The sequence below is a fragment of the Pseudoalteromonas sp. ABV4_021 genome, from assembly GCF_056159365.1.
Map to the genome: position 1 here is coordinate 173,015 of NZ_JBSWVB010000002.1, position 230,686 is coordinate 403,700.

A 230,686-nucleotide genomic window follows, 5' to 3' on the forward strand; every position below is an offset into this window, starting at 1 on the left:
GCACATTATGCTCTTGTTCAAACGCGGTTATTAAAGGAGAAATTATTTCAGCCTTTCGGAATGAGTATACGTTTACTACAGAATTGGCTAATACCTGTGCAGTTAATGCAAAAAACGAGATAAAAAGGAAAATAACACTTCTCATAAATGGTAATAGGAATTATTATCGTTACTGTATTTTTAACTAGTTCTAGCGATAAGTCTATAGATGAAACCTGATTTTTTGCTCATTAATAAATATAAACCTTATTTATTGGTATTTGTTATTTATGTGATTGCGTGCATAGCTCTGGCATATTGGTTTGCATCGCAATTACAGCAAAAACAGTCCGAGCAGTGGCAGTTTCAACTTTCAAGCTATAGTAAGGCAATTGTAAGTAAAAGTGATTATGTAGAAAACTTAATTTCGGGGATTGCTAGTCTGTATAGTGCTTCATCAAGTGTTACGCAAGAGCGCGTTAAACCGTTGATTGATGACCAAATTAGCGGTTTAGCGTTTGATTCAAGCATAGAGTTCTATTATCGCGTAACGCCAAACAATGTTGAATTTGTAGAAGATTATATGCAACAAGTTGGGGTGTTCGATTTTTCATTTAGCGATAGTATTCGTTTCTCTAATCAGTATGAAAATTACGTGTTGCTGGCTAATTACCCAGAATCTGATTTTGGTCACTTAGTTGGTAGTACAATATCGATCAACAATGACAACGCTAAAGCCTATATTGTAAAAGAGTGGCCAAATTCAGAGTTTTGGAGCGTTATTCTCAACGCCGCTGATGTAAAAACGGTGTCACTGAGGTTCAACGTTAAGAGCTTTTTCGATTACATTCATGCATCGGGTGATACGCAAAATCAGCACATTACAATCAGCTTACGTAATCAACCCATTTATAATTCAGATTGGCAAAATACATTAGGTTTGTCTTCTGCTGAACCATTAGCACAACAACGCATCTCATTTTTTGATAAAACACTGGATATTGCCTACTTCAACCCAAGTTACGTGCGCCATAGTCATTACCTTATTAGTGCAGGATTTTGCACCTTAGCTATCCTATTTGGCTTTGCGCTTATAATGTATTTAGTCACAATTCGTAACCAATATGCACATGTTAACCGCCTTGTTCGTATCAAAACGTATTCATTAAAGAAAACACAGCAAAATTTAGCAGCCACGTCACAACTCAAAGTAAAAGCACTAGAACAACAATTAGAAACCAAGAAAAAATACAAAACCTTGTTTGTAAATTGTTCCGAAGGACTATTTTGTTGTAACGACAAAGGCGAGATCTTAGAAAAAAATCCTGCGTTTATTGGTTTGCTATTACCAGATGACGCAAATAACAATATTTGTGGTTTGATGACCTCTCAACAACAACATTCATTTTTAGCATGTAAAAGTAATGAATTTTCGCAAGAATTATTTGTGCAAAACAAACTAGGTAATACCTATTGTTTGTTATTAAAAGGGCATTGGGTAATTGACGCAGAGCGTAGGCTATTTGAGGGGCGTTTACTTGATATAACCGCCACCAAGCAACATGAAGAAAAACTAAGGTATCAGGCAGAGCACGACGCACTTACCGATTTATTAAACCGACAAGCGTTTTTAGATAGTGTTGGTAATGAACTTACAAGGCGAAAAGGCAGTTATCACCTTTTATACGTTGACCTTGATAGATTTAAATTAGTAAATGACGGTTATGGTCACAAAGTGGGCGATGCGTTGTTAAAAGCGTTAGGCAGATTACTTCAGAGCGAATTCTCAAGCTATGGTGAAGTAGCGCGCCTTGGCGGCGATGAGTTTGCATTGTTTATCGCACAAAATAGGCTAAACGTTTCGATTGAGAGCGTCGTTGAGCGACTGACTTACGCAATTCATCAATTGAGAAAACAGCAGGCCGCATACCAATGTATAACAGCGAGTATTGGCGTACGCACTACCGCGGCGCCTTGTAATTTATGTCCTGAACAATTATTACATGAAGCCGATCTTGCGATGTATCGTGCAAAAAAAATGGGCAGAGATCAGTACTCTTTTTATAATGATGATCTTGCAATCGCAAACCGTCGTAAACGTGAAATTGAAACTTTTTGCAGTAATGATAGTTATTTATCGGCAATTAGATTGGTGTATCAGCCAATATATTGTTTAGAATCAAATCGGCTTTTAGGCTTTGAGGCATTACTCAGAGTACATGATGATAACCTTGGCACTATTTCGCCCCTTGAGTTTGTGCCTATTATTGAAGATATGGCCAAAATATCAGAAGTTGGGTTACATGTTGCGAAATTAGCCGCACACTTTTGTGCTAGTGTTAATTTGGATACATCAAATCAACTTTTTGTGAACGTGAATGTTTCTCCAAAACAACTAAAAAATAACGAGCTACTCGATTGGTTAGAGTGCCAAAACGTCGTTTCAAGATCGCTGTTACAACTTGAAATTACCGAGTCTGCAATGATGGAAAATCAAGCTGATATTATTCCCATACTGGAGTGTATATCAGATGCAGGGTATCACTTACTTATTGATGATTTTGGAACAGGGTACAGTTCATTGGCTAGGTTAAAGGCGTTGCCACTAAATGGCTTGAAGATTGACCGCTCGTTTGTTAATGATTTATCCAGTGAAGCTGGCTTACAAATTGTAAAAGCAATATGTGCCATTGCAAAAGCGCTAAACTTAACCATTGTTGCCGAGGGTGTTGAAAACACCACTCAGAAAAGTACCTTAATCGACTTACATGTAGATAAAGTTCAAGGTTATTTGTTTAGTAAACCGTTAGAGTGTAAAGACGCAACTGAGCTGGTTAACACACTACAATACCGCCAAATAGCATAGGGAATAGAATGTCACATTCACATCATCACCATCATCATAATAGCGGCGATAACAAATTGTCACTCGCCGTTGTGATTAATGTATTACTGACTGTAGCGCAGATTATTGGTGGCATTTTGTCTGGTAGTATGGCGCTTGTTGCGGATGCACTTCACAATTTAAGTGACGCAGGAGCCATTGTAATTGCAATTATTGCGCGGCGAATCGCAAGAAAACCCGCCACTAGCGTAATGTCATTTGGCTATAAACGCGCAGAGATCTTTGGCGCGTTGGTCAATAGCACTATTTTAATTTTAGTTGGGTGTTACCTAATTTTTGAAGCGTTTAGTCAGTTCTTAAATCCGTCGCCAGTTGATGGCTGGATTGTTGTTTACATCGCGGCAATTGCGTTGGTGATTGACGTTGCAACTGCGTGGCTTACATATAAAGCAGGTGCAAAGGACAATTTAAATTTAAAAGCGGCGTTTATTCATAATTTATCAGATGCTTTAGCGTCACTTGTTGTAATCATTTCAGGCACATTAATTATCTTATATCAATGGTATATTATTGATTTAATTGCCACTATCTTAATTTCTGTGTACGTGCTTTACCACGGCGCTGATTATGCGAAGCAAAGTGTTATTATCTTGATGCAAGGCACTCACGCTGATGTCGATGTAGATAGTGTGTATTCAGCAATCCTAGAACAAGATAATGTGTCTGCAGTTGAACATTTGCACGTGTGGCAGTTGGACGATACGCCCCTTCATCTTGAGGCCAGCATTATACTGAGTGATGATGATTTGCAGTCAATCAAAGATATGTTAGCTAAACAGTTTTCTATCACACATTCGACAATCGAAACCTTGCCTTGTACGCAATCCTTTAAAGGCTGTTATTTAACACAGTAGCGGCACGTTTTCGCTATCTTTACTTGTTAAACTTTCTTTGTATGGAAAGTTTAACGGCCTAAAAATTCATAACTACCTAATATCACGTTAAAAATATTGAAAGTTCTTAATATATGAGTGATAATGCAAATCACTCTCATTACATGGATTTAATAATGTTTCGTTTTGGTGTTTATTTATATTTTCTGTTGTCAGCTGGGGTGTGTTTCGCCAGCACCGTTGGTAAGCCTCACGAATTTTTTCATTCAATTGAACTTAAAAAAGACCAATATATAACCGGAGAATTCTCGTTTTCACAGCCCTTTATTAAAGCAGAGTTAATTGACGAAAATGAACGTCTAGTACGAGTGTTAGCTAAGCAGCAGAGCACCTTTAAACTGTATTTATTAGCACAAGCGGACCAGCAGTTTAAAGTACGCGTAACCAGCGCTAATAAAAATTTAGCGACGATTAATCTCTCTGAGCCTATTTCACAACCCGCAGTGTCAGATAACGAAACGTTACTTAGCCCCACGATGCAATCGTTAGTAACAAGGCTAAAAGGTGATAACAAAGGGAAAGTTTTAGATGATTTTTGGCAAAACGTTGAAAAAGAGGGCACACCTTTAATCGAATACGAGCAAACTGATGCACTTGTAACATTTTTGTGGCGCGGTGCGCGTCATAATGTAAGATTATTTGGCGCGCCTTTTGGCAGTCATCAAGATTTAGAAAAAATAAAAGGCACTGATATTTGGTTTAAAACGTATCGTTTACCAACAGACAGTTTGATTTCATATCAATTGGCACCCGATGTGCCACATGTACCTAATCAACCTCGCGCATCGCGAATTGCCATAATGGCCACCAAACAACAAGACCCGCTTAACCCGAAAACATGGCAATTTGAAGGTACCGATAAATACACAACACATTCAATTTTAACATTAAAAGATACAAAACATTCGCCGTATTTACGCGATGTTTCAGAAAATTCTTACAGCTTGACGCAACACACTATCGCGAGTATTCGTCTTAACAACACACGTGATATCGCCATATACAAACATAAAGATGCAACACCACAATCACCAACAATTTTGTTTTTCGACGGAAAGAATTATAAGTCAAAACTAAAAGTACCCAATACGCTAACCAACTTAATAAACGACAAAAAAATTCCTCCTGTTAATGCGGTATTTGTAAGCAATGTATCTAGAAAAACCAGAGGCCAAGAGTTGCCACCAAATCCAGATTTTGCATGGTTTATGGCAAATGAACTTATGCCTTGGCTGACAAAAAAAGGATTATCACCAAGTGCACAAAACACGGTTTTATCGGGCTCTAGTTTCGGTGGCCTCGCGTCAATGTATGTTGCAATGCAATACCCTGATGTATTTGGCAATGTGTTAAGTCAATCTGGTTCATTTTGGTGGTCGCCACGAGAAGGGACTAAACAGCAAACAGAACCGCAGTGGCTAACGCGTAAAATCGCTCGCGATAACTACAAAAAACTGTCGATTTACATGAATGCAGGAGTATTTGAAACAGGTTATTTCACAATTGATATTCTGGAAAGTAATCGCCATTTGCGTGATGTACTCAACGCAAAAGGCTATACGGTAAAGTACCACGAGTTCTCAGGGGGGCACGATTCTTATGTTTGGCGTAATGAATTGGCTGATGGACTGATTTATTTATTAACAAACAGGAAGATAATAAACGATGAGGTTAAATAAGCTTGCAGCATTTGTCAGTACATTACTCGTTAGTAATTACGTATATGCGGACGACGCTCAAATTAATGATGTAATTGTAGTGACAGCAACGCAAGGTGAACAAACATTACTTAATGCACCAGCCTCGGTGAGTGTTATTGATTTTGAAGAAATCATCAAGATCCCAGCAACGGATATTACAACCAGCCTACAAGACGTAGTCGGGGTTAATGTACGCCGTTCTGGAAATGGTGAAGCATCCGTTAGCCTACGAGGGTTAGACCCGAGCTACACATTGTTACTGGTTAACGGCAAGCGAGTGAATTCACGCGAGGCATTAATTAGAGGTTCGTTTGATTTGTCGAGCATACCAATGACGGCAATCGAGCGTGTTGAAATTGTTCGCGGCCCAATGTCAGCTATTTATGGTAGTGAAGCCATTGGTGGTGTCATTAACGTCATTCTAAAAGAAGCAAAAAATGAATGGCAAACCAATGGTAATGTTGACTACAGTACGCCAATCGATGGCGGTGGTGAGCTAGCACGAGTTGGTGTGTTTTCAAGTGGTGCCTTGATAGATGATAGGGTTTTAGCGACGTTCGGCGTGAACTGGAGTGATCGCAACCCTTGGCAACCAAATGATTCTGACTATGGAATTACCTCTAAAACTGAAAAACAGCAACGTGCAGGCGTAAATACGAGTGTGTTATGGCATGTCACATCGCAAGATACGTTAAGCGCGAATCTTGAATACCTAGAAGAAGATAAAAGTTATAATTTATGGCAAGCGCCTGATGGCTCGTATGTTGCGAACTTTTATGAGAGTGAACGCGTTAATTTTGGTGTTAATTATGCGCGAGAATGGCAGTGGGGAAACAGTGAGTTTAACTACTATTTTGAGCAAACTGATATTCAAGAAGATAACGCTCGCTTAGCGTTAACAACGGGAACGCAAACAAATCATAATGTAGATGGTAGAGCAGTGTTTGGAAGCGAAAATCATTTGATTACAACGGGTTTTGATGTTTCTGATAATACACTAAGTCACCCTAGAGACTACGCAAAAGAAACCTCAAATACTCAGTTTGCAGCCTACATACAAGATGAATGGGCACTTTCTGATGAAATGACCGCGACGTTTAGCGGGCGTGTAACCGATCACAGTGAGTTTGGGTCACATTTTAGTCCACGTGCGTATTTAGTGTATAACGCTAACAGTGATTTAACGTTTAAAGGCGGTGTCGGTACAGGCTTTAAAGCACCCGCAATGTGGCGCAGTAGTGCTGATTTTGCAACCATAAGTTGTGGTGGGCGCTGTGTATTAGTTGGTAATCCCGATTTAGAACCTGAAAAGTCGCTGAGTTATGAGTTATCAGCAAGTTATCAAACTGATTTTGGCTTTGTTAGAGCAACTGTATTCAATAATGAGATTGAAGATATGATTGCACGCGACACCAGTACATTTGTTGGTGTAACGCCAGATAATCAGCCAATGATCCAACATATCAATATCAACGAAGTGACGACAAAAGGCATTGAGTTCGATGTGCTTTGGCAGGTACTTGATACGTTAGATCTTAGTTTTAACTATAGCTATATTGATAGTGAAAACAAAAGTGATAACCTTCCGTTAATTAAAACGCCAAAACACCAAGCAAATACAAAATTAAATTGGCAAGTTATTGAGTCACTCAGTACCTATGTCAATCTCAATTATATTGGTGAACAGTATATTGAAATGGCCCCAACATGGCAGAAAACGCCAGCAGATGGCTATGTCATGGTTGACTTAGGAAGCCGGTTTGCACTATCGCAAACAATTGCTTTTAGAGTTGGTATTACCAATTTATTCGATAAACGGATTGATCAAGACGCTTTCGATTATGGTTACGCTGAGGTAGGCAGAAGCATTTTCGCAGGCGTGGATTTTAGCTTTTAAACTAAATGTGGTGCGTTAAAGCGCACCACATTCGTTGTTGTTCAAAGTGTTAACTTGTTGCTGCGTTTCCCATGCACCAATTGTAATAAAACAGTAGCAAAGTAGCTCTAAACCTTCTTGAATAATGGTTTTTACAACGAAGGCATCTTGGCTTACAACATCGCGCCAAAAGCTACCAGTACCAAAAATACGGCTAAAAATAATCAATACAATCACACCTACGATTACCTTGTTCATGGCAGGTACGCGCAGTAAATTAACAAACTCGGTAAAGCCACTTTTTCCGCGCTTTGAAAACAAAACTAACGTAACAAGTGTTGTAAACATGGCAGGATAAAACCAAAAACCATGGGTAATTTTATCAAACCAAAAGTCACACTCTCGTATTAACAGGGCGGTGAAAAAGCCAAATACAAGTAAACTGCCAGCACCAACGTTTGGCGCCTTTATCATTTTGTAAAAGCACAGAGTGATACAAACAAGTGCTAAGCCTTGCAAGGTTTCGGTAAACGAAAGTTCAGGAATACCTTGTAAGAAATAATAATCTAAGCGAATGCTGACATTAACAATAAGACAGACAGCGATGATTGCGATTATGTAATATAAATTCCATTTTATTACTGCATTATTTGTTTTTTGTGATGTCACAGAGACTAAAGTATTCACAATTAGCGTTCCTGCTATTAGTACGTAGCAGGAGTGTAGGCCTAGAATTTAACGTGGTAAATATTACTTATGTAAGTCTTCGTCTAAAAGTGTAAGGGTCTGTAAGAAAAGGTTAAAGTAAGGTTAATAATGTAGCAATGTAAACCTGATTACTACATTAATCTAACCTTGTTAATAATTACACTAATTTACGCTGAAATAGTGCAATGGCTTGTTGATACATTTGTATTGCAAGTGCGGCGTCGTAACGTTCACCTTCATCGCGCATAAACGCGTGTTGTGCGTTAACTTCTTGCCATTGAAAATTGATACCAGTTTGTTGGCATGCTTGATAAATTTTTATACGTCCATCCACTGGTACGTGTGGGTCTTGCTTACCAAAGATAAAGTGAATTTCACCGTTAATATCTGACATACGTTCTAGCGAATTATTACCTTCTTTCGCTGGCAATGTATTACTATGAATATCAGTCGCATACAAACAAAATGCCGCTTTAATATTAGGGTTTAATGCTGCGCGGTAGGCGAGGTGGCCGCCAATGCACACGCCCATAGCGCTAACATTACCTGTACAATTGGGTAATGCTTTTGCAAATTCAATTAAAGCAACTGTATCACTATCATGCGATTCAAGCGGCTTATTCCATTTATCTTGATTGCCTTTATCTTTACCCGCGTCATCGTAGGCAAGTACGGTACCGATTGGGTTTAGCTCGTGAAATACCTCAGGCACTAACACATGAAACCCATGGCTCGCTAAAATGGCTGCAGAACGCGCTATTGGCGCAGTTTGTTGAAAAATCTCTGAATAAAAAATGATGCAAGGGTAGTTGCCAGATTCAACAGGAGAATAACGATAAGTGCGCATAACGCCTGTTGCAGTTTTTATATCGTGCTGGTGGTTTGAAATGATCATAGTAAGTTTAACGATTGAATTTGAATAGAATTGTAATTTTTTATCACAACAATTGCATATGAATTTAATTAACGAATAGGCTTTTCAAGTTCGCTAAAACCATCATTTAGGGTATCAATTTTACTTTGCAATAAGGCTTGTGCATCGTAAATACCTTGGTTGTAAAAGGCGGCACCTAGTTCCTTTGCAATAAAGTCTAACAGAAAATCGGCATCAAATTGGCCTAGTTCAACGTCAAGTTCTTTATCAAAGTAATCTTGCAATTTGCTAATGCACTGTTGTTTATCGTGCTCGTTTAGTTTTATGGTCATATTTGGCTATGTTTGTAACTGTATGGCTGTTAATACTAAAGCGTGTTGCCTGTTACTGTCTATTGTTGCATCTGATTTTTGGCATTTAACCAAAGGTAAGTCATTGTAGTGTTTTGTATTCTTTTTAAATATTCGATTAAAAGTATAAATTCTAAGCAAATGTAATACGTTCAGACGTAAAATTGTGTATTTAGTCGCAAACAGGTGTGTTTTTGAGCGCAGATGTTTAAAATAAATAGAAATAATTATTATTAACATAAAGTGAGATAGCTATGTGTGTTGTGCGCTTAAGGTTAGCCTTAGCCTTTATCGTTTTATCCTTTAACACTTCGTTGCTAACAGCAAAGGAAATTGCCGTTGATTTAATTTATCCCCAAGTAAATCAATTTTCAGAGCAACTAGCGCTGTCGGGCACAATTAAATCAAAGCAAGATGCCAAAGTCACTGTATTACAACAAGGCGTCGTGGCAAAACTATTTGTAGAGGCCGGCGACCACGTAAGTGCTGGTGACATATTACTCGAATTAAACAACAGTATTGCAAAAGCCCAGTATCAGCAAGTGTTAGCAAGTTTAGAGGCAAGTGAAATAGCTTATCAAGAAGCACAACGTTTGTACCAAGAAGTCATTAAACTGTCAAAGCAGCAGGTGGTTGCAAAAACATTAATTGCTGAGCGTAAAGCAACACGCGCTAAAGCGTTAGCTGCTGTGTCTCAAGCTAAGGCGTTGCTTGCTGAGCGAAAAGAAATTGTAAATCGACATACGCTTCGTGCACCATTTTCAGGTGTCATTATGAACCGTTTTGCGGAGGTGGGTGAATGGGTAACGCCACAAGTCACTGTTTTTTCGTTAGTTGCAAACGACAAACTGCGACTTGAACTTGAAATTCCACAAGAATATTACACTAATTTTAAGCAAACGAATTTAGTTGCTAACATCACGCCAGATTTACAACACGCAAGCCAATTTAAAGCCGGAATTTCTAATGTAGTTGGCGCAACAAGCGAATTATCACGCACCTTTAAAGTATTTATTGATATTGATAAATCAATCGCACTCATTCCGGGTATTTCAGCAACGGCAACCATTGCACTACAGCAATCAGCACAAGAAAAACTATGGCTTCCAAAAACGGCACTAAAGCACCATCCAGATGGCGGATACAGCGTATTTTCTGTGACCGACAACGTAGCTAAACGTCATATTGTTAATGTGATTGCAGAGCAAGCAGAACGCATTGCAGTCACAAACGCACCGAGTAATCATGCGTTTGTAATGAGTGGTGTTGAAGCGCTTAGCGATGGTTTAAAAGTAACGGTAAGCTCCGTTAAGGGAAGTGCGCAATGATCACAGAGGCAGTAAAACGCGGCACGTTAGTTGCGGTTTGTGTACTGATCACCAGCATATTGGGATTAGTAACCGCGCTTAACATTCCGGTGCAAATGATCCCCGATCTTGAAGTCAGAACCATTACTGTGCAAACCGGTTGGCCTGGTGCGACACCACAGGATGTAGAAAAAGAAATCATTATTGAACAAGAACGCTATTTACGCGGCCTTGCGAACCTGTCACGGATGGTCTCTTACAGCGAAATGGGCTCTGCTAGCATTGAATTAGAGTTTCCGTTTGGTGTTGATGCCAACGATGCACTTATTCGAGTTAACAACGCGCTAAGTCAAGTTCCTGCATACCCTGAAAACGTTGACCAACCGCGACTGTTTTCAAGCTCGTTTTCTGGCAATGCGTTTATGTACTTTACGCTTAAACCATTGGCGGGTAACCCACTTGAGTTAGATGTCGATTTGCTACGCGATTTTGCTGAAGACTACGTGCGACCGCGCATGGAAAGTGTCTCTGGTGTTTCAGAAGTGCGAGTTGGCGGCGGTGCGCAAAGGCAAATTCAAATTAAAGTGAACGCACACCGATTAGCACAGCGAGGTATTAGTTTACCAGAATTAAGAACCGCAATTCGTAGCCGTAATAAAGATGCCTCAGCGGGTGATATTGAATCAGGCACAAGCCGTTATTTGCTGCGTGTAGTCTCGCGTTTTGAAAGCTTAAACGAGTTAGAAAACCTGATTATTGCACGTAAAAATGGTGCAAATATTCTGCTTAAAGAAGTGGCTAGCGTAACGCTCGACCATTTTGAAACACGTGGCATGTCTTTTTCCGATGGCGAACGTACATTAAGTTTATCGGTGCGCCGTGAAAGTGGCTCAAATGTATTAGCAATTAAAGATGCGATGTTACCGATTGTCGCTGAGCTCAATCAACAACTGCTGAGTCAAAATGGCCTAGAGTTAAAATTGATGAGTGATGACGTGAAATACGTACGCAGCTCGTTAAAAAATGTTTGGGTAAACTTGGCGCTAGGTGGTTTACTTGCAACCTTAGTCATGTATTTTTTCTTGCGTTCAGGTCGCGCCACATTGGTGGGTATTATCGGTATTCCACTTTGTACCATCGCTGCGTTTTTAGCGCTGAGTTTATTTGGCCGCACCATTAACGTTATTTCTCTTGCTGGTGTTGCATTTGCAATTGGCATGACGGTGGATAATACCATTGTTGTGCTAGAGGCGATTGTGCAAGCAAAGGTTAATGGCACCAGTAAACGAGACGCTGCAATTAACGGGGTAAAAGAAGTATGGCCAGCGGTACTTGCATCAACCGCAACAACCGTCATGGTATTTGCGCCGATTTTATTTGTGCAACAAGAAGCCGGTCAGCTTTATTCTGATATCGCTATCGCGATTTCAGGTGCCATTATCGCGTCTATGTTGGTTGCGATATTTATTGTTCCTACGGCTATTGCCAATATAGGTAAAAAACAAGAACTCAGTGAAGGTAAGCAGCTGCAACTGTCAAACAAGTGGCTAAAGCCGGCAGCTTGGTTGAGCAAATCAACGAAACGCGCGCGTATTGCTGTTGCCATTTTCGCTGTAGGTATTTTGGGTAGCGCACTTTGGTTTATGCCTGCCGCAGAATATTTGCCTGAAGGAGAAGAACCAAAAGCGTTTTCTATGATGATTGCGCCGCCAAGTTACAACTTGTCTGAAATGCAAAAAATTGGTAAAGAACTACGGGAATATTTTGATGGGTATATTCACGCTGATAGCGCCGATTTTATAGCCGGTAATGAGGCGATGCCACCGCTTGATTATTACTCTATGTCTGTATCGGTAGGGCGTATTTGGTTTTTAAGTGCGCCGGTTAATCCAGACCATATCAATCAAATGATGGAAGCGGTAACCGATAAATTCCGGTCTTATCCGAATATGCGCGCATTTAGTTCGCGCGGTTCAATTATATCAAGTAATGATGGTGGAACGCGTGCAGTTGCAGTGGATATTGCGGGCAGTAATATTATTGATTTATACGGCGCGGCAGAAGCCGTTTATGAGCAAGCCAATGTGGTGTTTGATAAGCCGCAAATAAACTCAGATCCCGGCTCGTTAGCGCTTGAGCAGCCGCTAGTTGAAATTAAACCGCGTTGGCAGCGATTAGCCGAATTGGGCATTAATAATAGCGACTTTGGCTATGCAATTGCGGCTATGAGCGATGGTGCCTATGTTGACGAGTTTATTCTAAACGATGACAAAATTGACATGTTTTTGTTTAGCGGAGCTGGCAATCGCCAAAATATGGCAGAGCTTGCCAGCTCTCCAATAGTAACGCCCTCGGGTAACATTTTACCGCTTCACGCTTTGGCTGACTTAACCAATTCAAATAACAGTAACTCAATTCGTCGTGTTGACGGTAATCGTACTGTGACTGTGTACATTATTCCGCCGCGAGATGTTGCACTAGAAACAGCGGAACAATTAGTGCGCAATGAGTTGTTACCAGCCCTTTGGCAGCAAGGTAAAATAGCGCAAGGCATAAAAGTGAATATTAGTGGCGCAGCTGACCAATTAGAAGCAACAAAAGAGGCCCTTTCAAGTAACTTTATTATTGCCTTGGCACTGAGCTACTTATTATTGGTAGCCATATTTACACATTGGCGCTATCCGTTATTTATTTTGGCAACAGTACCATTAGGCATGGCTGGCGGCCTATTAGGTCTTGTGTTCGTTAATGGCGTAAATAGCGTGTTGGGTAGTATTGGTTTAAGTAGTTATCACCAACCGTTTGATATGATCACCATGTTAGGCTTTTTAATTTTGCTTGGCACTGTGGTTAACAATCCAATTCTTATTGTTGATCAAACCCGCCGTTTTGTCGTTGAGAAGGGGTTAAGTGTAAAGCAGGCGGTTGAACAAGCACTTGAAAAACGCTTAATGCCCATTCTTATGTCTACTGCTACTACTTTATTTGGCCTAGCGCCGCTTGTGTTAATCCCTGGGGATGGCACAGAGCTTTACCGCGGGGTAGGTGTGATTGTAATGAGTGGTATTTTGGTTTCGACAATACTTACTCTGACATTCTTACCCGCATTACTTGTTGCTGTGGTAAAAGAAAAACAATAACGCATTTGCGTAATTGTGCTGTGTTTATAAAAGGCCCGAGTTTTCAGGGCCTTTTTTGTGTTTTGGCAATTGGTTTACTGCGCGTTAACAGGTACAGTTTAAAATATACCAATCTAGCTATCTAAAACCATGTCATTAGAGCGTTATATACCGTTTCGTAAGTCTGATGTTGTGAGCATGTGTCAAACACTGTTACCAACTGAAGAACACGCATCATTTAACGAGTTTGCAGAACTCTTTTCTAGCATTATTCATTTTGAATACCATAAACGATTAGAATTATTGAAAGATAATTATGCGCCGTTTGACCCGAACGCTGATACGCGTTCTTTAGCGCCATTATCTGAAAACGATAAACTCGCGTGCCAAAAAACGTTTCGCACAGGCCTTTAGCGATATTCTTAACGCGGCGAATTTTGAGCGGATCACCGACCAAGATTTAAAAGACGTGCTAAGCGAAGAATCACTTTTTAAAGTAAGACTTGAGGTAGCGTTTGATGATTTTGCTGAAGTGGTTTTTTATCGCCGCGGTGCCTCTCAAAAAGACGAAACATTACGCACTTGGTGGGGGCTTAAGAAACAAGCTATTCGCTTTAGCAATTATGAACGAGTTGCGGTGTTTATCCGTTTTAAAGACGAGGCATACTTTCAACACGCTAAAAAAACGCCATTGGGATTTGAGCCTGGTTCAACCATTATTAAGCTCTTTCAAAACGTACCAAAAGCTGATTTAGAAATGTTGTTTCCTAACAGCGAAGTGCGCATGAGGCCAATAGATAAAGTGATCATAAGTGCATCAGCAGCTGTTGGTGGCGCCGTTGTTTTGGTGACAAAATTAGGCGCGTCAATTATTTTGCTGGTTGCGCTGTTATCGTATTGGTTAGGATTACGAAGTGAAGGCGTGGAGTTTAGTCAGCAACATTTAATCAGTCTTGGGCTTGGTTTAGCGGTATTTGGCAGCTTTATTTTTAAGGAATGGACTAAATTTAAAAACCGAAAAATTAAGTTTATGAAAGCGTTATCAGATAACCTTTATTTTAAAAACTTAGACAACAACGCAGGCGTGTTTCATACCTTAGTGGATGCGGCTGAAGAAGAGGACTGTAAAGAAGCGATTATCGCATATAGCTTTTTACTTAACGCTGGCAAACCACAAAGCGCAGACGAATTAGACAGCGCAATCGAAAGCTGGTTTGAACACAATTACCAATGTAGCTTAGATTTTGAAATTAGCGATGCGTTAGCAAAATTAGAACGTTTTAAACTCGTTTCAGAACAAAAAGACGGGTATACCGCATTGCCTCTCAAAGATGCCAAAAAACAATTAGATAATTTATGGGATAACTTTTTTCAATATTAAGTGTCAAAACACATAACGTGTTTTAGTGTTTGTAATATCGTTTGATAAAACTGGTTTAGGAGTATGTACAGTGATAGCCCATTTAAAATCTCTACTATCTAAATTTAACGATTCCTCGGTAGAGTGCGCTGCCATTGACTTTGAAACGGGCTTGGCGGCTTTACTTGTAGAGGTGATGCGTGCAGACGGCAAAGTGCTCACTGAAGAGTTAGAGAATATTCAAAATACATTGATTCATTATTGTGAGTTAGAACTGGATGCTGCAAGACGCTTATTAACAAAAGCAAAGCAATTAGTTGAACAAGCCATTGATCTATACTCATTTGTTAACGTAGTGAACGAACATACTAGCGATATTGAACGCATTGAGATTATAGAGCTGTTGTGGCAAGTGGCATTTGCTGATGGTCAAGTTGATGGGCAAGAAGATCATGTTATTCGTAAAATCGCCGGTCTAATGTATGTTACCCACGCTGACTTTATTCAGGCCAAGATTAATGTTGATGAGAGCAGAAAACAGTAAATTTAAGCGAACCATAAACTTATACAAAGCGGTTTTTTTCATTTTTGCCTTTAGTGCATACGGCGCAGAAACTGTCACGCTGCATAACTCAGATACACAAGTGACGTATAAAAATTTGTCATCACTTTCAGTCTCTCACCAAACAAAGGTAAAAGCGTGGTTAAATTTTGGCATTAATGCGAATAAGCGTGTGTTGGGTTCACCGCAACAAGCGCATTACTACTTTGATTTAAATCCTCGTTATTTTGCCACTGAACCCGTACCTTGGGCGCGTATTAATAGAGGTGTTTTTGATTCCGTAGAGCTTCACTTTTATCGTTATGCATCGCTTACAAGCTTAAAACAAGATTGGACCTTGTATCATGAACTCTCTCACCTTTATCATCCGCTCTTTGATTACAAAGATTTTTGGCTAGCTGAGGGATTGGCGACTTACTTACAAAATCGCGTTATGTTGCACAATCAACTGATCAGTCATGATGAATTTATCCACCGCATTAGTGCGGGATTACAGCGCGGTAAACTTAATACTAAACAAAATAAAGGCCAATTAAATAACGTAAGTGATAACATGTGGCAACGTAATGCGTATCAGCGGGTCTATTGGACCGGTGTTGCGTTTTTTATCGAAGCTGAATCTCAATTGAAAGCGCAAGATAAACCCGATTTAGTGTCACTAATCAAGCAATATCAAACGTGCTGTCGTGAAAACGAGCAATATGCAAGTGAACAGCAAGCCAAACAGTTTTTGCAATCGCTTGATAGATTATCTCGCTCAGGTATTTTTACGTCGCTTTACCGTCGTTATCAAACACGCGAAGACTTTCCGGTAATTTCAAAATCTCAAATAGCTTCGCTAATTACGCCTTTTACACCTAAATCGCAATTGCAATAAGTAAGTTCATTTAAGGTTAACTTTTGACCTGTTAATTTTTCTTTTGAAAGTGTTTAAATACAAAGCGTTTTAGGAAAACTAAGATGAATATGCAATTAAGCCGTGAAGAATTAACCATGTTATTAGGTGATAACAATCAAGTCGATACTGTGAATGTTGAGCAAAATGACGAGCTGTCATTAATTATCTCACGCTTTGAAGGGTTACAGTTGGAGTTACACAATCTATTGTGTCGCAACGTTGAAAAAGGCGATAAAGCTGCATTGTTACAACAACTTAATCGCCTGACAACATTAAATAATGAATTTATCAATGAACTTAATCACTAACTATTTAGCGAGTACTTCAGTCATTTGTGAACTCATTTGATAGTCACTTTGATGTACGCTTGATAGTAAATGCCATTCGCTATGCGCTTTTTCAGTGGTAAATGTTACTGTCATAAAACCACGCTGATGGATATTGGCATACTCTAGGTCGTCTACTAACAATTTAAGCGCTTCCGCAAATTGTAATGCCATTTGTTCCGGTAGTTGTAGGTAGTATTCAAGTCCTGGCGAGCTTACAGAGCTTGTTGCAAACTCATAGCCACACACATTACCTTTCCCATCTTTTAGCTGTCCACCCCATGCGTTGTGAGTATCGCCTGCAAGCGCAATTAAGTTCTTATTAAATTCATTGGCCGTTTGTAAAATTAACTCGCGCTCAACTGGGTAGCCATCCCATGCATCAAGATTGTATGGCGCCAAAGTGGTAACGCGGGCTTTTTCCATTTCCGTTAGGGTTGGATCGCTTGCCAGTAATCGACCTTTAATTTGCGCAAGTTCTGTTAGTGTTTGAGCTGTTTGTGCACTCGGGTTAGCCAGTTCAGCAAGTAACTCTGCTGGAATATGCATACGATTCATTAATACTTGCTGGCCAAGCACTTGCCATGTTGCGTTTGAGTTAATCATGCCATCTTGTAGCCAAATTAATTGGTCAGTACCAATTAGTTTTTGCGTTGGCTCGATTAAATCTAAGATAAAGCGGTTACTATCAATTTGACCGGTTACTGGATCAATGTAGTTTGCATAATCTAACGGTTTTGCGCGACTTTCATGGCGGGTATCTAGCATATAAAGCGATACCAGATCACCATATTCAAATTGGCGATACAAACTTTCTGTTTGCCCCTTTACGTACGGGCGAATTGGCATCCATTCAAAGTAGGCTTGTAATGCGGCAAGCTTACGTGCTGTAAAATCACCTTCGCCATCGTTATGGTTCTCTGCACCGTTTTTAAATGAATCGTTGGCAACTTCATGATCATCCCATACCGCAATAAATGGGCTATTGGCATGAAGCTGTTGTAATGATGCATCACTGCGATAAAGTGCGTAACGTTTGCGGTAGTCTTCTAGGGTGATAATTTCGCCCGCATTATCGTCAGCTAGTTCACGGCCAAGCGCTTGTGCATTTTCTGTGGCATAGCCGCCCATACCGTATTCGTAAATGTAGTCGCCAAGGTGTAATACTGCATCAATATCCGTTAACTTGGCTGCTTCTGCGTAGGCGTGGAAATAACCTGCAGGGTAGTTGGCACATGACATTACAGCAAATTTAACTGAATCAACCGAACCTTGTGGTAGGGTTTTGAATTGACCTGTTGGTGATACTTCATTTTCGGTGACAAAACGATAATAGTACTTGCTACCTGCGTTAAGGCCTGCAAAGTCAATTTTTACCGTGTAGTCGTTTGATGCCAATGCAACAACGCTTTGTTGCACTCGGTTAATGTCAAAATTTTCGTCATCAGCAATTTGAAGTGTTAAATTTACCCCTTGCGGCGAACCACTAGGGGTAACGCGTGTCCAAAGGATTATTGCATCACTAAGTGGGTCGCCACTAGCAACACCATGATTAAAATTAATGGCAAAATCGTTTTCAGCAAGCTTGTTATCGTCGTCGCTGTTACAACCAGTAAGTGACATCGCAATTGTCGCGGCGCCAAGACCATACATAGAGGCTTTTAAAAAATTTCGGCGTGAGAAGTTGTGACTCATAAGGTGACCTTTTGTTTTTTTTATTATCATAGCTACCATATATGACAAATTTAGGTCTGGTCAAACCTCCAACCACCTCATTGTTAATGGATGTAACAATTTTATTATATAATTCCTATGCTTATTGAGATAACAAGATCACAACTCTTACAAATACAGTTAGAACGATAACGTTTTGATGTGTCGTCAACTATTAAGTTGTTTTAAGTCGCACGTTATTTAGCGTTGCTCTGACAAAGTGCTGTATATAACTTCGTTTACTTCATCGCTGTGAATACTAACTAAATACGCACAACCCAATACGCAGCTCACATTATACCTTTTACTTTATTTATCCGGTTTGGGGGTAACAACAGGCAAGGTTACCTAGCCAATGAATTGACAATAGTTCAAAGAATAAAAACTGGTGGAAAATAGCGTCTATCTGTTTTAATTGCTTTCTTATAATTGAATTCAGCGCCAAACAATTCTTGTACGCCATATGGGGCATATTCAGATGAACGTCATAATAGTACGCTTAAGTGTTTATACTCATAATTGCAAATACGAAGTTTTAAATTTTTTAATATGAGACATAAAGTTAAGTGATTTTGTTAGTCGATAAGTACGCGTTTAAATATAGAAATACGTACCGTAATTTCAAAGTTCACACTTATACCGTTAGCTATTTAGGAAAGTAATGCTAGGGCGGGCGTACCCTTAAAGCTGCTCAAAGCAAAAGGAAGTGAATATGTTTTGCAAATCAAGCAAGGTTGGTATTTCCCCAAACATTAGAAAATATTTTGCAGTAGCTCTGACGCTTGTGTTCTTATCAGCATGTGGCGTTACTTCACATGATAAAGGGGAACCGTTACATACTGAATCAAATAGTAAATTACCGTATGTTGATGCAGGTCCAGACCAAACTGTAAAAGAGCTCTCAACCATAACGCTTAGCGGTAGCGGTTCTGATAGTGATGGCTCGATAGTAAGTTACCAATGGACGCAAACATCAGGTAAAACGGTGTCTATTGAAAACCCAAATCGTCCAGATATTTCATTTCGTGCTCCAAAAGGCATTACCGAGCAGCAAATCACCTTACAACTTACCGTAACGGATAATGAGGGGGCGACTAACACGGATTCATTAATTATTACTGTTGTACCAATGACCCCAGAAGAAGCGGGGTTAGCACTTAGAAAGGCCATTAAGAACGCCGGCTATTTAGCCAAAGTTGTCACCTTACCGCCTAAACCTGACAGAGAGCTGGCAATAGTCACGGTTGAAGGCATAGACACGAATAATAACGGCACCAGAGACGATTTAGAACATATAACTTATCAGGGTTTGAATATGTTAAAAGGGGTTAATTTAGATACATATAACCACATGATATCTATTATAAATATGATTCAGCCACCGGCTAAAGCAGTGAAGAATAGTATTAGTAAAGTGGCCATTTATTGTGCCTATCGAACTCTGCCTGAAAATGTAAAAAAGGAGATGCCTTTAAGGTTTGTATATATGCTTGTACTTAATACGCGAGCCCGAAAAACAGCGCATGCCCGTTCGGTGATTTCAGCGCCGCGGAATTTAGGCCCTGAATTATGTGAACCAGCGGAATAAAACGCTTTTACGTTTTTACTTTTGCATCATGGCTCACGTTTAACACCGAGAAAATGGAAGATACGTTTAAGTGTGCAAACGCAAGCATATAGGGTTTAGCACAATTGTGGTGTATTTAGATGTATCATCAATTAACTGGAGTATACGTAACGGACCATAACATGGTCTACCGCTAGAACTTTCAGTTTAAAAAGCGCAGTTTTATTAACGTGCGCTTTTATTGATAACGTTACGAAGATTATTCGATTACAAAATCGTAATTACTTGGTCTTGTGCTAAACGTGATTTTGGTAAAGTGGCGTTGTAATCTTCGCTTTCTTCATGGTAACCAATCGCAAGCGCAACTTCACAAACGTAACCGTTTAATTCATCGGCAAATAATTCGCTGATCATCTCTTTATCAACGCCTTCCATTGGTGTTGAATCAATACCTAAACGCGCTACTGTGTGCATTGTATTGCCCAGTGCAATGTAAGTTTGCGCCTTAGTCCAATGTGCGTTGTTACCATGTTCATCCGTATTTAAATCAACAAATGCGAACGCACCGAACGCTTGTTCTTTATTTTTAGCTAATGTACGGCCATTTTTTATATCAGTATCAATCACCTTTTCATAATCGCTGCGGGCATATTTAGGGTTATAAGCGAATAGTAACGTATGAGATGCTGCCTTGATGTGAGGCTGATTAAACTGGAACTTGTTAACAAATGTTTGATGCATGCGTTGTTTCGCTTCATCAGAACTAATCACAATAATTTTCCAAGGTTGTGAGTTAATTGACGATGGAGATAAGCGAATAGCTTCTAAAATAATATCTAAGTCTAATTGTGAAATTTTTTTACTCGCATTGTAGCGTTTGCTTGTATAACGACGATTTAGGTCGGTAATAATTGGGTGTGTCATTGATTGCTCCTAACAAACAAGGTGCTGTTAAACTTGAGCCAATTGTAAAACTTGATTATTTAAATAAAAACACGGTAATGTTTGAATCATTATCAAAAAATATTAGTTAATATGTTAATAGCCGATTTAAAACTCATTTTAAAAATTGCTGAACTTAACAGTATTTCTGCTGCGGCAGTATCCCTTGATATGCAGGCAGCAACAGCCAGTGCAGCGTTAAAACGTGTTGAGGCTGAGCTTGGTGTCGAACTGTTTGTTCGTACTACCCGTCATTTGAGGCTGTCAAACGCCGGTGAGCGCTTTTTACCACAATGCAAAGAAGCAATAAATTTACTCTCTATCGCAAAGCAAAATATTAAAGCTGATAATACAGACATTGAGGGCGAATTACGCGTTGCTTTATCGTCCGATTTAGGGCGAAACATTGTAATACCTTGGCTCGATGAGCTACTTGATAGTTACCCAAATTTACGTTTGCGCAGTCATATTAGTGACAGCAATATCGATTTTTATCGTGACTCAGTTGATTTGGCGCTTCGTTATGGCAAGCCAAACGATACAAACTTATATGGTTTTAAAATTTGTAATATCCCAAAGCTACTGTGTGCAACGCCCGAATATTTAAGCCAAAATGGCGAACCAATTAAACCGTCTGATTTACAAGCGCATGAAGGGCTTTTTTATCAGCTACAAGATCGCATCAACGACACTTGGGAGTTTTTAGATAACGACAAGGTAATAAAAGTAAAAATGAAAGGTCGACGTGCGGCTAACGACGGAGATTTGGTGAGACGATGGTGTTTAAAAGGCAAAGGCCTTGCCGTTAAATCAGCAATAGATATTGCCGACGACCTCATTGAGGGCAGAGCAGTGACATTAATGCCTAAATTCCCCCATAAAAGTACCGAGTTGTGGCTTATTTGCCCAAGTAGACAATCAATCACCCCTGCTGTGCGATTAGTGCGAGATGAGTGCAGAAAACGAACGAAAGCACTGCTGCAAAAACTGATAGATAAAGGAATATTGACGAAAAGCGTACTTGATTAGTTATTTGAGTTAAAAAGAAAATTACGTTTAAACCTTTTTGATGGTGTGCTGCGACAAATAAAGTCAAAAGGGAGAATTACAATGAACAAATTAGTACACGCAATTTTTTTAACCTTATCTTTGTCGGCATGTGCAGAACAAGCCGTAGACTGTTCGGTATTTGACGAACAAGCAAAATCAAAATACATCTTGCCATTTCAAAAAGGGGAATCCTATAAAGTGGAAGTTGCGACCGGCCATTACCGAGCAAGTAATGGAGGCGTAGGATTGTATGCAGTTGATTTTAATATGCCTATAGGTACAACAATTGTTGCAGCTAGAGCGGGTGAGGTTGTAGCCGTTCGCGAGCAATTTGAAGATTGGAACGGGAAAGATTTAGCTGAGAACTTTGTCTTTATTAAGCATGCTGATGGCACTGTTGCGCGTTATTTTCACCTAACTCATTTAGGCGCTTTGGTAGAAGAAGGTGAGCAGGTAAAACAAGGTCAGATTATTGCAAAAAGTGGTAACACTGGGCAATCTGGTGGGCCACATTTGCATTTTGATGTGCAAACATGCGGGCCAAATTTACCACCACACTATAACCAAAAACCATGTGGGCAAACGTTACCCGTCGTTTTTAAAAATACCAAGCCCCATCAATGCGGTATTGAAGTTGGAAACGTATACAAAGCGATATAGTGCGTAATAAAAATGAATAACCACTAACTTGTGGCTGTGGTTATTCAAAAGTGGAATTTATTAAAATTAGTCTTTTTGCGCCGCGATAACAGATACTTCCACTAATAACTCAGGGCGCGCCATTGCAGCTTCAACGCACGCTCTTGCAGGTGCATGACCTTCTGGTACCCATGCATCCCATACTTCGTTCATTTCTTTGAAATATTGCATGTCTTTAATATACACAGTTGCGCTTAACATATGTTCGCGACTGCTACCTGACTCAATAAGTAATTCATCAACTTTATCGAGCATGGTTTGCGTTTGTTCTTTAATATCTTTAGTGGCATCTGCACATACCTGACCACATAAATAGACTGTTTTATTGTGAATTACGATGCGGCTCATGCGCTGTTTTGTTTGCATGCGTTGAATGGTCATATGGGTTCCTAAACCTTGGTGATGTAAATTGGCAAAACTGTAGCAAAACAAACAGGTAATTAGTATTGAAAACACAATGAAAGTTATAAAACATGGGTGTAGCTTATAACTGAATTGTTATATATTAGTGGCTCAAATTAATAAGGCTAACTTAATGAAATTAAAATTTATCTTACTGTTCATTTTTACAACTTTGTGCTTTGGGGCGTTTGCAAATGAATCAAAACCAATGACAGAGCAACAGCAAGAAAAGGCAATAAAAGAACTCAACGAACCGCTGTACCGTCCGCTTTTAGAGCGCTACGTATTAGACGAGCTGAAATCGTTACGACAAGACCAGCAAAAGCTGCGTGAAGACACAACAAAACAAATTACCCATACGGAATTAAGTGCAGCAGACAGAGCGCTTGATTATACCAATGACACTATAAACAACGTGATGTTTATTATTACTGCAACCGCGACAATTTTGATTTTAGTTGGTTGGAACTCGCTGCGCGACGTAAAAAATAAAGTAGAAAGCATTGTTAATGAACGGGTTAAAAGTATTACCGATGAGTATGAAAGCCGTTTAGGTGTGCTCGAAAGTGAATTAAAAGAGCGCTCAGAAGAGATTATTAATAACCACCGGAAAATTACCATTACCAACGAAGTACATTCGCTATGGATGCGTGCAGCATTAGAAAGCGATGTTAATTCGAAAATTGAAATTTACGATGAAATTTTAAAGCGTAAACCTGATGATGTAGAAGCGATTACCTACAAAGCTGACGCATTATTAGAGCAGGGTAAAACTGTTAAAGCGATTGCTCTTTGTAATCAAGCAATTGAAGAAGAAGAAGATTACGGTTATGCCTATTGGCAGCGTGCGTGTGCCTATGCACAAGAAAATCGTTTAAGTGATTCAATGGATGATTTGCATATGGCGCTTAAGCTATCGCCGAATTTAAAGAACGAGCTAGTAAACGAAGTTGCGTTTGAAAACTTACAAGTGTTACCAGCATTCTTAAAATTGTTGGACGATGCCGGTGTAAAACTGGGTGAATAATCGCAATTAGCATTCGCTTAGTTACGCGACATTACGCGATATCAGTGTGGGAAATTTTCAATCTGATATCGCGTTAGCCGATAAAACTACTCAAAAATCTGAGCCTACTTTATCTCACTTTGTTAGCTTGGTTGAATACTCACTATCATCATTGCAATTGGGCAAATTAGGCCAACAAGCCATACGCTTGAACGTAACACATGCCAATTTACGTAGTAACACACACAGTATAAAACTCGCGCTATCAAATAAATAATTGCCAGCGTTTCAGTGGTGCTTGTGATGGTGTTTGAGGCAAAAACAACTACCAATGCAATAGTAAAAATAAGCAATGACTCAAAGCTGTTTTGATGTGCGGCTAATGCGCGAGCACCAAACCCCGTAAGCTTACTTTGTTGTGCGCGCGGATGACGGTTGTCATAGCCATCGAGCTTGTTCATTGCAATTGCGACAGGTGCCTTTGCTAAATAGGGAAGTAACGCGGCAATAATGGCGCAAACGATGAGTGTATTCATAATTACTCTTTAATAAATGTGATGTTAGTGACACCCAGCTTTCTAAAGTATTCATCTCTAAAGTTACGAATTGCGGCTTTGTCTTTTGCGTACAACGTTACTTGATGCTCCATTTTGGAATACTCCGCAATATCGAATCCTTCTGCCGCGGCGATTGCCTCAAACATTGAATTATATTTGTCTTGTGCGAAGTTAATTAACTTTTGCTGCTGGTTATATGTGTATTGAATTTTCTTAGCCATGTGAAACCTAAGGAATAAATTTACCTGCATTGTACTTAACAGGTAAACGGGTTGATATACGTACGCGCTAATTTAATCGATTAATTGCATTTAAGTTTATTTGCTAATGCTTGGTACGCATATAATGCGCTCAGTGCGTCTGAACTATTTCGGCTTACCTTTTGATAGTGTGTGATTAAGCGATTGAGATACTGCGATTTTTCGCATTGTTTAGTTCTATGCCATAGTTTGTCGCCAATAGGGGGTATGGCAACACCTTGGTTTTTATTGCGTGTTACGTGCAGAATTTCGTAAAACCGTTTATTTTCTGAAATAAGCGATTCATCTATCAATCTGTAGTTTAATGCAATTAATTGCTGACGAAGTGTAAAAGTATGATGCACTGGGCAAATGATAAACTCGAGCACTAAATCACTAAAGCGCGCCGTTAATTGTTGAATAAATTCTGCCGCTAAATCACCGCCCACGCCCGCAATAATGATGAGGTGACGGCCTTGGTATTGATCAAGGGGAAGATCGTTAACACTTATTGTATGGCACTGCCAATTTTTATTATGCAACTGCTGAGAGTCAGCCTGCGTACTTAGCCCATTTTCCACGCCTTTCATAATGTGCGTAGAAATATCAACAAAGTGTATGGTGCTAGATGGGTTACTTGAGAGTAAAGCCATGCCTAAGTAGCCGTGATCACAACATGTATCCCAAATATGGTGATATGGATTTTTGATTTTATTGGCGATGGATTGCAGGCGGTAAGATAATGGCATAACGAAAATAGGCGAAATAATAAACTTAAACAGCTGCATTTTAACAAGTTATCATTTATAAATCCCAACTCTATGTGTATATTGTATCCACTTTTGGTGTTGGAGTTAATATGAAAATTGTGATTGTTAGTGGAAGCGGTCGACCTAATTCAAATAGTTTGCAGTTAGCAACCAAGATAAGCGAACACTTTGCACGATTAGATATTGAATTTGATTTAGTTGATTTAAGCGAAATGACGGCACTATTACATCATTACGAAACGCATAATGATGCAGTACTTAATAAGCAAAAAGCGCTACTTCTTGAAAAATTATATTCAAGTGATGGCATTGTGATTGTAGCACCGGAGTGGGGCGGTATGTTGCCGCCGGTGCTACATAATTTTTTACTGCTCAGTGCTTATGGCTCTGCATCTGGCTTTCCACTCGGTCATAAGCCTGCGTTAGCCATTGGAATATCAACGTCAGGCGGTGGGCATAATCCAGTTAGTTTATTAAAAGGCTATAGTGCTAAAAATTCACACTTGGTTTGGTTACCTTTTCACGTGATTATTAATAATGTAGATGATTTTATTATGAGTTTTGCTGAAAAAGATAACACGCTTTGCAATAGGCAAAAAACCCTATTTTCACGTTTAGAAGTTGGCTTACACGCGCTAGTAATCTATGCAACACAGCTCGCCCCAATTCGACGCGAGCTCACTAAGCTTTCGATTAAACACCCATTTGGTCAATGAGTTACTAAGGGTTGTATACACGCAATAAAGGCCTGTTCAAATGATCGGCCATGACAGATATTGAGTTGTTTTAGTCGACTATCTTGCAGGGCACAGTTATGTGGTCTGCTTGCAGCTTGACTTGGTTCGTTTATTGGCGAAAGTGTTGTTTCATCGATTTCAAGTTGTTTTGCTGCAATACGCGCTATTTGATACTTGGTATATGCTTGATTATCTGAAACGTGGAATATGCCACCGTTATCTGTGTTGGTTACTTGGCATAAGTCAACAAGCGTTAAGGCGATGTCGTCAACATGGGTGGGATAACGAATAGCCCAATTGTCATGCGAACTATTTGATTGTTGTTTAACTTGCTGTGCAATAACCGTAATTGCCGACTCGCTCAAGGTTTCAACTTGACCATAAAGCACAGGCACACGAATAACGCTATGTGCTTTGGATGTGCTTAAAACTATTTGTTCCCCTTGCGCTTTTGTTTCACCATAAAAATTAAGCGGGTTTAACGTATCACTTTCACTGTATGGCGGCGCTTTTCCGTCAAATACGTAGTCAGTACTGATAAAAAAGAATTGTGCGTTAATACGAGTAGCTTCTTTAGATAGATGCTCAGTTACTGAAAGGTTGAGGGCTTTGGTATGAGCGTGGTTATTTTCGCATACATCTGGTTTTCGCTCAGCTGCCGCGTGAATAATAATATCGGGTTTAGTGTCATCAAGAAATTGCGTTACCGTCATATGCTGCGTTAAATCTAACTTAACGATTGGGCTTTGTGCGCGACTAAATCCTGCGCCGATTACATCAAAGCCGTTTTCGTTAAAAATACGCATCAGTGCTCTACCAAGTAGGCCTGTTGCACCTGTTATCAAAACTTTTTTCATGATTTTCCTAACACTTTTTTGGGGCAACTAGTGTAAAACAAAGCACGGCTTAACCCCATTTACTAAGTAAAGCTTAATGTATCAATTTGTTAAGCGCTGACTAAAACTCGTACCCTAGGCTAACAACAAATCGATAGTCATTTTTATCTGGGGTTGATGTGTCGGTCGGTTTAGGGTTTTCGATACGGTCTAAATAGAATGTGAGGTCTAAATCAAAGTCGCCAATTAGGTCTACCTCAAAGCCAGCTTTAAGGCGATGAATATATTCACCAGCCTCTTCACTTACAACTTTTACTTGGTAGTCGGCGTCAAACTCAATGTCTTTGGTTATATCCCACTGAACGGCGGTACCTAAGTTTAATACACCAGATGTTTCTGTATCGTCTTCACCAGCTTCAACTGTAATGTAATTAGTTGATTGATAGCTGGGGCCTGCACTGATTTCCCAAACAAAATTACCAATATCAAGTACCTCATAACCTACACCGAAACCTAATGTATGACGATTGTCTATGTTGCCAAGTTCATCAGCGAAATATTCATAATCGGCGACGCGAATAAAGGTTTTGGGAGAGAAGAACCAATCGAAACTACTTGAGAGTCTTTGGTCGTTGGTGGTCTGTTCTTTTTTACCGGTATCTTGACTTACTCTTTCGCTAAAATTACTAACAAACTCGCCAGATAAACGCGTTGTAGCGGTACGTCTTTGGGCTTCACCGCTTAATGTGTAGTCAGATTGTTCAGAATTACCTCGGCGAAAATTAGTGCCAAAGTTAATCTCGCCGTCCCAATAATCAAGCTCATTACCATCTGCAGAAGCGATTGATAAAAGATTATTTACTGCAATTTGTTGCTTTTTCTGACCATTGGTTAGCGTTAGCTGTTTGTCTTGAATTACAAGCTTGCCAGTTAACACCGTGCCATCGTTCAAACGAATACTTTGATTGCCTTTGGTATAAAGCTCAGCAACATCATCGATATCGATTGTTTGTATGCCGAATTCATCTGAATCAAACTCGATGTCTTCGTCATATAAGGTAATTAAGTCGCCTTTTATCCACTCGCCTGAGGTGGTTTTAAGCCAATCATATTGTTGCTTAAAGTCTCTGTTAGCGGGTCTCCAAAGAGGGCTTGCGCTTGCGTCAGAGACGAACGGACACAACAGCGATGTGGTTAATAATAAAAACGAAATAGCTTTCATAAAAACGTCCTGTTAAATATCTTCCATATTCTGAGTGTTTTCTTATTGTGTCTGTGGCCAATAATCAACTTGTAGTTAGCTCGCCGTTGATAACGGTAATTCCATAAAAACACTGAGCGGGTTATCACGATAACGACCGAAACATTCGCAACGCTCAAAACCAAGGCTCTCATATAGGTTGATTGATTCTGTTTGTTTACTACCCGTTTCCAAACGTAGTAATGGGATCTGCGCTTGGCCGGCCCAGTACATTAAGTTTTGCATAATGCGACGAGATAAGCCTTTACCACGGTGCGTTGGTTTAACATAAACACGCTTAATTTCGCCATACAGGCTTGATTCAAACTTCTTTACAATCGCACCGCAGGCGATAATACCTTCGTCTGTTAACAAACCAATCGCGTGTACATTGGGTTGGTTTAATTCAGATAAATCTAAAGATTGGTCACTTGCAATTGGGTAGAGTGAATTCATAAGGCGGTCTATTTCAGCAAATAGACTAATTACATGTGAGTCGTTGGCATCTAACGAAACTAACTGCATAGTGTCCTCTAACAACTTTATTATTGTGCTTTAGATACGTTGGGGCAAATAATTAAAAATCAAGTTAACAAAAAATACAAGTTTGATTTTCATCATTATGTATTTACTAACAGACCATATTTTTGTAGGGTCTGCATAAATTGACACAATGAGAATTAGAAATGCCTAAAGCAAGTGAAATTAAAAAGCATGCAGCCATTGATTACAACGGTCGAGTGATGATTGTACGTGACATTGAACGTTCAGTTCCTCAGGGGCGTGCAGGCGGCAGTTTATACCGTATGCGTATGTACGATGTTGTAAATGGCGGTAAAGTTGATGAAACATTTAAAGCAGATGAAATGTTAAACTTCGCTGATTTAAATCGTCGCCCAGCGGTATTTTCGTACGTTGATGGTGACGAATACGTGTTTATGGATGAAGAAGATTACACGCCATACAACTTAAACAAAGAGTCAATTGCAGAACAACTTTTGTTTATCGATGAAAATACCAAAGGTTTATTGGTCGTAGTGGTTGAAGGTAGCCCGGTATCAATTGATTTACCGTCAAGTGTAGAGCTGGTAATTGAAGATACATCTCCTTCTATAAAAGGTGCTTCAGCAAGTGCTCGTACAAAACCTGCAACAATGACAACAGGTTTAATCATTCAAGTGCCAGAGCATATTTCAGCCGGTGATAAAGTAAAAATTAACACCTCTGAGCAAAAGTTTATGAGCCGCGCTGAATAATTCGGTTTGTTTTTGAAAAAAGGCTTAGCAAGGGTGCTAAGCCTTTTTTGTTTATATAGCGGTATGGCAACATAATACGTTAACTATCTTATTGTATTTTAATCGAAACGTGTTTGCGTGATTGCCATTTGGTAATTAAAATTAGGGTATTAAATTTTACGAGCAATACACTTTTCAATCTCTATTACTGTGGAAACGACCCTAATTGGGCATTAAAGGATAACAATGAATATTACGATCGCAGGTACTGGCTACGTTGGACTATCAAACGCGGTTTTATTGGCACAACATAACTCAGTAATCGCTTATGATATTATCGATACGAAAGTTGACCTGATCAATCAAAAGCAATCTCCCATTGCAGATCCTGAAATAGAGCATTTCCTTGCAAATGAAAAATTAGATTTAGTTGCGACAAGCGACAGTAACAAGGCGTTTGAAAATGCAGATTACGTTATTATCGCTACACCTACGGATTATGATGAGGTTACAAACAAATTTAATACGTCGTCTGTAGAGGCGGTTATTCATGAAGTTAACAAAGTTAATCCTTCAGCAATAATGGTAATAAAGTCAACTGTGCCGGTTGGTTTTACTAAACGCATTAAGCAAAAGTTATGTACTAGCAATATTATATTTTCGCCTGAATTCTTACGTGAAGGTAAAGCATTATTTGATAATTTACACCCGTCACGCATTATTGTTGGTGAAAAATCAGAACGGGCACAAAAATTCGCTGAATTATTGGCGCAGGGCGCGTTTAAAGAGGACATTGATATTCTCTTAACGGGTTCTACAGAAGCAGAGGCAGTTAAGCTGTTCTCTAACACTTACTTAGCAATGCGTGTGTCTTATTTTAATGAACTTGATACTTACGCTGAAAGTCACGGATTAGATACGAGGGAAATTATTGAAGGCGTAAGTTTAGACCCTCGAATAGGCAACCATTATAACAACCCATCGTTTGGTTATGGCGGTTACTGTTTACCAAAGGACACCAAGCAGCTTCGCGCAAATTTTGAAGATGTACCAAATACACTGATTAATTCAATCGTTGAATCTAACACTGTACGAAAAGACCACATCGCATTTTCAATTATTAACAAGCAACCAAAAGTAGTCGGTATACATCGTTTGATTATGAAAAGCGGTTCCGATAATTTCAGGGCGTCTTCGGTACAAGGCATTATGAAACGCATTAAAGCCAAAGGAATCGAAGTGGTGGTGTATGAACCTGTGATGCAAGAAGAATCCTTTTTTAACTCACGTGTCATTAAAGACTTGGAAGAGTTTAAAAGAATATCGGATGTAATCGTATCAAATAGAATGGAGCCATGTTTGAAGGATGTTGCTGACAAAGTCTATACACGGGACCTCTTCGGTAGCGATTAAGCTTTAAATAGTCACTTTTTAAAAGCAGTCATTTATGATTTTGAACTAGCGAAATAATGCTAGTTCAGATAGCATTAGCGTTTTTGCTCACTTGGATAATTCATGGCTCAGCTGTACTTTTATTACTCTGCAATGAACGCAGGTAAATCAACCACGTTATTACAATCGGCATTTAACTACAAAGAACGTGGAATGGAGCCATTAATTTACACCGCAGCAATTGATACACGCTATGGTGAAGGGAAAGTGAGTTCGCGTATCGGCTTAGTCGCAGATGCATCTTTGTTCTCGCCTGAATCTAATTTATCCGACGAAATTGCTACGCGGCATGCAGTTAAAAAAGTTGATTGTGTACTTATTGACGAGGCCCAGTTTTTAACTAAAAAACAAGTAGAAGAACTGTGTATCGTTGTTGATAGGCTAAATATTCCAGTATTGTGTTATGGATTACGCACCGACTTTCTCGGCGAATTATTTGTTGGTGCTCAGTATTTACTGGCGTGGGCAGATAAGTTAATTGAATTAAAAACCGTGTGTCATTGTGGGCGAAAAGCCAATATGGTGCTTCGTACCAATGAACAGGGTGTACCGATCACCCAAGGTGAGCAGGTTGAAATTGGTGGTAACGACCGATATGTGTCTGTGTGCAGAAAGCACTATTTTGAAGGGCTTGAAAATCAAGTAGCAATCCCGAATTAGCATCAATTATCTTAATTTATTAAACCAAAAGGCTTGTGAATGTATCGCAAGCCTTTTTTGTTTTACCCCAATACGGTTAGGTAGGTGAGTTGTTAAAACGCCAGCACAATACATGCATTACTTTTTGGCCGTGGGCTAATGGCATTACTTTAACCTCAGAATTAGCAAAGCGAGATAATTGCGATTTAAGCTTTGACAAGTTCTCTTTTTTTGAAACAAGCGATGTAAACCAACCTACCTGCTCTTGATAGTCAACGCTTTCGTTAACCATTTTCGTAAGAAACTCGATTTCGCCGCCTTCACACCACAACTCAGCTTTTTGACCTGAGAAATTAAACCCTTTGTTTTCGTGTGAGAGGTTTTTCCACTTTCGTTGGTTAGCTTTTTCAGCGTTATCTAACGAACTATGAAATGGTGGGTTGCAGCAAGTGATATCAAAAAAGTCGTTTGCGTTAATTACACCATGGAATATGTTGTCAGTTGATTTTTGCTGGCGTAATTTTACGGGCAACTTATTAAACTGTGCTAAGTTCTTAGCTTGTTTAATGGAGTTTAAATCGATATCGGTCGCTACCGCTTTCCAACCATAAATCTTGTTGGCTAAAATCGGGTAGATAAGTGATGCCCCCGTACCAATATCAAGTAACTGCGTGTTTTTTCCAGTTGGTACATCGCCGTTATTTTGTTCGGCGAGTAAATCTGCCAGCGTGTGAATTAAATCAGCGCGTCCTGGTACGGCAGGGCATAAGTTTGTGTCTGGAATATCCCATACAAGTAACTGGTAATCTACAACTAAAAGCGCCTGGTTAAGTGCCTTTACCGCTTTTGAATCGCTAAAATCAATCGTCGTGTTACCAAACTCATTTTTGATTAAGTAAGGTGTAAGTATAGAGCTAAGTTTCGCAAGCTTTGCTAAATCATAACCATTGAGGTGAATATTTCGCGGGTGATGTTTTTTTTCCATCGTTATGGGGCAATTCAAAAGTGTTACATAACGCTGATTTTAACATGCCAGCCTTTGAACGCTTGTATTAATTCATATTTGTTTTTACTATCGTTCTGGTACGACCAGGTTGAAGGCAATACTTATGATTACACAAGCGTCACATTTCGTTCCTTTAATAAATGGTGACAAAGTCCATTTGCGTCAAATTTATAAAGACCAAAACGGCCCTATTGTCTTTTTTATGCATGGTGCTGTTGAAAATGGTCGCATTTTTTATACCCAATCAAACAAAGGATTAGCGCCGTTCTTAGCAGACGCTGGTTTTAATTGTTTTGTTGCAGACTTGCGTGGCCGCGGGTTAAGTGAACCAAAAATCTCCAAACATAGCAGCACAGGGCAAAGGGATTCTATTGTTGAAGAAATCCCAGCGATGTTGGAGTACATTAAAGACTATTCTAAACAGGCTATTGCTTATTTTTGTGCACATTCATGGGGTGGGGTATTACTTAACTCTGTATTGGCACGATTCCCAAATTACTTAGATGGTTTAAAAGCTTGCGCTTATTTTGCCTCTAAACGAACCATATATAACCGTCACCCATCAAAATACATTCAAGCGAATTTAGTATGGTACTTAGTTTCCCCATTGTTGATTAAAAGATATGGTTATTTACCTGCAAAACGCTTTAAGTTTGGGTCAGATGACGAAACCCGTTTGTCACATAAAGAAGGGGTTGAATGGGTAAAGAAAAACCCTTGGGTATGTCCGTTTGATCAATTCGATTACGGTAAAGCACTTGAACACGTTTCGCTTCCGCCTGTTTTACATATTGGCGCAGTAAATGACAAAGCGCTAGCACAACAAGTTGATATAGAAGCGTTTATCAAAGAGAGCGGAAACGGTGAGCAAGTACTTAATATGTATGGTAAACGCTACAACCACACAATTGATTATGACCACATAAATATTCTGACGTCGCCATTTGCAAAAAAAGAAACTTACTTAGATACATTAAATTGGTTTAATCGATTTAAATAAATGAAACACAGGGAATATAGCGGTTGAAAATGGCGAGCTGTTTAAAACATTGTGCTTGCTTTTTTATAATTGAGTTCTGCTTATTCCTTATTTTTAGTACAAACAACTTTTTACAGATTTCGCTTATACCTTTTCTGAATGTTGTGCGAAAATGTAATTATGCGTACGATGAAATATTTCCATAAAGCACCAGTTCGTGTGCTTAAAATCAAACAGCAACGAAGTCGCTTGAAAGTGCGCCGTCAGATGTTGCAAGTTAAGCATGCGCTTGCACAAGAAAAGCAAGAAACCATCGATATGCTGATCACCTATCGAAATTACACCCAAGGCAAAGCAAATAAGGCAGAATTAAAGCAAGCAAATCAACAGTTTCTTGATGTACTTAAAGGCGTTGGTTTAGGTATTTTTGCAATTTTACCCTTTGCGCCTATTACCATTCCATTAATTGTAAAACTCGGAAAACTTGTTGGTGTTGAAGTATTGCCCAGTGCTTTTAACAAAACTGATAATAAATAATTTTAAAATCGCCTATATTGCGCTGAAATAACAGGCGCTGTCCTATTAAATTCTATCGTGAATGTAAGACAACGCGAACCATAGTTTGTTATGCTATAACCAAAGTGTGCAAATTATAAAGGCCAAATTATGACTCAAGCCCTTGTTAATAAATCTGAAGGGATCCCGCTTAGCATTAAATCAAGTGCAGAATTTGACGCGTGGCAAGAAAAACAATCTGACGTAACTAAGAACTGGCTTAAATCACTAAGCTTTGAAGGCCGTGGTGTGTTGTTAGTGCCAAATTTTGAAAGTGGCACATTAAGCGAAGCCGTGTTCTTTTGTAACGATACTAACGAACTTTGGTCATGTGGCGACCTCGCTTCGCAGTTACCAGCAGGTACCTATTTACTCAATAATGATGCAAACACAAATAAGTTAGTAGCAACCAGCTTTGCGTTAGGTGCGTATGACTTCACACCGTACAAAGAATCTAAACCAGTAAGCGTAAAACTCGCTATTGCTGATAAAGCCTTGTTTGATGAAGTTACAACGTATGTAAAAGGTGTTTCAATTGTTCGCGATCTCGTGAACATGCCTGCAGGCGACATGATGCCACAACACCTTGCAGAAATAATGTCTGATATGGCTGATGAATTTGACGGCGAGTTTTCTCAAATCGTTGGTGATGAACTATTAGAGCAAAATTACCCAACAATCCACGCTGTAGGCCGAGCAAGTGCAAACAAACCACGCTTACTTGATTTACGTTGGGGTGATAAAAATGCGCCGAAAGTAACTTTAGTGGGTAAAGGCGTGTGTTTCGATTCAGGCGGGTTAGATTTAAAACCGGCATCAGGCATGCGTTTAATGAAAAAAGACATGGGTGGCGCTGCACACGTACTTGGTTTAGCGCATATGATTATGGCGTTTAACTTACCAATTAATTTACGTGTAATGATCCCTGCGGTTGAAAATGCAGTGTCGGATAATGCATTACGTCCTGGTGATGTTATTAAAACACGTAAAGGTATTACCGTTGAAATTGACAATACCGATGCAGAAGGGCGCTTAGTGTTATGTGACGCACTCGCTGAGGCGGTAACAGAAAAGCCAGATACGCTGATTGATTTTGCAACGCTTACTGGTGCGTGCCGTATTGCGCTAGGTGCAGAATTACCGGGCTTTTTCAGTGATGATAAATCACTTGTTGAGGGGCTAGAATTAGCTGCAGACGACGTACAAGATCCAGTATGGCATTTACCACTACATAAAGCCTATAAAGATTTGTTAAACAGCACGGTTGCAGATATGACAAACTGCGCGTCAGGCCCATTTGGTGGTGCGATCACCGCTGCACTTTATTTACAGGAATTTGTTGAACAAGATATTTCATGGGTACATTTTGATGTAATGGCGTGGAATATCCGTAAGTTACCGGGTCGACCTGTTGGTGGCGAGGCATTTGGTGTACGCGCGGTTCTAAAGTATTTACAAAACAAGTACAGCTAAACCGAGATCACTTGGCGTTGATATGATCTAACAGTGAATCAATCGTTAGATCATCACCTTCGGCAAGTTCTGCAATTAATAAGCGCAGAATATAAGATTTAGATAACCCTGATTGCTTTGACAGCGTATCGAGTTGTTTAATGTTATCAGGAGAAAGGGTGAAAGTAGCATTTTTGTACTTTCGCCCTTTTTTTATGTGTCGTGATTTATCAAGGGTTGCATCTTTACCTTGTGCATACAGGTTTGCTTGCTCAATAAACTCATCAACCGAAATTTTCTTCTTTCGGTTGTTGCCATTTCCTTTTTTTAAATCAATTAAACTCATGGCCGTGAACCACTTCCATCGTTAATAACTCATCAACAATGGCTTTAATTTCAAGGGCAGCTTTACCATCAGGATCAATTTCAATCACAGATTTACCGTTTTCTTCGCTGTCATCGTATATATTTCGACTGTGGGTTATTGAATTAAGTACTGGTATACCATATGACGCACACACTTCTTTCGCTTCTAAAATACGTGAGGCTTGATTAGGCAACGAAGGGCACTGAGTAATAACAAACGCGGCGTTAAGTTTTGGGTTAACCATTTTGCACGTTGTAAGTATATCTTCCATATGGGGAACTGTTTTTAAATCCCTGCGTTTTGGCCTGAGTGGAATGAGTGTGTGATCAGCTACTGACATCGCAGCGCGAAGTGCTAAGTTATCTTGCCCACCACAATCGACGATAACATAATCATAATGGTTTTCAAGACTAAGAAGATCATTACGTATTTTACCGTACAGTTGCACGCAATTAATCAGTGGCAACTGAGGATTGGTATTACGAGCTTGGATCCAATCTGACGAAGTTCGCTGAGGGTCACAATCTACAATCAAAACGGTATAATTTTGTAGGGTAAGGTATACAGCAACATTTTGCGCAAGACAGCTTTTACCGCTACCGCCTTTTTCACCGCCAACAAGAATAATCATTTATCCTCTCCTTGTTCGACAAATACCATGGCCACATCGTACCAATCGTGAACTTCGCTCTCTCGCAATACCCTTGCATAAAATTGGTTTGACGCACCTAACTTGTCGCGAAATGTTACCTTAACGGGTTGATTTGTAATGATAGGTCGGTCTATATTCACTTTTAACCCACCGTTCGAAACATCAATGCACATTGCTTGGCGTTTTATTATTTTGCCATCTTCGCATTGCCACTCTAATCCAATGAGTTCTTTTTCCATGTCGAGCCGTAATGAGCGTCTTTTTTCAAGTTTGGAAGTTTGCTCATGCATAGTAATACCCTTTAAACAATCGCTAAATTGCACTCCATTACCCTTGGTATGGCGCATATATCACTATTTAAAGCGTAGTGTTAAAAGGTAATTTTGCAAATAAGAAAGCCCGTATAAACACGGGCTTAAAGAAAGGCTATTGACAGTGTTTTACCGCATCGGCGATTAGTTCTAGCCCGCTTTTATCGCAAGCGGTTAACGTATGGCTTGGTGGAATAATCGGGGTTACGCGCTCACCCCATTGAATAAAACTTGCAGCCCATGTTAGGCCCGCACCAAATGCGGCAGAAATTACGCGGCTGTTTTCTTTAATCAGGCCATTTTCAACTGCTTCACAAATCGCAATAGGAATTGTCGCGGCTGAGGTATTGCCGTATTTATCAATGTTCACCATTACTGCGTCATCGGGTAAATTCACTTTAGATTGAATTGCTTGAATGATGCGTAGGTTTGCTTGGTGTGGAATAAGTACATCAATGTCAGAAATCTCGCTACCAACTTGCGTTAATACATCATCAACTGCAGTCGTCATACCTTTTACCGCTCGCTTAAATATTTCGCGACCTTCGAATAATAGATCAGACGGGCCAACTGGCTGATATTTATCGGTGTTGGTACCTGAATTTGTAATGTGTAGAATTTCTCTATCTTCGCTGTCGCAACCTGTCTTAGTGCCAAGAAGGCCTGTTTTATCATCGCTTGCCTCAAGCACCACAGCACCGGCGCCATCACCAAAAAGTACACCGCTATCGCGACGTTGCCAATTAACATACCAAGTCATACGTTCAGCGCCTATGACAACCGCTTTTTTAATCATGCCTGATTGAATTTGTGCGGTTGCGTTTTGTAATGCGTACAAAAAGCCTGAGCATGCCGCGTTTAAATCACATGCAGCGGCACCCGTTGCATTTAGGTTTTTTTGAACTTCTGATGCCGTGTTTGCAACCATGGTAGACGGAGAGCAGGTTGCTAAAAGTACTAAATCTATTTCGTCTGCATTTTTGATGCCAGCACAATCTAGCGCGTTTTTTGCTGCGATAGTCGCAAGGTCTGCGGTACTTTGATGAGAGATGCGCCTTTCTTTTATACCTGTACGTGTGGTGATCCATTCATCGTTGGTGTCCATAATTTGGCTTAGATCATCATTTGTCAGTTTTACTGGCGGAATGCATTTTCCCCAACCGGTAATTTTGGCATACTTCATTAGCAACCCTTATTGTGATTTCTTTGTGTGTTGAACTGGTTATACCAGATACAGTGCGTTTTGTCTTTGTTTAAACGAGTTAGTTATGACTTTGCTTGCTAAATTTCTAAGTGCTGAACCTGCGCTTGCTTATCGAAAACCGATCAGCCGATTGTTATTCTTACGGACGGTGTCTATTGCTATTCAGCTTATTAGCGTTATTGTGCTGCATTTTTCGGTTAGCAAAAATGATTACGTTGGTGTACTACTGCTGGTTATTGCGTTTGAAACCCTGTTCCACTTAGCAAGTATTGTTTATTTTTCGCGTCTTAATGCGACTAATTTTGCGTTGGCACTGCAAATATTGGCTGATATTTCGTTTTTGAGTTTGCTATTACTTTATAGTGGTGGGGCAACCAACGCGTTTGTTTCGTTATTGTTACTGCCGCTTATCATTGCTGCTGTGTGTTTGCCGCTTCGCTGGCTTGCTGTGTGCTCGCTTACCGCTGTTAGCTTTTATACATTATTGGTGTTCAATATGCCAAAACACACGATGCATCATATGGATATGCAAGAGCATTTTTTAGGAATGTGGATTAATTTTGTATTGTCCGCGCTGGTTGTTACCACCACAATTAGTGCCTTGGTGAAAGCCAATGCCAATAAAGAGCGCCAGATGGCAATTCAGCGCGAAGAAACGTTACGTAGTGAACAATTAATGGCTCTAGGTACAGCTGCTGCACAAGTCACACACCATTTGGCAACACCGATTGCCAACCTTCAAATGATTTATGAAGATTTACTCGATGAAATCGGTGAAAACAATTCACTTATAAATGAAATGGCGCAGCCACTGACTCAATGTACTGAACAATTGGCATATTTTCGTGATTACGCAAGCCAAATTAAAGAAAATAAAATAAAGGAAAAATGTGTTAATACGGTAATTAATGAGTTTTATGATGCGTGTTTATTGCACTTTCCAGAGCAGCAAATTGTGCTAACGAATTCAGCCTCAACATCAAGTAAAATCAGCTCTGATAGTTTATTACTTTCAGCGCTGATTAACTTAGTGCAAAACGCTGTCGATGCGAACAGACAAACTCAACGTAATCAAATCGAAATCAATGTCGATGAAATAGACGGTCAATTGAATATAGACATTGAAGACGCAGGCGCTGGCTTTGATTTAGATCTACTTGATTCATTAGGACACGAAACAATCAAAAGTCAAAAAGGTATGGGCATAGCGCTCTTTTTATCTAATACCACTGTAAACAAATTGGGCGGTAAATTGATTATTGCGAATAATCAAGATGTTGGCGCAAAAGTAAGTGTAAGGTTGCCATTACTATGAAATTACTAATTATTGAAGACGATAATGCATACGGTCAAACACTTGCCAGGCGTATGAGCAAACACGGATTTAATGTAGAGCACGTCACTCATGCTGACGAGGTGTTGATTAAGGCAAGACAGTACTTGCCAGAATACATCCTGCTTGATATGAAACTTGGCGCGCAAATTAGTCTGCCATTAATTAAACCGCTAAGGGCATTGTTACCTAATTGCAAAATTGTATTACTAACTGGCTTTGCCAGCATTGCAACTGCGGTAGAAGCGATACGATTAGGCGCTAATGATTATTTAGCAAAACCTACAGATACTAAATCCGTTGTTGCTGCGTTAACAGGAGAAAAAGCCGAAATAGCATTTGATGAAACACCAATTTCGAGCGAGCAACTAGAATGGGAACACATTAATCAGGTATTAAAAATCAATAATGGAAACGTATCTGAAACAGCACGACAACTCGGTATGCATAGAAGAACATTACAACGTAAACTGCAAAAAAAACCGCAACTGACTAAAACCGAACATTATGGCTAAACCGAACAAAAAATTACCTGAGCGCGTGGTTAAAATAGTGTGTGTTGGTTGTGGCGCTAAGCTATTTAAATATCACAAAAATGGTAAAGGCGCGTTAGTTAAGTGTTTTAAAGAGCGGGTAGCGGTAAATTACTGTGAAAACGCATGTCACTGCCCAAATTGCAATCAAATATTTGCCCGTGAGCAGATTATTCGTGGAGCCGCTGCATATAAAATCATTGGTGGTAAGGCCAAAATAGATTAATGCAAATAAGCAATAATAGGGGACATATGTCATGGTAACGGCTCACCGGTAAGATAAAATTATTCGGTTTGAGGATTTGCCTCAACTACAAGCTGTTTCATGGATGGAAATCGCCCTCCCCACGGAAAGGGCCAGCAAATTTGGGCGCTAAAGCTTGGAGTTTTCAATTGATCTCAATAATTTTTGATATTATCGGTATGACCGGTACGTTTCTTGTCGTCGGTGCGTTCTTTTTACTACAGTTAGAGAAAGTAAAACCAACGGGTATAGGTTACAACATGATGAATCTATCTGGTGCAATTTTATTACTTATAAGTCTCTGTTATAATTTCAATTTAGCAAGTTTTGTAATTGAATTGTTTTGGATAGCAGCGTCACTAATTGGTCTTTATAAGTACTTTAAGGCACCAAAAGAGGCGATAAGCTAAGGTCCCAATAAGGAGAGGGAGTGTTATTAAATTATTGTCGTCGATTATCTATTCTGACGTTATTAGTAGTCCCTTTCCTATCTCAAGCGAGTATCTCTAACTCCTCAGAAAAGTCAGCAAAACCCCCATTGACACTGGAAGTAAAAAAAACGGTTACGGATAGCGCAACGTTTTTACAAAGCCAGCTTAATACCCATATGCAAAATTCGGCGCAGTGGCTTGACCAATTATTGGTAAGTGAAGGCAGCGAAAAAACACGCGCTACGGCAAAGGGCTATGTTTCACTCGGTTTTGCGCCAAGAGCAAGAGATTTATCGGATTTTGATAATCAATTTAAAGTCTCACTCGATTTACCTAATTTAGAAAACAAGCTAAGCGTTATTATCGATAATGACGAAGCAGAAGAAGACCGACTGCCTTTTCAAAGTATATCGGGGCAAGATCAAGATAATCATGTTAACGCAGCATTAAACTGGTATATGTTGCAAAAACAGAGGTTAAACATTGAACATAGAATCGGTGTTAGCCGCTCGAATCTTTATGCACAAAGCCGTCTTAAATATCAGCAAAAAATTGAAAAGTGGCGCTTTAGCGTTTCGCCAAGCATTGAATATTACCTTGAAGATGGTTGGGGAGGGCGTGTTAATACACGACTTGATAGACAAATAGAGAGCGACCAGACTCTAAACTTCGCATTTAACACCCGCTATGTTGAAAGTGAACCGACTAATCGTGTTTCGCTTGGTATATTCCACAGTCATACTTATAACAATGATCAAGCTGGTGTAACGGGTGTGTGGTTAAAAGATAGTTTCAGCGGCGAGCGAAGCTATTATGCATCTTATCGTTGGCGAACCCGTTTTTTTGAACATTGGTTATTTTTTGAAGTTGAACCATTTGTTGAGTTCAGAGAGCGCTACGATTTTGACGATGAACCTGGGATTGCGCTTCGATTAATAGCCTATTACGGTGTGTAGCGCTGTAAGTTTCAGTGTAAATGCGTTTATTTGTCTATCGCGATAAGTTCAATTTCAAATACGAGTAGTGATGCTGGCGGAATTTTTCCAACAGCACGCTTACCATATGCTAAGTTATAAGGAATAAAGGCTTTTACTTTTTCGCCACATTTCATGTGTTGTAACACTTCAGTCCAACCTGGGATCACTTGGTTTAGTTTAAAAGATAGGGGGGTGTTACGTTCAACTGAAGAATCGAATACCGTACCATCAAGTAATGTACCGTGATAATGACAAGTCACCTTTGATTGCATTGAGGGCTGTTCACCTGAGTTACATGGTCTGAGCACTTCATATTGCAGGCCTGACGCAGTTTCAATGACTTCGCTACGTTTTTTGTTTTCTGATAAAAACGCGTGTTGTGACTCAATGTTTATCTTGGCGCGTTTAGCATTTTGAACTGAAGATTTAATAATAAGTGTAATTAATGCACAAATAATGAGGAAAAGTATGAAGTTAAGCACAGGCGGTCCTTAAATTAAGAACCATGCCTGTACTTGTGATAAATTGCAATTAGATACGACGGTCGTCACCGTAGTATTTACCCGCAAGGATTTTTTGATACAGCTCATTCGCTTTTTCAGATGCTTCTTTTACTTGCGATGGTGACATTTTTCGCTCATCAAGTTTACGACTGTGGCTGGCATCTTTATGGCCATTAAATTCAGCGACTGTGTTCCAAATGAACGACATTTCAATATTTTTATCCACACCTTGGCCTTCAAAATAAAGTAGTGCGAGATTAAATTGCGCCGCCGCATAGTTTTGCGCGGCTGCTTTTGTGTACCAGTCTTTTGCCGCATAAAAGTCTTGAATCACACCGGTGCCGTTGGCATACATGACACCTAAATTAAATTGCGCTGCAGCCAGCCCTTTTTTTGCTGAACTCTCGTAAAGCGAAACGGCTTTTTGCAGGTCTTTTTTAACGCCTTTGCCGTCTTGATATAAGGTTGCAAGTGCAAACATCGCATCGGCTTCACCTAGTTTTACGCCTTTAGCATATAATTCTGCCGCTTTTTTGGGATTACGTGGTAAACCATAACCAAATTCGTGCATTTGGCCTAAGTGGTACATGGCAGGACCATAATTATTTTCGACTAAGTAATTAAAATGAAATAGTGCCGTTTCAAAATCCCCTTCATTCGCAGCATCAATAGCCTGTTGTAAGTCGGCTTTAACTAAACAGCTTGTAAATACGAGGCAGATCGTGATTATTTTTAGTATGTGTTTCATTTTTTTGATTTCCCTACTTTACGGAATGAAGTTTATGTCGCGACATTGGTTCGTTTTCCGGTAGCCATATATTGGTACCTGTCGCAGCGATATGATTTAAATTAGTACGCAATACCTTGGTGCCAACGTTATTTGAAGTTTCTGGTTTTGATACTAAATACCCTTGCACACATTGAATACCCATTTTTCTAACGAGTTCAAATTGCTCGGCACATTCAACGCCTTCAGCTACCACTTTAAGGTTAAGATCTTTACCCAGCTCACTAATGGAATTAAGTATTTTATTATATTTCGGATTATCATTCGCCTGATCAATGAATAATTTATCAATTTTAATAACATCGACAGGTAATTCAGCGAGAGTGCACAATGAACTAAAGCCTGTACCAAAGTCATCTATTGCGATAGTTATGCCTTGATGTCTTAGTTTTTGTAGGCTTTCAGTCGTTTCACGTGAAGCTTCTATAAAACACGACTCAGTGATTTCCAACATTAGCGCTTTTGGCGGTAACCCTGCTTTTTCGATGGTTTCTATTACCCAATCGTAGAGTTTACGGTGTTTTAACTGAACGCCTGATATATTGACAGAAATGCGTACCTTGGTCATACCCGCGTTGTACCACGCTGACATTTGGCGGCACGCTTCAAATAAAATCCAATCGCCAAGTTCGAGAATTAAATTAGACTCTTCAGCAATCGGTATGAATTCAGTGGGCGTTATTGTCCCTTCAACAGGGTGATGCCATCTGACTAAACATTCAAAATAATCTATGCTGCAGTCATCAACATGCACAATTGGTTGAAATGATAACGAGAAGTTATTACTACCTAGCGCGAGGCGCATTTCTTCAAGCAAGTAATGATAGCGTCGCATTTTACTGCCCATTTCAGGTGAGTAGACGCGGAATATACCGCGTCCGTCAGTTTTGGCACGATACATAGCTACATCGGCCATTTGTAAAAGGGCGAAGGGACTTGAAGCGCTATCAGGGTAGATAGCAATGCCAATACTCGCACCAATTTTTACTACTTTATTGCCTAAAACAAAATCACGTTCAATTTCATGTAATACATTCTGGGCAACGTTAACAGCCAGTGATGGTTCAAGTAGATCACTGATAAATATTGAAAACTCATCACCGCCTAAGCGCGATAAATTTTGTTCTATGCCATTGATTGGGTGTTGAGATGATAAGTTGTGATTTCTTACTATTATGCGCAAACGTTCTGCAACTTGAATGAGCACTTCATCGCCAAAACTATGACCAAAGGAGTCGTTAACTTGTTTAAACCCGTCGAGGTCAATAAACAGTAACGCTTGTTTTTTTGTGGCTTGCTCTGCATAAGTTAGCTGCTCTTTTAAATGCGCTAAATATGCGTGTCGGTCCGCTAGTCCAGTAAGCTTATCTTGAAATATGCTGGTTTCGGTGTCTTTTATATAACGTTCAACGGCTTCGGTGAGTGAGCTAATAGAATGGTTTAGGCGTGCTAGGTTATTCTCTGTTTCATACTTTGGTAAATCCAAATTAAACGCGCTAAGCAGGTTATCGGTTTTGTTATTAAGAATTGAAATCGCTTTATTCAGTGACTTTTGCTTTTTGGAGGTGATGACGAACGGCATTAAAATTGCGAAGCCTAATAAAATGAGCAGCGGTAGATTGGAAAATAACAACATGTCACTGAACATTTTACTAAGCGGCACGGCAACTACATGCTGCTCAGTGCTTTCGAGCTGCACATATAACTCACCATCACTGCTAATAATATCAATATAACTAAATAGCGAGGAGAAAATACTGGGTTGATCTGCATCGAGTTCGTTGGGGTTAAGATCGACCGTATTTACCGGAGAATCCTCATGGTGTGATAATGCAACACCTTGCGTGAGAGACAAAGCTAATACTAAATATATAGCGACAATAAACCCAGTTGTGAATAACGCAACGCGGGAGACAGTTTTCATCATTTGCACTTTTTAATCCTGCACGGCTTTCGCAAATTCCATACGTTAACATTAAGCAAGTATAGTTTATGAACGCGCCGTTACCAGTTTTTATTTTACCCATGAACTCTAGCATACCTTGAAAAATAAATCTTTATAATCATTGAGTTCGGTCAAAGTATGGCAAATTGTTTGTCACCTATACAGATGCCCCTAACGGCGAAGACGTGATTTAAATTTCTATTGATTCTTAACGTAAAAATATCGATTTATTATGAAAAGCGGACAATTGACCTTAGTATTTTATTTACAATACCAGTAGTGTGAACTGCCATGTTTTGAGTTTTCATTAAATATGCAAGCGAATAATAATTTTGAAACGGTGTTATCGGATTACACCAAGAATAAGTCTTACTTAACTCATCAAGAACTCATTTCACTTAAATCTCAGTTCGATAGCGAGCAATCATTCTTTGACGCGTTATTAAAATGGGTGTCTGAATACGCAATTGCGCCGGTTTCACAGTTTAAAGTGGCAGCCTTGGCGATTGAGAGCAGCGGTGAAGGGCGCTTATTTTTCGGCGCTAATTTAGAGTTTTCCCATCAAGCCTTGAGTTTGGTCGTTCATGCTGAACAAAGTGCTATTCATAACGCACTGTTACATGGGGTTGAAGCAATTGAAAAGCTCGTGATTAATGCTTCACCTTGTGGCTATTGTCGTCAGTTTATTAATGAAATTCAGTTAGACAAGCAACCGCTAATAAATGTGCACGGTGTTGAGAAAACCATACAGCAATACTTGCCAGACGCATTTGGCCCAAGTGATTTAGATAACCATACGCCATTGTTTAGTCAATCTTTAGCACCATGTCGCGACTTAAATAAGTATGTTAAGCAAAGCTATGCGCCATATTCTGGTAATTTTTCTGCCTGTCAAATACAGAATGTGAATGGTCACAAGTACTTTGGCGTTTACCTTGAAAATGCAGCGTACAGTCCGAGCTTATCGCCTTTACAAGCAGCACTCAATCAAGTGCAGTTACATAATCGAGAAAGCGGGTTACAAGGAATAAGTGAAATAGTGATTAAACAAACAAAAGGAAAAGCAAATCAATTAGGTGTTGCTAATGCGGTAGCGATGAGTCTTGGTAGTAATATTAAGGTAACAATTGAGGAAGTCTAACCACTTCCTCAATTTTATGGTGTATTAATTTTAGACTAAACCAATAATTCAGCGGCTTTAATTACGGCGCTAACGGCTTTCTTTTCAACAACTTGATGGTCAACATCAGGAATTTCACTTTTCGTTCTATTAACTAGTACACCGGCAACACAGGCAGCCTTTAGGCCTAGCGCAGAACACATCGTAAATAACGTTGCTGATTCCATTTCGTAGTTCATAACGCCAAGTTTTTGCCATTCATCAAAGCTACCTTGAAACGCTTTTGTCACATAGCCTGAGTAAGTATCGTAGCGCTCTTGTCCTGGGTAGAAGGTATCTGATGAAGCCGTTATACCCAAGTGATAGGCTGCACCTAATTCGTCACATGCGCTTACCATCGCATTAGTTGCAAAGAAATCGGCAACGGCTGGGTATTGAATTGGCGCAAAATGTTGGCTTGCACCATCTAAACGAACAGATGCATGGCTAATTAATAAATCACCTTCGTTAATGTTTGGCTGAATTGCGCCCGTTGTACCAACGCGTAAAAACGTTTTAATTCCTAGCTGTGCGAGTTCTTCAACTGCGATTGATGTACTTGGGCCACCAATACCAGTAGAACATACGATTACTGGCTGCTGTTTGATATAGGCCAAAAAGACATGATATTCACGTGTTTTTGCAAGTGCGATAGGGTTATCAAGCTCGTTCGCAATGCGTTCTGCGCGTGCTGGATCACCGGGTACGATAGCGAGTTTAGCACCTTCTACTTGTGCTTTATCTAATCCTAAGTGGAATACTTTTTTCATCCTGTATGCTCTAACTTGGCAAATATTAATAACAGTTTGAATTAGCGTGCAAAATTGTAAAGGACAATGGTCCGTTAATTTGTTAGTGTGCAGCAAAAAATATATAGAGAATTGTATGAAAGCCAAGCACACATTGATGGTTCAAGGCACAACCTCAGACGCTGGGAAAAGTGTGCTGGTTGCGGCGCTTTGTCGTATTTTAGCCAACCATAATATCAAAGTAGCACCGTTTAAGCCGCAAAACATGGCGCTTAATAGTGCGGTTACCGCAGAGGGTGGCGAAATTGGTCGTGCGCAGGCTGTACAGGCTGATGCGGCTAGAATAGAACCACATGTTGATATGAATCCGGTGTTGTTAAAACCAAATTCTGATATTGGCGCGCAAGTTATTGTGCATGGTAAAGCAATTGGTAATTCAGATGCGGTCGATTATCATCAAATGAAACCGCAATTACTGGGTGCCGTGCTCGATTCACATCAACGATTATCGCAGCAGTTTGATGCAGTGATTGTTGAAGGGGCAGGATCGCCTGCAGAGATTAATCTACGCGACCGTGATATTGCTAACATGGGCTTTGCAGAAGCGGCAGATTGTCCGGTAATTATCGTTGCCGATATCGACAAAGGGGGCGTATTCGCACACCTCGTTGGCACCTATGAACTGTTATCTGATACAGAAAAAGCCAGAGTGGTTGGATTTGTAATTAATAAATTCAGAGGAGATATAAACTTACTGTTACCTGGCAACCAATGGCTTGAAAACAAATTAGGTATTCCGGTACTTGCTACAATTCCTTATATACCTGAGTTATATATAGAGCCGGAAGATGCACTCGATTTCAATCAAATATTAAGCACAAATAATGCAATTAATATAACGGCAGTGGTTTACCCTCGCATATCCAATCATACTGATTTTGATGTGTTAAGATTGCATCCAAACGTCAATCTAAGATACGCCCGTACGCCAAACGCGGTAGATAAGTGCGACTTACTTATCTTACCCGGTTCAAAAAGTGTCATGGGTGATTTGTCGTTTCTTGTTGATAACCATTGGCAGCAATTTATCGCGCGTCATTTGCGCTATGGCGGCAAAGTATTTGCGATTTGTGGTGGTATGCAAATGTTAGGTCAACGACTTTATGATCCTAAACATATTGAGTCTAATAGAGATGAAATGGCTGGCCTAAATTACTTGCCAATCGAAACCACTTTACAAGGCGCGAAAACCTTAAGTCAAACAAAGGCACATTGCTTAACGAGTGGAAGTGCTATTTCAGGCTATGAAATTCATGCAGGTAAAACAATTGAAACCGCAACGGTAAAACGATTGTTTAAACTCACAAACGGTGAATTCGATGGCTATGAATCACAAGATGGGCAAATAAAAGCGACGTATTTACACGGTGTACTAGACAACCCACGCTTTTTATCACAACTCCTCGAGTGGGCGGGGTTAACCGGTGCAACTGGATTTGACTATGAAAGTGAAAAAGATAATCAGATAGAGAAACTAGCGACAGAAGTTGAAAAAGTACTGCCGATTAACGTGATAAAACAGTTATTAAGTTTAAATTAAAACGAAAACATCAACACAATCAAGTAATTCATTTACCAAGGAATTCGTCGCAACAGTATGTCGCGAAACATAAGCCAGTCGCATACAAAACTATAAAGTGGGTATTGAAATGTGGCTGGCCTGTTTTTTTCAAATACAAAGTGTCCAATCCAAGCGAACAGATAGCCAACGCCAATACCGGCTAAGATCAACCAGTAGTTTTGGTTTAGCACAGCAAAAAGCAAACAAAATAGGCCAATTAACGAACCGCAAAAATGCAATCTTCTACACAGAACGTTAGTGTGTTGCGATAAATAAAATGGGTAAAATGCTGCAAGTGAATGGTATTCTTTCGCCATCGCAAAACCTTTGACTTAACGTTTAAGTTGTTTATTGTAGAATTTTTAACAGTAAATCAATTTGGGAATGTAATCAATTGCGCAACTGGTACGTAATCGTCTTGTTATTATTTTCTACGCAATTTTGTTATGCGTCAGCTGAGCCACTTTCTGAAAAAGACATGCGCGCCCAAGTAACACAGTTTATTACGCTCAATGATTCAATTGATAAGCAAAGTACAATCGTAAGCTTATCTCAGTTAACAGCAACGCAATTCGAATATTATCAACCAAGTTTCCAAATTCATTTAGACAAAGTTCAGTGGCTGAGTGCACTTAACGAACGCATGAAGCAAACGCGCACGCGTAATGTAAAAACTGAGATAACACATATCGAGTTCGCGTTAAATGCTGCATTTGTTAAGCAAAAGAGCAGTTGGCAACAACGTGTTAATGGTAAGTGGTATGCGCGTTCAAGTAATAATATTGTGAGTTTATTTGAATTCTCTAACGGTAAAATAATTGCCGTTAGAGAATATTGGTAACTAGGTATACCTATACCGCCACACATTTATGCAGTAGCTATTATTTGAAGCGTTTGGCCTTTTCAATTCGCTCTTTTATAGCAGGGTGCGAACTTAGGTATTTAAGAAAATCACCTGAGCCGTTTGCATCAAAGCTATCCATGGCATCGGCAAAGGCATTGGGTGAGTAACCTAATTCAGCTAAATGTTGAAGTGCAAAATCATCAGCTTCACTTTCCATATCGCGTGAAAAGCTAGCTTGTACTAAGGTTGAGCTGGCACCAACAAATAGCTCGCCTACGGTTTCGAGATCACCAAATAACAGTGCAAACACAATGGCATTTGATAAAGACTGCGCGACTAAACGCATACCGTGCTTACCTTCAACATGACCAATTTCATGCAAAATAATAGCCATTAACATGCTATCTAACTTGTTTTCATCATATTCGCGTAATTGCGTAATAAGATCGTCGGTTACGATTACGGTACCGTCAGGCAGCGCAAGTGCGTTAGCACCAAAGTACGCGCTTCGGTAGGTAAATATTTGATAGCGCTGCTTGTCTAAATTCAAAGCCGTTGTGGCATTTGAAAACAGCTGTTCGATATGGTGTTGTGTGGGTTCATCAAGTTCAGATGGCTCAAGAAAAGCCTTCTCTAAAATCGTAAAACTTTGCTCACCCATGTAGTTCGGCACACTTGGTGGCAACCAATCAACACTTTTGCCGGCAAGTGCAGGCATAGCAACCATAATAAGCCAATAAATGAGTAGCGGCGCTAAAATGATACTGGCAAACACACTGATTTTATGACTTTCTAACGTGCTAAGCAATGAACCAGTTTGGCGTTGAACACGCCAAGATTTGTCATCGGGAATAAACATGTCGCCATTTTCAAAGCGAACTTCGGTTGCGACCCCAGGGATTGCGTCACTCAGCGAAATAGCGCTTAAGTCATGGGTTCCATATTCAACACCGTCTTGAATGATACTGATATGAGATTCTGTTACTACCAGCTTAACAGCACACGAACGTGTGCTGCCAGCTTGATAGAATTTACCATCGACTAGTTGACTCATCAGGTGATGGCGATATCTAAGTCGAATACTTCTGCGATTTCTTCGCCAATAGCTGATTGTTCACTGGTCATATCATCAATCACGTTATCTGCGTTCTCATGAATTTCTACAAACGTACCGTTTGCTAAATAACGTGCAGCACGAATTTTTGCCCACGGGTAAGCTAAGCCAAGTGACAAACCAATCGCGATTAAGTTAAAGAATACTAAACGTGCAAATTGCATCTCAGTAATCGTTGATTCAAATTTAGCAACGTCTTTAATTTCGCTGTTAGCAAAGTTGTGTGCACGAATACGTGCTTGATAAATACCGGTAATAAGCGCAAACATACCGATATACAACAGCGCAGTAATTGGCGCAATTACAAATGCGGCAGCACTCATGCCTGCTGAATCTAAATTAGCCATATCAACAGTCGCACCAAAAATAGCGGCGCCGATACCGATAACAATTGCAAAACCAAACATGGCACCAATTGACACTGCAACAACTAACAGTGCGGCAACATAGTAGTCAGTTGTAGACAGCGTTGCTTCAACTTTACGATCACCATACGTAATGTTGTTTAAAATATACGAATTAATTTTCTTCATCACCCAAGGCACTAATAGGTATAAGGTAAATACCGATAAAATTGGGAAAATAATGAAAACAAGAAACGCTTCGCCATAGCTGCCGTTAAAACCAAAACGTACATTTCGATAGCTTGTCATGCGGTGTTGGAATCGCATGCTGCGGTTAATAACCCAAGGCATTAAAAATAGTGCGATTAGCATAATAAATAAGCCAAGAATTGGAACAAATTGAACGCTACCAACGTATATAGCAAATAATACGACGGCAATAATGCGGCCAATTAAAATTTGGATCGGATTAGCAAGATAGGTAAATTGGTGCCCATCGACACTGGTATTACTGTAAAAGTAGCGATGTGTTCTGACTTTAGCCCAAGCAGAATAAATGCCGAGGGTGAGTACAGTAAGCACTATATTAACTATCCAGATTGAAAAAAATTGGCCAGTTTGACCTGCGAATTGAACTTGCGAACGGCGAGTTTGCGGCGCTGTGTTTAGGTCCATTAAACGTTTCCTGATTGTATGCAATTGTTAAGCGAACACATTATAAATCATTTAGTTACAAATTAGAACTTGATAATTATATGAAAAGCTATGCATTTAGCTTGAATAAATCTTCAGGAGATTACGGGTTGTTTTTGGTAGTTGATTTGACATTCAAAGGCAAAGCCTCTAAGAAAGGGGCACGTAGATTATTGTTGGGTTTATCGAATAAACCAATTTTTAACAAATACAACGAGTTAAAAATTAATGACCATTAAATGATACCTTGCTAAGCTTTGTAATCAGCGTATTTGGTATCAAAAGGTATTTCCAGCAATAAATTTTTAATCTATGCATAATTATATGACTGATTATGCTTTGTTCGGAGCTGAATATGAGCGACTCTAAAAACGCATTTATTGAAAAAGTAACAAATTGCTTATGCCCACCGGGTAACGGTGTTTTCACCGTTAACACGGCAAAAGAGCGAAAAGAAGCGCTGCACCAGTCAATCTATGGTCAGACCGAAAACATCGATGCGCTGTGGCGTGATAGCCTGCAAACTATTGAACAAAGTGAATATAGCGCAGTAACGTTAGGCATCAGCTCAGATTGCGGCGGTGGCATTTTACGCGGCGCAAACTGGGGGCCGCTATTTTTACGCAGCACCTTAATGGAACAACAACCAAATGCGAAAACATTCGACTTAGGTGATGTGCGCGTTATTCCGCACCTGCTACATGATAAATACTTAAACGACGGTACGATTTCAAACTGTCAAAAAGCGCTTTATCAAGATGAAAGCAGCGATTATCACGTAAGCCCATTATCAATTACCGAAGATGTCTGTGATGACTTTTACGCCAATTTCCCAGATAAAGGGATTTTTGGTATTGGTGGCGACCACTCAATTAGTTACCCATTAACTAAGTCGTACTTAAAGGCAAAACGTGCACAGGGTAAACGTACTGCGATTATCCACTTTGATGCACACACTGACCTACTTGTTGAGCGTTTAGGTATTGATTTATGTTTTGGCTCTTGGTGTACACATATTCTCGAGTTTTTACCGGCGCCTCATCATCTAATTCAGTTTGGTATTCGCTCAAGTGGTAAAGATAAAACACATTGGGAATCTACATTTGGTGTTAAACAACATTGGGCGCACGAGATTAGAGAGCAGGGCGCACAATCAATAGTTGACCAAGTTATTGCACAATTAAAAGCAGATAATGTCGACGAGCTTTACGTTAGTTTTGACATCGATGCCCTTGATGCAACATTTGCAGCAGCAACCGGTACACCTGAATACGATGGTATGACACCAGATGAAGCAATGTTAATTTTAAATGCACTTGCTAAAGAGTTTCCAATTACGGGTGCAGATATGATGGAAATTGCGCCATTTACCGATGCATCACATAGTGGTAAACAAGCGTCTGAAAGTACATTGCGAGAGGGAGCCAAAATTTCTGCCTTGTTAATAAATGCGATGAACAGTAAGTAAATTTAAAAGGTGCCAAATGGCACCTTTTTTGCTTTTATAGTTTCTAAAGTCAATAACAGGGTTTACACTTAACAGTATGAAACCCCCTGATTTATCAAAAAGGTAAAGATGGTAAACCGATTAGCCGCACTGTATGTTTTGTTATGCTTAATGCCTATTAGTGCGTTCGGTAAACTGACGGTATTCACTGAAAATTTAAGTGGCTTTCAATATTACAATGAGCACGGGAAATTTGTTGGGCCCAACTTTGATAAAGTACATCGTGCGTTAAGCGCTGCAAATATTGATTATGAGCTAAATGTACTTGGCTGGTCACTCGCTTATAACGGGGTGTTACGCGATTCAAATGCGTGTATCTTTTCACTTGCCCGTTTACCTATGCGTGAGCCCAATTTTAAGTGGGTTGCTAAACTAAGCTACTTTACGGCATATTTTTATGCCTTACCCGAAAAACAAATTAAATTAGAGTCAATCCTCGCCGCAAAAGAATACAAAACCGCGGTAATAGAAAACAATTTTAGCCACCATTATTTAACACAGCATGGGTTTAAATTAGGTGCGCAATTATTAGTGATTGAGAATGTCGATAGATTGTTTCACATTATGAAGCAGCGTAAGCACGTACTTGATCTCATTGTGTTGAACGAAATGCAATACAAAACACAGCGTGAAATTGATAAAACAACTCCTGAATTAGCCAAGGTATTCAAATTTAAACAAGAAGCAACGAGTTTATATTTCGCATGTAATACTAAAATTAGCGACGATATGTTAATTAAACTAAAAGCTGGATTTGAAGCGGTAAATTAATTTTATACATGTTTTTTGCGAGGTTGTTTTTGTCGTAATGCAAATAAGATTAATCGCGTTACATCAGGTGAGCATTGATGACATTTAAGCGCTCATAGAATGGGCGCTTAAATAATCGCTTTTAGCTTAATCAAATAGCGCAACAGTTTGACGGCTCATTGCTAACAATTCACCCGCCTGATTATAAATATTCGCTTCTTCACAGGCATATCCATCGCGACTATGATGGGTAAACGCATCAAAACCAAGCCAAGCGTCAGCTGCTAATGGCTGGTGAGGTAAAAACTCAATATACCAAGACATTGAACTGGCAGGGGCAACGTTTGCATACATTTGTAATTGTGCAGGCGGCCACGCATCTGTCAGCGCCAAGATATGCGCAACAGTTAAGTCTCTCGGTGTTTCTTTTAAACGCATCCACCCAGCAAGTTCGCCATTCGATGCATTTGAAAACGGCATTGCACCTTTTTGAATATTAAAGCTCATATGTTGGAAAAATTGGGGAGTTACGCCTTCCATATAAGGAATAAGCTGTTCTTCATTAACTGGCCCCAACGGGCATGTCGCTTTATTTTCAACAATCACATTTGAATCACGTTTTATTGCGAAGCATCCTAGGGCAATCACTGCTACTTTGTCGTCTTGAATAATTCGCGCTTCAATTTGTGAAGCATTTTTACCTTCACGTAATAACGACAGTTCAATATTAAATGGCGCATCGGCTATTAGCGGGCCAACAAAATTAGTGCTGAGAGACAGTAACGTACGTTCTTCATTAATTAATGTACGCATTGCTGTATAAAGCATTGCAGCTGAAATACCACCGAAGGCTGTGCGGCCTTGGCACCAGTTTGCTGGAAAAGTTAACTGGGTAAGACGTAAATTAACTTGGTCTAATAATTGATCAAAATGCATAAGGATTTCATTTGTTATTGTAACTCGCTTGTTTATATCAAAAATACAGTGGTATGACCACTTGTTATATTAAAATCCATCATTGCAAAAAAATTTCAAAATTTTAAAAAAAATTTACGTTTTACTGTTGAATTGTCATTACCCCACCCCTATTAAGTAACCATCTAAACGAATTAATCATTTTTTGATACAGAATTAAAGAAGTAGGAGAGGTTCCATGGGTAAGATTATTGGTATCGACTTAGGCACAACAAACTCATGTGTTGCAGTATTAGACGGCGATAAGCCACGCGTAATTGAAAATGCAGAGGGTGATCGTACAACCCCATCAATTATCGCATATACAGATGAAGGTGAAACGCTTGTAGGTCAGCCTGCAAAGCGTCAAGCGGTAACAAACCCAACAAATACATTATTCGCAATTAAGCGTTTAATTGGTCGCCGTTTTGAAGATAAAGAAGTACAGCGTGACATCGACATCATGCCATTCAAAATTGTGAAAGCTGACAATGGCGATGCATGGGTAGAAGCGAAAGGCGAAAAACGCGCTGCACCACAAATTTCAGCTGAAGTTCTGAAGAAAATGAAGAAAACAGCAGAAGATTTCTTAGGTGAAGAAGTAACAGGTGCAGTCATCACTGTTCCTGCTTATTTTAATGACTCTCAACGTCAAGCGACTAAAGACGCAGGCCGTATCGCAGGCCTTGACGTTAAGCGTATTATCAACGAACCAACTGCTGCTGCACTTGCATACGGTATGGATAAGAAGCAAGGCGATAACGTTGTTGCTGTTTATGACTTAGGTGGCGGTACATTCGATATCTCTATCATCGAAATTGATGAAGTAGAAGGTGAGCACACGTTTGAAGTACTTGCAACAAACGGTGATACACACTTAGGTGGTGAAGATTTCGATAACCGTGTTATCAACTACTTAGTTGAAGAGTTCAACAAAGAGCAAGGTATCAATTTAAAAACTGATCCATTAGCGATGCAGCGTGTTAAAGAAGCTGCTGAAAAAGCGAAAATTGAACTTTCAAGTGCACAACAAACAGAAGTTAACCTTCCGTATGTAACGGCTGATGCGACTGGTCCTAAGCACATGAACGTTAAACTAACACGTGCTAAATTAGAATCACTAGTAGAAGATCTTGTAACACAATCACTAGAGCCGCTTAAAAAGGCACTAGCTGACGCAGATCTTTCAGTTAGCGATGTTAACGATGTAATTCTAGTGGGCGGTCAAACACGTATGCCACTAGTACAAAAAGCGGTTACTGATTTCTTCGGTAAAGAGCCTCGTAAAGATGTAAACCCTGACGAAGCAGTAGCTATGGGTGCTGCGGTTCAAGGTGGTGTTTTAGCGGGTGACGTAAAAGACGTACTACTACTAGACGTTATTCCTCTTTCGCTAGGTATCGAGACAATGGGTCAGGTAATGACTGCATTAATCGAGAAGAATACAACGATTCCAACGAAGAAGTCACAAGTATTCTCAACAGCTGAAGACAACCAAAGCGCGGTAACAATTCACGTACTTCAAGGTGAGCGTAAGCAATCAAGCGCGAACAAATCACTAGGTCAATTCAACCTAGAAGGTATTCGCCCTGCACAACGTGGCGCACCACAAATTGAAGTAACGTTTGACGTTGATGCTGATGGTATCTTACACGTATCTGCGAAAGATAAAGACACGGGTAAAGAGCAGAAGATCACAATCCAAGCCTCTTCAGGTCTAAGCGATGATGAAATCGATGCAATGGTACGTGACGCGGAAGCAAACGCAGAAGAAGATAAGAAGTTTGAAGAACTAGTACAAGCGCGTAACCAAGGTGACGCAATGGTTCACGGTACACGCAAGCAAATCGAAGAAGCTGGTGACGCACTACCAGCTGACGATAAAGCAGCGATTGAAGCAGCACTTTCAGAGCTAGAAACAGCAGTGAAAGGCGATGACAAAGCTGAAATCGAAGCGAAAACGCAAGCGCTTATCGAAAAATCGCAAAAACTAATGGAAATTGCGCAAGCAAACGCACAAGCGCAACAAGCTGGCGGCGATGCAGGCCAACAGCAACAAGCACAGCAAGATGACGACGTTGTTGACGCTGAGTTTGAAGAAGTAAAAGACGATAAAAAGTAATTTACTTTAAAGAGGGCGCGCGGGTTTCGACTCAGACGCGCCCTTAGTGTATCTAAAGGTTTTATGAATTTTGAGGCTAAAGACCCCGCTGGGGCAATGCAAATGCAGTTAGCCAACTAACGGGGAAAGCAGTAATTATGTCAAAACGCGATTATTATGAAGTACTAGGCGTTGCAAAAGACGCTAGCGATCGTGATATTAAAAAGGCATACAAACGCCTTGCTATGAAGTATCACCCAGATCGTACCGCAGGCGACAAAGACTTAGAAGCTAAGTTTAAAGAAGTAAAAGAAGCATACGAAATACTTGGCGATAGTCAAAAACGTCAAACATACGACCAATTTGGTCACGCAGCCTTTGAACAAGGCGGTGGTGGCGGTCACGGTGGCTTTGGCGGCGGTGCAGATTTTGGCGATATCTTTGGTGATGTATTCGGCGATATTTTTGGTGGCGGCGGTGGTGGTCGACGTCAATCTCGCCAACAACGTGGTGCTGACTTACGCTACAATCTAGATTTAAGTCTAGAAGAAGCTGTTCGCGGTAAAGACGTTGAAATTAAAGTGCCAACTTGGGTGTCATGTGAACCGTGTGATGGCTCTGGCGCGAAGAAAGGCTCTAAGCCACAAACATGTGGTACCTGTCATGGTCATGGCCAAGTACAAATGCGCCAAGGCTTCTTTGCTGTTCAGCAAACATGTCCGACGTGTAATGGTAGCGGTCAAATTATCTCAGACCCATGTAATAAGTGTCATGGTCAAGGTCGCGTAGAAAAAACCAAGACCCTGTCTGTGAAAATTCCGGCAGGTGTTGATACTGGCGATCGTATTCGTCTAGCTGGTGAAGGTGAAGCAGGGCAACACGGTGCACCAGCAGGTGACTTATACGTGCAGGTTTCGGTTCGTGAACACCCAATTTTTGTGCGTGACGGCAGCAATTTATATTGTGAAGTACCACTTAGCTTTACCACGGCAGCACTTGGTGGCGAAATTGAAGTACCAACGCTAGACGGTCGAGCAAAACTGAAAATTCCTTCAGAATGTCAGACGGATAAAATGTTCCGTATGCGCGGTAAAGGCGTTAAGTCTGTTCGCGGTGGTGTGGTTGGTGATTTAATCTGTAAAGTAATTATTGAGACACCGGTTAACTTAAACGAACGTCAAAAAGAATTATTACGTGAATTAGATGAGAGCATGGGCGGTGATAGCTCGCGCCATCGTCCAAAAGAGCAAGGATTCTTTGATGGTGTTAAGAAGTTTTTTGATGACTTAACTAAGTAACCTGAGCTGCACATAAGAAGTGGAACTAAATGCCCTTGCGGTGATCAGATCTTTCGACCAAGAAACATAAGATTACCGAGGCAAGGGCATGAATAACTTAGATGCAATTTACGTAGATGTCGATGATTTTTGTTTATTGTTTGAACCTCAATGGCTTAAACACCTAATAGAATCAGGGGAAAAGCAACGCATTAAGCCATCTCGACTATCCTCCAGCGAAGTGATGACTATATTAATTGCCTTTCATCAATCAGGTTATCGCGACTTTAAAACTTACTACACCAAATTTGTTTGTCAGTATTGGCGACATTATTTTCCTGATTTAGTTAGTTATACACGCATGTTGAAGCTACTTCAGACTACGTTACCTGCTTTGTGTAGCTATCTGAAACAGCGATTCGATAAACCAACAGGCATTGCATTTATCGACTCCACTTCTCTCAAGGTGTGTCACAACATGCGCATTCCTCGCCACCAAGTTTTCGCGGGAGAAGCCAAACGAGGCAAAGGAACAATGGGCTGGTTTTATGGCTTTAAACTTCACCTCATCATGAATGATGAAGGTGGTTTATTAGCAGTAAAAGTGACAGCTGGGAATGTTGATGATAGGAAACCTGTACCAGATATGGTCGCTAATGTTACAGGGAGTTTATACGCTGATAAAGGTTATGTATCTGCAAACTTAAAAGCGGAACTTGCTGAGCAAGGCATTGATTTTATTACAGGTCAACGAAGTAATATGAAACGTCAGCCAATATCAACTTGGGATAGAGCGATGTTATCAAAGCGTTTCATCATTGAAACAGTTTTCGACCAGCTGAAAAATATGGCTCAAATAGACCACACAAGGCACCGCAGCTGCATCTCATTTATGGTTAATTTAATGGCTGGATTAATTGCCTATACCTTTCAGACTAAAAAGCCGAGTATAAAAGTGGCTCGGCTTTAATACTTATGCAGATCTGAGGTTAAGTAATCTAGCTTAGTAACTTAGCCTATTAGGTTAGCTAAGTAAAAATACAAAAAAGGCTCACAACTGTGAGCCTTTTTTATTGACATTATATAATGAATATATGCGCTTATTTTTTAATTAAACCGCCAACTTCAAAGGATGTTTGCCACGTTTTATTATACTTGGCGTTTGTTTGTCCGCTTTGAATGCTAATTACGGCATCGTGCTTTGCATTTTTAAATGTAGTTCGTTGGCTTTGATTTTGTGCTGTTTTATTTGCTTGCCATTGGCTGCCCAAACATTGCGCTACTTGACTTACGGCTAAGTCAAACGCTTCACGGCTTTGTGATTCGTTATCGTATTGCTTTGCGCACTTGTAAGACACTCTTTCGTTATTCATTCCGAGAATTTGACAACTATTGCCGAGCAAATGGTACTTTGGTGTCCACACATCGCCAAACTTAGTTTGAACACGTGTTGCTTTAAGCGGCTCAAATTGATTTTTAAAACCATCAACTAAACCTTGAATTTTTTCACATGGCGTTAAGTTATCAACGTAGGCAGTTTGTGTTGGAGTGAGTGTTGAACCACAGCCTACTAAAGCCAAAAACAGTGATGCAGCAGAAATTTTACGAAACATAATGCTATCCCTAATAATTTGCCATCAGCATAGCGAGACTTAAAAAGAAAATCTATGCTTAACGTATGCAATATTGTGATTTATCAATTATCAACAAGCGTATTGTGTAGCATTTAATCAAGCTTAAAATTAATTGTTAAATTTGCAATAAACAAAAGCTAAATCAAATACTAATTTTTAATTTAGATTTAAAATTGTGACATAGGAAAATGAGCCAACAGGCATTACAAACCGTAAAACTCGTGTTGTATTACCGTTTATTTATGAGCACTATTTGGAAGTTTAAATGAATTACCCTTGGATTGAAAAAGCAAACCGGATCTTCTCTGCGGTATTAATTGGTCAGTTTGTTATTACGTTAATTATCGCTTTTTTTACTGATACTTGGTTTGAAGGTATCGCAATTGGCCTGCTGATTCTCGCCTTACCCTTATCTTTAATTACTACCGCACCGTTTGCATCAGTTACTCGTCATGCCGTCGGTGTTGCGGTTCAGTTATTTGCTGCGCTTCATATTCAGCAGACAATGGGGTTAACGGAATTACACTTTGAAATATTTGTAATGCTGGCATTTTTAAGTTTCTACCGCGATTGGCAAGTAATTTTGTCGAGTGTAATATTTATAGCCGTTCATCACATTCTGTTTTTTATTGTGCAGTCGCAAGGCGCCTCGATTTACATATTTGAACAAGGCCATTTAGCATTTTACATTTTAATCATTCATGCGCTTTTTGCGGTAACCGAGGGTGGCGTATTGATGTATGTTGCTAAATTAACGCATAGAGAGGGTGTAAGTGCATATAAATTATCAGAATCTATTCATGCTGTATTGAGTAAAGAGGACAAATTTGACTTAACTGCATTTACCAACAAGCAATCAGATGGTTCTGATTACAATAAGTTAATGACTTCACTAAGTGCCTTTATTAAACAAACTAAAACGGTGAGTGAAAGTGTTTTGCAACGTTCTGAAGCTGTGTTGGATTTAAGCAATGATGTCGACCGTGCGACTGATGAAAATGTCAGTCAAATCAGCTTAATAGCTACTGCAACCGAAGAAATGACAGTCGCTAATGCTAATGTTGCAAGCCAGGCCAGTGAAGCCAATGAAAGTGCAAGCGATGCATTTACCCGTACTGATAAAACAAAGCAAATTATTGATGGTTCTGCACAAAATATTGATGGGCTTAAGGGCGATTTATCGGCAACATCTCAAACAATTGGTGAGCTGGCGTTAAAGTGTAATCAAATTGAAGAAGTGATGAATGCAATTAAATCGATTTCAGATCAGACCAATTTATTAGCGTTAAATGCTGCAATCGAGTCAGCTAGGGCTGGAGAGCATGGCCGTGGATTTGCCGTTGTTGCAGATGAAGTAAGGCAACTTGCTATGAAAACACGTCAAAACGCAGAGCAGATCAGTGAAATTACCGCGGCGTTAATTAATGAGGCATCGTCTTCGGTAGAACAAATGGACAAGTGCTTAGTTCAAGCAGAAGATACGGTTGAACAAGCAAAAGACGCATCAAATATGATGATGGGCGTAGTTGAAAATATTGAAAGCATGGTTAATAACATGGCTTCTGTCGCGAGTGCTGCAAATGAACAAGCAACGGTCTCTGCAAGCATCTCTGAGTCGACACAACGCTTATCACAGAACTCTGAGCAGTTAAAACACAATACCAATGAGTCAAGCCAACGTTTTAAAGAGATGAAACACGATATTGAAAACTTAAACTGCGAGTTATCACGCTTTGAGCTCTAAATTACACTGGGTTTTGTTAGCAGTATGGTCAATTATTTTAACCTGCAGTGTATTGTACTTATCGACATTAAAAGCAAAGCAATTTGATGTAAACGGCTTGCTTTTGAGTAACGCGATGGACACGAAATTTGACCGTCGCTTTACATCGCTTATTGAAGAAACCGTAGGTACTAGGAGTGGGGCAGTAGTGCACTTTACAATGGATAATTGCTTTTGTGAGTATGTTGCCGAAAGCCATGTTACGTCTGTGAAAAAACTAGCTTCGGAACAAGGCTTTAAAAATCATGTTATTACGCTTAACAGTGATAATCGTTTTAATATACCTTCGGTACCTGCGGTCGCAGTAATCAACCAAAATGGTAAGTTAACCTATCTTGGTCCTTATGCAACAGGAATGTTTTGTAGCGAAGGCGAGGGACTTGTCGAACAGTACATTAACGACAAGACCGAGCACAACGCATTAGGCGCTACTATTTTAACTGATGCCCAAGGTTGCTATTGCAACCTTGGTTAATGAGTAGAACTTATTTATGTCTATTTTTTAGCACATTAATAACTTGGCTAATATCTAGGTTTTGTCGCTGTAATAGTACTAACAAGTGATATAGTAAATCTGCCGATTCATTGAGTAACTCTTCGTTGTCATTTTTCATTGCTGCTAAGGCGACTTCAACGCCTTCTTCGCCAACCTTTTGGCAACTTCGACTCAACTCTTTTGCAAATAAACTTGCGGTGTAACTCTCGCTTGGGTCGTCATTTTTTCGCTTTGCAATAACACTGTTGAGCGTACCTAAAAAGCTTAAATCGGTACTTGCATCACCAAAACAACTCTGTGTACCTAAATGACAAGTTGGACCTTTTGGTTTTGCCAGTATTAATAATGAATCTTGATCACAATCAGTATGCATTGATACCAATTCCAGATAGTTTTCAGAGCTTTCACCTTTTGTCCATAAACGCTGTTTTGAACGGCTATAAAAGGTTACTTTGCCAATTTCTAAAGTCGTTTGAACTGCAGCTAGATTACAAAAACCCTGCATTAAAATTTGCCCTGATTGCACATCCTGTACAATCGCGGGAATAAGCTCACTTTTTTCAAAATCGAGAGCTGAAATATTGCTTAAATCTAATTTCATAGTCGCACCGGAATTGTCTGTTGATTAAGGGTTTGTTTTAGCTCGGTTATATCAATTAAGCCTTTGTGAAAAACCGATGCCGCCAGTGCGCCATCGACATTACTTTGTAAAAATACATCGGCAAAGTCTTGAATTTTACCCGCGCCGCCAGAGGCAATTAAAGGGACATCACAAATCGCGCGTATTTCACTTAATTGCTGATTGTCATAACCCTTTCTTACGCCGTCTTGGTTCATGCAGTTAAGCACAATTTCGCCGGCACCTAATTCTTGCACTTGTTTAACCCATTCTTGGGTTTTATAACGTGTTTGGCTTGATGCGTTAGGGTCGCCCGTTAGCTGATATACTAGGTATTCACCAGTGGTTTTGTCATAAAAACTGTCGATACCAACCACAACACACTGTTTCCCAAACTCATCATGTAACTCTTTAATAAGCTGGGGCCTTGCTATTGCAGGGCTATTAATGCTAATTTTATCTGCACCCATTTCGAGTACTTTTGCAGCGTCGGCGACCGATTTAATGCCGCCCGCAACACAAAAAGGGATATTGATATAACGGGCAATCTGCTCCACCCAGGTTACATCAAGTAAACGCTTTTCAACGCTCGCTGTAATTTCATAGAAAACTAGCTCATCGGCACCTGCTTGCGAGTACGCCTCGGCAAGTTGCAAAATATCGCCGACGATTTCGTGCTCTTTAAATTTAACGCCCTTTACGACTTGATTATTTTTAACGTCTAAACAAGGGATTATGCGTTTTGATAACACGTTACCGCCTCCTTTGCGCTAAACGCATTATCGAGTAATGATTTTCCTAAAATTACACCACCGACACCAAGGGCTTTTAACTGCTTAATATCCTCAAGAGAACTAACACCACCTGATGCTTGCACGCGAATATTGTCAAACTGTGTAAGAATGTCTTGGTATAGCTTAAATGAAGGGCCGGTCATCGTACCGTCTTTGCTAATGTCTGTGCACAAAAAGTCTTTTACGCCCAATTCTTTATAGAATTCTATAAACTCAAACAGGTCGTAAGGTGATTTTTCAAGCCAACCGTGCGTAGCAGGGCGCCACGTGTCGCCGTCTTTGTTAACATCAAGCGCGATTACGAATTTAGCTGCGCCGAATGTGTTTATCCAATTCTTTACTTGGCTCTTGTCCGTCACTGCTTTCGAGCCAATCACCACTTGATGTACGCCTGCGTTCAGCCAAGTGGATATGTCTGACTCGCTTCGAATGCCGCCGCCGATTTGAAAGGGTAGTTTGAGCTCGTTTGATGCTTCTTGAATGAACTGCCATTGCTTTTTGTCCGGATCACGGGCGCCTTCAAGATCAACAATGTGAATTCGTTCAGCGCCTGAATTTGCGTACTCTGCTAACCGTTGTTTAAAGGCAAAATCATAAAATTGTGCTGTGTCGTACTTGCCTTGGTATAGTCTAACAATGCGATTTTGTAAAATATCTAATGCGGGAATAATCATGATTGTTCCTATAACGCTAAAAAGTTTTTCAGTAAACGTTCGCCAACGCGGGCTGATTTTTCTGGGTGAAATTGCATGCCAATGAAATTATCTTTGGCAATAATAGCTGAAAATTCAGTACTATAATTGCTTGATGCCACTGTGTATTGATTTGCTCCATGCGCAAAACTGTGTACGTAATACACTTGGTCGTTGGCATTGATGCCCGCTAAAATAGGGTGGTCTGATTTTAAATCCAAATTATTCCAGCCCATATGCGGTAAGGTTAGGTTCTTACTTTTGAGCGCATTTAATTTTCCAGGAATGAGCCCAAGGGTCTTCACATCACCTTCTTCAGTCTCATCACACATTAACTGCATACCTAAACAAATACCTAATAAAGGCTTTTTGTAATTGCTTATAGCATCTTGCCAGTTGTTATCGATTAAGCGTTTCATTGCAACAGACGCATGACCTACACCGGGCAGCACTGCACGAGGAAAATCGTTCAGTTTTTCAGGTTCTGTGATAATTTCAACCTGAGCGCCTAAACGCTCAAACGCAAATCGAACCGAATTAATGTTTGCACAACCGGTATTAATTATGGCTATCATAAACATCCTTTAGAACTGGCAGTGGTTTGTGTAACATCTTTTGCAATTGCCATTCGCAGTGCACGTGAAAACGCTTTAAATAGACCCTCAACTTGGTGATGACAATTACCCTCTGACACACTTAAGATTAAGCTAATTGCCGCATTATCAGTGAGGCTTTTGAAGAAGTGCTCAACCATTTGTACATCCATATCGCCCACTTTTTCACGTGAGAAATTGGCATTTAGTACGAACGATGCGCGACCCGATAAATCAATCTGCGCGTCTGCTTTACACTCATCCATTGGCAACGAAAAACCATAGCGACCAATTTGTGTTTTGGTACTCAGCGCTTGTTTAAGTGCCTTACCAAGTGCAATACCAACGTCTTCAACAAGGTGATGCTCATCAATGTGTAAATCACCAGATGCCTTAATATTAAGGCCGATATTACTGTGCGTACGAATCTGATCGAGCATGTGGTCAAAAAAGCCCAGCCCTGTTTGTACTTCCCCTTGTTTGCCCGAATCGAGGTTTACACTAACTGAAATTTGGGTTTCGCTGGTGTTGCGATTAACTTCGCCGGTACGATTACGCGTGGTGAGTTGAGTTACGATCTCAGGCCAGTTGCCAGTATACAAAATACCTTCACAACACAGGTTTTCAGCAAGTTGAATGTCGGTTTGGCGATCGCCAATCACATAGGAATTAGCTAAATCGACAACACCCGATTGCATCAGTTGTTTTAGTAGCCCGGTTTTTGGCTTTCTGCAGGTGCAATTTTCATCGTCAAAGTGAGGGCAAATTAATACCTCATCAAAACAGATGTTCGATGCGCTAAAAACCTGCATCATTTTATCGTGCGGTGCATCAAAGTCGGCCTGTGGGAAACTATCTGTGCCTAAGCCATCTTGGTTAGATACCATAACCAGTTTATAACCTGCAGCTTGCAGTTGTAACAGCGCAGGTATAACGCCTGGCTCAAAAACTAACTTTTCAAGTGTATCAAGTTGTTTATCGATAGCTGGCTCTTCTACTAAAGTACCGTCTCTATCTATAAATAAGTAAGGAACTGCCATAATTATTATCCGTTTATTTCTTCTAGCCAGTTGAATACAACGTTAAGCTCTTGTTCTGAACCAATACTGATGCGTAGCCAATTATCTTCGCCATAAAGTGTAAAAGGGCGCATAATTAAGCCACTTTCCATTGCTGCTGCGATGTGTGCCTTATCGCTCAGCTGGATAGTGACAAAGTTTGCAAAACTCGGAAGTACCTTACGCACGTGTTTGCACGCGGATAACTGATTAATAAGTGTTGCACGATTGTTGTTTATAATTGACACCTGGCGTTTAACGCTACTGATGTTGCAGCTTGTAAGCGCTTGTTCTGCTATTGCGGCAACCACACTCGAGACAGGATACGGCGCTAGTACTTTGCGCATGGTATTAATTAGCTCTGGATTGCTTAACACAAATCCGGTGCGTAAACCTGCTAATGCAAATGCCTTTGATAAGGTTCTTAAAACCACCAGGTTTTGATACTTTTCGATTAACCCAGCAGCTGTAAATTCTTCACAAAATTCAATATACGCTTCGTCAACGACGACAATGGCTTTACCTTCAAACGCTTTTACAATCGCTTCGATTCGAGACAGTGGAAGCACGTTCCCGGTTGGGTTATTTGGATTACAGACAAATACCAATTTGGCGTTACCAACACTATCTAAAAGCTGTGACTGTGGTGCGTTTATTAAAAGGTCTTGGCTTAAATCTACTAACGCAACATTGGCACTTTCTGCGGTTACCTTATACATGCCGTAAGTCGGTAAAAATTGTGCGATGCTGTCTTTACCATTTTGACAAAAGGTGCGTACCAATAACTCAATACCTTCATCTGCGCCACGTGTCATCAAAATGTTTTCGCCTGCAAGATAGCTATAGCGCGCGTATGCGTTGATGACGTTTTCAGGTTGCGGATCTGGGTAACGGTTTAAGTTCTCTAAATTTAGTGCATACTCTTTTGCATAAGGGCTTTCATTGGCGTTTAACCACGTTGAACCAGTAAGATTTTCGCTTTTTGCAGAGCTATACGCGTTCAGTGATTGAATATATTCTGGGGCAAATTCACGGCTCATAATTTGGCCTCCTGCAACCTGATTGACACCGCGTTTGCGTGTGCGTCTAACCCTTCAGCTTCTGCCAGCGGCAAGATACTGTTTGCAAGTTGTGCTAAGCCAGACTGTGAAATGGTTTGCACTGTATAGGTTCTAAAGAAGTCCATTAAGTTAAGCGCGGAATAAACTTGGCTATAGCCATACGTCGGTAACACGTGATTTGTACCAGAGGCATAGTCGCCAGCTGATTCAGGCGTATAATCGCCAACAAACATCGAACCAACGTTATAGAATTTATCTACAATATCTGCAGCATTACGTGTTTGTACAATTAAGTGCTCCGGCCCATATTGGTTTGACACCTTAATCGCACTCTCAATGCTATCAACTAATATAAAAGGCGAGTTTAACAATGCTTTTTGAGCAATCGCCTTACGCGAAAGCGTACTTAGTTGCGCGTCAATTTCACGTTTGGTTTCGTTGATTAACGTTTCGCAGTTTGATACTAAAACCACTTGAGAGTCTTCACCGTGTTCGGCCTGTGATAGTAAATCTGCGGCAACAAAAGCGGGGTTTGCGCCTTCATCGGCAATTACAAGCACTTCAGAAGGACCCGCCGGCATATCAATTGCGACACCAGTTGCTTGCTGTGCAACTAACTGTTTCGCCATCGTGACATAGCTGTTACCCGGGCCAAATATTTTATTTACTTTGGGTACGGATCTTGTTCCGAAAGCCATTGCTGCAATAACACCTGCACCACCTGATTTAATAAGCGTGGTCACACCACATAATTTTGCGGCGTACAAAATGGCTGGATTAATCGCCATATTGCCTTTAACCGGCGTTGCTAACACAATGGTTTTAGCGCCACTTAGTTTTGCAAGGGCGCCTTGCATTAATACCGACGAAGGCAGGGGAGCAGTACCACCAGGTACATAAATCCCAACGGATTGAATTGGCTGATAACGCAGCTCGCAACACACACCAGTTTGGGTTTCAATGCTTTTCGTAACAGGTAATTGTGCTTGGTGAAATTTAGTAATGTTATTAAACGCAATATCAATAGCAGTTTTTAATTCAGTACTTAATAGCGCTTGTGAATTATCAATTTCGCTTTGTGGCACAATAAGCTGTTCACTTTGGTTATTATCGAACTGCTGATTAAAATCCAATAGCGCTTTATCGCCATTTTCTTTGACGGTATCGATAATAGTTTGAACACGCGCTTGCAGGGCGCTCTGATCTTGTTGAGCAGGGCGCGCCAATAAGGCCTTTTGTTGTGCAGCGGAAAGTTGCGACCAAACGTTCACGGTTTACTCCATCATCTTTTCGATTGGCATCACAAGAATCGAGCTTGCACCTTTTTCTTTTAATGCTTCCATGGTTTCCCAGAAAAGCGTTTCGCTAGAAACCATGTGTAATGCAACTAAATCGTCAGTGCCAGCAAGTGATAATACGGTTGGTTTGCCCGTACCAGGTAATAGTTCGCAAATTTCGTCTAATCCTGCTTTAGGCGCGTGAAGCATAATATATTTACTTTCTTTAGCTTGGCGAACCGCTTTTAGGCGAGGTAGCAAAGTATCAAGCAATGCTTGCTTTTGCTGGTTATCCATTAAAGGGTTTTGAATTAAGCAAGCATTTGATTCTAAGATGGTTTCTCCTTGCAAAAGACCATTTGCTTCGAGTGTCGCACCGGTTGAAACCAAATCACAAATCGCATCGGCAAGGCCTGCACGCGGCGCTACTTCAACTGACCCTGAAAGTAGTACAGTCGATGCGTTGATCCCTTGATTTTTAAGATATTGCTTTAAAATCTCTGGGTAGGTAGTCGCAATCTTCTTGCCTTCAAACCAACTTAACGGCAACTGACCTAACTCTTGTGGCCAAGCAAGTGCTAGGCGGCAATAACCAAAATCGAGTTTTGCAAGTTTAGTCACCTCTGCATTTAGACTTTGTGCAGCGCGTTCTGCTTGGCTTTCAACAAGAACGTTTTCGCCGACGATACCTAAGTCACACACGCCGTCCATTACCAACCCAGGGATATCGTCATCACGTACTCGTAATACGTCAATTGGCATGTTTGTAGCGTGTGCAATTAGGCGTTGTTCACGTAAGTTTAGTTTTACACCCAGTTGTTTAAGTAGGTCTTGGCAGTCTTTTGATAAACGCCCTGATTTTTGAATCGCAATGCGTAGACGGTTGTTATCACTCATTTTCTCATTCCCAATATTTAATTCTAATAATGCGTTAAATTTAATTTGGGCTATAAAAAAGCCCGAGATTGTCCTCGGGCTCATTTTTCTTGATTACCAGAGGACATATTTTCGGAATAGCCCTCCAGCGAAATATCTGAAAGCTATTCCGTTGTATGATGGTGATGAATAGTGTTCAGTGTATTTAGCATGATATAAACCTTTTAAATAATAAGCCTGTTTGGCTTTTGTATTTATAGAAAAACATGAATTTTAATGCTTTGCAATAAAAAATAGCACTTTAATTGTGAATACTATATTTCAAAAAATAACATATCAATAAAAACAATATCTTAACCTTGTTGCTTGGCGCTTTAAAATTGGCTTGTATAGGCCTGTATATACAAGTTAAATTGTCATTTTCAGGGTGTTTTGATGATTAAATTGGTCAAGTTGGTGTTTTTTCTTGTTTGATGGTGCGTATCTATTCTGGCGACAAAAGTGGTCGAATAATTAGTATCAGATTTGATTAAGAAAGCAGCTTATAAAGGGGGAATTATCTGCACTGCAATTTTAATGTACTCAATAGCTAATACATTAAAGTTGAAAGATGATTAAGGTAATATGAACATTTTAAATGCAACAGAAAATCCCTAATTAAAAATAAAAGTATTAGGTCAAATTACGCTTATTTAATAAAATAGCGTTTAATTTATTACTAGGGCTTAGCGTAAAGCGCAATTTGGACTTAGTTTGTTTGATCTGGTAGTAAAATAGCCGTTTCAACAACAGCGTTAGATTTGTTAATTGAGGTTAGATGTGAGTAAAACTTTGTGTGAATGGAAGCGCAAAGAAATAGAGCAAAAGCTAGAAAAGCTAGCGGCGTTAGTTAATACCCCTCGCTTTGTCTGTAAAAAGTGCGCGCGCTGTGCAAATGACAAAAAGAGTTTATGTAAACCCATGCCATTGTAAATGAATTTTATTGGACTCGTTTGACGCGTTTTTTAAGTTACTGTTAACACGTAATAATTTTGCAATAAAAAATACATAAACTAATCTTTAAGTTAATTGCATAAATTAGTTTTACATGGAAATGGAATCTAATATCTCGGCTACGCCGTTATATTTCGAAAAAGAATTAAGTTGGTTGTCTTTCAACGAACGCGTGTTACAAGAAGCAAAAGATCAAACTAACCCGATTATCGAGCGTATTCGCTTTTTAGGCATATTCTCTAATAATCTTGATGAGTTTTTTAAAGTGCGTGTTGCCGATGTTAAACGCAGAATTTTACTCGATGAAGTTAAAAAGCTTCCTTCCAAGCATATTCAGTTACTTGCAGAAATTCAAGAGAAAGTACTCAAGCTCAATGAGAAGTTTGACGATATTTACCAACAAATTTTAATCGATTTAGCGCGTTATAATATTTACATCTCAAAGCCAGAACAGCTAGATGAGGCTGCACGGGCATGGTTGAGCGAGTATTTTATAAATAATGTGCTCGACCATATGACGCCGATTAAAGTGAGTGATGCACCAGAGAAGAAAATCCACCTAAATGATTCGTGTGTTTATATACTGGTATCGCTTAAAGGTGAGCGAGAGCAATATGCAGCACTTGAAGTGCCACAAACAATTAATCGCTTTGTTATTTTACCAAGCAAACGTAACAAAAAAGATAAGCACATTGTTGTAATAGATGACTTAATAAAATACTTTTTGCGCGATATTTTTACCGGGCTTTATAAGTTTGATGACATCTCAGGCCACGCGTTTAAACTAACACGCGATGCTGAGTATAACCTTGACGACGAAGTAGACGAAGGTTTACTTGATAAAATGTCTAAGGGATTAAAACAACGTTTAAACTCTGAACCTACGCGATTGGTATATGACGATGATATGCCCGAAGCAATGTTACGAATTCTGTGTAAAAAGTTGGGTGTTAAACAATATGATTCGACTATTGGTTCGGCACGATATCGTAATTTTAAGGATTTTATCGGTTTTCCAAATGTTGGGCGTAAATACCTTGAAAACCGTCCATTACCGGCGTTAAAAAATAAAGAATTTAGCCAGCAAGACAATGTTTTTAAAGCGATTAGTCTTGGCGATATTTTACTTTATTATCCCTATCACACTTTCAATCACCTGACGGAATTTTTAAGGCAAGCAAGTTACGACCCGAAAGTAACACAAATTAAGATCAACATTTACCGAGTTGCAAAGCACTCACGTGTGATCAGTGCGTTACTCAATGCTGCGAGAAATGGTAAAAAAGTCACTGTGATGGTGGAGCTTAAAGCGCGCTTTGACGAAGAAAATAATATTGAATGGTCCCGGCTGTTAAAAGAAGCCGGCGTAAAAGTAATATTTGGTATTCCAAGTTTAAAAGTACATTCAAAATTATGCTTGGTGTACCGTAAAGAAAAAGGTGTGATTGAAAAATATGCACACATAGGTACCGGCAATTTTCACGAAAAAACGGCTAATATTTACACTGACTTTAGCTTGTTTACTAAACATTCAGACCTTACTTGCGAAGCCACAGATGTTTTCCGTTTTATTGAATACAGTTATAAGTCCTTTAACTTTGAACATTTAATGGTTTCGCCGGTAAATGCGCGTGAAAAAATCTACAAATTGATTAACAGCGAAATTAGCCAAGCAAAGTTAAAGCAACCTGCTGCAATTACGCTTAAGGTCAATAACTTAGTTGATACAGGCTTGGTTGATAAGCTTTACGAAGCGTCGACCTTTGGCGTGCAAATTCGCATTATCGTTCGCGGTATGTGTAGTTTAATTCCTAATATTAAAGGGATTTCAGAAAACATTCGCATTATCAGTATTATTGACCGATTTTTAGAACATCCTCGAGTTATGGTTTTTCATAATTCGGGTGACGAAAAGGTCTATATTTCGTCGGCAGATTGGATGACGCGAAACCTCGATCATCGAGTTGAAGTGGCGACACCAATTTACGATAATGCGTTAAAACAAATAATAATTGATATTCTTGAATTACAATTTAAAGACCGTGCTAAAGCGCGGTTAATCGACTCTAGCCAACGCAACCATTACGTTCGTAGAGGCAATAAAATGAAGCTTCGTTCTCAAATTGCAATTTATGATTACCTGAAAAAGCGAGAAAACTCTTAATGAAAAGCATTGCAACAATTGCTGCGTTAGATATTGGTTCAAATAGTTTCCAGTTGATTGTTGCAAGACAAATAAGCGGCCGTTTAGAAATCTTACACAAAGAAAAACTAAAAGTTCATTTAGCTGAAGGGTTAGACGCAGCCGGCAATTTAAGTGATGACGCGATAGTCAGAGCTGAAACAGCACTGAAAGAGTTTGCGACAACGCTGCAAGGGTTTAACGCAAATCACGTAAAAATCGTAGCCACATACACGGTACGAAAAGCAAAAAATAAATATCACTTTATCCAACGTGCGAAAAAAATCATTCCATTTAATATTGATGTAATTTCTGGGTTGGAAGAAGCACGGTTAATTTACCAAGGCGTTGCTAATTATCGTGTTGATAACGATACAAGACTGGTGATAGATATTGGCGGTGGCAGTACCGAGTTTATTGTTGGCAAAGGGGCAAATACACATCAGCTTGCTAGCCGAAGTATGGGATGTGTGACATTTCAGCAAATGTTCTTTGCAGACAATACTATTTCACATGATAGTTTTAACCGTGCTATTGTTGCTGCGAGCCAAGAAATAGAGCCTATTCTTAATGCCTATCAAAATACAAATTGGCAGTACGCTATTGGCACATCGGGTAGTTTTAAAGCAATTTTGAGCATTGTGCAGCACACACTTGTTAATGACTCAGAACATGATCAAATTACTTTGTTTGACTTAAACGAAATCAAACAAAAATTGATTTCGTTTGGCGATATTGAACATATCGAATTACCAGGATTGAGTGATGAGCGTAAAGGGATCATTAGTTCGGCTGTCGCGATTGCGATTGCGTGCTTTGAGTTACTCAATATAAAGTCGTTATCGTATTGTGATTTCTCGCTACGCGAGGGCGTGCTACATGAGTTAATTGATTGCAGCGACAATCATAACCTAAAGCAGCAAAGTATAGACAATTTCGCACAGCGTTTTGATTGTGATAAAAATCAATCAACTCGTGTTAAAATCATGCTTAATTGGCTGTTTGAATATGCAACCAAAGACTGGAATGTAAGCACACAACTTCAGCAAATTGTTTTTTTTGCTGCAGACGTTTATGAAGTAGGGTTAAGCATAAGTTCTTCAAATATTCGTAAGCATTCTGCTTACATAATCGCGAATAGTTTACTGCCCGGTTTTAGCCAAGAAGAACAGCAGTTATTAACGTTATTGGTACGTAATCATCGAAAGAAATTAAAATTTGAATCTGAACAGCTTGAATCAAACACAGATTTTAAAGAACTTATGCAGGCGATTTCTATCTTTAGATTAGCACTGTTGTTTACGCAAAAGCGTCAATGTGATTTTGTTAAAATTGACCAGATCAGGTTTTTAGGGCACTCGATAGACGTAACATTTGAGCAAAGTTGGTGGCAGGAACAACCTCTATTACAAGCCGACTTTGAGAAAGAAGCCATGTTTTTGGAACCTCATGGTATCACTTTAAATTGCTTAAACCGTTAATATTAAAGCAAACTGTAACCTCGCCGATATATAGGTAAGTTTGAGGAGTAACCTATGGATATCTTAACCCCATTTTTGCCGCGTATTAATACTGTGCACCCAGTGGATAAATCCACTTTGTTTGTCGTTGGTGTAAGCGATAATAAGACTACTAAAGTGCGTCTTAAAAAGAATGAGGCGACTCTCTCTGAGCTTAAAAAACAAAAAGAAGAAACAACGAAAGAAAACCATTCAAGTGAAGATGATGAGGAGCATATTGACACTTGGGCTTGATGCTCAGTTTATAGTTAATTTTGTTATACCTCTTTGAATCCTTTTAACACGTGCAAAAATTACTCAGAACCCATAAATAAACCTGTAGCAGTTTGCTTATAAAAGCAGACATATCACAACACTTATGTACACCCCATATGGCCTATCAACACCGAAATACACCCTTTAACACATAAACTAACCGGCTTTATTGAAGTTCTAATACGCTTCTAAATCAAAAGAATAGGAGTCAAAAATGCGTTGTGTGTGTAAAGAATGTGATTTTCAGGTGTGGAAAGGGTATGGGGAAATAGGCTTTGGTTGTAAATGCGGTTATTCATGGCTACCTGAAAAGTACTACTCGGCGCTTGATGGTAAGGGAACGTTTAATTTTACTGCTTTCTCAACGTATTTAACCAACACGAAAGGTACAGCAAGTGAACATGTTTGCCCGCAATGTTCAAATATACTTTTCGATAAAAATCTTGATGAAATAACATTAACACATTGTGAGAATTGCAAAGGAATTTTGTTTAACCGTAAGCAATCCCAAACCTTTTTTGAATATTATAAGCTACCTAACTATGATAACCGTGCGTTAGACATGCTAAGTGATTTGCCATTTATTGCACTTTTGTTTAGTTAAGATACAAAGAACACATCATACTATTATTTATTGCCATGCTAGTCGAGACTGTTACGTGAAACTTGTGAATTTTTAATCAGAGAGGGATGCGCAGTGCTGATTATTACGTGAGAAAAGTAAAATTGAGTGTAAATCAAAAAAAGGCCCAATCTTTGACTAATTCGGAATCTTTATAAGCTGGGCCTTTAGGGTTTAATTATTTACCTTTGGTCGGGGTGGTAAACAGTCGAGCGATAATATATCAGTAAGCTTGGGACAAGGTTTGTCATAAGCTTGTCAATTTGTGAAAAAATGTAGTAGCTAACTTGCTTTCAATATTTGCGCTTTGTCGACGCAATTAAGCCAAACGAGACCAAAACCGATTATATAGCTCTCAAGCTTATATTGTCTTATTTGTGAAATTAGCGCTGCTTTGTCGTTATCATCAAGTCCAAGTAAATCAACGGTTGCTAATGATACGCTTTGACTAACTTCCTAATAATCATATTGATAAATAGGTTTAAACTGTTTACCAAAATGCCCGTTCAAACCCAGCCGGCTGACTAAGCCAGGGTATTTTTGTCCAAGTATTAAACCCTGGTTTAAAGGTTTATTGGTTTTGTCCCATGGTAATGCAGCGTGTTTTGGCGATAAATCAGATATTAGTTTGCGATGAAAAGCACTGTGTAATTTGTACTTGGCAGGTAGATTCAACATCGTACACACGACCTCATCATTTAAAAATGGGGGCGGACGATTATAGTAACTGTCGGGTAATTGCTGCCCAGCGACAACCATTCGTTGGCAGCGGGCTTTTAAGTAAAATTGATCTGCTTGCTTCGCTGCATCGACATATTCGAAGACGTGCGCTTTCATAAAGTTATTAACCGTTTTTCTATACTAACACTGTCTTTTAAAAGCAGTTGAGCAATTGGCCACGTTTGTTTTGTTAATTCTTCACTGATGTATCGCGCGATGCGGGGCACTGTGTATTTGTTAAGTGAGCTTTGCCCGAAGAAACGAAAACCTGGCATGCCTCTGTCGTAGTAAAACGCACGATACGTTTCTGCGCCCGTACCGGTTATAATTGTTCGTCCTTGCGTTTGGTCCAGTAAATGATTGTCGATTAGCGAATGCGCATGATGAAACGGGACTTCGCCAATGTTCGCTTGCGTTATTCGTTTTATCGTTTGTGTATCAAAATGCGTGGTTGAATTTTTTGAATGGAACAGTTTTAAATTACATGCATTAGCAAGCTTAATCGCATACTGAACATCCGTACTATTAACTTCGCCAAAGCACAGTCCATCGGGCTTCAAGTTTAAAACCTCACAAGCGGATAGTATAGCGCGAGAATCTAAACCGCCTGACAATGACACTAACGGGCTACTATCGCTTTTGAAGCACTTTCTTACTGCTTTAATAAACGCGTCTTTTGCATGGCTATATTTGGTGCTTTTGTTCAAACATTTAACATATTGCGCCTGTACTTTTTGTTTCTCAAGAGTGTGGTTGTTAAGGTTAAACGTAATCAAAGATTTACCAGTAAAATGTTGGGTGTGCTTAATTATACAATCGCTGTTAAAAAGCTGGCCCAGTGCAAGCATGTTACGTAAGGCTTTCTGATTAAATTCAACGCGGCCTTCTAAGCACGTGACTAGTGCGGTTCGCGAGCTTGCAATGACGGTATGTTGTTGATGCTGATACACCAGTAGCGGAAAAGTACCAAACTCATCACTCGCGGCGTAAACAATGCGGGTTTCTTTATTAACGAGTACCCAAGAGCGACCCGGATAACACTTCTTTAGTCCATTCAGTAGATCAGCGGTTATTTGCCTACCTTGGTTTCGATAGGCAACATCACCCCAAATATAAATATCGAACAGATGTGTCGAGTGACAGGTTGAGGCGAGACTAGTGTTAAAGTCGGTGATGTTTGCTTGAAACCATTCGCCAATTTCGTTTCCAATAGATTTTGCTACGTTAAGACTAAATTGCGCCATATCAGGTACTCAAATAATGGTTTTCTTTATCTGAGCAATGAACGTGCCTTAGTTAACTCTTTGATTTTTATTGAGTACTAAGGGTGGGTTATGAGGTTTTCGCATTTTGCGACGCAATTTGTGTTTAAATCTATTCAATTACCATCAGTTTTCGGTACGTATCATAGGCAAATTGGTCAGTCATATTGCCGATAAAATCTTGTATTAAACGTGCACGATAATAAAACTCGTAGATTGGGTCGTTTTGTTTCAAAGTATCCATTGCATCGACGGATTTTTTATATACGGACAGATATTTCGATGAAATTCTGTTTAGTAAGCGCGATTCAACCGAAAAATTAAATTCACCGGCTAATAGTTTATTAAAGTCGTTGTGTGAATAATCAAGCAAACACGCATATTCATTAAGCAAGGTAGTAATAATCTTGTGTCCTTGTAATTCGAGTTGTTGCACTTCGTGATGGCAAAATACATATTTAAACGCAACTGACTTAAGTGCTTTAGTAATCGCATGTTGATAGCTATTATCTTCAAGTAGAGAGGCATTGAAGCTACCATGGAATATTTCGTCAATATTATCGCAAAAGCGAATAGCGCTGTGTTTTACTAACGGGTGAAGTAAGTTAACGCGCAGGCGTATGAAGAAATTATTCTCAATGTTGTAGGCTTCTTTTTTAGCGTAATCGTAAGCATGTTCGCATTTACGCTGCATAAACGAGCCTAGCTCATCGTCATCAATATTAAACAGTGATAGTACATGGCGGTATTCAGTGTTTAAGACGTCAATTAAAAAAGGGATGGTGATTAAGCCTTTTTCAACAGCGTCTTCTATGTCGGCTAGACAATAAGCAATATCGTCAGCGGCTTCCATAATGTAACTGGCAGGATGGCGATGACCTAACTTCATGCCAAGTTCATTACATAAGGTTTCAATAAATTCACTTTCACTGAAGTAATAGCCAACCTTTTTCATTAAATATTGTTTGTTTGCTGGCACCTGCTGTTTGGGTAATGTGCCACAGCGAGTATATTTTAAGATACTCGCTGTTTGACAATAGGTTAGGTTTAGCGCAAATAAGCTGTGAACATTTCGTATCGCTTGCGCATTCCCTTCGTAATGACAAAGTTCGTTTAGTATCGCTTGCATAGGTGAAAGAGGGTGATTTTCACCAATAGTTTTCGCAAAAGCGTCTTTCGAAAGCGGATGAGATTTTAAGTATTTGCTAAACCAAGTATTTATCGCGGCTTCACCAAAATGACCAAACGCTGGATTACCGATATCGTGCATCAAGCACGCCATTTCAACTAAACTTTCTAACTCACGTTCAAGAGGCTTCAACCCGTATTGGGTTAGTTGGGCTTCGCTCAGTGTATTAAATATGGTGTGTACAATAAATCGACCATTTTGTTGCACTTCGAGAGAGTGGGTAAGACGCGAACGGACCGCAGCATTGCGTTCAAGAGGGAATACTTGTGTTTTTTGCTGTAATCGTCGTAGTCCTGCGCTATTTATAATACGTCCACGATCGCTCTCAAGTGCGGTTTTTGTATTGGTTGTCTGATTGAACGGTCGTTTTGCATTTATTTTTTGTTTGAAATCCATAGCGATATCGTTTTGCTGTTTTTTACAATTTAACACTCAGGCAAAACGGATTCTAGCGTGTTTTACTTGGTTCACTTAATGTTCAGTTTAATTTTGGCATGATGATTCTAACTTAAAGCCAAAACGATGATTTTAAGTTTATATCCCGAGTATTTATGAGTTTATGAAAAGCAAAAACCCGCTGGGCTAGCGGGTTTTTTATTTTATAACGCGGCATAAAGAGCTCAAATCTGTTCGAGTCACCTCTACGTTTTAAAAATATAATTAAATTTTCAACCTTTTTTGATCTCGCTGCGACTAAGTAATAAATACTCACTATCTGGGATGATAAAAATGGATTTAAGTTACTTTTTAGCAAACTATGTAGACCTTCTAAGCCTTTTACTTTCACCGGTTGTAAGCCTGTGGCTTTGTTTTATCGCCACGCAATTGCTTGTAAAGTCTAAGCAACAAGCTGTTTAAGCAACAAGATCATTAAATTACTAACTTAAAATCAATTTTTTTGGTGAATTTGTTTAAAAAATGACAAATACGTATTGCCAAGCCAGAAAAAATGCATAACTATAGGGTCTGCAAAGGCAAAATAATAAAGATAGGAATCTATAATGAACAAAGCACAATTAGTTGAAAAAATCGCTGCGGACGCAGAAATTTCTAAAGCAGCAGCAGCTCGCGCATTAGACGCATTCACTGGTGCAGTGTCTACATCATTAAAAGACGGTAACTCTGTAGCGCTAGTTGGTTTCGGTACTTTCTCTGTTAAAGCACGTGCTGCGCGCACTGGCCGTAACCCACAAACTGGTGAAGAAATTCAAATCGCTGCAGCTAACATCCCTACTTTCAAAGCAGGTAAAGGTCTTAAAGACAGCGTTAACTAATTTGTAAAAGTTATCATCCCAATAACTTTAAAAAGGAGCATTCAGCTCCTTTTTTATTGTTTTTTATTCAACTCTGTGGCTTAAACCCATTTGGTACTTATTCAATAAAATGGGGTTGGATAAAATACATGCTAACAGGGCTGAACCTCCAATGTCGTTATTTACATTGGGTAATCCAACCTCGTTAGCATTAGGCGTAGTTGTCTAAAAACGCTTTATGACTACTTTGGTCTTAACGCTTTGTCGCCACGACTTAAACCAACGGCACCAGAGCGCACCACCTCAATCACTTCGGTTTCATTTTTTAAGGTATCAATAAAGGATGCTAGCTTATCAACTGCGCCAACTAACTGCAGTGTATAGGTTGTTTTACCCATATCTAAAATAGATGCACCGAAAATATCAACCACGCGGGTTACGGCCGCACGTGTTTTCTCTTCATGAGCCATTACTTTAACTAACAATAACTCACGTTCGATATGACTGGCATCGCTCAGGTCAATCACTTTATGTACATCAACTAACTTATTAACTTGTTTGGTGATTTGCTCAAGAATTCGGTCATTACCTGTGGTGGTAATTGTGATGCGTGATAACGAGTCATCATCAGTTGGACCCACAGTTAAGCTGTCAATGTTGTAGGCGCGCTGCGAAAACAAACCGACAATACGTGATAGGGCGCCTGGTTCATTTTCTAAAAGAATGCTTAAAATATGACGCATTATGCTTTTACTCCTTTTTTCAGCCACATTTCATCAACTGACCCATGACGAATTTGCATTGGGTAGACGTGTTCATTTTCATCTACATTGATGTCGATAAATACCAGCTTGTCTTTATGTGAAAATGCTTCTTTTAACTTTTCGTCAAGCTCACTAGGGTGATCGATTCGAATACCGATGTGACCATAACTTTCGGCAAGTTTTACAAAATCAGGCAGGGATTCCATGTAAGAACACGAATGACGACCTGAATAAATCATGTCTTGCCATTGGCGTACCATGCCAAGTGAACGGTTATTTAAAGACACAATTTTTACGGGCAAGCCATATTGCATACAGGTTGATAATTCTTGAATATTCATTTGAATAGACCCATCACCGGTAACACACACTGATTCTTTTTCAGGAAAAGCGAGTTTTACACCCATGGCTGCTGGAAAGCCAAAACCCATAGTGCCTAGGCCGCCAGAGTTAATCCACTGGCGTGGTTTTGCAAAAGGATAGTGTTGTGCGGCGAACATTTGGTGCTGGCCCACATCCGAACTAATATACGCGTCACCCTTGGTTACTTCGTAGAGCGCTTTAATTGCTGCTTGTGGTTTAATTTTCTTAGAGTCAGTTTCAAAACTTAAGCAACGCTGTTCGCGCCAATTATTAATTTGTCGCCACCAATCTTCTTGCGCAGCGCGGTCAATTTGAACGTCGCTTTTACTAATCGCACTTTGCAATTGTGTAAATACAGTCGCAAGATCGCCAACAACCGGTATATGACAGTGAATGGTTTTAGAGATAGACGTCGGGTCAACATCAACCTGAACAATAGTCGCGTTGGGGCAAAACTTTTTAACATTATTCGTTACACGATCATCAAAGCGTGCACCCAAAGCAAGAATAACATCGGCATTTGCCATTGCTTTGTTTGCTTCTAAATTACCGTGCATGCCAAGCATACCTATAAAGTTAGGATGCGTGCCTGAAATACCACCTAAACCCATTAGGGTGTTGGTACAAGGTGCATTCAAGCTTTCAACTAGCTCTGTTAATTGCTCTGATGTGTCTGATAATACAACGCCGCCACCTGAGTAAATAACAAGACGTTTAGCATTTAAAATAGCTGATGCGGCTTTTTTGATTTGCTTTGGATGACCTTTGGTATTGGGGCTGTATGAACGCATCGATATGTCATCTGGCATAATGTAATCAAACGCAAGTGCTGGGTTCAATATATCTTTTGGTAGTTCCACAACAACGGGGCCAGGTCGACCTGACGCAGCAAGATAAAACGCTTTAGCTAGGGTTTCTGGGATCTTTTCTGCATCACGACAGTTAAAGCTGTGTTTTACGATTGGACGTGAACAACCGACTATATCAGTTTCTTGAAAGGCGTCATCACCAATTAAATTGGTTGGTACTTGGCCAGATAATACCACCATTGGAATTGAATCCATGTAAGCAGTTGCAATGCCAGTAACGCAATTAGTTGCACCAGGTCCCGATGTGGCGAGTACAACGCCCACTTCACCTGTTGCTCGCGCAAAACCATCGGCCATATGTGTGGCAGCTTGCTCGTGACGCACTAAAATATGATCAAGTTCGTTCTCGGCAAATAGGGCATCGTAAATATCTAATACGCTACCACCGGGATACCCAAAAATATATTTAACCTTAAGTGCTTTTAACGCTTTAACAACAAGCTCGGCACCCGACATTTTATTACTGTCCATCCTCATTCCTCTGTGCAGTAGATAAAAAAAACCCCCGCTAGTTGCGGGGGCTTATTAAATTCAGTATGACAAAATTAACTAATAGCTCCCCGCTGGCGACTTAATTAAGACCAGGACGAATACTGTTAGTAGAAGAAATAATGTCATATAAATTTGCTCTAAAAATTGATTAACTTATTTGTATTATTTTTGTTAACTGTTGTCAACGGTGAATTCTTCAATTGACATAAATAATTCATTATTATCGGTATTAAAATCAAAATGTGATTTTTGTAGTTATCTTTCATTGCTGGTGAATTGAAAATGCAATCTTTTCAAAGTGTATACAATAAATTGTTGTTGCTGAATTATTACGTTAATTAATTTCGGTGTTTTGCTTATAAAAAAAGGCCCAAATAGGGCCTTTATTCAAATAGGAAAATAATTATTTATTTTCTTCTTTTTTCGCTTTTAAATTTGCTGCGTGGTCAATCTTGTACTCTGGCATTTCAGTTTTACCATTTAACAAGTAGTTATCCATCCAACGCATTAAACGTAGGCTGTAATCATATTTAGCAGCCATACGCTTGTTACCGTGGCCTTCACCTGGGTAGTAAATTAAGCGTACGTCTTTACCTTGTACTTTCATATAACGGTAAAGTTCCATTGATTGCGCTGGGTGAACACGAGGATCGTCTTTACCGTGCATGATCAGTAATGGTGTTTTAGATTGACCAGCCCAATAAATAGGTGAACGCTCTAAATACCATTGCCATTTATCCCAAGGGTAAGAACGCGCATGTACTAGGTGCATTTCGTTTGAAATGTCGGTAGTACCAAATTTTGATAATTGGTTAGTTACACCAACAAACATTACTGATGTCGCAAAATGTTCAGTGAGTTTTGTAGCAGCCCATGCTGATGCATAACCACCGTATGAACCACCTGTAATACCAACGCGTTTAGTATCAACTAAGCCTTTATCAACAAGGTGTTGCTTAAAACGAACAAGATCGTTGAACTCTTCGCCTGCATAGTCATTTTGTCCAAGTTTAGAGTAGTCAACGCCTTTACCTGTTGAACCGCGGTAGTTAGGGTAAAGTACTGCGTAACCACGTGCAGCAGCTACTTGACCAGGGCGAGAGTAGTTTGTTACCCATCCATCTTTGTCGTGACTTTCAGGGCCACCGTGAACCGACATAATAAGCGGATAACGAGTTCCTTCTTGGTAATCTAACGGATAAACAAGTACGCCATCTAAACGTGTTCCATCTTCGGCTTTGAACGAGATAGTTTCTTGTTTTGCTAGACGCTTGTCGTTTAACCACGCGTTTGAATCTGATACGCGAATATCTTTTTTACCACGTAGCATAAACGCTTCAGTCGGGTGTTTACGTGAGTGACCTGCAAACGCAACTGTTTTGTCCGAATCTGAAATTGATAAACGGCCAGCAATCAATTTACCGCGTTTAAGCTTGGTTTTGTATTTGCTTGAGCCCGGCTTAATTGTTGCGATAAAGCTCTCAGTATCAATTTGCGCTACGAAGTGCAAGGTATTTGATTTATTTGCCCATTCGAAATCGCTGATATGGCCTTCAAAATTAGGTAACCAGTTTTCAATTTTACCTGATTGTGCATCCGCTAAATATAAGCGGCCTGTTGCTGGGTCGTGCTTGTCTTGTGCACCAAGAATTGCGACGTACTTACCATTTGGTGAAAATTCTGCAGCACCTAGTTTTCCTTCAGTTGCAAATGAAGTAACTACTTTTTTGCTTGAAAGATCAAAGATGTGCCATGTTGATTTCATGTACTTATCGTCGATAAGTGCTGAAGGCTGTGTTTTAACTAGTAGCTTTTTAGCATCACTTGACCAGTTAACATCGCTTACGTATTGGTTAATTCCTACCCCTTCAAGGGCGATTGGCTTTTCGTTAACAGCTAAATCAACAACCATTAACTCTGCAGTTGTTAAACCAAGCTCATAAGTTTCTGCTTTAAAGCCTAATTTTGCTAATTCTTTGTCTTTTTTCGGTTTAGCAGGCTTTGCAATAATCGCAACATGTTTGTTGTCTGGGCTTAGATCATAAGACGAAATAGACGTGCCTTTTAAGGCAATTACTTTTTGCCATTGACCACCATTTACCGGAATGCGATAAAGGGTTTTAAATTTGTCTTCTTTAAACTTTGCTAAGAAGTAAACAAACTTACCGTCCGCAGAATACTCAAGACTTGAGATATTTACTTTACCAGTAATGAAAGGGCGCTCATTACCTTTAGCATCAGTAAGATAAAGTTCGCTATAGTTAAAACCATCTTTTTCTACATAAATTTCACGTGGCACAGAGCGAGTAAATGCAACTGCATCGCCATCGGGGCTAATTGCAGTTTGGCCAACTGATTGGATTTTTGTTAAATCTTCTAGTGTTAGTGTGTCATTAGCAAAGGCAGCGCTTGTAGATAAACCTAGCGCGACAGCTAATGCTGATTTGATTAGTTTCATTGTGTCCTCGTTTACTGATTGTCAGCGAGTAGTAGTCTAAAATGACGAAAGTAAAAGGCAAGAAAATGCGATAAAAAAAGGTGACTTACGTCACCTTTTTAAAAATTATAATGCTTCGATAACTGCTTGGGTAAAGTCAGTCGTACCGTGGCTACCGCCTAAGTCGCGAGTAGTACGGTCACCTGTTTTAATTACGTGAGCAATGGCTTTACGAATACGCTCAGCTTTTTCTGCTTCACCTAAATACTCTAGCATTTGAATAGACGCAAGAATCACAGATGTTGGGTTTGCAAGGTTTTTACCTGCGATATCTGGTGCACTACCGTGTACCGCTTCAAAAATAGCAGCATCTTTACCAATATTTGCACCTGGTGCCATACCTAAACCACCAACAAGGCCAGCACATAGATCCGAAAGGATGTCACCGAATAGGTTAGTTGTAACCATTACGTCGAATTCTTCTGGGTTCATTACTAGCTTCATACATGTCGCATCTACAATCATTTCAGCAGATTCAATTTCTGGGTAACGCTCAGCAACTTCACGCGCTACTTTTAAGAAAAGGCCTGATGTCGATTTTAAGATGTTTGCTTTGTGTACAGCGGTTACTTTTTTACGACCTTCACGCTTTGCAAGTTCGTAAGCGAAAGTAACGATTTTCTCAGCGCCTTCACGTGTGATCTTTGACATTGCTTCTGCTTCAGTACCATCTTCAGATACAACTTGGCCAAGACCTGAATACATACCCTGAGTATTTTCACGGATTGTGATGATATCAATGTCGTCGTAACGCGCTTTAGTACCTTCAAATGACTTAACTGGGCGAACGTTAGCGTATAAGTTAAACTTTTTACGTAATGTAACGTTAATTGACGTAAAGCCTTCACCTACAGGTGTCGTTAGCGGGCCTTTTAAAGTGATTTTGTTGCGTTCGATTGCATCAAGGGTTGCTTGTGGTAAAAGCTCACCTGTTTTTTCAAGTGCAGCTAGACCCGCATCAACAAATTCATACTCATAATCGCAACCAACTGCATTTAGGATCTCAAGCGCTGAATCAATGATGCTTGGACCAATACCATCGCCTTTAATAACCGTAATGGTTTGCTTAGACATTAAATTTTCCTTTAACTGAATCGAGCTACCCGGTTGGGTAACTGTGTACGTGAGATTGTCACGAACAAGCATAGCATCATGATGCCAACTGGTTAGTTATTAATGCTTGCTCATATTATTATTCAACAGCTATTTATAGCAATTTTTAGCAGAATAATCCACAAAAGGCGTAAAAATGCCGGTATTTGTAATTATAAAACCCTGTTAACAGGACTAAAGTCTAATAACTTGGTTAAATAATTATCTAAATTTTCTATTTGAAGTTGTTGTTGAGCATAAATCATCTGCTGCTTTATGTACGCCGGCTGTTGTTCTAACGTTTGACCTAAGTAAACCAAGTTACAAAATACTAAGTGGACAAAACATGCACTGTGTACCTCTGTACCCTCAGTTAATTGATACCCGCTTTGGCTAATTTCAAAAAACGGATTTGCTTTTACCTGATCAGGTAATTTTTGGTTATGTAACGCATAGAAATTAACTAACGAATTGATATCTGTAATGCTGTGTTTGGGCGTAGTGGTGTTTATCGGCAAAACTATGCCGTGCGGAAACAGTTTAAATGTAAATGCGATGTACTTTAATGCGTAATTTATGACTTTTTGACATGGAAAATGCGGCTCTATTATTTTGTAGCTTTCAATAAACGTAATCAACAGCGAAACACGATTTTCTACGTAATGCCAATTTAGCTTTCCTAAACTACGTAAACGTTGCAATAACTGTTGATTTTCCAATAAGTCAGGTAGTTGCTCGATGCCTACCAGTGCAATGGCGTGCCTAATATCTGATATAGGATTGTGTGAAAATCGCTGTGCTAAATTAAGCACTAACGTGTTGGCATTTGGATTTTTTTCAAGCTCGCCAAGTAATTTTCCAATACTAAAATGTGCTGCTTTTCGAATTACGTGTAAATCATGAGTAGTAAAGTATTCATTAATATGAGGTGCTTTGACGGGCTTCTCTAGCTCGGGCAATTTGTGCCACAAACTAATAAGCGATTCAATTTGATTGGTCGCAGCAACGCGATGCTTGACTACACGTGCACTGGTTTTTACTTCTTTAAATGACTTACTATCGGTGTGGTAACACAGTAATTTATTGTTTGATACTTGTCCCAACACACGTAATTCGAGTCCTTCGTTTCGAACCGTCTCTCCGGGTAATGGGGCATTAAATAGTTGGCCAAGTTCAGTTAAAACTGACTTATCTTCAGTACGTGTTGTCTTTAAATAAACAGTGTGTATTGCGTCACGTAAGGTGCGCGCTGGCATATCATCAACACAGGTAATCGCTTTAGCCAGTACGTAACTTAAACGCACAATTCGGTTATCGATAGAATAGTGCGGTTGCTGTTTTATTTTAGCGACAAGATCCGTTTGCAATAACGGCAATTTGCTTAAATGTGGTTTAACAAACTGATAGGTGTAGCGATAACGGTTTTTGTAGTGCTCATGTTGTTTTGCATTTAACAATGTTTTTGCAGCAACACAATTAAGTTCGTTAGATATGGATACACAATGCGATATCGCACTTTGCAGTAATTTTACGCATGCGATACGATTTAAACCGCTTATCTTTGCAAAAATACAAATTAAAATACATTGGCGACTAATCAAATTAGTTGCGTAACTGTACTTTGCGTTATAAACAGCAAGGGTTGCTATCGAAACGTGTTGATTAGCGTGAAATGTTTCTTCAATGCGTGTCGCGGCATCAACAAGTAATGGGTAGGCTGAGCGCCATTGGGTTTTGTCATTATAAACGTTAAATAGTTTGTCTAAACTATCCACGCTCTCCATTAATTGCTGGGCTAAATCCACTCAAATGTTCACTTATTCTTCGTTAATTAACTCTATCATACGCAATTTCTGCGCCAGGACCCCACGCGATGAGTTGTTCATTTTTGAAAAACATCCCCGTGCATTCATCTTTGGTAGTAATACCATCAGAATGTTCATGCTGCGTGCGGTAATAGATAATTTGAAATACGTCGTCACCTTTGCGCTTTGCAAACGTTAAGTCAGGCGAACCTAAATTATTGAATACTTGGTCTAAAAATACAGGAGAGTCGGCCTTTAATTTACTAAGATACCGTTTATTGAAAGATTCCCTGTCTTGCCAATACATGCCTTGTGGATCGTCTTTATAAAAGTTGATAATAAGGCCCGCGGCAATCGCATAAATCCCTAACCCTAAGACAATGTATTTCAGAATTTTATTATTCATACTAAGAACTCGGTAAACGTAGTGCCTTCAAACTGAAACCAAGATGAATATCTTGGCGCAAACTTACCAATAGCTTAGCACGAATATAAGCATCATGATTGTCGTTTAACTTGTTGAAAACACGTTTTAACTCATCTGGATAGTCAGTCGCTAAAAGAGCGTCTTCAACTGACGGGAATTGCGTTAATAAATTGACTGCGCCTCGCTTGCCAATTCCACTTACCCCCGGAATATCATTCGTTTTATCGCCGTTGAGCGCCCAAAAATCGGTGAGTTGTGAGGGGGCTAACGAAAATTTATCAATTACAGACTGAATCGAAATATATTCGCTTTTAAAGTAGTCATACACATGAATATAGTCGCCAAGTAAAGGCAAAAAACCTTTGTCGGTAGAGACTATTGTTGACGTAACTTTGTTGGTAGACGCTTTACTTGCAAGTGTTGCGATTACGTCGTCTGCCTCATCGTGCTCAGGTACATAAACCGTTATGCCAAGTTCTGAAAATGCTTGGTAAAGTTTAGGCAATGCGTCAGCCAACTCATTAGGCATTGGTTTTCGTGATTGTTTGTAATCTGCATAATAGTGATAGCGCCAGCTCGTATCACCATCAAAAACGGCAATAGCATGCGTAGCGTTCGTATTTTTTAACAGTTTTCGCGCCGCATTAACGACCCTAAAATAAGTGTTTTTGGCTGCCAAATTTGCATCATTTCCTGCTTGCTGACTATCAACAGCATAAATTCGCCTTATTAAATTAAGCGCATCAATAAGTAGTAAATGAGTTGCCATGAATACCTTAACGTTAAGAAAAGCTAATACGCGTTATATATGAACTTAATTATGAACATAAAAAAGGCGCTAATGAAGCGCCATTTTACCTGTTTTTATTTAGAATATTAAGTTTCTATACGATAGCAGGGGGTATAAACCGCACCTGGTAGTTTCATTCTTCCCTGTGCTACAAATGCAGCGAGCAGTTTATCCATTTTAGTCATTAATTCTTTGTCGCCTGAAAGTGCAAACACGCCATGGCGCTTAATTGCTTTAATGCCTTCATCTTTAACATTACCAGCAACAATACCTGAAAACGCACGCCTTAAATTGGCAGCCAATTGCTCTTTTGGTTGGTTTAAGGCTAAATTAAGGTTTGCCATATTCTTATGTGTTGGCTCGAACGGTAATTGAAATTCAGGTTCAATTTTTAAAGACCAGTTATAATGGTAAGCATCGCCTCGTTCTTTACGGTACTCTCTAACGTTTGCCATATTCTGACTAAAATATTTACCGACCGCTTCAGGGTCATCAATGATCACTTTAAATTTAGAGAGTGCTTCGTCGCCAAGGGTCTCTTTTACAAAGTTAACCAACTCATCAAAATAGGCACGGGAAGATTCGGGACCTGTTAAAACCACTGGTAGTGCTTGTTTTGCATTATCTGGGTGAAGCAAAATACCAAGCAAATAAAGTAGTTCTTCGGCGGTACCGGCACCGCCCGGAAAAATAATTATACCGTGCGCAGTTCGAATAAATGCCTCTAAGCGCTTTTCTATATCAGGTAAAATTACCAGCTGATTAACAATTGGGTTAGGGGGCTCGGCCGCAATAATACTTGGTTCAGTTAGCCCTAAGTAACGGTTTTGCGTAAAACGTTGTTTTGCATGTCCAATTGTTGCCCCTTTCATCGGGCCTTTCATTGCACCTGGTCCACAACCAGTGCATATATTTAAATTACGTAAACCTAGTTGATAACCAACTTCTTTGGTGTACTTATATTCAACTTCTTTAATAGAATGCCCGCCCCAACACACGATCATGTTGGGATCTTCGCTTGGCTTTAATACCCGAGCATTACGCAGCATATCGAATACAACATGGGTAATGTGCGATGAGCTCGTAAGGTTAATTTTGCCATCTTGATATTTGTCTTTAATAAACACAATATCGCGAATAACTGCGAGTAAATGTTCGTTAATACCGGTAATAATTTTACCATCGACAAATGCATGCTCAGGGGGGTTAATAAGTTCCACTTTGATACCGCGTTCACGACACAGTAAGTTAATATCAAAGTCTTGGTATTTATCGTAAATTTCAACACTAGAATCGGTATGACTACCGACATTAAGAACTGCGAGCGAACAATTACGGAATAAGCGATAAAGCTCGCTAGTTGATGAGCGTTTAAGCGCTTCAACTTCTAATTGTGAAAGTAAATCTAACGCGCCTGTTGGATTGATCTGTACTTGCATAGGCGACTCCTTGTACGTCTAAACTATATTTAAATTATGCAAATTATAATAAGCACTTAATTTAAATATAGTTTTTTATCATCACTAAGCAAGCTAATTTTTTAGAACAATGCGGTCACGTCCTGAGTTCTTCGCTTGGTACAAAGCTTCGTCTGCACGGTCGAAGGCTTCTTGCATTGAGTCGCCTTCTTTTAACTGTGTTGCACCAAACGATATAGTAATGGTTACTGCTTTTTGTTTAAATTTAAATGGAATTGCCTTAACTGACCGCCTTAACTTTTCGAGCGGTACAGAAATTTGCTCTAACTTGCTATGCGGCATAATAAGTACAAATTCTTCACCGCCAAAGCGAGCGATAAAGTCGGTAACACGAATGGCTTTTTTAAGTGCTTTAGCAACTACCTGCAAAGTTTTATCGCCGGCACTGTGGCCGTAATTATCATTAATTGATTTGAAGTGGTCGATGTCTGCAACGACAATACAGAGATCATGACGGTCTCGTTTAAAGGTGTTGTATTCAAGAGCAAATCGCTCATCAAACGCGGCGCGATTTGGCAGTTGAGTAAGGCTATCTTGTAAACTCTTGAAACGTTGCTCGGCTAGACGCTCTTGATATTGCTCGGTTTCTTTCTCGAGTTTATCAACACGCTCACCCATTTCTTTTAACGTTGTAACTAGCTCTTCTCGTTCTTGTTGTTCAAGTTTCTCTTTATTAGCGAGATCAACCGTTAACGATTCCATTTTTTCGGAAATAAGCTGTTTTAACGTGGTGATATTTTGGGCTTCATCAACATCTTGGCTAATGGTGTGCATTTTATGCTGAATTTGCGCGTTTAAATCTTCCATTTGCGAGTTTATTTGGCCAGAGCGTTTTACTGACTCCATTAAACTCGCTTGTAATAAACTTAGTGTTTCGTTGATTGCAAATAAGAACTTCTGTGCAGAGGCACGTTCTTGAGAAATTGTTTCAACAATAATTCGAATAATTTCGACGCAACAATCCAGTAGTACAGGTAAACTAAATTCCTGTGACACTTTTTGTTTTATTAAATCAATGCGTTTACCACTTTCGCCTTCAAATGCTAATTCACTGAGTAAATTTTGTAACTCTTGCGCAAGCTCTGCTGATTCAGCAATGGCGTCACTGCTGTCTGCTTTGTGCTTTTTCTCTAATACCGCATGGTAAATTTCTACAAGACGCGTTAAAACGGGAATAAATTCGGTAGTTGCTTTTACATTTTCTAAATCACTTGTCAGTAAAATGCGAAGATTGCGACGCAAGTCATCAGGCAACCCTTTTTGGCGCTGAAGTTTTCTGCCAGCGGAATCGACGCTTTGATGTAATGCTTTTAGATTGGTTTCTGCGCGAGTGGCTTGCTCTTTAAATAGTTTCGAGATCTCTTCAAGCAACGGTACTAACTGTTCGTAATCAACACCTTTTTGAATCGTACTGCGATACTTTGCTAAGCGATTATCTAATTCAAGGTCTAAACCTTTGCAAACTAACGATAGTTTGGCGATGAATTGAGTTAAATAGTCAACTTGTACTTTATAAGCATGTTCGAGTTGTTTACGCCCTTTGATTGCTGAGTCTAACTTTGTGCGTAGAATACTAACTTGCTGAGACACCGTAATTTTTACCTATTTCTTTTGAGCAGTTGAAGTTTATCTCAATGCGCTGTCAATTTCGAGTCAAAATATGCTTATACTAAAGCATAGTTGCTTTTTAAGAATTTGTTCTTATTCGATTAAATATATAAAATTTAAATAGTTAGCTTAGCTATTGTTGTGATGATTTGGATTAAGGTTTTGAATCTTCAAAGGTATAGCGATTTTGTTGCAAGTTGATTGTTGTTAATTTAATGATAATCACACTAAACGGTTACAATCATTTTGTTACATCATGGTTACTCAATTATTCATAACGTTACATATAGAATATAAACAGTAGGCGACTACCTCAGATGCTGGTATTAAAAAGTTAAAATTGCTAGGGTTACGTAATTTTCTACTTTGCTTAATGGTATTATGAAACGTTTTATTCCTGCTTTTCTTCCGTTTGTTACGGCGTCATTATTTTATACAAGTCCGGTATTTGCCAAGGTTGATTATCAACTAACGATTGTACAAGGTGAACATCATTTAGGTAATGTCAGCGCTGAGTTTCCGAGTGGTTCAGAACAATTAATCGTAAAATTACCTTCGTGGCGTACAGGCCGTTATGAATTACTGGATATGGCAAACGGCATTCGTTTATTTAGCGCACAAGACGAAAGCGGGAAAGCGTTAAATTGGCAAAAAATTGATTCTAACTCTTGGCAGATTAGCACCACACCTAATCAAAAAGTAAAAATCAGCTATCAAGTTTACGCAAACGAGTTAGGCATGCGTTCACGTCATATCGATGATAGCCATGCATTTATCGATGCATCAGGCTTTTTTATGTTTTCAGAAGCCTATCGTGACCAAAAGGTGACTGTGGACTTAAACGTACCATCTGATTGGCGCAGTGTATCTGGCATGGATAATGGTGAGCACGCACATCAATTCGTCGCCGATAATTACGATATTCTTGTTGATTCACCCATTGAAACCGGTATTAACAAGCTATTCAAATGGCAAGTAGATGGTCGCGACTATGAGCTTGTTGTATGGGGTGAAGGTAACTACGACACTGATAAAATGATTACTGACCTTAAAAAGTTAGTTAAAACAGGTTCAGATATTTGGCACGCCTACCCATATAAACGTTACGTTTTTATGGTACATGCGACCAGTGGCGCAAGAGGTGCGACAGAACATCTTAACTCAACGATTATCCAACGTCAGCGTGATTCTTTTCGTGAAAGAGATGATTACATAGGATTTATTACCACCGCTTCTCACGAATTTGTTCACACGTGGAATGTCAAAGGGTATCGCCCACAAGGCTTAACGCCTTACAACTATACAGACCATAATTACACAGATTTACTCTGGGTAGCGGAAGGCTCAACCAGCTATTTTGACGACTTATTGCTAATTCGCGGCGATATTATTACGTTGAAAGAATACTTTAAGGGGTTGTCTAAAAACATTAATAAACATCTTGCACGCCCTGGTCGTGAAATCCAATCGGCATCTGAAACCAGCTTTGATAAATGGATAAATCAAGGTGGCGACCATGATACTAACTTTTCGACCAATATTTACAGTGAAGGTGCGTTGTTATCATGGGCACTTGATGTAAAACTAATTTCAGATAGTAATGGTGACGTCAGTTATCGCGATGTACATCGCGCGCTTTATAAAGACTTTGCTTTGCCAAAAGGATTCACCAGCGGTGATGTAAAATCGATTTTAAAAGCGGTATCTGGCAACGATTACACTGCGTGGTGGCAACAAAATATTGATAGCCCCGCAACGCTTAATTTTGATGACATGCTAAACACAGTTGGCCTTAAGTTCGATTATCCAAAAGGCGTAAGCTTTGCAGCAAGTGCAGATTTAATTGGTGATTATAAAGATGGTCAAGTATTTATAACTAAAGTTAAGCGCGAAGGAAGCGCATGGAAAGCAGGATTAACTACTAGCGATATTATTGTTGCGATTAACGGTCAGCGAATTAGCGAACCATTTGATAAATATCTAAAACGCTTTAAGCCAGGTCAATCAATTGATATCAGTTATTTTAGACGTGACACCTTACATTCAACTAAATTAATGCTGAGTGAAAAAGCGAGTAGCGCCAAGGTTATTAGTTTAGTAAAAAAACCATCTCGCAAACAAAAAGCATTGTTTAAAGCGTGGTTAGGTGTCGATTACCCTAAGAGCTTATAAGTTACTATCAAGTGGCGTGCTCAAACCGATTTTGAGCACGCTACTTTTATTTTCAATAAACCATTTCTGTTATTATTCATTTCCACTAAACGTACTTAGTAAATAACGTTTTGAAAATTAGTTGTTTACTTTGACTGTATTACACTTAAAAATAACACGACTCAATTACACCCTAAGGAATAGACGTGTTTAAAAATATACTTAAGTCATTGCTTTTATTGATTGGACTTGTCAGTGTTTCAACTTTTTCAAAAGATTATAGTAGCCTTTATAAAAAGCTCGATAAATCTGTCGTTATTATTTATTCAGATAGCCAAGAAGTAAGGGCTGAAGACGACAAGTTAGTGACCAAAACCGCAAGCAGTTTGGGCTCAGGCACACTGATAAATCAGCAAGGCTTAATATTAACCGCGGCGCACGTAGTAAATAGTGCAGATGAACTTACGGTCACGGTAAAAGAACGCGGTACTTACAAAGCGAAAGTATTGGCTAGCTTTGAAGCTGCAGATATAGCATTAATTAAATTGATCAGCAACGAAACTGATTTTCCGTTTGTAAAACTGGGAGATTCAAACAAAGCTGAAATTGGTAATGAGGTGTTTGTTATTGGTACGCCTTATGGGTTAGAACACACATTAACAGTAGGGCACTTCAGTGGTAAACGCATTTATCAGCGCCCTGGATTTAATAAAATTGAGTTTATTCAAACAGACGCTGCAATAAACCAAGGCAATTCCGGCGGCCCGTTATTCTTAGAAAATGGTGAATTAATTGGTGTTGTCAGCTACATTCAATCGCGCTCTGGCGGTAACGAAGGCCTCGGTTTTGCTGCAAGCACTGCAATGGTTAAAGATATCTTAATCGCGCAACCTATGGTGTGGTTTGGTTTTGAATACACATTTTTAACACCTGTCATGGCTGCAGCACTTAATATTCCGCAACGTGCAGGGTTATTGGTTGAAAAAGTAACAACGCAAAGTTTTGCAGAAAAGCTGGGACTTAAAGGCGGGATCGTGCCAGCAATTGTCGATAACAACCCGATTATCTTAGGGGGGGATGTTGTTTTGTCGATTGGTCCACATATGTTAACGGGTGAAGAGCAAAATTATCTTAATATTCTAAATTATATGCGTTCACTCAAAGGTGGAGATAAAGTAACGTTTAAAGTGTTGCGCTTAGGTCATGAAATAGAACTGGAAGCAGCGTTACCAAATTTAAAAATTAAACTTAAGTAAAACATTAAGCTCAAAGTTAAAAATAAAATTAGCACCTTAGTTTAGTAAAGGTGCTAAATATTACCTTAATTAACAAACCGATATCTAATCCGCTACAAATAAAAAAGAATATTTAACCCTTTCTTTTCAGTTAGTTTATACTTATGATAACGTCACATTAAAAGGAGTTTAATAATGGCAAAATCACAAGGCAAAGGATCTGTTCATAAAGACATCATTTTGTACTTTATTCTTGTATTGGCAATCGCCGCAATTCCAATCTTATATTTTCAATTTATTCAGTAAGCTGTATCAACACGCACAGTATTTGACTGGAGATAAACGATTCTCACCGTTGACCCTTTGCTAAATTGCATTTGGCTATCGTAATCTTGTATTACCATAACACGTTGTTTATCTTCAGTTAAAATCATCATTTCAATCAGCTTTACAGTGCGCTGGCTATAATTCTCTACATTATTTTTAGCTATCGACGCACCTATGATTGAGCCGAGTATGGTCGCGGCAACTTGACCGCTGCCATCACCAAATTGGTTACCAATAACACCACCAATGAGTGCTCCGCCAAAGTGTTTCCAACCGGCTGATTTATCGCGTATTAATTCAGTTTCTGTAATATGGCGAATAGTCTCTACTTTGCCATAAACCACTTTTTCTACGGGAACCGCTTTATTACGCTCATAACCAAGCGTTTGAAAACTCACTATAGCTAAAACGAGTGTCGAAATTATGACAAAAATGCGCATATTCATATCATTACCAACCTACACGTTTTTTCTCACGGTTTTTACGGATCTCTGTTTCATCAGCCCATTCAACTAAGCCAGTTTTAAGGTCCATTAAACGCATGGTGAATTTGTAATAAACATCTTGTTTGTCTTTGTTAAACTTTACAATGCTTGAAAGGTTGCCATATAACATATATTCAGCGCCAACATGCTGTCCAAAAGCAATCGCCTTACTTTGATCTACCATGCCACCATCTTGCTGAAACGTTAATTGCTCACGGGCTGCTTCAACACGTCCCATATCAACAAAACGCACGCTCCCTGAGCGTAATAGTTTAGTTGAGATAGAGTCTGTAATTGATTCTGTATCTATGTGTTCGCTGGTTTTGTTCTTGATACGTTCAACGAAAAAGATAGGTCTGCCATTTTGACTAAATTCTTTCATCGCAGCAGAAACCAATAGGGAATCCGTCATTTCTGCCGCGACTTTTTGTAAGTCGGTTGAACCAAAACCAATGTCGACTGTTTCTACTTCTGTTGCATCGCCGTATGTCACCACTTCTCGGTTTGCACACCCACTAATCGCTAACGTTGTTAATAGGCTTAATGTAAGTAAACTGTTTTTCATAGTAATTCCTTAATATTTTTCGCACAGAGGTTATGTACTAAAAACGATAAATTGTTTCGTTGATTTCGCGTACATACAAACGAAATTTTACAACGTCTTTTGTTGGCGCAATCGCACCTAAATTTACAACTTGATGGCCGTGAAGTGGCAATGACTTCCACGGCTCTTTACCTTGCTCAATTATAAAGCCGTCTTTATCAAACCAATTAAAATGGTATTGAAGGTTTTGCGTTTTCTTATAGTTGCTGGTTAATTCTAAATTTACGTCAAGCAGGCCATTGGTTGTACGCGTGAGTACATTTGAAATGACTAATCGTTTTGCAAGTGTTGAATTATCAACTTTTAAATGTGCCTGCCAATTATCGTTTGTTGTGATCTGTTCGGTTCCTGTTCCAGATGTGACGGGCTTACCGGCACAACCTTGTAACAACACAAATAAAATTAAAATGCCAATTATGTTTTTCATATTCATTACCTATATCGTATAAACCGTTGTATTTAGTGTCGAACCAAGGTTAACGACATTAATCATAACGGGCTTGTTACCATCTGTTGAAAACGAAACGGGATATGTTATCCCATTTAAATTTATCGAAAGCGTATGCTCACCGCTTGTAATATACGTCTTTGCAATTTGATAATTATTCGCAAGCGTTAACCACGAGCGAGTATCTGCACGCTCGCTCGCAAGGTTGTAAAGTGTTGCGATTATATTGCCAACATCACCGCCATTGCGCGCGGCGCTTTTTCTAAATTGTTCTTTTGCGATTAGCCGTGTTATTTGCCTTGCAACAATTCCTGGCATACGCTCCTTTAAATCTTTTGCCGCAAGGGCTGACAATTTAACGATTGTTTCGCTTTGTAATGTTTGTTCGCCAAATTTTATAGATAAAGGCGCTACGTATTCACGGTTATTTGCATAACTTGGTAATGCGACACTATAAAAACGAATATCATCGCGAGATGTAAATATTGGCAAATCGATACGCGATTCTGTTTTTTCAGGAATTAAGCCTTGCTCTATTAACACAAGCACTGGCACTTGGTTATTCTTTGTTTGCGGCAAGTCAGCATCAAATCGCGCTTTGAAATACTCATATTCGTCATCAAAGCCAAGGTATTTAGCTAAGCGCAAAATATCTTGCTGTAAATAGGTGTTTTCAGGATAAATATCGATTGCACGTTTGTAATCGATATAAGCGGCATTGTACTCACCCGTTGCCTCGTATAAAAACCCTGACAAATAAAACGTAAACGCGTTTTGAAAGCCGTTTTTAACCGAGCCAATCATATCGTCCATGGTTGGATAGCGGCTGTATAGGTCGTTTAAATCTAACGATGTATTTGCTACTGCTTTTTCTAATTCGTGTTGGTTTTTCTTAAGTGCTTGTTGCTGTACTAAATTAGCGCGTCGAACTTCTACTAATGCTCCTTCTATATTATTTAAAGCGACATAGTTAAGCGATTGCAGTGTGTGCACCATAGTCTGTTCAAAATAGGGGACGCGGTAGTCTCTTACATTGTCATTAGTTAAAAACGACGCCGTTGTTTGCAGTCCTTCACTGATTTCAATATTTGCTGCAAAATTTTGTTTATCAATCTGATACAGGGCATTTTCAAATGCGACTTTACTATCTGTGTAACTTCCAGCAAGTTGTGACACCCTAGCGTTTTCAAGCTGACCTAGCGTATTAGATACGTTATTTGCCGAATGTGTTGGTAGCAAACTAGCGGCTCGTTGCATATTAGCGCTCTGTAATGCGTTACGAGCAGGGGTGAGTTGTTCAGTGTAGTTGGAAAATAACTGTCCGCTGGTTATGCTGCTGCAAGCAGACAAAAACACCAGTGCACATGTAATAATTGAAGCATGAAATACTAAACGCAAATTTCACCTAACAGCCATATTCTTTAAATTAAATTCATATACAGTATGAGCGTCTAAATAGTTTATTTCACGTTTTATGTTGTTGAAATTTGTAAGTGATTAATAACAAAAAAGCCATGCATTGCATGGCTTTTTGTCGAGCTAACCTTAATTAGTTAAACGTCGGCATTGAACGCTCATCTCTTCTTGGTCTGCTTTTCTTCTTAAATGTTTTAATAGAACGATCGTCGTTGCTACGCTCGCGTTTACGAGGTGGACGCTTACCACGATTTTCAGAATCATAATGACCCGTTGCACCTTCAACAATGCTTGGGTTGATTTTATGACGACGAATTGTCACGTTCTTTAATTTTTCAAAACCTTGGCTAGGCAACGTTTTTGGTAGTTCCACGTGACAGTGGTTATCAAACAGTTTGATATTACCGATTTCGCGAGAATTAATACGTACTTCATTAGCAATTGCGCCAACAATGTCACTTGGTTTAACACCTTGTGCACGACCAACTGCAAATTTATAGGTAGCGAAATCACCTGGATTACGACGTTCACGGCCGCCTTCACGACGTCCATCTCTGCCACCGCGCTCACGGCCACCTTCACGACGTCCATCACGTGCGCCACGCTTATCTACCGGATCCGCTTGTGGGAATAGTGGTAGTTTTTGCTGTAGCTGATACAACATTGCGGCTGCTAATTGTTCAGTTGTAATTTCACTTTCTTCAGTGAACTTAGCAAGTACCTCAGTGTATTTCTCAAGGTTCGGGCTTGCGGCAACGCTTAGTAGCTTTTCTTTTGTTTTTTCAATGCGGTGCTTGCTTAATTGGCTTGCATCAGGCATTTCAAATGGCGTAATTTGACCTTCAGTTGCACGCTCTAAACGGTTAAGAAGGCGCATTTCACGGTGTGATGCAAATAAAATTGCTTCACCTTCACGACCTGCACGACCAGTACGACCGATACGGTGAACATATGATTCACTATCAAATGGTAAGTCGTAGTTAATTACGTGGCTGATACGTGGTACGTCAAGACCACGTGCTACAACATCGGTTGCAATTAGAATGTGAATACGACCATTTTTAAGTTGGTCAACGATGCGTTCACGGTCTTGCTGCTGCATATCACCATTTAGAGCTGCTGCCTTGAAGCCCTTGTTTACAAGGTGCTCGGCTAGCGTTAGAGTGTCGTTACGCGTACGTACGAAAACAATCATTGCATCGTAATCAACTACTTCTGCAATACGCTCTAAACCCGCTGTTTTACCAATAGCACCTACACGCCATGCACGTTGTGTGATGTTAGCTTTTGCTTGTTTTTCAACAGCAATTTTAACGTGAACAGGATCAGTTAAAAACTGAGACGTAATTTTTTTAATAGGTGCTGGCATAGTTGCAGAAAAGAACGCCATCTGCGTATCTTCTGGCACATGGTCTAAGATCCATTCAATATCGTCTAGGAAGCCCATGTTAAGCATTTCGTCTGCTTCATCTAAAACACATGCTTTTAGGTTGTCTAGGTTTAAACGACCTTTTTCAATGTGATCCATCATACGACCTGGCGTACCAACAACAATTTGTGGTCCACGTTTTAGGTCACGGTTTTGGATAGTATAAGATTGGCCACCGTAAACAGTCGCAATATTTAAACCGCGAATGTTCTTAGCAAAATCTGTAATTGCTTCTGCTACCTGAATAGCAAGCTCACGTGTAGGACATACCACTAACATTTGTGGTGCGTTTAGGTTTGCATCTAGGCGCGCTAATAACGGTAAACCAAATGCCGCTGTTTTACCTGTACCAGTTTGCGCTTCACCTAGTACATCTTTACCTGCTAATAATGCCGGAATTGACTGTTGTTGGATTGGAGTTGGCTCTACAAAACCGAGTTCTGTAATTGCACTTAGAATAGGGGTAGGAAGGTTTAGTTCTTCGAATAAAATTTTGTCGTTTGACATCTACTACTCAACTTTTTTGCGGCTTTCGCCTAATTAAGATACACGGAGGTAGAGGCCAAATTGTAGAAATATACATGGCAGCATATAGCACCCAAATAGCGTTAGCTATTTTAAGTTATGTTTGGTCTTTACCTCGTCACACAGTTAACGCTTGATTTAGCGTTCATTCCGACGATTGGCTGATAAAGTCCCAAAACACAGCGCTTGCCGGAGTTGGTGCACTATACAGTAATATACTGCCAATGCAAGTAATTTAGCGGTTTTGCGTTGATTTATTAAAATCCAGAAGTTTATTATTTAACCAGCCATTGCTGTTAACAGCTTCTTTATTAGGACATTTTATCTTATAGGCTATACCCGTCCACGAGCTTTTACTTGCCAGGTTTTTAATAAAGGATTTGCCGTTTTGTGCGTATGATTTTCCATTATTATATTTTAATGTTAAGTGCTCAGCGGCGCGTTTCGCTGAATGGGAAACGCCGTTACGTATAAATGAACAATCGCTTTGTTTTATCTCGTTTATTAGAAATTGTACCTCTATTGGCATTGTTCCGTGGGCAAACGTAGATAAACATAATAGTAATATACTTACTTTAGTGTTCACTGAATTCTAGCTCCGCAACAACAAAGGCATGATCCGATAACGCGCCTTCAACATTGTAATATGACTTAAAAGTAAAGTGTTTAGATACCATTATCCAATCGAGTCTTTTTGAGCCAAAGGTATTGAGTTTATTCGACTGTTCGTGATAAATACGTAAGCCATAGTTATCTGATAAGGTTTTAACGATTGAATTTTGCCAACGCCAATCGGTATTAAAGTCGCCCATAATTATAATTGGGGCGTCCAAATTTTTAAGTGCACTAAGAAGTTCTTTAATTTGCTTATTACGTACAGACGCTCTCGAGAAGTCTAAATGCAAAGAAACCACAATGATATGTTGAGTTAGATTATTTAAATTTACCTTAGCGTAACTAAAGCCCTTATTAGTCGTAGGCCAACTTGGCGCAAACGTAATGCCATCACAATTTATAAGCGGAAGTTTTGAAAAAAGCGCGGTTCCATAGTCTCCCCACCAGGCATTTACATGACTCGTAGCGACGTAATTTTGAAAATTTGTTCGTTTTAATAAGTAATCAACATGACTAAATTGACCACTCCACCAAGACGCTTTGTCGATTTCTTGAAACGCGACAATATCGGGATTAATTTGATTCACCTTTGTCGCAATCGCGTTTAAATTTATTTTAATCTGCTCAATTGAGCTGGTTAGCTGAGAGAAATTGGTACCGCGTCCGTGGGCGATGTTTGCGCTCATTACAGTAATCGTATTTTTGGGTTCATGTGCAGCTGAGAGTGTGGCATCGCAATTACTACTGGCTGCAACATTTAAACACCAGACGCTTATTATCAAAATTGTTAACTTAAATACTTTGTACAAATCGTTCACCTTTAGCTTGCCAATTTCATCGTCAACATGAAAACAAATTGTTAATGATGTGAGCTTAATGATCACTGAGTTGGTTTAATTTGTAGACAGTTTGGTTTTGGCTATATTTTCCATTGTTAAACTAAATTTAGTGTATATAATTCGCTCAAAATTCATTTAGGAGCTATATTATGCTTAAGTTAATTTCAGTACTTACTCTCACTGTGTCGTCATTTGCCTTTGCAAGCAACGATGTGTCTAAAGATACATTCTATACTTCTGTATGTAATGTAGCCAAAACCAATGGATTTCAAGCTGCTAAAGCATTTGCAAAAGAGCAGGGCGTATTTATCAGTGAACATTATTCAGATATCGCATGTAATGGCGTTTCACTTAAAACCTTTGCTAAAACGCAAAAAGAAAATCAAAACTCAACGCAAGAGTTTAATTTAGTAGATGACAGTGATGCGACGCAATTATGTGCAAAAGCGGCTAAGTTAGGTGTTAAAGCTGTTGCTAAACGCAGCAAGAATGTAAAAGCACTTACGTGTAATGGTATGCCAGTCTCTGAGTTTGTGAAAAGCATCAATACTGCAAGCTAAAGTTGAATTGTATTTAATTAAAAAAGGTGTGATTTTTAGTCACACCTTTTTTTGTGTTAATTCGTAAGAAATTCAGCGCGAGTATTGCTGTTGGTTTTGAAATCGCCACCTAATGCAGTGGTTGATGTTTCAGATGTGGCATCCATAACACCGCGACTTTTAACACAATAGTGAGTTGCATTAATTGATACTGCGACATTGTCAGTTTCAAGCAAGGCTTGTAATGCAATGAGTATTTGCTGAGTTAATCGCTCTTGTACTTGAGGACGCTTAGCAAAAAAACGCACAATACGATTGATTTTAGACAGACCGATAATCTTGTCATTTGGAATATAAGCAACCTTGGCATAACCATCGATGGTAACGAAATGATGCTCACAGGTACTCGTCAGTGAAATATTATTCACTTTAACCATTTCGTCTACTTGCATTTTATTTTCAATTAACGCAATTTTTGGAAAGGTTTCGTAATCAAGTCCCGAAAAAATCTCATGCACATACATTTTGGCAATGCGATGTGGCGTTTCGGCAAGGCTATCATCATTAAGATCAAGCCCAAGTGTATCAACAACTTCAGTAAATAAGCCTTTTAGTTTGTCATATTTTTGTTCTGAACTAAGGCCTACGTCTTTGAGAGGTGTTTCTAACCCCTTAGCAATAAGCGCTTCTTTTACAAGAGTGGCTTCTTTGGAAATCATGTTACTTCCTAAATATGGCTGAACGATAGCCAGTGACCTCAATCAATTGTAATTGAGATGATTAACGACGCATTTAAAGGGCTATATTGTAGAGATTTTGCCAAAATTCACAATCATAAAAACGAATTCTATATTTCAAAACAACTACTTTGCCTAGTTTATACACTGGCACTTGTTTGGCAATAGGCTATTAACACTTCATAAATAGTTTGTTTTCTAATACCTATATCTAATTTACACACGCAAATGTATTTAACGCTAAAACTAGTAAAGTGAAAATAAGTAGGGTAGTTTTGTAGAATCTATGAATAAATAGTCAGTGCTTATTATGAAATTGCTTGCGTTACTCTCTGTAGTAATTCTGTTTGTTTTGTTACTCAATCTCTTTGGAAAATTCTTAGCCAAGAAAGCGGGCAAAAATAAATAGGAATTTAAATTCGCTTCTTGGTAGAATAACTTCACGATTAGTAAAGAAGTACATACTATGGATTTAGTTCAGTCCCTTTTTAATTATGCTTGGCAGATTGTTGTTTACTTATTTCTGCTTTGGCTCGTTTATTATTTCTTTACTAATACCTCTCGTACCACCAAGGCATCCGTTACGATTGCATCAGCACTTATTATCGCAGTAGGCGTAAGCACCGGCATGCTAGAAAGCCAATTTAACAATATTGATGCTGCGTCTGAGCAACACATTAAACATATTAAAGCGATACAAGAAACTTACGACTCTTAGTGATCCAGTGCATTTGAGTTATCAACAAAGCTTATTCACGTTTCATACAACACGTTTTTATCAATTGGTTTAGCGATGTGGCTATTGAACCCGATGTGGTGATAGTTTAATACATCGTTTTTCATCACATTTGCCGTTATCGCAATGATTGAAAAATCGGCATTTTCGCTTTTTATACGACGACACGCTTCCATTCCATCCATTTTGGGCATTTGAATATCCATTAAAATTAAATCGGGTGATAACGCTGTAAATTGTTCAACCGCATCAGCGCCGTTAGTGACAAAGTGAAGTGTTGCATTGGTTACCTCCATCATAGCTTTAATAATAACGGTGTTAAGTGCGTTATCTTCCGCTATTAAAATTGATAGATGCTTTAAATCGGGTGGGGTAATGGTAGTTCTTCACACACCAGCGTATTATTTTGCTTTTCGCTAATGGTAAAAACACAGATACCTGCGTACCTTGGTTAATGGTGCTTGTAGCGCTGATTTCCCCTCCCATTATAGTAACAAGGCTTTTGTAATTGCCATTCCTAAACCAGTACTACCAAACTTGCGGGTAATACTCGAATCCGCTTGGGTAAACCGTTCAAATAGTTGAAATAATGCCTCTTCACTCATGCCAATCCCTGTCCTTGTATCGGTTACCACAAAACTCACGCCATTTATGTTATGTAATTGTTTGCGACAAACAGACACCGTAACACCACCGGTTTCTGTAAATTTCACTGCGTTTGACGTTAAATTAAGTAAGATTTGACTGACACGCACCGGAACGCCAATCCATAAATCGCTCATATTTTTATCTTTTTCTATGGTAAATGAAATGCGTTTTTCAGTCGCTAACGGTAAAACGTTTGACGATAAACTTTCTAAAACGTCAGCCAAAGAAAAATCAACTGTTCAATATTGATTCGCTTTGCTTCAATCTTATAAAAATCCAAAATATCATTAATAATGGTTAATAACGACCTACACGAGAACAGCGCTTTTGAAGCTAAGTCGATGTTTTTACATTGCTTTAAATTACCTTGTAATAATTGCAACGCTCCCATAATGCCGTTCAGCGGTGTTATTCGCCAGAAAATCAGATTTGACGCGTGCGCCTTCCAAAGCTTTATTTGTTAGCTCGTGTTCTTTTTTATTTGCCGATATTAATTTAATGAAATAAATCGCGAACAAACAAAGAAAAATCACAATACTGGCAAGATGTACGCTATAGGCCACAGAAAAGTGGTTGTTAATTAATTTTCCTTCCTTTGTTAAACGAGATTTAAGTTCACTATTAAACTGTGCAAGGGCCTTAAGTGCGGGTAAATCATCAACTTTAACAACAGCATCAATTTGTTCACTGGTTTTACCTTGGCTAACCATAACTAAAACGACATTTAGCTTTTGTTCGTAGGCATTAACCGTTTTGCTAATGATATTAATTTACTCAGGCGTATACTGATTAAACTGCTTAAGCCTTTCTAAAATAGATTTTATGTCTTGTAGGCTTTGATTTAGCAATGGCAGGTAACGCTCAACATCTTTACGTAATACTAAATTTTTAAAATTATGAATGAATTCGCCGTATCCCATTTTTGTGTGAGCTTGTCATGTAATGGGTATAGTTGCTGTGCATTAGTTGAATACAAACGCCATTGCTTATCAACCTGACTATAAAAATACAGTGATACAAATGTAAGCGCGATAGCAGTTACAATAACCGCGATTGTGTATATGCTGAGTAATTGACGTTGTTTTTTTATGTCACTCACGTAAAACGTAATTTATAAAATAATTTATTCTTGATATAGGTAAGAACATAATTCGAAAATTGCACTAAAGAATTAGTATAGCTACACACACTAAATCCTATAATGTACGTTATGTTAAATTGAATATTTCATACATTTATTAATGTATTTTCCTTACTTTTTCAAATCTACTTAGCTTTACGCTACGACGTATTCTCAAATAAATTTATGTATTTCTCGTTGCATTCCGCCAATGATATGTAATTTGTAAATAGCTTAATTGAAACCTAAAACAGAGCTATCAATTTAACGCTGAAATTTACCAAACGAACTCTTAAAAACATACTGGACTATAACGTATTTGCTTTAAGTGATTTTTCCATTACGTCTTTAGTGATGTTGTTGTTTCTGTGGTAGCCAACGATGCGTTTTACGTTGAGTTTTTCTTGTAAAACAAATTTCATAAATTGATGGCTATAGCTTGGTAGCAATTTTGCTATGGTGTTGTCGTTAGCGACTTCTAAAAAATCAGTTTGGAAAATAATGCCTGCATTTTTAAAGTACGCAAAACTTTGCCTTTTTGCGCGAGCGTTTTCTAATACAAAAAACTGTATGTCATGCATTTTCTGGCCATGTCTAATTGGTGAAAACTTAAAACGTGAAATATCATTTTTAAATTTCACATACTGCTTAATCGCACTTATGGTGTAGTTATCTGCATAAACTGTTGCGCCATTGTCTACAAATGGCAATAAGCCCGCAATATGATCGCTATATGGGTGTGTTACATATACGCCTGTAATAGTTTTATTTGGCTGAACTTGTTTTATTTTTTCAATGATATCAACCGCCATATTGGCATTTCTAAGTACACCTAGAACAGTAATACCATTATTATTTACGTAAAATAATGTATTGTAATGATTGCTGTCATCAGTAATTAAATAAAGCTTGTTAGCAATAGAAGTTACTTTAAGCGCCCTATTGTTTGGGCTTTGTTTAAGGTAATACCCTTGTGGTAAAACGAGTTTTTCAGGCTCAATTCTATCTATCGTATTAAACGCTTCAATTCGTGTAATAAAGTTCGGTAACGCGTCACCGTTATAATGTTTAATAAGTGAATGCGCTAACAAAAAACCATTATTGTATTTGTAGTCATCGTAAATAAAAATGCGATTGCGTGTTTTGTTATTAATTGAGGTTAAGCGTGTCGGATTTGTACTAAATGTATATTCTATTTCACTTTCATGTGATGCGTGGTGAGTTAGAGTCACTTTATTATTTGCCTTTGAATAACTTACATTTTGTTCGATGTTTTGTTCTTCTAGCAATGGATTTACTGCAAAAAAATCAATATTCATCAAAGTAAGGTTTTTGTAGCGGTCATAACTTTTCATATTTTGCGGCGCAGCGCGTTTACCTAATGAGATACCGTTTCGTTCGTATCGCAAGCTTTGTGTATCATTTTGAAAATGCACCTCATCGAAATATAAACCTCCAGTGTAATGGTGCACTACATTTTGATAATAATGCTGGTTTGTCATATCAATATCGGTAATTTTAAACGCCTTATAGCGAGTCGGCGCATTAAAATCCCACGACTGATACGGGTTACTTTGCCCAAGATAACTATGGGTTAGAGAGAATGCTTTTATCGAACGAGTATTTTGATAGTGCTTTTTTAATTCCTTTACAAACTCAGTTGCATTATTTGCATATGAAACCGGAATAAAACCAATTATTAGTATCGCTGAAGCAAATATAGTTAGGTAAGATTTCAAAGTAAATTCCGTTTTTATCTACACGCATAGTCGCGAGTTTATTGTTATTATCGATTAACTATTGCACAACTGTTAAACTAATGAAATCTCTAATTCGTAGTTAACTATAATTGTTATAAAATTAAAGGGTTAATGTCATCGGTATATCTACCATGCCGTCTCTATTACGTATGCCTGACAGTCGTTTAAATCCAAAGGATAAATAAACACTTTCAGCAGTTATTGCTGAGTTAACGGTAAACTGCTTAGTATTATTGATACGCTCTGCATCATGTTTTATGGTTTGCCACAAGGTTTTAGCGAAGCCCCGCCCTTGGTGATTATCACAGACAAATAAATGATAGAGATGGCTATAATATTTAAGCCCGACAACACCGATTAGTTGTTTATTGGCGTTTTCTGCAAGCAAATAATAGTAGTCACTTTGTAGGTTTTGTTTTACCTGTTCGGGAATCATTGAGCTCAGTAATCTATCGTGAGTCTTACTTTCACATGATGGTAATACGTACTTTATCGTTAATCTACTTATCAGTTCACTAATCGCCACTGAATCTTCAAGTGTTGCCTGCCTTATCAACATACGAGTCTCTAATTTAGAATAGGTATAGTTTTATTCTAAATATAAACAAGTGCTTAGAAAGTAAATAATACGTTCAGACATTTACTTTTTGAATTGAAGGTACAAAAAAGCCACCCGCAGGTGGCTTTAAACAATAGATGATTAATATTAATCAGTAATGATACGTAACATTCTACGCAGTGGCTCCGCTGCACCCCAAAGCAGCTGATCACCAACCGTAAACGCACTTATATATTCTGGGCCCATCGATAATTTACGAATACGACCAACAGGAATTGATAATGTTCCGGTTACATTAACTGGCGTTAGTTCTTTACTTGTTACTCCACGTTCATTAGGTACAACTTTTACCCACTGATTATGTGACGCTAAAATTGATTCAACTTCTTCCACCGAAATGTCTTTTTTCAATTTGATTGTCATCGCCTGTGAATGACAGCGCATAGCGCCAATTCTTACACATAATCCATCAACTGGAATAGGCTGCTTATTGCTACCTAAAATCTTGTTTGCTTCAACTTCCGCTTTCCATTCTTCTTTACTTTGACCTGAAGGCATTGGCACATCAATCCATGGGATTAAGCTACCTGCTAACGGCACACCAAATTGGTCGGTTGGCAAAGTGTCTGATTTAATTTTTTCAGAAACCAGTTTATCCACTTCTAAAATAGCCGATGCAGGATCAAGTTTGTCGGCCACTTCGTGATGAATTTCACCCATTTGCGCAATGAGTTCTTTCATATTGCGTGCGCCTGCACCCGATGCTGCTTGGTAAGTCATAGGGCTTACCCACTCAATAAGGTCTTGCTCAAACAAGCCACCTAAAGCAAGAAGCATAAGTGAAACAGTACAGTTACCGCCAACAAAGGTTTTAACCCCCTGCTCTAACCCTTGTTTAATTACATCAAGGTTTACAGGATCTAATACAATAATACTGTCATCAGCCATACGTAGTGCAGATGCAGCATCAATCCAGTAACCATTCCAACCGGTTTCGCGTAATGCTGGGTACACAGCTTTGGTATAATCGCCGCCCTGACACGTGAGTACTACGTCCATTTTAGCCAGCTCATTGATGTCGTTTGCATCTAATAATGGTTTTGCGTCACCTGCGATATCAGGTCCAAGTTGGCCGGTTTGTGAGGTGGTGAAAAAGGTCGCATCAATTTTCGTAAAATCACCTTCTTGTTGCATACGCTCCATTAATACGGAGCCAACCATACCACGCCAACCGACTAAACCAACTTTTAACATAATTCTAATTCCTAAATAAAATGTAATAACTTTGATGCGTGAGAGTTATTAATGTTCTACAAAGTGCAGAAATTTGAATCTATCATTTAGACTTCTAGAAATCTACAGTATAAAAGGCTTTGTTGAATAAAAATCATAAAAAAAAGCCCAACCGAAGTTGAGCTTTTTGGCTAGGTAAATTAATACGCTAGGTTTAGTTGAAAGTCTATGTTGTTAGAACTCGTATGAGAAGTCTAAGCTGATTTCCGTTGGCATTTCTTTTTGACGAATTAACACGTCATTTTGCTCAACTTCAAAGTCTTGACCTAACAGGTTTTTAACTTTGAACGTAATTGTTGAGTTAAAATTTGGATAATAACTATATACAAGGTCTAACGAGTTAATTGGTTGCTCGTATGCATCGTCAAAGTTATTAACACCAGCCGCAAGAATACGGTCACCAAATACATTGTAGATAACGGACGCTTGATGATTACCATTGTGAGAATCATAGTTAAGCTGAACGTTTGCAACGTACTTAGAATGACCTGTCATTCGGCGTTTAAGGTTTGTTAAATCACCGCGCTGACTCTCTAAAATAGTTACTTCTGAATCACTTACCGTTAAGTTACCTGAAGTAAAGAACGCACCACCTAACATATCGGCACTCAGTTCTGTCATCCATTCTGCTTCAATACCGTAAACAACTGCGTTGTCTGCGTTATCAAATTGCAGCGTAAAACGACCATCACTTTCAGTAAGTAATGCTTCAATTGGGCTATCAATGTCTTTATAGAACGCACCAATTGAATAGTTATCGCCGTTATCTAGGTAAAATTCCACACGCGTGTCAAAGTTATCAAGGTAACTTGACTCTAGGTACGGATTGCCAAGGGTACGATAATCAGTAAGTGGGTCTTGATATTGAACAGGCGTAAGTTCACGTAAATCTGGGCGAACAACTGTGTTGCCGTAACCAAAACGTACTTGGTAGCTTTCTTGACTGTATGTCATAGAAAGTGAACCAAAGTAGTCGTCTTCCATTACGGTCGCTTGTTCAATTGCTTCGCTGCTTAGCTTATCTTCGAGCAATGCAGGGTCAAATGCACTACGTGAAAACGCTAACGCAACTTGACGGAAATCTTCATAACGCACACCGCCGCTTAAACGCCAGTTGTTATTAATGGTGTAATCGAATGCACCAAAATATGCGTCAATCATTTGCGCTGCTAAGTAGTCATCTGCTGTTGGCTCTTGGAATAATAGCTCAACATCTGTGTTATCTACTGTGCTGTCGTTACTGAAGAAACTGCCAATGTTTAATGCATCATCTTCACTTTGAGCCAGTTCTACTTGTTGAGTTTGTGCAAAGCGGTAGTTAAAGAAGTCAGTGCGATAATCACGCGCTTTTTCTATAAAGTAACCACCACCTGAAAGCTCAATGTCAGAACCATCAAAGTAAAATACCTTGTTTACATTTACACCCCAGTTTTCAACCTGATCTTCCATATCAACAAAGCGATATAAATACGGGTTACCACCGAGTGAACCATTATAGAAGGTACGTTGGTATTGACCGTCTTGATACGCATCGCGCACAGTTATTTCAAGTTCACCTGGAATTTCAGTCGTCGCTGTTGAATCGGTATAATGCCAATCTACACCAACGCCATCTAACAAACTCCATGTTAAGTTATGTTGACCGCGAACTTGAAGAATATCTAATTCACGCTCTTCAAATGACGTTGTATGACTGCGCTGTACTTGACCATCATCAATGCTTAATGATTTTGATGGCTCTTGATAAATAGCAACTGACGCTTCGTCTTCTGTATCACGAAGTTTCATGTATGTTGCCGTTAATTCATGGCCATCAAGTTTATAACCTAAATTTAAAGAGGTATTTAGCTTGATATTATTTTTGGTCGTTTGCTTATCATTTTTAGCTGAATAGCATGCAAAGCTTTGTTTTGAACAGTCGCCACTTTGCGCCGCATCTACTGCCGATAATACAGCAGAAAACTCTTGTGAGTTTGACCATTCGTTATCGTAAGCAACACTCGCTAAAAAGCCAAGTGACCCGCCAAAGCCAAACACGTCGTCAAAACGGTCACCATAAACCGCTTTAATACCAAAATCTGGATTTAGGCTTTCTTCTTGTAATCCATAATCACGCGGTAATGCTTTAATTAGGTCTTTGTTTAACGCAATCGCGGCGTCTTGGCCGATATCTTCACCAAGCGCTTTTGACTCAATATCACGAATGTTTCGAATAGAAATATCCGATAGACCGTTAACATAACGATTAAGTGCAGCACGCACCGTACCAGGCATCGCGCGTGTGCCGTCGTCTGTACCTAACCAATCATCGCTGCCACCTTCATAGGTGTAACCTTCATCATTAGTATCTTTATAGCTTGCGCCGATATCCACTTTAAACACGCGATCATCAGGAATGCTTTTAGTACGAATATTTACGTCACCACCACCGAACGCCGCTGGCATATTTGGTGAATAGGCTTTTTGTACTGAAAGTGATTCGATAATGCTTGATGGGAAGATATCAAGTGGAATAACGCTACGCGTTAAATCTGGGCTCGGTACAGATGCGCCATTTAATCGAACGCTCGAGTAACGCTCACCTAAACCACGAACATAAATAAATTTATCGTTGACTAAGCTTAAACCTGTTACACGACGAAGCGCAGATGCAGCGTCTGAATCACCCGTACGTGAAATTTGCTCAGCACCCATAATGTCGGCAACGAAAGCTTGGTTTTTACGCTCTTCAATTACTGCACTTGCACTGCCTTTTAAACGGCTTGCGGTTGCAACAACTTCTTCAATTTCCTTTTGTACTTGTGGTTGTTCATTTTCATCTGCTATTGAGGAAAATGACGAAAACGCACAAAGCACTGAAAGCGTAACTAAATTAGCTTTAAACTGCTTTTTTGGTTTCATTATATAATCCTCTAAACCTATAGTTTTTATAAAGAGGTGTGGCTAACGCCACACCTAAACTCACTACTTGGCTTAGATTAGTGACCAGCGCGCTCTAGCGACGCTTTAACAAACTCTGCCCAATCGCCTGTTGCGCCTTCTTGAATTGCGCCAACGAAACCTGCGTTATCAAAGAATGAGTTCACTTCGCTCATGTCTTTTGCAACAACAGTTACTGCGTTGCCGTCTTTATCCATCATTGCTGTTTTCGCTGATACGCCATCTGCTGCAAAGATGTTTTCAAAATTAGCAAAACCAATGGTTTGGTTATTGTTACCTGCCGCAAACCACGCTGCGATGTCAAAACCAGCTAAATCGCCTTCAAGTGCCGTGTTAACGTCTTCAAAGTTAAGACCACATGCAAAAATTGCGCTCTCAAACGTGATGTCACCATTTTTCGCGTTTGCATGAACACCCGCTGCGCCTGACTTATCTTTTTCGTTGTAAAGGTCAAAACAACCTGCACCTGCTTCTGTAGATGAGTTTGCGAATAGGATATTAGCCATTGTTGCTTTACCCCATTCTTTCATTTCCATACCGGCACCAGTACGGCGACCTTCAGCACCTGCTGAACCTGTACCGATTACAGTCGCGTTTGCGATAATTGGGTTTGATACTGTTGTTACTAAGCCTTGGCCGTCATCAGAAAGCGGATCTTTTTTCGCACCGTCAGTTTCAAAACCGTGGTTACCGTATTCTTTTGAGTGAACAAGGATGTATTGACCCATGCCTTTCCAACCCTCATCCCAGTCGATACCGTCATCACCAGTTTCAGTTACAACGATGTGTTTAAGATTAACTGAACCACCGAATAACTCGATACCGTCATCGAAACCGTTGTGAACGTGAACATAATCGATTGTAGTGCCTGAACCTACTGCGTTAAGTGTTAAACCGTTAAGCTCGTCACCTTCAACACCGAAACCTGCGTATTTGATAACAATGTGCTTTAAAATACCGCTGTTATCTTGTGGGTCGTTACCACCGTAGTATGAAACAATACCTTCAGCTGCGTGGTTACATAGATCTTGCGCTGCTGCATCTGCTGTACAGCGGATTGAGTGACCGCGACCATTTACCTGAATACCACCCCAGTCACCAATTTGTGCTGTTGTTGAATCATCGCCATCAATCTCTGAAATTGAGGTAAATACGATTGGCTTGTCTACTTCACCAATTGCTTCAATATTTGCACCACGTGCAATACGGATAAAGCTTTCTGGCTTAGTAAACGCAATAGTTGCGCCCGCTTCAATTGAAAGTGTTGGACCATTATCATCAATTGTTGCGCCCGTTGACGTATCGATGTCTTCACCGATAAATAAAGCACCTTCGAAAATATGTGCGCCGTTATCTTCAAGTGCTGGGATTACGAAAGAGCTTGTGATGTCTTTAGCGTTACTGGCAAATGCTTGGCTGTAAACACAGTTTACGCCGTCTGCTTCACCTGTGAACGATGCACCGTCAAGCGTATACGTTGCACATGAGATTGGGTCTGGATTTGAACCACCTGGGTTTGTTACAGAGTTGTCTACGCTGTTATCGACTGTAGTTGGTGTAATATTGATATCGCCGCCACAACCTGCAAGAGTAAGTGCTGATGCAACCATGCTCACTTTAAATAAACCAGAAAGTTTCATTGTTTTCTCCGTTGATAGTTTTTAAGCTTTTTCGCTTTTTATGTGCGTGTGCACTAATTTAGAACTGGCTCTAAGTTAGAGGGTTTATGTGTCAAATGGGTTACACTTACTTAACATATGCGTGACAGTTTCTTGTCAGATTTCTTAAATTCAACAAACTTACATGTATAAATTAGTTGTTTTAAAAGTGTATGAAATACAAAGAAATAAGGGACCATGAAGGTCCCTTAGGGTTGATTACAAATTTATTTTGATAGGTATGTTACAAATAAGCCTTGGCTAACGTGTCTTTATCAAGTTTTTCACGTTTCACATATTGCAGCCACTGTGCCGCTAAGCGTTCTGACTTTTTGTATTTTTTAGCTTGCTCAAATGCCAAGATCGCGGCATCGAAGTTTTCTAAGTTGTATTGCGCCATTCCAAGCGCAATATACGCGTTTGATTCTTGCTTTAAACTACCTTTACTTAACGCAGCACGCGCAGAATCAGCCGCTTCATCAAATAGTTCTAAGTTTAAGTACACTTCTGCTAAACGGCGGTCATATTCACCAGTATCAGTTTGTTTTGCGGCTGCAATAAAATACGGCACCGCTTTTTTATCTTCACGGGCTTGCATATACGCTTCTGCTACAAAGATAAGGTTCTTAGCTGATTTTTCGATATTGCCTTTTTCAAACCCAAGCTCCATCGCGTTTGCTGCTTTGTAAGCAAGACCTGAATACATATATATTTGTGCCAGATTTTTAAGCTTAGTTGCATCGTCCAAGAAACCACGTTGTTTTGCTGTTTCAATGAGTGCCAGTTGTTTATCGTCCTGGCCTACTTCGCCGTACATGCCAGCCAGCTGCACCCAGTATTCGGGTTTGTCAAAACGCAGCACCATTTCTTCTAGTACACGTACCACTTCTTTAGGTTGGTTTAATGAATAATGAGACGCGCGCAGTAAAATAAACCAGTTTTCTTTTACGTCTTTATTATCAACTTTATTAAGGTTAATTGCGGTATTAATGTATTTAATTGCGCTTTGGTAGTCCTTCGCTTGATAACTGGCGTTGGCTTTTAGCTCATAATAGTTTGCCTGAGGCGGTTTGGTATTAAGCGACTCCCAACTATCAAGATAACTTAGCACTTTATCGAATTGGCCTTCAGCCATTGCTAATTGCGCTAACGAAAAAATGGTATTGAGCTTTAAGCTTTCTGGGATCGGGTCTTGCTTTACCACATTTTCAAATGCCGCCATGGCCTCACTAACACGGTTTTCATTGTAATAAATAAAACCGTAAAAGTTGTACATCATGGCTACTTCGTAACTGTTCATGCTTGATGATTTCTTTTGAACAATATCAAGTGCTTCAAGGCCTGCTGCTACATCGCCGTCGTCAGCAAGTTTTTGTGCACGCGCTAGTTGCGTATACACTTTGTTGCGAAGTGCCGGAACACGTTTAGTTTTAACTTCTTCAGCAGATACTGAAGCAAACTGTGTGTGGAACATCGCATCGCTCATTGGCGCGCCAAATACACAACCAACTAATGCAATACTAATTAAATTTCTTTTCAACATTGTAATTCAACCTAACTATTTAAAGTGTTAGCGGGACGTTCCCGCTAACAAACTACCCATTAATTTGGAATGTAATTTTGTTTTGTACACCAGCTACTTCAACGGCTTCACCGTTAACAACGCGCGGTTTGTATTTAAACTTAAGCGCGGCATCCATAGCGGCACGGTTAAAGATTTCTTCTGGCTCAGCTTGTATTACACGCGGCTCACTTACTGTGCCTGATTTAGTTACGGTAAATTCAACAATAACGTAACCCTCAATACCGCGGCTCAGCGCACGACGAGGGTAAACAGGTGATACCTTAACAATTGGTAGGTATTCGCCATCACCGGAATCGAGCGCAAGCCCTGCAGCTAAATCAACATTGGTGTCAACATTGGCAGAAAAATCAAAATTACTCGCTGTATCAGTGCTTTCACTACTGCTCGCTTGTGGCGCCATTGGCGGTGGTGGCTCTTTTGGCTTTGGCGGCTTTTGCGGCTTACGTTCTTTCTTTTGCACAGTCTCTTCTTGTTTAAGACGCACAAAATCTAGTACATTACCTTTTACCGGTTCACTTGCCACACCATCACCACTTTGAATTAGCGCCTGCATGCCGAAAAACAATAAAGCAGTTACAACAATCGCGATTAAAGTGGAAATTAAATAACGCATTGTTACGCTTCCTGAGCCGCAATTGATACGTCAAACACACCTGCTGAACGCGCCGCATCCATTACCTTAATTAAGGTATCAGTAGTGGCTTTTTTATCAGCTTGAATAACCACGCTGCCCTGTGGGTTTTCTGCATGTAAACGTTCGATGTTCGCTTGAACCGCACGTACATCTACCTGGCGTTTGTTAATCCAAATTTCGCCTTTATCTGATATTGCAACAAGGATATTGGCACGTTCTTTTTGTACTGCTGTTGCAGCTTCAGGTCGGTTTACATCGATACCGGCTTCTTTAACAAAAGTGGCCGTTACAATGAAGAAAATCAGCATGATAAATACAACGTCGAGCATCGGCGTCATATTAATTTCTTCGTTTTCTTCTTCTTGAAATACATTTGCTAATGGTGCTCTCATTACTAGCTCCTAAAATTCGTTTAAAATTGGTGTTAGTGGTCTAAGACCAATTTATCGTCAAGTAGCGCTACTTCGCGCTTTGCTTTACGCTGTAAATACGTAGAGGCAAATACCCCTGATAACGCACCTACCATGCCTGCCATAGTTGGAATAGTCGCTTTTGATACGCCCGATGCCATGGAGCGTGCGCTGCCCGTACCGGTAATTGCCATCACATTAAACACCTCAATCATGCCGGTTACCGTGCCAAGTAGACCAAGTAATGGACACAGGGCTACTAACATATTGATCATGGGTAAATTGTGATTTAGCTTTAAGCTAATACGCGAAATATTTGCTTGTTTGATTTGCTCCGCTTCCCAGCTATTGCGCTCTTCGCGTGCGAACCAGTTGGTGATCACTGATTTTTTACTTGAACGGTATGTTGTAAACAAAAACATAAAGCGCTCAATTACCAATAACCACATTGCGCAAATCAGGACTCCGATCACCAGCAGCACAGAGCCGCCGGTGTCTAGAAAATCGCGTATCGCGTTGATGAAGTCCGCAAAGATAACCATCTTACTGCGCACCTTTCTCACTGCGCTCAGCAATAATGCCTGCGCTTTGCTCTTGTAAAATTACCAATAGGTTTTTAGAGCGGGTATTAAGTAATGTGTAAATAAATACCGTAGGAATTGCCACAACAAGGCCTAACACTGTGGTTACAAGCGCTGTTGAAATACCGCCAGCCATTAGTTTCGGGTCACCAGTACCGAATAACGTAATTGCTTGGAAGGTGTTAATCATACCGGTTACAGTACCAAGTAGACCCAGTAACGGTGCAACGACAGAAATGATTTTAATTAGCGTCAAGTTGCGTGTAATACGCGGCATTTCACGTAAAATGGCCTCTGATAATTTGAGTTCTAGGGTGTCGTAAGTTACATCTGGGTACTGATCTTTCACCTTCATTACACGGCCAAGTGGGTTGTCTTCTGATGCAACATCGGTTTTAAGCTGACGTTTAATTTTGCCGCCCATAATCATAAGAGAAACAAAGCGCTCTAACGCAATTAATAGACCGATTAAACCTACCGCTAAAATAACGTAGCCTACTGCACCACCTTGGTGTACTTGCTCTTCAGTACTTGGCGCCTGAACTAATAAGCCAAGGATTGAGCCACCTGTTGGGTCTAGGGCAAAATCAACAAAACCTGAGTTTGCTGCTTGTAAATCTGCCGCACTTGACTGGAAACGTGACGCTGGTTGACGCGTCAATTCAGAGAGTGTGTTAGTGGTTTCGTTGTAAGTAAGGTATTTGCCATCCGCAATTAAGTTGAATGAACCAACACGTACCACTTCTTTATTTACTTTTTCGCCGCCAGCAACAATCACGTCACGGTTAAAGCGCGATACTTTACCTTGCTCGGTCATTTCACGTTGTAATTCGAACCATACTTTTTCAATATCTTCGATTGACGCAAGTTTTGAACTCGAACCCATTTTTTGCGCAAGTTCGCTTAAGAAAGCACCACGACCTGGCAATTCAGCAGATACGTTTGAAGTAATAAATTTACTTTGTGTATCGCCCGCTACTTGCTGTAACACACCAAATAACTCTTTTAATGACCCCATACGTTTGTTTAGCGTTTCGCTCATATTCGCGAGTTTGATTTCATTTTCTTCAAACTGAGTTTCAAGACGCGTCGATGTAGAAATTAATCCATCGCGTTCATTAATACGCGAACGTAGCATCGCAGCTTGTTGATTATTTGCTTTAGCAAACTCAGCTTCGCGGCGTTGGTTATCTTGTGATTGTTGGTAGTTACCCTGCTCAAGTGTTTTTAACAGTGAATCAAGGTCGACTGGCTGTGCTACAACTGCACTTGCTGTGAATAGCGTGCTTGCAGCAATAACAGATTTTACGAATTTCTTAACTAACATAATGGCCTCTAATTAAACTGCTTTAACAGGTAGCGTTAACATGTCTGGTGCAAGTTGCTTTTTAGCAATGCGAATTGCTTTATTGATTTGTGAAATATTGCTATCTGGTAAGCGCTCAAACGCCTTAGCGTCGGTATTCCATACACCCGCTTTTTTGCCATCTTTCGTTAGGTAAATAAGGTCAAGACGACCAATACGTAAAAAGTCCACTTCACGCTCTTGGCCATCAACATCGATAAGACCGGTGTACGCTTCAATGGTACGGCCATAGTCAACTTCGATTTGGTAAGCTTCTAATACGCGGCGGAATTTTTCACTTGATGCGACATCTGCGCGGTCCATTAACTGCTTTAATGTGGCTAAGCGTTCTGCGCGCTCGTTAGGTAAGAAAGGCACATCTAATGCTACAAACTGCTCAAGTGAGGTGATCATCTTAAGCATTAATGGCGTAATTTGACGTTCAATAACCGATACTTGGTCAATTGATACGTTAATGTTGTCCATTTCTGTTAATTGATTTGCGATTTGTTTTTCTAATTGCTTGTTATAAATCGTTAAACCATCAATCTCTTTATTAACAGTTTTAAATTGCTGAAGGCGACCTTGCATTGTGTCAGCAATTTTATCTATTTTTGCTTGCGACTTTTGCGCTGATTTATTAATTTTATCTGCGCTGTCTATCACAGGCTTAAGTTGTTCATTAGCAACGGCAGTTAGCGAACATCCAACTAGCGCTGTTAACAATATCTTTCTACTAAACTTAGTTGTAAACATTTTATGTAACCCTATTAAATGATTGCGCATAGTCTAGAGGCACAAAATGACACAAGGGTTTCATAAACATGTCATTTACATTACATGTCAATATAATTGTAAAAGAAGATGTTTTAATTTATTAAAATCAGGTAGTTGAAATTTTGAATTATAGATTATGAAAAGAAATGTTAACTAAATTATAACCAAGATTTTTCATTGAGATGACAGATAATCATTTATAGTATTATCGCCTTGTTACAAATTAGTCATATTTAGGGTAGGTAAAGCAAAGCTCACTAGATTGATGAATACTCGTTAAAACAATTTCTGACGTTGAGTAATTTATACGTGGACTAAAAATTAAATTGAACGTATAGGGTATTGTAGTTACTGCCGCCTTTTATGCGGCCAAATTGTTGCGCTGATTCAAAGATAGATGAACGATGATGAATACTATAGCCTAACCAAGTACTAGATAGACTTTGCGTATTAAATATGTCACCTAAGTTTATATCTAAGGAGAAGTCTAAGTAATTCATAAGTTCGCTTGGCCGATATCCTTTCTCTTCCATTTCAGTACGTTCAATATAAGTAACATTAGAAACATAACTTAAGCCTTCTGCGATACCAAGTCGAATTCGCCACGGCAAAGGCAGTGTGTAGTAACCTTTGATTGCTACAACATACTCTTGAATATTGGATTGCACTTGAGATTGCCAATGCCATGCTATGCCTGATGTTAGATATATATCAAGTGGTAAGCCAAAGAGATTATCGGTTAATGGGTGGCCATAAAAAACTGAGGTTAACTGATTATTAAACGGATCTTTTTCGCTATCTCCACGGAGGATATCACCTATATTAGAAGGAGTGGCCCAACCATGTGAGATGCGCCAATAAGCGTCGTTATCAATACGCTTGGGTGCGTTATGTTTGTTATTAAAAAAGGCAAAGCCTAGAAATAACTCATGAGAGAATGAATCACCGATTGCGCTAACACGTTTTACATTGTTATTAAACGCAGTAACAGATGCTGAGCCAAGTAAGTATAAGTTACTAACTAGATGATAACGCCCTTCTGCTTTTAATGTAATATCCGCGCCTGCACCTGTCTTCTCATTGGTTATTTCATTAAGTGCATAATAGTGACTGTTAAATGAAGCACTTTTATAACGCAATGTAGTTGATAGATTAATATCCCAATTATTTTCATCGTAGTTATAAAGGTAACCAAAATTCAAGTAAGGGTTGCCCTCTAAGTCAGACATTAGTTCGCTAATAAAATACTGTGATTGATCAATTTGATATTTATGTTGTGCACCGAAATCGAACGTGTCACCTTGAACTTGATTTTGATATTCAATTGGAATATCGAAAAAGCGCATACGCGTTATAACATTAAAATAATGGCTTTCATTGGTGTGGATATAAGCGCCAGCTTCTAAACCTTTTATATAAAAAGAGTCATTTTTGTAGAACATCATGGGCACAAAGCTACTGACTGTGTCACTTTGTGTATTAAATGGAATACTTGCCTGCCTAATAGTTGCACCAATACCCCATTGTTTTTCAAGTTCGGTAGCATTTAGGTCAAAAGCTGTAACAGCTGTTATCATTATAATAAATGTATTAAAACGGATAACGACGTTCATTTCTCATTTCCTGTTGACTAAATACTAACCAGTTAGTTTTTCTTTTTAAACGTAACGCGATTATTATTATCGCGGTTTTGTAACAAAAACTCTCTTGAATAGTCGGTATTCTTAGCCTTTGCAAGTCTATCGTATAAAACAACATTAACCGTTGCAGCAAGATTCATACAGCCAACTGTCGGCACATAAACAACATCATCGCAGTGCTTTAGTACGTCTTTACGAATTGACCCATCTTCGGGCCCTAATACATAAATGGCATTTTCAGGATGCTCGAAATGCGGCAACGGTGTTGCCCCATCAATTAATTCAACAGCGATCATTTTAGTATCGGACTTTACTAGTGTTTCGATATTTTCAAGTGCACACAGTGGTATTTCATCGATACGCTGTTTCGTGTCGGTTGCAAATTTTTGCGCAAAACCATAACGATTACCTGTGTGGTGAACCTTTTCAACGCCATAGCACCCTGCAGCACGCATTACGCCACCCACATTTGTTGCGCTTTTTGGGTTAATCAGTACCACTTGTACCTTGCTCATTAATCGTGGTCCTCTTTAGGCCAATCGGCTATGTAGTCTTCAAACAAATCCATATCGATTTGGTTATCTTTCATTACACGGCCTTTAACGCTAATCCCCATACGATGCATTATCGCTTTACTGCCGTTATTTAAAAGTGGATGCCAAGACGCAAGACCACGCCCTTCATGTAAACGACGGTAGCTACAACTTGGTGGCATAAAAAAGATATTATCGATGTTATCTTTAGTGAGTTTTACACAGCTAGGCACTAAAGTTGTGCGGTTTTCATACTCAGTACAAAAACATTTTTTAGTATCGAGATAGCGACACACAATCGCAGTATAGATAATCTCTTCGCCTTCGCGCAGTACGTCGGTACTTTCAAAACTTTCGTCTTGTTCATCGCTGTCAATAAAAGTGTGTAAACAACATTTACCGCAGCCATCACAAATGGCTTCCCATTCATCGTTGTTCATCTCTGCCAACGATTTTTTAAGCCAAAATTTATCTTCTAACATATGTGCCCCTAAATTTCAGGGCGACATTTTAAGCTAGTTATGTAAGAAAAGCGAAGAGAAAAAGGTGCCAGATAAAACCACTGGCACCGATAAATAGGTGGTTAGATTTTAGGGTAACCGATACGGTCGGATAAATAGCCAACTGAAGTCGCAAAGTAATAAGAGCGATTCCAGTGCATTAGCGCCTTGTAATTGTCATATGCCAAATACATACGGCCATTTTCATCATCTGGCATTACAAGCGCTGCGGTAATACCAACATTTGGTAAATCAGTGCCATCAGTACGGCGAAGACCCAGTGCCTGCCAATCAGCTAGACCGCGTTCTGATTTATTCCAATTCTCGAGCCATTGTTTGCGTGTACGCGTGCCGCGCTGCAAAATGTGTTCACTATTAAAGCCCTCAGGCAATACTACCTGACGGCCCCATGTTAGTGAGTCATTCCAGCCTGCTTTATTCAAATAATTTGCAATAGATGCGAAGGCATCGAGCTTATTTTGCCAAATGTCTTTTTTACCGTCGCCGTCGTAATCGACAGCGTAAGCATTAAACGACGTTGGCATAAATTGTGTTTGACCCATTGCACCGGCCCACGAACCTTTAAAGTGGTCAAGATCAATATGGCCTTCTTCTAAAATCGTTAACGCGGCCCAAAGTTGGCGTTTATACAGTGCCTCGCGACGTCCGTCGTATGCTAACGTTACCACTGAAGAGATAACCGGATGCGAGCCCTGGATTTTACCAAAATTACTTTCAAGGCCCCAAAGCGCTACGATAAAACGCGCTTGTACGCCATACTTAGCAGCAATTTTTTCAAGCTCTGTTTGATTTTCTTTATACAGTTTACGGGCTCTATCGATCTTCCATTTAGGTACACGCTTTGGCAGGTAAGTTTCTAACGTTTCTTTTACTTCAGGCTGATTTTTATCCGCTTTAATAACTTTTTTCTTAAACTTGACGGTTGCAAAGGCGTTATCAACGATCTTTTGTGAAAACCCTTTTTCAATCGCTTCTACTTTTAAATCTGCAACGTACTGGTTAAATTTGGCTTGCTCTTCATCTGCAAAGGTAGAGACCGAAATAAGGCTTGCTGTGATTAGGGCGAGTTTTTTAAACACTAGTCAGTGACTCCATTTTGTTTTCTAAATTCATCTAATAAACTTTCTTGTTTTGGCGGTAGCTGTAAATAAAATCCTTTTTCAGCTAATTCTTGCTTCACTTTTTCTAGATCAGCAGTACCAAGTTGTTCACGTTTTGCTAAATTAATTAGCATTACAAAACTTGGTTGACCAAAAGTTGCCATTAAAGGTTCCGGAACTTTTGAAAAATCATCTCTTTTTTCAACGTACAGATAGGTATCTGCCTTTTTTTTACTTTTATACACTGCGCTGAGCATTCAAACACCTTTTACTTCTTGCGTAACACTGCATCACACTATACCATGGCATACACAAAAAGTGAGATAAATTGCGCTTAATGGCTGGATTCTTCTATAAAATCGGCCTGTGATTTTTATAATAATAATTGAGATTATGTCGGAACAAATTTTTGAACTAAAAGGGAACCTTTTTACACTATCTGTATTGCATCTATTTAAAAACGATCTAGATAGTTTGATTAGTCAACTTGACGAAAAAATTGCTCAAGTACCCAAGTTTTTCTTCGGTGCGCCAATTGTCGTAAACCTTCAGTCTGTACCAAACGAACACATTGACTTTGCAAAGTTAAAGCAATCTTTAATCGACCTACAGCTTAATCCTGTAGGTGTGTGTAACGGTACGGACGAGCAAAACACTGCCGCTAAACTGCACAAACTATCAATACTAAATTACAGTAAAGACCAAGCACCTAGAGCAAAGCCACAATCAGCTGCAAATACATCAATTGTTGAAAAAGAGGTATTTGTACCCGCGCAAATTATTAGTGGCAATGTGCGTGGTGGTCAGCAAGTTTATGCGAAGAACCGGGATCTCATTATTACAGGCTCTGTAAGTCCAGGCGCTGAAGTGATTGCCGATGGCAATATTCATGTTTATGGCACATTACGTGGCCGCGCTATCGCTGGCGCAAAAGGGCAAGAATCCGTTATATTCTGCCAAAAGCTTAATGCTGAGTTAGTTTCAATTAACGGAAACTACTGGCTGAGCGACTCACTGCAAGGTGAATCATGGGGCAATGCTGCATGTATTTCACTTGAAAACGAATCATTAAAAATTTCAGCTTTGGTTTAAAGGATAGATTTCATGGCAAAAGTTATTGTTGTCACATCAGGTAAAGGCGGTGTTGGTAAAACAACATCAAGTGCAGCGATTGGCACTGGGCTTGCGTTAAAAGGATACAAAACCGTTATTATCGACTTTGATATTGGTTTACGTAACCTTGATTTGATTATGGGTTGTGAGCGCCGTGTTGTTTATGATTTCGTTAATGTAATCAACAATGAAGCAAACTTAAACCAAGCATTGATCAAAGATAAGCGTGTAGAAAAATTGTTTATTTTACCTGCTTCGCAAACGCGCGATAAAGACGCGTTAACCAAAGAAGGCGTTGAGCTGGTATTAAACGAGCTTAAGAAAGATTTCGACTTTATCATATGTGACTCGCCGGCGGGTATTGAAGCAGGTGCAATGATGGCACTTTACTTCGCAGACGAAGCAATTGTTACGACTAACCCTGAAGTTTCATCAGTGCGCGACTCAGATCGTATTTTGGGTATTTTACAAAGTAAGTCAAAACGCGCTGAAGAAGGGCTTGAAAATGTTAAAGAGCACCTGCTATTAACACGTTATAACGCAGAGCGTGTTGCTACTGGTGAAATGCTGTCGGTAGAAGATGTTCAAGATATTCTAGCAATCGATTTATTGGGCGTTATTCCTGAGTCAAAAGCAGTACTTAATGCGTCTAACTCGGGTCAGCCTGTAATTCTTGATTCAGATTCTGATGCGGGTAAAGCGTATTCTGATGCGATTGACCGTTTATTAGGTGAAAAAGTAGATTTTCGCTTTTTAGAAGCTGAGAAGAAGGGCCTACTTAAACGGATATTTGGAGGTTAATGTGTCATTACTTGATTACTTTCGCTCACAAAAGAAAACAACAGCAAGTTTAGCTAAAGAACGATTACAGATCATCGTAGCGCATGAGCGCTCAAGTCGTGGTACGCCTGATTATTTACCACAGCTTAAACAAGATATTCTTGAAGTGATCCGTAAATACGTAAATATCGAACAAGATCAGGTTCAAGTTCAGCTTGAACAAAACGAAGATGACTTGGCTGTACTCGAACTCAATGTCACTTTGCCTGACGATAAGTAAACATAAAAAAGCCTGCGTGAAGCAGGCTTTTATAATCTCAGTTTAAAACCAGTCTTTTAGTGAATGCTTAACCATTTCACCGCGCCAACTCGTCATTAAATCGGGTTTTAAGAGCGCACCTTCATCAAACTTAGACTTGCCTTTCCACTTCCAGCTGATCAATTGATTCATTTGTTTTTTACTTGCTAAAACATCAAGTGGAATATCATTGTCTTTGGCGATTTTTTCTAGTTCAGCACGTAGCTCTTTTAACGTTTTTTTGTAGCCATGAAAGTCTATTAAGCGTTGGATTTTTTCTGGATGCTCGGCTTCGTCTTTATCTAAACCGATTTTCACAAGATTTAACAAGGTTTTACCATAACGATTAAGTAAGCCTTGGTCGCCTTCACATAAACGTTTTAATGCACCAAAATGAGTTGGCTGTGTTTTGGCTATCTCAAATAAAATGTGCTCTTTAACGATAAAATTAAGTGCTAAGTTTTTCTCACGGGCGCGATTTAAGCGCCAAGCTGCTAATTGCTGAAGCACTGCTAATTGTTTCGGGTTAAGTTGCCACGCGTTTTTAATATCTAGATAGGCAAGTTCTAACGGTGTTTCATATTTGCGCTTATTAGCAACAACTGCGCTTTCACCAAACACAATCGCTTGCTTATCATCGTTTAGTTTTTCGTTAATAATGTTAAAACAAGGCATTAAGTAAAATACATCGGCAGCTGCATAATCTAACTGGGCTTTCGTTAATGGGCGTTGCAACCAGTTAGTGCGTGATTCACTTTTGTCGATTTGCTCTTCAAGTAACATTTCAACCATATTGGCAAAACCAACACAGTTGCGCTCGCCTAATAAACTTAATGCAAACTGAGTATCAAACAAGGGCGCTGGAGTACAATTACCGTGGCGTGCAAATACCTCAAGGTCCTCAGATGGCGAATGCAACACTTTAATAATATTTGGATTTTCCATCAGCTGCCAAAACGATGACAAATCAAGATCTAACGTTGGATCAATAAGGCAAATACGATCGCCGTCGTAAATTTGCAATAATGCAAGTTCTGGGTAAAGGGTGCGGCGTCGCATAAACTCGGTATCTACCGCGAGTACCGATTTTTTTTTATAACTAGCGACCGCTGAGTCTAATTCTTGTTGTTCTGTAATAAATGAGTATTGCACTACTTTTCCTCATAAAAAAACCGGCAGATTGCCGGTTTTTCTTTTTAGGGTATTCCCTATTTAACTTGCTTCTTTAAGTGCGCGTCTTAAAATTTTACCAACATTTGTTTTTGGTAAATCTTCGCGGAATTCCACAAACTTTGGCACTTTATAATTGGTCAAGTTTTCACGACAGTGCTTGATTATATCTTTTTCTGTCAGACTTTGGTCTTTTTTCACGACAAAAATCTTAACTTGTTCACCACTTACTTCATGTGGTACACCGACAGCCGCAACTTCAAGCACACCTTCGTGCATTGCTACCACTTCTTCCACTTCATTTGGGAATACGTTAAAGCCAGATACAATAATCATGTCTTTTTTACGGTCAACAATATAGAAGAAGCCTTCTTCGTCATATTTAGCAACGTCACCGGTAGCAAACCAGCCGTCTTTTAAACATTCTGCACTTGCTTCTGGACGATTGTAATAACCTTTCATTACTTGAGGACCTTTAACCCAAAGCTCCCCTGCTTCACCGAGTTCTGCTTCAGTACCGTCATCTTTTACAATTTTAAGTTCTGTGCTTGGCGCGGGTAAACCAATCGAGCCATTAAATGCTGCAAGGTCATACGGGCTAACAGTAACAAGTGGCGCACATTCAGTTAATCCATAACCTTCAACCAAGCGAGAATCAGTAACCGTTTGCCATTTTTCAGCAACAGGGCGTTGTACTGCCATACCGCCACCAAGCGATATTTTTAGCGACGAAAAGTCAATTTCTGAGAATCCAGGCGTATTTAACAGGCCGTTAAACAAGGTATTTACACCTGTCATTACGGTAAACTTTTTGCCCTGAAGTTCTTTAATAAAGCCTTTCATATCGCGCGGATTAGTGATTAAAAGGTTATGGCCTCCGTACTTCATAAAAGTTAGGCAGTTCGCCGTTAAGGCAAAAATATGATAAAGCGGTAACGCTGTTACTACCATCTCTTTACCTTTATTAAGTAGTGGGTCTAAACAACCTGTTACTTGTTCAAGGTTTGCCACCATATTGCCGTGGGTAAGCATGGCGCCTTTAGATACACCGGTAGTACCACCGGTATATTGTAAAAATGCTAAACAATCTTGCGTTAAATGTGGGCGCGTATATTTAGATACATCACCAGATTTCATCACATCTGTGAAATCGATAATGTTTGGTAGGCTATAACTTGGCACCATCTTCTTAAGATGCTTTACAACAAAGTTAACTAAGTGCTTTTTAACGCCGCCTAACATGTCACCGATTTCAGTTACTACGATGTTTTTAACATTCGTCTTTGGTAGCGCCTCTTCAAGTGTACGAGCAAAGTTAGCAAGAATAATAATGGTGCTTGTTTCTGAGTCGTTTAATTGATGCTCAAGCTCACGCGTAGTGTAAAGCGGGTTTACATTTACAACAGTCGCACCCGCACGCAGTGTACCAAGAATTGCAATTGGCGTTTGTAATAAATTCGGCATCATCACCGCAACTTTATCACCTTTTTTAACGCCTAGCTGATTTTGAAGATATGAAGCAAATCGTTTAGTTGCGTCATCCATCTGTTGGTATGTATATACCTTACCCATATTTTCAAAGGCAGGAAGATCTGCATAGTCTTGAAAGCTCTTTTCAAATAGTTCAAGCAGGGAGTCATAGTGCTGTGGATCTATCTCAGCAGGAACACCTGCTGGGTAACGCTTCAACCAAATCTTTTCCACGATAGGCTCCTATAAATTATATTTATTGTTTGTGTTTTTGTGTTCAACTTAAACCTTAATTCATGTAAGGCAATTTAACAATTGAGTAATTACTCTAAAGGGCTAATATTCACATATTTAGTGACGTTATACAAACTTTAGTTTACACCGTTTACGTAAACGTCAACCTCCTTTGCAATCGCTTGCGCATATTCCATATGACAATGATGCCCACCAGGGACCTCTATTACACCTAAGTTTGTATAGAGTTGTCCATAATTTTCAATCGCTTGCGATATCATTTTAAATCCATTGTGCGCTTTTATTAGGAGAATTGGTATAGTTGTATCTTTACAAATTGCTTGGCATTGGCTTGGACTAAAGCGAAAACCAGAGTGATGTTTGAGTTTAGGATCAGTAAAAAGTTTAATGCCATCTTCTTCTTGCTGTGTGTTTCTTTTCATAATGAGCGCTGCATTGTCATAATCTAAGTCACTTACTGCAAGTCGCGCATTAACAACTTGGTCAAAGCGTTTAAACACTCGCTTACTACTTGGTTTAGCACGGCTTTCAATGGCATTTCTTAATTGCGCTGTTACTTCACAGTCTGGTGTTGTAACACACGCTAGCCCCTCAATTGCAATAACGCATTTAACCTTATCAGGAAAACAGGCAGCAAATAGGTTAGCAACCATAGCCCCCATTGAATGACCAACAATAATCACCTTTTCATTTGGCGCGATTTGCTGCAACACGCGATAAACATCATCTACATAATCGATAAAATAATAATGCGCTTGTTTATTGCGCCAGCTTGAAAGTCCATGTCCTGGGAAATCAATCGCATACCAATCATAGCGAGGCATTTGATTAATAAGGGGTAAAAACGAATTACTATTATCTTGCCAACCATGAAGTGCGATAATTTTTGTATTGGTATTGTTTAATCGCTGACATGCGATTTTTAATCCATCAATTTCGTACGATGTTTCTGTTATTGTAACTTGCAATGTAATTTCACCGATAAAAATGTAATTTAGCGCATAAATACGTTATGTTTAGCGCAAAATAACACAGAAAAACAATACACATGAAAAAATCGTTAATTGCCTCAACAGTATTATTGGCAAGCAGCAGTTTAGCGTATGCAGATGCACCAAAGAATATTATTTATATGATTGGTGATGGTATGGGACCCGCCTACACTACTGGTTATCGTTACTTTAAAGATGACAAAAGTACTAAATACGTAGAGCGTACTATCTTTGATGAGCTATTTGTAGGTCTTGCCAGCACAAGTCCTGATGACGATACAGTGGTTACTGACAGTGCTGCGGGTGCAACGGCGCTTTCTACCGCTACTAAAAGCTACAATGGTGCAATTGCTGTTGATACAGCAAAAAAACCATTAACTACTATGCTGCAAATTGCTAAATCTAAAGGTCTTACGACCGCGTTAGTTGCGACATCACAAATTAACCATGCTACACCTGCAAGTTTTGCCGCGCATAACGAAAGCCGCCGTAACTATGATGAAATTGCTAACGATTACATCGATGTTAAAGTAGATGGAAAGCTAGCAGTCGATTTAATGCTTGGTGGCGGTACTAAATATTTTATTCGTGATGATCGAAATCTTGTTTCTGAATTCAAACAAGCGGGTTACCAATATGTTGATGATTTTGACAAACTAGAATCGATTAAGTCGCTGCCAGCGCTTGGCTTATTCTCTGATGTCGCATTTGCGTATGCAATTGACCAAAACCCTACACGACTTGCTGATATGGCAAAGAAAACACTGTCGTTACTTGATAGTAATAAGCCTGATGGTTTCTTTGTAATGCTTGAAGGCTCGCAAATCGATTGGTGTGGTCACGCTAACGATATTGCCTGCGCGATGGCTGAAATGGATGATTTTGCCAAAGCAATTAAGCATGCAAAACAATACGTAGACCAAAACCCTGATACTTTGCTTGTGGTTACCGCAGATCACAGTACCGGTGGATTAACTCTTGGTGCCAATGGCCACTATTCTTGGCATACCGATGTAATTAAAGGCGTTAAAGCGAGCATTACTAAAATTGCCAAAGCGCTGATGAAAAGTGATCACCTTTTAACTACTTGGTCAGATAAAACTGGCATTAAATTAGATAAATCGCAAGCAGAGCAGCTGGCTATGCTTACCGCCAGCGCCAAGAGCGAAAAAGATGATGAGCATAAAGAAAAAGAAGCATTGGTAAAACATGTACGACAACTAATTAGTGATGCGTCAAATACAGGTTGGACAACTGGCGGTCACACCGCAATTGATGTACCAATTTTAGCGTATGGTAAAGGTGCCGACGCCTTTAAAGGCCACTTAGACAATACCGAAATTGCAAATAAGTTAATTAACTACATTAAGCAAAGATAAACCCAAACAAAGACTGTGCCGATAATTATCGGCACAGTCTTTATACTTAACCTATTCTCGGCCCGGTAATTTTTTCCAGGTTACCGTGTCGCGTACATAAACAGGCTGTGCATCTGCAGCTATCACCGTATTGCCAGCGACCAGTTCACGTTCTGCTAGTTTCGTCATAAAACGTGCATTTGGTAACGTTATCTCATCTAAAATCGTTAAATTTGTTGCGTCAAAGTGCGTTTTATACGTTTGGCAACCGGTACCCACAACTACGGCATCGTATTCTGGTAGGGTTAATTCTTCTGGCTTTATGACCATTTCGTCTGACACAAACGCTGCAAGATTATTTTCATCACGCTTAAATTCTGCGTAATAAATTTCGCCCATACGCGCGTCTATCGTTGCGATTGCATAATCCACCTCTGTCGTGTCAAATGCCTGTTGTGCCATCATTTGTAAATTTGATACACCGATCACAGGTAAATTTGCGGCATATGCCAGCCCTTGCGTAACCGAAACACCAACGCGCACACCGGTAAAGCTACCAGGACCGCGACCAAACGCGATAGCATCAAGTGCTTTTAGATTCGTGTTTGCGCTATTTAAAATACTATCGACCAACGGCAACATTTTTTGGCTATGTTGTTGAGGGCACACCTCAAAGTGAGCGTTTTCTAAATCACAGCTAACGGCTACAGACAACGCTTCTGTAGCAGCATCTATAAGAAGTATATTTGACATAATCTATTTAATTTTTTCTAAAAATGCAGACGCTTTTGCGAGATCGCGAGTGCGCGCCATATTGGGTAAACTTGCTAAAAAGATTCTACCATATTCCCTAGTCACTAAGCGATTATCACAGATCACCAGAACGCCTTTATCTTTTCGGTCACGAATTAAGCGGCCAACACCTTGTTTTAACGCGATAACAGCACCAGGTAATTGCAACGAATAAAACGGATCATTGCCCTGCCCGCTGTGGGATTTCATCTTAGCCTGTAATAAGGGATCATCGGGCGCTGCAAACGGTAATTTATCAATGATCACACACGACAGAGCATCACCACGTACATCAACCCCTTCCCAAAATGATGCTGTGCCAAGCAACACAGAGTTACCATGCATCACAAATTTTTCTAACAAGATACGTTTTGACGCTTGCCCTTGAACCAAAAGCGGATATTCAACGCTGTGCGATAAGCCATCTGCCACTAAGTTAAGCATGCGATAACTGGTAAACAAGATAAAACAACGCCCTTTTGCCGCTTTAATCATTTGTTTTGCAATACTAACAATGGAAAAACCCATTTCTGATTTACTCGGCTCAGGTAAGTAACGCGGTATACACAGTAAGGCTTGGTTTTCGTAGTCAAACGGGCTGTCGTACACTTCCATAATCTTGGTGTTTAAGCCTAAATCTTTGGCGAAGTGGGTTAAATCGCCATTTACCGCAAGGGTTGCCGAGGTAAAAACCCAGCTCGACGTTGCATTATCAACAAGTGCCCGAAATCGTTCTGATACATTGAGAGGCGTAATACTGAACGTTAAATGGCGCTTAGTTGTTTCAAACCAAAAACTAAATCCCGGTTTTTGTGCGTCGTACATGGTTTCTAACTGGCCTTTTAGGCTGGCTGTGCGTTCAAACAATTTTTCAATTTTGTCACTGCGTTCAAGGCATAATTTAAGCACTTGATATAAAAAGCTAATATCGTTTATTACCCGTTCAATCGCACGATACACATTGGCTTGTTTGATCATTTGTTGCCAGTCACCGCGTTGGCTGTCACTTGGAAATTGCAAGCGTAAATCAAATACCGCAGTTTCAAGTTTATCTAATGTTTTACCTAGCTGGATCATATCGAATAGCTCAGCGCGATACACTAAGCGAATATCGCGAACAAGCTCAATGACCATACGTGTGCTGACGCGCGAGGCAAAATAGTCTGATGCAATGTTTGGTAACTGATGTGCTTCATCGAATATATAACAATTAACATTTGGAATAAGTTCGCCAAAGCCCGATTCTTTAACAACTGCATCAGCCAAAAATAAATGGTGATTAACCACCACTAAGTCTGATTCAATGGCTTTAACACGGGCTTTTCTGACAAAACAATCTTGAAATGATGGACATTCTTTACCAAGACAATTATCCGTTGTAGATGTCACATAAGGTAAAACTTTGGCATCTTCTTCAATGCCGCTGCAATCGGCCATATCGCCCGAGCGCGTTTCGCCTGAAAATTTTGCCACCATGGCAAGTTGATGCATTACATCGGGGTCGTCTACTGGTACATGGGCAACGTGCTGATTTAAACGTTCAATACATAAATAGTTGGAACGCCCTTTTAACAGCGCAATTTTTTTGCCTTTTCCGAGAATCTTTTTCAACGCAGGTAAATCACGATGGAATAATTGCTCTTGCAATGCTTTGGAGCCAGTCGACACCATCACTTTTTTATCTGATAGTAACGCAGGGACCAAATAAGCAAATGTTTTACCGGTCCCTGTTCCTGCTTCAACAATTGCCTGCTCATCTTTTGCAATCGCTAAAGCGACCGATTTGGCCATATCAATTTGTGGTTGCCTGGGTGCATACCCTTTTATCGCAAGGGCGAACGGGCCTGATTTACCAAACAAATCGTCGATACTATTCATTTAAAGCACGTGTTTTAAAAATGGATTGCAAGTGTAACGATTAAGCATACTGACAACAAGAAAAAGAGCGTTTTTAACTAGAGCGTGTTGACCTTTGCTGTCTATTTCTGCAGCAGTTTGTTTGGCATTTAGACGAGGCAGAGCGATTGCGGTGTAGTTAGTTTACATAAATGAGCGATAACACAGTATAAACGCCAAACAAGCGCTGCCTAACAGGTTCAACCCAAAGCGTTTTGTTCTTTGTTGTCGCTTCTTGACTTAGCCCGCTAGGCCTACAAAGCAACGCCGCGATCAAAAAGCTTTGGATTTGAACAGAATTTAGACCACAAAGATCAACACGCTCTAAAAAAGCTAACACGCATTAATGACTTAAATAGCAGCATTAGCGCTATAATTTATCAGTAAACTCGCTTCTTCTTTTGTCAGTAGTGTTATTGTTGCGTTTTTGAAATCGAAATCCTCTAATTCGATTTTATTGTGTTGTAACAATAACGATAACATGGCAAGTTGACTAGCTTGATAAACACAGGCACCAATAGGATATCGCTCGGAATATTTTAACAACTCATGCTCAGTGCTGATTTTACTTTGTACTGCTAAGCTTTCTAATATTTCGCGCGGAAAATTCCAAAGTTTTGCGATGTCCAGGGTCAAACGCTGACCATAGTCCGTTACTAAACGTTTAATATTTTGGGCGTTTGGCTGCGTATCAGGACAGACGCTTGAAAACGCATCAATCATTAATTGAAAAATAACCATACTGCCCAAGTTTACGAGCAAACCAACTAAATAAGCTTGCTCTGGGTTGATTTGATATTTAATGGCTAACTGTTGACTTAAGCGCCCTGTAGTTTGGCTATGCGACCATAAATGCTTGCCATAGTTTTTAAAATAGATTTGTGCTTTGGGTACCATTTGTGCCACAAAGCCGTTAATCACCCCCTCAGACAGCCCTTTTTGCCCGAGCAACATAAATGCTGCTTTTATATCTGAAATAGGTTTGTTTGCGCGGTTGTAAAATGCAGAGTTTGCCAGTTCAATGACTTTGGCCGCAATAACAGGGTCATCGCTAATCAGATTGACAAGTATTTCAACATCAAATTCCGGCTGATTGAGCGTATTCATCACTTGGGTTAGCGAACTTGGTACGAGTGGCAACGCTTTCAAGATATATTGCGGTTGGCGTAATAACTGTAAGATTTTACTTTCAATAAATTCATTTATCGGGTCGCACTGAGATGTAGTGATTGCGCTATTAAACAACAGTTCAAAAAAGCGGTCTTGATAATGAACTGTATTGTTTAATTCAAAGGTAAGGTCAGACACGTCAGCAGTATTTTGGTTATATTGAATATCATGGTTCTCAGGCACATCTTTGGTGTCTTCAAAGAAGTAATGATTCGCTTCAATTTCTTGTTTTAAAGTTGGAAAAACCTTTGAAATTAATCGTCTAAACATACTACCGCGATTCAATTTAAATAATGCTTAATTGTAAACCGTAACGTCTATAATGCGAAAACACAAATGAATATTAATTTACTATCGTGTTATACCTGCCACATAGCAACTTTTAAATTTACTTTTGTTCCTTTAAACACAATTCCTTCTTGTTCAAGCAGCGATTTTTGCTGTTGATATTTTTCGCTGTTTTCGGGGAAACTAATTTTACCTTGTGAATTAATCACTCTAAACCAAGGAATACGGCTGCCAGTTGGCAGTTTTTTCATCACGGTGCCCACTAAACGGGCATGCCCATTTAGTGAAGCCATTTCTGCTATTTTGCCATAGGTACACACCTTGCCGCTCGGAATGGACGCCACCACGAGTAAAATTGCTTGTACTTTTTCTTCTTGCGTCATATTGAAACCTAAAATTAGTAGAGTTCTTGAAGCCCTTGCCAAATTGCACTGGCAACCGGTCCGTAAAAATTACGATTACTGCGAAAAGCACGTAACTCAGATTGAAATTGGTCTTCGTCGTCACTTAAGCTTATTTGAACCAAATCGCCATTTTCCAGTTCAGTTTTACACACGTGTTTTGCAGCTAATCCCCAGCCAACACCCTGCAATAGCAATGAGCGCAATGTTGCCAACTCTTCCACCATCACCACTTGCGAGCCTTTTGCGAACGACAATTTTTCATCGTCAAAAGGCAATTCCGTGGGTTTTAAGGTTAAACATGGAATAGCATCAAGTTCATCACTTGCTAAAGTTGTTCGGCCATTTGGTAAAATTTGCGGTGACGCCACTAAAATTACGTCGATCGGTTTAAGTAAAACGCTTTGGAAATCCCCTGACGCATGAAATATATCAAACCAAGGACCAATGCCAATATCAACCTCTCCTTTTGCTAGTTTTTCAACTGCTTGAAATCGCGATCCACCTACTATTTTGAATTGTGTACGGGGAAATTGCTGGATAACGTTACCAAAGAGCTGGCTTACACGCTGATCCCCCGCCAATTGCTCATACGCTATGCAAATACTTGGTTCATAGCCAAGTGCTAATGTTGAACTAATTTTATCAAGTTCATCGCATCCTGATAACACTCGCTTAGCTTGTTTATAAAAGCGCTCCCCAGCTGGCGTTAATTTTAAACGATAACCACTGCGGTCAATTAAGGTAAAGCCGATGTCCTGTTCTAATTTTTGCATCGCCATGGTCAGTGCAGGCTGGGTTTTATGACACTTTTCAGCTGCCTGTTTTAAGCTTTGAGAACTGACAATTGCGTCTAAAATCTTCAATTGACTTAACTTCATTAGTAAAACTTATATAGTTCGTAATTTTTAATAAATATTATTGTATATTGTGTTTCGTTATTCTGGCTATAGTTAATTAACTTTTTCTTCTTAGGATAATAAGATGCGCGCCTTTTTACTGTGTTTACCAGTAATGCTATTAACTGCCTGCAAAGATGCAGCGCCAGAAAAAATTGAATCTGTCATTTCTCGTCCTGTTAAACTTTTTACCGTACCTGATTCGGGAAGCCCGAACATCAGGCGTTTCCCTGCAAAAGTAGAGGCAAATCAAGGATCGTATTTGTCGTTTAGAGTGAATGGCGAGCTAATTGAATTTCCTACACTTGCAGGCCAAGCGGTCAAAAAAGGTGATGTGCTTGCCAAGCTGGACCCAGAAGATTTTAAACTGCAGCTCGCTGACAGAGAAGCGCGCTACAAACTCGCGAAAAATCAGCTCGAACGTACCGAAACACTAAAACAAAAAGGCATTGCATCACAAGCTGAATTAGATCAAGCAAAGGCCAATATGCAAGTTGCGCTCTCTGCGTTAGAAAAAGCGCAAACTGATTTAGAATACACGGTTTTACGAGCGCCGTTTTCAGGCACCATTAGTAAAGTATTTATTAAGAATTTTGAGAGTGTTGTTGCGAAACAAAATATTATGCGTATCGAAACCCGTGATTTAATGGACGTAACTATTCAAATTCCTGAAAAATTGGTAGCGCGTGTCGATAAACAAACAAATTATAAGCCACAAGTTGTGTTCGATAGCTTTCCAAATAAAGCGTATGCACTGTCACTTAAAGAATGGGATACTCAAGCGGATCCGTTAACGTTAAGTTATCGAGTGGTATTTACCTTACCGCTACCGAGCGATTTTAATTTGCTCGCAGGCATGACGGGCAATGTACTGATTGATTTAAATAAAGTGTTCCGTTCAGATCAACAAAAATTCACTATCCCAACGACCGCAGTATTTAGTGATGCAAGTGAAAACTCGTTTGTTTGGCGTTTTAACGACGGTTCAATAGAAAAAGTTAAAATTACCTTAGGTGAAATCCATAAAAGTGGTATTGAAGTTGAAAGCGGCCTGCAACCGGGCGACAAAATCGTAAGTGCCGGCGTACATCAATTATCTGAACAAAGCGTTGTACGTCCATGGACTAAAGAGCGAGGCTTATAATATGAGCATTGCTGAAACGTCAATCGGAAAACGCACGATAAGCTGGCTGTTTACACTAATTTTATTACTCGGCGGTGTGTTTTCTTATCAGCAACTTGGTCGTTTGGAAGACCCTGAATTCACGCTAAAGAAGGCCATGGTGATAACACGCTACCCAGGTGCATCGCCAGAGCAAGTTGAACAGGAAGTTACTTACCCCATTGAAAACGTTATTCAACAACTGCCGTATGTTGATTATGTTACGTCTATTTCTTCACCCGGTTTATCGCAAATTGCGGTGGAGATGAAAAGTACCTATCGCAAAGAAGAACTAAGGCAAATTTGGGATGAATTGCGCCGTAAAATAAATGATTTATCACCGCGATTACCTTCGGGTGTTTATCCGCCAAGTGTAATGGATGATTTTGGCGACGTTTATGGTGTGCTTTACGCAATTAACGGCGATGATTACTCTTATGAAGAACTTGAAAATTACGTCGATTACTTACGCCGTGAATTAGTACTAGTAGACGGCGTTGGTAAAGTCACCGTTGCTGGCGAACAAAAACCGCAAGTGACCGTCGAGATTTCGAGTCATAAACTCGCGCAACTTGGTATTTCAGCCAACGTGATATACCAGTTATTACAAAACCAAAATACCGTATCAAACGCAGGTAAAGTAACAGTAGAAGGCGAATCAATTCGTCTCCACCCTACTGGCGAATTTAAAGATGTGTCGGAACTTGAAGATTTGCTGATCTCAAAACCAGGCGCAAAAGAAATTATCTACTTAGGTGATGTTGCCACGGTTAAGCGCGAATACCCAGAAATCCCAAACAATCCAACCCATTATGCAGGTAAACAAACGCTGCTATTAGGCGTATCGTTCGCATCAGGCGTTAACGTGGTTGATGTGGGTGAGCGTTTATCTAACCACCTTGCATCACTTGAATATCAACGGCCGTACGGCATTGAAATTAATACACTTTACAACCAGCCAAAAGAAGTTGAGAAGTCAGTTGATGATTTCATTATGTCGCTGGCACAAGCGGTTGCAATTGTCATTGCGGTACTGCTGCTATTTATGGGGTTTCGCAGTGGCTTACTGATTGGTGCGGTACTACTTATTACCGTTTTTGGTACCTTTATCTTTATGTTGGTTCAAGAAATTGACCTGCAACGTATTTCTTTAGGTGCTTTGATCATTGCATTAGGCATGCTCGTTGATAACGCCATTGTTATTACAGAAGGTATTTTGGTCGGCCTTAGAAAGGGTTACAGCAAAGTAAAAGCGGCTAACAGCATTGTTAATCAAACTAAATGGCCTTTATTGGGCGCAACAATTATCGCCATCACAGCGTTTGCGCCAATAGGTCTCAGCTCTGACGCAACAGGTGAATTTGCAGGAAGCCTATTTTATGTATTGCTAATTTCACTGCTGTTGAGCTGGGTAACGGCTATTACGATTACCCCATTTTTAGCCAGTGTGCTGTTTAAACAAAGTGAAATTGAACATAACCCTGACAATGAAGTTGATACTGATGAACTTTATAAAGGGGCATTATTTGTTTTTTACGGAAAAGTACTTAAAACCGTTTTAGCGTGGCCAAAAAGTACACTTGCAATTATGTTCGTGTCACTACTTGGTGCATTAGTCCTGTTCGGTAATGTTAAACAGTCATTTTTCCCACCGTCTAACACGCCGATGTTCTACTTAGACTACTGGCGTTATCAAGGGTCTGATATAAGAGCAACGGAGAGAGATATTTCTGCGTTAGAAGAGTACTTACTTGCCAAGCCACAGGTTGTTGAAGTAACCAGCACAATTGGGCAAGGTGCTCCTCGCTTTATGCTGACCTACGCGCCAGAAAAGATTCACCCTGCGTTTGGTCAATTAATTATCAGAACGACGGATCTTGAATCACTTAATGATTTGTTAGCTGATGTACGCAGTTATGCCGATGAAAATTTACATAATGCGGTTATTAAACTTAAACGCATGGAGATTGGCCCATCAACCGACGCAAAGATTGAAGCACGTTTTCAGGGGCACGATCCAAAAGTGCTGCGCGATTTAGCTAACCAAGCAATTGAAATATTAAATACCGATGGCGCGGCGTATAACATTAAACACGATTGGCGCGAATTAACAAAAGTTATCCGTCCGCAGTTTAATGAACAAAAAGCCCGTCGATTAGGCATTAGTAAAGCCGATTTAGACAATGTGTTGTTAACGACCTTGTCGGGACGCCAGGTTGGTTTGTACCGTGATGGCACACGCATGTTGCCGATAATCGCGCGCTCACCTGCATCAGAGCGTCTTAACGTTGATTCGCTTTATGACTTACAAATTTTTAGCCCAACGCTCGGTGTTTACGTATCAATAGAGCAAATCGTTGATGGCTTTAATACCGAATGGGAAAATAACTTAATATTGCGCCGCGACCGTAAACGCACCATAACGGTTATGGCCGATCCGGATATTCTAGGTGATGAAACCGCGGCAAATTTATTAAAGCGTGTAAAACCAAAAATTGAAGCGATAAAACTGCCGCAAGGTTACCAATTAGATTGGGGCGGCGAGTTTGAATCTGCATCTAAGGCACAAAAAGCTATCTTTGGCTCATTACCGCTTGGCTACCTAGTGATGTTTATTATCACGGTGCTGTTATTTAACTCGATTAAAAAGCCGTTAATTATTTGGGCGACGGTCCCGCTTGCGGTAATTGGCGTTACCATTGGTTTATTTACCATGAGCAGCCCATTTAGCTTTATGGCATTACTTGGTTTGTTGAGCTTATCGGGTATGCTGATTAAAAACGGCATTGTGCTTATGGATCAAATTGAACTCGAGCTGAGTGAAAATAAACACCCATACACGGCCGTTTATCATTCTGCACTGAGTCGTTTGAGACCGGTGTCTATGGCCGCCATAACGACGATTCTGGGTATGATCCCACTACTGTTCGATGTGTTTTTTAAATCGATGGCAGTGACCATTATGTTCGGTTTAGGATTTGCAACCATTCTTACTTTGTTGGTAATTCCTGCGCTGTACACTTTAGTATTTGACGTAAAACCAGAAAACAACTAAGTCTAGCTACAACATTCCCACGTTAAGGCCTCTTAGCGTGGGACATCCACTTTCCAACATATTACTTTAAACGTAAAACTAAGTTTATTAACACATTAGTTTAACTCGTTATTGTAATAGGTATACTGTGTATAAAAAACGGTGTGCCTCGTTATGCTTCGTGACCCCTATTCTGTGCTTGTGGTTATTCAAAATACTCAAAATCAATTTTTGGTGATGCAACGTGCAGATGACCCATCCTTTTGGCAATCTGTTACTGGTGGCATTGAACAAGATGAAACTGCCCTTGCCTGTGCATATCGCGAAGTGCTTGAGGAAACAGGCATTAATTGCCTCAAACAAGGTATGAGAATTGATGATTTAAACATTACAAATCATTACGAGATTAGGCCACAGTGGCGTAGTCGTTATAAACCTAACTGTACTATAAACACTGAGTTTGTATTTCATTTGTTGGTACCAGTTACACAATCTATCGTTTTGCATCCCAATGAACACTTAGATTTTAAATGGCTTAATTACCAAGACACCCTTGAAATTTTATGGTCCGATTCGAACAAACAAGCAATAACGTATTGTTATGAACACACAATGTGTAAACTTATTTAGCCATTTTCACAAAAAATAAAACTTAAAAAACCGTTTTGGATAGCAGCAAAATTGCGATAGTCAATTTATGTTTTAGACTTAGTTAGGACTTTATACTGATTAATTAATTCATGGATTAGCACTAAGGAAGGTTATGACTAGGTTACCGCTAACTTTACGCCAATACTTTGCAAACATTGACTTATCAAAAAAGTTAACTCTGTCGTTTTTAGTTGTTGCAGTCGTTCCGCTGCTGATCGTGTTTATTATTGCCTATTACAACTCTTCAAACGCAATTAAATCACAAGTTTATAACCAGTTATCTGCAATAAGCAGTATAAAAAAAAGCGCGCTCGAACGCTACTTTAAACAAGTTGAGCTCAAGCTAGTGACCACCGCACTGAGCCCCACGACAAAGTCAGCCGCCATCGAATTTAGACAAGCGTTCGATGAAGTTAATATCAATAATATTTCAAAACCTGCCCTCAAAAACTATTACAATAATGTCTTTTTTGATGAATTTAAAAAAACAAACCCGAATATTCAGCAGCTTAATGTCAATTTTGATGCCTTAAGTTCGACGGCTGTTGCGCTACAAACTCGCTACATTTTAGACAATGCTAATCCAATCGGTAGTAAACAACAGCTAAGTAGCAGCGGTATAGGTGATTCGTACGATAATGTGCACAGCCAGTATCATGACTATTTTACCAATCTAACGGAATATTATGAGTTTTATGACTTGTTTATTGTTGATAATCGCACCGGAAATATTATTTATTCTGTTTATAAAGAGTTAGATTTTGCGACATCGCTACTTGATGGCCCGTATGCAAACAGCAACATTGCCAGTGTTTTCAAGAAGTCACAGAGCATAAAAACAGGAAATGACGTTGCGTTTATTGATTATCAACCTTATTTTCCCTCATATAACAATCCAGCAAGTTTTATCGCAATGCCAATCGATGGTGAAACTACCTTAATTTTCCAGCTTTCGATAAATGCGCTTAATAACATTATGAGCAATCGTGATGGTTTAGGCGAAACTGGTGAAACCTACCTTGTTGGCCCTGATAAATTAATGCGCTCAGACTCATATCTTGACCCAGAAAATCATTCGGTAATTAATTCATTTAAAAACCCTGAGAAAGGCACTGTAAATACCTACGCCATAGAACAATCATTACAAGGCGTAGCGGGACAAAAAATTATTGATGACTACAACGGTAACCCCGTACTCTCAACTTATCAACCACTTGAAGTGTTCGATATTACCTGGAGCTTACTAGCCGAAATTGATGAAAGTGAAGCTTTCGCTGCGGTTGATAGACTCGCACTCATTCTTACCTTAGTACTGTTATTAGTGATTGCGGCTGTTGCATACACTGCGCCTAAATTTGCTGCATTTCTAGCCGCACCGATTAAACATTTATCTGAATTAATGAAAAGTGTTGAACATACCGGTGATTTTTCGAAACGTACGACCGAAATGAATAACGATGAAATTGGCGATACGGCAGGTGCGTTCAACAACTTGCTTGCAAGTTTACAAGCATCAATAATGGACACCAATCGCGTTATGCAACAACTTGCTAAAGGTGATTTTGACGCTCGGATAACTACTGAATGTAAAGGCGAATTGGCATTACTAAAACAAGCAACCAATGATAGTGCAGAGTCCATAAGCTTAGCGATGTCAGAGTTAAACTCAGTCGTAAACGCAATGTCTCAAGGTAAATTTGATAAAACCATCAATTCACCTATGGCAGGCGATTTAAATACATTAAAAGACAATATTAATTCAACGTTATCAACGTTAGATTTAGCAATAAGTGACATTGTTAACGTTATGCAATCTATGGCTCAAGGCGACTTTGAGCAACAAGTAACGGTTGACTGTAACGGTAAATTGGACGAACTCAAACAAGGCATTAACCAAACTATTTCAAGCATTAACAACGCCATTAATACCATAGATTACACTATGGCAGAACTTAGTGATGGTAACCTTGACGCGCAGATTAGTTTACCACTCAACGGCCAACTAGATCTGTTAAAACAAAAAATTAACCAAACCATTCTAAATATTTCTACTGTTATTAACGACATTTCATTTGTTATGGCAAACGTCAGCGAAGGTAATTTTAGCTCCCAGGTTGAAAGTGAAATGACAGGTCAATTCGCGCGCCTTAAAGACGATGTCAATATCAGTATCAAGTCGGTAAATCACGCCATCAACGATATTAGCGCAGTAATGAATGGTATTAGCCAAGGCGATTATCGCCAACAAATAGACGCAACTATGAAAGGACAGTTAGATGCGTTAAAAACCAATATCAATAGCTCAGTCAACAGCGTTAAAGAAGTAATCACATCACTTAGCGATGTCGCCGAAGCGATGAAAAAAGGTGACTTTACGCAGTTTATTGAACTTGAGTTTAAAGGTGATTTAGCGCAGCTGAAAACAGATATTAACAGCTCTGTCACTGCGACGGCCACAGCCATTAACGAGGTTTCTACCAGTTTAGAGGCGTTAGCGAACGGTGATTTGAGCAAGCAGATGCAAGGCGACTTCCACGGTATTTTTTCGCAGCTACAGCAGAATATAAATCGCACCACAAAACAACTAATTGATGTAATAGGCAATATTCAAGCGTCTGCCGAAGAAGTAAAACAGTGTGCAAAAGAAATCTCGGTCAGTAATACGGAAATTAGCGAACGCACGGAAGAACAAGCTGCAAGCCTAGAACAAGCAAGCGCAAGCACCAAAACATTACTCGAAGAAGTATACGGCGTCGTCGAACAATCAAAACGTGCGGTATCACAAAGTAACATTGCCACTGAAAGTGCGAAACAAGGCAAGTCACTGTCGCTTGAAACCCAGCAATCCATTGAAGAAGTAGAAAAATCCAGTAAAAGTATTAATGAAATTGTTGAAGTAATTGATGGACTTGCCTTTCAAACTAACCTGTTAGCACTAAATGCCGCGGTGGAAGCTGCGCGTGCTGGCGAGAATGGCCGCGGTTTTGCCGTGGTCGCAAATGAAGTACGTGAACTTGCAAGTCGCAGTGCAAAATCCGCAAAGCAAATTCGCGATATTATTTCTGACAGTAACGATAAAGTACATCTAGGTAGTCAATTATCGGTTGCATCTGGTGAGAAGCTATTACAAATTGTGGCGCGTGTTGAAGAAGTAAACCAAAGTATTCATAAAATCAGTGAAAGCTCTAACAATCAAAGCCATAGCTTAAAAGAGGTTGATGTGGTTGTGCAGCGATTAGCGACTATCGTACAGCAAAACTCAGCGGTAACTGAAGAAACTATGGCAGCTGCCAATTTAATGGCTGAGCGTGCGAACAATATGAATAATCTACTGGAGTACTTTAAAACCAATAGCCCCACTGAGCCGACACCAATGATTTCGGGAGAGCTGATCCCAGCCAGTAGACGGGCATAAACATTGTGTGGCGTCATATTCTAAACCAAGTTTTTGCAATTAGCGCTTAAACTTGGTTTCTAGAATAACAGAAGATGTAGTGCGCTCTACGCCATCTAAATTACCGATTTCGTCGAGCGTATGACTCAGTTGCTCTAACGAGCTTTCTTCTACGACAGCTATTAAGTCGTATTCACCGCTTATTGCATACAACTGTGAAATAGCGGTAAATCGCTTTAATTCGACATTGGTTTGCGTTGTTAATTTTTGTTTAACCTTGATGGATACGTGCGCGCTCACCCTATTTTTTAAATAATCTTCACCAAGCTTTACGCTGTAACCAGTTATAACACCGGTAGACTCAAGTCGGGCAAGCCTATTTTGTATGGTTGAGCGGCTCAAAGACAGCTTTCTCGCTAAGTCTGAAACGCTCAAACGCGCGTTTTCTTTTAGCGCATTAATTAAACTTTTATCTGTATCGCTAATCATATTGACCAAAAGTATAAACAATTTGCTAAATAATATCGTTAATATGGTTATTTTTACACTACAAAATGGCCCTAATAGATTCAATAATTGAAATAATTAAATTTTAAGTAATTAGACAACAAGATTGAGGAAAGAATAATGGCTGTAAATCGTGCTTTATTTGATGATGTAATGGTACCTAACTATGCCCCTTCAGCGGTAATTCCAGTTAAAGGCGAAGGTTCACGTGTATGGGATCAAAACGATAAAGAGTTTATCGATTTTGCAGGCGGCATCGCTGTAAACTGTTTAGGCCATTGTCATCCTGCTTTGGTAAATGCGTTAAAAGAACAATCAGAAAAAATTTGGCATTTATCGAACGTATGGACAAACGAACCAGCACTTCGTCTTGCTAAGAAGTTAGTAGATGCAACGTTTGCTGACAAAGTTTACTTTGCAAACTCAGGTGCTGAATCAAACGAAGCAGCGCTTAAACTTGCACGTCGTTTTGCCCTTGATAACTTCGGTGCAGAAAAATCAAAAATTATCGCATTTAACAAAGGCTTCCACGGCAGAACGTTCTTTACCGTAACGGTGGGTGGCCAAGCGGCCTATTCTGACGGTTTTGGTCCTAAGCCTGGTGATATCGTTCATTGTGATTACAACGACCTAGATGCCTTTACAAAACTAATCGACGACAACACATGTGCTGTAATGCTTGAACCACTACAAGGTGAAGGCGGTATTATTTCGCCAACACCTGAATTTATCCAAGGTGTTCGCGAGTTATGTGATAAACACAATGCCCTACTTATTTTTGATGAAGTGCAAACAGGTGTTGGCCGCACAGGTACACTTTACGCGTATGAAGGTTTAGGTGTAACGCCAGATATCCTTACAACAGCGAAAGCATTAGGTGGCGGCTTCCCAATTGGCGCGATGATCACCACGACTGAAATCGCTAAACACCTAAAAATTGGTACTCATGGCTCAACATATGGCGGTAACCCACTAGCGTGTGCAGTTGCAGAAGCTGCGTTTGATACGGTTAACCAAGCGGATGTACTTGACGGTGTTAGCCAAAAAGAAGCGCTTTTCCGTGAAGGTTTAGATGCAATTAACGCTAAATATAATGTATTTAGTGAAGTACGTGGTAAAGGTTTATTAATCGGTGCAGTTCTAAACGATAGTTACAAAGGTCGTGCTCGCGATTTCCTAGTAGCGTCTGCAGATAACGGCCTTATGGCGCTTGTAGCAGGTGCTGATGTAGTACGTTTCACACCTTCATTAGTTATTCCAAATGAAGATATTGCTGAAGGTCTTGCGCGTTTTGAAAAAGCCGTAGCGGCGGTTGTTAACGGTTAATAACCAAGCTGGCTATGTTAGTACTTAGACCAATTACAAAAGACGACTTTGCTGCTTTGAAAGAAGTAGCAAAAGCGTCTGGCCACGGCTTTACATCACTTCCTGTTTGCGATGATTTACTAGAAAGTAAAATTAATCGTGCTGTAGAGAGTTTTGAAAAAGACGTAAGCGCGCCGCGCGATGAAGGCTACTTATTCGTATTAGAAGACACCAAAACAGGTGAAATCGTAGGCACAACTGCAATTGAAGCTGCTGTTGGACTCGATGTACCACTTTATCATTATCATATGGGCAAGACAGTTCATCACTCCAGTACACTTGGTGTATACAACACAGTTGACATTCTAACCATGTGTAACGATTACACAGGTGCCACTGAAATCTGTACTTTGTTCTTAAAAGAGTCACACCGCAGTGGTTTGGCAGGTCGTTTTCTATCACGCATTCGCTTTTTATTTATGGCCCAGCATCAAGCACGTTTTTCAAACCGTGTAATCGCAGAAATGCGAGGTGTCTCTGATAAAAATGGCCATTCACCATTTTGGCAATGGTTACAAGAACACTTCTTTTCAATTGACTTTCCAACTGCTGACCATTTAATTGGTACAGGTAATAAGGTATTTATTTCCGAGTTAATGCCTAAATACCCTATTTACGCCAATTTGCTCAGCAAAGACGCACAAGCCGTCATCGGTAATGTTCATGATAAAACAAAACCCGCGTTAAGATTGTTAGAAAAAGAAGGCTTTGAATTTCGCGGTTATGTTGATTTATTTGATGCTGGACCAACCGTTGAAGCGCAAATGGATAACATAAAAAGTGTACGCGAAAGCCGTTTGCTTACAGTGAAAATTGGTAAAGGCCAAAGTGTTGATACCTATGCGATTGCAAACCTTGAAGTCAATGCATTTAAAGCTGTATTTAGCTGTGATATTTCAATTGATGATAATGATGATACGGCAATCATCGACAGTGAATTAGCATCAGCGCTTAACGTTGAGTGTGGCGATTCAATACGAATTTTAAAATTAAGTTAGGTCGTGCTTAAACCTACTTTAATACACAATTAAAGTGTTCAGGTCGCCCTGTTCACTAATACAAAGGTAATATTATGCACAACAATGTAGATACATTATTTGAAAACTTATGGCAAAGCTATTTGGACGTAACGCCATCGGCAGTTAAAGTTCACAAATTATTAGGTGATACGCAGCAAACAGATGTGATTAATGACCACATTGCATTACGTACATTTAATATTGAAAAAGTGGGGCTTGAAAAACTTGCACAACACTTTTTAGCTGTCGGCTACACAGAGTGTGGCGAGTATCACTTTGAAGCCAAAAAACTGTATGCAAAGCATTTTGAGCACAGCGATCCAACCAAACCAAAAGTGTTTATTTCTGAATTACTTGTTGAAAAGTTTTCGCCTGAGCTACAAAAAACAATTCACGCATTAGTTGAACAAATTGACGAAGACGCAATTACTGCTGATAATTTCTTATATTCAGGTGCGCATTGGCAAATTGACTCAGCAACCTACGCAAAACTATTAGAAGAATCTGAATACGCGGCGTGGACTGCAGCTTGGGGTTATCGTGCAAATCACTTTACTGTTAGCATTAATCACCTCGCTAACTTTGAAACAATTCAAGCAGTAAACACAGCACTTAAAGATGCAGGTTTTGAACTAAACAGTTCAGGTGGCGAAATTAAAGGTTCACCAGAAGTACTGCTAGAGCAGTCTTCAACACTTGCTGATAAAGCAGACGTAACATTTAGCGACGGTGTTAAAGCGATCCCTAGCTGTTTTTACGAATTTGCACTGCGTTACGCAAAACCAGATGGTGATATTTACACCGGTTTTGTTGCAGCATCGGCAGACAAAATTTTTGAAAGTACCAACGCACGCTAATTGGTAGATAATAAAAAACGAGCCAATGGCTCGTTTTTTATTATTCGCTCACTATACTTAATAAACTGTGTTGTAACTGCCGCTATTATTTAAAAAAGCGGGTTTATCGAGAGCCTAAATACCGTTTGATGAAATATATTTTACTGCTTTTATTTTTTTTACCGTTGCAACTAACCGCAAGACAAAGCCAAGTTGAGGTATATACCTATCATAATATGCCGCCTTACGTTATCGACTTGGAACAAAAATCAGGATTATATTTTGAGTTCGTCGATTTACTCAATCAAATGAATTCTGGCTATCAGTTTAAATTGGTGTACATGCCACGAAAACGCATTGACCACCGCTTAAAGCAAAACAAACTAAACGGTGTAGTTATTGGTGTAAATCCCAAGTGGTTTAGAGATCCTACTCAATCACGCTATCATTGGACGCCGAAAATAATGTCCGATCAAGATATATTTGTGAGCTTAAGTAAGCATCCTGTGATTGTGAACGAATTATCAGATCTTGAAAGCAAACGGGTTGGTGGCATTCATGGCTTTAAATACGTAGGTGTAGATTCGTTAGCAAATCAGCAAAAATTAACCCGTGTAAATACACAAAGCGAAACGCAATTATTTGATATGTTGAAAAAAGAACGTATTGATACTGCGATATTGAGCTATTACACCTTTCTTTATTTAAGTAAACAAAACCACAACGACTTCTACATTGCAGAAAAACATCACGATACATTTACTCGCCATATCATGTTGCCTAAAAGCCAAAATAACAGCTTATATTTAACGTTAAATTCAATTTTAATCTGTGAAGACTTTACGAAACACTGGAAACAACGCCTACTAAATTATACTATGCCTGTTCATTAGTATTTTATTTCTCTCACATGTCACATAAAAATTGTCTGCTAGCTTCATTTATGACAGCGCTTGTCAGCGGGTGTTTTATTCTTTTAGATGTTGATTTTCTTCAACATTCTAATGAGATATTTTGGCATGTTCCCTATCGTTCCTTTGTTATTATGTTATGCCTAGTTGCCGTTGCCTGCTCTGCAAAATTAATCGCACGTCCAACATTTTTTCAACAGAGCATTGCCAATATTGGACTATACGCTGCATTAAGTTGGTTTCCGGTATCGTTAATTTTTTCAGGTAACGTGCGCAACATATTCAGCGCCAGCAGTTTAGTCAGTTATGATGTATGGCTTATGTTTAGTTTGCTGCCGCTCGTAAGCACAATCTTAATTAGTCTGGTGTTTGTTTATCAAAAAATTTTTAGTCACTAAGTTGTTGGTATTGTTACCGAGTATGTAACAATATTATTATCTGAATGTGCCACTTGGTGGGTCTCTAAGTTATTTGTTTTTAATCGATAACTAAAAAAGCAATGACTTGTATTGATCGCACCTAGCCCACCCAAAGACTTTAACCAAGGCTTTGCATACCAAGTGCCATAAAGTCCCATTGTATAAGCACATGAACGTAAGTTCGTTAAATTTGGAAAGTACTTAGACCACACCGTTGTATACAGCTCGGTAACAACCAAAGAGTAAGGCGACGTATTATCACCATTGTTTAATCGCGCCTTTAATGTATTCAACATTAAATTTCGACGTCGCCAATTAACCTCTGTCGTCGGTCTTGGTGGGTGCATTGCAAATACATCGAGAGTTTGCTTGTTAAATACTATGCCAAGTGACACCAAATCACCTCTTTCATCTAAAAAGGATGTTTTTTGCTTTTTACTGATTGGATACTTACTGATAATAGCAATATTACTCGGCAGACTTTCTTTTTTGCGAATCCCGTAATTAAAGCGCCCTTCACTTAATGCTTTTAATTGATTGATATGCAATTCATTGACATTGAAAAGAATTATTAACCCGGCATTGTGTTGTGTTATTTCTCGATAAATCGGTGAAAGCGCCAAGTCTAGCGAGTCATCAAACGTGTATTGCAACACTTTTATCGCATCGCTCTCTCGCTGGTTAACTAACTCTTCTGTTTTGCCAATAAACAATGTGCTGTTTAGATAGGCATTAAAATTTGCAGCAATCAATAATCCACTAACAAGCAGAAAAATTACCATTACGGTGCGATTCCAAAAACCCAACAGTAGACTTAACACGATTGATAGCAGGGCAAACTGGGTTTGTAGACTGGCCAACAAATCAACTTGATAAATCGATTTTATGATCTCAAAGCGTGGCGTTAATTGCCCTAAAAAAACAACAAACAAAGCTAATAAAATCAGTGTGCGCACAGTTATTCTCAGTTTTTAACTTAGTGTTAAAAGCGTAGTCTAATGTAGTCACTTATGCTTAATTTATGTTAATATGTTATGAAGATAGCTGTTTGATCAATGTGTAATAAATCGCAGGCAAGATAGCTAAATGTTACACAGAAATGCGTTGTACACGGTATTTCAACGCAATAATGGGCGGCATGCGCCCATTATTTAAAACATAAATTTATTTGCGTTTTAAACTTAATGTACCTGAAAGGCGCTTCGCAGGTTTTCTAGATTGCTCCTGACGTTTATGTTTATCACGCGGTTTTTCACTCACTTTTGAACCGTCATGTGACAAAGGTTTAAACGTTTTTTTCGCTTTTTTATTATGGTCCGTTGAACGTTCTTGCGTTTTACTTGAATCAGCGATTGATGCATTAATTTGCGCCATTTCGCTCTCGCTTAAAAAGCGCCATTGCCCCACCGCTAAATCATTTAACGATACATTCATAATACGAACACGTTTTAGCTTAGTTACTTCAAATCCTAAGTATTCACACATACGACGGATCTGACGATTAAGCCCTTGTGTTAGAATAATATTAAAGCGTTTCTTGCCAAGTTGTTTAACTTTACACGGTTTTGTAATGGTATCGAGAATAGGAATACCTGACGCCATCTTTTCAACAAAATGCTGGTCAATTTCTTTATCAACGGTGACTATGTATTCTTTTTCGTGATTATTACCCGCTCGCAATATTTTGTTGACGATATCACCTTCGTTGGTCAAAAAGATAAGCCCTTCTGAGGGTCTATCTAGGCGTCCTATTGGGAAAATTCGATCTTTGTAATTGATTGCAGAAACAATATTACTTTTAATTTTCTTTTCGGTTGTACTGGTAACACCCACAGGCTTGTTGTAAGCAATATAAACGCGTTTTGGTTTTGCCTTTAATGACTTACCGTTAACCGTAATGGTATCAGCATCAGATACTTTTAAGCCCATTTCGGCAACTGTTCCGTTAACCGTAACTTTACCCTCTGCGATTAACGTATCGGCTTCTCGACGTGAACAAATACCGGTTTCACTGATATATTTGTTTAAGCGCTTTAATTCACTCATATCTAAACAACTAAATAATCTATAGCGCTATTGTAATTCAGCCACATTTAAAACGCTTGCGTTTTCTCAGGTAAATGCACATGTTAGAATAGCGTTTTTGTTTTAGCACTTTGATTTTATGTTCTTAAAACCCAACTGGCGTATTCTTACCATTGGCGATGGCGACCTCACCTTTTCGTATTCGTTACTTGCTCATCACCAAATAACACATTTATCAGCGTCAGTATTGGATGCGAAAGCAACCATCATGGATAAATACAGTAAAAATGGCATTAACGGATTAAACAGGTTAAAAGCCAATGTTCATTATGAACTTGATATAACAAACGCTAAAACCTGGCCAAATACCCTTTTCGGTGCGTTTGATTTAGTAATTTTTCAATTTCCGCTTGTACCTGCAGTTAAGTCAAAAGATGCGTTTGATCAGGCCCCAAATCAAAATATTGTAAATCGTAACTTGCTACGTAAATATTTGCTCGCATGTTTTGACTACTTTTTAGATAAAAACGGTGCGCGTCTAAGTTACATCACTTCAAAAGAAGTTAAACCTTATAGTCATTGGCAGATTGAGACCGATCTTGTCAACGACACATCAATCGCTTACTTGGGTAAACAAGCGTTTAACTATTCACTTTTTCCTGACTATCAAATTCGCAATGTTGACCGTGATAAACAGGTTAAAGACACTAAAGGCTTTATTTATTGCTACTCCGATGTATCACAGCCAGAATCGGTGATAAATCAATTTACCCCTTTTGCTTTTAATAAAGCCGGTTATTGCCCGCTATGTCGTGTCGGCCCGTTTACATCTGAAGAAAACAAGCAACGCCATTTAATGTCGAAAAAACACATAAAACTCGCCACATATCAACAACAGTGGTTTGACTTCTTAGCACAGCAATAATCACCGCGACTTGGCGGTGTAACGCGCGGTTAACCGCATCAGCCTTGGTAATATCTACGTATTATGGTATGTTGCGGGCATTTTTATATTAACCGTTATTATTCATGTCAACGATAGAAGTAAACTCTCAAGATAACCAAAATAAAGGGTTGTTTAATCGCTTTTTAGCAACCGTCGAATTCCTCGGTAATTTACTGCCTCACCCAATCACCCTATTTGCAATGTTCTGTGTTGCTATTGTTATTTTCAGTGGTATTGCAGATTGGATGGGGGTAAGTGCTATTGATCCTCGCCCAGAAGGTGCTAAAGGCCGCGCACCAGATGGTGTGATTGAAGTTGTATCGCTTATGAGCGCTGAAGGTTTACAACGAATCGTGACTGGACTTGTTACTAACTTCACAGGTTTTGCGCCGCTTGGTACGGTACTCGTCGCATTATTAGGCGTAAGTGTTGCAGAGCACTCAGGTATGTTATCAGCAGCAATGCGCGGCATGGTAATGGGCGCGCCAAAACGCCTAGTAACGTTTATGGTGGTGTTTGCCGCGATTTTGTCTAACACAGCGTCAGAACTTGGTTATGTCGTACTTATTCCGTTAGCTGCAATGATCTTCCACAGCCTTGGTCGCCACCCGTTAGCAGGTCTTGCGGCCGCGTTTGCCGGTGTTTCGGGTGGTTACAGTGCTAACCTGTTACTGGGTACAATTGACCCATTACTTGCGGGTATTACAACGCCAGCAGCACAAATGATTGACCCAACATATGAAGTAGGCCCAGAAGCAAACTATTACTTTATGGCCATATCAGTAGTATTAATCGCCTTTGTTGGTACTTGGGTTACGGAAAAAATTGTAGAGCCTCGCTTAGGTAAATACAACAATGATGAAGCAAGCATTGATTTAGCGGATAACAAAATCGACCACTTAACTGACGTTGAACGTAAAGGTTTACGTTACGCTGGTCTTGCTTTTTTAGCGACGTGTGCCGTACTTGCAACAACAATCGTGCCTGAAAACGGTATTCTACGTCACCCAGAAACCGGATTAGTGGCGGGTTCTCCTTTCTTAAAAGGGATTGTTGTATTTATCTTTGTAACCTTTGCTATTCCTGGTTTTGTGTACGGACGCGTTGTTGGTTCAATGAAAAATGACCGCGATATCATTGATGCCATGTCTAAAAGTATGAGCTCAATGGGTATGTACATTGTGTTAGTATTCTTCGCTGCGCAATTTGTTGCATTCTTTAAATGGACCAATTTAGGTACTATCTTAGCGGTTAAGGGCGCAGCTATGTTAACTGCATTAAACTTGACTGGCCCTGAAGTGTTTGTACTGTTTATATTTATGTGTGCCGTGGTTAACTTGAGTTTAGGTTCATCGTCGGCACAGTGGGCAATCACCGCGCCAATATTTGTACCTATGTTAATGCTTATCGGTTATGCGCCTGAAACAATTCAAGCAGCTTACCGTATTGGTGATTCGGTAACTAACCTTATCACGCCAATGATGAGCTATTTTGGCTTAATACTCGCGGTGGCAACCAAATACAAAAAAGATATGGGCATAGGAACACTTGTCGCAACCATGCTGCCATATTCAATGTTCTTCTTTGTGGGCTGGGTATGTTTATTCTACTTATGGGTATTCGTACTGGGTATGCCAGTTGGCCCTAATTCACCAATCTACTACACGCCATAGTCGGTTGAGCCTGCTAAGCGCCATTGGCGTTATCTATTTTAAATAAAAATAGGTTACGCAATTTAGGGTAAAAAAAAGGAGCAGTAAATGCTCCTTTTTTGTATTTAAATTTCGCTTTCTTAACTATTCGAGAACAACGAAATATTAAACTTGCTTGTTACTTCTTAAATGCTTTTCTGATTTTCTGACGATTTTGCATCTTAGCTTCTGCACCGTACTGTGTTGCTCTATTAGAACGAATACGCTTTTGCAGTGAGGTTTTCTTACCGATTTTCTTTATTAAGCCATCGCGGTTACTTACTTCAAAGCCAGGGTAATAAATACGCTTAACCTTGTCTTGAATTAAGTCTTCAATTTGCGCAAGTACATGCTCTTCTTCACGACTAACTAATGAAATAGCAAAGCCCTTTTGACCCGCGCGACCTGTACGCCCGATACGGTGAACATAATCTTCAGCAAGGTATGGCAAATCAAAGTTAATTACGCGAGGTAGTCCGGCAATATCCAAACCGCGAGCCGCAACTTCTGTACCCACTAAAATAGTGGTTTTCCCCTCTTTAAATTCACGTAATGCGCGGCGACGATTACCTTGGCTTTTATCGCCATGCATCACACCAACAGTAACGCCGTATTGAGTAAGCTCGTCAACAATTAACTGTACATCTTCTTTAATGTTGACGAAAACCAATACTTGCTTCCATCCTTTACGACAAATAAGCTCTGACAATAGCTCTAATTTTCTGTCGTTTGATACGGGATACGCAACATGGGTGATTGTACTAGCCGTTTCGTTATCTCTACTTACCTGAACAATTTTGGGATTTTTAAGTGCTTTTGTAGCAAACTGTTTAACTGCCGACGGATACGTTGCTGAAAACAACAATGTTTGTTTATTTTTGTCACATTGCTCTAAGATGGTTTCAATATCAGAGCGAAAACCCATATCTAGCATACGGTCTGCTTCGTCAAGTACGACATGACACGCGTTATTAAGCGCAAAATTACCTTTACGTAAATGTTCAATTAAACGCCCTGGCGTTGCGACAAGAATATCGCAGCCTTTATTAACACGGTTAATTTGTTTATCGTGCTCTACACCACCGAAAATTGCAACCGACTTTAAATTGTTAAACGCCGTAAATTGCTTAATGTTATGATCAATTTGATCAACGAGTTCACGCGTAGGCGCTAAAATCACAGCACGAATTGACTCGCCCTTGGCGTTACTATCAAGTAGCTTTTGAATAATCGGCAGCGCAAACGCTGCTGTTTTACCTGTGCCTGTTTGCGCACTTGCAAGCACGTCGTGACCACGACGCACATGTGGTATCGCCATTTTCTGTACTGGCGTTAGTGATTCATAACCCATTTTCTCTAGTGCTGATAAAATCGAGTCAGCAAAGCTAAAGGATTTGAAATTCATAATATTGGAAACCTATTGAGGGAATTGCGTTAATTATAACAAGGAAAGTACTGTGCAGAATAGCTAAAAGCGATCGTTTAACCGATCGCTTTTATAAAAACGGGTGTTATGGGGTAACGATAAAATCGCTTTGTGCGAGTTGATTAAGCGAATTGCCAACGAGTTTATCTTCAAACTGGCGCATTAATCCCATGCCTGTTTCGATTTGCTGATCATTAAGCGCCACATACGGTAAGCGGAACACAGGTTTAACCGCCCCCGATAACGCCAATGCGGTATTAATCGCGATTGGATTTGGCTCACAAAATAACCACGCCATTAACTGTTGGCATTGGTCGTTAAGTTCATTATTTTCACGGTCCATTAATTCACGAAAGACACTCGGAATTAAATTTGACGTAACTGAAATCACACCATGTGATTTGGCTTTGTGACGACTTTCATGGGCTTCGTCGTCGTTACCAGACCAACATGCAATGCCTTTACTTTCATAATATTCAATTCGCTCATTACCGGCACATTCTTTTACACCAATAAAGTTTTCTGACTGAGCAAGCTGTTCAATAATATCAGGAGTTAAATCTTGACCCGTACGCCCCGGTACGTTGTAAATAAATGCAGGACCAATCGCTAATACACGTTCAAAGTGAGCAATAACTCCTTGATTTGACGTGCGTCCGTAGTAAGGATTAATTTGCAGTGCTGCATCCATACCTGTAGCAAAACCATACTCTGTGGCTTTAATTGCTTCTTTAGTATTGTTACTGCCGGTATTACCAATAATAAGTAATTGGCCTTTAAATTTGTTAACGCTATGGGCGATAAGCATTAAATGCTCTTCCCAATTCATTAACTGGCCTTCGCCCGTTGTACCACCCACAATAATGCCATCTACACCAGCTTCGATTTGCTTTTCAACTAGCATGTCGTAAGTGGGTAAATCAATTTCGCCATTGCTGTGGTAAGGCGTTTTTATTGCGGTGATTAGACTCGCTTGTTTAATTGTGGCAACGTTTGTCATAGCTACTTATCGTTATAAAAATTTGCACTATTTTAACCATAAACAAGGTGTCACGTAAGTAGGTAACAAGTCTTAGTTAAAATTTGTTGTTATTTTTATTAGTTACGATAAGATAACTGTACAAATATACAGTTAATTATTTTGCAATGGCTATATCTGAATACTTCGAAGATTATTTCTACTCGTTAAAACAGCTTTCTTTGCACACGGGGGTGAAAGAGCACATCTTAAATGAGTGGCAAGACGCCTGTATTTTGCCAAGCGCCGCCTACCATTTAAAAAACCAAGTGCAGTCGAGCTCGTTTTTTGGCATCTGTGATTTCAATGAAGAACAAGAGTATTACGCCCGAGGCTATACTAAATGGATAGACTTATTAAAGAATCATTCAGAGCTAAGTTCAGCGCAAGCATATACCTTGTTCTATCAGCAATATGCAAAATCAGTAAACGATTTGGCGGCAAAAGGCTTTGAACTTAACGCCGAATATTTCGAAAATCTTGAAGAGCAAATTCAAAACCATTGGCAATTATTTTTGGCGGGTAAATATGGCGTTATCACAGCAAATGGTTTTATACATGAAATTGTTGCGCTAGAAGCGGTAGATTACTTAGTTAATAACTGTGAAATAGGTGACGAACAGTTAAGTAAATGTTTGCGCCTACTTGAGCGCACTTTAAGCTACCCGCCACAGCAGCTAAATTGTGTATCAAATGCGCATAAATTACTAAAGCGCCTTAAAGATTTATAGTCGAGTACTTAGCGATATTAAAAATATCGCTAAGTCCTAAATCTAAAATCGGAACAGTAACGACACACTTAATGTATCGGTTTTAATTTCAGCAATTTCAGTTTTCTCATAATCTAGGGTAAGCGCCATTGATTTGCTGATGCCGTAACCGATTCCCAGACCACTGACTAAAGACGTGCCGCGGTCGTCAATTTTTTGTGTGGCTAATGCGCTATCTTGATATATCAGTTGCTCCATTTTATTGTCCCAACCGATCACACCCACTTGCGCTTTTAAAAATAGCTTATCATTAATAGGTAAAGTACCGACCAAACGTAAATCTGCCGCTAACGTTTCAAATTTGCCTTTATGCTTTGTGGTACTTGTTTTTTTACCTTTGCTATCGGTGGTTTGTTCTGACACTTTGAAATCGGCTACCCCAAAACGCGACACACCGCCTTCTATGGCAACAAATCGGTTAAATTGAAAGCCAACTAAAATCCGTGCACCAAAACCACTATCACTGGATTTATACTTATATTCACCGAGGTTTTCGTCCACAACCGATGGTTTAAAATCAAGCGATTTAAATTGTTGCTGTTGTAAACTCAAACCGTAATATGCAAATTGATTGTGGTTTTTTGCATGTGAATTAAGTGAAAACACACTGACAATGAGAAAAAATAAATAAGTTAAGGGTTTCATTATTGTCCTTAAAATGAAAATAAACGGTGATCGCGCACCAGAACCGATTAAAACACTCTTATCTGTAAGATAAGTGCTTAGACGTTATCAAGGTTATAAAAGAAACGCCGAATAACGGCGCAATATAATGCAAATTGAAAAATGATTTATCAAGTAAAATTACAATTATTAACAGTTAGTTACCAAATAATAGCTGCCAGAAACTCGGCTCATGAATCTTGTGATATTGCTTGCGTAATTTATCAATTTCGGTCAATTGTTTTTTAGCAGTTGGCAAGTCGTTTACGTTTTGCTTAATTAACGCAACGTGTTTAAGTACACGCTCGATTCCTTGGTTCGATTTCTCCGATTCACGGTTAAAGCCAATTTGTTGCGACTTACGTAAGGCATTTTCAATATCAGTTAAATGAGTAAGCAACTCATCTGATGTTTGCGCTGTTTTGGCTTCTTTGTAACTTAGTGCCATTTCTTTCATCACTAACGCTAGCTCTGATTGTTCAGCTGAGAGTGAAAAACACATTATAAAAATCGATAAAAGGAAGGTTTTTTTCATACTGCTCTCTTGTTACCTAAATCGCTAAGTATTCTAATTAATAGTGCCGTGATACTAATACCAATTCACTTAAATAGCTGATCATCCTAGCGGGATAAATATCGTGCAAACTTCGTTAGAATGTATCAATGTGGAACAATTGCATTAGAAACATTCCGCCTTGGTATCATTTATTAAGTACTATCCCTAGTCTCACACTTAACAGAATCGATATTAAAAATCGCGCCCATTGTAACAAGAACATAAAAAAAGCCAATCACATAGATTGGCTTTGCAAGTACGTTAGGATTCTAATTAGCTAACTTGTTTTAGCTTTGCCTGTTCTGGCTTTAGTAAATTCATATCAAAATCGAATTCATCAACGCGTATTGCCAGCTCACGTTTTACGTTGTAGTCGACCAGCATTTTATACTCATCTGCCGTGATAACGTTTGCTACCAATGCATTATCGAGTGTTTCAGCGAAACGTACGCCTGCTTTGATTTCTTTCTTACGCAGCGACTTTTTAATCTTAGCTAGCATATCTAAACACTCTAGTTTAGCTAGGTACGCTTGCTGGTTAATGTCGTGTCCATCGCCATTTGAAGCATGTACTAGGTGCGTTAATTGCTTTTTAAATTTGGTATTTAACTGGCACTGATGCGCAAGTTCTCTTACCAAATCATCATTGATACGCATTGTGCTTTCAGAGTAAGTTACTGTAATTAGTCGCATAAACTTACGTGTTGCACCTGATGGGAAGTTTGCTAAGAAATCGCTTATTGCGTTTTCAGCTTGTGCAATGGCCCAACGTGTTGCGTAATGGAAGTACGGTGCTGCTTGTGCACGGTCTTCAACAGACACTTTTTGCTCGTAGTAACGAATTGATGCCATTGCTGCGTATAAATAACTCATTACATCACCTAAGCGCGCTGATAGTAGTTCAGCTTGCTTAAGTTTGCCGCCAAGTACAAGTAATGAAAAGTCTGCGTATACTGCAAGTTTTGCTGAAAGTTTATTTACCGCTTTTTCGTACTGACGCACTTCAGACAGTTTTGACTTCGCGCCTGCAGTAAATGGCAGTAAACCTTTAGTAAATGCACTTAAACTGTTACCAACACTGTAGCCAATTGTTTTAGTTAACAATCCGCGGAACGTAGCGTCTGCATTTTTTTCAGTACTGTGAATTGATTCAACCATGCTTTGTAGATGCGGGTGACAACGCATTACACCTTGACCAAAGATCATAAGGTTACGCGTAAGAATGTTTGCACCTTCTACTGTGATTGCAACTGGTTGACCAAGGTAACCTTGCGCTAAGGTATTTTGTGGACCACATTGAATTGCTTTACCGGCTTGAATATCCATTGCTGAATTTAGTACATCACGGCCAAGCTCTGTCATATGGTACTTTGCAATTGCAGTTACAACTGATGGTTTTAAGCCTAAGCCCAAACCTTCTGTTGTTAATACACGCATTGCTTCTTGTAAGTACGTTTTACCCGCAATATCAGCAAGCTTTTCTTGAATACCTTCAAATAAGCCAATGCTTAAACCAAATTGCTCACGCACTGCTGCGTATTCTGATGCTGATTTAAGTGCTACGTGTGCAGTTGAACAACCTAATGCTGGTAATGAGATACCACGGCCCGCGCCGAGACAACTTACAAGCATTTGCCAACCGCGACCAATGTTCTTTTGACCACCAATGATAAATTCCATCGGTACAAAAACACTCTGACCACGTGTTGTACCGTTGTAGAATTTAATGCCCATTGGGTTATGGCGATTACCCAGTTCAACACCTGGGTGGTCTTTTGGAATTAGCGCACAGGTAATGCCTAAATCTTCTTCGCCACCAAGTAGACCTTGTGGATCTTTTACTTTAACCGCAAGGCCAAGTACTGTTGCAATTGGTGCAAGCGTGATATAACGCTTATCCCACGTTAACTCTAAACCAAGTACCTGTTTGCCTTGGTATTCGCCCATAGTTACGATACCTTGGTCTGGAATACCGCCAGCATCAGAACCCGCTTCAGGGCTTGTTAGTGCAAAACATGGAATATCTTGGCCGATAGCCAATTTAGGCAGGTAGTGCTGACGCTGCTCTTCCGTACCATAGTGCATTAATAGCTCCCCCGGACCAAGTGAGTTTGGTACCATTACGGTTACTGCAACGGCTGTGCTTTTGGTGGCGATAGTCGCAACAATTGTTGAATTCGCATACGGGCTAAACTCTAAACCACCATACTGTTTAGGAATAATCAGTGAAAAGAAACGATTTGACTTAATAAACTCAAGAATATTGTCAGGCAAATGATTTGAACTTTGGATCTCAGTTTCATCAATCATGTCTAACAATTGCGCTACTGGACCATCTAGGAACGCTTGCTCTTCATCGCTTAGTTTTGCTTCAGGCACAGCACGTAACGCATCAAAATCAGGCTTACCTTGATAGATAGAACCTTCCAACCAAACATCGCCTGCATCTAAGGCTTCTTGCTCTGTTACTGAGATACTTGGTAATACTTTTTTCAAACTTGTTCTTAAACTCATGGCTACTCATCCGACCAGATAATTTTTATACATTACGTCATAAAATTTTGTTTAGATCAATTACTCTAGTTAAAAAAATTAATAAATTTATTACATTTAACAACTATGCAATTGATTTGATTATATTTTTAAATATGCACACATGTACGCTGAAACGTTGTTTTGGAATGTTTTTTTGGGCTAAATTTGCGTATTAGAACAAAGCGCAGGCTGTAATTTAAACAAGACTATAAAACCGCGCGAAAATAAAAAAGGCCATAAAGGCCTTTTTTAAGGGGTATCGCTTTTCATTTGCGACTGAATATAATTTGGTAATCCAATCAGTTTAATTAAGTTCAGATGCTGCTCTAACCAATAGATATGATCCATTTCGGTATCATCAAGTAAGGTTTCGAGTATTTCGCGTGTTACATAGTCTTTTTCGTCTTCACATACTTTAATGATTTCGATAAGACTTTGCTGAACCGTGTGCTCTGCTGCTAAATCATTTTCGAGCATTTCTTGCACATTGCTGCCGACGTTAATTGGTTTACGTGACGCTGTATCCGGTGATCCTTCTAAAAATAGAATACGCTCAATCAATTTGTTGGCATGCTCTAGCTCTTCTTCATATTCGTGAGCTAATTGCTTGTGTAGCTTTTCAATGCCTAAATCTTCATAAATTTTACCGTGCGCCAAATACTGATCCATTGACGTTAATTCAAGTGTAAGCTGGCGGTTAAGTAAATCAATAATCTTCTGATTGCCTTTCATCACTTACTCCTCAATTTGGCTTTGTAGGTAATTTTCTATACCGATGTTACCGATCAGTGAAAGCTGTGTTTCTAACCAGTCAATATAGTCTTCTTCATACTCTAGAATATCTTCGAGTAGTTCTCGGCTGACATAATCTTGTTTGTCTTCACACAATGCGATTGCTTGTTTTAACAAAGGAACTTGGTCCATTTGCATAGCAAGATCACATTCAAGCATTTCAGTGGCGTTTTCGCCTATACGCAAACGCTCTAAATGCTGAAGGTTTGGTAAACCTTCTAAGAATAAAATGCGTTCAATTAAATCATCCGCTTGTTTCATGTCTTTAATTGATTTTTTATAGGCCTTTTCATTTAATTCCTCTAGGCCCCAATTTTTAAACATACGTGCGTGTAAAAAAAACTGATTAATTGACGTTAATTCGTGTGTAAGCACTTGATTTAACGTTACCAGTACGTCTTTATTTCCTTTCATTACGATTACTCTACGCGATACTAGATGTACTAACTCTAGCGCATATAAAATGAGAAACAAGGGTTCTAAAAGACTGTTTTTATATTAAAAATTCAATAACCTAGCTAAAATGTTTAAGCAATTTTAAAGGCTATTGAAAATGATTGTTAATTGGTTTAGTAACCAAGTTTGAACTATGCAATTTTTAGCAATGTACTAAACTTGGAATATTGGGTGGTAAAGGTTGAGCGCTATGAAAATTGCATTTAATAAAGCCATTGCAGTTATATTATTGTTTGTTATCACAAGCACGCTTTTACTCAATATTCTTATGACAGAATACACTGGCTGGACTAAAAAATTGGCGTGTTACGACAAATGTGAAACACTCGGGTTTGAGTCATGTGTGCTAAAAACGAGTAAAAGCGATGCACATCAGCATCAATGCAACGGCATTAAAAACAACGATATTATTGTGTTGGTACTAAATTAACTTGAAGACTAACATGTATTGCTCATCAAAATTAGGTCAATAAAACCTAGTGATAAACTTAAATCAATTGGTCTTCAAGCTCAGTAAATAGGTTTTCCAATTCAGCTTTATTGTACACAGAGCTCGCTGCGCAGCTGAATTTTAACGGCTGTCCAAGTAATTTGTCTTTATTGATTGAAATTGCTTCAAAGCGTTTTTTAAGCGTTTCTACATCACCTTGTTCAAGCCCTGGGCATACACAAATAAACTGCCCTGCCTGCCAATAAGCAACAAGCTGTTCGCCAGTTAGCTCTTTCGAGATATGGTATAAAATTTCAATTAAAACATGTTCAATAACGGTCTGACCAAGTAACGAGCGAATATTTTCAAGTCCTTCGATATCTACTAATAACACCCCTACTGGGTATTCTTTTTTTTCGTGTACTTGATTTAATATGCGTTGCACAGCACGTCTGTTAGGCAAGTTTGTCATTGGGTCAATCATTGACAACTCTTCGGCATAAAGCGAAAACGCTTTAGTATCTTGCCAACGTCTGTAGGCGTAAGCTGAAAACCCTAACGACAACACACATAACGTAGGAATAACTTCTGCAATCCCCCTCACCCCAACTTCGTGGCTAATATGATGAAGCCAATCAATCACGTTGAACAACAAGAATAGAAAGTAACTTACAACAAATAACACAATCAGCGCAATTAAGTCCCAAAACATACGCTTTCTTATTTGTTGTTTTATTACGTCTATCATAACTGCTCTCGGCTCTACTTAACTGCTAGTTGGGTTTTCCTCAGAGTATAGCAGTGTGCAATGGGTTAACGTGCTTATGTGCCGCAAAACGTACGATAACTTGTATCAAAATGGTGGTTAGCGTGAAGTTCGTTAGCGCTTTGATTGTTTAATAATGCAAAATAATGCGAAATGATTTGAGGTGCCTGCTTGGGATTAGTTACACACTTATAAAGCAAGGTTTCAATGTCGCTGTTGGAAAAATATGCATTTTGTATAACATGACACATTCGTGGTATTAAGTCCAATTTTCGCTGTGATTGCCATAACTTAAACCATTCTGACTTAACAATATCGTAATCATCATGTATGTTTTTTTCGGACATTGCCAATTGACTAAACGCACCATTAAAATCTTTTTGTTCCTGTTCGAGATACTTCAATAATCCTTGCACAACTGGTTTCGATTGAGGTTCTTTAGGGTCAAGGGCGAGCTTTTCACACATTCGCTGGTGGAAAAAGTTTTCATATTTTTGTGGGAACAGATTCAATGCATTTGAAAGTAATGATATCGACTTGTCTTCATCTTGCGCAACGAGCCCAATGAGACTCTCGGCTAAGCGTGCAAGATTCCAGTGCATTATGCCTGGTTGGTTACGGTACGCGTAGCGCCCTTGCCTATCGATACTGCTAAACACCTGCTCAGGTTTGTACACTCCCATAAATGCACATGGTCCAAAATCAATACTCTCGGCACTTAATAAAATATTATCGGTATTCATAACCCCGTGAATAAAGCCATTGGCCATCCAACTTGCGACTAAATCAGCTAATCGATCACTTACAACATCAAACAATGCAAGGTATGGATTTTCATGGTCAATAAGTTCTGGGTAGAGTTGCTTTATCGCGAAATCGGCAAGTGATTTTAACACACCACTATCTTGATGCATCGCTGCGAATTGGAACGAGCCAATGCGTAAGTGACTTTTTGCAACTCGGCATACTACTGCGGCTTGCTCAAGATCATCGCGCATTATCTTATCGTCGCCTGCAACCACGTACAGACTGCGCGTTGTATCAATCCCCAGCTTGTGCAGATATTCACTTACGACATATTCTCGTAGCGCAGCTCTAAGTGTTGAACGACCATCTCCACCGCGCGAGTATCGCGTTCGCCCACTACCTTTAAGTTGCAAATCGTAATGTAACGTATTCTCTGCGCTCACTTGACCGAGCAAATGCGCACGACCATCACCAAGCTGAGGCGTTAAATTGCCAAATTGATGCCCCGCATAACCAAGTGCAACAGGATTGCACGAATCAATAAAATCATTACCCGCTAAAATAGCTGGATTTTGTGCATTAAAACTCGTAGGCAAATTCAAACTTGAAGCCAACTTATCGTTAAACACGATAGTTTTGGGTTGTTCAAGTGGTTCGGGTTTAATCGATTGAAATAACGCGTCAGGTAGTTCACTATAGTATTGAATTAAAGACATAAACGATCCCCAGAATAATTTAGCGCCAACATGGAAAAGACGTGTGTAATGATTAAACCGTTATTCGACACTTTTGCTCAACTGCCTTATCAAATCGATTACGCACAACATCATTTTAATGTTGGAAATTATACACATTTAAGTAGCTTAACGCAGGCGCAATTAGACGACTTAACGTTTTGTTTAAAGTACTTACAAAAAGTAGGTATAAAAAGTGAAAACAGTTTTAATCGTTTTCGCAATGAAATAGAAAAATTATTGCTATGGCTTTGGTTCAAGCATAATTGCGGCTTGGCGTCGATTAATAAAGAGTTATTAACCACATATACACTGTTTTGCCAATCCCCGGACGCCACTTGGTGTACATTACAGCATAATGCGCGCTTTAAACTACGTAATGGCGAGCGATATGTTAATGAAAACTGGCGCCCCTTTAAATCAGCGGTAATGAGTTATGAATCTCGCGCGTCTATGTTTACTGTGCTTAACCACTTCTGCGATGCCTTAACCCAAGCTGCCATTATTAAAGACAATCCGGTAAAAACGCTTCGAAAAAGCGACCCTATTTTAAATAAAAAAAATAAGCCAATCACACAATCAAAAGCGATAAACGAAACCATTTTACGCAATGTGTTTGTGCGCTACAAAAACGACATTCATAAAATGCGAAACTTATTCTTGCTTTACTTAGTTAAGAAAGCGCAATTGCCGCTGCAAGCATTTTCTCAACAAAACGCTGGTTTCGCTCCACTATTAGCCCACCTAGACCTTACCGAACAGGTACTTTATGTTTTCGATAATAATCAGTTAACCCCGCATCATTTGTGTGACATTGGGTTACAAATCGCAACATGTTACAAGCAGCTTCGCGGAAGTGCGCTTACGGCAGATGCCCCCTTATTTCACCGAGAAAGGGGCAATGGCAGTTATGAAGTCAGGCAGTTGCGACGTTTAATCACCGCCATAGAAAAAGAGATTAGCTAGTTATGGAAAATGAATACGCAATTTTCGTGGCAATTACGAGCTTAGTTATCGTCTATTCGCTTTTTGCCAAACGCATTGGGCAAGTAAGCATTACAGGCCCAATGTTTATGCTGTTTTTTGGCTTTTGTTTTGCGTATTTTTTTAGAGCACCTAACCACTTAGAATTTGATGTTTCCGCATTTCAAATTTATATCGAACTCACCTTGGCACTCATCTTATTTGGCGATGCGGCGAAAGCCAAAATATCGGTGTTAACGCACAGCTACGCCTATCCGCTTTTATTGTTACTTATAGCAATGCCGTTAACCTTTTTATTTGGCACCTATATCGGCACCATTTTATTTCCTGACGAGCCCTTTATCCATTTAGCTTTGTTAGCGATTATTTTAACACCAACAGACGCAGCGCTTAGCAGCAACTTTATCGACAATCAAAAAATTCCGGCGCAAACGCGCGAGGCTGTAAACGTTGAAAGCGGATTAAATGATGGTTTAGCGGTCCCGGTATTTTTATTGCTTTTATATTCCGCGAGCAATCAACAAACCATAAACCTGACAAATACATTTACGATTGCAGTCAAAGAAATTGGCGTTGCGGTTATCGTTGCTATTGTTATTTCAATACTCGTCTTTAAGCTTGTGATATTTTCTGAAAAATACCGACTTTACAACAAACAAAATGAAGTATTCATTTGTGTTGCTATCGCTATTTTAATCTTTTTAGTTGCACAACTATTTGGCGGTAGTGGTTTTTTTGCCGCCTTCACCGCAGGCTTACTGTTTGATTTTAAATTTAAAAAAGCATTTAAACCTCAGCGACTCAGTAACGCCCATGCCTTAGCTAACACCTGTGCACTCATAATCTGGTTTATTTTTGGTAACTTTGCTTTTAGTTATTTGGTTGATAGTGTATCACTACTAGTTTTACTTTATGCATTATGCGCGTTAACTATTATGCGCATCATTCCAGTGTTGTTGTCTCTGCTATTTACACAACTTAACCTTAAACAACGATTTTTACTCGCATGGTTTGGTCCTAGAGGTTTAGCTTCGGTTGTTTTTACATTGATTTTATTGCAGCAATTAGACGGAATCTCAGACCAATTAGTCGACATTGCCATTTTAACAATAATTTTAAGCGTCTTTTTTCATGGAATAAGTTCACGAGTCAAGTAATTAAAGGTTTTAAAAACAATATACATTAACAATTGTTTACACTAGCAAATGTTAAATAGTTGTAACTTTATGTAACTCACTGTTACATTCCAAGTTCCTATAACGACAACAACCTGGGAACTATTATGACAAACAAACCTCTTAAGCTTTGTTCACTGGCAGCGGTAGCGCTTGCAGTTAACACCGCAGTAGCGACTGAAGCTGAAGGCTTATTAACTCTTAACCTATCTGACCGTGCAGCCGTAAAATCGCCTTTACCAAAGCGCTATATCATTAAATATAAGAACAATTCAGCGTTTATGAATTTCGCAAACTCAACAAATGCTGAGTTCGCAACTACTGATCGTTTATCAAAAATGGGCGTAGATAACGCACTATTCAATGCATCTATTAACGCAAATATTGCGCGCCTATCAGATTCGCAATTAAAGCAATTACAAAACGACCCTAACGTAGAATACATTGAAGAAGACTTACCACGCCGCTTAATGGCGCAAACACAGCCTTACGGCATTGCAATGGTACAAGCTGATCAGGTTGATGATTCAGTAGCATCGGCTGCGAATAATGGTAAAAAAATCTGTGTAATCGACTCTGGTTTAGATCTTCCACATGAAGATATGGGTACTAATGGCGGTACCGTAACTGGCACAAACAACAGTGGTACAGGTAACTGGTATCAAGAAGGTGGTCCTCACGGTACACACGTAGCGGGTACGATTGCAGCCATTGACAATGGTGTTGGTGTACGCGGTGTAATTGGTTCAGATCCATCACTTCATATTATTAAAGTATTTAATGCAAGCGGTTGGGGTTACTCATCAGATCTTGTTGCGGCAATGAACGAATGTAAAAACGCAGGCAGCGACGTTATTAACATGAGTCTTGGTGGCTCAGGTTCTAGCACATCAGAGCGTAACGGTATTCAAGCAATTGCTGACGCTGGTTTATTATTAATTGCGGCTGCTGGTAACGACGGTAACCCATCAAATACCACTGATATTGAAAGCTTTCCTGCATCATATGATTCAGTAATGTCTGTAGCGGCGATTGACAGTGCTAAAGCTCTGGCTGATTTCTCACAAAAGAATAGCCAAGTTGAAATTGCAGCACCAGGTGTAGATGTGTACTCAACTTACCCAGAAGGTACAGGCCAAGTTGTTTCGTTATCGGTTGGCAACAATGCATACAGTGTTAACGCAATGGAAAACAGCGGCTCAGTTACTGCACCACTTTATGATTTTGCTACGGGTGAATCTACTGACTCTGGCGCAAACGGTAAAGTATGTCTAATTCAGCGCGGTAACATCTCATTCCACGACAAAGTTAAAAACTGTCAAGACAGCGGCGGCGTTGGCGCGGTAATCTATAACAATGCAGCAGGCAGCTTCGGCGGTACGTTAGGCGATACAAACCAAACATCAATTCCTGCTGTAACAGCAACCGACACTGATGGTGCAACAATGTTGTCTCAAACTGGTCTATCAGCAACAATTGATATTGGTACTGGTAACTACGGCATGATGAGCGGTACGTCTATGGCATCACCACATGTAGCGGGTGTAGCAGCGTTAGTATGGAGCCACCATCCAAGTTGTAGCGCAGACGATATTCGTAGCGCATTAAATACAACAGCAGAAGATTTAGGCGCAGCAGGGCGTGACGTTAAATTCGGTCACGGTTTAGTACAAGCGAAAGACGCTATCGACTATTTACAAGCAAATGGTTGTTCAGGCGATACGACACCACCTACCCCAGGTGAAAATGTCCTTGTTAACGGTCAGACTGTATCTGGTATTAGTGCAAATACTAATGAAGAGATTCTGTACACATTTGAAGTACCAGCAGGTGCTACTGATGTTACAGTATCAATGAGCGGTGGTTCTGGTGATGCTGATTTATACACACAATTTAATGCAGCGCCTACAGACAGCAATTATGAGTGTCGTCCATACCAGTCAGGTAATAACGAAACGTGTAATCTAACGCAATCTGGCGGTACTTATTATGTACGCTTAAAAGCTTACAGTAGCTTTGCCAATGTAAGTCTTACTGCAAGCTACACCGAAAGTGACGACGGTGGTACAGGTGAACTTACGCCAATTAACGATTCGGTAAACGACGTATCAGTTTCACGTCGCAGCTGGCAGCGTTATACAATTGACCTAGCAGCTGGTTACACTGATTTTAATGTAACTATGTCTGGCGGTACCGGTGATGCAGACTTATATGTAACGTATGGTGCTCAATCAACAACAAGCAGCTATGATTGTCGCCCATATGAAAGTGGTAACAATGAATCTTGCTCATTCAGCACACCACAGGCAGGTACTTGGTACATTGATGTATACGGTTATCGCGCAGCGAGTGGTATTACACTAAACGTGCAAGCTAACCCATAAGCACCACAAAAATCTTAATCATTTGAAAGCAAGGAAAGTGGCTAGCCACTTTCCTTGCTTGTGTTAATAAACCTCTTGCGGGCCGTCAACCGCTACACATTTTTCGTTTTTACACATGCCTTTTGGTTCAAATAGGTGCTGACAAATCCCCATTGCCCCCTCTAACGCATGTTTACTTTTTTCTAAGCGAATAAGTTCAGCAGTAAGTGCTTCAATTTCATCTTTATTACTGGTTTTAGATGATAAAACTGCATAACCACTTGCGCCACCACATGGATTAACACCGGTTGACACGACATAACATTGCGCACTTGTGTCACAACTTACGTCCGATTGCGCAAGCTCAATACGTTCTTTAAAACCGTCTAGCGTTTTGCTATCCATTTTTGCAATGCTAACTTCTTTATCCAAATTTTTAAGCTTGTCTGAGGTCTCTACTTTTTTAACGCTTTGCTGTGCTTGAGGCTTTAACTCTTGTTTTAATTCTTGTTTTACGTCGTTATTGCTATTAACTTCGTTGTCACCACACGCAGTTAACATAAAAAGCGCCGACAGCGCGATTAGTTTTTTCATTGGAGCTACTCCTAGTATTTAACCTCAAATATAAATTACACATTTGCTTATAACTCTCACTTAAGCAGACCTCAGTCTTTAACTCAGTAGCAAATCACTCGCTAGAACTATTCAGTATCTTTATCTTTTCAAGACGTTGATACGTCGCAATGTGCTGTCTTACAATCAGGTTATTTAAACACGATTATCCTTAAGAAAAAGATACCAGTCTTGTAACAAAGACACAAAATCATCTAAGCCGCATTCACTTAGATCATTTGTTGTATCAACCGATAGCATTTCTTGGTCAAACCGCTCTTGTTCAAAATCGCTAACGCCATGTTGGTTCACACGTACAGCCACTTCTCCATCGACAATCGACATCACCATCTCTTTACCACGGAACTCTACATCATGGGTAAATGCGCTTGTTTTTTGGTTTACTCGAACGAGCAAATCGTTCACCGCGCTACTACTAATACCTGTTTCGTCGACAAGCCAACGGGCGATATTTGCTTGTTCATCGCTAATCAATAGTCGAAATCCATCGATCGGATCTTTGATAAACTGATATTCCACTATTTAAACTCTCATAACTACTATGCTGCTAATTGTACTCGTTTGTTGTCACAACAACGACATCGATTTCGTGTTATTACGAAATAAACATCAGCCTTTGCAAAACCATTACCTAAACTGCACACCATTGCGTCGATTACAGTGAGTCATTAATTAGTATGATGTGTTCTTATTGATTATTTAAATAAAATAGAAATAACTAATTGCAAAGCCCAAGGTCATAATACCGTGCGGTAACATCACATGAGGCCAAAACAAGCTTCTGTAAAACAACGTTCTACCTTGCTTATTATATTCACGACTCCAAGATGCATTTATTTGTAAGCAATCAATCTCAGTAATTGTACCGTTTAAATACCCTTCTATCTCTGCAATGCGTTGATAATTAGCGCTTTGAAATGTTTTCCAGTACCCTTCAATTAGCCAAAACAATAATGCCGCCATCGCTGCATACAACAGCACATTGTACGTTTTGCTAAATGCCCCCGAGCTTAAAACAGCCATTGCCAATGACACGCTCCACGCCTTAATGGTTAGCGACTTAGCATCAAAGCTTTCTACACGGGCTTGTAAATGAAAGTATTCCTTTTCTAAAAAAACGATTTTTTGTTCTTCTGTCACTTTGTACTCCTTTTAAAAACAAGACTCATCTTGCGGTTAGCACGGTTGTTTGTCTACTAAATTGTTCCATTCGTCCTGATTTCGCTGTTAAAGCCAATTAACTAAGATAAGGTGCTACAAACTAAAGTAATAAAAGGCATTTTATGTTTACTCCAACCAAAGCAATTATGCTAATTGGTGCGTTAACCGCGCATGCAGCACCCAGTTTTGCAAACACATTTCAAGCAAATGACGTATTTCAGCTAGAATATGCAAATTCACTTAGCGTATCACCCAATGGCAAACACATTGTGTATGTTAGAAATAGCAACAACATCATGCGTGACGCCACAGATAAGCACTTATGGTTGGTAAATACTGAAACAGGTGATCAAACACCGCTTTTTTCTGATGATAAACAATACAGTTCGCCTATTTGGTCACCAAGTGGCGATAAAATTGCATTTATTAGTAACCTCTCAGGAAACAAACAAATACACGTCCACTACCTTAAACAAAACCGCACAGCAAAAATTAGTAATGTGCAAAGTGGCGTTACTAACCTAACCTGGTCCCCCGATGGAAAATGGCTCGCTTTTAGCCAAAAAGTGACAGAAAAACCTAGCGTCATCGCAAAAATACCTACTGCACCCAAAGGAGCTAAATGGTCAAAGCCTGCCATTATCATAGATAAAGCCTATTATCAAGCTGACGGCAGTGGCTTAGTAAAGCCCGGATATAATCAGCTGTTTGTTATTCCTTCAGAAGGAGGTACACCGCGCCAAGTCACTTCTGGCAATTATCATCACAAAGGCCGTTTAGCGTGGCGCCAAGATAGCCAAGCTATTGTGTTTTCGGCGAATCGTATAACTGACTGGGAATATAAAACGTTGGAAGGCGACTTGTTTCAAGTAGATGTGAACAACTTAAAGCTAACCCAGCTAACAAACGCGCCAGGACGCGAGTTCAGCCCACAATTTTCAAAAAATGGTAACAAGCTCGTTTATCTACAAAGCTCTAATGCACTGAATCCGTATCGCAATAACATCTTGAATGTAATGGATTGGCAAACGAAGCAATCAAGCCAAATTAAGCCAGACTTTGACCGCTCAGTTAACCAGCCAAGTTGGATTGGTAAAAACACCATCGCATTTAGCTATGATGATTTTGGTAAACGTAAAGTTGCCACTATAACTACAAAAGGCAAGTTAAAAGACTTAACTGATACGTTGTCGGGAACCACATTAGGTCGCCCATATATCAGTGGTGAGTTTAGTGCAAATTACCAAGGTGATATTGCATTTACGCACGGCACTGCAACAAAACCTGCCGATGTAGCGATAGTTTCAACAAAAGGTAAAGTTACACAACTCACGGCGCTTAATAACGACTTACTAAACCATAAAACACTAGGTCAAGTTCACGAGATTAACTACAAGTCGTCTTTTGATGGGGAGCAAATTCAAGGTTGGTATATCACTCCACCTAATTTTGACCCCAACAAAAAATATCCAATGATTTTAGAAATTCATGGTGGTCCGCATTTAGCCTATGGCCCGCATTTTTCGGCAGAGCTACAGCGTTTCGCGGCCGAAGGCTATGTTGTGTTTTATGATAATCATCGCGGCAGCAGCTCTTACGGTGAGCGCTTTGCGATGCTTTTAAAGTACAAGTACTCGTCAAAAGAAGACTTTGCCGATCACAATTCAGGCGTTGATGCGATGATAGCGAAAGGCTTTGTTAATCCTGACCAAGTTTATATTGCAGGTGGTTCTGCAGGGGGTATTGCAACAGCCTACGCCATTGGCTTAACCGACCGCTTTAAGGCTGCGGTTGTCGTAAAACCTGTTATTAACTGGCTAAGTAAAGTGTTAACCGCCGACAGTGGCCTTCGCCAAATTCCAACGCAATTCCCGGGTATGCCTTGGGATAACGTAGAACACTATTGGCAGCGTTCGCCGCTCTCGCTTGTTGGTAATGTAACAACACCGACTATGCTGATCACAGGTGAAAAAGATTTACGTACGCCGATGGCAGAAACTGAGCAATATTATCAAGCGCTTAAACTACGAAAAATAGATAGCGTATTGGTAAAAATCCCAGGTGCTTACCACGGTATTGCAAGTAAACCGTCACGCATGATTAGTAAAATTGAACATACGCTCGCGTGGTTTGAAAAATATAAATAATTTAAAAGTAGTAATTGGCGAACAACAATCAGGTTACCCTGCCTTAACGCCAGATAGACATTGACCGTTTTCCCAACCATTTTAAGCCAGTTTCGACTGGCTTTTTTTATGCCCGAATTTTCGCGCCACACTATTTGATAAATTTATTTACGTTTTAATTTTAAATTGATTAATTTTACCTTGATTATTTAATCGCACAGCTTCACTATGCAGTCATCACCAACAAAATTACATAATAATGAATATCGACTATCAACTACTGTCACCAGAACTAAGACGTACAGCGCCGCTTGAACAATGCCATAACCTCGGATTCGGACAACAAAGAACCGACCATATTTTCTTAATGGACTATAAAGATGGCCAATGGATAGCGCCGCGCATAGTTCCTTATCAAGCACTGCAGTTAGCACCAGGCGCAATGGCATTACATTATGGCCAATCGGTTTTTGAAGGAGCAAAAGCGTTTTTACACCAAGACAATGAGATTTATACCTTTCGACTCGACAAAAATTGCCAACGTTTGAATGTATCTGCCAGTATTTTATCGATGCCTAGTGTACCCGAAGATATGCAAATGTTGGCAATACACGCGCTGCTTGATGTAGAGCGATTATGGATGCCACGTGCAAATGGCGCATCGATGTATATTCGCCCATTTTTATTCGCTACTGAAGATAACCTATCGGTTAGAGCCAGTAACAGCTATACCTACGCGGTTATGTTAAGTCCAAGCGGTTCTTATTATCCAAAAGGAATGACAACCTCGCTCAAGCTACTTATTTCAAACACTTATCACCGAGCGGTGTCAGGTGGTACTGGAGCTGCTAAAGCGGCAGGTAACTATGCCGCGTCATTACGTGCGCAAAAGCAAGCTGCAAGTTTCTCAGCCGACCAAGTATTGTACCTTGACGCAAGCAACACGTATCTTGAAGAAGTTGGCGCAATGAACCACTTTCATATTACTAAAAGTGGCCACTTAGTCATTCCAGAATTTACCGACACCATCTTAAAATCAATTACTTCTGAATCTATTTTGGCGTTGGAAGAGCGTTTATCTAAAGATCTTGGCTTAAAACCGATACAACAAAAAATAGCGCTTACAGATTTCTTAAACGATATAAAATCAGGTGAGATAATTGAAGCTGGCGGCTTTGGTACTGCTGCAGTCACTGCATCCGTAGGCCAATACATATTAGAAAATGGCGAGCATTATACGGTTGGAAACGGTGAGATTGGCAAGCACACTTTAGCACTCCACCAATTTTACAGTGATATGCAGCAAGGTCGTATTAAGGCCCCAAGCGGTTGGTTACAAAAAGTAGCAACAAACGCATTATAACCCGTTAACTATGGCTTAACTCGGTTTTTCCACTTCTCAGTTGAGCCTTATAATTTCCGTTATGTTTCCCTCTTCTCCTTGAAGCCTCTGAATTAACACTCATTTTTTGCCGATTTTCGATTCTTTGACTAGAGTAGTTATACCAATTGTTTTAATTTTGTCGATGGGCTTAAACATTACTCAACAGCATAATTAACAAAATTGGGGTTAGACTTATGTTTCTTTTGTCACACTCAGGGACGAAATATGAAAAGTATCAAAGCCAAGTTAATGACAAGTGTATTGATAGGCCTTTTTTCAATTCTTATCGCAGCACTTATCTCAGTATTTATTTTACGCTCGCTCGCTAAAGACTTTGACAATGTTATTAACCAAGAACTGGATTCACGTGAGCAAGTAAATAAGGTTTTGAGTAATTTCAAAATCCAAGTGCAAGAGTGGAAAAATATCTTGATCCGCGGTCACGATGCAACACAGTATGAAAAATATTTGCAGAAATTTAAAGATAAAGAAACGGAAATCCAAAACGACTTAGCATCTCTTAATACTAATGATTATTTACCAACCAAGTTACGAAACCAAATATCTGAACTTCAAGCACAGCATAAAGAACTGGGTAAGCAATATCGTGAGGGCTTGGTGCAATTTGAAAACGCCGGATTTAATACACAAGCTGGCGATAAAGCAGTTAAAGGTATAGATCGCCCTGTAGTCGCCGCCCTTAACGCGCTTAGTGAAGAGATTAATCAAATTGCGCTACGCCAAACTTCTCGTTTAACAAAGCAAAAAGACAGCTTAATTAATTACACCTTATTCGGCCTTTCAGTAATTACGCTATTAACCATAGCTTTATTGCTTAGATACATACGAATTTTAATCACAAAACCTATAAATCACGCAGCAAAAGTCGCTAACGAAATCGCAAACGGTAATTTGGAGAACCGAATAGTTGGACATAACCGTGATGAAATTGGTTTATTGTTAAATGCATTGTCGCGCATGCAACAAAATTTAAACGAGGCAAATACGAACTTAACAAACCAAATGGAACACCAAAAAGAGATCGCAAAAGTGAATGGGCGCATTAAACAAGCACTTGATAACGTTGCCGCGCCCGTTATGATGTCTGACAGCTCGCACAAGGTTATTTATTGTAATAACCAATGTCAGTCACTGCTAAACAATCACCAGTCCAATATTCAAACTACCCAGCCACACTTTACCAGTTCAGCTTTGATAGACCATGCCGATAGTCTGTTATTTGATAACCAGCCAGAATTTGATGTATTGAAAAATGCTATTTCGACACAAGTTGAATGTGAATTAACATACCAAGATAGCGTTATATTTGTAATTGCAGGACCAGTTAAAGATAACTCCGGTAACGTAATAGGCATTGTTTATGAACTTAATGATTTATCAGAACAACGCCGTGCAGAACAGCAAGTTGCAACAATTATACAAGCGGCAGTAGAAGGCAAACTGGCAACACGAATTGATGCAAGTGAATTTGGCGGTTTTATGTTGACACTTGCAAACGGCATTAACCAAATGCTCGACGCCATCGTAAAGCCCGTTAAACAAACGCAAGAATATTTAAATTTAATTGGCAATGGACAGATCCCAAATAGCATATCAGGCGACTACAAAGGTGATTTTCTACTAATTAAAGAAAGCTTAGAGCAATCCACCAGCGCGATTGCAAAACTGATTAATGACACTAACGCCATTGTACAAAGCGCTGTTATTGGCGAATTATCAAAACGGGCAGACGCCGATAGTCACAACGGTGATTATAAAAAGATTATTGAGGGCATTAACGCGACACTTGATGCCATCGTTACGCCAATAAACAATACCTCTTTATATTTAGACCAAATAGCTAAGGGTGATATACCAAACACCATTAGTAACGATTATAAGGGCGACTTTTTACAAGTTAAGCGCAGTCTCGAAACCTGTTGTAATGCCATTGAGGGGTTAATATCAGATACTAACTTATTAGTTGATGCTGCATCGAGTGGGCAATTATCAACTCGCGCCGACAGCAATAAGCACAGTGGCGATTTTGCAAAAATAGTTATTGGCTTTAACGACACCTTAGATGCAATTACCCACCCATTAAATGAATGCCAAGATGTAATGCAAGCGCTGGCTGATGGTAATTTATCTAAAACTGTTCATGGTCATTATCAAGGGGAGTTTGACACATTAAAACAAGCGGTTAATCGTAGCGTTGAAAACTTATCGCTATTGGTAAAGCAAATTTCCGATACCGCCTCTAACATCACTGATTCTGCTGATGATATAAAACACGGCATCAACGATTTAAGCAGCCGAACCGAATCGCAAGCCGCATCAATTGAAGAAACAACCGCATCAATGCACGAAATCACTGAAACTGTTAAGCGAAACTCTGAAAATGCGCAAGTTGCAAATCAACTCGCGACACAAGCAGATGAACAAGCGCAAGAAGGCGGGCGATTAGTTGGAAATACAGTCGATGCAATGAAAGAAATAAGCACAAGCTCAAGTGAAATATCGAACATAATTGAGGTAATTAATGAAATTGCATTTCAAACTAATTTGCTTGCGTTAAATGCAGCTGTAGAAGCGGCAAGAGCTGGTGAAAAAGGTAAAGGGTTTGCGGTTGTCGCGGCGGAAGTTCGCTCTTTAGCACAGCGAAGCGCCGATGCATCAAAAAATATTGCTGATTTACTCAATGATAGCGCAACAAAAGTGGAACACGGTATGGCGCTGGTAACACAATCGGGTGATACGCTTGCATCTATCGTATCTAACATTCAAGAATTATCGGCGAATATGGCTAAAATAGCCGATGACAGTGCGGAGCAAGCCAACGGAATAAATCAAATCAATACCGCCATTAAGCAAATGGATGGCATTATTCAACAAAATAATGGGCTAGTAGAGCGTGCAAATGCATCCAGTAATAATATGGCCGAACGAGCAAACGAGTTACAGCACTTGATGACACGCTTCTCTCATTAACTTTGATCTTATCGCCGCAACAAAAAAGCCCGTTTTTTTTACGGGCTTTTGCTATTTAAAAATGAACTCGGGCGTTTATCGTTTACGCGATACCGCCTTGTGTTAACTTTTCAGGGTTGAGTAAATTTTCAAGCTCTTGTTGTGTGAGTTCTGTTTCCTCTAGCGCAACATCAATGATTGGGCGATTTTCTTTGTAGGCTTTTTTCGCAATGTCTGCCGCCTTTAAATAACCAATTACCGGATTTAGTGCTGTGACTAAAATCGGGTTCTTGTTGAGTGATTTATTAATGTTTTCTTGTTTAACCACAAAAGTCGTAATTGCTTTATCCGCAAGGTGGTAACACGTGTTGGTCAGAAGATTAATACTTTCTAATACGTTATGGGCAATCACAGGCAACATCACATTGAGCTCAAAATTGCCTGACTGACCCGCAACCGTAATTGTCGCGTCGTTACCAATGACCTGTGCGCCCACCATTGCAGCTGCCTCAGGAATAACTGGGTTTACTTTACCCGGCATAATAGACGAACCCGGTTGTAGTGCTTGTAACTCAATTTCACCCAAACCTGATAGTGGGCCTGAGTTCATCCAACGTAAATCGTTTGCAATTTTGACAATGGCAACTGCCAGTGTTTTTAACTGACCTGACAAAGCAACAATGGCATCTTGCGAACCAATATTATAGAAAAAGTTTTCACTTGGTTTAAAGCTAATACCAACTGTTGCACTCAGGTTACTCGCAAATTTATCGGCAAATTGTGGGTCCGCATTTATACCCGTACCAACCGCCGTACCACCTTGTGCAAGCGGCTTCACCTGTTCAAGCGATGTGTTAATACCCGCAATAGCATTTTCAATTTGGCTTTTCCAGCTATCAAGGGTTTGTGCAAACGTGATTGGCATCGCGTCCATTAAATGAGTACGGCCTGTTTTACAAATATGCCCTACTTCTTTCGATTTTTGAGTTAACGCATTAATTAAGTGGTTTGCCGCTGGCAGTAAATGGTAGTACACACCAATACAACAACTCACCTGAATACTGGTTGGAATAACGTCGTTAGAACTTTGTCCCATATTCACGTGGTCGTTAGGGCTTACGTTTTCATCAAGGGAATTCGAAGCAAATGTGGCAAGTACCTCGTTCATATTCATATTTGAACTGGTACCCGAGCCTGTTTGAAATACATCGACTGGGAATTGGTTGTCATATTCCCCTGTCAGTACTTTTTCACATGCATCAACAATGGCTTCACTGATATGTGGCTGTAAGTGACCGAGTTCTTGGTTTGTTTTAGCTGCCGCAGACTTTACGTATGCTAATGCCTGAATAAACCATACAGGCATGGTTAAGTCACTAATTGCAAAATTATCGACTGCACGTTGCGTTTGAGCTTGATACAAGGCATTGGCTGGTACCTTTAATTCGCCCATGCTGTCTTTTTCAATTCGGTACTGTGTCATAGTTCACCTTTTACACGCTAAAAATTCATTACTTAAAATGCGTAACTCTCGTTCCAACTTATAATATGCCTCTAACTTACCATGATATGTACGATAAAACCGTTTGAGTGCAAACAACGGTTGATATGTAAAATCGAGACAGATGCGTTGCACCACACTACCAACAAGTGGGTCGCATACTTTACCCAGTAAATCAAAGAATAAACGCCTTAAAAAGAGCTCTTGTAGCAAAGATTGTTGGCGCTCACCATAGAAATTTGCAAGTACTAAACCGGTCGAAACCAATTCATCCACTGTTTGATATGCACATGCAGATGAACATTTGCTTAGTTTAGTTAAAAGCACTGAATAGTGGCTATGAGTGTCGCTCGCATTCATTTGTAAATGATTGTTATTATCAATTAATAGCGAGATTAATATAGATGCACACCAAATGCAAATGATTATCAATTAAAAAGAATTATCAACGCAAACATCTCTTTGCTGATTGTTTCTAACGCCACAAGATGACATTTGTCATATGCAATTGCTGACAATCGTCTCTAACCATCAAGCTCCTTTTTAATGAAACTATAACTGACTAGAAATAACGGTCAGTCATTAATCATATAAAGGAAATTACTATGTACCTAATTACGAAAAACATCTACGCATTACTTATTGCTACTGCAACGTTTACAGCTAACTATGCAAGTGCTGATCAAACGACTATTGATGAGATTGAATTGGCGTCACAGCAAAATAATGTGGCTCAACTTACGCAAATAGCAAGCACTGCCAAAGGCTATGACGCGGCGCTCGTTAACTATCGCTTAGCTATCGCACATAACATTATGGGCGAGAGTGACAAAGCGATAAGCTTACTCGATAGCGCGCAAATGATTTTAACAGATGAAAAACTTAGCGAAGATGAAACAGAGGTTAATGCATTACTTGCCCAAGTTTACGGCTACCGCATTTCGATAAAACCTATTACAGGTATGTACTACGGCATTAAATCGTCTAACGCGCTTGAAAGCGCGAGTCAAAGCGATGAAACAAACCCCCGTGTGCATTTAATTAAGGGCATTATAGCTTACAACACACCAAATATTTTTGGTGGTAGCAAACAACAAGCTCTTAAGGCACTCAATAAGTCAATTAACCACTATCAAAACGACGATAATTTCGGTTATCAGTGGGGTCAGGCTGAAGCATTGGTTTGGCGTGGGCTTACTCACTTAGCACTTAACGATGTACAAAGTGCGCTTAATGATTGGCAGGCATCATTGGAGATTGCACCAAACTACACCTGGCCACAAATGCTTATTAGCAATAATCAAGGTTAACCGCCCAAAACACAGCTAATGGGCAGCATGCTGCCCACTCTCTACTTAGGACATATCATGAAAACATTAGATCAGTACCGTGAAGAATATAAACAGAAAAAACTACTCGCTATGCCAATCGCGGGCTGTTTCACATGGGCCGTATTGGGTATTTTAGGTACCTTTATCAACAGCCAATACATGGGGCTTATCACCTTTATTGGTACCGGAATGATTTTTTACATCGCGTTAGGTGTCGCCAAGTTAACGAATGAAACCTTGTTTGTTAAAAAATCCGAGCGCAACCCATTTGATAATTTGTTTTTAAGTACAGTTGTTATGTCTGTGATGGGTTATGGTTTAGTGATCCCAATGACTCAACTTGATCACACCACCGTACCGTTAAGTGTTGGTATTATATCTGGGTTAATGTGGCTTCCACTTTCTTGGACGTTACAGCACCCACTCGGTATTATTCATACAGTTACACGCACAGTATCCCTTGTTATTTTGTGGTATTTATTTCCGGAAGATAGATTTGTAGTACTGCCTTTTGCTATTGTACTCATCTATTTATTTAGTATTTACCAATTGTATTCACGCTGGCAAAATCAACTTAAGCAAACACACTCAACGGCATTAAACGTAGGTCAAAATGGATAATTTTAAACAGAGCCTCGCAGTAGAAGGAAAGTCATATTGGGTGTGGGGGCCACTTGCCTTTTCTAGCTTTTATTTTTTACCCCTTATTTTTAGTTTTGAACGGTTTACGCTATTTAAACTTATCGCTATGTTTATGTTGTATTGCGTATTTATTGTCTGTTACGTAAAAGCGGTAAACGCGAAAGGTGAAAAAGCACTCGCACCCGTATTAACAATCGTAGCCCTTGCAACTTTTGGGGCTTATATTACCCCCGGCACACAAGCACTGTTTGGCTTTGCCTGCTATTTTTGTGGCTTTAACTTTAGGCAACATAAAGGGTTACAAGGGTTAATAGGCGTATTACTTGGCATTGCGTTATCGTCCTATTTGTTTAATCTAATGGATTTGTACTACATAGTGCCAGCCCTTATCACCAGTATTGGCTTATATTTTATGGGTCGTGCTGAGCGCCGCGAACGCCAACATAGATTAAGTGAAGAACAAAGCCAACAACAAATAGAACAATTAGCTATGGTGGCAGAGCGTGAGCGCATCGCCCGAGATTTGCATGATTTAGCAGGCCACAGCTTATCGTCAATCGCCCTAAAAGCAGAGCTTGCTGAAAAACTTATCTCGAACGAGCAAGTACGCTTGGCTCAAAACGAAATACATCAAGTGGCAACCCTTAGTCGTGCATTATTAAGTGATATTCGTCAAGCGGTTACCAATATGAAGCAGTTTAAATTAGACGAACAGTTAAACCACCTAAAAGGCGAACTAATGCAAAACGGCTTTCAGGTAAACATCAAAAATAACTTACAAAACGCCTCTCCAGCTTTACAAAATACCGTATCACTTGTGCTAACTGAAGCAACGACCAATATTTTACGTCATAGCAAAGGTAACAAAGTAACGATTGATATTAGCGAAAACAAAATTTCAGTAACAGATAATGGCAAAGTGCACACATTTACAAACGGCAATGGCCTTAGCGGTATAAAGCAGCGCATTGAAGCACTGGGTGGTGAACTCCTTGTCAGCAACAAAAATGGCTTCTGTTTAGCCATGACTTTTAAAACGGAATTATCATGATAAATGTACTTGTGGTTGAAGATCAGCAAATGGTTAGAGAAGCAATTAGCGCGCTAGTTGGTTTAGACCCCTTTATTAATGTTGTTGGCCAAGCACAAGACGGCAAAGCAGCACTCACGTTTTTACATGAAAACACAGTCGATATTGTGCTTTCAGATATTGAAATGCCAAATATGACCGGAATTGAATTAGCGGAATCTTTGCAAAAGAATAACGCTAGTTTAAAAACCATGATTATGACTACCTTCTCAAAAGCAGGTTACATAAAGCGCGCGATGAACGCAGGTGTGTATGCCTTTATCTTAAAAGAAGCCCCGTCAGAGCAACTCATTAATGCGATTAAATCGGTGCAACAAGGTAAAAAGGTGATTGACCCTGAACTTGCCCTACTCGCACTATCAGATACCGATCCACTTAACGATAAAGAGCGTAAAGCACTTAAATTAGCGGGTGATGGCCTTAAAACCCACGACATTGCCGCTAAGTTATTTTTATCAGAAGGCACAGTGCGCAATTACCTGTCAGAAGCTATCAGCAAATTAAACGCGGTAAATCGTGTGGATGCAGCGCGTATTGCACAGCAAAAAGGCTGGTTATAAACCAGCCTTTGTAAACATATTATTTGTAGTAGCACCTATCTAAACTGACATTTTTAAATTTTTGGTCCGCTCAAATCGTACAGTTGATTAGGTCTACTATGAGCGATCAACGGTTATTAAAAAAAATATTTTTCAGCACTGATTTTATGTCCAGTTGTTATGATTTTCTCCTATATTCAGGAAAACGACCCATTTGGTCGTTTTTATCCTTTTGATTATTTCTAAAATGATTAAAAGCTTATCTGTAGCAACAAGTTAGTTAATGTGGTAGAACTGGTACAATGATAAAAATGACCCGAGGCTCGGTAGAAAAACGACCCAATGGGTCGATATTAAATTGTTATGTTTTTTATTAAGGAGTTTTCAACATGGAAAAAGCATTAAAAAGAATGAAGCTTTCGGAAGAAAAATTAGATTTTAAAATTTTTGCCTTTTTATTTCCTATAGTGACTTTGCTATTGGGGATTGGCTTAGGCTTGATGTTAAGTAATCTAGAGGCATTTCTTTATACTGTAGACAAACCATCATCAATAGTTTCATTAAGCATTTTAACCATAGTTTTTGTTTGCACTTATTGGTATTACGCGAAGTTATTCAACAAGTTGCTACCAAAAACATAACAAGTGCCTAAACGCAAAACAGCAGGCTTGCGCTCCTTCGTCGCTAATTTTAGCCTGCTATTTTGCGCCTGTTAGGCAAGCGTTATGCTTACAAGGAGGTTGAATGAGAGATAGCGTATTTAAGATAATGTTATCTAAAAATCACAAGATTAGCTTTTGTGTGTGGTTGAAAATTACATTGTTAGAAATCTACTTAGGTGAGCAGTTGCTTGAGATGATTTCCAATACCGCATCATATAATCACGAGACTGAAGAACTGACTATAGGTAGCGAGTCGAATGGTTGGAAAAAACCACTGATTGACTACATCCCTTCGACATATCTGAATGCTAAGTTAAAGGATTCGATATTACGACTACTTCGAATAAAGTACCTTCATCAATACAAGCTAATAAAAAGGGTCGACTCTAAATCTTTAGAGTATGACGACAAAGCGACATTATATAAATTAAACCACGCTTCGTTGCATCTGTTAACGGAACTAAAATTAGCATACAACACGATTTGGGTAGGTCTAAACCTTACAATAGATCTAATCGTCTATTTCTGCACCAAAGATTTAGCTACAACGCTTGCAGTTGGGGGAGCTTTAGAATTTATTAGGCGCTTTAAATTGTAAGCATAACAAACAATTTAAGAGTGATTCAGCACGCTTGGCATTTTTGGTTTGAGTTAAGCTTAGTGTTTACGGTGGTCAAATTGAGTGCTGTGGTTGCGTGCTTTACACCTTAATTGGGCGTTACTGAACGTCTGCTTTCACTATCCAAGAGTATTAATGGACTAGTAACCGAACGTCTCAAAATGGCACTTAAGTGACTTTCAGATTTGATTGAATCCTATTAATCAAATCTGAAAGATCACGTTAAAACAGAATCATTATTGCTCGTCAGGCTCAAAACCAAATTCACCACTAATATGATTCGGGTAACCACAAATAGCGCGAGATGTTGCCATGCCCGCCATGATTGCGGCTTCTACACAACCTGCATTAACACCGGTTTTGATCCAATCTCCGGTAATCAGCAGATTAGCAAATTGCGTCCCATCCGTTGCTAAACGGTATTGGCTAGAATCAACCACCGACATTACATATCGCTCACTGGGATCGACATTTGCGCGCCAATACTGGCTATCAAAACGCGCCTCTCCTACTGCATTTGTTGTATCCATAAGTGCTTGCCAATCAAATTCGCCTTGTTTGGCAATATCCGGCCACAGTGGATACATTTGCTGCGTAAGTTTAAAAACGCTATTGGCTTTTACGCGTGCATTACACACAGCTTGAAAATCACTCTGGGTACTTGGTGGAAAACTGTCTTGCGTAAATGCACTGCAAAAATAGGCGACATTTTTCGGCTCGACATCACCTTGCCAATCTTCTTTATTAATCAGCTGATCCATTGACGCCCAAGTATCAAAAGGTTCGCTAAAGCCACTTAAAATTGGTTGCTCACCACTTGCAGGCGTATACGCCCAACCTGTTTCATCAAGCGGTTTGTCTAACCATAATTGAAACGCTTGTGTTGCAACGGCTTTTACTTTTTGTGAAGTTAAACTTAGCCCTTGGTCTTTTGCTAGTAACTTTTCGCATAAATGAGGCAAACTTGCGACCGATATACCATAAATGACTTTATCAAAATCAACGCCCTGTTTTAGCGTCACTTCTGGCAGGGCTTCGCCAAAGTGCTGCTTATAAACGCTTGGCCAATCACTGTAAAAACTCTCCAAATTAATATTGTGCTGTTTTATTAGCGCTGCTTGCTCATCATCAATTTGTTCATAAAGTGGAAATGACGGCCAGCATGGTAACCCTTTTACATCAACAAGCGGATGGTATTGCCCTGTTTTTAGTGCAACCTGCTTAATGAGTTTAATCTCATCGACACTGTTTTCACCTGCATTGCTTTGCGTTGGCACAAGTTGCGTAACTTGGTGGAAATATTCAAACTTAACGCCGCGTTTAATGAGTAACTCGTAAATCGGACTAAATATGGTATCGCCCATACCTGCTTGCATTTTCCACATAACTCCGCCGTGATAACAAAGCGATAAGCGCAGCATTGCCAACGCCGCGACGCCCGCTTCAACATTGGGTTTTGCAAAGTCCCCGTCTTGGTAAGCAAAGACAAGATCATAAAAGCCACGAACCGGCGCAGAATCTACTGAAAACTGTGTGTTTGCCCCGTGTTTTTCTAACCACGCTCTAAAATCAAGATTGTTAATTGCGCCAAAGCCACGTTCAAACACCTTGTCTTCAATTAAGCCTTCCATCATGGCAAGGGCTAAATCAGCGCAAATATAAAGGCGTCGAATATCTGCGTTATCTTCAAGTAAGTCCTCAAACTCCTCGTTTAACCAACGCTTAAAACGTCGGATGATCCACTGAATCGCGGATGGGTGTTTTGTATTAGAAAGGTTTTTATCGCTAGCGCGCTTATCAAAAAAGTAACTAAGCTCACTTAGCGTTACTTGAATATGTTTTGAGAACGTTTCTAGCGAATCTTCGGCATCGTCTTTAAACTCTTGCCATTCGTCTTTGATATCGTCGACTTTTTCTTTTACTTCATCAATAAAGTGGGCAAAAAGGTTTTGCTCTTCGTCGTTTTCAGGCGTTTTAATATCACGCGCCTTATTCAATGAGTTCGCTTTATGTTCTAATTCGCCGATAAACTTTTTTATCCAAAAATACAATAATCGCGCGATTTCCCAAAAGTGTAAATCCAATGTGCCATCCGCAGGGTTGCCCGGAATGAGCGGAAAATCGACAGGCCATGTTTGCCACTCGTTATCAATCAGCTCTTGTAATACAACATAACTATGAGGCTTAAACGCCTCTTGCCAGGTTGCTAGCGGCATGTTGTCGGGGCGTGCTAAGTTATCGTAGACTGATTGAATTGTTTTAAAAGAATTTACATAAGCGCCAAACCATACGTGAAGTCCGTGCTCTTCGATACGTTGACCCAAATAAGGATTGCGACCACTAGCGCCTTTACCACCAATGCGCCAACCTTGCTGATACACAGTGATATCGTACTTATCTTGCCAGTTTTCATCGTCTGTTAAATACACTGCGGCGGTCATCGCTGACACGCCACCGCCAAGTATCACAATTTTTTCTTTTGCCATGTTACAGTCCTTTTGTAGCTATAATTTCACACGCTTTTTCTTGGTCAAAATCCATTACAACATTAAATGGTAATAGCGCACGATGGGTGCCGGGATAAATTCCAAACATTTCACCAAGCGGGAACGTGTCTAGTTGATACACGGTCACGTCAAATTCATGCTTATAGATTTTAGCGCTGTGTACCTTCTTAATAATTGACGGAGAATGCACAACGCCTTGGTAAACTGCTTTACTGCCATCACCATTTGGTAATTGCTTGAATAGGATCTGGTCCATTTGCGGGTTTACAAAACCATCAAGCAACTGCTTGATAGCGTTTAAATCAAGATCAAAAAAGTCAGTATCGGACTTTAGAATTTCAAACGCTTCTTTCACTAGTTCGACAAAATCACTCACAGGGTGTTCGCCGCCTTGCTCAACTAAATTTACTTCCAGCAGTTTATGTTTTGCCATTTTGGTATTCGGCGAAAAAGGCTGAAAGGCATCAAGGCTAAGTTCAAAAAACTGAGGTAACTCACCAATGTTTGGCATCTTATAGTCACACAAATATTTGTTATAACCCCAGGTCTCGCGTCCATTTATCAATGCATAAATATTATTTACGGTGATAAACGCTGGATACCAATAAATATGGTCAACTTTTTCTTTGCCACGTTTGCTCACCATTTTGGCGACTGGTAACCAAAATATAATGTCGGTCTCTTGCATCCAACCTTGTTCATTAAACGGAGGTACTTTAGATGCGATATTTTCAATATCCGTAAAGGTAAGCAAGGTGTATGCACTTAGCGCCTTGAAGCGAAATTCATCTGATTTAACCGCGTTGAGTGTTGTGTCGATATAGGTTTGAATTTTTTCGCTACAGCCTTTAACGAAAAAGCCATATTGAATAGCATTCAACATGCGACACGGTGGTTCGGCAATAACATTGCCGGGAAATTGAATAAAGTTGGGTTGTAAAGGTGCTTGCGCCATAGTCTTCCCTCTAAATCGCAATTCAAATTAGGTATTTAACCCTTTGAAAATAGTACAAACTTGCGAAAGAGGGAATAATTAGTTTCTATTATTTTTACGCTTTAATCGGTAATTTCGATGTGTTTAGCAATTTCACTGGCTAATAACGCATAGCCTTGCGCGTTGAGGTGTACTCGGTCGGATTTTTTGCTGGCATCACCTAATAAATCGGGCAAGGTATCTTCAATAAGCACCAAATCATATTCATCAGCCAGTTTTTTATACACTGGCATCGGTGAAAGTAACAAGCCAAATTGCGGTACGGCAACTAACATCACTTGCGCACCGTGTTGCTTAGAGCGGATAATCATTTGCCTTAGATTTGCTTCGAGCTGGGTTTTACTTTTGTTTTGCAGTACATCATTACCGCCATAACAAATAATAATAAGGCTCGGCATATGCGTAGTTAACACAGTGTTTAAACGCGCGAGCCCTTGGCTGCTGGTTTGGCCTGAAATGCCGCTATTTATCACTTCAATGCCTAACTCGCTCGCCAGTTTTGTAGGATAACTATTTGATTTATCGACCCCAACTCCTTGTGTAAGGCTGTCGCCAAACGCAACTATGTTAGCGTATGGACTAATTTGCACGGTATTGTTGCCGCCGCAGCCATAAAGGCAAGTTACCATAAACATTAACAATGTGATGCGTATCATATTACTTGCCTCTATACGTTAAGCCGTTTAGCTAAAGCAAACTGTTTAACAGTTGTATTGGGTGTTTTGGTTTGTTGCCGTTATTAAAACGCTTAACTTGTGAGCGACAGGAAAACCCGGTCGCAACAAGCTGTTCAATTGGTGTGTTATCAACCGTTTGTTGCCAGCTCATTTCATAAAGCGCACGGGATTTGTCTAGGTTTTGCGTTTCATGACCATAAGTGCCCGCCATACCACAGCAGCCGGTAGCTTTAGCATTGAGTGTTAAACCAAAGTTTGCAAACAGGTTTTGCCACACCTTACTGGCATTTGGCATTGCCGTGGTTTCGGTACAGTGGTTTAGTAAAACAAAACTGCTATCTGAATTTGCATCTTTTTGCTCAAAGCGTTGCGTTTCAAACCACTCGTGGGCCAACAACACGTGGAAATCGCCACGCTGCTGGCCAAGTGCTTGGTTGTATTCGTCGCGATAACACATCACAAGCGATGCATCTAAGCCCACCATAGGAATATCCAGTTGTGCTATTTGGTTCAAAAATGCAGCACTGTTTTTCGCTGTTTTTGCAAACTCGTTTAAGAAGCCTTTTACATGCTGTGGCTTACCATTTGGTTTAAACGGCAATAGCACTGGCGTTTTACCAAGTTTTACCAGTAACTGGCAAAAATCTTCCAATAATTCAGCTTCATAAAAGCTAGTAAACGGGTCTTGTACAATTAAAACAGTTTGCTGCTTTTGCGATTCATCCAGTGTTTTAAGCTGATTTAGATTAAACGCAAACTGCTTCGACACGCGTTTTATAATGGCGTTGTCGCTCAATAATGGTGAATCCACATAACCGATTTGGTTTTTCAAAAAGCGCTCTACAAACCCTAATTTCAAAATAGGATTTACTAAGAAGTGTATTTTACTTAAAAGCGGCGCTTGCGATTCAATGTTAGCCACTAAGTAATCTTTAAATGGGCGTTTATAACGGGCATGGTATAAGTTTAAAAAGCGTGCACGGAAGGTCGGTACATCCACTTTGATTGGGCATGCCGTTGTACACGCTTTACATGCCAAGCATTCATCCATCGATTCTTTCACTTCATGGGAGAAATCGTAAGCACCTTTGGCTTTTCGTTTTGCGAAAATGCGCTTTTCCCACCACGACTTAGTCTCGCCTTTCGCAATCGCTTTTTCGCTTTCGAGCAGATCTATGCCCTTTTCGCTTTGTAAACGCATCCACTCGCGCATTAAACTGGCACGCCCTTTTGGTGAATAACGTCTGTCTTTTGTTACTTTATACGATGGGCACATAGGTGAGTGGCTATCATAGTTATAACAAAGACCGTTACCGTTACACCCCATGGCATTATCAAAACTGTCTTTAATGGTGACCGGGATTTGTTTATCGAAATGGGCACGTTTTGTATCGTCAACGCTGACAAGCTGCTCTTTTGAGTTGAGTGGCGTACAAATTTTACCTGGGTTTAACCTATTAAGCGGATCGAATGCTGTTTTGATCTTTCTAAGTTCAGTAAACAAGGTATCGCCAAAGAATTCTGGGCCATATTCACTGCGGTAACCTTTTCCGTGTTCACCCCACATTAAACCACCGTATTTAGCGGTTAGTTTTACCACTTCATCCGAAATATGACGTAGTAATTTTTCTTGTGTTGGGTCACACATATCAAGAGCAGGCCTTACATGCAAAACACCAGCGTCAACATGGCCGAACATGCCGTAGTTTAAGTTATGTGAATCAAGTAATTGCCTAAATTCAGCAATAAAGTCTGCAAGCGCTTCTGGTGGTACTGCCGTATCTTCGGCAAACGCCAATGGTTTTTCTTTACCCTTTACATTGCCAAGCAAGCCTACCGCCTTTTTACGCATCGCATAAATTTTTAGAATGTCGGCCTTAGAATGCGTTACCTGATAACCAATGATCCCTGCTTGGTTATTTGCCATTAAGTCATCAAGTTTAGCCAATAAGCCATTTACTTTGTCATCAATATCCGCCTGATTTGTCGCATTAAACTCAACCATGTTGAGGCCTTGCATGTCTTTACCCGGCACATCTTCAATCAGGCTTGAAACTGAATGCCAAATTATGTCTTCTCTAGCAAGATTAAGTACACGGCTATCGACGGTTTCAACCGAAGTCGCTTTGGCGTCCACTAAAAACGGTGAATTACGAAGCGCTGAATCAAAGCTATCGTATTTTATATTGATCAGCGTTTTAAATTCGGCAATCGGGGTAATATTGAGTTTGGCTTCGCAAACAACCCCTAACGAACCTTCTGATCCCGTAATAATGCGGCTTGCATCTAACGTGGTTAGTTCATCGTTGAGAATATTTTCTAAATCGTAGCCTGTTAAAAAACGGTTTAAGCGGGGAAATTTCGCTTTAATTTGGTCACGTAAGTTTATACCGGTATCGAGTAATTGTTGATAGATTTTTCCGCGTGTTGATTGTTCTTCGGCATAAGTTTTTGCGGTCGTAACATCAACCGGAGCGGTATCAAGTTCAGTACCGTCTACCAGCATGGTTTTTAAGCCCAGTACATGATCGGATGTTTTACCATACACAAGTGAGCCTTGACCCGACGCATCAGTATTTATCATACCGCCAACGGTTGCACGGTTACTGGTCGACAAGTCCGGCGCAAAGAAAAATCCATAAGGACGTAAAAAATCATTAAGCTGATCTTTAATTACACCGGTTTGTACGCGCACCCACTTTTCTTCAACGTTGATCTCTAAAATCTCACGCATGTGGCGCGATAAATCAATCACCATACTGTGTGTTAGCGATTGACCATTGGTACCTGTGCCGCCGCCACGCGGTGTAAATTTGATTTGCTGATATTTGCTTTGATTTGCGAGGGAAAAAATCTGTTGAATATCTTGGCTTGTTTTTGGAAACAAAATACCTTGCGGTAACGCCTGATAAATGCTGTTATCAGTTGCGGTTACAATGCGCGTTGCGTAGCTGATGTCGATTTCACCACTATAGTGTGTCGTTTTTAACTCAGCTAAAAACGCCTCTGCTAAAGGCGATAAAGTATCTTTTTGATCTATTACTTCAATCATTACTTGCTCGGTGACGGGGAACAGGGTTTGCACTCATTATATCAAAGAAATACAGCGAGTTTTGCTTCATATTTACAGTTTGTAACATCATTTATTCGCGCACTAAACCTAATTTTTTATACTATGAATAAATATCGTGTTTATACGTAAATTTATGCGTTTAGGGTGCTACAAATGAAAAAAATGATAAACCATGTATTTGCAGTAATGTTTCTAGCGCTTGGCTTGCTATTTATGGTGGTGCCAGGCCCATCACTGATCTTTTTTATTGCTGGTTTACTGTTGTTAGCGTTTTACTATCCTTGGGCAAGACGCTATTTAAGTCATTTTCAAAAAGCGCTTAAATCATCTTGCCAGTTTATCGATAAAAAATTAGCAAGGCGTTAACGTTAAAATTGGCTTTAAAACGTACATTTACGCTGCTAGCTAAACTAGCAGCTTAATAGTTCGTGCCGTAATCCATTTTAAACTCCCCCTCACTCCTAACAACTCAGCAATTTAAGCGAAACGCGTCTGTAACTCAGCGTAGCTTTCAAATACATAATCTGCTTGATGTGCATAGTCTGGTGTTTCGAACTCGCAAAATAGCGCACTTTCCACCCCAGCATTTTTCGCAATGTTAATGTCGTGCAAATAATCCCCTATATATAACAAGTTAGCGGGTGCGATATTCCACTTTTCTGCCAGCATAAGTAATGCTGTAGGATTGGGTTTTGCCGGCGCGTCTTCACGGGTTATTACGGTTTCGATTGGTATTTGATTGTTGGCTATTTTGATTGAGCTTGCTTCAATACTGTTTCGCGTAATAATCGCGGTGGGATAGTTTTTATTAATTAAATACTGAACGAAGTGCTCTGCCCCTTCAATCCACTTTGCACTGTGAGCATCGTCAAGTTCTAAACGCTTTATTGTGTGATTCGCTAAAGACTGTTTAGGCTCATCTAACGCATCAACAAACTGCAAAATATCTTGGTCTAACGGGCAGCCAATTTCCTTTCGCATAGTTTTAAAACACAAGCTACACGTTACTAGTGTGCTATCTAAATCGAAAATTACACCTTTGATATGTTCCATACTGCCTCTGTGTTAATTGCTTTTAGCGTTATACAACAAAAATACGCTAACAGATTAGGTTGTAAATGAATTAATCCAAGTTCTTAGCAAACTAACTTATTTATTTTTGATAATAATTATCATTTGATATTGATTGTTATGTTATAACAATTTATATTACGTGATGTTGTAACATATTAATTGGAGCTTTTATGAAACCTGGTATCCACCCTGATTACGGTAAAGTGGTTTTTCACGACACAGCAGCAGATGCATATTTTTTAGTTGGTTCAACCATCAAAACCGATCGCACAATTGATTATCAAGGAAAAACATATCCTTATGTGGCGATTGATGTATCGAGTGAATCGCACCCGTTTTATACAGGTAAACAACGCGCTGCTCAATCTGACGGCCGTATTGCGAAATTCAATAAGCGTTTTGGTAAATTAGGAAGCAAATAATGCAAGTTTTAAGTTCATTAAAAAGCGCGAAAAAACGCCATCCTGATTGCCAAATCGTAAAGCGTCGCGGTCGCTTGTTTGTTATTTGCAAATCAAACCCACGCTTTAAAGCAGTTCAGGGCAAAGGTAAAAAGAAAAAATAGTTTTATGAAATGAAAAAAAGGCGCATTTAGCGCCTTTTGTTTTGTCAGCTTTATACTGATGACATATCAGTTAAAGGAACTGGTTAATACAATTTATTTAGCGTGCTTCTCACCAAGGTATAGCCAAGTTTCAAGCACTGTGTCTGGGTTTAATGACACAGAATCAATACCCTGATCTACAAGCCAGGCTGCAAAGTCTTCGTGATCTGACGGTCCCTGACCACAAATACCCACATATTTACCTTTTGCTTTAGCGGTTTGAATTGCCATTTCTAATAGCTTTTTAATTGCAGGATTACGCTCATCAAATAAATGGGCAATTAGTCCTGAATCGCGGTCTAAGCCAAGTGTTAACTGAGTTAAGTCATTAGAACCGATAGAGAAACCATCGAAATACTCTAAGAACTCATCAGCTAATAATGCGTTAGACGGCAATTCGCACATCATAATTACTTTTAAGCCATTTTCGCCACGTTTTAAACCGTGCTCTTCAAGTAGCTCAATGACGCGCGCTGCTTCTTCTAAGGTACGTACAAATGGGATCATGATTTCGACATTGGTCAAGCCCATATCATTGCGAACACGTTTTATCGCTTCACATTCAAGGGCAAAACAATCGCGGAAATCTTCTGAAATATAGCGAGATGCACCGCGGAATCCGATCATTGGATTTTCTTCTTCCGGCTCGTATTGCTCACCACCCACTAAATTCGCGTATTCGTTTGATTTGAAATCAGACATACGCACAATTACGCGCTCTGGCGCAAATGCTGCACCTAGTGTCGAAATACCTTCAACAAGTTTGCTGATATAAAATTCAACCGGACTTGCGTAACCTGCCATCATAAAGTCAATTTCAGATTTTACGTCGTCAGACTGAGCATCATAGTTAAGCAGTGCTTTTGGGTGCACACCGATCATACGGTTAATGATAAATTCAACGCGTGCTAAACCAATGCCTGCATGTGGTAAACGCGCAAAGTCGAATGCTCTGTCTGGGTTACCCACATTCATCATAATTTTCATTGGCAGTTCAGGCATTTCATCAACGCGAGATGTTAATACTTCATAATCCAGTAAACCTTGGTAAATGTAGCCCGTGTCGCCTTCGGCACAAGAAACTGTCACTTCTGCGTTATTTTCAATGGTATCAGTTGCGTTACCACAACCTACTACAGCAGGAATACCTAACTCACGTGCAATAATTGCGGCGTGACACGTACGGCCACCACGATTTGTAACAATCGCTGCAGCGCGCTTCATAATTGGCTCCCAATCAGGATCGGTCATGTCGGTTACTAGCACATCACCTTGCTGTACTTTATCCATTTCATCAATTGAGTTAAGTACGCGTACTACACCTTTACCAATTTTATGCCCAATCGCACGGCCTTCGCATAACACGTTTGACGAACCATTTAGCTGAAAACGTTCCATTACGTTAGCGTCTTCGTTAGAACGTACTGTTTCAGGACGCGCTTGTACAATATACAGCTTGCCGTCATTCCCGTCCTTAGCCCATTCGATATCCATCGGGCGACCATAATGCTTTTCAATGATCACGGCTTGTTTAGCAAGTTCCATTACTTCTTCATCAGTAATCGAGAATTGATTTGAGCGGGTTTGTTCAATATCCACTACTTCTACTTGCTTGCCGTGAGATTCATCGCTTGAATAGATCATCTCAACTGCTTTTGAACCCAGCGTACGGCGCACAACCGCAGGGCGATTCGCCGCAAGTGTTGGCTTGTGTACATAAAATTCATCTGGGTTAACAGCGCCCTGCACTACCATTTCACCAAGGCCGTAGCTTGATGTGACAAATACTACATCTTCAAAACCAGATTCGGTATCAATACTAAACATTACACCTGACGAGGCTTTATCAGAACGAACCATGCGCTGAATACCCGCTGAAAGTGCAACACCACGATGATCGTAACCTTGGTGAACACGGTACGAAATTGCGCGGTCATTAAATAACGACGCGAATACGTGCTTAATTGCCACCATTACTGCGTCAATACCGCGCACATTTAAGAATGTCTCTTGTTGCCCTGCGAAAGACGCATCTGGCATATCCTCAGCAGTTGCTGATGAGCGAACGGCAAACGAAACATCTTGATTTTCATCACCATGAAGCGTTGCATACGCTTCACGAATTGCAGAATCTAAATTACTTTGGAAAGGGGTATCGATAATCCATTGACGAATTTCGCCACCAACGCGTGCTAATTCGTTTACGTCATCAACATCAAGCGTATCAAGTACATTGTGGATTTTATCGTTGAGGCCTGATTGCTCTAAAAACTCATTAAAAGCATCAGATGTTGTAGCAAAACCACCAGGCACAGTTACGCCTGCGTTTGCTAGGTTAGAAATCATTTCACCGAGGGAAGCGTTTTTACCACCAACACGTGGTACGTCGTTCATACCAAGTTCTTGATACCAAAGTATATATTGCACGGAAATTCTCCATAAGCAAAAGGTTGTGAGAGTGTGTTATCTAATCCTAGTTGAGATAACATCAAGTTGCTAAATGTGAACGCCTATTACATCTGCGATAAGTTTGAACGGGTAGCAGGGATTAAGGTTTCGTTTAAAGCGAGCATGATTTTACATAGATGAACAAACCAGGTAAAGCGAGCAAAAACGACAAAATCAAGGACAAATACCCGAAAAAAAGTAAAAATTAACCTTAAATGCGTTAAAACTGCATTTTTATGCTAGTGACACCGGTGCCAATAGCAAAATTAGAATAAATCATAACAATAAATTTTTTTTAAATATGATATTAAATAAGTGTTTAAAGACCTAATTTGAAGCAAAAACAGTTTTTGAACCAATAGACTCACCTATGAACGCAACCCGATTATTTTTGGCTTATACCCTTTAAACACATTAATACGTTCTTATGCCAAGGTCATATATTTTAGAGCCAGTAAATCGAGCCTAAAGCGAGTAACGTTTGTCATGAACAGCAACGATTAAAGTGCCTTGTCAGGATATGTTAATTGGTTTAACATTTCTGTTAACGTGTATTTCGGCAAAGGAGTCGCCGTTTAAATACACCAAAACCTTACAATTAATTCATTAGCAAGCAGTTGAAAAACATGGAATATGCAATGAGACGCGCAGACTTTTATAACCGAAAACGTATGGTGCATTTGGCATCGTGCGCCGCTTTTATCATCTCGACCATTTTAATAAGTTTAATCCTTGCAGAATGGCATAAAAAATCCCTTGCTTGGGTAAAAAATGGCTACTTAGCACAGGGAACAATCGTAAATATTGATAACAAACCAAGTAAGCTAAATACGCTATTGCAGCGGGCAAGACTTCATACCGCTTTCGCGATTACTTACAGTGTAAAAATCAATAACGCACTGTTTAAAAAAAATGCCTATGTAGATCAGAATGTGTATGCAAGTTTGAGAGAAGGTAAGTCAGTTCCAGTATACATCGCAAAAAATGGCGAACAGCACAACTTAAAAACCAATATCGATAATCAACTAGCGCAATCACATCTTGTTTATTATTTATCTAAAACCGCCATCATTACTGTGCCGGTATTTTTAATTATCCACGCGCTGCTAATGCTTATATTTGTTCGAACTCGCGCAAACATCTTGCTTAAAGGGTTTTATACTAAACACTCTTGGTTAAATACTAACGACAATGTACTGATTTGGTTAACCGATACGCAAATCATCGTTATCCGCTTTGAAAAACATCAAACTAAAATGCTGGCTCAGTTCTATCAACAAGAAGCATGTTTAGACGATTTAATTGCAAAGCTTAAACGCCCTAATATCTACGCAATTGATATCGCAGATATTAGCGCAATTGAAAGTGAATATGCCTCACCAAAATTATTGGTATCAACCGCGAATCGAGCCTATAAACTTAGCTTTATGAATTACGGGTTAAAACATCACGCATTAACTCAAATCGCACAACACCTACCCGCGCACCTTATTCACAGCGTTAATAAGAAATCACGGATTATGGGATTTATGCCATGGTTTTTGCTCTCAGTGCTTTGCGTAGCAGCCGTTTTACAATTAAATAATCACGCGCTTATTTTAATAATTGCTGCAATTTTTATAATAAAGCTGTTACCAAAATGCATTTTTCATATCTGTTCACCGCGCGAAGTGCAGCGTTGGCGAATACCTGATATTTGATACAGATTCCTTAAAGGAAATTAAATGCCTGCAACCTAATTTAGGTTGTGTCGTGTTTAATTATTTGCTCTTATATAAACGCTCTCACAACAAAAATAAGGTTATTATGCGCAGCGCATTTTATATATCCGACGGTACAGCAATTACCAGTGAAGTATTTGGTCATGCTACCTTGTCGTTATTTCCTGTCGAATTTAAACACATCACCATTCCGTTTGTTGAAACTGAACAAAAAGCATACGAAGTTAAATTGCAAATTGATAAAGCGTTTAAATTAAGTGGTGAAAAGCCTTTAGTGTTTTTTACCTTTGTTGATCCTCAGTTAAGCGACATCATTTTATCGTCACAAGGACAATGCTTTGACTTTTTAACCGCGTACAGCGGCCAAGTAAAAGATACGATTGGCGTTGAACCCGTGCCACGCACACACCGAACTCACTCAATCCATGAAAAAAGCTACGATTTCAGAATCGATGCCGTTAACTATGCACTTGCCAACGACGATGGCAGCAATTTAAAAGATTACGACGAAGCCGATATTATATTGGTCGGTGTCAGTCGCAGTGGTAAAACGCCCACCAGCTTATATTTAGCACTTCAGTACGGCATAAAAGCGGCTAACTACCCACTGACTGAAGATGATTTAGATATGATGCGTTTGCCTAACGCGCTTAAAAATCACAAAAAGAAACTGTTTGGTTTAACAATAAACCCTGAGCGCCTTGCTGCGATTCGTAACGAACGTATGGCCAACAGTAAATACGCGTCGCTAAGGCAGTGCCGCCTTGAGGTACGAGAAGCTGAAATGCTCTATAAGAAAAATAAAATTCCTCATCTAAGTTCAACACACTTTTCAGTTGAAGAAATCTCCGCGAAAATCCTCGCCGAAACCGGTTTAGAAAGACGCAAATACTAGCGCGTACTGGTTTACGCCACCTGATATCTTGCACCTAAAGTCATATAAGTTTTAGGTGCAATACGCATAAACACGTCAATATGATCCTGAGAAGATTTACACCGTATATAACTGATAGTGTATTCATTTGTCACGTCGTTTGTGCCATATTTATTGTGTAGGGACTTTGTTAAATACGGAGCGTATTAACCTAACCGCGAGAATTTATGCGCGCAGTACTTTTTAGCTTGTTACTTTTCAATCATGGTTTAGCCTTTGCTCAGATCATCGATATTTATATTCGCGATGATGTGTACAAGGATTATCAAACGTTTGTCAATGGCCGTGACATTTCCACAATCTCCAATTTTAAAGGAGATGCAATTCGACGCGATGTAGTCGATATGATAATTGCACAAAAGGCACTTAAATTAGGCGGTTTTCACCACAGTTTCAATTACATTCCAGGTAAAGTGAATTTTCGTAATACCCGTATGCTAGAAACCGGTAAGCTCTTGATTAGTTTCGACACTTATTGGTTAACTGACGCACATGCTAAAGCCAAATATTTGCACATTAGCAAACCGGTGATCCGCCAAGGTGAATATATTGCTGGGGTTTATACTAAAGCAGGGCGAGAAAGATCTCTTAGCTTAACTCAAATGAGCGATTTTAAACGTTTAAGTGCGGTATCAACGCCAAAATGGCGCACCGATTGGAAAACACTCTCAGATTTACCGCTCAAAGAGTTATTCATTGAGCACGAGTGGATCAGTATGGCGCGTATGGTCAATACTGGCTGGGTAGACTTTATGTTAATGCCATTTAATTCAACTGCTGACCAAAGTTTTAAGCTCGATAAAATCAATTTGGTACCTGTACCAAATGTTGCAATAGAGCTGAAAGACAGTCGTCACTTTGTTATTAGCCGTAATCACCCTCTTGGCTCACAAGCATACCTAGCCCTTGAAAAAGGACTAAACATGTTATGCAACCAAGGCGCAATAGAGAAAGCCTATACCCAAGCCGGCTTTTTTGTAGATAAACAGAATTTAAATATTATTAATGCGCAGCAAGACTAAACGCTATGTAAAACAGCAATTGGGTCTTATTGTATTGGAAAAGCTTAACTTACTTTGTCAGATTCAATTTTTAGATTTTAGAAATTTTGTAGTCGTATGTGTGCTAATAGATACCGCTCAAATGCAACGTTATGTATTAAACTCAATTGCAAACCAGACGTTTATCTAACTCATAAGCGGAGGAGTCGCTTTGTGCGGCCAAAAGCGTTTATTGGCTCTGCTAAATAACAGCAACTCTGATTCCATTAATTTAGTTAATTTATTCTTACTTTGATTTTATTATTTTATTAACAAATTCAATGGCTTTATTTTTATCGGCTCTGAAACCTTTATCGATATCTTCTTTATTACTATTTTGATTAATCATTATTAAGCGTTCATATTCGTCGCGATCACGAACACTTTCTAACTCAATGTTTTTAAGCGTATTTAAAAGTAAATACAAGGTATGCTTTTCCAGCATAAAAGCAGTATCTTTAGGCACAATAGTACAAAAGATGAGTAAAATCATTTGACCCTGTCTATCACTGTTTATAAAACGATTTACGATCAAATTTAGATACTTTTCAACTGGCTCTGATTCATCATTGTTGAATATACGATAACGACTATAACTCAAGTAAATATTTACAATTTCAAAAAAAGTATTAAATTTAAAACTTGACCTTAGGCTACAAAAATCCTCTACGGCGGCCTCTGAGTATAGATAACTTCTTAAACCACTATTTGAGTTATTTGATATACTTCCTCTTATTCTCAAACTATCAAGTAGATATTGAGAACCCTCTTTTGAATCAAGCATAACTGCACGATGGACTAAAGATTTAGCAATATCAACCTCTTCGATTTTATTATGTAACATAGCCCATCCATATGACTTTACTGAATCAACCCAAAACTGTCGATTTACTCCATCTTTAAACCCGTTACATAAAGTTTCTAAGGCAATCTCATTGCCTTGTACAACTTGAGAAATAGTCTCATACACCATAAATTGCTTAGGCTCACCATCATTGATAAAACCAGAAAATAAAATACTTTGAATTCGTTCGTTATTTAGTGAAAAAATATGATTCTCAATGTTTTGTAAAGAAATAACTCTACCTAGTGTTTCATTTTGGTCATCTGGCATTCCAAATAACTCGATAAAATTAAAGTGCTTAAGTGTATCCTTTACAATTTCTTCCATTTGAGGAGTAGAGTTAGGAAAATGTTTATCGATGAATGCATTAAATCTTATTTCTTTACTAAGTATGTCAGCATTTAACATCTGATATAGAAGGTCATATAGTGTTGGTTGATTATTTTTTAAAGCCTGAATTAAGATAAAGTCATAGAGCATCACTTCACCTTTGACTTTTTCCCATGAGGACTCGATTTGGCTTGATAAGGTCTGAAAATGCCTGTGTGAAGGCAATAGCTTGTTAATTAATGTTGGGCACTTTTTTTGCTCAGAATATGGCAGCACATCTTCATAATACTTTTGTAAATCTTGATCAATTAATTCATCTACCAAATTGATTACATCTTCTTTGAAATTTGGTACTGGGAAATCTAACCTTATAGGACAAATACGTAGCAATGTATCTGAAAATTGAGGGGTGTTTTCACCTGCAAAAATATAATCAATTCCTTTAATTTCTTCTAGCCTATCAAGGAGGCCAGCTAGTGCCTCAAGGCTCGCTGAAGCCTCTTTATTTCGATCGAGATCTTGTATTGTTACTATTAGCCTCAAATTAGCAGCATCAATTACATTACTTAAACTTTTTAAAATCACATCTGGTGAAGTTGGCTTATGTATAAATGCAGCTATTACTTTAGATGATGTGTTTCCGGCATTCATGGCTGAAATATAATGTGAGGGCAAAGACCTAAACTTACACATATCTATTTCTTTACCTAGCGCAATTAACACTTCATCAAGAACAAACAGGATAATAGACTCCGTCTCAACGCCCCATAATTCGATATTGCAATGAACTAATTTTGGACTCTCTTTTTTAGACTTTATGGTTTCAATAGCCGAGTTTATAGCGGTTGTTTTGCCTACACCAAACGGCCCACACACGGCAATACGTATGCTTTTTCCTGATTTGTTATTTAAAGCAGAGGCAATCTCATCAGAGATATATTGTGTCGAGCTATGAAGTTGAGGTACTTGTTCATTCGAGTTATGAGTACTGCTGGAGTGCTTTAAAATAGAGCGCAGATTTTTGAGAACATTTTGAATAAGCACAAGAGAAGGCATGCATATTAACCCCAATAGCAGAGGAAAATATGTGAGGATAAATTCGTAACTTAACAATCTATAATTAGACTTAAAATCATAAACTAGCCAAATAGAGATACAGCAAATTACAGAAAGCATCAAAGAAGGATAGCGCAAGTTAAAATGCCAATACCTTTCCTTATCATAAACAGAAAAGTTTCCTGCAATCTTATTAACGGTTAGACCACCTAAAAACAATAATATTGCGTAACCATTAATGACCGATAAATTAGTACTAATTAATGTTTTTTGAAGAAAGTTAGACCACCCCAGCCAAAGAGTTTGGATACTCGTTACCGATGAAAAAATTGCAAATATGAAATAGGTTACCAAACCATATACAAATAATGTCGCATAACGAGAAAAAGTTACTGTATTCATCCATATACTCAAAAATCACTTTTTTGTATGCTAACATGGGCATGAAAATTAGAACACGTTAGTTGTTCATAAGTAACAAATAATAGCCTCGGCAAAAACACACGAGTAAAGCCTCATTTTAAGTAGATACGTTAACTCATTTTTTGAGGCATAAATTAAATAAGCTGGCGGAGCTTCCTCTTAGCAGGTGAGAGAAAGTTTAAAGACGAATGTGCTTTCCCAAGCCAAATTTAAAAACGAGTAACTGTCAGCTCAAGTTTGAGCTAGTACACTTAACACATTATATTTTGTGGTTTGAGTAAGGCTTTATCAGCAACCAACCCTCACTCAGAACTACCTATCTGTAAAAATAAAGCCCATATCCAAAACGTTAAATCAAATATGGGCTAATTTAAAAACTTAAGTTTAAAGGTCATTTTTCAAAAATAATGTTTAAAAAACTTTTAGTCAAAAATCACGTTAGTTACTGCGATGTTTAAAACTAAAGCTCTTTTCTTTTACTAACTCACCACTTTTATTGGTTGGTGTCGTATAAAAGTTAACGTTTAACTCATCTTGTTGATTATCGAGTTCAATATGGGCAAATCCCCAAGTGAATGCCTTGTTCCAGATGAGATCATATTCCTGATATTGACGCTCTTGATAGTTTGCCAGGCCGCGGTGTACACCGCGCATTTTAGACGCAGCGCCACTAATTATAAGCGGTAATGGTGGTTTTTTTTCAGTTGAAACGCGCGAACAATCATCAGCTAACAACTCTAAGTCGTGTTCATGTCCTGCAATATACGCATCCGCATATTGGCATAGTTCAGGCAAAATTAAGCGCCTTAATACATGGCCTTCATCGTATTTTGTGCCACCAATTGACCATAAGATATGGTGACCATAGACAATTTTCCATTTTGCTTTTGAGGTTTTTAAGCCATTAGCTAGCCATGCAAGCTGTTTATGATCTTCACCATCAAGTGGTACTTCGTGTTTTTCAATGTCTTCGACTTCTGCTTGCCCGTTAGCAAGTGCCGTTGCTAAACCTTGCTCACTGCCATCTTTCGCTAGTGGAATTTCATAGTAATGCTGACCTGATAGCAGCATGTTGGTATCTAACACAAAAAATTCCACATCATTTCCGGGCGAGCCTTTCGTAAAACGATAATACCCTTGTTTATCCATGTGGAAATTAGGCTGTTTTGCCATCCAAGCTGTTTGTAATGCAACCCCTTTACGCGATGTTTTCCAGTCGTGGTTACCCAACGCAGAGTACACAACTAACTCCGGTTGCTGCTCAAACAAAGGCTTTAGCGGTGCTAAAATAAGGTCGTTCATGCGTTTTTGGTCGTCTTTTCCATCGTTCGCATCTGCACCATCAGGGTAAATATTATCACCCAGTTGAATACCAAACTGACATGCAACGTTTTTACAAAGCGTTGCCATTGCCTTGCCTACACTTGAAGCTCCAGTGTCCTCAGTGGCAATCTCGGTGCCCGGATAAACATAAATTGGCGCATGACCAAACTCTTCGATTGGGCGGTGTTCTTCTAGCCAATCTTTTTTTTCAGCAGCAATAAATTCAGCTTTAGTTTTTGGCTTTGTTACGTGTTTTTGTTTTGGATAATCTGGGTGATAACCGCCATCGCCAAATGCTAAAAACGAAATTCGCTCGTTTGAGTGCGCTGGTAATGCGCTCGTTGCCAATAAAAAACTTGTTAAAATGGTTATTTTTTTCATACAAATCGCCGCTAGCGCTTGGCTAGCGGCACCTCATTTAGAAAGATGTAAAAGTAAATCCGAGTTCGAACGAACGTCCGTATGTTTCATATTGTAGGCTGTAACGCTGATTACCATGCGACAAGTAATATGGCTCGTCAGTAATGTTCACGGCGTTAAAGTACACTTGGGTTTGTTGGTTAATATAGTATTTAGTACTTAAATCAAGTTGGGTATGAGCTTGTTCGTAAACCCCTTTATCACCTAGCTCATATTGATACGCTTCGCTTTTGTAACTAGCGCTTAAACGTGCACTAATTTTAGCGGTTTCATAGCCAAACATAAGATTAGCAACGGTATCTGATTGATTTGGCAACTTATCATCAGCATCAACAAAAGTACCATTGGCTGAAAACATCAAACCATTTTTAAAGTTTTTGGTCCACGCTATTTCAACACCTATAAGTGACGCGCTGCCACCATTAATTGGCTGCATTACTTCTGCAAAGCCATTCCACGAGCCGTTGTCTTGCACTTCAGCCATTACAATAAAGTTATCAATATCTTTGTAAAATAGCCCCGCCGACATTACACCAATATTGCCTGGGTAATATTCAATTGATGCATCAAGGTTAAGTGACTCGTACGGGTCTAGATCCGGATTACCCACCTCTGCCTTACGCTCAGTGATTGTTTCGCCATCTTCATCAACAATTTCGGTTTCAATTAATTGATACGCAGCGCTGTCGCCAAATGTTGGGCGAGCAATGGTATTGGTGTAAGCAAAACGCGTAATAAGCTTTTCGCTTACGTCATACTTAACATTTAAACTCGGTAAAAAGTGGCTGTAATCTTTATCTACTTGCCACGGTGAAATTTCTACAAATTCACTGTCATTAATGTCATCAGCAACTAATTCAACACGGTTACCTGCGGTTGAAAATGACGTGTCTTCATAACGCACACCTGCAACAATATGCCAAGCGTTGATATCCATCGTGATCATGCCATATGCCGCTAAAATGTCTTCATCACTGGTATAACTTTGTCCAAAGCTATCAATTTTCGAATCAATGGTGTTTACATCAAAATTTGATTTATTAGCGTTAACAAATTGTGCAATATCGCTACGCGATAGTCCTGGTCCAAATGAGCCCAAATCGTAATCTGGTGCACCCGCTGCAAATTGACTCGCTAATGCATCGTTAAAGCCGCCATCAAAAACAACCACGTTTACGTCGTTAAATTTTTCCCGCGTTTGGTATTTTGCACCAAATTTCAACTCAGCATTGTTGTTTTGCCACACAAAATCTTTACTGATATCAAACTTTACACTTAGCGCTTCATCTTCCGACACATTGTTTTCACTTACAATTTCATCAAGCTCAAAGTTTGATAAATCATGTGCGTTGGGTGAATGGGCTAAATTAGGTGCATCATTTGTCGTGTTATAGCCTAAAATAAAGCCTTCGCCTGCAAAGTCCGCATCAATGCGATCAGGTTCTTTTTCATTTGATTTCGAATACCCTAAATCGTATTCAACAAACCAATCGTTTAGGTGATTTTTACCGCCTAACACCATAGAGAGAATTTGCTGTGTCTCATAGCGGTCTTTTGTATCGCGGTCCATTTCTGCGTCAACAAATGTCGCTGTGCTGTCGCTGATGCTATCTTCAAGCACAGTACCTTTATCAAACTTATATTCATTGCGTAAACGGAATTCATCATCAGCAAATTCACTCCACAAAGTACGCAAATAATATTCAGAGTTGCCCGTTGTTTTATAATCTAAGTTAAGTGCAGCACCTAAGCGTTCACGGGTTACTAGATAATGACGTTGTTCAATCTCTTCAGCGCCGAAAAAGTTTATGTCGTCACCACTTGATTGGCCTTCAACTTCCATCTCATTCCAGCCACCATCAACTTCTGAATTGTGTGAGCCAAACTTGCGTTCAAACCAACTTACCGCAGTTGCAACACCGAGTTCATTGCCGTTATCTAGTTCATATACGTCAGTAAAACTTGCTGATATTTTTGGGCTGCTCTCACTTACTTGCTCATTGTATGACCCTTGTACCGTGGCACTGTAGCTTTGCCCTTCTCGGTCAAATGCACTTAAGCTTTTAACATCAATCGAACCACCTACTGCACTTGCGTCCATATCAGGTGTCACGGTTTTGCTAACTTCTAAACTTTGCACTAATTCGCTTGGGATCACATCCATTGCAACGCTTCGCACGCCAGCTTCTGGCGATGGTACATTTGCACCGTTAATCGTTACGTTGTTTAGATTCGGGTCAATACCACGTATACCAACAAAGCGCCCTTCTCCTTGGTCGCGTTGAATAAACATACCAGGTAAACGCTGCAGCGCTTCTGCCGCGTTTTGATCAGGCAATTGGCCGATAGAATCACTGCTCACAATGGATTTTATACTTAATGCGTTTTTCTGACGGTTAATTGCACCGGCTTGTCCCGCTCTAGTGCCAACGACTATCATGTCTTCGATTGCGGTTTGAGCCGACGACAAGCGCACATTTTTCTCTACAATGCCACTTTCGTTAATTGTTATACTAATTTTTTTAGGCAAAGCACCAAGGTACGAGATGACTAACGTGTAGTCACCCGCAGGCAAGTTAGTTAACGAATACGAACCATCACGCGCCGTCACAACGCTTTTATTGAGTTCTTGAATTTCGACTTTAGCACCTTCGAAATACACTTTTTGATTAGCATCGCTAACGCGACCAGAAACGGTATTCGCTGCTACTTGGCAGGATAAACAACTAGCAAGTACAGCAAGAGTAAGTTGCGTACGCTTAAAAACTGACGGTTTATTACTTTCCATTATTATTCTCTTTCAGGGGTTAAGGCATATGCCGAGAGATTCTGTTGTCTAGCGCTCGTTGCAAAGACAGCGTTACCCTACTTGGGAGATATGAAAAAAATATTGCAGTACAATCAACTAGACACTGATATAGCTTAAAATCCATTTGATTTACTGTGTTATGAGCTGAATTAACCCCCTTGCATCAAGCTAAAACTCCATTATCCCTGTAAGGACACAATGATTGTCATAAAATTGATACCTTTTATGAGCTAATCTAACCCTACTCATATTGCTTAAAACCCAAGAAAATGAACAAAAAACCTGTTCAATTGTTATGAAAACCACCAACCTTACACTGCACAAACATTTAGTATTTACCTTTCTCACCTGCTTACTACTCTTGATCATATCGTTTATACACATGAGTAACGCAAAACCCGTTGCCAGTATCAAATGGCTCGATGTTATTGGTGAGGGCGGCATTGCTGTAATTACGTTATGCTGGTTAATTGTCACGCTTTACACCCGCCCCAAAGGAAAGTTAACAACGCTGTTATTTATTGGCATCAGCATGGTGCATTTTTCCATGTTACTTGACCTGCTCGATGAATTTTTTCGCTACAAAAATGAGTATGCGTGGTTTTCTCGGCTTGAGGCAATTCCCGCAGTACTTGGACTGGTGATGATGAGTTTCGCGCTTTACTACTGGCATAAAGAGCAGCAAATAATTAATAATCGATTAATCAAAAGCGAGCGTTTTTATCGAGAACACAGTTTTTACGATATGGTTTCGGGTTTGTATTCAGCCAGCTACATGAAAAAGCAAATTGCCGCTGAGCTTGTTCACTTCAATACCCATAACACACCATTTTGCGTGAGTGTGTTCGACATCAAATCATTTAACCTTTATTTGCGCGAACAAGGTCGACTATCAGCCAATAAACTATTACATGATATTGCCAGCTTAATTCAAGTAAACATTCGCGACACCGATTTAGCCTGCCGCTACGCAGGAGACCGTTTTATTGTATTGATGCCAAATACTAAACAGCATCAAGCCCAAGTAATTAACACCCATGTTGCAAATATGGTCAAGCAACATGTCTTGTATTTTGACAATAAAACCCTTTTTAACGCAATTCATCAGTCAAGTATTGAGGTAACGCGTGGCGATGATGTGACCTCTTTGCTGATGCGATTAAACCACACCCTAACGCTACAAAAGCAGGTGGCATAGTGTGGCAAACGTGACCTTTTTTGAATGCAGCGATAAGGTAATTCCGAGTGCACTTTTGTTATTGCCTTTACTTGAACTGTGTCAGCAGCAAGGCGTAGATACTGGTAAAGTGCTAAACGGCAGCAAATTGGCTTATTACGACCTTTTAAAAAGTGACATAAACATTAGCTTTGATCAGTTAGCGATCTGTTGTCACAATAGTATGAATGTGCTGCCGCATAACGATTTTAGCTTTCAAATTGGTCAACAGTTTTTTAATCATTACAATTCTGAGATAAAAACCGCAATTGAAAACGCGCGCAATCTAACGCATGTTTTCAAGCTGCTAAAATGCTTTAATAATGAGTTTTTTCCTTTTTGTAAATTTAGCGAATTTAACAGCGAACAACAGCGGCATTTTGTTATTGATGTGGGAATTAAACATTGCAGCGAGCGCGTTGAACGTTTCTTTTATGAAACCTTAATAAGTATTGTGTGCCACTTTATTGACTGGCGGTTTCCACAACTTGATATCACCATACAATTGCCATTTAGAGCGCCTAAACACCTTGAGTATTACCACACGTTTATAAAACACACTGTGATATTTGATAAGCCATTGCTGTTGATATCGATAAACAGCGCACAATTGGATATACCGGCTAAAGACAGCAGCACTATTTTAAGACGACAAGCATTTTATAAGCTGACTAAAAAACAAAAATTAAACAGCCTACTTACCGTTCTAGCGCAGCACATTGCCTGTAAACCCAATACAACGTTAGACACTGCCGCAGCCCATTTATCAATGAGCCCGGCAACATTAAAGCGTAAATTACAGGCTCACAATACCAGCTTTAAGTACGAAAAAGATCAGATCCTTAAAAACGTGACCTTGTTTCACTTAATGCAAACTTCTGCATCAAATCAAACCATCTGCGACAAACTGGCAATCAATGATTTAACCAATTTTCGTCGCCTGCTAAAACGTTTAACGGGAAAAACGCCAAACCAGTTACGTTTGGCGAAATAACCTTTTTAACTATCGAAAGCTCGGCATAATTGCCGGAAGACCCGGTAGCAAGCCTACTAATGCCATCACGCCCGTAAGCACAACAAACATAATAAGTGGAATAATCCAGCGGTTCATCGACGTTAATTCTTTAGAGCGCTCTTTACAGCCAATTAAGCCCAAATTATCCAACAACATGGTTAAAGACCAACCAAATGCAGGGTTTACCAACGCAGATGAGAACACAACAATTGCCGCTGATTGTGTGGTTTTTCCTTCGCGGGTCATTTCCATACCCGCTTCTAGTAATGGAATAAACACTCCCACAATGAGTGCAACACACAGCACAGGTTGCCATATCGCAAGGTCCATTGGGTAGCCCCAAATACCAGCAATAATACAAAACAGCGCAGTTAACACCGCACCTGCTGGAATAGGACGCTTAGCGATAGCCGCAGGTACAATGTATGTGCCCCAAGACGATGTAAAGTTTGCACCGCCCATAATTGAACCGAATGTTTGTCGTGCCGATGCGCTTAACATAGTGTCATCAATGTTCATTTGTACTTTTTCAGTGCGCTCTGGGTAACTAATTTTCTGAAACACTTGGTGGCCTAAGAAATCAGGAGACCACATAGCCACTGCAAGCACAGCAAATGGTAGCACTACAATAAAGCTCTCTAAGGTGGGTAAGCCTAACATCCAACCGGTGCTTTCACCCCACCAGTACATAGGTTCCATATTTGGTAAACCTGGACCTGTTTTAAATTCAAACGGCGCGCCTAACATAAAGGCAAGGCCACCACCGAGTAAACAACTTAGCGGCACAGCAAGCCAACGCTTCTTAAAGTGTTCAAGTAGTGCATAAAGTAAAATTGTGGTGAAAATGATAACAAACGCAATATGCGCCATATTTATGCTTTCAGCCCAGGCAAATAGCTTTTTAACCTGCGACGTCGTGCCAATAAAACCAAGGTAAAGCAACAAGCCCCCACATACGCCCCGACTGGTCAACCCTGCAAGCACACTGCCGCCCTTACTTATCGCAAGCAGCAAACCAAATGCGCCAATTAATAAACCAAACGCCATTGGGTGACCGCCAGCGGCTACCACAATTGGGATTAGCGGAATAAGCGGTCCATGGGTACCTGCAAGGTTAGCCGTAGGTAATAAAAAACCGGAAAACAGTAAAATAAATAGTGAAACTAGTAATAACTCGTAGCGCACGTTTTCAAGTATAAAGCTATCGCTTAACCCTAATGGGCCAGCAAACGTCGCTGCAATTGCGCCCACCATAACCACTTTACCTATGGTGCCGGCCATTGCTGGAATGGTATCTTCTAATTCAAAACGATAATCACGAAACGGTAAATTAGGGCGCCAGCGTTTAGGCTGCATAATTTGTAATTCATGCTCTAAGTATTCATCACGCGTTTTGAACTCAGAACTGGGTTTGTGAAGCGATTCATAACTTGCGGTATGCGTATCGCAATTGGTGTCTGTTGGTGTTGTCATTGCATCTCCTACTACAGATGAGATTTTTATTATGAAAACACCATAACGGAGTCGTTGCGTAATGAAAGTTAGCCATAAGTCGAGTAGCTATTTGAAAAATGGCCTATTTTCGCTTCAAATTTAACCAACCATTGCCATAATTTAAATTTAGTAATTTTAAATCAACCACTTAGATTCATTTTAATTTAAATGTGGGTAATAACGTAAGCCTATAGCTATTAGTCTAATAAGGTGTTTAGGTCTACCTTGTCAGAAGGAAGTTTAGAGTTTTAACCTGAGCATCTACGTTACTAATCGAAGCGTCAGGATTTAGAGATACCGAATAAACTAATTCAACCTCACAAATCTAAATGTTGTGCATTACCGCTTTTTCATAAAAAAGGCGGCAATACTGCTTTGAAGCACATGTTTATACCATTGTTTTTGCGATATGTGCTATTACATTAAGTGCATTATCAAGCTGTTCATCTGTTACATAAGGTGCTGGCCCTAGGCGTAATTGGTTTCCACGACTATCGGTTTGAATTCCCTGCTGCGCTAGCTTTTTCACCCAAGTTGCAGCCTCAGGTGTCGTCAATGACAAAAACCCTGCATTATTTTCAATACCATGATCTGGCAACGCCAACACATCGGTATTTAACGCCATAGTTTCAATACCTTGCCAAAGGTGCTTAATTTGCTGTTTGTTAATTTCAGCAAGTCGTTCTGCACTTAAGCCTTGCTCACTAAAAAAATCAAATACAGCCGCGGCGCGGTAATGACTTGTTGGGTCGTATGTAGAACCCGCAAATGCACCTTGCCCTTTGCCATACCCGACTTGTCCAGGTGCTTGATCAAGGCTTTCAAATTCAGCAAACCAACCGGTAATAATTGGGCTACCATTATACCCTTTTGGAATGCGCATAAAGCAGTTGCCTTCACCGGCTTGGCAATACTTATATCCACCGCCAACAATAAACGCAGTTTCAAGTTGCCAACTCGCTAAACTAAATGGAATTACATTAAGCGCATGATACACATCCACTAAACACGGTATGTTTAACGCGTCTGCAGCAAGGGCAACGTCGCCAACTTGGTGGAAAATACGACTGGATGCAAAAAACACTGCAGACACTAACACTGCATCAGTGTCTTTATCTAATGCGCTGATTAAACGCTCTGCCAAAGTATCTTGTGGTTGAGTATCAATCACCTTAACGTCAATATTGACGTCTTTTAGACGATCTAACTGGCGACGCATTGAATGAAATTCACCATTAGTGGTGACGATTTTTATCGGTGTTTGTTTTTTATGTTTAAAACAGCTTAAGTCAGATAAGAACCGTAAAATCAATTCATGGGTGGATTGGCCTAACGCGATTTCACCTTGTGATTCTCCGAGTAAAGTACGATAAAAATCACGCACTTTATCGGCCTTTTCAAATGCTGCGCCCCATTTATCATCAATATGCTTTGCCGCATCGTTAAAACAATCAATTAACCCTTGTTTTGCCGCATTTGGCCACGCTTGGTGCGAGTGACCTGACAAAAGAATACGATTGGTCACATCAAACTCAGAATAAAACCCTTGTAACTGGTGTGCGGTTGTCATTGGCTTTACTCCTATTAAAGCTTGGTTCTAAGTTCAAATAACTCTGGGAAAAAGCTAATATCCAGCGCTTTTTTCAAAAACGCCACGCCTGATGATCCACCGGTACCCGACTTATTTCCAATTATACGCTGCACTGTGTACATGTGTTTAAAACGCCATTGTTGGAAACTGTCTTCAATATCCACTAATTTTTCAGCAAGCTCGTAAAGTTCAAAATATTTGTCAGCGTCTTTATAAACTTCAAGCCATGCATTTAATACTGACTCATTTTTCTCGTACGGCTGGCTTTTATCACGCTGCAAATGGCTTTCATCAATTTCTAGCCCTTGCTTAGCAAGGATAGATAAAGTGACATCGTATAAGCTCGGCGCATTAAGAATAGTAGATAATTCAGTGTGCACTTGCGCATCACTCTCATGTACTTTCAATAAACTTTGGTTTTTGTTGCCAAGTAAAAACTCAAGCTTGCGGTAACCATATGATTGAAAACCAGATGAATGACCAAGGGCATCGCGAAACTTTAAATAATCAACCGGTGTTAATGTTGATAAAATATTCCACGATTGAGTTAATTGATTAAAAATTTGTTTTACGCGAGAAATAACTTTGAACGCATGGCCAAAATCACCATTATTTAAATTATCTATTGCGGCGCTTAATTCATGCCCTGCTAGCTTTAACCAAAGTTCACTCGATTGGTGAATGACAATAAACAGCATTTCATCATGCTGATTTGATAGTGGCTTTTGTGCGGTGAGGATTTGCGACAACTGAAGGTAATCACCATATGACATATCGTCTTTAAAGTCGGTGTGAATGTCTTTTTCTAATTCACGAAAGTTATGATGTGGGCACGACATAGCTAAGCTCCAAAATTTATTATTATGCGTTATACGGCGCTACTTTATACTTGCGTTTAATTACGCCTAACATATGCGATGAGGTATAACCCAAAAGCATATCTTAGAGACGCACGTAATTAAAACATGTTCATTAAAATATGTCAGTGTTTCACCCAAGTCATGCTATTAAGGTGTGTAATTTGTGCGTAACACTTGTGTAAATCGTCGCAAAATCGAGCCTTTAATAACTAATCCGACCTATTAAATGCCAATTTTACTGGACAAAACACCCCTAAAGGACTAAGATTCAAAGCGCTTAAAACATAGATCAATCCCTATTACTGCGTTGTTCCTTCGTTACTCCTTTTTAAAAGTTGTACCAGATGCTAGATGCGATATTAGCTGAAATATAAATTAAGCCCGACGGTGATATTCACCAAAATATATACACTTTTAAAAAAGGTTAAAAACATGTCTAACAAAGTAGATGGCGTTGTAAAATGGTTTGACGAGTCAAAAGGTTTTGGCTTTATTTCACAAAACGACGGCGGCAAAGACGTATTCGTACATTTCCGTGCAATCCAATCAGAAGGTTTCAAAACTCTTGCTGAAGGTCAAGCGGTTTCTTTCGAAGTTGAAGACGGTCAAAAAGGTCTTCAAGCTGCGAACGTTGTAGTACTTTAATTAGTCACTACAAGAAAAAAGCGAGTTTTTAACTCGCTTTTTTTGTGCCTGTTTTTCTACTCACTTGGTAAAACCTAGCCTATCCATATTAGCCGCAATACTTGAACACATTAAATATTTGCTTTAGCTACGCTCTACCTTGTTTATAAAATGCCTCACCGTCGCATTTAAACATTAAGTTTAAACAACCACCTTTCAATCTCGCTCATTGCCGCAGTAATTAAGCGTTCGTTTATTTATTGCTCGCTAGGTTAATTTCGCTATAAAAGCCTATTATTGAACGCAAATAACTAAACAGAAATATCGTTAATCACCTGTTTTGCTAGTGCTTTTAACTCATCTGGCTCTGGGTGTGTGTAACCATACGTACGCAAGCCATAAATACTCATCACCAACGAACGTGCCCTGCACTTTGCATCACGCTGACCAACAATTTCACCCGCGATAATACCTTTCTCAATGATTGCTTCTAACCCTGCTTGCCAACGATGAAGTTGCTCTGTCACCAGTGTTTGCACGTCGGAATCTTGCTCCGCCAATTCATTGAGTGCTTTTTGTAATAAACACGACGCTGCAGGTTCGCAACTTAAACATTGCTCAACAATATGGTTAAGATACGCACTTAAACCTGCTAATGGCGATGGCGCTTTTTCAAAGAAGGCGTTAAAAAATGCCGTGCTGTCTTGGTTATACTGACCAATTGCGGCAAGCAGTAACCCTTTTTTATTTTCAAAAGCGCAATAGATAGAGCCTGGATGCAAACCCGTTGCAGTCTTTAGGTCTTGCATGCTGGTTTTGTTGTATCCCTTATGCATAAACGCGTTCATCGCAGATCGCAACACCGTTTCGCGATCAAATTCAGCACTTCTCATAGCGGACCTCTCAATCAATAGTGCGTCAATATAACTTAATTTGAATATTTGTTCAAAAAAGCACTTGAATGAACATTCAAATAAAGCTAACTTGAATAAGCATTCAAATTAACGAGACATAAACACATGGCTAAATCACTTTTTGACAAAGTTGCGTTAAACGCTGAGATCACATTACAAAACCGCATTTTAATGGCGCCATTAACACGCTGTATGGCTGATGAAAACCTCGTACCTACAGAGCAAATGGCAACATATTACGCAAAGCGCGCACAAGCGGGCCTCATTATTTCAGAAGCGACTATCATTCGCGCCGACGGCCAAGGTTACCCAAATACACCGGGATTATTCACCGCGGAACAAATCCAAGGTTGGCAACGCGTTACAAAGGCAGTACATAACAACGGCGGCAAAATTTTTGCGCAACTTTGGCACACAGGTCGTGTTGCTCATCCTCACTTTTTTAATGGCAACAATGTATTAGCGCCAAGTGCGTTAAAAGTTGAAGGTACTGTACCGCGGATGCGTGAACTTGAATATATTGAGCCGACCCCTGTTACCGTTGCGCAAATTGAGCAATTAGTAAAAGACTATGCGCAAGCGGCAAGCAACGCCATTGATGCAGGTTTCGATGGTGTTGAAATTCACGGTGCAAATGGTTATTTAATAGACCAATTTTTACATTACAACAGCAATCATCGTACTGATGAATTTGGCGGCTTGCCAGAAAACATGTCACGTTTTGCTCTGCTTGTGGTAGACGCTATTTCCGAGCGAATTGGCGCTAAACGTACAGCGCTTCGTATTTCACCAGGAGCCTATTTTAACCTTGAACCCCATACGGACGATCGCGCAGTATTTGACTACTTGCTTGATGCACTTTCAGAGCGCGAACTTGCTTATTTACACATTGGTATTTTTGACGATGAGCAACGCTTCGAGTACCTAGGTGGTCGCGTATCTGACTACGTGCGCGAAAATTATCCGCATACATTAGTGGGTAACGGCGGTTTTAGTGCCCAATCGGGTGAGTTGGCAATTAATCAAGGGCGTTTTGACTTGCTTGCCATTGGTCGTCCATTTATTGCTAACCCAAATTACGTTGAACGCATAAAAAGTGGTGAAGAACTTACGCCATACAGCGAAGAGATGCTACAAGAACTGGTTTAATTTATCTCACTAAAAAAGGTGCTTCGAAGCACCTTTTTTATCTTTTTAAAACCTTATGAAATTTAATAAGTGCTTGTCGGGTCAAGTAAGTAACGTAATTACTAGGACCCCAAAATATGAAACGTTTTTTACTTTGCATTGTACTTATTGTTCCGTTTTTACTTAGCGCAAAGCCAATCGCTGAATCGAGTGATGAGGTGACCCCTTTATTGAACGGACAGATCATTCCTGATGTTCCAGTTACTCAAATAAACGGTAAAACCACATCGCTAAAAGAGTATCTAAATGGCGATAAAGCAATTTTATTTTTCTATCGTGGTGGCTGGTGCCCGTTTTGTAATACCCAAATGGGACAACTTAAAAAAATTGAGCCAAAACTAAAACAACTTGGCTTTAAACTCGTTGGCATTTCCACTGACGCTCCAAAAGACCTCAACAAAAGCGTTGAAACCATGTCACTGCAATACGATTTATTGTCTGACTACAACAGTGAGATTAGCAAAGCATTTGGTATTGCATTTTTTACCGACGCCAAAACGACTAAACGTTATGTTAAGCGCCTTAATTTAACCAATCCGCTAAAACGTAATAAAGCCGGCGAACCTCGATTAGTATTACCTGTACCCGCTATTTACGTGATTGATGAGCAAGGGCTCGTGCAGTTTAACTACGTAAACCCTAATTTTAAAGTTAGATTACATGAGGATGTTTTACTTAAAGTGGCTGAAGTTTATAAGTAAGCAACCAGCCCGTTAATAGTGTAACTAAGCTAAATTCGCGTTAAGCAAATACTTTGATTTATCACTTAAAAAGGCAATTGAACTTATCAACCGTAAGCTTACTGCAAACAACTACCATCCGAATAAGTAAACATTACTTTTTTGATGTAATTTGTTATCTCGAGTTTTGGTTAACTATACTTATTGGCAAATTGAAATGACTTTCATCTTAAGGTTTGTGAATGGCAACACGCCAAGCATCACCACAAGAACAGATATCCGATTTGCCAATATTACCGACAATATTGGTCGAATTGTTGAGCATTCCGCTTGATGATAAAGATTACTTCAACAAAATTGAAAAACTCGCAGAGCGCGATCCGCCCCTTGCCCTCAAAATAATTCAACTTAGCAACACCGCCAAACAAGCCGCTATTAAACCCATTCGCAGTATTAAAGATGCGATTGTACGAATGGGCACAAAAGAGGTATTTAACTTAATAAACTTAGTGGCACTGACCAAGGTATTTGTGCCCACCAGTCAATTTGAAAAACAATTGTGGCGTCAATCGTTAATCTCAGCGGAATTACTAAAAACCACCTATGACGTACTGTTACGCAGCGTGATCACCGCTGATATGGCTTACTTGGTTGGTTTATTACACGATATAGACATCACATTAAACCACAAACTGTATGCCAAGTACTTTGAATCGCTTGACGATTTAACTTGGTATTTACCAAAGCCCTATGAAAAGCACCGTATTGCCTATTTACAGCGTCAACACGCGTTTAATGGCGCGAAAATTTGTAAAACATGGCATATCCCAAGCCCTATTCCCGAGATAATTTATTTCCATCACCACGATAACTTGCCCGATAAATTTAAACAGTTTATGCCTTTGTTAGAGACAATCCGACGAGTGCAGTTTTGCGATTTAACGACCCAAATATATTGCAAGCATCAGGCACTTGAGCGTGATGTATTAAATGAGTTAATCGCGAGCAATGAAATTCTACTTAGTTGGCAAAACCAGCACGCTAACTTTGCGCAATTATTAAACCAGCTGCCAACAGCCATTTCGCTTGCTGAAGAAAAGTACCGTTTACTGGCCATTTAACTGGCGCAACAAATTTCACGTTTGAAACTAACATAAGTTCAACCGTTTACACCTAAATATTTTGACCTACACTTTATAAAAATGGATCAGGCAGCCAAATATGAAACTAAAAACAGCCTTTATAAGCTCGCAAGTCGCTTTGTTAATCAGTTTTATTGTGGTGCTCACGTGTGGCGCCATAATTTATCAAAAAGTCGCTAGTCACTACCGTATTACGCAATCGCTAACCGACTTTAAACAGGTATTGTCTGACACCGTTAATTTACAACAAGAATTTTCCCTTGATAAAGACGAGCAAATGCTGGAATGGTCAAAAGAGCAGTTTGATGATTATTCACAACTGCATTTTGCGCTATTTAAACAAGTAGCAGACCTTGAAATTGCAGCGCGACTGCTTACGCAAATTCAAGAGGCAATGCGCCAGTTTGAACAAAATCTTAATAAACAAATCGCCATTCAAAAACAACTTGGTTTTAATGAAGATCAAGGTATTCGTGGCAGCTTTAGAAAATCCATTCATGCAATTCAAGCCGTTAGCCAGCAAATTGACGATCAAACGCTTGAGATAATGATATTAGAATTAAGACGCCGAGAAAAAGACTACCTATTACGCTGGAATAAAAAGTACTTAGAACTACATAAACAAACGTTAGTGCAAATAAAGGTGCACCTACAAACGCATAACAGCGAATTAAAAGCCCAGTTAATTGATAATTTAAAAGACTATGATTACAACTTTACCCAATATACCGCACTCCTAGACACCATGGGGCAGTCGTCCACCCTCGGTGTTGCCGGTAAAAATAAAGTGCTGTCACAGGTTATCAATGAGCGCTTTACAAACCTATCTTTACTATTAAACGAACGCGCAAAAGACGCCAGTAATCAAGTGTTGTTCATCACATTCAGCGTTACATTTGTATTTTTAGCATTTAGTTTATTAAGCTCATTCTTAATTAATCGACGCATTGGTTACGGATTATTTAAGTTAAATGCATTTATCAGTTCAATTTGCCAATCTGATACCTTTTCAATGCGCAGTAATATACGCGGTGATGACGAAGTAACCGATCTGGCTAAAAATATTGATAACCTACTTGCCCATATTGAGGAACTAATTAATCGATTAAGTTTGGCGCAAAAGCGCTTAATTGAAGACGCGAAAATGGCAAGTCTTGGTACTATGGTAAAAGGCTTTGCCCATGAATTAAATACACCGCTAGGTATTGCGATAACCAGCGAGTCCCATCTACGAGATCAAGTAGAGCAACTTAAACACTCCTTTAACCAAGGTACACTACAAAAAAACACCCTTGAGCAAATGATCTTGGATGCGGAGAATTGTTTAAGTTTGATGGAATCAAACTTAAACCGTTCAGCTAATTTAATTAACAACTTTAAGCAAGTTGCGTCACATCAAGAATACGACGAATTAGTCGAGTTTAATGTCGAAACCTTTTTAAATAACCTGTTTGATAGCCTAAAACACGAACTTGATAAATATGATGTTAACGTTAGTGTTGAAGCAACTAATGGACTGGTAATCAAAAGCTATTTAGGTGCGTTTAATCAGATATTTACAATTCTTATCATTAACAGTTTACGTCACGGCAGCGAGCCAAATAAAACCTTAAACATTAATATCGTAGCAAAAATGGTGGGGGCAACACTGCATTTCCGTTATATGGATGACGGTGCAGGTGTGAAAGAATCATTGCTCGACAAAATTTTCGAACCCTTTGTGACAACAAAACGCGCGAAAGGCGGAACCGGTTTAGGGCTGAGTATTGTTTACAACTTAGTCACACAACGCCTTAAAGGTGAAATCGAATTTCAAAGTATTGAAGGTGAAGGCGTATGTATTTACCTACATTTTGACGACGTTGATTACAACCTAAAATTTGATGAGTAATAAGCTCATCGATTTAGTTTTTATTAAGTATCGTTTTATCACCGCGCGAGAATACATAAACAGTTACTATTCTCGCTCAGCCATGCGCTGTTTTCTGTGTTAATGTACATGCGTATAAAATTAATTAAATTACATTATGGATCAAATTGTTAACCAATTCATCGGTTTGCTTAAAACAGCCAATATAAAAGACGTCACCACGTTTTATTTAACGCAAACGCCTCAGAGTCAAGCACACATAATGCTATTTTTGAACTTGCAGGCCAATAAAAGCGCTGAATCTTTTGATTATTTTCAACGTTTAAGTGTCACCCTAAACGGCGAACACCCAATGCCCACTCCGTTAGTATCGCAGCTTAAAAATAGCCAAGCATTATCATTTTTTACGCCGTTATTGCAGAAAATGGCAAACTTTTCGCTGCAAGATTCAATGAAGCGCAATGTCTTACATTACCTATTTGTTGCTCGCGGTGTACACGCAAATGTGCCCTTTACGTATGTTCGCTCACTGTTATTATTCGAAAGTAACGTATTTTTACCAAAAGCACTAAGCCAACGTGAATCAAATGGGTTGACGCCGCTAGAATGTTACCTGCACTTAAACATTCAAGGCGCAGTTTTACCAAACCATGAACTCACTGCGTTTATTGCCCTTTGTGAAATTGAGCGTAGCCAAATCACGTTAAACAGCGACAACTTAAATTCTGCATTAACGCGCTTTAAAAAACAGTGTGCCGATTTTGACCTAACACCCGATTACATCGAACAAAAATGTTTATTACTAGCAAGTTACTACAGTGTCTCAGAGCAGCACATTATTACTTCGCTTAACTCGCTTTAGCACTCAACAATCAGTAATAAACAACATAACTAATAAAACAATAACAAAGGTTTACCGATACATGTTTTCATCACTAAAAACCAAATTAATTACACCACTATGCCTTAGCTTACCCATTTTAACGCTCGCAACGTTTAATATAAGCGCTGCCACAGCGTTTAACGCAACAAACGCATGGCAAGAGGTTGAACACGTACTCACAAAGCAATACGCCTATTTTGATAAGTTAAACAATGCAGATACAGTATTGAACCAGTTTAAAAGTAAAGCGCTTAGTGCTAAAAACAAGGCTGAGTTTAATGAAATTAGCCAGCAACTTATGCGTACCTTTTCCGATCCGCATTTAAACCTTGGCCCCTACGATAAAGATGATTTTAGTGTATTTCCAACCGGCTCTGATATCCGTGCTATTTATCGAAACGACCAATTTATTGTGCAAGATATCAAAGCGGGTTCAGCTGCAGACAAGAGCACTCTTACATTAGGTTCAACAATTGTCAAAATGGATAACCAGCCAATAAAACCTCTAATAACCAACTTATTTGGTCAAGGGTTTGAAAACCTATCACCACAACAAATTGAGTACGGGTTAAATGTTGTACTTGGCGGCCTTCGTAAACAAACGCGAGCGATTACCTATAAAAATAACAAGGGTACGCACACTATTACACTTGCCGCCAGTTATGATGCGATTAATGCGTTAAACGATGGTCCAACATTAAGCTACCGTAATTTAGATGGCCTCGGCTATATCCGCTTTAATAACTCCCTTGGTAACAACCAAACGGCAGTCTCGTTTAAAAAAGCGATTAACGCACTAAAGCATACGCGCGCACTGATTATTGATTTACGCAACACGCCAAGTGGCGGCAATACTGGCGTTGCAGAGCCCATTATTGGCCACTTTGTCACCGAAAAAACACCTTATCAAACCTATCGCACGCAAACATCTAACATGGCGTATCAAAACGCACCAATACAAACAGCGTTTGTTACGCCAACTAAACCGCATTATGCAAAGCCATTTATTGTACTTGCTGGTCGTTGGACCGGTAGTATGGGTGAAGGTATGACTATTGGACTTGACGCTCTTGGCGCACAAACCGTGATTGGCGCACCCATGGCCGACTTACTCGGTGGTATTAAAACAGTGACATTAGAACAAAGTGATGCGTGGCTAGAAATGGCATTTGAGCGTTTATACCATGTAAATGGCACCTTTAGAGAAGATTTTGAGCCACATATATTAGTAATCCCAACAGATAGAGATAATCAAGGTGGTGATCCAGCCCTAAACAAAGCCATTGACTACTTACAACATTCTACCAGTATGTAACTGGTTGCGTATAAATAAAAAAGCCTGCATAGATTGCAGGCTTTGGTATTAAACCAACGGGAAATTTATGATTGATTAACGCTTAAAATCTAACGTTAATGTTGGCAGAAACACTTCTACCTGGCTCTGAGTAACGTTTAATGCCATCGTTTGCAACTCCGCCTCTAAAACCGCCTGAACCTTCTGAAACAAAACGAATGCGCTGCCAGTTGTAGTACTCTTCATCAAATAAGTTACGTGCCGCGATATTAATCACCATGTTATCTGTGATATCGAAATTAGCGATTAAATCAACTACGGTCGATGTATCACTTAGGAAATCGGTTGCTTGAACCTGCTCACCTTGTGCATTTGTGGTGTATGCATCGCTTGCCTTTTTCTCAGCTTGGTGACGAACTTGCGCCATAACACGCCATAGTGACTTGGAATCATAACCAACACTGACAACTGCCGAGTCTGGCGAAACGGTTAGCATTGGGTCGCCATTGTCATATTCGCCTTCAGAGTGGGTGTAAGCAGCACGCAACTCTATACCATTGTTAAAGCGATAAAGTGCATCTAACTCAACACCTTGAACACTAGCTTCGCCAATGTTTTCAGGTCGCTGGTAGTCATCTGTAGTGACTTCCATTTGCTTGTAACAACCACATGATGGGTCATACACACGCTTTGTTGTTGGTGTCGCTAAATCGCGGGTATAAGTGACATTATCAATAAAATCCGTGTATTCACTGTCAAATACCGACACACGTACTCGGCCGTTATCATTTTGCCACTGATAACCGAGTTCCATATTAAATGCTGATTCAGGTTTTAAATCATAGTTTGGTACAAGTTGCCAATCATCAACCGTTGCTCCGCGTGAGCCATAATAAACTTGCTCAACAGATGGCGCTCTAAAACCTGTGCCAAGGTCAACAATCACTGAATGATTTTGTGTTATCTCATAGTTTGCAGAAAGTTGCCAAGTAAATGCATTCATATCAACGTCTTTAACAAGGCCTTGATCATTGGTGAAATAGTTATCGAACTCTGGTTGATAGCTGTAATCGTCATATCGCAACCCCGCTGCTAACGTTAACGCGTCTGTTACAGTCACGCTGTCACGTAAATACACATTCCAAATCGCAACGTCTGTTTGAGGAATAAAGTTAGCATCTTTAATCGGGTAATGGGTTGTACCATCAGCAAGTGGGCGTCTTAATTGTTGATAACCTGAATCAGTTGTCAGCCCATTGTAACGGTGATCCCACATATTATTTTCAAGTTCACGCGTTTCAAAACTTGTACCGTAAACAATATCGTGGCGCATTTGTCCGGTAACTAACTGCTTTGAAAAATCAAATGCAAGCGTCGAAGTCTGTTGCGTTAGTTCGCGCTGCTCTTGACGTAAATACGCTTCCCCTAGCGCTAAGCATTGGTAACTCGGTGAGTATTCAAGACACGCTGCGTAGTGCATATTAGTTACACCAGAGGTGAAAATATCTTGATAATCAAAACGTACCTCCAGCTCATCGAATGCTACGGTATCTAGCGTTAAGTAATAAAATACACCGTATCGGGCACGATTTTGTTCATCATCTGAAAAGCGACGCTGAATACTGCTTGAAACGCGCGATAGGTTTTCGACTTGAGACAGGTTATCGTCATTTTCAACGACAAAGCCTAGTTCATGAACGTCGTTAAATTGATACTGGGTTTTAAATAGCAGTGCGTCGCTGTTAAAGTCGAGTGGGTCTGGCTGTTCTCGCGATGCGCCTGTTGTATCTGGGTTTCCAGAGTGGTTACTTGATTCACTGCCCTGGCGTTTTGTGTACATTAGTAGTGTTTCTAGCCCACCAAACTTGTTAGCCACTGCAATTGTGCCTTGCGCTTGTTCATCACGCTCATCATAGCCAAACTTGAAATAACCACGGGTTTGATTTTCATTGCCGTCAAGTAAATCAGATGCGCTCATGGTGGTAAACATCACTGCACCACCAAGCGAACCTGAACCACTGGTTACTGAGTTTGCACCTTTAACAATTTGAATGGCTTTCATATGCTCAATTTCAGTGGAGTTACGACTCGCTCGAAAATACTCATAAGGCGCAAATGAAGGGGGATCGAGTGTTTCACCTTGGGTTAAGCCGTCAACCGTAATCGCAATACGATCGCCTTCCATACCGCGAATATTAAAACCGTTATTACCAAAACGGCCCATGCTTGCAACGTCTACACCTGGAATGTAGTCAGCGACATCATTAATATCTTGCATAAGATTTGACGAAACTGACACGCTATCGAGTTCCGTTTGTGACTTAGATTCAACGCGCTTGTTGGCTGATAATTTTGTTTTTTCTAGTGTTGTGACCTGCGTATTTGCCAACGCATATGGGCTTACGCCCGCGATTGAAACAACTGATGCAAATGAAATTGCGGTGCTTAGCTTAGATAGAGTAAAGCGCAAAAGAGTATCCTCACATTTAAAATTCATAGTCATCGCACTCAGGCCGTAATGATAATGATTCGCGTTTTTAATGCAAGGTAAATTATACTTTTTTTCGCAATATACTTAATCGCGCTAAATCCAGTTCAGCAAAATCGATAACCAATTGATATATCTAAACTAACCTTAAAATGTGGTGTAGTGATTTGTCATTAAACCAAGTTTGCACATTAAACTTGAGTCGCTTGTGCAAGACAGCATTTAAGTGAAGTGAGCATTTTGAAAGAGTAAGCGGCAAATCCTTATGTCGCTTTATGTAGTTTACGCTAGAGCGTGTTGAACCGTACAACCAATTTCTATAGCGCTTTTGTTGCCAACTTTTGACTTAGCGCTTTGCTTTTACGGCGTAATCGTCAGGCTAAGTTGCCCTATTTCCCCTTTTCCGCCGTTAGTTGTTGTGGCTTGTTTCGTAACATTAAATGGCAACTTTTGATAGCTGGTTTCACCGTGCTCTCGGCTAACTTCAATATGCAATATCAATTCATTTTCAATGACGACTTGGCCAAAATCGTCCTCGCCAAACCAGGTAATACTGTGTTGACCGGGCTTTCGCGTTGCATGGGCAAGATGTGGAAAAACACTATTCTCCTTGCGCCCTACTTTTCGCCACCAGCGCCTGCTTTGCTGCCACCATCTTTCGCTATCACCAAGAATAGCCATTTGTTTTATAGGGTTACCTTTAGTATCTGATAGCCATATCGCAACATAAGGTTTACGGTAATCGGCAATATCAAATTCAGGTAACGTGTAATCAAATGTCAGCTTTGCTTTGTGTTTTGATACATCCAGTTGTTGCCATGTTTTTGAATAAACAACGCGTCCGTCAGGCAAAAATAATACGCCTGCTACGTCATGTTTATTAAGCCAATCAATGGCGTTTACACCATTCATCGTGGTTAACGCGGTTGCAATAGCATCGGCATTTGCAGTTGTTTTTGCAATTACCGCAGCGCCGATAGGCTTTGTAATTGGCCAGCCATCGCGGGGGGCAAAAATATGGCTAAATGTATTGTGTTTAATTTTAAAATGACGAAACGCAAGGCCACTTGCAGCATATGCCTGATTTTCCAAATTAGTTAACATCACCTGTTTTGCATTCTTCACATTTGGGTTAGTAAATGCAATTGGCCACGCGCCGTAATGACGACCATCGCCGCCAATATCAATTTTAAAGCGGCTTTCGCTGTAGTGGGCAACAAGTATGTCATACACTTTATCGATGATAAACCCTTTTGCGATACCATTAACATCGAGCGTTAGCTCCTCATCAAGGGTGATGTGCGAACCATTAATTAAGATTGTTTTATCACGCAACGAACGGGCTTCGCGTCTTACCTCAATACGCGATGGCAAAGTTTGCGTTTTTTCAGCCTGTTGCCAAATCGGTAAAACACTGCCTAATCGACAACTAAAATGGTTAGTGGTACTTACTTGCCATTGCTGACATAACTTGAGTACGTCGATAAGCTCAATAGGTGCATTTTTCAGTTGTTTCTCACGATTTAAAATCGAAAGGGAACTACTTGTGTTATAGCGCGATAAAATCGTGTCCAAGCGTGTTAACTCTTGTTTAACTAACTCAAACGCTAGGTCTTGTTCAGTCGCTGTGACATCCTCTATAGTAAACTGAACAGATGTGCCTAAATAGGCCATTGTGGCGTACTGTTTCGCCACTGCGTTAAATCCGCATACGAGTGCTGCGATTAAAACCACAAAACGCATCATTTACCTTTTTAGTTTAAAAGGGGGATTACTCCCCCTGAATGTTTTTGATTTTTGACCCGCAACCGTTACAGTTTGCTGTCTTGTTTTTTGGCATCGCGGTTAGCTACTTGTGCGTTAGCCTTTTCGTCAAACTCAACTTTGCCGTCTTTGTTTTTGTCATAACGTACAAAACTGCGCACACCTGACAATTGAAACTCCTCAAATGTCATACCATTGCTGTCTACATCAAGGATTTCAAAGCGTTTATCGGTACGTGCCACGCGTTTTTCACGGGCTTTTGCAATTTGCGTATCGAGTCGATTTTCAAATTCTGCTAAATATTCGTCAAATACCAGTTGGCCGTCACCATTTTCATCTGTTCTTGCGAACATTTCTTCACGTACTGCCATGTACTCTTGCCAAGACACACTGCCATTGCCGTTGGCGTCGTAAATCGCAACCATGCCCTTTTTATTATGAGTTGTTGGCATTTTTACAACACGTTTGGCACTTGCAATTTTGCGCTCACGTTGTTGTTTTTTAATTTCTTCTTCACTTTTTTGCTCTGGTTTTTTGCGCGGTTTATATTCAGGTTTTGGATCTTCATCGGTGATCATGCCGTTTTTATCTGTATCAAAAAAATCAAAACCGCGCTTTGCAACATTCATGTATTCGTCTTTCGACATAATTTCGTCGTCGTTTTTATCCATTGAGTTGAAGCGCATTTTTGTTTGCTTAACGCTTTGTATACGCTCTTGTGCAATTTTTTTATCGAGACGGTTTTCGTATTCGTTACGGTATTCATCTAGATTCACAATGCCGTCTTTATTTTCATCGGCAAGGTCAAAGCGTGTTTTTCGTGCTTTAAAAAACTCTTCAATCGTTACTTGTTGGTTGTTATCTGTATCCCAAGTATCAATCCAGCTATAGCTAAAATGGGATTTTTCTGCTGCTACAACTGAAAAACTATTAATTGCTGCAACCACAGCAATGGCCGATAAGGTTTTAATTGGACCTTTCATTTTCAACCTCTTTTATAATTGAGAAAGTGTTTGGGATAATGCATTAAAATTACGTTTTAAACGCGCAATTAATGGCGCTTTGTTAAATCGACTAAAATCATCAATATGCCAGGTATTGGGCGATGGCGTTTTCTTAACTTTATCGACTAATAAGTAATTTAGACCTAGGGCTTGTGCGTCTTGCTGGGTCGCTAAATCTGTGGCAAAGCCATTAACAAACGGCGCCTGTTTCGCATTTGCCACCATAAATGCGACGTCGTGCTTAATTAACAACTCATTACTCGCGCGATTAATACTGCGAATTTGCGACGATAGCGCTTGTTGATTGGCATTAAACATCGCAGAAAATTGTGGCCAAAGGCTCACTAAATCACGCTTCAAAATGCCTAACATAAGCAGTAAGTTATTATTATTAAGCCAAAAATACTCTTGTTGGTTTAGTAACACGACTTTCTCGCCCTTTGGCAACAGAGCCTCGGCAATGTCAATTTCAACCACACGAATATTGCTTTGGCGCACACTGGCATATAAATCAAATTGCGGCCTTACTGCCCGCATTGATACATACGCATCAAACTGGTCAAATTTGCGTGTTTTGTTTTTCTCAATCCAGCTTGGGATGCGACTTACAGGTAAACGTTTTGGGGGTAAATAAGTCACTTGAATAGGCGTATTTTCGACCATCGCTGTTACTAAGCTATGGCTTATTGGACTCACAGTGACAATTTTCAAAGGCTTACTTTCTCTTGCCTCTAACGCACCTAAAGCCAAAGGCATTAAGGTTAACAACATAGCTAACATAAGTTTACGCACGGGTGCTTACTCCTTTTACGCTGTGCACGCTAATGGCAAACACAAACCAACAACAGGCGGTTAAAATAATTGCAGGCCCAGTTGTAACAGCCCATTGCATATACATAGGTAGTAGCACGCCAATTAATGCGCTGGTTGTTGCAATCATTACTGACCATAACAACATGCTGCGTAAGTTATGGGCTAATAACCGTGCACTTGCTGCAGGAATAAGCAACAATGCACCGACTAAAATTGCACCGATGATTTTCACGGCAGCGACTGTCATCAGGGCTATAAGTACAACAAAGCCATAATCATGCAATTTAGTGTTGATGCGCTGGCTCTTTGCAATTTCAGGTGCAATTGCGGTTAAAAATGCTTGATTTGAAAAACGCCACGCAAGCACCGCAATAATGACAAACATCACGACTAAAATGAGTAAGTCTTGTTCATTGGCGGTAAGTACCGAGCCAAATAACACTTGCTCTACCAAATGGGCGTTTACTTGTTGTGCAACCAACATTAAAAGCGCCGCCCCCATTGCCAATGCAAACGCCAGAAAGACACCAATTAGTGCATCATAAGGCACGGTCGTACGCCCTCGCACCCACTGCAACGACAAGGCAAATAACAAAGAAAACGCAAATAAACTGATCCAAGGTGCGGTAATTGGCTCGCCAAGTAAAATACCAATGGATACGCCTGTGAGTGCTGAGTGGCCAACAGCTTCAGATAAAAAGGCTAAGCGTTTCACCACCACTAAAGTGCCTAATGCGCCCAACAAAGGGCCAATTAGCAAAGACGCCAAAAAGGCATTGACCAAAAAACCATAGCTGAACATTTCTGGCAACAGACCAATATTCACTAGATTTAAAAAGAATGTATGTACTAGGTCCAACATAATGTTCCTACGCTGATGTTGCTAACTCAAATGGTGCGACATTCGGCTTTAAGCGGCCAAATACGTGTTCAATCGGACCATAGTCAACCAGTTGCCCATCAATCACTGCAACAAACTGACAATACTGCTCCACCACATGCCAGTGGTGTTCAACCATAATCACACTGCCACCCGCTTGATGAAATTCGGATAACACATTAAGAATTAACCCATGGCCTTCTTTGTCTACACCGGCAAGTGGTTCATCTAACACCAGAATATCCGGTTGATTAATAAGCGCGGCGCAAAGTAAAACGCGCTGCCTTTCGCCAGCCGATAATGTACCAAGGCGTTTGTTATTAAAGGTTTCAATTTGCAAACGCGTCATAACATCACGTATTACTTGCTTTTGTTTGTAACGAAACCAAACCGGGCGGGTATCACATACCATAGTGAGGTAATCGCTTACAGTTATCGGTAAAGAGGGTTCGATAACCGCAATTTGTGGTAAATAACCAATTCGCCTGCCACTTTGTTCAGGCCACTCTAATGCAATTTGTCCGCGGTGTGGCACTTGCCCCATAAGGGCTTTAATCAATGTTGACTTACCACCGCCATTTGGCCCAACTACGCCCAGCCAAACTCCTGCAGGCACCGACAAGTTAACGTCATTCAATAGCTGGTTGTTGTTAATGCTGATATTTAAGTCACTAACACATACGATAGGGGCATGAATTGTCATAGCGGGTTACCTGACTTTGATGCTGCAAATGTCAATGCATTGGCAAGCATTGTTAGATTGTGCTTCATTTCTCGTTCAACCAAGTCTTGGCTGTACTCACCATGGGTCATATGCGAAAAATGATACACTTTAATGCCGGTCGCTTTTTCAATGACATCAACATAGCTGTTTGCCATATTAAGTTCTGTAAACAGCACGTCTATGTCGGCTTTTTTTATCTCATTAATCGTTTGTTGTAGCTGCGACGCACTTGGTGATACCCCGTGCGCGGGCTCAACAACGGCTGAAACGGTTAAGCCAAACTCTTGCAATAAATAACCATATGCGTTGTGTGTGCTCGCGATACGCACATTCGATAAATCATGATTGATTAAAATATCTTGCACTGGCTTTTTTAACGCCCGCAATTTTTTGGCATATAAAAACGCGTTCTTACTAAAGTATTTAGCGTGCTCTGGCGCCAATTGACCAAGAGATTTTGCAATGGCATAAACTTGACGAATTGCCGCATCAATAGAAACAAAGGTATGTGGGTTCACCTTATGGTTTTTGCGCAGCAGCGGCACTTGGTCGTTGGCTTTTATCAGTTTAACGCCTTTCGGTTTTATGCGATTAAAACCTTCTAGCGCAAAATCATCATGACCAATACCATTAACAACTAGCGCGTCCATGTTTTTTAAACGGCTAATATCTGCAGGGCTTAAACTGTAATTGTGTGCATTAAATCCCGTTTCAATTAACGGAATTACCTCACCTTGGTTACCCACAATATTTGCGACATAGGCATAATAAGGGTGTAAGGTCGTACCGACATGCAACTTACCGTGCTGTGCAAATGCATTTGATAACGTGATGCAACACACCATCACACTAAACATAATTTTATAAAACAAGCGAACCTCTAATTTTGGTTAGTCTGGCCACTTACGTGTTGCCATTTATTATTGTTATTGCAAAGCGCGTTATCGTCATGATGTGCGTGCGCTGTCGCGCTATGGGTTTGTTCGCGCCACATCACTTGCCAACCTGAATCGTGAAAGTTAAGGCGCAATTGGTGGTTATCGTGTTGATGTATAAAACAACCTGGTTTCGGTGATTCAAATTCACGCTCGGAAAAAGGTTTAATTTGGTATGTGATCAGCTCGTCTAATGTGGGCCTCATAGCCAATTCACCGACACTGGATAAAATAGCGATTTCTTCTGCGGCATTTTGTAATTGGGTGCTAAGGCTTACAATATTTGCCGGCAGTGCAACATGTTTACTTCGCTCGCCTACAGTGAGCACAAGAAGTAATGCTGCAAGCGCGAGTATTGATACGATTGCCACTACAAAATAGGCATTTTCTTTACGCCCATCTTGCTGCGGCACAATTTCCACAAAGCCAGCTTGGTAAAACGCGCGTTTATTCAAGTTCGGCATAATCAAACTCGGCTGGGCTTTCATGACCCGCATCAAACACAATATAAAACTCGCCGTTTGGTTTACTAAACGACACGCTACCATCACTCGCGGTTTTTACTTCACGCAGTAACGCTTCATCGTATGAGTACACTTTGAGTATTACTTCACCCGCTAAACTTGCATCAGAATAACCTGCGGTGCAGCTAAGCAGTTTTGCATCCGTATTGCTTATATGGCAGTTTAATGTTGGAAAATGGGCATGTGCTTTAGCGCATAGCGCTAAAGACAACATGCCAATCACAGGGGAAATCAGCTTTTTCATCGTGATTTACTCAAAAATCACTTCAAACGCGTAGTACACGCGGGTAATTTCAACGTCCGCTTCAGGATCGGTACTATCAATTTTATGATTGACCTTCAGCATGTAGCGCCCGCCTTTTGCGAAATTGAAGCTGACAAGCCCATCTTTATCACTTTTCAGTTCAAGGGCTTTTGGGTTTTCGCTGTATTGAGGCGCTTCGCGCTCAATCACCACATCTTGATTTACCACTGGCTTGCCGTTAAATAACAAGCTTACCGTTAAATCTTCACCTGTCACGTAATCTGACGGATGGGTGATTGGCAGTACTTCAAAGCCTTTATTTTTTGCTTTGAGTACGTCGTTGGTAGGTGCTTTATTTGTCACGTACGACATTGCAATGGTTGTGTATGATGCCGTTTCTAAATCTCGTGCACCTTTTGGTGCATTAGCCTTAGCGTGTGATTTATTGCCGCGAATGCGTTTTTCAGTGTCTCGCTTACCAATTTTGTAGCGTGAGTGATAGTTTGGACCGCGATGATATTCAAGTGCATATGTGCCTTCACCCTCAATCCCTAAATCGAATGTTGAAAAACGCGCACCTTGATAAAAGCTACCAATACGACGCACTTGTTTACCGTCGGCAGAAAATACTTTTACGCCTTCACTTGGCATTGCAAAATCCGGTCTGTATGTAGTGTGTGACGCAGTAATTTGAACTGGTACGTCAACCGCCTTTTCGCTATTCACCGTAAAGTAACTTGGCCAAATATAAATATCATGG

General features: G+C 39.7%; 211 protein-coding genes and 1 pseudogene (2 of these 212 cut by a window edge). 89 read left to right on the plus strand and 123 right to left on the minus strand.

All coding sequences use genetic code 11. The features are described 5' to 3' along the window. Positions 1–145, minus strand: the 5' end (the start) of a protein-coding gene (locus ACXAFE_RS15100; protein ID WP_475154052.1) for a substrate-binding domain-containing protein. Its footprint begins 794 nt before the window's first position; only the first 145 of its 939 coding nucleotides appear in the window; the start codon lies at positions 143–145; its stop codon lies off the left edge, out of view. 63 nt (positions 146–208) lie between these two features. On the opposite strand from ACXAFE_RS15100, the gene ACXAFE_RS15105 reads away from it, so the two are divergent. The 4 genes from ACXAFE_RS15105 (at position 209) to ACXAFE_RS15120 (ending at position 7,374) form a co-directional block, all read left to right on the plus strand. After that, positions 209–2,845: a sensor domain-containing protein gene (locus tag ACXAFE_RS15105; protein WP_475154056.1), complete on the plus strand. Its 2,637-nt coding sequence runs from the start codon at positions 209–211 to the stop codon at positions 2,843–2,845. A gap of 8 nt (positions 2,846–2,853) precedes the next feature. Then, the gene (locus ACXAFE_RS15110; RefSeq protein ID WP_475154060.1) at positions 2,854–3,738 is read left to right on the plus strand and encodes a cation diffusion facilitator family transporter; all 885 of its coding nucleotides are present in this window, start codon (positions 2,854–2,856) and stop codon (positions 3,736–3,738) included. A 113-nt stretch (positions 3,739–3,851) separates the two neighbouring features. After that, positions 3,852–5,456: an alpha/beta hydrolase-fold protein gene (locus ACXAFE_RS15115; RefSeq protein ID WP_475154065.1), complete on the plus strand. Its 1,605-nt coding sequence runs from the start codon at positions 3,852–3,854 to the stop codon at positions 5,454–5,456. After that, entirely contained in the window at positions 5,443–7,374 is a 1,932-nt protein-coding gene (locus ACXAFE_RS15120; RefSeq protein ID WP_475154071.1) for a TonB-dependent receptor domain-containing protein, read from the plus strand. Before ACXAFE_RS15115 ends, ACXAFE_RS15120 begins: the two co-directional genes overlap by 14 nt. A gap of 15 nt (positions 7,375–7,389) precedes the next feature. Here the strand turns inward: ACXAFE_RS15120 and ACXAFE_RS15125 are convergent, their stop codons facing one another. From ACXAFE_RS15125 to ACXAFE_RS15135, 3 genes are all read right to left on the minus strand, one after another. After that, complete coding sequence (locus ACXAFE_RS15125; protein ID WP_475154077.1) at positions 7,390–8,040, minus strand: hypothetical protein; 651 nt, start codon at positions 8,038–8,040, stop codon at positions 7,390–7,392. A gap of 178 nt (positions 8,041–8,218) precedes the next feature. After that, positions 8,219–8,956 carry a dienelactone hydrolase family protein gene (locus tag ACXAFE_RS15130; RefSeq protein ID WP_475154081.1) on the minus strand — a complete coding sequence of 246 codons (738 nt, stop codon included), beginning with the start codon at positions 8,954–8,956 and terminating at the stop codon, positions 8,219–8,221. 68 nt (positions 8,957–9,024) lie between these two features. Beyond that, complete coding sequence (locus ACXAFE_RS15135; RefSeq protein ID WP_475154083.1) at positions 9,025–9,267, minus strand: DUF2164 domain-containing protein; 243 nt, start codon at positions 9,265–9,267, stop codon at positions 9,025–9,027. Positions 9,268–9,548: 281 nt separating this feature from the next. On the opposite strand from ACXAFE_RS15135, the gene ACXAFE_RS15140 reads away from it, so the two are divergent. The 6 genes and pseudogenes from ACXAFE_RS15140 (at position 9,549) to ACXAFE_RS15165 (ending at position 16,839) form a co-directional block, all read left to right on the plus strand. Beyond that, positions 9,549–10,613 carry an efflux RND transporter periplasmic adaptor subunit gene (locus ACXAFE_RS15140; RefSeq protein ID WP_475154085.1) on the plus strand — a complete coding sequence of 355 codons (1,065 nt, stop codon included), beginning with the start codon at positions 9,549–9,551 and terminating at the stop codon, positions 10,611–10,613. After that, a complete protein-coding gene (locus tag ACXAFE_RS15145) occupies positions 10,610–13,732 on the plus strand; it encodes an efflux RND transporter permease subunit (protein WP_475154088.1) in 3,123 nt (1,040 codons plus the stop codon). Before ACXAFE_RS15140 ends, ACXAFE_RS15145 begins: the two co-directional genes overlap by 4 nt. Before the next feature lie 129 nt (positions 13,733–13,861). Then, a pseudogene (locus tag ACXAFE_RS15150) lies at positions 13,862–15,092 on the plus strand (TMEM143 family protein). Between the two features lie 70 nt (positions 15,093–15,162). Next, positions 15,163–15,615 carry a tellurite resistance TerB family protein gene (locus tag ACXAFE_RS15155; protein WP_475154090.1) on the plus strand — a complete coding sequence of 151 codons (453 nt, stop codon included), beginning with the start codon at positions 15,163–15,165 and terminating at the stop codon, positions 15,613–15,615. Further along, positions 15,590–16,510: a M61 family metallopeptidase gene (locus tag ACXAFE_RS15160; protein WP_475154092.1), complete on the plus strand. Its 921-nt coding sequence runs from the start codon at positions 15,590–15,592 to the stop codon at positions 16,508–16,510. The genes ACXAFE_RS15155 and ACXAFE_RS15160 overlap by 26 nt, the downstream gene beginning before the upstream one ends. A gap of 83 nt (positions 16,511–16,593) precedes the next feature. Beyond that, the gene (locus ACXAFE_RS15165; protein WP_475154096.1) at positions 16,594–16,839 is read left to right on the plus strand and encodes a hypothetical protein; all 246 of its coding nucleotides are present in this window, start codon (positions 16,594–16,596) and stop codon (positions 16,837–16,839) included. Here the strand turns inward: ACXAFE_RS15165 and ACXAFE_RS15170 are convergent, their stop codons facing one another. Beyond that, positions 16,840–18,552: an alkaline phosphatase D family protein gene (locus tag ACXAFE_RS15170; protein WP_475154098.1), complete on the minus strand. Its 1,713-nt coding sequence runs from the start codon at positions 18,550–18,552 to the stop codon at positions 16,840–16,842. 730 nt (positions 18,553–19,282) lie between these two features. On the opposite strand from ACXAFE_RS15170, the gene ACXAFE_RS15175 reads away from it, so the two are divergent. Then, on the plus strand, positions 19,283–20,158 hold the full coding sequence (locus ACXAFE_RS15175) for a PKD domain-containing protein (protein ID WP_475154101.1): 876 nt from the start codon (positions 19,283–19,285) through the stop codon (positions 20,156–20,158). A gap of 246 nt (positions 20,159–20,404) precedes the next feature. On the opposite strand, the gene ACXAFE_RS15180 is transcribed toward ACXAFE_RS15175, so the two are convergent. Further along, a complete protein-coding gene (locus tag ACXAFE_RS15180; protein WP_475154103.1) occupies positions 20,405–21,061 on the minus strand; it encodes a nitroreductase family protein in 657 nt (218 codons plus the stop codon). A 111-nt stretch (positions 21,062–21,172) separates the two neighbouring features. Here ACXAFE_RS15180 and ACXAFE_RS15185 point away from each other — a divergent pair, with 111 nt between their 5' ends. After that, entirely contained in the window at positions 21,173–22,108 is a 936-nt protein-coding gene (locus ACXAFE_RS15185) for a LysR family transcriptional regulator (RefSeq protein ID WP_475154106.1), read from the plus strand. A gap of 81 nt (positions 22,109–22,189) precedes the next feature. Beyond that, on the plus strand, positions 22,190–22,789 hold the full coding sequence (locus tag ACXAFE_RS15190) for a M23 family metallopeptidase (protein WP_475154109.1): 600 nt from the start codon (positions 22,190–22,192) through the stop codon (positions 22,787–22,789). 66 nt (positions 22,790–22,855) lie between these two features. Here the strand turns inward: ACXAFE_RS15190 and ACXAFE_RS15195 are convergent, their stop codons facing one another. Next, positions 22,856–23,209 (minus strand): RidA family protein, encoded by a 354-nt coding sequence (locus ACXAFE_RS15195; RefSeq protein ID WP_054978771.1) that lies wholly within the window; start codon positions 23,207–23,209, stop codon positions 22,856–22,858. 154 nt (positions 23,210–23,363) lie between these two features. On the opposite strand from ACXAFE_RS15195, the gene ACXAFE_RS15200 reads away from it, so the two are divergent. Then, on the plus strand, positions 23,364–24,257 hold the full coding sequence (locus ACXAFE_RS15200; protein WP_475154112.1) for a tetratricopeptide repeat protein: 894 nt from the start codon (positions 23,364–23,366) through the stop codon (positions 24,255–24,257). Between the two features lie 122 nt (positions 24,258–24,379). On the opposite strand, the gene ACXAFE_RS15205 is transcribed toward ACXAFE_RS15200, so the two are convergent. The 3 genes from ACXAFE_RS15205 to ACXAFE_RS15215 form a co-directional block, all read right to left on the minus strand. Beyond that, a complete protein-coding gene (locus ACXAFE_RS15205; protein WP_475154117.1) occupies positions 24,380–24,772 on the minus strand; it encodes an MAPEG family protein in 393 nt (130 codons plus the stop codon). A 2-nt stretch (positions 24,773–24,774) separates the two neighbouring features. Continuing rightward, positions 24,775–25,014, minus strand: a complete 240-nt coding sequence (locus tag ACXAFE_RS15210; protein WP_054978849.1) for a DUF2960 family protein — start codon at positions 25,012–25,014, stop codon at positions 24,775–24,777. Positions 25,015–25,094: 80 nt separating this feature from the next. Beyond that, positions 25,095–25,820: a tRNA (adenine(22)-N(1))-methyltransferase gene (locus ACXAFE_RS15215; RefSeq protein ID WP_475154121.1), complete on the minus strand. Its 726-nt coding sequence runs from the start codon at positions 25,818–25,820 to the stop codon at positions 25,095–25,097. A gap of 71 nt (positions 25,821–25,891) precedes the next feature. Between ACXAFE_RS15215 and ACXAFE_RS15220 the strand changes: the two genes are divergently transcribed. Next, on the plus strand, positions 25,892–26,518 hold the full coding sequence (locus tag ACXAFE_RS15220) for an NAD(P)H-dependent oxidoreductase (RefSeq protein ID WP_475154124.1): 627 nt from the start codon (positions 25,892–25,894) through the stop codon (positions 26,516–26,518). Here the strand turns inward: ACXAFE_RS15220 and ACXAFE_RS15225 are convergent. The 3 genes from ACXAFE_RS15225 to ACXAFE_RS15235 form a co-directional block, all read right to left on the minus strand. After that, on the minus strand, positions 26,512–27,396 hold the full coding sequence (locus tag ACXAFE_RS15225) for a dTDP-4-dehydrorhamnose reductase family protein (protein ID WP_475154128.1): 885 nt from the start codon (positions 27,394–27,396) through the stop codon (positions 26,512–26,514). The genes ACXAFE_RS15220 and ACXAFE_RS15225 overlap by 7 nt on opposite strands. Positions 27,397–27,496: 100 nt before the next feature. Beyond that, complete coding sequence (locus ACXAFE_RS15230) at positions 27,497–28,597, minus strand: DUF481 domain-containing protein (RefSeq protein ID WP_475154132.1); 1,101 nt, start codon at positions 28,595–28,597, stop codon at positions 27,497–27,499. A gap of 75 nt (positions 28,598–28,672) precedes the next feature. After that, entirely contained in the window at positions 28,673–29,140 is a 468-nt protein-coding gene (locus tag ACXAFE_RS15235) for a GNAT family N-acetyltransferase (RefSeq protein WP_475154136.1), read from the minus strand. Between the two features lie 161 nt (positions 29,141–29,301). On the opposite strand from ACXAFE_RS15235, the gene efpL reads away from it, so the two are divergent. From efpL to ACXAFE_RS15250, 3 genes are all read left to right on the plus strand, one after another. Beyond that, positions 29,302–29,871 (plus strand): elongation factor P-like protein EfpL, encoded by a 570-nt coding sequence (efpL, locus tag ACXAFE_RS15240; RefSeq protein ID WP_475154141.1) that lies wholly within the window; start codon positions 29,302–29,304, stop codon positions 29,869–29,871. 225 nt (positions 29,872–30,096) lie between these two features. Then, positions 30,097–31,263: a nucleotide sugar dehydrogenase gene (locus tag ACXAFE_RS15245; protein WP_475154147.1), complete on the plus strand. Its 1,167-nt coding sequence runs from the start codon at positions 30,097–30,099 to the stop codon at positions 31,261–31,263. 102 nt (positions 31,264–31,365) lie between these two features. Continuing rightward, entirely contained in the window at positions 31,366–31,962 is a 597-nt protein-coding gene (locus tag ACXAFE_RS15250) for a thymidine kinase (protein ID WP_475154149.1), read from the plus strand. 76 nt (positions 31,963–32,038) lie between these two features. Here ACXAFE_RS15250 and rlmF read toward each other — a convergent pair whose 3' ends face one another. Next, complete coding sequence (gene rlmF, locus ACXAFE_RS15255; protein WP_475154153.1) at positions 32,039–32,926, minus strand: 23S rRNA (adenine(1618)-N(6))-methyltransferase RlmF; 888 nt, start codon at positions 32,924–32,926, stop codon at positions 32,039–32,041. Positions 32,927–33,050: 124 nt separating this feature from the next. On the opposite strand from rlmF, the gene ACXAFE_RS15260 reads away from it, so the two are divergent. From ACXAFE_RS15260 to ACXAFE_RS15270, 3 genes are all read left to right on the plus strand, one after another. After that, positions 33,051–33,947, plus strand: coding sequence for an alpha/beta fold hydrolase (locus tag ACXAFE_RS15260; RefSeq protein ID WP_475154158.1), 897 nt, complete (start codon positions 33,051–33,053; stop codon positions 33,945–33,947). A 159-nt stretch (positions 33,948–34,106) separates the two neighbouring features. Continuing rightward, entirely contained in the window at positions 34,107–34,463 is a 357-nt protein-coding gene (locus ACXAFE_RS15265) for a hypothetical protein (RefSeq protein ID WP_054978783.1), read from the plus strand. Between the two features lie 129 nt (positions 34,464–34,592). Then, positions 34,593–35,954 (plus strand): leucyl aminopeptidase family protein, encoded by a 1,362-nt coding sequence (locus tag ACXAFE_RS15270; protein ID WP_475154163.1) that lies wholly within the window; start codon positions 34,593–34,595, stop codon positions 35,952–35,954. A 7-nt stretch (positions 35,955–35,961) separates the two neighbouring features. On the opposite strand, the gene ACXAFE_RS15275 is transcribed toward ACXAFE_RS15270, so the two are convergent. From ACXAFE_RS15275 to ACXAFE_RS15290, 4 genes are all read right to left on the minus strand, one after another. After that, positions 35,962–36,279 carry a ribbon-helix-helix domain-containing protein gene (locus tag ACXAFE_RS15275; protein WP_054978785.1) on the minus strand — a complete coding sequence of 106 codons (318 nt, stop codon included), beginning with the start codon at positions 36,277–36,279 and terminating at the stop codon, positions 35,962–35,964. Then, positions 36,266–36,931 (minus strand): AAA family ATPase, encoded by a 666-nt coding sequence (locus tag ACXAFE_RS15280; protein ID WP_475154167.1) that lies wholly within the window; start codon positions 36,929–36,931, stop codon positions 36,266–36,268. The genes ACXAFE_RS15275 and ACXAFE_RS15280 overlap by 14 nt, the downstream gene beginning before the upstream one ends. Further along, positions 36,928–37,242 (minus strand): PilZ domain-containing protein, encoded by a 315-nt coding sequence (locus ACXAFE_RS15285; RefSeq protein WP_475154170.1) that lies wholly within the window; start codon positions 37,240–37,242, stop codon positions 36,928–36,930. Before ACXAFE_RS15285 ends, ACXAFE_RS15280 begins: the two co-directional genes overlap by 4 nt. A gap of 136 nt (positions 37,243–37,378) precedes the next feature. Then, positions 37,379–38,446, minus strand: coding sequence for a beta-ketoacyl-ACP synthase 3 (locus ACXAFE_RS15290; RefSeq protein WP_475154171.1), 1,068 nt, complete (start codon positions 38,444–38,446; stop codon positions 37,379–37,381). An 85-nt stretch (positions 38,447–38,531) separates the two neighbouring features. Between ACXAFE_RS15290 and ACXAFE_RS15295 the strand changes: the two genes are divergently transcribed. The 5 genes from ACXAFE_RS15295 (at position 38,532) to ACXAFE_RS15315 (ending at position 41,964) form a co-directional block, all read left to right on the plus strand. Then, the gene (locus ACXAFE_RS15295) at positions 38,532–39,782 is read left to right on the plus strand and encodes an ATP-binding protein (protein ID WP_475154174.1); all 1,251 of its coding nucleotides are present in this window, start codon (positions 38,532–38,534) and stop codon (positions 39,780–39,782) included. After that, complete coding sequence (locus ACXAFE_RS15300; RefSeq protein ID WP_475154179.1) at positions 39,779–40,315, plus strand: response regulator transcription factor; 537 nt, start codon at positions 39,779–39,781, stop codon at positions 40,313–40,315. Before ACXAFE_RS15295 ends, ACXAFE_RS15300 begins: the two co-directional genes overlap by 4 nt. Further along, positions 40,308–40,559: a hypothetical protein gene (locus tag ACXAFE_RS15305; RefSeq protein WP_475154181.1), complete on the plus strand. Its 252-nt coding sequence runs from the start codon at positions 40,308–40,310 to the stop codon at positions 40,557–40,559. The genes ACXAFE_RS15300 and ACXAFE_RS15305 overlap by 8 nt, the downstream gene beginning before the upstream one ends. A 167-nt stretch (positions 40,560–40,726) precedes the next feature. Beyond that, complete coding sequence (locus ACXAFE_RS15310; RefSeq protein WP_054978850.1) at positions 40,727–40,987, plus strand: CBU_0592 family membrane protein; 261 nt, start codon at positions 40,727–40,729, stop codon at positions 40,985–40,987. Positions 40,988–41,007: 20 nt separating this feature from the next. Continuing rightward, complete coding sequence (locus ACXAFE_RS15315; RefSeq protein ID WP_475154184.1) at positions 41,008–41,964, plus strand: hypothetical protein; 957 nt, start codon at positions 41,008–41,010, stop codon at positions 41,962–41,964. A gap of 26 nt (positions 41,965–41,990) precedes the next feature. Here the strand turns inward: ACXAFE_RS15315 and ACXAFE_RS15320 are convergent, their stop codons facing one another. From ACXAFE_RS15320 to ACXAFE_RS15330, 3 genes are read right to left on the minus strand one after another with little or no spacing between them, the layout of a single operon-like run. Beyond that, entirely contained in the window at positions 41,991–42,467 is a 477-nt protein-coding gene (locus ACXAFE_RS15320) for an FKBP-type peptidyl-prolyl cis-trans isomerase (RefSeq protein ID WP_475154185.1), read from the minus strand. A gap of 49 nt (positions 42,468–42,516) precedes the next feature. Then, on the minus strand, positions 42,517–43,236 hold the full coding sequence (locus tag ACXAFE_RS15325) for a tetratricopeptide repeat protein (RefSeq protein ID WP_475154187.1): 720 nt from the start codon (positions 43,234–43,236) through the stop codon (positions 42,517–42,519). A gap of 13 nt (positions 43,237–43,249) precedes the next feature. After that, positions 43,250–45,199 carry a putative bifunctional diguanylate cyclase/phosphodiesterase gene (locus ACXAFE_RS15330; RefSeq protein WP_475154190.1) on the minus strand — a complete coding sequence of 650 codons (1,950 nt, stop codon included), beginning with the start codon at positions 45,197–45,199 and terminating at the stop codon, positions 43,250–43,252. Positions 45,200–45,533: 334 nt separating this feature from the next. Between ACXAFE_RS15330 and cdd the strand changes: the two genes are divergently transcribed. Further along, positions 45,534–46,361 (plus strand): cytidine deaminase, encoded by an 828-nt coding sequence (cdd, locus tag ACXAFE_RS15335; protein WP_475154195.1) that lies wholly within the window; start codon positions 45,534–45,536, stop codon positions 46,359–46,361. A 35-nt stretch (positions 46,362–46,396) separates the two neighbouring features. Here the strand turns inward: cdd and udp are convergent, their stop codons facing one another. Beyond that, positions 46,397–47,149 carry a uridine phosphorylase gene (gene udp, locus ACXAFE_RS15340; RefSeq protein ID WP_475154199.1) on the minus strand — a complete coding sequence of 251 codons (753 nt, stop codon included), beginning with the start codon at positions 47,147–47,149 and terminating at the stop codon, positions 46,397–46,399. Between the two features lie 115 nt (positions 47,150–47,264). On the opposite strand from udp, the gene ACXAFE_RS15345 reads away from it, so the two are divergent. Beyond that, positions 47,265–48,728, plus strand: coding sequence for a cobyric acid synthase (locus tag ACXAFE_RS15345; RefSeq protein WP_475154201.1), 1,464 nt, complete (start codon positions 47,265–47,267; stop codon positions 48,726–48,728). Between the two features lie 32 nt (positions 48,729–48,760). On the opposite strand, the gene ACXAFE_RS15350 is transcribed toward ACXAFE_RS15345, so the two are convergent. Next, the gene (locus ACXAFE_RS15350) at positions 48,761–49,066 is read right to left on the minus strand and encodes an Mpo1-like protein (RefSeq protein ID WP_054978798.1); all 306 of its coding nucleotides are present in this window, start codon (positions 49,064–49,066) and stop codon (positions 48,761–48,763) included. Between the two features lie 101 nt (positions 49,067–49,167). Between ACXAFE_RS15350 and ACXAFE_RS15355 the strand changes: the two genes are divergently transcribed. Next, positions 49,168–49,590 carry a nuclear transport factor 2-like protein gene (locus ACXAFE_RS15355; protein WP_475154205.1) on the plus strand — a complete coding sequence of 141 codons (423 nt, stop codon included), beginning with the start codon at positions 49,168–49,170 and terminating at the stop codon, positions 49,588–49,590. A 40-nt stretch (positions 49,591–49,630) separates the two neighbouring features. On the opposite strand, the gene ACXAFE_RS15360 is transcribed toward ACXAFE_RS15355, so the two are convergent. Together ACXAFE_RS15360 and ACXAFE_RS15365 are read right to left on the minus strand one after the other, a co-directional pair. Then, a complete protein-coding gene (locus ACXAFE_RS15360) occupies positions 49,631–50,647 on the minus strand; it encodes a M48 family metallopeptidase (protein ID WP_475154207.1) in 1,017 nt (338 codons plus the stop codon). Continuing rightward, entirely contained in the window at positions 50,647–51,726 is a 1,080-nt protein-coding gene (locus tag ACXAFE_RS15365) for a YjgN family protein (protein ID WP_475154209.1), read from the minus strand. Before ACXAFE_RS15365 ends, ACXAFE_RS15360 begins: the two co-directional genes overlap by 1 nt. Positions 51,727–52,099: 373 nt before the next feature. Between ACXAFE_RS15365 and ACXAFE_RS15370 the strand changes: the two genes are divergently transcribed. Together ACXAFE_RS15370 and ACXAFE_RS15375 are read left to right on the plus strand one after the other, a co-directional pair. After that, positions 52,100–53,212, plus strand: coding sequence for an arginase family protein (locus ACXAFE_RS15370; RefSeq protein WP_475154212.1), 1,113 nt, complete (start codon positions 52,100–52,102; stop codon positions 53,210–53,212). A gap of 108 nt (positions 53,213–53,320) precedes the next feature. Continuing rightward, a complete protein-coding gene (locus ACXAFE_RS15375) occupies positions 53,321–54,022 on the plus strand; it encodes an amino acid ABC transporter substrate-binding protein (protein WP_475154215.1) in 702 nt (233 codons plus the stop codon). 126 nt (positions 54,023–54,148) lie between these two features. Here the strand turns inward: ACXAFE_RS15375 and ACXAFE_RS15380 are convergent, their stop codons facing one another. Next, entirely contained in the window at positions 54,149–54,937 is a 789-nt protein-coding gene (locus ACXAFE_RS15380; protein ID WP_475154218.1) for a thioesterase family protein, read from the minus strand. Between the two features lie 217 nt (positions 54,938–55,154). On the opposite strand from ACXAFE_RS15380, the gene dnaK reads away from it, so the two are divergent. The 3 genes from dnaK (at position 55,155) to ACXAFE_RS15395 (ending at position 59,303) form a co-directional block, all read left to right on the plus strand. Beyond that, positions 55,155–57,077: a molecular chaperone DnaK gene (gene dnaK / locus ACXAFE_RS15385; protein WP_475154222.1), complete on the plus strand. Its 1,923-nt coding sequence runs from the start codon at positions 55,155–55,157 to the stop codon at positions 57,075–57,077. A gap of 137 nt (positions 57,078–57,214) precedes the next feature. Then, positions 57,215–58,354, plus strand: coding sequence for a molecular chaperone DnaJ (gene dnaJ / locus ACXAFE_RS15390; RefSeq protein ID WP_475154225.1), 1,140 nt, complete (start codon positions 57,215–57,217; stop codon positions 58,352–58,354). A gap of 88 nt (positions 58,355–58,442) precedes the next feature. Beyond that, positions 58,443–59,303 carry an IS982 family transposase gene (locus ACXAFE_RS15395; RefSeq protein ID WP_475151756.1) on the plus strand — a complete coding sequence of 287 codons (861 nt, stop codon included), beginning with the start codon at positions 58,443–58,445 and terminating at the stop codon, positions 59,301–59,303. Between the two features lie 130 nt (positions 59,304–59,433). Here ACXAFE_RS15395 and ACXAFE_RS15400 read toward each other — a convergent pair whose 3' ends face one another. Beyond that, positions 59,434–59,946, minus strand: a complete 513-nt coding sequence (locus ACXAFE_RS15400; protein WP_475154228.1) for a hypothetical protein — start codon at positions 59,944–59,946, stop codon at positions 59,434–59,436. 286 nt (positions 59,947–60,232) lie between these two features. Between ACXAFE_RS15400 and ACXAFE_RS15405 the strand changes: the two genes are divergently transcribed. Both ACXAFE_RS15405 and ACXAFE_RS15410 read left to right on the plus strand, forming a co-directional pair. Then, positions 60,233–61,711, plus strand: a complete 1,479-nt coding sequence (locus ACXAFE_RS15405) for a methyl-accepting chemotaxis protein (RefSeq protein ID WP_475154230.1) — start codon at positions 60,233–60,235, stop codon at positions 61,709–61,711. Then, positions 61,701–62,225 carry a DUF6436 domain-containing protein gene (locus ACXAFE_RS15410; protein WP_475154233.1) on the plus strand — a complete coding sequence of 175 codons (525 nt, stop codon included), beginning with the start codon at positions 61,701–61,703 and terminating at the stop codon, positions 62,223–62,225. The genes ACXAFE_RS15405 and ACXAFE_RS15410 overlap by 11 nt, the downstream gene beginning before the upstream one ends. A gap of 10 nt (positions 62,226–62,235) precedes the next feature. Here the strand turns inward: ACXAFE_RS15410 and hisIE are convergent, their stop codons facing one another. Genes hisIE through hisG form a run of 8 tightly spaced genes read right to left on the minus strand, consistent with a single transcriptional unit; the run spans position 62,236 to position 69,237 of the window. Continuing rightward, positions 62,236–62,847 carry a bifunctional phosphoribosyl-AMP cyclohydrolase/phosphoribosyl-ATP diphosphatase HisIE gene (hisIE, locus tag ACXAFE_RS15415; protein ID WP_475154235.1) on the minus strand — a complete coding sequence of 204 codons (612 nt, stop codon included), beginning with the start codon at positions 62,845–62,847 and terminating at the stop codon, positions 62,236–62,238. Continuing rightward, positions 62,844–63,617 carry an imidazole glycerol phosphate synthase subunit HisF gene (hisF, locus tag ACXAFE_RS15420; protein WP_475154237.1) on the minus strand — a complete coding sequence of 258 codons (774 nt, stop codon included), beginning with the start codon at positions 63,615–63,617 and terminating at the stop codon, positions 62,844–62,846. The genes hisIE and hisF overlap by 4 nt, the downstream gene beginning before the upstream one ends. Then, entirely contained in the window at positions 63,599–64,333 is a 735-nt protein-coding gene (gene hisA, locus ACXAFE_RS15425; protein WP_475154240.1) for a 1-(5-phosphoribosyl)-5-[(5-phosphoribosylamino)methylideneamino]imidazole-4-carboxamide isomerase, read from the minus strand. The genes hisF and hisA overlap by 19 nt, the downstream gene beginning before the upstream one ends. Positions 64,334–64,341: 8 nt before the next feature. Beyond that, positions 64,342–64,926: an imidazole glycerol phosphate synthase subunit HisH gene (hisH, locus tag ACXAFE_RS15430; RefSeq protein ID WP_475154246.1), complete on the minus strand. Its 585-nt coding sequence runs from the start codon at positions 64,924–64,926 to the stop codon at positions 64,342–64,344. Then, the gene (hisB, locus tag ACXAFE_RS15435) at positions 64,923–65,984 is read right to left on the minus strand and encodes a bifunctional histidinol-phosphatase/imidazoleglycerol-phosphate dehydratase HisB (RefSeq protein WP_475154251.1); all 1,062 of its coding nucleotides are present in this window, start codon (positions 65,982–65,984) and stop codon (positions 64,923–64,925) included. The genes hisH and hisB overlap by 4 nt, the downstream gene beginning before the upstream one ends. Before the next feature lie 5 nt (positions 65,985–65,989). Next, positions 65,990–67,042, minus strand: coding sequence for a histidinol-phosphate transaminase (hisC, locus tag ACXAFE_RS15440; RefSeq protein ID WP_475154255.1), 1,053 nt, complete (start codon positions 67,040–67,042; stop codon positions 65,990–65,992). Beyond that, positions 67,039–68,334, minus strand: a complete 1,296-nt coding sequence (gene hisD, locus ACXAFE_RS15445) for a histidinol dehydrogenase (protein ID WP_475154261.1) — start codon at positions 68,332–68,334, stop codon at positions 67,039–67,041. The genes hisC and hisD overlap by 4 nt, the downstream gene beginning before the upstream one ends. A 3-nt stretch (positions 68,335–68,337) precedes the next feature. Next, a complete protein-coding gene (gene hisG, locus ACXAFE_RS15450) occupies positions 68,338–69,237 on the minus strand; it encodes an ATP phosphoribosyltransferase (protein ID WP_475154266.1) in 900 nt (299 codons plus the stop codon). A gap of 1,066 nt (positions 69,238–70,303) precedes the next feature. Between hisG and ppk1 the strand changes: the two genes are divergently transcribed. The 4 genes from ppk1 (at position 70,304) to ACXAFE_RS15470 (ending at position 74,770) form a co-directional block, all read left to right on the plus strand. Beyond that, entirely contained in the window at positions 70,304–72,373 is a 2,070-nt protein-coding gene (gene ppk1 / locus ACXAFE_RS15455) for a polyphosphate kinase 1 (RefSeq protein ID WP_475154272.1), read from the plus strand. Next, positions 72,373–73,872: a Ppx/GppA phosphatase family protein gene (locus ACXAFE_RS15460; protein WP_475154277.1), complete on the plus strand. Its 1,500-nt coding sequence runs from the start codon at positions 72,373–72,375 to the stop codon at positions 73,870–73,872. Before ppk1 ends, ACXAFE_RS15460 begins: the two co-directional genes overlap by 1 nt. A 54-nt stretch (positions 73,873–73,926) precedes the next feature. Continuing rightward, positions 73,927–74,145, plus strand: a complete 219-nt coding sequence (locus ACXAFE_RS15465; RefSeq protein ID WP_475154283.1) for a hypothetical protein — start codon at positions 73,927–73,929, stop codon at positions 74,143–74,145. A gap of 235 nt (positions 74,146–74,380) precedes the next feature. Next, positions 74,381–74,770: a hypothetical protein gene (locus tag ACXAFE_RS15470; RefSeq protein WP_475154287.1), complete on the plus strand. Its 390-nt coding sequence runs from the start codon at positions 74,381–74,383 to the stop codon at positions 74,768–74,770. 474 nt (positions 74,771–75,244) lie between these two features. On the opposite strand, the gene ACXAFE_RS15475 is transcribed toward ACXAFE_RS15470, so the two are convergent. From ACXAFE_RS15475 to dgt, 3 genes are all read right to left on the minus strand, one after another. Next, the gene (locus ACXAFE_RS15475; RefSeq protein ID WP_475154292.1) at positions 75,245–75,625 is read right to left on the minus strand and encodes a hypothetical protein; all 381 of its coding nucleotides are present in this window, start codon (positions 75,623–75,625) and stop codon (positions 75,245–75,247) included. After that, the gene (locus ACXAFE_RS15480) at positions 75,622–76,752 is read right to left on the minus strand and encodes a hypothetical protein (protein ID WP_475154294.1); all 1,131 of its coding nucleotides are present in this window, start codon (positions 76,750–76,752) and stop codon (positions 75,622–75,624) included. The genes ACXAFE_RS15475 and ACXAFE_RS15480 overlap by 4 nt, the downstream gene beginning before the upstream one ends. Positions 76,753–76,882: 130 nt before the next feature. Next, positions 76,883–78,355, minus strand: coding sequence for a dGTPase (gene dgt, locus ACXAFE_RS15485; protein ID WP_475154299.1), 1,473 nt, complete (start codon positions 78,353–78,355; stop codon positions 76,883–76,885). A gap of 605 nt (positions 78,356–78,960) precedes the next feature. On the opposite strand from dgt, the gene ACXAFE_RS15490 reads away from it, so the two are divergent. Further along, the gene (locus tag ACXAFE_RS15490) at positions 78,961–79,233 is read left to right on the plus strand and encodes an HU family DNA-binding protein (RefSeq protein ID WP_010559147.1); all 273 of its coding nucleotides are present in this window, start codon (positions 78,961–78,963) and stop codon (positions 79,231–79,233) included. A gap of 221 nt (positions 79,234–79,454) precedes the next feature. Here ACXAFE_RS15490 and ilvN read toward each other — a convergent pair whose 3' ends face one another. The 9 genes from ilvN to ACXAFE_RS15535 form a co-directional block, all read right to left on the minus strand. Continuing rightward, positions 79,455–79,955, minus strand: a complete 501-nt coding sequence (ilvN, locus tag ACXAFE_RS15495; protein ID WP_010559148.1) for an acetolactate synthase small subunit — start codon at positions 79,953–79,955, stop codon at positions 79,455–79,457. Further along, on the minus strand, positions 79,955–81,679 hold the full coding sequence (locus ACXAFE_RS15500) for an acetolactate synthase 3 large subunit (RefSeq protein ID WP_475154305.1): 1,725 nt from the start codon (positions 81,677–81,679) through the stop codon (positions 79,955–79,957). The genes ilvN and ACXAFE_RS15500 overlap by 1 nt, the downstream gene beginning before the upstream one ends. A 424-nt stretch (positions 81,680–82,103) precedes the next feature. Then, on the minus strand, positions 82,104–84,158 hold the full coding sequence (locus ACXAFE_RS15505) for a S9 family peptidase (RefSeq protein ID WP_475154306.1): 2,055 nt from the start codon (positions 84,156–84,158) through the stop codon (positions 82,104–82,106). A gap of 105 nt (positions 84,159–84,263) precedes the next feature. Further along, positions 84,264–85,271, minus strand: coding sequence for an isocitrate dehydrogenase (locus tag ACXAFE_RS15510; protein WP_010559151.1), 1,008 nt, complete (start codon positions 85,269–85,271; stop codon positions 84,264–84,266). 191 nt (positions 85,272–85,462) lie between these two features. Continuing rightward, the gene (locus tag ACXAFE_RS15515; protein WP_475154311.1) at positions 85,463–87,094 is read right to left on the minus strand and encodes a hypothetical protein; all 1,632 of its coding nucleotides are present in this window, start codon (positions 87,092–87,094) and stop codon (positions 85,463–85,465) included. A 22-nt stretch (positions 87,095–87,116) separates the two neighbouring features. Continuing rightward, a complete protein-coding gene (locus ACXAFE_RS15520) occupies positions 87,117–87,500 on the minus strand; it encodes a DUF3192 domain-containing protein (RefSeq protein ID WP_475154317.1) in 384 nt (127 codons plus the stop codon). Position 87,501: 1 nt separating this feature from the next. Then, positions 87,502–88,290: a flap endonuclease Xni gene (xni, locus tag ACXAFE_RS15525; protein ID WP_475154323.1), complete on the minus strand. Its 789-nt coding sequence runs from the start codon at positions 88,288–88,290 to the stop codon at positions 87,502–87,504. A 107-nt stretch (positions 88,291–88,397) separates the two neighbouring features. Continuing rightward, entirely contained in the window at positions 88,398–89,750 is a 1,353-nt protein-coding gene (ppnN, locus tag ACXAFE_RS15530; RefSeq protein WP_475154327.1) for a nucleotide 5'-monophosphate nucleosidase PpnN, read from the minus strand. Between the two features lie 93 nt (positions 89,751–89,843). Beyond that, positions 89,844–91,379: a GGDEF domain-containing protein gene (locus tag ACXAFE_RS15535; RefSeq protein ID WP_475154330.1), complete on the minus strand. Its 1,536-nt coding sequence runs from the start codon at positions 91,377–91,379 to the stop codon at positions 89,844–89,846. Positions 91,380–91,778: 399 nt separating this feature from the next. On the opposite strand from ACXAFE_RS15535, the gene ACXAFE_RS15540 reads away from it, so the two are divergent. Both ACXAFE_RS15540 and ACXAFE_RS15545 read left to right on the plus strand, forming a co-directional pair. Next, positions 91,779–93,569: a M61 family metallopeptidase gene (locus tag ACXAFE_RS15540; protein WP_475154332.1), complete on the plus strand. Its 1,791-nt coding sequence runs from the start codon at positions 91,779–91,781 to the stop codon at positions 93,567–93,569. A 185-nt stretch (positions 93,570–93,754) separates the two neighbouring features. Next, the gene (locus tag ACXAFE_RS15545) at positions 93,755–94,804 is read left to right on the plus strand and encodes a S1C family serine protease (RefSeq protein ID WP_475154335.1); all 1,050 of its coding nucleotides are present in this window, start codon (positions 93,755–93,757) and stop codon (positions 94,802–94,804) included. 278 nt (positions 94,805–95,082) lie between these two features. Here the strand turns inward: ACXAFE_RS15545 and ACXAFE_RS15550 are convergent, their stop codons facing one another. From ACXAFE_RS15550 to ACXAFE_RS15580, 7 genes are all read right to left on the minus strand, one after another. After that, positions 95,083–95,550, minus strand: a complete 468-nt coding sequence (locus tag ACXAFE_RS15550; protein WP_475157747.1) for an outer membrane lipoprotein — start codon at positions 95,548–95,550, stop codon at positions 95,083–95,085. 10 nt (positions 95,551–95,560) lie between these two features. After that, the gene (lpoB, locus tag ACXAFE_RS15555; protein WP_475154339.1) at positions 95,561–96,160 is read right to left on the minus strand and encodes a penicillin-binding protein activator LpoB; all 600 of its coding nucleotides are present in this window, start codon (positions 96,158–96,160) and stop codon (positions 95,561–95,563) included. A 37-nt stretch (positions 96,161–96,197) separates the two neighbouring features. Beyond that, positions 96,198–96,626 carry a YcfL family putative periplasmic lipoprotein gene (locus tag ACXAFE_RS15560; RefSeq protein ID WP_475154345.1) on the minus strand — a complete coding sequence of 143 codons (429 nt, stop codon included), beginning with the start codon at positions 96,624–96,626 and terminating at the stop codon, positions 96,198–96,200. A 9-nt stretch (positions 96,627–96,635) separates the two neighbouring features. Beyond that, complete coding sequence (locus tag ACXAFE_RS15565) at positions 96,636–97,904, minus strand: COG3014 family protein (protein WP_475154352.1); 1,269 nt, start codon at positions 97,902–97,904, stop codon at positions 96,636–96,638. Positions 97,905–98,196: 292 nt separating this feature from the next. Continuing rightward, positions 98,197–99,999, minus strand: coding sequence for a DEAD/DEAH box helicase (locus tag ACXAFE_RS15570; protein WP_394225939.1), 1,803 nt, complete (start codon positions 99,997–99,999; stop codon positions 98,197–98,199). A gap of 253 nt (positions 100,000–100,252) precedes the next feature. After that, positions 100,253–100,603 (minus strand): DUF5329 family protein, encoded by a 351-nt coding sequence (locus tag ACXAFE_RS15575; protein WP_475154356.1) that lies wholly within the window; start codon positions 100,601–100,603, stop codon positions 100,253–100,255. Further along, positions 100,593–101,318 carry an endonuclease/exonuclease/phosphatase family protein gene (locus tag ACXAFE_RS15580; RefSeq protein WP_475154359.1) on the minus strand — a complete coding sequence of 242 codons (726 nt, stop codon included), beginning with the start codon at positions 101,316–101,318 and terminating at the stop codon, positions 100,593–100,595. The genes ACXAFE_RS15575 and ACXAFE_RS15580 overlap by 11 nt, the downstream gene beginning before the upstream one ends. A gap of 302 nt (positions 101,319–101,620) precedes the next feature. Here ACXAFE_RS15580 and ACXAFE_RS15585 point away from each other — a divergent pair, with 302 nt between their 5' ends. Then, positions 101,621–102,031: a hypothetical protein gene (locus ACXAFE_RS15585; protein ID WP_475154363.1), complete on the plus strand. Its 411-nt coding sequence runs from the start codon at positions 101,621–101,623 to the stop codon at positions 102,029–102,031. 56 nt (positions 102,032–102,087) lie between these two features. On the opposite strand, the gene folE is transcribed toward ACXAFE_RS15585, so the two are convergent. Further along, positions 102,088–102,729: a GTP cyclohydrolase I FolE gene (gene folE, locus ACXAFE_RS15590; protein ID WP_475154365.1), complete on the minus strand. Its 642-nt coding sequence runs from the start codon at positions 102,727–102,729 to the stop codon at positions 102,088–102,090. Positions 102,730–103,213: 484 nt separating this feature from the next. Here folE and ACXAFE_RS15595 point away from each other — a divergent pair, with 484 nt between their 5' ends. Next, entirely contained in the window at positions 103,214–103,465 is a 252-nt protein-coding gene (locus ACXAFE_RS15595) for a hypothetical protein (protein WP_475154368.1), read from the plus strand. A gap of 35 nt (positions 103,466–103,500) precedes the next feature. Here ACXAFE_RS15595 and ACXAFE_RS15600 read toward each other — a convergent pair whose 3' ends face one another. The 20 genes from ACXAFE_RS15600 to ACXAFE_RS15695 all read right to left on the minus strand — a co-directional run bounded on the left by ACXAFE_RS15600 (position 103,501) and on the right by ACXAFE_RS15695 (position 122,844). Continuing rightward, on the minus strand, positions 103,501–103,860 hold the full coding sequence (locus tag ACXAFE_RS15600) for a response regulator (RefSeq protein WP_475157748.1): 360 nt from the start codon (positions 103,858–103,860) through the stop codon (positions 103,501–103,503). 108 nt (positions 103,861–103,968) lie between these two features. Next, the gene (locus ACXAFE_RS15605) at positions 103,969–104,355 is read right to left on the minus strand and encodes an ATP-binding protein (RefSeq protein ID WP_475154374.1); all 387 of its coding nucleotides are present in this window, start codon (positions 104,353–104,355) and stop codon (positions 103,969–103,971) included. Next, a complete protein-coding gene (locus ACXAFE_RS15610) occupies positions 104,340–104,522 on the minus strand; it encodes a hypothetical protein (protein WP_475154379.1) in 183 nt (60 codons plus the stop codon). The genes ACXAFE_RS15605 and ACXAFE_RS15610 overlap by 16 nt, the downstream gene beginning before the upstream one ends. Then, positions 104,494–104,841, minus strand: a complete 348-nt coding sequence (locus tag ACXAFE_RS15615; RefSeq protein WP_475154387.1) for a hypothetical protein — start codon at positions 104,839–104,841, stop codon at positions 104,494–104,496. Before ACXAFE_RS15615 ends, ACXAFE_RS15610 begins: the two co-directional genes overlap by 29 nt. Positions 104,842–105,559: 718 nt before the next feature. Further along, positions 105,560–106,990, minus strand: a complete 1,431-nt coding sequence (locus ACXAFE_RS15620; protein ID WP_475154393.1) for an MBL fold metallo-hydrolase — start codon at positions 106,988–106,990, stop codon at positions 105,560–105,562. Positions 106,991–107,111: 121 nt separating this feature from the next. Next, positions 107,112–107,570, minus strand: coding sequence for a GNAT family N-acetyltransferase (locus ACXAFE_RS15625; protein WP_475154397.1), 459 nt, complete (start codon positions 107,568–107,570; stop codon positions 107,112–107,114). 147 nt (positions 107,571–107,717) lie between these two features. Then, positions 107,718–108,824, minus strand: a complete 1,107-nt coding sequence (asd, locus tag ACXAFE_RS15630; protein ID WP_475154398.1) for an aspartate-semialdehyde dehydrogenase — start codon at positions 108,822–108,824, stop codon at positions 107,718–107,720. 213 nt (positions 108,825–109,037) lie between these two features. Beyond that, entirely contained in the window at positions 109,038–111,764 is a 2,727-nt protein-coding gene (locus tag ACXAFE_RS15635) for a TonB-dependent receptor domain-containing protein (protein WP_475154401.1), read from the minus strand. Positions 111,765–111,841: 77 nt separating this feature from the next. After that, the gene (locus tag ACXAFE_RS15640; protein WP_475154405.1) at positions 111,842–113,443 is read right to left on the minus strand and encodes a hypothetical protein; all 1,602 of its coding nucleotides are present in this window, start codon (positions 113,441–113,443) and stop codon (positions 111,842–111,844) included. Positions 113,444–113,705: 262 nt separating this feature from the next. Then, positions 113,706–115,004, minus strand: a complete 1,299-nt coding sequence (locus tag ACXAFE_RS15645; protein WP_475154411.1) for a tetratricopeptide repeat protein — start codon at positions 115,002–115,004, stop codon at positions 113,706–113,708. Positions 115,005–115,056: 52 nt separating this feature from the next. Further along, entirely contained in the window at positions 115,057–115,659 is a 603-nt protein-coding gene (locus tag ACXAFE_RS15650; protein WP_010559197.1) for an energy transducer TonB, read from the minus strand. A gap of 2 nt (positions 115,660–115,661) precedes the next feature. After that, positions 115,662–116,072 (minus strand): ExbD/TolR family protein, encoded by a 411-nt coding sequence (locus tag ACXAFE_RS15655; protein ID WP_010559198.1) that lies wholly within the window; start codon positions 116,070–116,072, stop codon positions 115,662–115,664. Positions 116,073–116,104: 32 nt separating this feature from the next. Continuing rightward, positions 116,105–116,632: a MotA/TolQ/ExbB proton channel family protein gene (locus ACXAFE_RS15660; RefSeq protein WP_010559199.1), complete on the minus strand. Its 528-nt coding sequence runs from the start codon at positions 116,630–116,632 to the stop codon at positions 116,105–116,107. A 1-nt stretch (position 116,633) separates the two neighbouring features. Further along, the gene (locus ACXAFE_RS15665) at positions 116,634–117,998 is read right to left on the minus strand and encodes a MotA/TolQ/ExbB proton channel family protein (protein WP_475154426.1); all 1,365 of its coding nucleotides are present in this window, start codon (positions 117,996–117,998) and stop codon (positions 116,634–116,636) included. A gap of 12 nt (positions 117,999–118,010) precedes the next feature. Then, positions 118,011–118,772: a DUF3450 domain-containing protein gene (locus ACXAFE_RS15670; protein ID WP_475154429.1), complete on the minus strand. Its 762-nt coding sequence runs from the start codon at positions 118,770–118,772 to the stop codon at positions 118,011–118,013. A 335-nt stretch (positions 118,773–119,107) separates the two neighbouring features. After that, a complete protein-coding gene (locus ACXAFE_RS15675; RefSeq protein ID WP_475154432.1) occupies positions 119,108–120,406 on the minus strand; it encodes a MipA/OmpV family protein in 1,299 nt (432 codons plus the stop codon). Between the two features lie 32 nt (positions 120,407–120,438). Next, positions 120,439–120,948 carry an RNA methyltransferase gene (locus ACXAFE_RS15680; protein ID WP_475154435.1) on the minus strand — a complete coding sequence of 170 codons (510 nt, stop codon included), beginning with the start codon at positions 120,946–120,948 and terminating at the stop codon, positions 120,439–120,441. After that, a complete protein-coding gene (locus tag ACXAFE_RS15685; protein WP_475154441.1) occupies positions 120,948–121,448 on the minus strand; it encodes a YcgN family cysteine cluster protein in 501 nt (166 codons plus the stop codon). The genes ACXAFE_RS15680 and ACXAFE_RS15685 overlap by 1 nt, the downstream gene beginning before the upstream one ends. 101 nt (positions 121,449–121,549) lie before the next feature. Then, complete coding sequence (locus ACXAFE_RS15690; protein WP_475157750.1) at positions 121,550–122,530, minus strand: lytic murein transglycosylase; 981 nt, start codon at positions 122,528–122,530, stop codon at positions 121,550–121,552. 35 nt (positions 122,531–122,565) lie between these two features. Beyond that, complete coding sequence (locus tag ACXAFE_RS15695; protein WP_010559205.1) at positions 122,566–122,844, minus strand: YcgL domain-containing protein; 279 nt, start codon at positions 122,842–122,844, stop codon at positions 122,566–122,568. A 136-nt stretch (positions 122,845–122,980) separates the two neighbouring features. On the opposite strand from ACXAFE_RS15695, the gene minC reads away from it, so the two are divergent. The 3 genes from minC to minE are packed head-to-tail and all read left to right on the plus strand — an operon-like array spanning position 122,981 to position 124,760. Continuing rightward, on the plus strand, positions 122,981–123,679 hold the full coding sequence (minC, locus tag ACXAFE_RS15700; protein ID WP_475154448.1) for a septum site-determining protein MinC: 699 nt from the start codon (positions 122,981–122,983) through the stop codon (positions 123,677–123,679). A 12-nt stretch (positions 123,680–123,691) separates the two neighbouring features. Beyond that, positions 123,692–124,501: a septum site-determining protein MinD gene (gene minD / locus ACXAFE_RS15705; protein WP_010559207.1), complete on the plus strand. Its 810-nt coding sequence runs from the start codon at positions 123,692–123,694 to the stop codon at positions 124,499–124,501. 1 nt (position 124,502) lies between these two features. Further along, positions 124,503–124,760: a cell division topological specificity factor MinE gene (gene minE, locus ACXAFE_RS15710; protein ID WP_010559208.1), complete on the plus strand. Its 258-nt coding sequence runs from the start codon at positions 124,503–124,505 to the stop codon at positions 124,758–124,760. 42 nt (positions 124,761–124,802) lie between these two features. Here the strand turns inward: minE and rnd are convergent, their stop codons facing one another. The 3 genes from rnd to ACXAFE_RS15725 form a co-directional block, all read right to left on the minus strand. After that, a complete protein-coding gene (gene rnd, locus ACXAFE_RS15715; protein WP_475154462.1) occupies positions 124,803–125,930 on the minus strand; it encodes a ribonuclease D in 1,128 nt (375 codons plus the stop codon). A gap of 60 nt (positions 125,931–125,990) precedes the next feature. Further along, positions 125,991–127,652: a long-chain-fatty-acid--CoA ligase FadD gene (fadD, locus tag ACXAFE_RS15720; protein ID WP_475154465.1), complete on the minus strand. Its 1,662-nt coding sequence runs from the start codon at positions 127,650–127,652 to the stop codon at positions 125,991–125,993. Positions 127,653–127,789: 137 nt separating this feature from the next. After that, on the minus strand, positions 127,790–128,641 hold the full coding sequence (locus ACXAFE_RS15725; protein WP_475154467.1) for an alpha/beta hydrolase: 852 nt from the start codon (positions 128,639–128,641) through the stop codon (positions 127,790–127,792). A gap of 80 nt (positions 128,642–128,721) precedes the next feature. Between ACXAFE_RS15725 and ACXAFE_RS15730 the strand changes: the two genes are divergently transcribed. Then, entirely contained in the window at positions 128,722–130,044 is a 1,323-nt protein-coding gene (locus tag ACXAFE_RS15730; RefSeq protein WP_475154473.1) for an alkaline phosphatase, read from the plus strand. 51 nt (positions 130,045–130,095) lie between these two features. Here ACXAFE_RS15730 and tsaB read toward each other — a convergent pair whose 3' ends face one another. The 5 genes from tsaB to ACXAFE_RS15755 all read right to left on the minus strand — a co-directional run bounded on the left by tsaB (position 130,096) and on the right by ACXAFE_RS15755 (position 135,451). Continuing rightward, entirely contained in the window at positions 130,096–130,776 is a 681-nt protein-coding gene (tsaB, locus tag ACXAFE_RS15735; protein WP_475154475.1) for a tRNA (adenosine(37)-N6)-threonylcarbamoyltransferase complex dimerization subunit type 1 TsaB, read from the minus strand. 3 nt (positions 130,777–130,779) lie between these two features. Further along, positions 130,780–132,693, minus strand: a complete 1,914-nt coding sequence (locus ACXAFE_RS15740; protein ID WP_475154479.1) for an ATP-dependent DNA helicase — start codon at positions 132,691–132,693, stop codon at positions 130,780–130,782. Positions 132,694–133,062: 369 nt separating this feature from the next. Further along, positions 133,063–134,151: an HDOD domain-containing protein gene (locus ACXAFE_RS15745; protein WP_475154484.1), complete on the minus strand. Its 1,089-nt coding sequence runs from the start codon at positions 134,149–134,151 to the stop codon at positions 133,063–133,065. Between the two features lie 89 nt (positions 134,152–134,240). Further along, positions 134,241–134,552 (minus strand): MGMT family protein, encoded by a 312-nt coding sequence (locus ACXAFE_RS15750; RefSeq protein ID WP_475154487.1) that lies wholly within the window; start codon positions 134,550–134,552, stop codon positions 134,241–134,243. 14 nt (positions 134,553–134,566) lie between these two features. After that, complete coding sequence (locus tag ACXAFE_RS15755) at positions 134,567–135,451, minus strand: LysR family transcriptional regulator (protein ID WP_475154489.1); 885 nt, start codon at positions 135,449–135,451, stop codon at positions 134,567–134,569. A gap of 103 nt (positions 135,452–135,554) precedes the next feature. Between ACXAFE_RS15755 and ACXAFE_RS15760 the strand changes: the two genes are divergently transcribed. The 4 genes from ACXAFE_RS15760 to ACXAFE_RS15775 all read left to right on the plus strand — a co-directional run bounded on the left by ACXAFE_RS15760 (position 135,555) and on the right by ACXAFE_RS15775 (position 143,731). After that, positions 135,555–136,613 carry an efflux RND transporter periplasmic adaptor subunit gene (locus tag ACXAFE_RS15760; protein ID WP_475154500.1) on the plus strand — a complete coding sequence of 353 codons (1,059 nt, stop codon included), beginning with the start codon at positions 135,555–135,557 and terminating at the stop codon, positions 136,611–136,613. A 1-nt stretch (position 136,614) separates the two neighbouring features. Beyond that, a complete protein-coding gene (locus tag ACXAFE_RS15765) occupies positions 136,615–139,686 on the plus strand; it encodes an efflux RND transporter permease subunit (protein WP_475154502.1) in 3,072 nt (1,023 codons plus the stop codon). A gap of 153 nt (positions 139,687–139,839) precedes the next feature. After that, positions 139,840–140,295, plus strand: a complete 456-nt coding sequence (nudB, locus tag ACXAFE_RS15770; RefSeq protein WP_475154505.1) for a dihydroneopterin triphosphate diphosphatase — start codon at positions 139,840–139,842, stop codon at positions 140,293–140,295. A gap of 133 nt (positions 140,296–140,428) precedes the next feature. Beyond that, the gene (locus ACXAFE_RS15775) at positions 140,429–143,731 is read left to right on the plus strand and encodes a methyl-accepting chemotaxis protein (protein ID WP_475154507.1); all 3,303 of its coding nucleotides are present in this window, start codon (positions 140,429–140,431) and stop codon (positions 143,729–143,731) included. 39 nt (positions 143,732–143,770) lie between these two features. Here ACXAFE_RS15775 and ACXAFE_RS15780 read toward each other — a convergent pair whose 3' ends face one another. Further along, positions 143,771–144,199 (minus strand): Lrp/AsnC family transcriptional regulator, encoded by a 429-nt coding sequence (locus tag ACXAFE_RS15780; protein ID WP_010559222.1) that lies wholly within the window; start codon positions 144,197–144,199, stop codon positions 143,771–143,773. A 138-nt stretch (positions 144,200–144,337) separates the two neighbouring features. Between ACXAFE_RS15780 and ACXAFE_RS15785 the strand changes: the two genes are divergently transcribed. From ACXAFE_RS15785 to ACXAFE_RS15805, 5 genes are all read left to right on the plus strand, one after another. Then, complete coding sequence (locus ACXAFE_RS15785; protein WP_475154509.1) at positions 144,338–145,543, plus strand: aspartate aminotransferase family protein; 1,206 nt, start codon at positions 144,338–144,340, stop codon at positions 145,541–145,543. Between the two features lie 14 nt (positions 145,544–145,557). Next, a complete protein-coding gene (gene astA / locus ACXAFE_RS15790; protein WP_475154512.1) occupies positions 145,558–146,580 on the plus strand; it encodes an arginine N-succinyltransferase in 1,023 nt (340 codons plus the stop codon). A gap of 74 nt (positions 146,581–146,654) precedes the next feature. After that, positions 146,655–147,458: a 2-oxoadipate dioxygenase/decarboxylase family protein gene (locus ACXAFE_RS15795; protein ID WP_475154515.1), complete on the plus strand. Its 804-nt coding sequence runs from the start codon at positions 146,655–146,657 to the stop codon at positions 147,456–147,458. A gap of 128 nt (positions 147,459–147,586) precedes the next feature. Further along, positions 147,587–148,330, plus strand: a complete 744-nt coding sequence (locus ACXAFE_RS15800) for a hypothetical protein (protein ID WP_475154518.1) — start codon at positions 147,587–147,589, stop codon at positions 148,328–148,330. Positions 148,331–148,380: 50 nt separating this feature from the next. Then, on the plus strand, positions 148,381–148,746 hold the full coding sequence (locus ACXAFE_RS15805; RefSeq protein ID WP_475154521.1) for a hypothetical protein: 366 nt from the start codon (positions 148,381–148,383) through the stop codon (positions 148,744–148,746). On the opposite strand, the gene ACXAFE_RS15810 is transcribed toward ACXAFE_RS15805, so the two are convergent. Further along, positions 148,743–149,723, minus strand: coding sequence for a hypothetical protein (locus ACXAFE_RS15810; RefSeq protein ID WP_475154524.1), 981 nt, complete (start codon positions 149,721–149,723; stop codon positions 148,743–148,745). The genes ACXAFE_RS15805 and ACXAFE_RS15810 overlap by 4 nt on opposite strands. Positions 149,724–149,931: 208 nt before the next feature. Further along, a complete protein-coding gene (gene rluF, locus ACXAFE_RS15815; RefSeq protein ID WP_475154525.1) occupies positions 149,932–150,813 on the minus strand; it encodes a 23S rRNA pseudouridine(2604) synthase RluF in 882 nt (293 codons plus the stop codon). A 118-nt stretch (positions 150,814–150,931) separates the two neighbouring features. On the opposite strand from rluF, the gene ACXAFE_RS15820 reads away from it, so the two are divergent. Then, complete coding sequence (locus tag ACXAFE_RS15820; RefSeq protein WP_475154529.1) at positions 150,932–151,717, plus strand: Rossmann-like fold-containing protein; 786 nt, start codon at positions 150,932–150,934, stop codon at positions 151,715–151,717. A 104-nt stretch (positions 151,718–151,821) separates the two neighbouring features. Then, positions 151,822–153,411 (plus strand): AbgT family transporter, encoded by a 1,590-nt coding sequence (locus ACXAFE_RS15825; protein ID WP_010559231.1) that lies wholly within the window; start codon positions 151,822–151,824, stop codon positions 153,409–153,411. A 157-nt stretch (positions 153,412–153,568) separates the two neighbouring features. Here the strand turns inward: ACXAFE_RS15825 and ACXAFE_RS15830 are convergent, their stop codons facing one another. Together ACXAFE_RS15830 and dapA are read right to left on the minus strand one after the other, a co-directional pair. After that, complete coding sequence (locus ACXAFE_RS15830) at positions 153,569–154,834, minus strand: DEAD/DEAH box helicase (RefSeq protein WP_475154534.1); 1,266 nt, start codon at positions 154,832–154,834, stop codon at positions 153,569–153,571. 106 nt (positions 154,835–154,940) lie between these two features. Then, complete coding sequence (gene dapA, locus ACXAFE_RS15835) at positions 154,941–155,855, minus strand: 4-hydroxy-tetrahydrodipicolinate synthase (RefSeq protein WP_475154537.1); 915 nt, start codon at positions 155,853–155,855, stop codon at positions 154,941–154,943. A gap of 146 nt (positions 155,856–156,001) precedes the next feature. Between dapA and ACXAFE_RS15840 the strand changes: the two genes are divergently transcribed. Beyond that, positions 156,002–156,604, plus strand: coding sequence for a DUF6058 family natural product biosynthesis protein (locus ACXAFE_RS15840; protein ID WP_475154539.1), 603 nt, complete (start codon positions 156,002–156,004; stop codon positions 156,602–156,604). 42 nt (positions 156,605–156,646) lie between these two features. Here ACXAFE_RS15840 and ACXAFE_RS15845 read toward each other — a convergent pair whose 3' ends face one another. From ACXAFE_RS15845 to bfr (ACXAFE_RS15865), 5 genes are all read right to left on the minus strand, one after another. Next, on the minus strand, positions 156,647–157,288 hold the full coding sequence (locus ACXAFE_RS15845; RefSeq protein ID WP_475154542.1) for an outer membrane beta-barrel protein: 642 nt from the start codon (positions 157,286–157,288) through the stop codon (positions 156,647–156,649). Between the two features lie 175 nt (positions 157,289–157,463). Beyond that, on the minus strand, positions 157,464–157,841 hold the full coding sequence (locus ACXAFE_RS15850; RefSeq protein ID WP_475154547.1) for a cytochrome b562: 378 nt from the start codon (positions 157,839–157,841) through the stop codon (positions 157,464–157,466). A 294-nt stretch (positions 157,842–158,135) separates the two neighbouring features. Then, a complete protein-coding gene (locus ACXAFE_RS15855; RefSeq protein ID WP_475154549.1) occupies positions 158,136–160,376 on the minus strand; it encodes an acyl-CoA dehydrogenase in 2,241 nt (746 codons plus the stop codon). A 270-nt stretch (positions 160,377–160,646) separates the two neighbouring features. Then, positions 160,647–161,129, minus strand: coding sequence for a bacterioferritin (gene bfr / locus ACXAFE_RS15860; RefSeq protein WP_475154553.1), 483 nt, complete (start codon positions 161,127–161,129; stop codon positions 160,647–160,649). Between the two features lie 3 nt (positions 161,130–161,132). Beyond that, positions 161,133–161,603, minus strand: a complete 471-nt coding sequence (bfr, locus tag ACXAFE_RS15865) for a bacterioferritin (RefSeq protein ID WP_054979786.1) — start codon at positions 161,601–161,603, stop codon at positions 161,133–161,135. A gap of 232 nt (positions 161,604–161,835) precedes the next feature. On the opposite strand from bfr (ACXAFE_RS15865), the gene ACXAFE_RS15870 reads away from it, so the two are divergent. Then, positions 161,836–162,075 (plus strand): hypothetical protein, encoded by a 240-nt coding sequence (locus tag ACXAFE_RS15870; protein ID WP_475154557.1) that lies wholly within the window; start codon positions 161,836–161,838, stop codon positions 162,073–162,075. A gap of 58 nt (positions 162,076–162,133) precedes the next feature. Here ACXAFE_RS15870 and ACXAFE_RS15875 read toward each other — a convergent pair whose 3' ends face one another. Beyond that, positions 162,134–162,823: a diguanylate cyclase domain-containing protein gene (locus tag ACXAFE_RS15875; RefSeq protein ID WP_475154564.1), complete on the minus strand. Its 690-nt coding sequence runs from the start codon at positions 162,821–162,823 to the stop codon at positions 162,134–162,136. Positions 162,824–162,897: 74 nt separating this feature from the next. Next, entirely contained in the window at positions 162,898–164,304 is a 1,407-nt protein-coding gene (locus ACXAFE_RS15880) for a protein adenylyltransferase SelO family protein (protein ID WP_475154571.1), read from the minus strand. A gap of 48 nt (positions 164,305–164,352) precedes the next feature. Between ACXAFE_RS15880 and ACXAFE_RS15885 the strand changes: the two genes are divergently transcribed. The 3 genes from ACXAFE_RS15885 to ACXAFE_RS15895 all read left to right on the plus strand — a co-directional run bounded on the left by ACXAFE_RS15885 (position 164,353) and on the right by ACXAFE_RS15895 (position 168,865). Then, positions 164,353–165,288: a hypothetical protein gene (locus ACXAFE_RS15885; RefSeq protein WP_475154575.1), complete on the plus strand. Its 936-nt coding sequence runs from the start codon at positions 164,353–164,355 to the stop codon at positions 165,286–165,288. Between the two features lie 2 nt (positions 165,289–165,290). Continuing rightward, complete coding sequence (locus ACXAFE_RS15890; protein WP_475154578.1) at positions 165,291–166,463, plus strand: cation:proton antiporter domain-containing protein; 1,173 nt, start codon at positions 165,291–165,293, stop codon at positions 166,461–166,463. Between the two features lie 125 nt (positions 166,464–166,588). Then, complete coding sequence (locus ACXAFE_RS15895; RefSeq protein ID WP_475154580.1) at positions 166,589–168,865, plus strand: S8 family serine peptidase; 2,277 nt, start codon at positions 166,589–166,591, stop codon at positions 168,863–168,865. Between the two features lie 63 nt (positions 168,866–168,928). On the opposite strand, the gene ACXAFE_RS15900 is transcribed toward ACXAFE_RS15895, so the two are convergent. The 3 genes from ACXAFE_RS15900 to ACXAFE_RS15910 all read right to left on the minus strand — a co-directional run bounded on the left by ACXAFE_RS15900 (position 168,929) and on the right by ACXAFE_RS15910 (position 170,617). Next, complete coding sequence (locus ACXAFE_RS15900; RefSeq protein WP_475154583.1) at positions 168,929–169,438, minus strand: hypothetical protein; 510 nt, start codon at positions 169,436–169,438, stop codon at positions 168,929–168,931. Positions 169,439–169,612: 174 nt separating this feature from the next. Continuing rightward, entirely contained in the window at positions 169,613–169,996 is a 384-nt protein-coding gene (locus ACXAFE_RS15905) for a YacL family protein (RefSeq protein WP_475154585.1), read from the minus strand. A gap of 180 nt (positions 169,997–170,176) precedes the next feature. Next, complete coding sequence (locus ACXAFE_RS15910) at positions 170,177–170,617, minus strand: hypothetical protein (protein WP_475154590.1); 441 nt, start codon at positions 170,615–170,617, stop codon at positions 170,177–170,179. Positions 170,618–170,784: 167 nt separating this feature from the next. Here ACXAFE_RS15910 and ACXAFE_RS15915 point away from each other — a divergent pair, with 167 nt between their 5' ends. The 3 genes from ACXAFE_RS15915 to ACXAFE_RS15925 all read left to right on the plus strand — a co-directional run bounded on the left by ACXAFE_RS15915 (position 170,785) and on the right by ACXAFE_RS15925 (position 177,139). Then, positions 170,785–172,785: a S9 family peptidase gene (locus ACXAFE_RS15915; RefSeq protein ID WP_475157752.1), complete on the plus strand. Its 2,001-nt coding sequence runs from the start codon at positions 170,785–170,787 to the stop codon at positions 172,783–172,785. Positions 172,786–173,023: 238 nt separating this feature from the next. Then, complete coding sequence (locus ACXAFE_RS15920) at positions 173,024–174,127, plus strand: branched-chain amino acid aminotransferase (protein WP_475154593.1); 1,104 nt, start codon at positions 173,024–173,026, stop codon at positions 174,125–174,127. Positions 174,128–174,373: 246 nt separating this feature from the next. Continuing rightward, entirely contained in the window at positions 174,374–177,139 is a 2,766-nt protein-coding gene (locus ACXAFE_RS15925; RefSeq protein WP_475154597.1) for a methyl-accepting chemotaxis protein, read from the plus strand. An 82-nt stretch (positions 177,140–177,221) separates the two neighbouring features. Here the strand turns inward: ACXAFE_RS15925 and ACXAFE_RS15930 are convergent, their stop codons facing one another. Continuing rightward, positions 177,222–178,601 (minus strand): class II fumarate hydratase, encoded by a 1,380-nt coding sequence (locus ACXAFE_RS15930; RefSeq protein ID WP_475154600.1) that lies wholly within the window; start codon positions 178,599–178,601, stop codon positions 177,222–177,224. 3 nt (positions 178,602–178,604) lie between these two features. After that, positions 178,605–178,979, minus strand: a complete 375-nt coding sequence (locus ACXAFE_RS15935) for a hypothetical protein (protein WP_105172951.1) — start codon at positions 178,977–178,979, stop codon at positions 178,605–178,607. Positions 178,980–179,224: 245 nt separating this feature from the next. Here ACXAFE_RS15935 and ACXAFE_RS15940 point away from each other — a divergent pair, with 245 nt between their 5' ends. The 6 genes from ACXAFE_RS15940 to ACXAFE_RS15965 all read left to right on the plus strand — a co-directional run bounded on the left by ACXAFE_RS15940 (position 179,225) and on the right by ACXAFE_RS15965 (position 183,481). Beyond that, positions 179,225–179,929 carry a tetratricopeptide repeat protein gene (locus ACXAFE_RS15940; protein ID WP_475154603.1) on the plus strand — a complete coding sequence of 235 codons (705 nt, stop codon included), beginning with the start codon at positions 179,225–179,227 and terminating at the stop codon, positions 179,927–179,929. A 57-nt stretch (positions 179,930–179,986) separates the two neighbouring features. Further along, a complete protein-coding gene (locus ACXAFE_RS15945; protein ID WP_475154605.1) occupies positions 179,987–180,571 on the plus strand; it encodes a DUF7010 family protein in 585 nt (194 codons plus the stop codon). Next, positions 180,564–181,643, plus strand: a complete 1,080-nt coding sequence (locus tag ACXAFE_RS15950; RefSeq protein ID WP_475154610.1) for a sensor histidine kinase — start codon at positions 180,564–180,566, stop codon at positions 181,641–181,643. The genes ACXAFE_RS15945 and ACXAFE_RS15950 overlap by 8 nt, the downstream gene beginning before the upstream one ends. Continuing rightward, positions 181,640–182,242: a response regulator transcription factor gene (locus ACXAFE_RS15955; protein WP_475154612.1), complete on the plus strand. Its 603-nt coding sequence runs from the start codon at positions 181,640–181,642 to the stop codon at positions 182,240–182,242. Before ACXAFE_RS15950 ends, ACXAFE_RS15955 begins: the two co-directional genes overlap by 4 nt. A 368-nt stretch (positions 182,243–182,610) precedes the next feature. Continuing rightward, positions 182,611–182,862 (plus strand): hypothetical protein, encoded by a 252-nt coding sequence (locus ACXAFE_RS15960; protein ID WP_071186289.1) that lies wholly within the window; start codon positions 182,611–182,613, stop codon positions 182,860–182,862. A 103-nt stretch (positions 182,863–182,965) separates the two neighbouring features. Further along, complete coding sequence (locus ACXAFE_RS15965) at positions 182,966–183,481, plus strand: hypothetical protein (protein ID WP_475154615.1); 516 nt, start codon at positions 182,966–182,968, stop codon at positions 183,479–183,481. Between the two features lie 257 nt (positions 183,482–183,738). Here ACXAFE_RS15965 and ACXAFE_RS15970 read toward each other — a convergent pair whose 3' ends face one another. The 4 genes from ACXAFE_RS15970 to ydiJ form a co-directional block, all read right to left on the minus strand. After that, positions 183,739–185,988 (minus strand): NAD(P)-binding protein, encoded by a 2,250-nt coding sequence (locus ACXAFE_RS15970; protein WP_475154617.1) that lies wholly within the window; start codon positions 185,986–185,988, stop codon positions 183,739–183,741. Position 185,989: 1 nt separating this feature from the next. Continuing rightward, the gene (locus ACXAFE_RS15975) at positions 185,990–186,964 is read right to left on the minus strand and encodes an acetoacetate decarboxylase (protein WP_475154622.1); all 975 of its coding nucleotides are present in this window, start codon (positions 186,962–186,964) and stop codon (positions 185,990–185,992) included. A gap of 101 nt (positions 186,965–187,065) precedes the next feature. Beyond that, the gene (locus tag ACXAFE_RS15980; protein WP_475154626.1) at positions 187,066–187,659 is read right to left on the minus strand and encodes an arylesterase; all 594 of its coding nucleotides are present in this window, start codon (positions 187,657–187,659) and stop codon (positions 187,066–187,068) included. Between the two features lie 31 nt (positions 187,660–187,690). Then, a complete protein-coding gene (gene ydiJ, locus ACXAFE_RS15985) occupies positions 187,691–190,732 on the minus strand; it encodes a D-2-hydroxyglutarate dehydrogenase YdiJ (RefSeq protein WP_475154632.1) in 3,042 nt (1,013 codons plus the stop codon). Between the two features lie 174 nt (positions 190,733–190,906). Between ydiJ and ACXAFE_RS15990 the strand changes: the two genes are divergently transcribed. Further along, complete coding sequence (locus ACXAFE_RS15990) at positions 190,907–191,119, plus strand: PGPGW domain-containing protein (protein ID WP_010559264.1); 213 nt, start codon at positions 190,907–190,909, stop codon at positions 191,117–191,119. 111 nt (positions 191,120–191,230) lie between these two features. On the opposite strand, the gene ACXAFE_RS15995 is transcribed toward ACXAFE_RS15990, so the two are convergent. Further along, positions 191,231–191,806 carry an HAD family hydrolase gene (locus ACXAFE_RS15995; protein WP_475154637.1) on the minus strand — a complete coding sequence of 192 codons (576 nt, stop codon included), beginning with the start codon at positions 191,804–191,806 and terminating at the stop codon, positions 191,231–191,233. A gap of 191 nt (positions 191,807–191,997) precedes the next feature. Between ACXAFE_RS15995 and ACXAFE_RS16000 the strand changes: the two genes are divergently transcribed. Both ACXAFE_RS16000 and ykgO read left to right on the plus strand, forming a co-directional pair. After that, complete coding sequence (locus tag ACXAFE_RS16000) at positions 191,998–192,249, plus strand: type B 50S ribosomal protein L31 (protein ID WP_010559267.1); 252 nt, start codon at positions 191,998–192,000, stop codon at positions 192,247–192,249. Continuing rightward, the gene (gene ykgO / locus ACXAFE_RS16005) at positions 192,249–192,392 is read left to right on the plus strand and encodes a type B 50S ribosomal protein L36 (RefSeq protein ID WP_010559268.1); all 144 of its coding nucleotides are present in this window, start codon (positions 192,249–192,251) and stop codon (positions 192,390–192,392) included. Before ACXAFE_RS16000 ends, ykgO begins: the two co-directional genes overlap by 1 nt. A 93-nt stretch (positions 192,393–192,485) precedes the next feature. On the opposite strand, the gene ppsA is transcribed toward ykgO, so the two are convergent. Next, positions 192,486–194,858: a phosphoenolpyruvate synthase gene (gene ppsA, locus ACXAFE_RS16010; protein ID WP_475154644.1), complete on the minus strand. Its 2,373-nt coding sequence runs from the start codon at positions 194,856–194,858 to the stop codon at positions 192,486–192,488. Positions 194,859–195,517: 659 nt separating this feature from the next. Here ppsA and ACXAFE_RS16015 point away from each other — a divergent pair. The 3 genes from ACXAFE_RS16015 (at position 195,518) to ACXAFE_RS16025 (ending at position 198,556) form a co-directional block, all read left to right on the plus strand. Continuing rightward, the gene (locus ACXAFE_RS16015) at positions 195,518–196,579 is read left to right on the plus strand and encodes a hypothetical protein (RefSeq protein ID WP_475154647.1); all 1,062 of its coding nucleotides are present in this window, start codon (positions 195,518–195,520) and stop codon (positions 196,577–196,579) included. 106 nt (positions 196,580–196,685) lie between these two features. After that, positions 196,686–197,495, plus strand: a complete 810-nt coding sequence (gene ppsR / locus ACXAFE_RS16020) for a posphoenolpyruvate synthetase regulatory kinase/phosphorylase PpsR (protein ID WP_054979829.1) — start codon at positions 196,686–196,688, stop codon at positions 197,493–197,495. A 206-nt stretch (positions 197,496–197,701) separates the two neighbouring features. Further along, positions 197,702–198,556, plus strand: coding sequence for a hypothetical protein (locus ACXAFE_RS16025; RefSeq protein WP_475154650.1), 855 nt, complete (start codon positions 197,702–197,704; stop codon positions 198,554–198,556). 265 nt (positions 198,557–198,821) lie between these two features. On the opposite strand, the gene ACXAFE_RS16030 is transcribed toward ACXAFE_RS16025, so the two are convergent. The 3 genes from ACXAFE_RS16030 to ACXAFE_RS16040 all read right to left on the minus strand — a co-directional run bounded on the left by ACXAFE_RS16030 (position 198,822) and on the right by ACXAFE_RS16040 (position 205,758). Continuing rightward, positions 198,822–201,206 (minus strand): P-loop NTPase fold protein, encoded by a 2,385-nt coding sequence (locus ACXAFE_RS16030; RefSeq protein ID WP_475154652.1) that lies wholly within the window; start codon positions 201,204–201,206, stop codon positions 198,822–198,824. Between the two features lie 459 nt (positions 201,207–201,665). Continuing rightward, positions 201,666–202,931 (minus strand): metallophosphoesterase, encoded by a 1,266-nt coding sequence (locus tag ACXAFE_RS16035; RefSeq protein ID WP_475154655.1) that lies wholly within the window; start codon positions 202,929–202,931, stop codon positions 201,666–201,668. Between the two features lie 37 nt (positions 202,932–202,968). Then, positions 202,969–205,758 (minus strand): TonB-dependent receptor, encoded by a 2,790-nt coding sequence (locus ACXAFE_RS16040; RefSeq protein WP_475154657.1) that lies wholly within the window; start codon positions 205,756–205,758, stop codon positions 202,969–202,971. Between the two features lie 403 nt (positions 205,759–206,161). On the opposite strand from ACXAFE_RS16040, the gene ACXAFE_RS16045 reads away from it, so the two are divergent. Continuing rightward, positions 206,162–206,977 carry a GGDEF domain-containing protein gene (locus tag ACXAFE_RS16045; protein ID WP_475154660.1) on the plus strand — a complete coding sequence of 272 codons (816 nt, stop codon included), beginning with the start codon at positions 206,162–206,164 and terminating at the stop codon, positions 206,975–206,977. A 1-nt stretch (position 206,978) separates the two neighbouring features. After that, positions 206,979–207,989 carry a helix-turn-helix domain-containing protein gene (locus ACXAFE_RS16050; protein WP_475154663.1) on the plus strand — a complete coding sequence of 337 codons (1,011 nt, stop codon included), beginning with the start codon at positions 206,979–206,981 and terminating at the stop codon, positions 207,987–207,989. Positions 207,990–207,998: 9 nt separating this feature from the next. Here ACXAFE_RS16050 and ACXAFE_RS16055 read toward each other — a convergent pair whose 3' ends face one another. The 3 genes from ACXAFE_RS16055 to kynA form a co-directional block, all read right to left on the minus strand. Continuing rightward, the gene (locus tag ACXAFE_RS16055) at positions 207,999–209,483 is read right to left on the minus strand and encodes a DUF3360 family protein (RefSeq protein ID WP_475154666.1); all 1,485 of its coding nucleotides are present in this window, start codon (positions 209,481–209,483) and stop codon (positions 207,999–208,001) included. A 409-nt stretch (positions 209,484–209,892) separates the two neighbouring features. Beyond that, the gene (locus ACXAFE_RS16060) at positions 209,893–211,074 is read right to left on the minus strand and encodes a kynureninase (protein ID WP_475154668.1); all 1,182 of its coding nucleotides are present in this window, start codon (positions 211,072–211,074) and stop codon (positions 209,893–209,895) included. A gap of 14 nt (positions 211,075–211,088) precedes the next feature. After that, positions 211,089–211,934 carry a tryptophan 2,3-dioxygenase gene (kynA, locus tag ACXAFE_RS16065; protein WP_475154670.1) on the minus strand — a complete coding sequence of 282 codons (846 nt, stop codon included), beginning with the start codon at positions 211,932–211,934 and terminating at the stop codon, positions 211,089–211,091. A gap of 453 nt (positions 211,935–212,387) precedes the next feature. On the opposite strand from kynA, the gene cspE reads away from it, so the two are divergent. Further along, positions 212,388–212,600 (plus strand): transcription antiterminator/RNA stability regulator CspE, encoded by a 213-nt coding sequence (gene cspE / locus ACXAFE_RS16070; protein WP_054979221.1) that lies wholly within the window; start codon positions 212,388–212,390, stop codon positions 212,598–212,600. 290 nt (positions 212,601–212,890) lie between these two features. On the opposite strand, the gene ACXAFE_RS16075 is transcribed toward cspE, so the two are convergent. Beyond that, positions 212,891–213,472 carry a TetR/AcrR family transcriptional regulator gene (locus ACXAFE_RS16075; RefSeq protein ID WP_475154674.1) on the minus strand — a complete coding sequence of 194 codons (582 nt, stop codon included), beginning with the start codon at positions 213,470–213,472 and terminating at the stop codon, positions 212,891–212,893. Positions 213,473–213,598: 126 nt separating this feature from the next. Here ACXAFE_RS16075 and ACXAFE_RS16080 point away from each other — a divergent pair, with 126 nt between their 5' ends. The 6 genes from ACXAFE_RS16080 to ACXAFE_RS16105 all read left to right on the plus strand — a co-directional run bounded on the left by ACXAFE_RS16080 (position 213,599) and on the right by ACXAFE_RS16105 (position 220,571). Beyond that, positions 213,599–214,642: an alkene reductase gene (locus ACXAFE_RS16080; RefSeq protein ID WP_475154676.1), complete on the plus strand. Its 1,044-nt coding sequence runs from the start codon at positions 213,599–213,601 to the stop codon at positions 214,640–214,642. A gap of 116 nt (positions 214,643–214,758) precedes the next feature. Then, positions 214,759–215,382, plus strand: a complete 624-nt coding sequence (locus ACXAFE_RS16085) for a peroxiredoxin-like family protein (RefSeq protein WP_475154679.1) — start codon at positions 214,759–214,761, stop codon at positions 215,380–215,382. 221 nt (positions 215,383–215,603) lie between these two features. Next, positions 215,604–216,482: an HDOD domain-containing protein gene (locus ACXAFE_RS16090; protein ID WP_475154681.1), complete on the plus strand. Its 879-nt coding sequence runs from the start codon at positions 215,604–215,606 to the stop codon at positions 216,480–216,482. Between the two features lie 100 nt (positions 216,483–216,582). Then, positions 216,583–218,394, plus strand: coding sequence for a sensor histidine kinase (locus ACXAFE_RS16095; RefSeq protein ID WP_475154684.1), 1,812 nt, complete (start codon positions 216,583–216,585; stop codon positions 218,392–218,394). A gap of 136 nt (positions 218,395–218,530) precedes the next feature. Beyond that, entirely contained in the window at positions 218,531–219,235 is a 705-nt protein-coding gene (locus ACXAFE_RS16100; protein WP_475154687.1) for a hypothetical protein, read from the plus strand. A 61-nt stretch (positions 219,236–219,296) separates the two neighbouring features. After that, positions 219,297–220,571, plus strand: coding sequence for a S41 family peptidase (locus tag ACXAFE_RS16105; RefSeq protein WP_475154689.1), 1,275 nt, complete (start codon positions 219,297–219,299; stop codon positions 220,569–220,571). A gap of 82 nt (positions 220,572–220,653) precedes the next feature. Here ACXAFE_RS16105 and ACXAFE_RS16110 read toward each other — a convergent pair whose 3' ends face one another. The 10 genes from ACXAFE_RS16110 to ACXAFE_RS16155 all read right to left on the minus strand — a co-directional run. Beyond that, complete coding sequence (locus ACXAFE_RS16110; RefSeq protein WP_475154693.1) at positions 220,654–223,020, minus strand: TonB-dependent hemoglobin/transferrin/lactoferrin family receptor; 2,367 nt, start codon at positions 223,018–223,020, stop codon at positions 220,654–220,656. Between the two features lie 378 nt (positions 223,021–223,398). Next, positions 223,399–224,781: a DUF2271 domain-containing protein gene (locus ACXAFE_RS16115; RefSeq protein ID WP_475154698.1), complete on the minus strand. Its 1,383-nt coding sequence runs from the start codon at positions 224,779–224,781 to the stop codon at positions 223,399–223,401. Positions 224,782–224,849: 68 nt separating this feature from the next. Then, positions 224,850–225,785, minus strand: coding sequence for a calcium-binding protein (locus tag ACXAFE_RS16120; protein WP_475154704.1), 936 nt, complete (start codon positions 225,783–225,785; stop codon positions 224,850–224,852). A gap of 12 nt (positions 225,786–225,797) precedes the next feature. Then, positions 225,798–226,598, minus strand: a complete 801-nt coding sequence (locus tag ACXAFE_RS16125; RefSeq protein WP_475154707.1) for a hypothetical protein — start codon at positions 226,596–226,598, stop codon at positions 225,798–225,800. Further along, entirely contained in the window at positions 226,591–227,481 is an 891-nt protein-coding gene (locus ACXAFE_RS16130) for a metal ABC transporter permease (protein ID WP_475154713.1), read from the minus strand. Before ACXAFE_RS16130 ends, ACXAFE_RS16125 begins: the two co-directional genes overlap by 8 nt. Positions 227,482–227,488: 7 nt before the next feature. After that, positions 227,489–228,202 (minus strand): metal ABC transporter ATP-binding protein, encoded by a 714-nt coding sequence (locus tag ACXAFE_RS16135; protein WP_475154716.1) that lies wholly within the window; start codon positions 228,200–228,202, stop codon positions 227,489–227,491. After that, positions 228,199–229,095: a metal ABC transporter solute-binding protein, Zn/Mn family gene (locus ACXAFE_RS16140; protein ID WP_475154720.1), complete on the minus strand. Its 897-nt coding sequence runs from the start codon at positions 229,093–229,095 to the stop codon at positions 228,199–228,201. The genes ACXAFE_RS16135 and ACXAFE_RS16140 overlap by 4 nt, the downstream gene beginning before the upstream one ends. A gap of 8 nt (positions 229,096–229,103) precedes the next feature. Further along, positions 229,104–229,622 (minus strand): hypothetical protein, encoded by a 519-nt coding sequence (locus ACXAFE_RS16145; protein ID WP_475154725.1) that lies wholly within the window; start codon positions 229,620–229,622, stop codon positions 229,104–229,106. Continuing rightward, positions 229,606–229,926, minus strand: a complete 321-nt coding sequence (locus ACXAFE_RS16150; protein ID WP_475154729.1) for a hypothetical protein — start codon at positions 229,924–229,926, stop codon at positions 229,606–229,608. The genes ACXAFE_RS16145 and ACXAFE_RS16150 overlap by 17 nt, the downstream gene beginning before the upstream one ends. A gap of 6 nt (positions 229,927–229,932) precedes the next feature. Continuing rightward, positions 229,933–230,686 carry the 3' portion of a DUF4198 domain-containing protein gene (locus tag ACXAFE_RS16155; RefSeq protein ID WP_475154733.1) on the minus strand. The gene runs 68 nt beyond the window's last position, so the window shows 754 of its 822 coding nt (coding positions 69–822); the start codon falls outside the window, past its right edge — the gene reads right to left on this strand; its stop codon occupies positions 229,933–229,935.

What these genes read in the sequence shown, in the direction of transcription:
- ACXAFE_RS15105 (WP_475154056.1), top strand. Translation starts at nt 209, where the DNA reads ATGAAACCTGATTTTTTGCTCATTAATAAATATAAACCTTATTTATTG.
- ACXAFE_RS15110 (WP_475154060.1), top strand. Translation starts at nt 2,854, where the DNA reads ATGTCACATTCACATCATCACCATCATCATAATAGCGGCGATAACAAA.
- ACXAFE_RS15115 (WP_475154065.1), top strand. Translation starts at nt 3,852, where the DNA reads ATGAGTGATAATGCAAATCACTCTCATTACATGGATTTAATAATGTTT.
- ACXAFE_RS15120 (WP_475154071.1), top strand. Translation starts at nt 5,443, where the DNA reads ATGAGGTTAAATAAGCTTGCAGCATTTGTCAGTACATTACTCGTTAGT.
- ACXAFE_RS15130 (WP_475154081.1), bottom strand. Translation starts at nt 8,956, where the DNA reads ATGATCATTTCAAACCACCAGCACGATATAAAAACTGCAACAGGCGTT.
- ACXAFE_RS15135 (WP_475154083.1), bottom strand. Translation starts at nt 9,267, where the DNA reads ATGACCATAAAACTAAACGAGCACGATAAACAACAGTGCATTAGCAAA.
- ACXAFE_RS15145 (WP_475154088.1), top strand. Translation starts at nt 10,610, where the DNA reads ATGATCACAGAGGCAGTAAAACGCGGCACGTTAGTTGCGGTTTGTGTA.
- ACXAFE_RS15160 (WP_475154092.1), top strand. Translation starts at nt 15,590, where the DNA reads ATGTTGATGAGAGCAGAAAACAGTAAATTTAAGCGAACCATAAACTTA.
- ACXAFE_RS15165 (WP_475154096.1), top strand. Translation starts at nt 16,594, where the DNA reads ATGAATATGCAATTAAGCCGTGAAGAATTAACCATGTTATTAGGTGAT.
- ACXAFE_RS15170 (WP_475154098.1), bottom strand. Translation starts at nt 18,552, where the DNA reads ATGAGTCACAACTTCTCACGCCGAAATTTTTTAAAAGCCTCTATGTAT.
- ACXAFE_RS15175 (WP_475154101.1), top strand. Translation starts at nt 19,283, where the DNA reads ATGTTTTGCAAATCAAGCAAGGTTGGTATTTCCCCAAACATTAGAAAA.
- ACXAFE_RS15180 (WP_475154103.1), bottom strand. Translation starts at nt 21,061, where the DNA reads ATGACACACCCAATTATTACCGACCTAAATCGTCGTTATACAAGCAAA.
- ACXAFE_RS15185 (WP_475154106.1), top strand. Translation starts at nt 21,173, where the DNA reads ATGTTAATAGCCGATTTAAAACTCATTTTAAAAATTGCTGAACTTAAC.
- ACXAFE_RS15190 (WP_475154109.1), top strand. Translation starts at nt 22,190, where the DNA reads ATGAACAAATTAGTACACGCAATTTTTTTAACCTTATCTTTGTCGGCA.
- ACXAFE_RS15195 (WP_054978771.1), bottom strand. Translation starts at nt 23,209, where the DNA reads ATGACCATTCAACGCATGCAAACAAAACAGCGCATGAGCCGCATCGTA.
- ACXAFE_RS15200 (WP_475154112.1), top strand. Translation starts at nt 23,364, where the DNA reads ATGAAATTAAAATTTATCTTACTGTTCATTTTTACAACTTTGTGCTTT.
- ACXAFE_RS15205 (WP_475154117.1), bottom strand. Translation starts at nt 24,772, where the DNA reads ATGAATACACTCATCGTTTGCGCCATTATTGCCGCGTTACTTCCCTAT.
- ACXAFE_RS15210 (WP_054978849.1), bottom strand. Translation starts at nt 25,014, where the DNA reads ATGGCTAAGAAAATTCAATACACATATAACCAGCAGCAAAAGTTAATT.
- ACXAFE_RS15215 (WP_475154121.1), bottom strand. Translation starts at nt 25,820, where the DNA reads ATGCAGCTGTTTAAGTTTATTATTTCGCCTATTTTCGTTATGCCATTA.
- ACXAFE_RS15220 (WP_475154124.1), top strand. Translation starts at nt 25,892, where the DNA reads ATGAAAATTGTGATTGTTAGTGGAAGCGGTCGACCTAATTCAAATAGT.
- ACXAFE_RS15225 (WP_475154128.1), bottom strand. Translation starts at nt 27,396, where the DNA reads ATGAAAAAAGTTTTGATAACAGGTGCAACAGGCCTACTTGGTAGAGCA.
- ACXAFE_RS15230 (WP_475154132.1), bottom strand. Translation starts at nt 28,597, where the DNA reads ATGAAAGCTATTTCGTTTTTATTATTAACCACATCGCTGTTGTGTCCG.
- ACXAFE_RS15235 (WP_475154136.1), bottom strand. Translation starts at nt 29,140, where the DNA reads ATGCAGTTAGTTTCGTTAGATGCCAACGACTCACATGTAATTAGTCTA.
- efpL (WP_475154141.1), top strand. Translation starts at nt 29,302, where the DNA reads ATGCCTAAAGCAAGTGAAATTAAAAAGCATGCAGCCATTGATTACAAC.
- ACXAFE_RS15245 (WP_475154147.1), top strand. Translation starts at nt 30,097, where the DNA reads ATGAATATTACGATCGCAGGTACTGGCTACGTTGGACTATCAAACGCG.
- ACXAFE_RS15250 (WP_475154149.1), top strand. Translation starts at nt 31,366, where the DNA reads ATGGCTCAGCTGTACTTTTATTACTCTGCAATGAACGCAGGTAAATCA.
- rlmF (WP_475154153.1), bottom strand. Translation starts at nt 32,926, where the DNA reads ATGGAAAAAAAACATCACCCGCGAAATATTCACCTCAATGGTTATGAT.
- ACXAFE_RS15260 (WP_475154158.1), top strand. Translation starts at nt 33,051, where the DNA reads ATGATTACACAAGCGTCACATTTCGTTCCTTTAATAAATGGTGACAAA.
- ACXAFE_RS15265 (WP_054978783.1), top strand. Translation starts at nt 34,107, where the DNA reads ATGCGTACGATGAAATATTTCCATAAAGCACCAGTTCGTGTGCTTAAA.
- ACXAFE_RS15270 (WP_475154163.1), top strand. Translation starts at nt 34,593, where the DNA reads ATGACTCAAGCCCTTGTTAATAAATCTGAAGGGATCCCGCTTAGCATT.
- ACXAFE_RS15275 (WP_054978785.1), bottom strand. Translation starts at nt 36,279, where the DNA reads ATGAGTTTAATTGATTTAAAAAAAGGAAATGGCAACAACCGAAAGAAG.
- ACXAFE_RS15280 (WP_475154167.1), bottom strand. Translation starts at nt 36,931, where the DNA reads ATGATTATTCTTGTTGGCGGTGAAAAAGGCGGTAGCGGTAAAAGCTGT.
- ACXAFE_RS15285 (WP_475154170.1), bottom strand. Translation starts at nt 37,242, where the DNA reads ATGCATGAGCAAACTTCCAAACTTGAAAAAAGACGCTCATTACGGCTC.
- ACXAFE_RS15290 (WP_475154171.1), bottom strand. Translation starts at nt 38,446, where the DNA reads ATGAAGTATGCCAAAATTACCGGTTGGGGAAAATGCATTCCGCCAGTA.
- ACXAFE_RS15295 (WP_475154174.1), top strand. Translation starts at nt 38,532, where the DNA reads ATGACTTTGCTTGCTAAATTTCTAAGTGCTGAACCTGCGCTTGCTTAT.
- ACXAFE_RS15300 (WP_475154179.1), top strand. Translation starts at nt 39,779, where the DNA reads ATGAAATTACTAATTATTGAAGACGATAATGCATACGGTCAAACACTT.
- ACXAFE_RS15305 (WP_475154181.1), top strand. Translation starts at nt 40,308, where the DNA reads ATGGCTAAACCGAACAAAAAATTACCTGAGCGCGTGGTTAAAATAGTG.
- ACXAFE_RS15325 (WP_475154187.1), bottom strand. Translation starts at nt 43,236, where the DNA reads ATGAAACACATACTAAAAATAATCACGATCTGCCTCGTATTTACAAGC.
- ACXAFE_RS15330 (WP_475154190.1), bottom strand. Translation starts at nt 45,199, where the DNA reads ATGAAAACTGTCTCCCGCGTTGCGTTATTCACAACTGGGTTTATTGTC.
- cdd (WP_475154195.1), top strand. Translation starts at nt 45,534, where the DNA reads ATGCAAGCGAATAATAATTTTGAAACGGTGTTATCGGATTACACCAAG.
- udp (WP_475154199.1), bottom strand. Translation starts at nt 47,149, where the DNA reads ATGAAAAAAGTATTCCACTTAGGATTAGATAAAGCACAAGTAGAAGGT.
- ACXAFE_RS15345 (WP_475154201.1), top strand. Translation starts at nt 47,265, where the DNA reads ATGAAAGCCAAGCACACATTGATGGTTCAAGGCACAACCTCAGACGCT.
- ACXAFE_RS15350 (WP_054978798.1), bottom strand. Translation starts at nt 49,066, where the DNA reads ATGGCGAAAGAATACCATTCACTTGCAGCATTTTACCCATTTTATTTA.
- ACXAFE_RS15360 (WP_475154207.1), bottom strand. Translation starts at nt 50,647, where the DNA reads ATGAGTCAACTAGTCGATGGTAAATTCTATCAAGCTGGCAGCACACGT.
- ACXAFE_RS15365 (WP_475154209.1), bottom strand. Translation starts at nt 51,726, where the DNA reads ATGGACCTAAACACAGCGCCGCAAACTCGCCGTTCGCAAGTTCAATTC.
- ACXAFE_RS15370 (WP_475154212.1), top strand. Translation starts at nt 52,100, where the DNA reads ATGAGCGACTCTAAAAACGCATTTATTGAAAAAGTAACAAATTGCTTA.
- ACXAFE_RS15375 (WP_475154215.1), top strand. Translation starts at nt 53,321, where the DNA reads ATGGTAAACCGATTAGCCGCACTGTATGTTTTGTTATGCTTAATGCCT.
- ACXAFE_RS15380 (WP_475154218.1), bottom strand. Translation starts at nt 54,937, where the DNA reads ATGCATTTTGATCAATTATTAGACCAAGTTAATTTACGTCTTACCCAG.
- dnaK (WP_475154222.1), top strand. Translation starts at nt 55,155, where the DNA reads ATGGGTAAGATTATTGGTATCGACTTAGGCACAACAAACTCATGTGTT.
- dnaJ (WP_475154225.1), top strand. Translation starts at nt 57,215, where the DNA reads ATGTCAAAACGCGATTATTATGAAGTACTAGGCGTTGCAAAAGACGCT.
- ACXAFE_RS15395 (WP_475151756.1), top strand. Translation starts at nt 58,443, where the DNA reads ATGAATAACTTAGATGCAATTTACGTAGATGTCGATGATTTTTGTTTA.
- ACXAFE_RS15400 (WP_475154228.1), bottom strand. Translation starts at nt 59,946, where the DNA reads ATGTTTCGTAAAATTTCTGCTGCATCACTGTTTTTGGCTTTAGTAGGC.
- ACXAFE_RS15405 (WP_475154230.1), top strand. Translation starts at nt 60,233, where the DNA reads ATGAATTACCCTTGGATTGAAAAAGCAAACCGGATCTTCTCTGCGGTA.
- hisIE (WP_475154235.1), bottom strand. Translation starts at nt 62,847, where the DNA reads ATGAAATTAGATTTAAGCAATATTTCAGCTCTCGATTTTGAAAAAAGT.
- hisA (WP_475154240.1), bottom strand. Translation starts at nt 64,333, where the DNA reads ATGATTATTCCCGCATTAGATATTTTACAAAATCGCATTGTTAGACTA.
- hisH (WP_475154246.1), bottom strand. Translation starts at nt 64,926, where the DNA reads ATGATAGCCATAATTAATACCGGTTGTGCAAACATTAATTCGGTTCGA.
- hisB (WP_475154251.1), bottom strand. Translation starts at nt 65,984, where the DNA reads ATGGCAGTTCCTTACTTATTTATAGATAGAGACGGTACTTTAGTAGAA.
- hisC (WP_475154255.1), bottom strand. Translation starts at nt 67,042, where the DNA reads ATGAGCCGTGAATTTGCCCCAGAATATATTCAATCACTGAACGCGTAT.
- hisG (WP_475154266.1), bottom strand. Translation starts at nt 69,237, where the DNA reads ATGAGTGATAACAACCGTCTACGCATTGCGATTCAAAAATCAGGGCGT.
- ppk1 (WP_475154272.1), top strand. Translation starts at nt 70,304, where the DNA reads ATGGAAATGGAATCTAATATCTCGGCTACGCCGTTATATTTCGAAAAA.
- ACXAFE_RS15460 (WP_475154277.1), top strand. Translation starts at nt 72,373, where the DNA reads ATGAAAAGCATTGCAACAATTGCTGCGTTAGATATTGGTTCAAATAGT.
- ACXAFE_RS15465 (WP_475154283.1), top strand. Translation starts at nt 73,927, where the DNA reads ATGGATATCTTAACCCCATTTTTGCCGCGTATTAATACTGTGCACCCA.
- ACXAFE_RS15470 (WP_475154287.1), top strand. Translation starts at nt 74,381, where the DNA reads ATGCGTTGTGTGTGTAAAGAATGTGATTTTCAGGTGTGGAAAGGGTAT.
- ACXAFE_RS15475 (WP_475154292.1), bottom strand. Translation starts at nt 75,625, where the DNA reads ATGAAAGCGCACGTCTTCGAATATGTCGATGCAGCGAAGCAAGCAGAT.
- ACXAFE_RS15480 (WP_475154294.1), bottom strand. Translation starts at nt 76,752, where the DNA reads ATGGCGCAATTTAGTCTTAACGTAGCAAAATCTATTGGAAACGAAATT.
- dgt (WP_475154299.1), bottom strand. Translation starts at nt 78,355, where the DNA reads ATGGATTTCAAACAAAAAATAAATGCAAAACGACCGTTCAATCAGACA.
- ACXAFE_RS15490 (WP_010559147.1), top strand. Translation starts at nt 78,961, where the DNA reads ATGAACAAAGCACAATTAGTTGAAAAAATCGCTGCGGACGCAGAAATT.
- ilvN (WP_010559148.1), bottom strand. Translation starts at nt 79,955, where the DNA reads ATGCGTCATATTTTAAGCATTCTTTTAGAAAATGAACCAGGCGCCCTA.
- ACXAFE_RS15500 (WP_475154305.1), bottom strand. Translation starts at nt 81,679, where the DNA reads ATGGACAGTAATAAAATGTCGGGTGCCGAGCTTGTTGTTAAAGCGTTA.
- ACXAFE_RS15505 (WP_475154306.1), bottom strand. Translation starts at nt 84,158, where the DNA reads ATGAAACTAATCAAATCAGCATTAGCTGTCGCGCTAGGTTTATCTACA.
- ACXAFE_RS15510 (WP_010559151.1), bottom strand. Translation starts at nt 85,271, where the DNA reads ATGTCTAAGCAAACCATTACGGTTATTAAAGGCGATGGTATTGGTCCA.
- ACXAFE_RS15520 (WP_475154317.1), bottom strand. Translation starts at nt 87,500, where the DNA reads ATGAATAATAAAATTCTGAAATACATTGTCTTAGGGTTAGGGATTTAT.
- xni (WP_475154323.1), bottom strand. Translation starts at nt 88,290, where the DNA reads ATGGCAACTCATTTACTACTTATTGATGCGCTTAATTTAATAAGGCGA.
- ppnN (WP_475154327.1), bottom strand. Translation starts at nt 89,750, where the DNA reads ATGCAAGTACAGATCAATCCAACAGGCGCGTTAGATTTACTTTCACAA.
- ACXAFE_RS15540 (WP_475154332.1), top strand. Translation starts at nt 91,779, where the DNA reads ATGAAACGTTTTATTCCTGCTTTTCTTCCGTTTGTTACGGCGTCATTA.
- ACXAFE_RS15550 (WP_475157747.1), bottom strand. Translation starts at nt 95,550, where the DNA reads ATGCGCATTTTTGTCATAATTTCGACACTCGTTTTAGCTATAGTGAGT.
- lpoB (WP_475154339.1), bottom strand. Translation starts at nt 96,160, where the DNA reads ATGAAAAACAGTTTACTTACATTAAGCCTATTAACAACGTTAGCGATT.
- ACXAFE_RS15560 (WP_475154345.1), bottom strand. Translation starts at nt 96,626, where the DNA reads ATGAAAAACATAATTGGCATTTTAATTTTATTTGTGTTGTTACAAGGT.
- ACXAFE_RS15565 (WP_475154352.1), bottom strand. Translation starts at nt 97,904, where the DNA reads ATGCAACGAGCCGCTAGTTTGCTACCAACACATTCGGCAAATAACGTA.
- ACXAFE_RS15570 (WP_394225939.1), bottom strand. Translation starts at nt 99,999, where the DNA reads ATGTCAAACGACAAAATTTTATTCGAAGAACTAAACCTTCCTACCCCT.
- ACXAFE_RS15580 (WP_475154359.1), bottom strand. Translation starts at nt 101,318, where the DNA reads ATGAGCGCAAACATCGCCCACGGACGCGGTACCAATTTCTCTCAGCTA.
- ACXAFE_RS15585 (WP_475154363.1), top strand. Translation starts at nt 101,621, where the DNA reads ATGCTTAAGTTAATTTCAGTACTTACTCTCACTGTGTCGTCATTTGCC.
- folE (WP_475154365.1), bottom strand. Translation starts at nt 102,729, where the DNA reads ATGATTTCCAAAGAAGCCACTCTTGTAAAAGAAGCGCTTATTGCTAAG.
- ACXAFE_RS15595 (WP_475154368.1), top strand. Translation starts at nt 103,214, where the DNA reads ATGGATTTAGTTCAGTCCCTTTTTAATTATGCTTGGCAGATTGTTGTT.
- ACXAFE_RS15610 (WP_475154379.1), bottom strand. Translation starts at nt 104,522, where the DNA reads ATGGGAGCGTTGCAATTATTACAAGGTAATTTAAAGCAATGTAAAAAC.
- ACXAFE_RS15615 (WP_475154387.1), bottom strand. Translation starts at nt 104,841, where the DNA reads ATGGTTAGCCAAGGTAAAACCAGTGAACAAATTGATGCTGTTGTTAAA.
- ACXAFE_RS15625 (WP_475154397.1), bottom strand. Translation starts at nt 107,570, where the DNA reads ATGTTGATAAGGCAGGCAACACTTGAAGATTCAGTGGCGATTAGTGAA.
- asd (WP_475154398.1), bottom strand. Translation starts at nt 108,824, where the DNA reads ATGTTAAAAGTTGGTTTAGTCGGTTGGCGTGGTATGGTTGGCTCCGTA.
- ACXAFE_RS15635 (WP_475154401.1), bottom strand. Translation starts at nt 111,764, where the DNA reads ATGAAACCAAAAAAGCAGTTTAAAGCTAATTTAGTTACGCTTTCAGTG.
- ACXAFE_RS15640 (WP_475154405.1), bottom strand. Translation starts at nt 113,443, where the DNA reads ATGAAACTTTCTGGTTTATTTAAAGTGAGCATGGTTGCATCAGCACTT.
- ACXAFE_RS15645 (WP_475154411.1), bottom strand. Translation starts at nt 115,004, where the DNA reads ATGTTGAAAAGAAATTTAATTAGTATTGCATTAGTTGGTTGTGTATTT.
- ACXAFE_RS15650 (WP_010559197.1), bottom strand. Translation starts at nt 115,659, where the DNA reads ATGCGTTATTTAATTTCCACTTTAATCGCGATTGTTGTAACTGCTTTA.
- ACXAFE_RS15655 (WP_010559198.1), bottom strand. Translation starts at nt 116,072, where the DNA reads ATGAGAGCACCATTAGCAAATGTATTTCAAGAAGAAGAAAACGAAGAA.
- ACXAFE_RS15660 (WP_010559199.1), bottom strand. Translation starts at nt 116,632, where the DNA reads ATGGTTATCTTTGCGGACTTCATCAACGCGATACGCGATTTTCTAGAC.
- ACXAFE_RS15665 (WP_475154426.1), bottom strand. Translation starts at nt 117,998, where the DNA reads ATGTTAGTTAAGAAATTCGTAAAATCTGTTATTGCTGCAAGCACGCTA.
- ACXAFE_RS15670 (WP_475154429.1), bottom strand. Translation starts at nt 118,772, where the DNA reads ATGTTTACAACTAAGTTTAGTAGAAAGATATTGTTAACAGCGCTAGTT.
- ACXAFE_RS15675 (WP_475154432.1), bottom strand. Translation starts at nt 120,406, where the DNA reads ATGAACGTCGTTATCCGTTTTAATACATTTATTATAATGATAACAGCT.
- ACXAFE_RS15680 (WP_475154435.1), bottom strand. Translation starts at nt 120,948, where the DNA reads ATGAGCAAGGTACAAGTGGTACTGATTAACCCAAAAAGCGCAACAAAT.
- ACXAFE_RS15685 (WP_475154441.1), bottom strand. Translation starts at nt 121,448, where the DNA reads ATGTTAGAAGATAAATTTTGGCTTAAAAAATCGTTGGCAGAGATGAAC.
- ACXAFE_RS15695 (WP_010559205.1), bottom strand. Translation starts at nt 122,844, where the DNA reads ATGCTCAGCGCAGTGTATAAAAGTAAAAAAAAGGCAGATACCTATCTG.
- minC (WP_475154448.1), top strand. Translation starts at nt 122,981, where the DNA reads ATGTCGGAACAAATTTTTGAACTAAAAGGGAACCTTTTTACACTATCT.
- minD (WP_010559207.1), top strand. Translation starts at nt 123,692, where the DNA reads ATGGCAAAAGTTATTGTTGTCACATCAGGTAAAGGCGGTGTTGGTAAA.
- ACXAFE_RS15730 (WP_475154473.1), top strand. Translation starts at nt 128,722, where the DNA reads ATGAAAAAATCGTTAATTGCCTCAACAGTATTATTGGCAAGCAGCAGT.
- tsaB (WP_475154475.1), bottom strand. Translation starts at nt 130,776, where the DNA reads ATGTCAAATATACTTCTTATAGATGCTGCTACAGAAGCGTTGTCTGTA.
- ACXAFE_RS15740 (WP_475154479.1), bottom strand. Translation starts at nt 132,693, where the DNA reads ATGAATAGTATCGACGATTTGTTTGGTAAATCAGGCCCGTTCGCCCTT.
- ACXAFE_RS15745 (WP_475154484.1), bottom strand. Translation starts at nt 134,151, where the DNA reads ATGTTTAGACGATTAATTTCAAAGGTTTTTCCAACTTTAAAACAAGAA.
- ACXAFE_RS15750 (WP_475154487.1), bottom strand. Translation starts at nt 134,552, where the DNA reads ATGACGCAAGAAGAAAAAGTACAAGCAATTTTACTCGTGGTGGCGTCC.
- ACXAFE_RS15755 (WP_475154489.1), bottom strand. Translation starts at nt 135,451, where the DNA reads ATGAAGTTAAGTCAATTGAAGATTTTAGACGCAATTGTCAGTTCTCAA.
- ACXAFE_RS15760 (WP_475154500.1), top strand. Translation starts at nt 135,555, where the DNA reads ATGCGCGCCTTTTTACTGTGTTTACCAGTAATGCTATTAACTGCCTGC.
- ACXAFE_RS15765 (WP_475154502.1), top strand. Translation starts at nt 136,615, where the DNA reads ATGAGCATTGCTGAAACGTCAATCGGAAAACGCACGATAAGCTGGCTG.
- nudB (WP_475154505.1), top strand. Translation starts at nt 139,840, where the DNA reads ATGCTTCGTGACCCCTATTCTGTGCTTGTGGTTATTCAAAATACTCAA.
- ACXAFE_RS15775 (WP_475154507.1), top strand. Translation starts at nt 140,429, where the DNA reads ATGACTAGGTTACCGCTAACTTTACGCCAATACTTTGCAAACATTGAC.
- ACXAFE_RS15780 (WP_010559222.1), bottom strand. Translation starts at nt 144,199, where the DNA reads ATGATTAGCGATACAGATAAAAGTTTAATTAATGCGCTAAAAGAAAAC.
- ACXAFE_RS15785 (WP_475154509.1), top strand. Translation starts at nt 144,338, where the DNA reads ATGGCTGTAAATCGTGCTTTATTTGATGATGTAATGGTACCTAACTAT.
- astA (WP_475154512.1), top strand. Translation starts at nt 145,558, where the DNA reads ATGTTAGTACTTAGACCAATTACAAAAGACGACTTTGCTGCTTTGAAA.
- ACXAFE_RS15795 (WP_475154515.1), top strand. Translation starts at nt 146,655, where the DNA reads ATGCACAACAATGTAGATACATTATTTGAAAACTTATGGCAAAGCTAT.
- ACXAFE_RS15800 (WP_475154518.1), top strand. Translation starts at nt 147,587, where the DNA reads ATGAAATATATTTTACTGCTTTTATTTTTTTTACCGTTGCAACTAACC.
- ACXAFE_RS15805 (WP_475154521.1), top strand. Translation starts at nt 148,381, where the DNA reads ATGACAGCGCTTGTCAGCGGGTGTTTTATTCTTTTAGATGTTGATTTT.
- rluF (WP_475154525.1), bottom strand. Translation starts at nt 150,813, where the DNA reads ATGAGTGAATTAAAGCGCTTAAACAAATATATCAGTGAAACCGGTATT.
- ACXAFE_RS15820 (WP_475154529.1), top strand. Translation starts at nt 150,932, where the DNA reads ATGTTCTTAAAACCCAACTGGCGTATTCTTACCATTGGCGATGGCGAC.
- ACXAFE_RS15825 (WP_010559231.1), top strand. Translation starts at nt 151,822, where the DNA reads ATGTCAACGATAGAAGTAAACTCTCAAGATAACCAAAATAAAGGGTTG.
- ACXAFE_RS15830 (WP_475154534.1), bottom strand. Translation starts at nt 154,834, where the DNA reads ATGAATTTCAAATCCTTTAGCTTTGCTGACTCGATTTTATCAGCACTA.
- dapA (WP_475154537.1), bottom strand. Translation starts at nt 155,855, where the DNA reads ATGACAAACGTTGCCACAATTAAACAAGCGAGTCTAATCACCGCAATA.
- ACXAFE_RS15840 (WP_475154539.1), top strand. Translation starts at nt 156,002, where the DNA reads ATGGCTATATCTGAATACTTCGAAGATTATTTCTACTCGTTAAAACAG.
- ACXAFE_RS15845 (WP_475154542.1), bottom strand. Translation starts at nt 157,288, where the DNA reads ATGAAACCCTTAACTTATTTATTTTTTCTCATTGTCAGTGTGTTTTCA.
- ACXAFE_RS15850 (WP_475154547.1), bottom strand. Translation starts at nt 157,841, where the DNA reads ATGAAAAAAACCTTCCTTTTATCGATTTTTATAATGTGTTTTTCACTC.
- ACXAFE_RS15855 (WP_475154549.1), bottom strand. Translation starts at nt 160,376, where the DNA reads ATGAGTTTAAGAACAAGTTTGAAAAAAGTATTACCAAGTATCTCAGTA.
- bfr (WP_475154553.1), bottom strand. Translation starts at nt 161,129, where the DNA reads ATGAAAGGCAATCAGAAGATTATTGATTTACTTAACCGCCAGCTTACA.
- bfr (WP_054979786.1), bottom strand. Translation starts at nt 161,603, where the DNA reads ATGAAAGGAAATAAAGACGTACTGGTAACGTTAAATCAAGTGCTTACA.
- ACXAFE_RS15870 (WP_475154557.1), top strand. Translation starts at nt 161,836, where the DNA reads ATGAAAATTGCATTTAATAAAGCCATTGCAGTTATATTATTGTTTGTT.
- ACXAFE_RS15875 (WP_475154564.1), bottom strand. Translation starts at nt 162,823, where the DNA reads ATGATAGACGTAATAAAACAACAAATAAGAAAGCGTATGTTTTGGGAC.
- ACXAFE_RS15880 (WP_475154571.1), bottom strand. Translation starts at nt 164,304, where the DNA reads ATGTCTTTAATTCAATACTATAGTGAACTACCTGACGCGTTATTTCAA.
- ACXAFE_RS15885 (WP_475154575.1), top strand. Translation starts at nt 164,353, where the DNA reads ATGATTAAACCGTTATTCGACACTTTTGCTCAACTGCCTTATCAAATC.
- ACXAFE_RS15890 (WP_475154578.1), top strand. Translation starts at nt 165,291, where the DNA reads ATGGAAAATGAATACGCAATTTTCGTGGCAATTACGAGCTTAGTTATC.
- ACXAFE_RS15895 (WP_475154580.1), top strand. Translation starts at nt 166,589, where the DNA reads ATGACAAACAAACCTCTTAAGCTTTGTTCACTGGCAGCGGTAGCGCTT.
- ACXAFE_RS15900 (WP_475154583.1), bottom strand. Translation starts at nt 169,438, where the DNA reads ATGAAAAAACTAATCGCGCTGTCGGCGCTTTTTATGTTAACTGCGTGT.
- ACXAFE_RS15915 (WP_475157752.1), top strand. Translation starts at nt 170,785, where the DNA reads ATGCTAATTGGTGCGTTAACCGCGCATGCAGCACCCAGTTTTGCAAAC.
- ACXAFE_RS15920 (WP_475154593.1), top strand. Translation starts at nt 173,024, where the DNA reads ATGAATATCGACTATCAACTACTGTCACCAGAACTAAGACGTACAGCG.
- ACXAFE_RS15925 (WP_475154597.1), top strand. Translation starts at nt 174,374, where the DNA reads ATGAAAAGTATCAAAGCCAAGTTAATGACAAGTGTATTGATAGGCCTT.
- ACXAFE_RS15930 (WP_475154600.1), bottom strand. Translation starts at nt 178,601, where the DNA reads ATGACACAGTACCGAATTGAAAAAGACAGCATGGGCGAATTAAAGGTA.
- ACXAFE_RS15935 (WP_105172951.1), bottom strand. Translation starts at nt 178,979, where the DNA reads ATGAATGCGAGCGACACTCATAGCCACTATTCAGTGCTTTTAACTAAA.
- ACXAFE_RS15940 (WP_475154603.1), top strand. Translation starts at nt 179,225, where the DNA reads ATGTACCTAATTACGAAAAACATCTACGCATTACTTATTGCTACTGCA.
- ACXAFE_RS15945 (WP_475154605.1), top strand. Translation starts at nt 179,987, where the DNA reads ATGAAAACATTAGATCAGTACCGTGAAGAATATAAACAGAAAAAACTA.
- ACXAFE_RS15950 (WP_475154610.1), top strand. Translation starts at nt 180,564, where the DNA reads ATGGATAATTTTAAACAGAGCCTCGCAGTAGAAGGAAAGTCATATTGG.
- ACXAFE_RS15955 (WP_475154612.1), top strand. Translation starts at nt 181,640, where the DNA reads ATGATAAATGTACTTGTGGTTGAAGATCAGCAAATGGTTAGAGAAGCA.
- ACXAFE_RS15960 (WP_071186289.1), top strand. Translation starts at nt 182,611, where the DNA reads ATGGAAAAAGCATTAAAAAGAATGAAGCTTTCGGAAGAAAAATTAGAT.
- ACXAFE_RS15965 (WP_475154615.1), top strand. Translation starts at nt 182,966, where the DNA reads ATGAGAGATAGCGTATTTAAGATAATGTTATCTAAAAATCACAAGATT.
- ACXAFE_RS15970 (WP_475154617.1), bottom strand. Translation starts at nt 185,988, where the DNA reads ATGGCAAAAGAAAAAATTGTGATACTTGGCGGTGGCGTGTCAGCGATG.
- ACXAFE_RS15975 (WP_475154622.1), bottom strand. Translation starts at nt 186,964, where the DNA reads ATGGCGCAAGCACCTTTACAACCCAACTTTATTCAATTTCCCGGCAAT.
- ACXAFE_RS15980 (WP_475154626.1), bottom strand. Translation starts at nt 187,659, where the DNA reads ATGATACGCATCACATTGTTAATGTTTATGGTAACTTGCCTTTATGGC.
- ydiJ (WP_475154632.1), bottom strand. Translation starts at nt 190,732, where the DNA reads ATGATTGAAGTAATAGATCAAAAAGATACTTTATCGCCTTTAGCAGAG.
- ACXAFE_RS15990 (WP_010559264.1), top strand. Translation starts at nt 190,907, where the DNA reads ATGAAAAAAATGATAAACCATGTATTTGCAGTAATGTTTCTAGCGCTT.
- ACXAFE_RS15995 (WP_475154637.1), bottom strand. Translation starts at nt 191,806, where the DNA reads ATGGAACATATCAAAGGTGTAATTTTCGATTTAGATAGCACACTAGTA.
- ACXAFE_RS16000 (WP_010559267.1), top strand. Translation starts at nt 191,998, where the DNA reads ATGAAACCTGGTATCCACCCTGATTACGGTAAAGTGGTTTTTCACGAC.
- ykgO (WP_010559268.1), top strand. Translation starts at nt 192,249, where the DNA reads ATGCAAGTTTTAAGTTCATTAAAAAGCGCGAAAAAACGCCATCCTGAT.
- ACXAFE_RS16015 (WP_475154647.1), top strand. Translation starts at nt 195,518, where the DNA reads ATGAGACGCGCAGACTTTTATAACCGAAAACGTATGGTGCATTTGGCA.
- ppsR (WP_054979829.1), top strand. Translation starts at nt 196,686, where the DNA reads ATGCGCAGCGCATTTTATATATCCGACGGTACAGCAATTACCAGTGAA.
- ACXAFE_RS16025 (WP_475154650.1), top strand. Translation starts at nt 197,702, where the DNA reads ATGCGCGCAGTACTTTTTAGCTTGTTACTTTTCAATCATGGTTTAGCC.
- ACXAFE_RS16030 (WP_475154652.1), bottom strand. Translation starts at nt 201,206, where the DNA reads ATGAATACAGTAACTTTTTCTCGTTATGCGACATTATTTGTATATGGT.
- ACXAFE_RS16035 (WP_475154655.1), bottom strand. Translation starts at nt 202,931, where the DNA reads ATGAAAAAAATAACCATTTTAACAAGTTTTTTATTGGCAACGAGCGCA.
- ACXAFE_RS16040 (WP_475154657.1), bottom strand. Translation starts at nt 205,758, where the DNA reads ATGGAAAGTAATAAACCGTCAGTTTTTAAGCGTACGCAACTTACTCTT.
- ACXAFE_RS16045 (WP_475154660.1), top strand. Translation starts at nt 206,162, where the DNA reads ATGAGTAACGCAAAACCCGTTGCCAGTATCAAATGGCTCGATGTTATT.
- ACXAFE_RS16055 (WP_475154666.1), bottom strand. Translation starts at nt 209,483, where the DNA reads ATGACAACACCAACAGACACCAATTGCGATACGCATACCGCAAGTTAT.
- ACXAFE_RS16060 (WP_475154668.1), bottom strand. Translation starts at nt 211,074, where the DNA reads ATGACAACCGCACACCAGTTACAAGGGTTTTATTCTGAGTTTGATGTG.
- kynA (WP_475154670.1), bottom strand. Translation starts at nt 211,934, where the DNA reads ATGTCGTGCCCACATCATAACTTTCGTGAATTAGAAAAAGACATTCAC.
- cspE (WP_054979221.1), top strand. Translation starts at nt 212,388, where the DNA reads ATGTCTAACAAAGTAGATGGCGTTGTAAAATGGTTTGACGAGTCAAAA.
- ACXAFE_RS16075 (WP_475154674.1), bottom strand. Translation starts at nt 213,472, where the DNA reads ATGAGAAGTGCTGAATTTGATCGCGAAACGGTGTTGCGATCTGCGATG.
- ACXAFE_RS16080 (WP_475154676.1), top strand. Translation starts at nt 213,599, where the DNA reads ATGGCTAAATCACTTTTTGACAAAGTTGCGTTAAACGCTGAGATCACA.
- ACXAFE_RS16085 (WP_475154679.1), top strand. Translation starts at nt 214,759, where the DNA reads ATGAAACGTTTTTTACTTTGCATTGTACTTATTGTTCCGTTTTTACTT.
- ACXAFE_RS16090 (WP_475154681.1), top strand. Translation starts at nt 215,604, where the DNA reads ATGGCAACACGCCAAGCATCACCACAAGAACAGATATCCGATTTGCCA.
- ACXAFE_RS16095 (WP_475154684.1), top strand. Translation starts at nt 216,583, where the DNA reads ATGAAACTAAAAACAGCCTTTATAAGCTCGCAAGTCGCTTTGTTAATC.
- ACXAFE_RS16100 (WP_475154687.1), top strand. Translation starts at nt 218,531, where the DNA reads ATGGATCAAATTGTTAACCAATTCATCGGTTTGCTTAAAACAGCCAAT.
- ACXAFE_RS16105 (WP_475154689.1), top strand. Translation starts at nt 219,297, where the DNA reads ATGTTTTCATCACTAAAAACCAAATTAATTACACCACTATGCCTTAGC.
- ACXAFE_RS16115 (WP_475154698.1), bottom strand. Translation starts at nt 224,781, where the DNA reads ATGCGTTTTGTGGTTTTAATCGCAGCACTCGTATGCGGATTTAACGCA.
- ACXAFE_RS16120 (WP_475154704.1), bottom strand. Translation starts at nt 225,785, where the DNA reads ATGAAAGGTCCAATTAAAACCTTATCGGCCATTGCTGTGGTTGCAGCA.
- ACXAFE_RS16130 (WP_475154713.1), bottom strand. Translation starts at nt 227,481, where the DNA reads ATGTTGGACCTAGTACATACATTCTTTTTAAATCTAGTGAATATTGGT.
- ACXAFE_RS16135 (WP_475154716.1), bottom strand. Translation starts at nt 228,202, where the DNA reads ATGACAATTCATGCCCCTATCGTATGTGTTAGTGACTTAAATATCAGC.
- ACXAFE_RS16145 (WP_475154725.1), bottom strand. Translation starts at nt 229,622, where the DNA reads ATGCCGAACTTGAATAAACGCGCGTTTTACCAAGCTGGCTTTGTGGAA.
- ACXAFE_RS16150 (WP_475154729.1), bottom strand. Translation starts at nt 229,926, where the DNA reads ATGAAAAAGCTGATTTCCCCTGTGATTGGCATGTTGTCTTTAGCGCTA.